Origin of the sequence: Algoriphagus sp. PAP.12, assembly GCF_026652115.1 — a bacterium.
Lineage (GTDB): Bacteria > Bacteroidota > Bacteroidia > Cytophagales > Cyclobacteriaceae > Algoriphagus.
Window position 1 is genome coordinate 1 of record NZ_JAPPSQ010000005.1, and the last position, 230,686, is coordinate 230,686.

Here is a 230,686-nt window from a genome sequence, read left to right on the forward strand (position 1 = left end):
ATCCTGGGGTCTTTTTTGTTTCACTATGCTGAAATTAGACAGCGGTATATCCTCCATCAGCGATGAAATAAGATCCTGTTGTAAAGGATGATTTATCTGAGGCTAAGAAAACTACCAAATCTGCGATTTCTTCTGGAGTACCCAGACGATTCATACTAGACTTACCTGCAATCATCTTTTTCATATCATCGTCGAGATTTGCATCTAGAAGCGGAGTAGCAATGTACCCAGGTCCCACAGCGTTACAACGAACACCCAACTGACCATACTCGGCAGCAATATTTTTGGTTAATCCGACAACACCGTGTTTGGATGCTGTATAAGCAGGACTCATAGGTGCGGCAACTGTTCCGTGTATAGAAGCAATATTAATAATACTTCCTCCTCCGTTCTTCACCATTTGCTCCAACTGATAGCGGCAAGCGTAGAAAACGCCATTTAAATTCAGCCCGATTACTTTATCCCAGGCATTCACATCATATTCTCCAGTCAAAGCTGCTGGCCCACCGATTCCGGCATTATTACATGCGACATCTAGTCTTCCGTAGGCTTTCACGATTTCCTCTACTACTCTTTTATTATCCTCTGCGCTAGAGGAATCAGCTTTGATAAAAATAGCTTCTCCTCCATCTTTTTTAATGGAATCAACGACTGCTTGACCGTGGTCGGAATTAATATCAGATACCACAACTTTTGCTCCTTCTTTAGCATATGCTTTTGCAATAGCTTCTCCGATTCCTGAGCCTCCACCTGAAATATAGGCCACCTTATTTTCTAACAATGACATAGTTTTAATTGATTGGTTATTATGATTAGAAAACATCCCGAGGCTCATTTCGGTTCTCAAAAAGTCCCTTTTAAACCCAAAAAATCCATGACATTTCTCACCTTTTGAAAGAACGATTTTAGAGTAGCGTATAACAACAAATCTTCCAGTCAAATAGCGTAAAAAAGCCCGATTCTGAATAAAATCGGGCTGTTGAAAATCATTTATTTAGTCAAGGGTTTATCCCTCTGCATTTCTACCATATCAACTGGTGGAGGTGTATTGTCTCCCAATAGATGCTGCACAAAATAGTCTCCCATTCTCCAGAAGAAATACTCTGTCATATTACCATAACCGTGTCTCTGTCCCGGTAACATCACAAAATCAAATCTCTTTCCAGCTTTGATCAATGCCTCTGCCATACGAATGGTATTAGCTGGGTGAACGTTGTTATCAACACCACCTGTAGAAAGCATCAGTCTTCCCTTCAAGTTTTTCGCTAGGTCAGGATTCTTTTCAATCTGATAAACAAAGGTTGTATCACCTTTAGGTGAAATCTGTTCTTTCACACCATGGTGCTTCTCTGACCACCATCTGTTGTAGATGTTGTTTTCGTGATTTCCTGCTGATGAAACTGCCACTTTGAACACATCAGGATAAACCAACATAGCTGCAGTGGACATAAATCCACCTCCTGAGTGACCATGGATTCCCACCTTGTTTCTATCGATGTAATCGTATTTATCAGCCAATTGCTCAATGGCAGCCTTTTTATCAGCCAATCCATAATCTCTCAAGTCTCCATAGCCATAATTGTGATACCACTTGGATCGAGCCGGATGGCCTCCTCTGTTCCCAAGTGTGATTACTACGAAGCCGAACTGTGCCAAACGGTCAGTTCTGTCCAATCTGCTGCCAAAAGCCTTGTTCACAGCTTCGGTTTGCGGACCTGGATAAACATACTCAATGATTGGATATTTTCTTGTTGAGTCAAAGTCAAAAGGCTTGTAGATCACTCCATACAAATCAGTGATCCCATCATCAGCTTTGAATTTGAATGGCTCTGGGAATTGATAGCCTGCTGCAAAAAGTTGGCTCAAATCGGTGGTTTCCAAATCCATTACTTTGTTGCCACTTCTGTCTTTCAAAATAGAAACTGGTGTGGTATTTACTCTAGAATAGGTATCTACAAAATAACTTGCATTGTCATTGATGCTGATATCGTGAGTAAAATCCCCCGAATTCAGCAGGCTTACAGCCCCCCCATCCAAACTAACAGAATACAAGTGCTCGTAATACGGATCTTCTCCTTTTTCCCTTCCGTTGGCTACGAAATAGACTTTCCTGTTTTTCTCATCCACTCGAGCAGTTCCACTGACATGATAAGGTCCTGAGGTCAATTGACGCTTCATCGAGCCATCTTTTCCGTAAAGGTAAAGGTGAGCCCATCCATCTCTTTCAGACCACCAGATCATATCATTCCCCACCAATTCCAATTTGTCAAAATCGATATAGGTATTGCTTCTTTCCTCGATCAAAATCTCCTTTTCATTCGTAACTAGATTCCATCTTACCACATCTACTTTTTTCAAATCCCTGGATGTCAAAGCAAAATAAAACTCGTCCAAATCTCCCAACCAAGTAGCCGGTCTGAAGTCATCATCTCTTGTATTGGCAGCAGGAGTTGTTGACCAAAGAGATATCGTCTGATCTTTGAAAGTTGAAACTGGAAGCTTGTTCAGTTCCATAGATTCGAATGAAAAATGAAGCAATTCTGATTGAGGTTGCTCTTTTTCTCCCGGCATGGCGTATTTGTAAGTCTCCAAAGTAGGTCTTGGATCCCTTGTATTGTGAATTACCCAAAGGTCCTTCACCTCTCTTGAATCAGATCTTGTCATGACAAACTGCTTGGAATCTGTACTCCAAAGAACCCCGACTCTCTTTCTATCATCTTTTTTCTTCTCCTCTTCCACATTATCATCTCCGCGGCCTCCCCAGCCATATTCATAATCCTTTTCCCCATCTGTTGTCAATTGATTTTCAACGATAGTGGAATCTTTTTCATCTTTGACAGCCTTCAAGAAATTCTCTTTATCCATCCAATACAAATTGTAGTTTTTGCCATAAACTACCTTAGAGGAATCAGGTGAAATATTAGCCCAAGAAAGACGCTTTGGGTCCTTTTCAGTTTCAATCTCAGTCAAAGTCTGAGTTGAGATAGTATAGAGAAATGTATGGACTTTTTTCTCCAAAGAGTCTTTCGCATTTTTGTTTTTAGCCTTTATTTCATCCCAATCAGATTTCAGGACATCAGCCGTAGATTTCACTTTGAATCGAATGGTATTTTCATCATCCATGAGTTTCAAATCATCCAATTTCAAATGCTGACCATCATAAGGATCCTTGACAGCCTTGGTGATTTCGGCAGCAAGTTTATCTCTATCAAAAAGCTCAGTTTTTGATTTTCTAATAGGGTCTACCACATACCAGTTTTTGCCTTCACTCGTCTCATATTCATACCAAAATCGGTCTGATTTCTTCATCCAATGGGGATTTACGGAAGTAGAAAACACCATTTTCTCCATTTTTTCAGGTGAAAATCGTGCCGCCAATTCATAGTTCCCCTTGTAAACTGGTTCCTGTGAATAGGCAGAAAAAGCCAGAACAAAGAACCCGGAAAGGAGTAAAATTTTTCGCATAGTTTATTGAGTTGATATTCTAAGCGAAACTAAAAAACGAGGCTTAATGACGCTTTACCGCTTGAATAATACCCGGTGAATTTCAATCATTTCCACAACAGGATATTTCACATCTACTTAACCTATCCTTCATCTACACCAAAGATTATTTCGAAATCATGACAATCACTTAACAAACTAAACATCATGGTTTTATATTGAGGATATACCTTTCGATTAAAACCAACAGAGTGAAGACACATTTCAAAACTATCATCATCTCAGATGTCCATTTGGGCACAAAAGGTTCGAAAGCCAAAGAAATTGCCCGCTTCCTAAAACAGTATCGATGTGAAAACCTCATTCTCAATGGGGACATCATAGACGGTTGGCAACTTAAAAAATCAGGTAGCTGGAAAAGAAAACACACTCGCTTTTTCAATCGGATCATCAAAATGATAGAAAACCACAAAACAAACGTGGTCTATTTGAGAGGGAATCATGATGACTTTTTAGATCAAATACTCCCACTTCAGATTGGAAATCTATCCATCCAAACCGACATGATTTATGAAAGTCATGGCAAAAAATACTTCATCACTCACGGTGATGTTTTTGACAGCATCACCACAAACCTAAGATGGATAGCCTACATAGGAGATGTTGGATACACCTTTTTGCTGTGGCTCAACAGGGTAGTCAATCACTACAGATTCAAGAGGGGATTACCTTACTTTTCTCTTTCCCAGTATGTCAAAGGCAAGGTAAAATCTGCCGTTTCCTACATCGATCAGTATGAGGAAGAACTGGCGAAAATGGCAAAAGCAAAAGGCTGCGACGGAATCATCTGCGGACATATTCATAAAGCAGAAAATCGCTATATCGATGGAATCCATTACCTCAATTCCGGGGATTGGGTAGAGACCATGTCTGCATTGGCTGAAGATGAAAAAGGAAACTGGCAATTGATCTATTATAATGAAATAGATTTCAAAAGTTCTGAAAATCTGCACATTTCATCCTTTTTCGAAGGAGAGAACGAGAAAAATTCCGATATTATTCCGTTGAAACAGGTTTCTTTTGATCGGAACAATGACGATCAAATCGAACCACCAGCTTTTAGATCATGAAATTTTTATTTTTAGTTCAGGGGGAAGGAAGAGGGCACATGACCCAAGCAATTTCCTTTGCAAAATTAGTCCGGACTCAAGGTCACACTGTCTGTGGAGTTGTTTTGGGAAAAAGTAAGAGACGTGCGATTCCTGACTTTTTCAAAAGGGAAATCTCCGCTCCCATCCATTGGATACCGAGTCCAAACTTTGTCTGTGACAAAAATGAAAAACGAATCAGCCTGAGCAAAACCATCACCAAAAATTTGATTCAAACGCCAAAATACCTTCTAAGCCTTTGGCAAATCCACCAAGTCGTACAAAACCACCAACCTGACATTATTGTCAATTTTTACGACCAATTGGGAGGACTTTACAATTTGATTTTTAGACCCAAAGCTGAATATTGGGTCATTGGACATCAATATTTGGTCAACCATTCTGAATTCCTTTTTCCAGAAGGGAAATCATTGGAAAAGTCTCTTTTTAAACTCAATACTCAAATCACTTCTCTTGGTGCAAAAACCCAATTGGCATTGTCATTTGAGAGATTAAAATCCGAAGGAAAAACCCAGGTAGTTCCTCCACTATTGAGGCCTGAGATCAATTTCCTCGAGCCTACATCCGGAGATTTTTTACTGACCTACATGGTCAATCCAGGATACGCAGAAGATGTCATCGAGTATGCAAAACAGGTTCCTGATCAAGGAATCAAGGTTTATTGGGATAAAAAAGATGCTGCTGAAACTGTTCAGGCACTTCCCAATCTAACATTCCATCAAGTCAATGATAAAAGTTTTCTCCAAGACATGGCAACTTGCAAGAGTCTGGTCTGTACGGCTGGATTTGAATCGGTGTGCGAGGCCATGTATTTGGGGAAACAACTTATGGTGATCCCTGTGGAAGGCCAATATGAGCAAGCATGCAATGCTTTGGAGATCCAACATAGAAAAATCGGAATCACATCATCTTGCTTTGATTTTAGTCTTTTGGAAAATAAGGCTATGGAGCAAACAAAAACTCCCCAGGAATTTATCCAATGGCAAAATTCCTGGGGAGAAATACTTCAAAATCTATTAACCAAAGAGCAAACTTCTTGGGAGACCTCCTCTCCAGCTTTGGAAATTGGCTAAGATTTAACAGCCATTTGCGGCTCTCTCCTCTGGGGTAAGTTCTGAAGGAAGCTTAAACATTTCCACTCCATTTCTGGTGATCTTCACATAAGGTTCCGAAGGTAAAGTAGGACGAGTCACTCTCCTCTTTGCCAAATAATCTAAGGACATATAGGAATTCATGACTTGATCATAAAGATCTTTGATATCAGCTTGCTGATTTTCACTTTTGAAAATAAAATGCTGCTTTTCATTTCTTTTCAATTCATAAGAATAGAACAATTCATTATATGCCTCCAATAAGGTTTCATCTGCCATTCCTTCGTGAGGAGGGGGAGCCGGAAGTGTTGCTTTTTCCTCTGCAGTCAAATCTCCTGGTTCTTTGAAATACACCTCTCCATCCTTTTCCAATCGAATAAATGGATCATATGGATGTTTGGGCCTTTGAGTCTTACTCTGTAAATCCATTGGAAGTCTGAAATACTTTCCCCCCAAATCCAAGAACTCATTTAAAATTTCTTTTTGTTCATCAGCAGATCTTTGGATATAGTGAACTCCGGTTGCTAATCTTTCTTTATAAACCTGAAGTCCATTCAAGTATTCAGTTAGATCATTCATTCGTTCATTGGATGGTGGCCAAATCCCAGAATTGCTAACATATTTGATTTTTCGCACATCTAGCTCTCTTAATTTTGTCTGAAAATCAGCCAATTGCCCCATCGGAACTCCCGGATCTACAGAAAGGTTTATCACCACAGTATTATCAGAGTCTTTTAAGAGATCTTTTAAATCAGATATTGCATAAACTTTCCCTTCATACTTAATTCCACCACCTATGTTCAGATGAAAATCAAGCTCCTCTGAATTTTCATTGGACTTTGACTCTGTTTCTGAATCTTTCTCAACCTCAACGCTTTTCTTCTCACTAAATCCATAAATCACCATACCCAAAACTGGCACTAGAACTAGTAGCTTGATCGCTTGGATAGTTGGTTTTGTATTCTTTTTCATCATTTCTAGTCGTTTTTTAGTTAAGGAAAAATTCAAATTGCTCACCAAAGAATTCTGGGATTGAAAGGTGGCATACCGAAGTAATTCACTTTGATATTGATGGAGGGGCCATTTCTTCAGGGCCGATTGATCTGCAATAAATTCGTGATTGAGCATAATACTCTGTTTGGCCCAATACAATCCTGGATGGAACCAAAACGGGATCATCAATAGCTCTATAAATAAAATATCCCAGCTATGTTTCCCTTTCACATGCGCCAATTCATGTTCAATTACCGAATCGGAAATCTCCTCATTTTCAAACTCCTCCCTCGTAACAAAAATGTATTGAAAGAATGTATAAGGAATGACTTTCTGAGAAAGTAGAACCAAGGTTTGACCACGATAGGTCACCTTGAGATTCCTCCTTACCTGATCATAAAGGATACTTATGTTTTTGATAAACCGTATCAAAAACACCAATGAAATCAAGCCGTAAAGGGTCCAAACTAGAGTTTCCCACGGAAATTCTGATTGGCTTTCTATGTAAGTTGTTTCAAGGTTTGATTCTGTTTCAATAGTTGGGATAAAATTCTCTTCAAAATCAAATGATTCCTCCAGGACAGGAACCTGCCTTTCCACCAAAACCACATTTTCAATAGTATTTAAGGGGATCAAAAAGGAAAATAGCACTGCTCCCAACAGAAAAAATCTGTTGAATTGGTAAAATACTTCTCGTTGTAACAAAAGTCGGTGAATAGCCAAGAAGACCATCAGACAAATCACAGATTTCAATAAATATTCCATCAGATTATACTTTAAACTTTCACATTCAACCTTAAGAATTTCCCTGAGGTGGAATTGGTTTTTTAACTCTTTTTTGCCAGCCAGAATTGGAAGAGAAATATTTTTCTTTCAGCTGCTGATACATTTCATTTAATTCTCTCTTCTCCTGATCTGATTTTGAAGCATATGTTACTCCATCATCACGTAGCTTTTCATACTTTGCTAATACCTGCAAATACTTGGTAGTTGGGTCAGGGAAATTTTGAATATCCTTATGCCAAGTGCCACCTCGAGCAGTCAGCGTAATCGTATCATTTGAAGTCAAAGGCTTAAACATCTCTGCATCTGGCCCATAAATTTTCAAATAATACTCTTTCTTATAGAGATGCACTTGATGTTCTTGAGGGAATCTCTTTGATCTTGCATTGGGGTAAACAAAAGAATCGAAGAAATGGTAAAAATCAGCTGATGTGTATTGGTCCAATTCGGAATTAGGCATCACTTTTCCATCAATCCATATTGCATACGCATCCTTGTTCTTGAATTTTTCGAATTGCTCAGAAGAAGGTGATTTTGCCATGTCTCCATTAAATTTAGGCCTCATCAATCTCATCTTTTGCTTTTCAGTCAATTCAGAATAGCTCTTAGGTGTATAATTCATCAAACTATCCTCTATTACAAAATAGGCATTTCTAAAAAAATCCTCATCTGAACCTGCGTGGCCTTTTCTCTGAGCAATGGCTTTCTGCTCTTCTCCTCTAGCTTGATGTGAATTAACCTCTACATAATTGATTTTCTTGATATCCAACCCTTCCAAAACAGCCTGAAACTTGTGAATATCTGCCGAAGAAACACCTCTCTCAACAATTAGATTGACGGATTTAAAGTCATTTTTCTCTCCTAACACATTTGCTAATTCATCAATAGGGTGAACCAAACCATCGAAATCAAAGGATGAATTGCCATGAATAACAAAAAGAGGATCATTATGATCGTTTGACGATGCTGTTGCACTTTCAATAGGCAAATAGTCTTCTTTGATTATTTTCTTCTCACTAAATCCATAAATGACCATTCCCAATACAGGAAGTAGAACTAGTAACTTGATCACTTGGATAGTTGGTTTAGTTTTCTTTTTCATCATTTCTAGTCGTTTTTTGGTTAAAGAAAAATTCAAATTGCTCACCAAAGAATTCTGGGATTGGAAGGTGGCATACCGAAGTAGTTCACTTTGATATTGATGGAGGGGCCAATTCTTCAGCGCTGATTGATCTGCTATAAATTCATGATTGAGTGTGACACTCTGTTTAGCCCAATACAATCCCGGATGAAACCAAAATGGGATTAGCAGTAACTCAATTAATAAAATATCCCAACTGTGTTTTCCTTCAACATGGGCCAATTCATGCTCAAAAACCGAATCAGAAAGCTCATTTCGCTCAAATTCATCCTGGTTGACAAAAATGTACTTGAAAAAGGTAAATGGAAGTACTTGTTGAGACATCAAGACCAGAATTTGCCCCTTATAAGTCACCTTCAGATTCCGTCTTACATGATCATAAAGAATACTTATGTTCTTGATAAACCGAATCAAAAAAACCAATGAAATCATGCCGTAAAGGGTCCAAACTAGTGTTTCCCATGGGAATTCTGATTGACTTTCTAGGTAGGTAGTATCAAGGTTTGATTCTGTTTCAATAGTTGGGATAAAATTCTCTTTGAATTCAAATGATTCCTTCAGGACAGGAACTTCTCTTTCCACCAATTCGACCTTCTCAATGGTATTTAAAGGGATCAAAAAGGAAAATAGAACAGCTCCCAACAGATAAAATCTGTTGAATTGATAAAAAACCTCTCGCTGCAACAAAAGCCGGTGAATGGCCAAGAAGACCATCAGACAGAGTATGGATTTCAACAGATATTCCATCAGCTTTTTTGGTCTAGCTTCTCTTCAATCAACGATTTCAACTCTTCCAATTCCTCTTTTGTCAAATCAGTTTTTTTTGTAAAAAAAGATGCAAACTGGCTCGGAGAATCATTAAAAAAGTTCTTGATCAATCCATTGATATGTTTTGAAAAATAACTCTCCTTACTGATCAATGGAAAATACTGTCTCATATTCCCAACTGTATTATAAGCAACGAATTGTTTGTCCTGCATTCTTTTCAACAAGGTTGAGATCGTAGTTGCTGCAGGCTTTGGGTCTGGATACATTTCAAGCAGCTCTTTTTGAAATGCTTTCTTGAGAACCCAAAGGTGATTCATCAATTCTTCCTCAGTTTTAGATAGTTTCATGATTACAAATTACTTTCTACAAATGTAGAATAGAAAAGCAATTCTACAAGTGTAGAATGAAAATTTTAACATTTTTTAGAGAATTTGATTTTTGAGGAAAATTGAAATCCTATGCAACAATTCATGAATTTCCGCCTTAGAGAACTACTTACTTCGTAGAATATGTACTTTTACATTCCATTTTTCCAAAAATCCTTTATCAATTTGACCTAGTTCAAAAAATTGGTGAATTCGACCATATTCAGCGATTTACGAAAGAGAAGTCCTAATTTTGATCTTTAAGCAACGAAAACTTATATTTTCGAGACTGCTCAAATCAGAACCTACATGTTAGCTGAATATATACGATTACAAGAGGACCGCGATTTCACCAAACATTGGAAAAAATGGGGACCTTATTTAACTGAAAGACAATGGGGTACTGTCAGGGAAGACTATAGTCCTGATGGTGCTGCATGGGAAAATGTCACCCACGATGACGCCAGAAGTAAAGCTTATAGATGGGGTGAGGAAGGTATCGGGGGAATCTCAGATTACAAGCAAAAGCTTTGCCTTGCATGGGCTTTTTGGAATGGAAAAGACCCTTTTATCAAGGAAAGACTCTTTGGATTAACTGGAAATCAGGGAAATCATGGAGAAGATGTAAAGGAAATCTATTACTACCTAGACTCCACTCCTACTCATTCCTACATGAAGATGCTTTATAAGTATCCTCAAGCGGAATATCCTTATGGTCAATTAGTCAATGAAAATGGGAGAAGAAGTAAAACTGATCGAGAATACGAACTGATAGATACTGGGGTATTTGATGATGATCGCTACTTTGACATTTTCATAGAATATGCAAAGCATGATGCAGAGGATATTATTGCCAAAGTAACTATCCACAATAGAGGCCCGGAAACTGCTCCGCTATGGGTTATGCCGACTTTATGGTTTCGAAAAACCTGGTTCACCGGTCACGAACCCTTTCTTCCCAAACTCAGCTTGGTTCGATCCAATCAAGTAAAGGCATTCAATCCTAAATCGGGAAATTATTCTATCACATTTGATGGCGCTCCAGACATCCGCTTTTGTGACAATGAAACAAATAGAGAGCGCTTATATGGGATTCCAAATGAGAAAAATTTCCTGAAAGACGGAATCAATGATTTTGTGGTCCATGGAGATGATTCCAAACTTAACCCAGCATTTACTGGCACCAAGGCTGCGGCTATTTATAAACTCGATATCAAACCAGGTGAGAAAGCAGAAATAGTATTGAGGCTACAGCACCAATTGGAAGACCATCCCCTGGAAATCTGTAACCATTGCTTACAACAAAGAGAAAAAGAGGCTGATGAATTCTATAATCAACTTCAGGAGAGAGTAACAGACCCCGATCTAAAATCAATCCAACGCCAAGCCTATGCAGGCATGATGTGGTCGAAGCAGTTCTATTACTACGATGTGGAAAGATGGCTTGAAGGAGATCCTGGCCGCTACAGCCCCCCAAAAGAGCGGAAACAAGGGCGAAATCATGATTGGAGACACCTTCAGAATTATGACATCATTTCCATGCCGGATAAATGGGAATACCCTTGGTACGCTGCATGGGATTTGGCATTTCACTGTATTCCAATTTCAAGGGTTGATCCTGAATTTGCCAAAGACCAACTTCAGCTTCTCCTGAATGAGTGGTACATGCATCCAAATGGACAAATTCCAGCATATGAATGGAATTTTTCGGATGTAAACCCTCCCGTCCATGCTTACGCGGTTCAACGGGTTTATCAGATTGATAAAAAAGCAAATGGCGGAAAAGGTGATCAGGAATTCCTGGAAAGAGCCATGCATAAATTGATGTTGAACTTCACCTGGTGGGTCAATCAAAAGGACTCCGATGGAAAAAACATCTTTGAAGGTGGCTTCCTGGGATTGGATAATATTTCCTTGTTTGACCGAAGTCATGCTCAATATTACCAAGGGAAATTGGAGCAAGCTGATGCGACTTCTTGGATGGCGATGTTCTGCTTGAATATGCTCCGGATTTCATTGGATCTCTGTGAATTCAACAAAGTCTATCAATTCACAGCTACGAAGTTTTTAGAGCATTTCTTATATATCGCAGGAGCGATGAATAACATATCTGCCGAGCAAATATCCCTTTGGGATGATGAGGACAACTTTTTCTATGACATTTTCCACGTTCCGGGAAAAGAGCCAAAGAAAATGAAAGTTAGATCCATTGTTGGGTTGATCCCGCTATTTGCAGTCGAGCCGATCCGTGAGGAGCTTTTTGATCAGCTACCAGAATTCAAAAAGCGATTGGATTTCTTTCTGCGTGAAAAGCCCAAATTGGCAGCTTTGGTTTCCAGTTGGATACAACCTGGATATGAGAAAAGAAGGTTATTTTCTTTGCTTAGAGGTCATCGAATGAAGAAAGTATTGCAAAAAATGCTGGACTCTGATGAATTTTTGAGTGACTATGGGATCAGGTCGCTTTCAAAATACTATGAAAGCAGACCCTATACGATGAAAATCAATGGAGATACGTTCTCCATCAAATATACACCTGGCGAATCCGACACCCGAATGTTTGGAGGTAACTCCAACTGGAGAGGACCTATCTGGTTCCCGATTAATTATTTAATTATCGAGTCGCTGAAAAAGTTTGACTTTTACTACGGTGGAGATTTCAGCATCGAATACCCAACAGGTTCGGGCAATTTTATGACCATGGATGTAATAGCTAAAGAGCTTTCCTTACGTTGTATCAGGATTTTCATGCGTGATGAAAATGGAAATCGACCTTTCAATGGTACCAACGAAAAATTCCAAACAGACCCTCATTTCAAGGATTACATTTTGTTTTATGAGTATTTCCAAGGGGATACTGGAGAGGGTTTAGGAGCCTCTCATCAGACAGGTTGGACCGGACTAGTTGCCGAAATGATCCATAAATTCTACAAAGAGAGAAAACCCCATCCATATGCAAACTCTACTACCCTATTTAGAAGCTAACCGACTTGAAGCCGGTTGCGATGAGGTTGGCCGTGGATGTCTGGCAGGGCCTGTTGTAGCTGCCGCGGTGATTTTACCTCAGGATTATTCCAATCCCTGGATTAATGACTCCAAAAAGCTAAAAAAATCCCAGCGAGAAGAATTGGTGGATGAAATCAAAAACTCAGCGATAGCCTGGGCCATTGCAGAGGCTACAGTTGAGGAAATTGATCAAATCAATATCCTCAACGCTTCCTTCTTGGCAATGAAAAGAGCCGTTCAGCAATTAAAAGTGGAACCTGAACACCTGCTAATAGATGGAAATCGGTGGAAATCGGACCTCAACTACCCTTATACCTGTGTCATCAAAGGTGATGGGAAATTTGCCAGCATTGCTTCGGCCTCTATCCTTGCCAAAGTTTACAGAGACAACTTTATGGAGGGTTTAGCTTTGGATTTCCCTCATTATGGCTGGGAAACCAATGCTGGTTATCCTACCAAAATCCATCGGGCAGGGATTGAAAATTTCGGAAAAACAATCTGGCATCGAACGAGTTTTCAATTACTCCCAAAACAAATGATGCTGGAACTAAAATAAAAGCCAACTTTCTCAAGTTGGCTTTTTCACTCATCAGGGTGCTTGAGCTACAAAAATTTTATTCAATTATCTTTTCGAAAGTCAGTTTACCTGCTCCAGGGGAGTCGCTGATTGGTTCCAAGACCAATTTGGAATCTGTTACTTCAACTATTTTCGCTTTTCTAATTTGACCATCGCTATTGATCGTCAAGATGTTTTCTGGACTCAATTCCAATTTTGCTTTCTTTTGAATCATTCGCTGATTTTGGAAATCAGTAAAAAGCAGAGAATCATTTTCTACGAATTGATAAATAGTATTTTCCAGTCTGTTTTTGATTTTAGCCTGCATATCTGCCAAAGCAGTGGGATTTGCACTTCTGAATTGGGGAGAATTCCTAATTCTATCAATACCATCAAAATGAACCAGTTGCCATTTTCCAAGAAGCTCCTGCATCTGAACGGGTGAACCCTGAAGGAAAAAAAACAAAATTAGAGCTGGAATATTAATCAAATTCATACCCGCTTACAGGCAATTATTTTGCCAGAAAATCAGGTCTACTGGACTACTTTGACATTCAAAAATGGAATCCATTCGTTGGCTTGCCTTTCTGCATACTGGGACAAAAAGAATGATAATGAAGGCTTGAAAGGATGTACTTTTAAGTTCATCCCTGCCTGCTCTGGAGTTTTATCACCTTTATTGACATTGCATCGATTACAGGCAGTCACCAAATTCGTCCAAGAGGTTTTGCCTCCTTTGGATCGGGGCATAACATGATCTATGGTTAAATGTCTCCTGCTACCGCAATATTGACATTCACCATTGTCCCTTCTAAAAAGATTGACTCGATTCAATAAAACCCCGCGAAAGGGGATGTTTTTATATTCATTTAATCTGATCACAGCTGGATAGGAAAATGTTCGGCTTACCGTCCTAATTTCCAGCAATTCATAGGTGGAAAGGATATTTGCTTTCTCCAATAAGGTAAGAACAATAGCTTTCTGTGCCGATACCACAGCTACCGGAGAATGATCCAAGTTCAATACCAATACTCGTTTATCCATCCTTTTTGAAAACTGATCTTGCAGTAAAAACCACTTCCTCAGACTTTTGGTTTTTTAAATTCGTTTCCCACTCATTCAAATCAGACACTTTCATCTTATTATCCATCCAAAGGACTTCTTCCATCCCCAGATAAATTCCAAAATGATCCTGATGTGAACTTTGTTGATGAAAAATAATCAAATCTCCCGGCTTGACCTGATTTATAGGAATGATTCTTCCCGGTAAATAGACTGAATTCCAAGTATATCCGGCAATTGAATAAATTAATGCAAATCCTAACTGCTCATCCAATCCAAAAATGCTTCTTCCCCCTGGCTGCCATGGTGCATTGACGTACTTTAAAGCAATATCTACTAATTGATCTCGGTCGGCTTTGATCGCATGGCTTCTCACTGACCCGGTAAAGCCAATATGGTCTTGCCAATTGAATAATTCCAAATCTGAAAAATGAAGTCTACTTCCCGGCAATAAATACACGTTTGTCCCCATATATTCTATTGCTGCTATGGGGCTGGTGACTATTTGATAGTCTTGATTGAGAAATTTCTGATAATCGAGACTATTGATCTCTTTGATAGATTTGGAAGAGATCCATCCTCCAATTCTTGAGTCCTCATTAAAAATTCGATACCAGGTTCGGTCTTCGGTGACAGCCAAAACTTGATAACATTCTCCAAAAAGTAATTGGGTCACCAAAGCCGAGTCTACAGTTGGTTTTCTATAGACTGGTAATATCGTTTGTCGGCAAATGCCGAATGCATCATTTAAGGGCCATTCGTTGGAGTTCTCTTTTGGCATCTTTTTCCTTCAGATCCTGTCTCTTATCATGGACTTTTTTTCCTCTACCCAAGGCGATTTCCATTTTGGCCATCCCTCGGTCATTAATAAATATACGAACCGGAATGATAGTTAGCCCCTTTTCTTGAGACTTAGTTTGCAGTTTCTCGAGTTCTTTTTTCCCCAAAAGCAATTTCCTATCTCTCACAGCATCATGATTATAGCTTGAAGCCATTGAATAGGGAGCAATATGCATTTGACGGACATAAAGCTCTCCGTCCAAGAAAACACAAAAGGACTCAGTTAGAGAAACTTTTCCCTCACGAATGGATTTGATCTCGGTTCCTTTTAGAACCATTCCAGCCTTATAGGTATCTATAAACTCAAACTGAAAGCTTGCTTTCTTGTTTTTGATATTGATGATTTTATCAAACTTATTGACTTTGGTAGCCATACTTAAATCTTCATTTTTGCCAAAGGAGTAACATCCATAGATGCAAATTCTCCCTCTTGGTATTTGAAATGTGCAGCCATGGCAATCATCGCTGCATTATCTGTACAGTATTCGAATTTTGGAATGTACAGGTTCCACCCTCTCTTTTTCGCTAAATCAGTCAAGGTATCGCGAAGCCCTGAGTTAGCAGAAACTCCTCCAGCAATGGCAATTTCCTTTACCCCATACTGTTTTACTGCCAATTTCAATTTGATTAAAAGCATCTCAATCAAGCTATATTGGACAGAGGCACAAAGGTCAGCAATATTCTCCTCTATATAATTCGGATTGCTATGGATTTGATCCCGAAGAAAATATAAAACCGCTGTTTTGATTCCACTGAAAGAATAATCCAAATTTGGCATTCTTGTTATGGGAAACTGAAACGCCTTTGGATTCCCTTCTTTCGCATACTTGTCAATTAAAGGCCCTCCTGGATATGGCAAACCTAATAACTTGGCAGTTTTATCAAAGGCTTCCCCTACAGCATCATCTCTAGTCTCCCCAATGACTTCCATTTCTAAAGGACTTTTCACCAAAACCAATTGCGTATGTCCCCCGCTGACAGTCAGACAAATGAAAGGAAACTTAGGCTTTGGGTCCTCAATAAAATGAGCCAAAACGTGAGCCTGCATATGGTTCACCTCGATCAAAGGAATCTGAAGAGAATAGGCCAATGATTTGGCAAAACTCACTCCAACCAATAAGGCTCCCATCAGACCGGGACCACGGGTAAAAGCAATTGCATTAAGATCCGACTTTTTCAATCCAGAGGTAGAAAGAGCCTCAAATACCACCGGAACAATATTTTCCTGATGAGCTCTTGATGCTAATTCGGGAACAACTCCCCCATATTTTTCGTGGACTGATTGTGTGGCCACAATATTATTAAGTACTTTGCCATTTAAGATAATAGAGGCAGAGGTTTCGTCACACGAGGACTCAATTGCTAGTATAGAAATATCTTTAGTATCCATTGGAAAAGAACGCGAAAGTTACGGATTTTTTACACAAAGCTTTTCGAATACTCCTTTGGGTAATCTTTAGCCTGCTATTGAGCTTCTTAAGTATTGCTTTGTTGCTTCAATTGGCATCAGTTCAAAACTGGGCCATTGATAAAGTAACCAATTATCTGAATAAAGATTCCCAATTCACCACAACAATTGGTCACATAGATCTCAACTGGTGGGATGCACTCTCTCTTACAAATTTAGAAATCAAAGATCATCACGACAGTACGATGATTGCTGCTGAAAAAGCAATGGTTGATTTTCAATTGGGTTCTTTAATACCTCCGGGCACACCTTCATTGGACAATGTAAGACTTGAAGGTGCCAAAGTTCTTTTATTGACACATAAAGGGGACTCCTCCATGAATATCAATTTATGGATATCTGAGCTTTCAGAGCTATTTGGCTCAAGTGGAGGGGCTGGAAGCTCAACATTTGGAATTGGGCAAATCGATCTTCGAAGATCTCAATTCGCCTTGGTCAATTTCAACTCCGAACCGATTACAGAAGGTTTAGACTACAACCGAATGAGGTTTAAAGATATTGCTTTAAGCGCTTCAGATTTTTCCTTAGATGGAAGTGAAATAAAAATCAATATAGGTCACCTTTCAGGGATTGAGTCGGGTTCAGGATTAAATATTAAAGAGCTAAAGACAAACTTGACCTTTGCTCCAGATTTCTTGGAGTTTGACAAATTAAACCTGATCACCAACAAAAGTCATATCAAAGACTATTTGAGATTTGAATATGCGAGCACCTCTTCATTCTCGGATTTTTTGACGAAAGTAGTGGTCATTGCAAATATGGAGGAGACGATTTTGAGTCTGGATGACTTAAGGTTTTTTGCACCCACTCTTCCCAATATCAACGATGAAATCATCCTAACAGGAGCTGTAAAAGGTCCAGTTTCGGACTTGAGATCTGAGGAGTTTTTGCTAAGAATTGGCAAGAAAACTGAAATTTTTGGAGCATTCAGATTAGATGGACTTCCAGACATTGAGGAGACCTACATCAATCTTTCGCTCCAAAACTCCACGATCGACGCTATCGATATGGCCCCTTACCTATCCGATTCTATCCAGGTAGAGGTCTTGAAATTTGGGACCATACGTTTAAACGCGGATTTCGCAGGGTATCTAAGCAGATTTGATACAAATGGAGAGTTCAACACAAGTATTGGAGAAGTAAATGGCCGAGTTAACTTTGAGCAGAAAAACGGATCTAATAAAGTCGTTTCCAATGTTACCATAAAGGAACTTGATCTAGGAAAAATCACCAACTCACCCGAAATCTTGCAAAAAGTAAGTCTCGAGGGAAATGTAAACTTAGAAGGAAAAAGCCGAGAGGATATCCTAATCGAATTAGATGCGGTAATTTCCAAAATTGGAGTCAAGGGATACGACTACAAAAACATCAAAACTGATGCAAAGTATGGACTAGACTTATTTGAAGGACACCTTGCTATCAACGACCCTAATCTAATATTAAATGGAAACGGAACCATCAATCTAAGGGATACTTCGGAAGCCATCAATATTAATGTCGTTTTGGATACAGCCAACCTCGACGTCCTTAACCTATCAGAGAAGATGAGCTTTATCTCTGGGGAGCTCCAAATGGATACCAAAGGAATCAATGTGGATGATTTGACAGGAATCATGCGCGTAAAAGATCTTGCTTTAGGTTACGATGGAAGATTTTTAGATGTAGGCGATTTTTATTTTCAATCATTATTTGCAGGTGGAACTCGTACCATGTCCCTCAATTCTGATTATTTGGTAGCTGGGGCATCTGGACATTTTGCAATTGAGCAAATGGCAAAAGATTTCCCTGTACTCTATAATCAATATTTAGCTATTCTTTTCAAGCAAGAGCAGCCTGTTGCGGATATCGAAGAATATTTCAATCAGGAATACAAAATAGACCTGAACATCAGACTATTGGACATCAATCCTATTGTCCAGTTATTTCAGCCCGATTATTATATTTCTAAAAACACTTTGCTCGAGGGAGCATTTTATCAAACTGCTGAAAATACCATTTTCAATTTTTTCACCTCTATTGACACCCTTCAGTACCAATCCAATATTGCCAGAGATGTCAATATAGATTTTAACACCTCGAAATTGATCAATAGCGAGGATATCTTGGCTTCATTTTACATCTTTTCTAAGAACCAAAATCTGGGCACATCACTGGAATTTAGCAACTTCGGCTTTGAGGCAATTTGGAATAATGACGCATTGAACTTAGACTTTGCATTGGATCAGGACTCCACACAAAGCAGCGCCCGAATTAAAGCAGAAGCACGCTTTTCACCAGATCAAACAGCCCTTTCATTTGAGCCCTCTCAATTGATTGTATTAGGTAACGAATGGAATTTTGATCCAGAAAATGAAATACTCCTTCAATCCGGAGGGATCAATTTCAACAATGTGGTGTTGCAGTCTAAAAAACAGGTGATCGATTTTGAAGGGGTCTTGGGAAATAATATAGAGGATCAACTCTATGCTACGGTTCTAAACGTCAATGCCAATATCTTAAATACCTTAACTCCACAAGAATATCAAGGCAGAATCAATGCACAACTGATCCTCTCTAATACTGATCAGTCGACCAAAAACATCCAATCCGAAATCAAGGTGGACTCTCTTCGCATTAATGAAATCCCTATTGGAAACTTACTTGCTAATGCACACCTGAACGACAGCTCACTTGTGTTGAATCTGGAAAATGAATTAAATGGTAAGAAAACAATCAATCTAGGAGGAAATCTATATTTGAAAAACCAGGTTTTTGATCTTAATGGAAATTTAAATAATGCTGAATTAGCCATTTTTGAGCCCTTTCTTTCCAATTATATTTCCAATCTCGGAGGTAAAATCACTGGTAAAATTCAACTCAAAGGAAGTTCGAGAAATCCCCAACTTTTAGGGCAGGGAGATATTAACCAAGGAAAGTTAAGAGTTAATTACCTGAATACGCCTTATGTATTGGATGGTAGCTTTATTTTCGAACCAGGAGAAATTAGTTTTGACAAATTAGTAGCAAAAGACCTAAATGGAAACACAGCCAACCTTTCTGGAGGCCTCAAATACCAAGGACTAGAGGATATTATTTTAGACATCAATGCCCGACTAAACAATTTTCAGGTTCTGAATACTTCCAAAAGGGATAACGAAACATTCTATGGTTTGGCTTTCGTGACAGGAACTCTGGACATTGTTGGATCCACTTCGAATTTGGACATCAATGCAAGAGCTACAAGTGAAGCCAATACTCGGATATATATTCCTTTGAGCAGTAACAATGATCAAGTCAGTGAAGAATACATCCACTTCATCAATATTCAGGACACAGTCAGAATTCAAGAGTTAGCCGATGAAATCAACCGGCTCAATATCGAAAATGTGAGAATGAATTTTGTCTTGGATGTGACACCAGATGCTTACACTGAAATAATCATTGATCCTCGCACAGATGAAAAAATCTCCGGAAGAGGAAGAGGGGTCTTGACTTTGGGTATAGACACTCAAGGAAACTTCTCCCTCTCCGGATCCTATGAAATCACAGAAGCAACCTATGATTTCTCATTATATAATGTTCTCAAAAAGAAATTTGATGTAGAACCGGGAGGTAGAATAACCTGGTACGGTGACCCCTATCAAGGAGTCATGAATTTGAAAGCAAAATATACCGAATCGGTATCTGTCGCACCTCTATTGGCCACAAGTACAACTCAAGACCAGCAAAGTAGTGTTGCAAATAGAAGATATCCTGTAGATGTAATCATGAATTTAAATGGAGAACTACTTTCTCCTGATATTACATTTGGATTTGATTTTTCCCAATTTCCCAACAATGGGGATATCCAGACAGCTATTTCTTCATTTCAGTCACGAATAGCGAATGACGAGCAAGAAATGAACCGACAGGTCTTCTCTGTGATTATGACTCGCTCACTATCTCCAGAAGGGCAATTTGCAGGCGTAAATACGATTTCCAGCAGCTTGGGTCAATTGATTTCTTCCCAACTCAATTCATTTATTGGACAAATGGATAAGAATTTGGAAGTGAATGTGGATCTGGCATCTTTGGATCAAAATGCTTTGGAAACATTCCAGCTGAGTGTTGCTTATACCTTCTTGGATGGGAGATTGCGGGTATCAAGAGACGGTGGGTTTACTGACAATACTGGAAATGCAGATGCTGCTTCTATCATTGGAGATTGGCAAGCCGAATACCTTTTGACAGATGACGGAGTCTATAGAATCCGAATATTCAACCGCAACAATTTCAATACATTTACCTCTCTTTCACTTTCCAAAAATGTGGCAACTTATGGGGTTTCTGTTTCTCAAAACGTCTCCTTCAATTCCTTTTCAGAACTCTTCGAAAAAATCACCAGAAAGAAACAAAAAGCTGATCCATTATATGAGGATTCAGACAATTATCTAAGGTACAACCGGGATGGAAGCGAAAACTGGAAACCAATAAATCTAGACAAGATCGAAGAAAGATTGGATTCTTTGAAACAAAACAAAGAGCAGTTTTTGTACTTAAAAGAAGAGGAAGATTAAACAATTCATACTTTTTTAAGCTTTTCTCTAAAAGCCTTTTTATGCAAAAGATTTCAATTTTCTGGTTTCGCAGGGACCTAAGATTAGATGACAATACTGGATTATATTACGCTCTTCAGCAAGAAGAAAACGTCCTCCCCCTTTTTATTTTCGACTCCAACATTCTGGATAAATTATCTAATAAAAAGGATGCACGAGTAGAATTCATCCATGATCAATTGAAAATTCTCAACAAGGAATTAGAAGAAAAAGGAAGTTCAATTCTGATTAAAATAGGTAAGCCATTTGAGGTTTATAAAGAATTATTAAAACATTACGACATTCAATCTGTCTACACTAACCGGGATTATGAACCCTATGCCAAGGAAAGAGATCTGGCTGTTGAAAAACTATTAACAGACAAAGGAGCAGATTTCTATACCTTCAAAGATCAGCTAATTTTTGAACCTGGTGAAGTCCTGAATGGATCAGGTGAATTTTACAAAGTTTTCACTCCTTACAGTCGAGTTTGGAAAGAAAAATTCCAAAGTCAGAAAATTGAACTTCTCTCCTATTTCCATTGGAAAAATCTATTTCAGACCTCTCCTTTCGAAGCACCTAGTCTCGAAGATTTAGGCTTTGAAAATTCAGACATCAAAATTCCTTCAAAGTCTTGGGAGAAAAATTTGATTACCAAATACAATCAAACCCGAGACTTTCCAGCCCAAAAAGGAACAAGCAGATTGGGAATTCATCTCCGATTTGGAACAATTTCTATCCGAAAATTAGCTCTGGAAACGGCCTCTCTTAACGATACTTTCCTAAATGAATTGATCTGGAGGGAGTTCTACATGACCATTTTGGCTTTTTGTCCCGAGGTGGTTGACAAGGCCTTCAAGCCGGCTTATGATAGAATCCCCTGGAGAAATAATGAGGAGGAATTTAAGGCTTGGTGCGAAGGAAAAACAGGCTACCCAATCGTAGATGCCGGGATGAGAGAACTCAATAAAACCGGATACATGCATAATCGTGTCAGAATGATCGTTGCTTCCTTTTTGACCAAACATCTACTAATCGATTGGAGATGGGGAGAAGCCTATTTTGCAGAAAAACTTTTGGATTTTGAACTAGCTTCAAATAATGGCGGTTGGCAATGGGCGGCAGGCACAGGAACAGATGCCCAGCCCTATTTCCGTGTATTCAATCCAGAGTCTCAAACTGAGAAATTTGATAAGGAATTGAAGTATATCAGGAAATGGCTGCCAGAATTAGGTACAAAAGATTACCCAAAACCCATCGTAGATCATAAATTTGCTAGACAAAGAGCAATTGATACGTACAAACAAGCATTGGATTAATGAATATTGGTGATAAAGTCCGTCTCCTCCACGGAAAAGAAGAAGGGATCGTCCGCAAAATTTCAAATAGTGGAAGAATTGAAGTTGAAATCGAGGACGGATTCATTATCCCAGCCATGAAGTCCGAGGCAGTGGTGATTTCAGAAGCTGAAAAAGCCCACTTCGGAACCATCAGCGAAATCGAAGAAAAAACAGAAACGCCTGTTGCCATTTCTGCCCCCAAAGATCAGGGAATCTACTTAGCTTTTGTTCCCATCAATGATCAAAACCTAAGTCTGTATATCATCAACGATAGCCGCCAGGAATATTTGATTCACGGATCTGAAGTATTTGGTTCCAATCAGCGTACACTTTTGGCCGAAACTGTAAAACCTGGAATAGCCAAAAAGTTTGATGATCGACTTCTGAAAGAAATGGATCAATGGCCAAGCTTTCTGCTTCGTTTTATCCCTATTCAAAATCGATTGGAAAAAGCCATCCCGCCTTTTGAGCGACAAATTAAAATCAAAGCAACTCAATTCTTCAAGCATTTAAGCAAAGCTCCATTTTTGAATAAATCGGCTTATTTATTCCATTTGGAAAATTCCACTCAGGAATTGGACATTAGGACTTTGAATTCAGAATTGCAAAAACTTTCTCCTAAACCAGAGGAAGCCCCTGTCAAAAAACCAGCAAGGAGCATTGATCTGCATATCGAGGAATTGGTAGAAAATCATTCGAAAATGAGCAATTCTGAGAAATTGAGAATTCAATTGGAAACTTTTGAAAGAAAACTAGACCAGGCAATTCAATCAGGAATGGACGAAATTACCTTTATCCATGGCCTGGGAAATGGCGTTCTCAGAAAAGAAATCCACAAGCGCTTGAGTCAAATGGGAAATATTAAGTACTTTCAGGATACGCAGAAAGATCAATGGGGCTATGGTGCTACATTGGTAAGAATCTCCTAATTATGCTCGTGAAAATTTCTCCGGTATTTCAGGTTTTCGAACAACAGCACGCCGAAGCAAAGGATTTGTTTTTGGTATTGGGCCGGCAGATCAAATCCAAAAAGGCGATAGAGCTTTATCAAAAACTGAATTTTCTTCAGGTCTATGGAGATTTACTTGCCAAAGTCCATTTCGAGAAAGAGGGACTTCAATTTGACTTATTTTCCCCTTTCAAAAAACTGGAGAAAAATCTCAAAAAGATCAATCATTTGAAGATTGTTGAGAAAGGTTTGAAAAAGAAAGAAACGGAGCATTCAATCACATACAATACTTACGGAGCTTACCTAGATAAGCATAAAAAAGGTCTATACAATGAAACTTTTGATATGGTCGTCGGCAGCTCACTCAAACATTGGGATGAATTTCTTGCCAAATCCCAGCAAGCTAGTAAAGGAATCAAACCTCTGATGATCAATACTGCGATCAATCAATTGATTCAAGAGGAACTGGAATTTTTCCAATTGGAGAAAAGAAAGGGAATGGACAGCAAAGCCTTCAAAGATCTTTTCGAAGGATTGAGGAAAATCATCATGCTCGAAAACCTACTACTACATCTAGGCTTCAATTCGATCTTTATTGACCAAATCCATACTGAAATGGAGGCATTGAAGGAGAACCTGAAAGTTTGGTATGCTAATCATCTAGAACTTCAATCACTGACTTTTTTCTTGAGTGACAAAGAGCAAGTAGGCAAAAAATATGTGGAATGGGTCAAAGAACTCCATGAAGAAAAGAAAAGCCTGTCTTCCAAAGTTGAAAAACAGGCTCAAAAGTTATTTCAAAAGATACTTGCTTAATTAGATTTTTGACAAAGCATTAGCCAGATCATTTTTCAGATCTTCCGCATCTTCAATCCCTACACTCAATCGGATCAAAGAGTCCACCAAACCCACTTTTTCCCGTTCTTCCTTAGGAATACTAGCATGGGTCATAGTCGCAGGATGCCCACAAAGAGACTCAACCCCTCCCAGCGATTCCGCCAAAGCAAACAACTGGAAACTCTCCATCACTTTGACAGCATCTTCCATTTTATTGCCTACCAGTGTAAATGAAATCATTCCACCGTAGTCTTTCATTTGCTTTTTGGCAATTTCATGATTCGGATGATCCTCAAAACCCGGCCAATATACATTTGCCACTTTAGGGTGGTTTTTAAGATAAGCAGCGATTGTTTTTCCATTTTGAGAATGTCTTTCCATTCGGATATGAAGGGTTTTGATCCCTCTTAATACCAAGAAACAATCTTGAGGCCCTGGAGTGGCACCGCAAGCATTTTGGATAAATACCAGTTGTTTTGCAAGCTCATCATCATTCACTATCAATGCTCCCATTACTACATCCGAGTGTCCTCCAAGGTATTTGGTCACAGAATGCATAACCAAGTCAGCACCTAAGTCCAATGGGTTTTGTAAATAAGGTGATGCAAAAGTATTGTCTACCCCAAATAGTACTTTATGCTTTTTTGAGATTTTTGAAAGAGCCTTCAAATCCACAATATTCATCATGGGATTGGTTGGTGTCTCGGCCCAGATCATCTTGGTATTTTCATTGATCTTTTCCTCTACGGCCTTGGGGTCTGCCATTGGAACAAAATGGAATTTGATTCCATATTTTTCGAAGACTTTGGTGAAAAGTCTATAGGTGCCACCATACAAATCATTCGTACTGATGATTTCATCACCCGGACCAAATAATTTGATCACAGCGTCTATGGCACCCAATCCAGATGAAAAACAAATTCCATGTTTTCCATTCTCCAGTGCAGCCAGACTATTTTGAAGAGCAGTTCTCGTTGGGTTGTGAGTTCTCGAATATTCATAGCCCAAATGATCGCCTGGTGACTTCTGCACATAAGTAGAAGTTTGATAAATGGGCGTCATAATCGCTCCAGTAGATGGATCTGGCTCCACCCCTGCATGAATTGCTTTTGTACCGAATTTCATGGAATAAATAATTGATTTGGTCTATTGTGCGGACGGAAGATTCTAGAAATAAAAACTTCCTTATACTTGCACCCCGGAACACTCCGACGAACAGCCAAATATGACAAAAAAGGGCAGCATTTTCAACTTCTTTCCTGAGTACCTTCATTTGCATCCAATAGCTTCATTAAGTTGGGTATGGGTAGCTGTGGCTCCAGCAATTGGAAGTCTTTTGGCTTTGAAAAATTATGAGTTCTTTCCCCAAATTCAGCCTCAAACCTTTATAGAACACTCAATTTTTATACTATGCGCAGCTCTTGTAATGGGGCTTGCTATTCTTCCCACCACCTTCACCGCTTTACTTTCGGGATTCGTCTTGGGCTGGATAGGATTATTCGACATTTTAGTGGCTTATACGATTGCAAACGTGATAGGATATTCTCTGGGAAAAGCCATTAATGCAGATTTTCTGGAGGTTTTGATTTTGAAATCACCAAACCTGCAATCAGAAATCAACCAAAGAAAAGGCAATTTAGGAAAGCTAATTTTCTTTATTAGAATCAGCCCTATCATTCCTTTCGCCATCTCCAATTTCCTATTTGCTTCTCTTCAAATCCCTTTGAGAAAAGTCTTGCTTTATGGAGTTCCTGGAATGCTCCCAAGAACTGTTTTAGCTTTTCTAGCGGGCATTCTGGCGAATGATTTTTTGAATGCCAGAGAAAACCTGAAAGACCCTATGCAAGTCGGATTTTTGATTTTCTCTCTGGCATTGAGTGTTTGGGGTATTTGGTATAATTGGAAAAAGGCAGGAAAGGAAAAGTGAATTTCACATCCTATTACTTCAACAAATACATTTTTCCATAGCCTTTCTTAAAGCCTTTATCTCCAGCGGTCGGCCTATGTTCCATAAACTGACCATTTTGCCTCACTAAGACCCGGTAGATGTAAACGCCATTTGCCAACTGATCACCAAACTCATCTTTCCCATCCCAGGCATATTCGGTGATGTTGTTCCCGATTTTGACAGGCCCTAACTCATTTTGCAAAATCTCCCGAACTACCTTTCCTGTAACAGTCATGATTTGAATCTTGATCTCATCAGGAACGAAGGCACCCGTCACGGTAAATACAAATCGAACGCTTGTACTAAATGGATTTGGATAAGGGTAGAAATTAGTGATTTGAGACTCATTGATCACCTCAAAAGTCACCTCATAAGGAGTTGGAGAGTCTTCATTTTGAACTCTCAAGGTATAAATCCCATCTTCCAAAGGTCCCGGTTGGAAAGAAACTCTGAAATCTGATTCATCTGAAGCAGGAGTCCAATTCAATTTCGGATCAGAGAAATTCACTCGAGCAAATTCACAGCTCTCGCAGTTTTGTTTCAAGAACAATTCCAATCCCAAAGTATCTGTTTTATATCGGAGCGATTGGTCATTTTTCAGCAAGGCATTGATCAAGACATTTGGAGAAACGATATCTCCATCCATGATATACACCCCATCAAAATTCACATCCAGCAAAGCCTGCGAATCATCTCCTTGAACAACGAAATAAGACTCCAATTCCAACTGGTTATTTCGGAAAGTCTGCTCCACCTGAATCCTCGGATTAGCAAAAATCTCAATGGTATACTCCCCAATATTATCTAATGAATTGAAAACTATCGTGTCTTTAAGACTTTCTCCACTTTTCAGCGCAGCAAATTTCTTGGTAAAGTTCTTTACTTGTTTACTAGTGACATTAGTAATCTTCCAATCCACTTGAATAGAATCCAAAAAGTCTATGGTAGAAATATTGACAAATTCGTATGCTAAACTTCCTTCCTCTCCTTCAATCAAAGAAACTTGCTCTTTCGAAGAGTTCAAAACCAAAGCACCTTCAGGCACCCCTGAATAATTCACTTGCCATCTTTCCAAATCCGCAGGAGCAGTAGAATTCTCGTCATTCATTGCATAGCGCAATCTTAAATATGGATAAGTCTCAGAACTGACAAATGACAGATCGATCTGCTCGGAACTTTCATTTGCTAAAAGCACATCCTCCTGACCATTTTCACGAACTCCAATTAGGTCAAAATAAGTGTTTCCGGCTTCTTCAATCCATGGCTTGTCATTGACAGTTTGAAAGAATCGTTCCCAGTTACTTGCAGGACCTATTCGAGGAGTCAGGATTAGGCCATTGGTGATATATCCGTCCAGCTGAGTATCAAAAGAAAGGGTTTGTTGATTCTCCGGCACTTCCAAATCCGAATTACCTACAATCTCCAATGCATCACCCGGTTTCATCCCTTTTTGACCATAGAGGATATACGGATCGCCTGTTTTCAGTGCACGCAGGGTTACCTCACTGGCTCCAAACTCTTTCAAATATTGATAGGCCGTTTCTGGCCAACTATCGAAATTCACATTTCCCACAGAGAAAATAACCACGAAATCACCTTCCTCAACCCCCTCGGTATAATCCCTCAACATGGTATTTGCAGGATTGATTATCCAAGAGTTCTGGATACTTTGAATTAGCTGAGGAGAAACACCACAAGATCGTGAATCCAAAATATCAAAGCCAGGAACCGGAACTGGCAAATACGGCTGCAAAGTCTTTTGCTGGAAAGTCACCAAACCCAAAGACCCATTCGGACAAAGCCTACTATTGGCATTGTTCACATTATCTATGATGTATGGAATCTGATTGATGTAGAATTGGGTATTTCTGAAACTCAAAGTATCCACTGATGCTCCCACAGTAAAAACCTCCACATCCAAATGGGTTTTCTCATACTCAAAAACTCTCTTGGTATCATTTGGGATCAGATTTCCCAATTGGTTTTTTTCCAATTGTTGAAAAGTTCTCTGGGTCCAACCTTCAGGCCCATTCGGGATATAGGAAAAGCTTGAATTAGTCCAAGCATCTGATTCGCCTGCTAAAGGCTCCTGATATTTAGACCTCCAGAAATAGGTGACAGAATCCGATCCTGACAACAAATCAACTTCCCAGCGGACTAGACCTTTGGAGGTAATTCTCATTTCCTTTCTAAAAGCCGAATTGAATTTCGAAGTTGTATCCAATTGGACTATAATCGCTCTTTCTTGAGCTAATTTACCTGGGATTTGAGCGATCAGTTCTACTTTTCGATTATCTACGATTCCAAAATCTAAAGGAGATAGATTTAAGGTCCCACTCAAAGGAATAAACTCCCGAAGGATCAATTGATTATTGGAATAGGACATTTCTTCCAATTCTCGACCTGGATTGATATCCACATAAAATGTATTGTCACCAGCTGAATTTAAACCTGTGTTTGGGATGGTAAACTCCAAACTGTCCAATCTATTGATAGAAGCAATTCTAACTTCAGGATAAGATATTTCTTCTCCAGATGGTAAAACTCTCCTCACCGAATAAGATAGAGAATCAGAATCCGTAATCCCGATATTATGGAGAACAAAACTCAATTTTAATGAATCAGATAGTGCTGAAATAGGTACATCGTCGAAGCTTGTAATTTCAGCTTCTTCCTCCTGCACATAATAATCAGCCTTATCAGCAGGGAACATCCTTAAGGCTGGATCCCCCAGTAAGATCATTTGCTCCATATGGGAAAAACTCAATGGACTAGTCCCATATTGTTGGATCATATCTTTCTCAGCAATCATTTTAACCTCTCCAACAGAGCGGTATATCATACTGCTATCCGCAAAGGCCGTATTATAAAATGAATCAGAATACCTTCGTAAATAGATATCTACCCCAATAGCTGAATTTGCCAGAATATTGGAAGCACCCTTTTCGGGAGTGATCACCCAATCTTCACCTTGGGTGTAAGCTGTTCCAAAAGCCTCTCCATAGTCACAACCATTGAAGAGCATCACCGGATACTTTCCTTTGTTTTGGTAATTGATGGTTGGGTCAGAGGCAAATCCAATATCAATATCCAAGATCGTAGGGGATCCATGACCAAAAAATGTCACCAAAGAACGACCTTCATTCAAGTCACCTGAAATATCAATCACTTCAATCACGGAATTGGAGCGCTTTCGATAAGTAGTCACATTCCCTCCCAAATAAGGCCCTTCTGCTATATCTTTGAAGCCATTGAGGAAACCAAAAAAGCGGTTCAATTCCAATTCAGAATTCCCTCCACTCAAATGTAATAATTCCTTTTGCCAAGGGTCGGATAATCCGAGAGCATCCTTTTCTACAGCTTTCAGGAAATAATCTTCCAGCTGTTGGGAGTTTTTCGCTGGAATCCTTCCAACGGCCATAGCCGGGAAATCAGGAGTTTCCGGATCCAGATTAAGTACAAACTGGTTGTCAGAAAACGGATATCCGCCTACCGGAACCAAATCATGAATGTTGAAAATGGAAGGGTTGTTTCTGTAGAAATAATTCACTCCACCTGATCTTGCTGTAGCATAAATAGCCAATCCGCGACCTGCCAAAAGCATATGTGTTGGATGGTGAACAGGATAATAGGTCCTTAAAAATTCATAAAGAGCAGTCGGTGATCTTTCGCCGTACCCAAACTGATCATAGATATCTTCCATGATCAAAGTAAGGGTATCAAATCCTCCTCCTACTGAAGAAGCACGATGCTCTGCATAGGATTTTAATGGGTTTTCAAATTGTGCGGAAGGTAATTCCAAAGCTTTGCTCCCGACCAAAATAAAATCGGCTGCCTGAGAAAGATAGTCTCGGAATCTTACGCTTTTAATTTCAGAAACCTGGATGATTGAGTTTTCATTTTCAACAAACACTTTACTTTCTCCAGCAGAAACTGATGCCAAAAATGCCAGATTGCCTCCACTTTGATCCAATTGGACTTGAATAGGGTTTCGGTAATCGGAAATTTCCAATGCGGTATATTCTCCAGAGATATTTCCAAGACTCAAGCGCTGATTTCCTGCAGGAACGATAAATAATTCAGAATCAAAGTCTCCATTTGCTTTAGCCTTTTGATAGTGGATTTTCGCATAAGTCACAGAAACATTATCGGCACTTTCTGTCCCATTGGGATTGATGCCAATAATGATACTTCCATCAGAATTGAAATCCGTCGAAGAAATTGGAATTCGGATTTGATCACTGTCGAAAAGGGAAAAAGTAGAAACGTAAATCTGCCTCAAGCTGGAACTATTAGCTCCGGCCAAAACTCTGACCCGATGCTGATTATAAGATCTACCAGTCAATCCTATTTCCAAATAAGCATCTCCTCCATCCGCAGGAGTTCCCAAATTTTCAAAAAGCAGCTGGCGTGTTGCACCTTTGGAAACAATCGAGCTCATCCATCCCTGACCTGTATCATAATTGGAGGTTCGAAATCCAAGTGTATAATAAATCCCCAACGAATATTGCTCGCTAAATACCTTCAATTCTTCGGATTGGTAGGATTGAATTTGAGCGAGGTTTCCTGCAGGAGCATTTCTCATAGCCATCCTTTTTCCAGGACTACTCGACACAGTCAGAAAGAAAGCCGTTGAATCAGAATGGGTATTAAAGTATGGATTGGGAAGCGGACGAATATCCTGGTACAATAAAGAGTCAAGTGTCCCATCATTTCGCAGGCCGTAGAAATCAATAAAATCTCCAGAATCAAAACTTCCGTCTTGTTCTCCTTCGACATGTATAGCCACTTCTTCTCCTCGATGGAATAAACGGAAATTGCGTGGATCAATAGAATTTGTATTCAATCCAGCGCTTTGCAAAGCTTCTGGACTGACTCTGTGAATTCCATCAGATGCAGTGGGAATTTTATAGTAAACCTGATCGTAAGAATACCAAGGACTCTGCTGGGCAAAAATTCCTGCAGAGGATAAAAGAAGGATTATGAGTAAAGCTGCTTTTCTCATTTTGTCCAACCTTTAAATTTTCTAAAATCTTCTTCCAATTTTTCTACAGAAACTTTTACTGAAAAAATATGAGAATAAGGGGTATCTGACACGTTTCCTATGTCAGACAGTGCATAATCAATCTGAAACTTCTCATTGATGAAAATCCCCAATCCGGCACTTGGCATCATATTTAGCGACTCCTTTCCTTGGAAATCTTTGATGTATTGGAAATTGCTCATTCCTCCACGAAGGAAAGCTGTCTTTTTGAATCCCAGTTCTAAACCGAATTTGGGATCCACGCTAAGGGTGGAAGTTGAAATCAGGGTATTTCTTTCTCCATCAAAGGTCATATCTAGATCCAAAGCCGTCAAAAGACTAAAATTATCCCCCAGTCCAAAACTATAAGTCACGCTACTGATTGCCCGAGGAAGTGTGATTTCAACTGAGTTAACGGGAATTTCATTATTGGTTTGGGAATAGATATCTCTTACCAATTCTGCATTGTGGGCCCAAGCATTAAAAGTGGTGGTAATATCTCGGAGCATTAAGCCAACTGTTAGTTTTTCTTTTACATACATTCCTCCAAGATCTAATCCAAAGCCCCAGGCCGAAGCAAACTTGCCGACATTCCTATGGATAACCTTTGCATTGGCCCCAACTTTAAAATGATCTGAAATGTCCCTTGCATAAGTCAAAAGCAAAGCATAATCAGCAGCATTGAAAAACTGGATATTGTTATAATTCAAAGCTCCATTGGCATCATAAAGAAATCTGGTATCCGGTATGTCATCAACTCCAAATCGAATCAAGGAAACCGCGATTTGGCTTTCTCCTTTTAAAGGAGTGGTAAAAGCTAAATAATCGTATTGGGCGATTCCGGCGAAGTACTCGGCATGCATCAGCATTCCTTCGTATTTATGTTGCACGCCCATCAAGCCTGCCGGATTCCAATAGGCCGATGTGACGTCGCGGGCAGCGGACACCTGAGCGCCTCCCATTCCTAAAGCTCTTGCACCTACCCCAATACTTAAAAATTCATTGGAGTATTTTGGAGTCAGATCCTGACTTTGCGCATTTTTCACCTGACAGAAAAAAGTCAGGAATAGACAGCAAAAAAATATTTGGTAGCAAGAATGGGCTTTCACAAGTCCAAAATAACCAATTTCTTTTTACCTGTGGAAACAGGGAAAAATTAAACTGACATTTACTCAAACATGTACGCCATCGGACACAATTATGTACGCATTTTTAACATTAATTTAAAATTGAAACTGTAACATTTATTTTTTCAAATTTTTCTGAAACAAATTCCATTTTCAACAAACCCCTCCTATCGTCTTAAAACTGACAATTTTCAGAATTATACTATACCTAGCTCATATTTATCGCAAGGAATTAGGTTATACAAGGTAGCTTGGAAAAGATTGGTATCATTTTTCTTTTGAAAGATGACAGTGGGAAAGATTCCCAAATGAAATTAACCACGAATCATGAACGTCGCCAACACACAAATTCAAATGCGAAAAGGACTTCTGGAGTTCTGTGTTTTGCACATAATATCCAGAGGCGAGGTCTACACTTCAGACCTGATCGAAGAGCTAACCCAAGCTCAAATGATCGTAGTAGAAGGAACGCTCTATCCCCTACTCAATCGGCTCAAATCTGCTGCCTTGGTAGAATATCGCTGGGTGGAATCCGAATCCGGACCTCCTAGAAAATACTACTCCATCACCGAAGATGGGAAATCCTTTCTTGGAACTCTTTCCGAAACCTGGACATCCCTAGTCAATTCAACCACTGAAATCACCTCAAAGAATTGAAAATCGAATCGAGCAGTATTTCGCCTAAGCGAACGTCGATGACAAACTGAAATGACAATGAAAAAGACCATAAGCATCAATATCAGTGGAATCCTTTTCCACATCGAGGAAGACGGTTACGACACACTCCGAAAGTACCTGGATGCCATCAATAAGCATTTCTCTTCCTATAAAGACAATCAAGAGATCATCTCTGATATAGAAAATCGAATTGCCGAGATTTTCCTCAGCAATTTGAAAAATAACAAGCAGGTAATCTCTGCCGAAAATGTCGATAAGCTCATTGAGAAGATGGGGACTATCGCCGATTTCGTTTCTGTAGAAGAAACCTTGGTAGATGATCCAGAAGAAGAAACTCAAGCTAAAAATGAGGATTTCTACAAATATGTGACTCCTCCAGATTCTGATAAACGAGGCTATAAAAAACTCATGCGAAATGAGCCAAGAAAGATTCTTGGTGGTGTTTGCGCTGGTTTGGCAAATTACTTTTCCATAGATCCACTTTGGACAAGATTGATTGCCATCCTTTTGCTTTTCTCCGGAAATTTGAACTTCCACTTCGATGTATTTGACATTTTCCCTTGGGACAATTTCCGTTTCAACTTGGGACTCGGATTCTTTGCGATCGTCGCCTACATCGTCATGTGGATCATCCTACCTGTTTCCTATGATGTAGAGGAAGACAAAGACATCAAGAAATTGTACAGAAACCCGGATGACAAAGCCTTGGGTGGTGTTGCAAGTGGACTAGCTGCCTACTTCGGAATCGAGGTAATCTGGACTCGTTTAGCATTTGTCGCATTGACACTTGCAGGAGGATCCGGAGTTTTGATTTATTTGATTCTTTGGATTATCACTCCAGTGGCGACTTCCATCACAGAGAGAATCCGCATGAAAGGCGGCGAGATCACCTTGGATAACATTGACTCCACTTTGAAAGAAAACCTAAATCCTAACCCTCCCAAACCTGAATCACAGACTAGAAAAATCTTAATGGCACCTTTTCGGGTTTTGGGACAGGTAATTGAAGCAATCGGAAAGGCTTTGGGACCTTTGGGCGTATTTATCATTTCCGTTCTCAGAGTGATTTTCGGACTGATCATCTTTCTGATCGGAATGGCCCTGACAATCGCTCCTTTGGTTACTTTGGCTGTTTATCTTGGGTTTTTCACGACGGATGACTATCAGGCTTTGATGGACAATTTCCCAATCGAGCTATTCTCCAATATTGTCCCTATCTGGTTGGCAGTTGGTGCTAGCTTCTTGTTGATCATTCCAGGGATCATCATCCTGATGCTTGGCTTGAGTGTATTGAGTAAAAAGAATCTGGTTGGAAATAGATTTGGTTTGGTGGCCTTCGCTGTATGGTTGCTATGCATCGGAATCTGTGCTTTCCAAATCCCAAGAATCGTAGCTCAATTCAAAGAAGAAAACTGGCACAAAACCTCTGAAGTTTTGGCACCCACAGGCAATGTAATGGTCCTTCGATTGAATCCAATTGGAGATGAAGCGACCTTTAACCATGTCAGTCTTAAACTGGAAGGGACTGCTGATTCCACAGTTGTTTTGGAAAAAGACTTCTTCTCCAGAGGTAAAACGAAAGCTGAAGCTTTGAACAATGCCCAGAATTTTGACTACTCAGTTTCTGTGATGGACTCAGTGATGACTTTTGACGAAGGGTTCGACATCAGTCAACTGGATATGTTCAGAGATCAAAAATTGAATCTGATATTGAAAGTTCCTTATGAAAAGCCATTCATTATGGAAAGATCACTTTTGGAAATCATCCGAAACACGATCTATAGAAATGGTTACAGATCTTCTGATGTCAATTCTTCTACTGTTTGGACATTCAATGAAGCGGGGTTGGTTTGCTTGACTTGCAAGACTGATTCTGATGAAAATAAAGAGATGGATGAAGAGGAAAGAATCGCCAATGAGGAGATGGAAAAACAAAATCGGGAGACATTAGATAGTCTCTCCAGGGTCAAGTTCCAACAAGAACCGGACAGTATCGACTAAAAATTCAAGAGGCTTCCAAATGGAAGTCTCTTTTTTTGTAACTTCTGGCAAAACAATAGACCATGGATGTTACCGTAAAATTTTTGGGGGGAGCTGGATCAGTGACCGGTTCCAAGTATTTGATTGATTTAGGAGAATTCGAATTCTTAGTGGATTGTGGGCTTTTCCAGGGCCCTCGAGACTTGAGAGAACGCAACTGGGATAAATTCCCCATGCCGGTGGATGAAATGGAAGCGATCGTAATCACGCATGCCCATTTGGACCATATTGGATACCTGCCTCGACTAGTAAAACAAGGATTTAGAGGACCAATTTATTGCACCGAAGCAAGTGCCGAATTGGCAAAAATCCTTTTACTGGACTCCGGGAAACTTCAGGAAGAAGAAGCTGAATATGCCAAAAAGAAAGGCTACTCAAGACATGACGATCCACAGCCTTTGTATACGATGGAAGATGCAGAAGCAGTTTTTCCTCTTTTAGTGCCCCAACCTTTTGAAACACCCTTTCAAATCCATCCCGATATTACTGTTACTTATTATTATGCTGGTCATATTTTAGGAGCAGCAGTTACCAAGATCAATATCAAAGGAGATCATCAAGAAAAGAAACTTGTATTCTCTGGGGATTTAGGAAGATTTCATGACCCGGTTTTATATCCTCCCACCTTAATTCCTCGAGCTGATATCCTATGGATTGAATCCACCTATGGTGATCGGGTTTCTCCACCCGTAAAACCTGAAAATGAACTAGCTACTGCAATTCTGGATGTTTTTGACCGAGATGGATTGGTCATCATTCCTTCATTTGCAGTGGGAAGAACCCAATTGATCATGTATTACTTATTCCAGTTGATGGAAAAGGGTAAGATTCCAAAAGTTCCAATATTTCTAGATTCACCAATGGCAATCAATGCCACCAAGATTTATCTGGACTATGCAAAAGACCATCAACTATCTGCTGTTTTGGAAGAAAATGCACAGCATCCTTTCAACCATAGTCAACTGCATTATTTCCAAAAGCAGGAGCAATCTAAATCACTGAATGAATATCGGGGTCGTGCTATCATCATTTCAGCTTCTGGAATGGCAACCGGAGGTCGTGTACTTCATCATCTTTTCCATCATTTACCAAATGAGAAGAACGGGGTGATTTTCGTAGGATATCAAGCTGAAGGAACTCGTGGAAGAAGATTGATAGAGGGAGAACCGAGTGTCAGAATCTACGGGTTGGATGTGCCAGTAAAAGCTAAAATCTATCAGATCGATGGTTTATCAGCTCATGCTGATCAATCCGAATTGATGGAATGGGCAGATGGCTTCTGTGAAAAACCCAAAAAGACATTTATAATCCACGGTGAAGGAAAAGGCGCTGAGGTCCTTGCGCAAAAACTTCATGAAGAATATGGCTGGAACACTGTTATTCCTCACTATTTGGAATCATTTGTGCTATTTGAAGGTATCTAAACCAATTCTTTCAAATGAAAAAGTTCACATACTCCACTTTCTTTATTCTTTTCACCCTGATTTTAATGTATTGTAAGCCAATGAAACCTGAAGGAGAAGGAGTAACAGGTACAGTCACCTGGTTGGAAGGCAACCAAATGCCCGGCATCATCGATGAGGATTCTGAAACAGAAAAAAATCCCAAAGGTGTTGGGGTCAAACGCACTTTGTTGATTTATCCCCTCACCAATGTCGCGGATACCAAGAATGAAAATGGCCTATTCACTTCGGTCTCGGGGACTCCGGTAACCACCATCGAAACGGAAGAAGATGGCTCCTATCAACTTCAATTGGCACCGGGGAGGTATTCTGTTTTCACTCAAGAGGAGAATGGACTGTTCGCCAATATCTTTGATGGAGATGGTTATATTCAGCCAATCACAATCAAAGAAAACGAATGGAACCTCTTGGATATTATAATTAATTACAAGGCTGTTTTCTAAAAATTTAATTATAAAATACTGATTTTCTGTTGTTTAAATTATTTTTAAAAAATATTATATTTTTTTTCGGGTATGGATGCAACGTTTTTTAACGAACCCACATCTACCTAATTGAAAGCTCAGCAGAATGTTCGGCAAAACCAACTTTTCAAACGAATCAGGATTAATCAAAGCATGCCTCAAGGGTGATCGGTCAGCCCAGCGGCATCTGTATGATTCCTATTCAGGGAAGTTTTTGGCGATCTGCATCCGGTACCTAAAAGACCGGGAGCATGCTGAGGATGTGATGATAGAAAGCTTTATGAAAATCTTCGACAAGCTTCCGCAATATCAAGCAAAAGGAAGTTTCGAAGGATGGATGAAGCGAATCGTCGTCACACAATCTTTGATGACATTGAGAAGCAATCGTCATCTGATGATGGAGGTAAATGTGGATGATGACCATGAATATGAGCATCACCACTACGAATCTACAGATTTGGAAACGGCAGATTTGATGGAGATGGTTGAAAGCCTTCCGGTAGGCTACCGAACAGTATTCAACCTTTATGCGATTGAAGGGTATGCACACCAAGAAATCGCCGAACTCCTAGGGATCACGGAGAGTACTTCCAAATCCCAATTGAATCGAGCTAGGAATGTTTTGAAGGAAAAAATTGCCAGCATACAACTCAAAGAAAGGAGAATCAATGGCTAAGAACAATGAAAGTATGGATCGGATGTTTCGAGAAAAACTCGAAGATCACCAAGTAAAACCAAGTCAATTGGCTTGGGAACGCTTGGAAAACCAACTCCCTGAAAAAGAAAAGTCAAACACCAAAATTTATTGGTGGGCTGCGGCTGCTGTTCTTTTGATTCTCTTTTCAGTAGGAACTAGCTACTGGTCTAGTGACGAAATGATTCCTGAGGAAAACCTGGTAGCAGAATCTGTACAAACTGAATTGGTTGAACCTGAGCAAAACCGTGAATCCGTAGAAATCCCTTCTGAGGTTCAAGAAAACGAAACAGATACTCCATCAATCGAAAACGAGGAAAAGCCTCAAACTAAACCAAAAATTGAAACAGCAAAAAAACAGAACACTCAGAAAGTCATCAAGCAAGAAGAGTTTAAAGCGCCTCAAAACTTGATCGCTCAAAATGAGTCTCCGATTGAGGAACCTGTGAAGGAGGAAAAGAAAAAAGCAATCGAACCATTGATTGTAGAAAAAGAAATTCCTGAATTGAAACCATTGGATCTGAATCAAGCTGTAGCAGCTGTAGAAACCAAGACCGAGGAAGAACCAGCCTACAAAGTGACGATCTACTCCAATGGAATCAAAGAGGACAAAAACCTGATCGCCGGAATCGGTAAAAAGGTAAACCAGGTCGAAGGTTTTCTAGGGAAAGTAGATGAAGGCTTTGCCAATCTACAAGATGCCAAAAGCAACCTATTCAATAACCTGACCGCCAAAAGAGAAAAAGTGGCCGACGAAGAATAATAAAGAAATCACCAACCCATTATTTGAAAACTAAAATGAAAAGATACCTGCTATTATTTTGCCTGATGGCTTTGGTACAGATGGCTTATGCCTACGAAATGCCACCTGCCATTGATCATCAAATCAATCAAGATTCTGTGGTCATTGAATTTGGGAAGAATGGAAAAGTTGTCATCCTTGTGGATAGCAAAGAAGACTTCGAAAAACTAAAATCCATGAATATCAATGATATCATCAGATCATTGGATTTGGAAGAGAACGAAGAAACTGGAGAACTCACTATCGTTGAGGTAAAGATGAAAGACGGAAGCTCCAAGGAATTGGTAAAAGTCAGAGAGGACGGTCCAGAGACTGAAGTTCAGATCGGAAACATGAGAATCTATGTGGATGAATCAGGACCGAACACCAAGGTAAAAGTGGAGCCGGGAGGAAAGAAAAAGAACTCTGACCCACCATTTAGAACCTACTTTAATATTGACCTTGGCGTCAATAACTATCTAAGTTCTGATGGAGGTTTCCCTACCTCGGATAACCCTTACGCTGTCAAAGGTTGGGGAAGCTGGAACCTGGGATTGAACTGGATGGCAGCTCAACGTCTATCAAAAGGATTTTATTGGGACTTCGGAATTGGATTCCAGTTCTACAACTTCAAGTTTGAAAACAGAGATTTCCAAGCAGTAAGAGGTGAAGACATGGTAGAGTTTATCCAAAGAGATGATGTCAATGGGTTCAAAAGCAAAATCTCCGCATCCTATATCACTGCGATGACTATGCTTGAGTTGGACTTTGGAAAAATGAATGACAATGGTAGAAGAGGCTTGAGATTGGCAGCTGGACCTTATGTCGGCTATCGATTGGGAGGTCAGTCCAAATATGTCTACCGTGAGTTGGGAGGCTCTGGAAGAAAGAAAGACAAGCAGGATACCGGTCTTTACCTAGAAAATCTTCGCTATGGTCTTCGCGGTGAAATCGGAGTCGGAAGAGTAACTTTCTTTACCACCTACGACATGAACAGCCTTTTCCAAGATCAAAAAGGACCTGAATTAAACCCGATTACTTTCGGAGTTGTATTTTAAATAAAGGGGGAATTACCTCCCCCTTTCTTCTACTATTTTTACTAAACCACTATGAGAAAATTTAACTTAGCACTAGCCCTTTTCTCCCTTTTTAGCCTGGGAGTAATGGCTCAATCTACTGACAGTAGTCAAGTGGAAGGAAAAGAAAAATCCTATACTGTTTTTGGGAAATCCTGGAAAGTCATCAAATATGAAGACGGAACCAAGGTTTATGAATGGGAGGAAGATCATTCCAACAATGAGGTTCACATCAACAAAAGGTCATCCAAGTTTGAATACAATTTCTTGGAAACTGAGGTTGGAATCAATATCTACCCTAATGACAAAGGGGCTCCACAAGTCAAACCTTGGGGAAGTTGGTTTGTTTCCCTTCAATCCGTTGGAACTTGGAAGCCTAGCAAAAACTTTCACTTAAGATCTACTCTAGGTGTTAGCTGGTACAATTTCAAATTTGATGATGAGCGTATCATTGCAGTAAAAAATCCTGATGGACTGGACTTTGTCAACTTCGATGAGCTTCCAAATGGCCCTGAAGGCACTCCTACAAAATCCAAGATTTCTGCTTCCTATGCTACCTTGACTATTGTACCAACCATCAGAACCAACAATGGAAACTTTAGAGTCGGTGCTGGTGGATATGCCGGATATCGATTGGGAGGCCGAGGTAAATATGTCTATGATGATACTAATGGAGACAAGCAAAAAAGCTATACTAAATCCAATATGTATGCTGAGAATTTCCGCTATGGCCTCCGAGGAGAAATCGGAGTGGGCGATGTGACTTTCTTCCTTAATTATGACCTAAATGATCTATTCCAACCAGGCCTAGGCCCAGAAATGCAGGCTATGAGTTTTGGTCTTCGCGTTAATTAACACAAATCACTATGAAAAAATTACTATCAAATCTTTCTTTCACATTGGCACTGGTCTTTTTCTCGACTATGGCCTTTGCTCAAAACGTCCTTGTAGACGTCAACAAATCCTACCCAGGGATCAAAACTATAGAAGTTCAAGGCGGATGGCTGGATGTCAGCTACCAAGGCGGCAGCTCTGGAGATGTTCAGGTGGAGGCATACCTTCAATCTGAGGATGAAAATCAGGATATCATTTTTGTCACTTTGGGAGATGTTTTGAAAATCTCCTACGAGAGAAGCAACAGAAATATGTCTTGGAATACGAATAGATCCAAAGGCTGGATCAAGATTTCGGGTCCTGAAAACATGGATTTGGAAATCAAAAACAGCTCAGGAAACTTGACAGTGGACAGGGTTTCCAATGATGAAACCACATTAAAAGTAACCTCCGGCAAAATTACTGCATCTAAAATTGGAGGAGATTTGAATATCGGTGCTACCTCAGGAAATCTAAATGTAGATGGAGTTACAGGAAGTATTGACGCAGGACTGACTTCTGGAAATGCAGACATTAAGAATGTATCTGGAGATCTGGATTATCAATCTACAAGTGGGTCTTTAACTGCAGAAAATGTGGATGGAGAACTTAGCGTCAATTTGACTTCAGGAAATGCCAAATTGTATCACATTGGCCAATTGGGAAGATTGAGATTTACATCGGGAAATATCAGAGCTGAAGATGCAGGCTTGGGACCAAACACTTCTTTCTCAGGAACCTCTGGCAATTTCAGAGTTCAAACCAACTCTGACTTGAAGGCCTATAATTTCGAATTGAAAGCTTCCTCCGGTAACCTAAAAGTAGGAGGAATTAGCACAGGAAAGACATTGGAGATCGACAACGGAGCCTCCGACACCATCAAAGGCAATATCTCCTCTGGAGGTATTACCATTGATAATTGACGTTTTTAGGTCTTTTTATTCAAAAAAATAGTCCTGGATTTTCCGGGACTATTTTTTTTATCAGGAAGGTCTTGCGATGTCTTTTACGATTTCAGCATCCTCCTTATTCAGCTTAAGCAATCTCTTGATCCTGTCCGGAGTTGGTTTTGCCAAGGAATAAAAAAGCAAGGTCACGGCAAATATGACAATGTAAAAGGCACTCTTAAAAAACAACAAGCCTATCGTGCTAATCAAGGAAATTGCAAACAGGATCAAAAACCTTTTTCTGGTAGCCTTGATATAAACATCCAACTTCAAAAAAAGCTCCTCAGCTGACTTCGCAACCTTCAGCTTATTGTGAAAAATTAGGTATTGGCCGATCAATAAACCTACGCCTATTCCAACCAGTAAACCATGAATCAAATCTGGTAGTTTAGGAAGATTCCAATCCAGATTACCCGAATTGTAATAGAGATAAACAAAGCCAAAAAGTGGCAAACTGATCACCATCAGGATCAGCACCAACATTTCTTGACTTCTATAGGCTTTTCTTGTTTGTTCGAAATCCAAAATTCAAATTTTACTCAACGATAATTTTAACATCATCTGTCATCGGGCGGGAGACACAGCAAAGTACATAACCGGCTGCCAATTCATTTTTGCTCAAGCCCGCATCTTCATCCATTTTCACTTCTCCACTTAGCAATCTTCCTCGGCAAGAAGTACAAAGTCCACTTTGACAGCTATACGGCATATTAATTCCTGAATCCAAGCCTGCTTCCAAAACAGTTTTGTCAGGAGTGACGGTTACGTCAAATTCCTCTCCTTCCAAAAGGATTTTCACATCTCTGGTCAAGATTCCACTATTGATTCCAGCCAAGGCGTCTTCATGCGCCTGATGAGCGGAAGCAGAAAAGAAACTCTCGTGATGTATTCTTTCTTCAGGTACTCCTATTTCTTCCAAAACAGACTTTGCTGTTTCCATGATTCCATCGGGACCGCAGAGGTAATAGATTTCTTCATAGCGCTGCTCATATTCCGCATTGCTCACAAATTCTCTGAAAGTATCCTTATTCAATCTGCCTTTAGGCCCTGTCCATTCACCAGATGGTTGGCTCAGATTATGAATAACTTTCAGTCTGTCAGGATTTCCTTTTTGAAGCATATCCAATTGCTCCTTGAAAATAATCTGCTCCTCATTTCTGCTTGAATAAATCAAGGTGATGATTGAATTGGGTTCATTCACCAAAACTGATTTCATGATCCCCATAATCGGAGTGATTCCACTACCACCTGCCACCATGATGAAATGGCGCTGATTTTTGGAATGAAAATCAGTTGTAAACTTACCCAGTGGTTTTAGAACATTGATGGTCTTACCGGGGAAAATATTGTCATTCAGATGATTGGAAAACAAACCACCCTCTACCCTTTTGACAGCGATTCCGGGAAAAGGATCCACAAATGGAGAAGTACAAAGACTATAGGATCTTCTTTGCTCCTTTCCTCCCAAATCCATTACCAATGTCAGAAATTGACCTGCTTTGTATTCCAAAAAGGGTTCTGGTTGCTCAAAATATATACTGACCGTATCTGGAGTTTCTCTGATAACTTCACGGACCTTTAAGGGGATATAGGAGTTTTTGCTTTTTACCTCCTCCTTTTTCTTTTTAAAGAAATTGAACATTCGAAATGATAATTCTATGATTCGGGTGCAAAATTAATCGCTCAGAAATGATAATCGCCTTAATCTCTGAGAAATTCGAAAAGAAAAGCTGATTTTGACGAAGTATGTTTGGTATTGGACGATTATTCTCATTCTCAGGAGTTATTTTGGAAGCAAAGAGCTAAATTGCGGCTCAAAATTTTGGAAGCCAAACCAGAAAAAAACCTAAGAAATGGAATTAAATGCACTGACTGCTGTCAGCTCCGTAGATGGAAGATACGCCGGAAAAACGGCACCTTTGAGAGCCTACTTTTCAGAATTTGCCCTGATCAAATATCGGGTCCATGTCGAAGTAGAATATTTCATAGCTCTTTGTGAGTTACCTCTGCCTCAATTGAAGGACTTCAACAAAGATCTATTCCAGGATCTGAGAGCTATTGTCGGTAATTTTTCTTTGGAAGATGCTCAGACGATCAAAGAAACCGAAAAGGTCACCAACCACGATGTCAAAGCAGTTGAATACTTCTTGAAAGAGAAGTTTGATGGATTGGGATTGGAGCAATACAAGGAGTTTATCCACTTCGGTTTGACTTCTCAGGATATCAATAATACCTCCACCCCTCTGATGCTTAAAGAAGGTTTGGAAGAGGTAATCTATCCAGCTTTGGAAGCAGTGATCGGAAAGTTGAAAATCTATGCAGCTGATTGGAAGGACGTTTCTATGCTAGCCAAAACTCACGGTCAGCCTGCTTCTCCATCTCGCTTGGGTAAAGAAATCGAAGTGTTCATCGTTCGTTTGGAAAAACAGTTTGAATTGTTGAATCAAGTTCCTTTCTCTGCCAAATTTGGTGGAGCCACAGGAAATTTGAATGCGCATAATGTAGCTTATCCTGATATCGCCTGGAATGAATTCGCATTTACTTTTGTGGAAGAATACCTAGGATTGGAAAGAAGCTATCCTACCACCCAAATTGAGCATTACGATAACTTAGCGGCTGTTTTTGATGGCCTAAAAAGAATCAACACGGTCCTTTTAGATCTTTCCAAAGATGTATGGCAATATGTATCCATGAACTACTTCAAGCAGAAAATCAAAGCTGGTGAGATTGGTTCATCTGCCATGCCTCATAAAGTCAATCCGATTGATTTTGAAAATGCTGAAGGTAACTTGGGCATCGCAAATGCCTTGTTGGAGCATTTGGCTGCAAAACTTCCTATTTCAAGACTTCAGCGCGACTTGACAGATAGTACCGTTTTGAGAGTGATCGGAGTTCCTTTGGCTCATATGTTGATTTCTTTGGAATCTCTTCAAAAAGGATTGGGCAAATTGGAATTGAACCAAGCAGCGATTGATGCAGATTTGGAAGAAAACTGGGCTGTAGTAGCTGAAGCAATCCAAACCATCTTGAGAAGAGAAGGTTTCCCTAAGCCTTATGAAGCATTGAAAGACCTGACCAGAACCAATGAGAAAATCACTCAAAAGTCTATTGCGACTTTCATCGATGGACTTCCTATTTCGGATATTTTGAAAGGTGAACTAAAAGCAATCTCTCCATTTAACTATACAGGGATTTAACTTACATCCCATCACTGTTCTAAAGACCTTTGAGGATTGAATTCCCCAAAGGTCTTTTTTTTGATAGTTTTAGGCTAAAGAATTTCATGAAATCCATTGAAGAATTTTTCGATATCCAACCAGAACCTCAAAAAAGCTGCTTTTTAGCCTTGAGAAGTATCATTCTTGAGTTTGACAGACAGGTATCTGAAACAGTGAAGTATGGAATGCCCTGTTTTGTTTTAGACTCCAAACCTTGGCTTTACCTGTGGAAAGACAAAAAATCTCAAGAGCCTTATATCCTTTTTGTTGATGGGATATCGCTAACCAACCCTCTTTTGGAATCTGGTGACCGAGCAAAAATGAAGCATTTTCAGCTGAATTCTAATGAAGACTTTCCTGTTTCAATCATTTATGAGCTTCTGAATGAGGCTTGGGCTATTCGAGCCAAGGGTTGAAAGCTATGAAGTCTTGGGCAAAAAGATTTCAGCAATCATACACCTAGCACTTCCTCCACCTAATTTTTCTATGGTAGGAATTTGAGGACTGATAATCGTAGTATATTTTTCTATGATTTGAATCTGCCCGACATTCAAAGAATCATATGCCGTTTGGGACATAACCGTGAATTTTTCTCCACCATCATTGCTTACTTCCAGCATATTTCCGGCAAAATTGAACTTTTGCTTAGCCGTAATCGGAATAACTTTTTTTCCAGATGAAGTAAGACTTTGCTGGACTTTCAGCCGATCCGAGGCTTTTGTAATACTTTCCAAGCAAACCACTGCCAGATCTGTCCCTACATGCATCATCACATTGGTATGGTAAATCGGACTCAACTTCCCCTCGATCTCCTGTTGTGCCTCAAATCCGATAATTTGATACCCCAAAAGCTTTCCGACATATTCCAAGGGAAAAGGATGGGTTCTCTCTGCATAACAAGCGTAAATCACCTTCGCATCATGATCCATGACCATGCTCCCTGTTCCCTCCAGAAACTGATCATCTTGCTCAAAAAAACTTAAATCAAGAATTTCATTTACCTGAAACCCTTCATTGATTAGCTTCTCAACAATATCCTTCCTCCTTTCCAGTCTTCTGTTTGGGGAAAACATAGGATATAAAATAAGCTTTCCGTCTGGATGAGTGCTAAACCAATTATTGGGAAAGACGGCATCAGTTTTCACCGGGCTTTCTGTATCCTCCACAACCATTACTTCGACTCTTTGATCTCGCAATAAATTGACAAAACCATCAAACTCATTCCTGGCCAAGTTTCTGATTTCCTCAGCTGATCTTTCATCCGCTTTTTGATAAAAATTATTCTTAGCTGTCTCGGAATTGAAGCCGAAATTCGCCGGTCTAACCATCAAAATCCTGGAAGTTGTCTGCATGATTTAATGTTTGGATGAATAACGATATAAAACCGGATTGATATTGAATCTCTTTTCACTCAAGGTAAAAAAGCTCCTTCCATTAGGTGAAAAACCAATTGACTCTCCTTGCGGCTCTGGTACATAAGGAAGGCTTATGGGAGTTTCCTCCAATGCCTCAACAATGCTTTGACCACTTGCTCTTTTCCAATAATAAATAGCTAAGTAATTTTTAATCAATATCTGATCAGCCTGAAAAGAGATATCCCCTCCAACAGAAGAAGTAATCGGTAACTCAATCTCCTTGTCCAATTCAATCGCTTTATCCTTTCCAAATTTGTCCCAATTCACACTGTACAAATTGTTTTTTTTGTCTCTTTTGGAAAGGATGTAAATCTTCCCATCCTGTTTGTCCACTAGGAGCGTCTCGGCATCTCTCGCGCCTCCAGGATATTCTAACTCCATGATTTCTGGCTTTACTTCGGAAATCTCCCTTATCGATAATGGTTCTGGAATTTTATAAATAAAAACAGAAGGATGAACCGCTGCATTATCTCCAATTTCAGCAACATAGATATAGCACTTCCCATCTGGACCTTCAGCCACGGCTATATCTTCCCAATCCCTATTTTTCACACCTTTCAGCATAATTTTACCCAACTCATTTCCTAAAGAGTCTAAAAGATAAACTGCCGGTTCTCCTCCACTATCGGTTTGAGCATAAATCAGGTTGGGATGAAGCTTGGAAAAAGCTATCCCACTGATCTCTTCCAAAATTGGATTTCTTATCGTGTCCTGAGGAACACCTTCTTCGAAATATTCTGTTGAAATCGGAAAGTCCTGGGCAGAAGCAATTGAAAAAGTAATTAAGAAAAGAAGGGAAGTCAGTTTGTTTTTCATCATGATCTCAAAGCACTAAAATTAGGGAAAAGGCTATGCAATTCGCATTCTGGTAATTGATTTATATAAAATTAATCCTGATCCTTTTTTTACTTTTCTCTCCTTTTTCCAATAGGTGAAAAAAGACCGATCCCGAAATGTGTCGGGATACGGGGCCACCGCTTTCCATTTTAGGGGTATAATCAAATTAATCTAGTGATTTGAATTCTTCACTGGCCTAAAACTATAAAGATTTTTAATGCCAAATGTTAATTCAATCACCATGGATTTCAAACCATTGAATGTACTTTTGGCCTGGCCCAAAAGTACGAAAAGGCCTAGTCGCAGCTAAGCTTCCACCCGCAATATCTACGCACGCCCCGCGGCTGCGACGCCCACAGCACCACAATAATTAAGTTATTTGCAAAATTCAAAAGATCTGGAATTCTAAAAGATTACTTGAATAATTTGGAATCTGCTTTGAAGTGGCTGGTCCCGAGTTAAGGTCAAAAAGCGTAAAGAAAATCGGCTAGTTCCGAACTTGTTCGGAAATCCGGCGATTTTTAGCGTTTGACCCAATCTGGCAGAAAATGTCCGCAGGCATTTTCAAGCCAATTCAGGCAAAAGACTTTTGGTGACTTTTGGTCTTTCATAAGTCACATAATCAATAAAACCTGTCATGTTTTTTGTTTGTTCGAAAGAAATTAAAAATTAAAGCTAACAGGAAACGACCTATTAAAACAGTCTCTCAAACAGTCCAAGCTAAGAGATATGTGAATAAATCAACTATTTTAAAACAATAAAAAAATGGTTCAAGCCAGAAGACTTGAACCATTACAAAACTCTAATTCTTTTAATTAAACCTTGAAAGGCAATTTATAAATCCGCTTTCCATTTAGACGATATATGGCATTGGCCAAAGCAGGAATAAATGGTGGAACCGGTGGCTCTCCTACCCCGGTCGGCTTGATGGAACTCTCTACTATGTGAACATGGATTTCTTTCGGAGATTCAGGCATCCTGATGATTGGATAGGTATCAAAATTACTTTGTTGGGCTACCCCATTTTCAAAGGTTACCTCAGAAGCAGTCGCCAAACTCATGGCGAATTGAGCACCTCCTTCAAACTGTGATTTGATCCGGTCAATATTCACTCCAACCCCACAATCTACTGCATAATGAACCTCTGGGATAGTAATATTTCCATTGGAATCTTTATCTAAAATCACCAGACAAGCCACATAGGTTAGAAAGCTTTTATGAGCTGCAAATCCCATGATTCTCCCTGCTTCTTTCTTCGCTTTATAATTCGATTTTTCTGTTAACTCCCTAACTACGTTTAACATTCTGCCTGTATTCCAAGGATACTCTTCAATCTTTTCCCCATAATTGGGATAGGCTCCATCGACCATCTCTGATTGGAAATCAATATCCCGTTCAGGACCAATCAATTCATAATAATTCTCTACAGGATCCTTTCCTCTAGCCTCTGCTATTTCATCTATCATAGAATGAATGGCAAAAGCATGATGGATATTACTCACCGACCGAAGCCAGCCAACTCTCACATGCCCAGTAGACTCATGGGATTCAATCCGAATATTGGGCACATCAAAAGGAAAGTCAGTACAACCTAAGCCCATTTCTCCGTCTGAAGGCTGGACTTCTGTCAAAGCACTGGAAGAACCTATGGCTGGAAACACAGTATGGTGGTTCCATCCTGTCAGATTTCCTGATCCATCCAGAGTAGCCCTGATTCGCTGGGCACTCAATGAATGATAACAATCAAAATGGATATCATCCTCTCGAGTCCATTGAACTCGAACAGGTGTTTTTGCAGCCTTAGAAAGCAAAGCCGCTTCTACTACATAATCGGGTTTGGATTTACGACCAAAACCTCCACCTAAGAGCGTCACATTCACCGTAACTTGAGAAGCATCCACTCCTAGAGCGGTTGCTACAGCACCTCTAGCCCATTGAGGATGTTGGGAAGGAGCCCAAACCTCACAGCTTCCATCGGCTTTCACATCAGCAATAGCTGTTGGTGGCTCCATCGTGGCATGGGCATAATAGGGAACTTCGTAGGTTCTTTCAATCACTTTGGAAGCTGACCTTCTTGCTCCATCAAAATCACCTCTTTTTCTTCTGACCTTCCCGTTACTTTTGGTACTTTCCAGCATTTCTGCCATCTGCTTTGCAGAGCTGTAATCTTTATTGACTCCCAAATCCCACTCTACCTCCAAAGCATCTCTGCCTTTCATAGCAGACCAAGTATTGTCTGCGATCACAGCCACACCTTCCAAGGCTTTGTCCAAACCGGTTGGATATGATCCTTCTATTTTCACCACCTGTACTACGCCAGGCACTGCCAAAGCTTTCTCTTCATCAAAAGAAATCACTTTTCCACCAATCACAGGACAGCGTTTTACCACTGCAACCTTCATATTGGGCAGATCCACATCTGCTCCAAAAACAGCTTTTCCTTGGGAAATATCCTTCAAATCATAAATCGGAACGGCTTTTCCAATCAATTTATAATTTGAAAAATCCCGAAGAATAAGCTCTCCTTCTGCCGGCAATGGGGCCTCTTTCAGTTTTGCAACCAATTCTCCAAAAGGAACTTTTTTTCCTGATCCCGAGTGAATCACCATCCCATCGGCAGTATCACATTCCGAAGGCTCCACGCCCCAATCAGTTGCTGCCGCTTTGATCAACATGATTCGGCCGGTGGCACCTGCTTTTCGCATCGGTTCATAAAACATCCTGACGGAAAAGGAGCCATCGGTATTTTGATTCCCATATTTTTCCTCGTCCCCTTCCGCTTGGACGATCTTCACTTTGCTCCAATCAGCTCCCAGCTCATCGGCAACGATCTGAGGCAAAGAGGTCCGAATTCCCGTTCCCATTTCAGATCGATGGGCAATTATGGTGACTTCATTATCAGAATTGATGCTGAGGTAAACATTGGGCGCAAAAGTGACTAATTCACCTTTGGGGCCGGAGCATTGAAAATTGACTCCGAGGAGTAATCCACCAGCGGCCAAAGAACCTAGCTTGAGGAAATCTCTTCGTGAAGCTTTGAAAACCTGGCTACGGTCTTCTACTTCTTTATTTTTGAAAATGGGTATAGGCGGAAACATAATTTTTCGGGTTTAAGGTAGAAGATCAGGAATTGGAAGCAGTTTTGATTGCTTCTTTGATGCGATTATAGGTTCCACATCGGCACAAATTACCAGACATTGCCTGTTCTATTTCTTCATCGCTTGGATTCGGATTTTGATTCAACAAAGAAGCCGCATTCATAATTTGCCCTGATTGGCAATAGCCACATTGAGGAACAATATGCTCCACCCAAGCTTTTTGAACAGGATGATTTCCTTCATCTGACAAGCCTTCAATTGTGGTGATTTTTCCAATACCCAAGGCAGAAACAGGCATTGAACAAGACCGAATGGCCTGACCATCCAAATGAACTGTGCATGCACCACATAAAGCTTTCCCGCAGCCAAATTTGGTCCCTTTCATCCCTAACAGATCACGGATAACCCATAATATGGGCATATCCTCCGGAGCATCGATAGATTTTTGCTCACCGTTAATATTAATAGAATATTGAGGCATTTTGAATTATTTTAAGTTTACCTATCTAATTTATGGATTTTTCGGGGCATTGTTTAGATTCCGATCAAATTCCATTTATCTCTATATGGTCTAAAAAGCAATTGATTTGCCGCATCATTATTTTTGAATTCTTCTTTCTTTGCATTCCATTTCAATTCCTCTTGAAGCTTATATGAAATCATAGCCAAATGCATAGGCATGACCATTTGACGCGCATATTCCAAATTGGATTCCGGTTGGGTTCTCGCTTTTACAGCATCGATAAAGTTCTGCTGATGCCCCGGAGACCGGATAATAGTTTTGGGAATTTCCGGAATATCATCCATGACTTTTCCGTCGATTCGAATCTCTCGATTGCTGTAGTCACAGATCAAAGTCCCTTTACTTCCTTCAAAATAAGCTCCGATACTTTTCCCGATTTCACCCGGTAAATCAGGTCTTTCTGATGTCCAAAAGAGATCCAAGTTTTTAAACTTCATATCCACATCAATCCATTTTGGAGTATCTCCCACACCGTCAGATTCCTCACCCACAGCTTTGACCTTTTTGAGTCCTTCAGGGCCCAAAGACCACCAAACAATATCAGCAATATGACACCAAAAATCCTGGAAAACGCCTCCTGAATATTCCATAAAATAGCGATAGGTGAAATGGCATTTCTCAGGCGCATAATCTGCCATAGGAGCAGGTCCGAGCCACATATCCCAATCCAAATTGGCAGGGGGTGCCTGGTAATTCAGTTTTTCAATCACAGGTGGTTCACCTGTCTTCCAAAGTCTTACAGTTTTGATTTTGCCCAAAACGCCAGATTGAACGATCTCAGCAACACGATGGTAATTGTCTCCCGCATGGATTTGTGTTCCCATCTGAAATATTCTCCCTGTATCCCTCTGAGAATTCAACATCCAAAGACCTTCTTTTTGTGAAAATGAAAGAGGTTTCTCTCCATACACATCTTTGCCTGCCTGAAATGCCAAAATAGCAATCTGGGCATGCCAGTGATCGGGAGTGGCAATGGTCACGGCATCTATATCATCCCGTTCCAACACTCTCCTGAAATCCTGATAAAGCTGAGCCTTCGAATCTGGATGGATTTCCTTCAATTTCGCCAAAGCTTCCTCGGTTCGGACTGTATCCACATCGCACAGAGCCACAATCTCAGCTTCAGGCAAGTTGGCAAACCAGCGAAGATGGTTCAATCCCATCCCTCCCAAACCTATATGGGCTATTCTCAAGCGGTCTGAGGGGGCTGCTCGAAGTCCTTGAAAAGGTAAAAACTGCATTCCAAGGGCAGCTAGTGAGGAATATTTTAAAAACGATCTTCGGTTAAAATTTGAGTTCATGATGATAGGTTAGGGAATAAAAATGACAAGGACTGAAAATAACAATTCTCCACTGAAAAACCCCTACGACGAAAGAATTCCAGAGATTTGTATTTGATCTAATTTCCGAGGCTTTTAAGAAGAATCATTGAAAAATGAGCTTCAACATCCGATTAGCTCAACTTTTTTAGAAAAATTTTAAAAAAATAAGTCCCTGATTCAGAAAAGGAAAAGTAGCCTGGGAGCAAAAAGAGAAAGATTTTTTGTTCGCATGTTTGGAAAAAATCAAAGATGCCTCTACATTTGCATCACGTTAAACAAACGCGGTTAACGAAAGAAAAAAATTCCTCCTTAGCTCAGCTGGTTAGAGCACATGACTGTTAATCATGGGGTCCTTGGTTCGAGCCCAAGAGGGGGAGCACAAGCCACTCAGAAATGAGTGGCTTTTTTCGTTTTTAATGGTTTTATTTTCAAAATAACCTTTTATATCTTTTTTGAACCAAATCAATGCAATCCTCGAGAGCCGGCTCATAATCCTCGATAATATTGTCAAGACGTTGCCTAGAGTTCGATTCTTGATGGCATGTTTGATAATGAATACTTTTGTGATGAGAATTTGACAAGCGTTCCGGAATACGCTTTGTCGATACTTGTCTTAGCCCCACCTTTCAAATTTTTCTTAGGAGAATATTTGCACCTTGACAGTCAAGTCATTTAACCACAAAATTTTGACTAATTTTAGAAAGAAGTTATGGCAACAGTTCAAGAAACAATTCACGAAATAGAAGAATTTCAGAATGAAGTTTTAAACTCAAATCTTCAAGATGAATTCTGTCATAATTTACTTCGTATTACGTCAGTAATATACCTTGACTATTTATCTCATGCTATTTTGGGTGGGGCAAAAAAAGAAAATTTATATACTGCACCATATGCTGAAAAATACTACAAGATTGTAAGCTTGGAATTTCTTCATGAACAAATAAGAATCAATTCATTGGGGCAATTATTCAATATCTGGAATATTTATGAAAGTTTCCTAAGGAAGAAATCCAATGAAATATTTGGAGAAGAGGACAGGTATATTTCAAGGGTTATTAAGAAAATAATTGAAAAATTTGATGATAACAAAAGTAAAGTGATTCTCAGTGAATTTGATGTAATAAGACATACTAGGAACTCCTTTCATAATGGAGGGATTTTCAAAGAAAATAGCACTGGAGAAAAGGAGCTAAGAGGAAAAAAATATATTTTTTTAAAAGATGAGCCAGTAAAACCAGTAAGAAACATGGATATAATTCAAACGATTTGCATTTTATTGAAATCAACAAAATCCCAGCTACCTCAAAATCTTAATCCAAACCAACTCCTCGTCCCTATCCTTCCAGATCTCGATTATCCCTCGGAAACAGGCGTCACATTCTACTATCCAACCCTCCAAGGGCTCAGAACCCTTGGAGGGTTTCAATGTGGGCTTTTCCTCGTCCCCTGTCTCCACAAAGCTTTATTTCTCCGCTCGAGAGAAACGAACTAACGCAAGCAGACACGAAATGGGGAAATAGGGATTAATTCCATTGGAATAACTAATTTAGCTGGAGAAATTAGTTAATCCCTCATGAATACCTTTACCCTCCTCTTTGCCCTTTTTCTTTTAAGTATGTTAGGTTGGGTGATTTATCGGTCCAAAGTCAAAAAAAGCGGTTTGGATGTTCCAGAGGTCTTCCCTCCTGGTTGGAGAAAATTCCTTTTGGAAGAAGTCCATTTTTACAAGGAATTATCTGAAAGTGACAGATTGGTATTCGAAAGCGATATTCAACGATTTCTGAAACGGATCAAAATCACCGGCATCAAAACTGAAGTGACTGACGAAGACCGGCTTTTAGTGGCCAGCAGTGCCGTAATCCCCATTTTCAGATTTCCGGAGTGGGAATACAAAACTTTGGTTGAAGTTCTTTTGTATCCAGACACCTTTTCGGAAGATTTCAACTTTTCCGAAGGTGATAGAAATGTAACCGGAATGGCAGGAAGCGGAGGCATGATGAGCAATTTGGTGATTTTCTCCAAGCCAGCTCTTTGGCAAGGGTTTGAAAATAAAACCGACAAACACAATGTGGGAATCCATGAATTCGTCCACCTTTTTGACAAGCAAGATGGAGAGGTTGATGGGATTCCTGCCATTTTCATGAAACATCAATCTATCCTTCCCTGGATGCAGTTGATCAAAAAGAACACAGAGGAAATGCTGGAAGGAAAAAGTGATATCAATGTATATGGAGCCACCAATCCGCAAGAGTTTTTGGCTGTGACAAGCGAATATTTCTTTGAGCAGCCTCACTTATTCAAAGAAAAGCACCCTGAATTGTACAAGGTGCTTTCTTCAGTTTTTCATACGGATTTGGCCGATTAACCATTCAAATGCTGGAACAACTCAAATAAAAAGACTACACTTTTCGTTATTGAATATATTTTTATTGGTAGGAAATATGAAATTTTTAACAATCTGGCTTTTACTATTGCCTAATTTATTATTTGCGCAAGTAAAAGATCATGCTGCTTATATGGCTAACAAACTCACTCCCTTAGAAAAAAGGGAAATGAGGTTAAAAAACAACAGGGAAGACGGGCCATATTTATTATTCCAATTTGGAATCCGAAAACACAATACTACTCCAGGTGAAAACATCTTTTTTGACATTTATGGAGAAATGGATGGCGCAGTAGCTTCTACCTACGGTTTCCGTAAAAACAATTTATCTATTGAAACAGGACTAGGATTTATTTGGCATAATTCAGAGAAAGTATATTTCCTAGGAAATCCAAATGACAAGCTTCGTACCCATTTAAACTTCAATTCCCTCTACCTTCCAATAGGCATTCGATACGATATTCCGCTAAAAAAGGACAAAGGGATACGTTTTGGAGTCCATTCTTCAGCAAACATCATTGTCTTTTCCACCGAAAAACCAACCTATGGTCAAAATATTCCTTTTGAAAAAAGCTTTGAATCAAAAGGGATTTCCTTCGATTATCAAATCAAAAACAAGCCAATACCCTCTTTTTTTAAGATTGGCATCCATACAGAGTTTTCAATTTTTAAATCCTCTTTTTTACTTATTCAAGGGAACTATTTGATTTCTCCTTACCCCTACCGAATCCTCTCCTATGAATGGGGAAATCAAAATGAGTCCGGATCTTTTCAGGATGAGACAAAGATTGATGGATGGATGTTTGAAATTGCCTATAAGCTGCCCTTAAATATCTTTCATCTAGAGAAATAATAGCCTAGGACTTTGAATAAAGTCTAGCGCCTTTCAACTTTCAAACTTTATATTTCTGACTTCCTGACCACTGTTTCACTGGCCACTAACAACTGCTTCCTCTCCCGCAATCTTATCCACCACCAAAGCAATTGCACCATCTCCTGTTACATTACAGGCCGTTCCAAAACTATCCATCGCGATATACAAGGCAATCATCAAACCGATCATTTCTTCATTGAATCCCAACATCGCCTGAAGCACTCCAATGGCAGCCATAATTGCTCCTCCTGGCACTCCAGGTGCTGCCACCATGGCTATTCCCAGCATAAAAATAAAGCCGGCGAACATGGCAAAATCAAATGGCATTTCATTCAATATCATCAATGCCATCGCGCAAGCCGTGATCTTCATGATACTTCCAGAAAGATGGATAGTCGCACAAAGTGGAATCACAAAACCAGCAACTTTCTCAGAAACCCCATTCTTTTCTGCTTGCTCCAAAGTTACTGGAATAGTGGCCGCTGAAGACTGGGTTCCTAAAGCTGTGAAGTAAGCCGGAAGCATATTTAACAGGAGTTTTACAGGATTTTTCTTGACAATAGTTCCAGCAATCACATACTGCAAAATCAGCAAAAGGATATGCAATCCGAAAATCACACCTATGATATTTAGGAAGACGGATAAAATCTGGAAAACTTCCCCACTGTAGGACATGCTTGCAAAAATCCCGAGGATAAATAGAGGCAAAAGCGGAATAATTACTTTCTCGATCACCTGCATAATAATGGTCTGAAAGTCGCTCACTACCAATTTCAAAGTGGATTTTTCTTGATAAGCCAAGCCCAATCCAATTACAAATGCCAAAACCAAAGCAGACATCACGTCAATAACAGCTGGAATTTCGATAGAGAAAAACGGAGTCAACTCCTTCGTATTTTCAGCTATTTCAGTGGTTGAATTGATATGCTCAGCCAATAGGCCCGGGAAAATATTAGATGCTGTAAAAAAGGTCATAAACCCTGAAAACAAGGTAGAACCATAGGCAATAGCTGCTGTCAACAAAAGCATTTTTCCGGCTTCCTTTCCCAAATCAGAGATCGCCGGCATGATCAATCCCATGATGATCAATGGAATTGCAAAACTCAAAAATTGACCGAAAAAGGCATTGAAAGTAGCAAAGATCCGATTGAACCATTCCGGCATATACAAACCAAAAACAATCCCCAGAACGATGGCAACAAATACTTTAAATAAAAGGCTATTGACTATTTTCTTCATAAAATCGAATTGTAAAGGGCCTCAACGGTACAAGCCCATCTCTAAATTTTGATTTGCTAAGATAGAAGGATTGGGGAGAAACAACCATTAAGCATTAAACTCAAATTCAAATTAGTCCATTTGACCAATTATGATATCATTACACCCTAAATAGATTTATATTAGAGCTCTTAAAAAAGCTCCTATGCGTTCTAAATTCCCCCTAGCTCTCCTAATTTTAGCCTTTTCCTTTCAGATAAACAGCTTTTCACAAAGCAAGGAGAAACCCAATATCGTTTTCTTTTTTGTGGATGATATGGGTTGGCAGGATACCTCTGTTCCATTTTACAAAGAAGTCACCAAACTCAACAGAGAATACTACACTCCTAACATGGAAATTTTGGCAAGTGAGGGAATGAAATTCACACAAGCCTATGCGGCGGCTGTTTGCTCCCCTTCAAGAGTTAGTTTGATCACGGGGATGAACCCAGCCAGACATCGCGTTACCAATTGGACTTTGAGAAAAGGAAAATCTCCAGACCCTGAACATCCGATCGTCACCTCACCCAACTGGAACCTGAATGGCCTAAGTGCACATCCAAATGAAGAACTGGCAGTATACCATATCACGCTTCCTGAACTTTTGAAAAATGAAGGATATAAGACCATCCATGTTGGAAAAGCTCATTTTGGTGCTGATCAGACTTCTGGAGAAGATCCATTGAATTTAGGCTTTGATGTGAACATAGCTGGACATGCTGCAGGTGCTCCAGGCAGCTATTTCAGCGAAAAGCATTTTAGCTCAACCTGGAGAAAAGGTGATAAAATCTGGGACGTACCTGGATTGGAAAAGTATTATGATCAAGATATTTTCCTGACAGAAGCATTGACTTTGGAGGCTAATCAAGAAATTGAAAATGCCGTCAAAGAAGGCAAGCCATTCTATCTCTATATGTCACACTATGCAGTGCACGCCCCTTGGGAAAAAGATCCTCGATTCTACCAAAAATTCATTGATCAGGGATTGGGAGAATTTCAGGCGGCTTATGCATCCATGCTCGAAGGAATGGACAAATCATTGGGAGATATCATGTCCCAACTTAGAAATTTGGGAGTTGAGGACAATACGATAGTGGTATTTATGTCTGACAATGGTAGTCCAAGTCAAACTCCTCCAAATCTCCCACTTCGAGGTCATAAAATCGATCCTTATGAAGGAGGAATTCGCGTCCCCATGATCGTCAAATGGCCAGGTGTGGTACCGGAAAAAAGTAAAACCAATGATTATGTCATCATCGAGGATATATTTCCAACTTTCCTTGAAATGGCAGGAACACCTAAACCAGAAAAAAATTCAGATGATGGAAAAAGCTTCGTTCCGATTTTGGAAGGAAAGAAAACTAACTCGGAAAGACCACTATTCTGGCACTTTCCAAATACTTACGATGTACCTCCATACAGCATAATCCGCAAAGGTGATTGGAAACTGATTTATCAACATGTAGATCAGACTTTTGAATTGTATAATATCCCTAATGACATTTCCGAGACTCAAAACCTGATTTCACAAAACCCAAAAAAGGCGAAAGAGCTTTCGAAAGAGTTGGGTAAATATTTAAAAGAGACTCAGGCTCAAATGCCATCAATCAATGCTACCGGAGAATCTGTAGCTTATCCGGATGAGGTGCAAATAAAGTAAGGAAAAGATCCGTTTTCATTTCCCTATATTTAACGGAAATATGAAAAAGCTCCTGATATCCATTTCTCTCCTTTTCCCAATTCTCCTACAGGCACAAACAGTTTGTAGCTTAGAAAGCCGAGAAAAGGTTGAAAGCGCCTTAGAAAAACTAACAGAGCTTGATTCTAAGTCCATGACTCCCAATGAACGAATCGTGGAAATTGGACAGTGGTTTATGGGAACTCCCTATGTGGAGAAAACACTCGAAATCCCTGGACCAGAGCAGGTAGTAATTGATTTTCAAGGAGTGGATTGCACCACATTTTTGGAATCGGTGGTTTCCTTAGCTCTTATCGAAGAGGCAGGAGATTTATCCTTTGAGGCTTTTGAAAAAGAACTGGAAAACCTTCGATATCGAGGAGGTAAAAATACCGGCTATATCAGTCGCCTCCATTATTTTTCAGATTGGATTTATAGCAACCAGAAGAAAGGGATCGTCACTGACATGACTCAAAAAATCGGAGGAGTTCCTTATGAAAACCACCCTACTTTTATGACGGAAAATCCTCAGCTTTATCCCCAACTCAGCCAAAAAGAAAATGTAGAGCAGCTCAAAAATATTGAAGCAGGAATCCGTACCCGATCTTATTATTTCATTCCAAAAGCACAAATCAGCCAGGTTGAAAACAAAATTCAATCTGGAGATCTAATCGCAATTACCACTTCCATGAATAACCTGGATATGGTTCATGTGGGATTTGCTTTCGAAAAAGATGGAAGAATTCACTTGATGCATGCCAGCTCCAAAAACAAAGAAGTGGAAATTTCAGAACTTCCACTTCATGAATATTTAGCAGGAAACCGATCCCAATCCGGGATTATGGTTGTGAGATTAAATTCAGCATCTAATTAATCTCTGATAGTCGCAATTACGCGAAGCGGACCTCCACTTCCCCCTTTGATTTTCATAGGTAGAGCTACTACATAAATGCCCGTTGCTGGAAGTTGATCCAAATTAGCCATGTTCTCAAATCCTGGAATCTGATTTTCCATCAATCGCTGATGAGCAGCAAAATCCTTGGACTGTCCATAATCTAAACTAGGAGTATCCAATCCAACAGCCTTTACCTTTCTGGCTTTGGCAAGCCATTCAGCTGTTTCAGGATGAATTCCCGGAAAATGCAATTCAGGAATAGCATCTACCCCTGTTTTAGCTGTTCCAAAATACCCTTCTCTATCAGGATAAAACTGGCCATAGCCCGTTCTGAATAGTACCATGGTATTTTCTGGAATTTTGCCATTTATAGACTCCCATTCCAATACAGCAGCTGAATCAATCAAATAATCTCGATTATTCAAGGCTTTTTCACTTACATCAATCACCACTGCATTTCCAGTCAATTTAGAAAGAGGTAGCTCATCCACGGTCTCCCCTTTTTCATAAAAATGAATGGGGGAGTCCAAATGAGTCCCTCCATGCTCTGGAGTCAAAAGAGTGTAAGAAGAATAATAATATCCTAATTCTGTAATACCTTCAGCATCCACTCTGTGCTGAAAACCATCAGGATTATTTGGCCAATAAAGAGTTGTCGAATCAAAGGAATAAGTCAAATCAATCCACTTAAGATCTTCAAAAGGATCAGGAGACAAAGTCTCAACCGGAGTATTTGAATAACAAGAAATCAATAGGAATGGAAGAACTACTCCAAGGATTGAATTTTTAAAAAGCTTCATCATTCAATAGGTTAGATTTTACTGAAAGTAAGACTGAAATTTTAAATGATTATCATACTAAAAGTTTAAAAACCAAAACATTCCTATCAAATCCGGTTTTATAAGTTTTGTGTCACTTTCTCAATTTGAGATTTTTCAAAAAGGGAGTCATACTCCAAATTTCTTTCTGTAGGAACCGGTGAGTGATTTCGCTCTCTCCATTGATTCAATTTCCCTAAAAGTTCAGCTACTTTTTTAGGATTGGACTCTGCCAAATTAGTGGTCTCTGAAATGTCCTCTTTCAGATTATAAAGTTCCAACCCTCCATCTTCAAAATACTGATGAAGCTTCCAGTCTCCTGACCGAATTACCGAACCTGGTCTGGTTCTAAAAAGCGGATCCCGAGCTCCATCTTCTTTGGGGTTATATGCCTCTAAGTAAATAGGAAAGTGCCAAAACAGGTCTTGAGAATCCATCTTTTCTCCCTTCAACAAAGGAAGAAAACTTTCACCTTCCAACTGGTAAAGTGGTTTTTCAGCTCCAATTAAATCTTGCAACGTAGGGAAGAAATCTATCTGAGAAACCGGAATCTGTACTTTTTGGTGAGAAAACTTTCCAGCCCAAGATACAATCAAGGGCACTCGGATTCCTCCTTCATAATAACTTCCCTTTCCTGCTCTTAAAGGATCTTGATAACTGACAGCCCGGATCCCACCATTGTCAGATGTGAAAATAATTATTGTGTTTTCCGCTAAGCCCAAATCGGAGACTTTGGATAATAGCCTTCCGACATTCTGATCCATATTGTAAATCATGGCTGCATATGTCGGATTGGATCTTCCTGGCTCGGGAGTTTTTGCAGCAAATCGGGCGATATCCTCCTCTTTGGCCATCAATGGTGTATGGACAGTATAAAAAGGTAGATAAAGAAAAAATGGCCGTTTTTGATTCTTTTCGACAAAATCGATCGCCGCAGAAGTCAAAACATCTGTCAAAAACTCCCCATCCTCAACTGAATCCACTGGACTCACATTAAATGGGCTGAAATACCCATCCCTTCCCGGGTTCCCTCTGTGACTTCCACCTACATTGAGGTCAAATCCGAAGTTGATGGGATTTTCAGAAACATGCCATTTCCCAATGCTGGCCGTGATATAGCCTTGATCCCGAAACAAATTACCGAGAGTGTATGATTTTGGGTCAATTGAATCATTATTAGGAGATGGAATGAGTTTTATGGTTTTGGGATTACCTCGATCTGCAGGACTTACTGTATAAATCCCATGGGTCGGTGTATTTGTCCCTGTCAGCATCGTAGCTCGACTTGGGGCGCAATTGGAGGCTCCAGCGTAGGCTTGATTAAACACCACTCCTGTTTTGCTCAAACTATCAATATTCGGGGTCTCGTAATAACTCGATCCCATATATCCCAAATCTCTCCATCCCAAATCATCCACATTGATCAGAATGACATTGGGTTTTCTTTCTTCCATTTTCACCTCTTGAGAACACGAGAAAAAAGAAAGAAATAGGGGGATTAAAAGGAGTTGACGCATGGGATTCTGTCTTTTAAAAGACCTTAACAATAATATTTTAATTTAGGAAAGCCTTCAAAGATTTTAGCTTCACCTCTCCTTTAGACTCCAAAACTTTCAACCGAACTGCTTTGATTTCAACCTCAGGAATTTTGGCAATGTGCTTATGTCCGATCAAAGTCCCTTCATACAAATTCACCCATTTCCCATTTACTTTTCCTTCCAACACAAACTTTCTAACACGTTCTCCAAATTCAATATTTTCCTCCAATACCACTTCATTAATCTTAAGAGCTTTTGATGAAGTGCTTTGCAAAGTTCCTTTTTTATCAGGAACAGCCGAAATCAATGGATTGTCAAACCGTTGATGAATTTCCTCTCCAAACTCTTTCAATCTTTGGACATCAGCATCGGGAACTAAGCCTCTGTCATCCGGCGTAATTCCTAAAATCAGTGTACTATTATGGCCGACACTGTTGTAATACATATTCATGAGGTTTTCCAATGGATAAATATGATCCTCATCCTCAGGTTCCCAAAACCATTCATGTCTTCCATTATACCCTCTCAAAGGAGCGTCACTCATCGCAGGGATGTAGTATTGCCCATCCGGATCTCCATGTTTGATCGGTCGAAAATTGATGGAATCCCCTCGGTTTGCAAACCAAGAAGGTGTATGGTATGTCCCCCAACTTGGATAAGGAACAGTCCCTGATTCACTCCCTCCCCAACGAATATCTGCCCGATCCAGGTTATGGTAAAATAGTGCGTTTGGTTGGTTCCGCTCTACAATCCCTTGCACATCAGGTCCTCCTTGCTTAGGCCCATGAGCTCCCCCATCAAACCAAATAATAGCCAATTCGCCATATCGGGAAGTCAATTCCTCCACCATGCCTTCACACATTTTATTGTAATAGGCCTGTCTGTTTTTGGAAAATTCCGAATTTCCCTGAACTTTGAAATCGTGGACTCCCATAAATGAATTCCAACGAATTCCGATATAAATCCCCGGCTCAATCCCCTGCTTTCTACAAGACTCCACAAAGTCTTTAACGATATCACCTTTCCCCTCCTGAAACTTCAAGGCTTTCATGCTATAAGGATTGACATCACTTTGATAGATGGCAAAACCTGTTTCATGGGTCGCGGTCAGAATGGCAATTTTGGCTCCCATTTCTTTGACAGACTTCACCCATTGATCGGTATCCAATTGCTCGGGATTGAAAATATTGTAATCCGGAATTGGCGTAATCCGGTTTTTACTTTGTACATATTTTTCTTCATCAAAAACATGTAAATCATAATGGAACACAGCGACTAACTCCGCATCCTGCCAAGCTAATTGGGATGCTGTTGGGACTGGTACAGGAGAAATGTCCTGAGCATGAAGAATAGGATTACTCAACAGCAATAGAGCCAAAATGGAAAGAAAATATCTAGGGCTTAAAATCATGGGGTTTTAGTACTTTTTGTATTCAAATCGGATGTGAATATGGAGAATAATCTAAGCTTCTTCAAACATTATTAGTGCAATTACCCTAAAAATTGTATTTGAGAAGAATTTGACAATATGCCCTAATTGGTTTCCATGCTCATTTCTTTACATTATCTTAACCTCACTTTTAATCAAGACTCCAAGCAACCCCATTATTTTCACCTCATGAAAAAAACCAGGAGAGAATTCCTCAAAAAATCAGCTCTATTGACTGGAGCAGCAGGAATGTGGCAAATATTACCGACTTCCATTGAGAAAGCTTTAGCGATCAGCCCAGACCCGGGAACCACTTTTGAAGATGCCGAGCATGTAGTTATGCTGATGCAAGAAAACCGATCATTTGACCATTGTTTTGGAACCCTCCGTGGGGTAAGAGGATATAATGACCCGAGGGCGATTTCCATTCCTCAGAAATTCCCTGTATGGATGCAGCCTGACAAAGAAGGAAACCGATTTGCCCCTTTTAGACTAGATATCCAGGCCACCAAAGCAACTTGGATGCGGGATATTCCGCACTCTTGGGAAAACCAGGTTGACGCAAGAAATAAAGGGAAATATGATGGCTGGATTGAGGCCAAAAGACCCGGAAGAGAAGAGTTCAAAAAAGTCCCATTAACCATGGGCTATTATACCCGCCAAGACATTCCTTTTTACTATGCTTTTGCTGATGCCTTCACGGTTTTTGATCAGCATTTCTGCGCTGCACTGACAGGTACTACTACCAATAGAAGTTATTTCTGGACAGGTAAAACGCATGGCGAACCTGGCACCAAAGCCAAAGTAAGAAATGGCGAAGTAAATTATGAGCACGAAGCGAGCTGGAAAACTTTCCCTGAAAGACTGGAAGAGTTGGGTATTTCTTGGAAAGTGTACCAAAACGAAATCAGCTTACCTTCTTTGGTGGAAAACTCTTCTTTACTGGCAAACTTCACAGACAATAACTTAGAATGGTTCTCTAATTTCCATGTCAAATTCAGTCCTGGATTCTACGAATACCTTGAATATCAAAAACCGATTTTGGAAAAGGAAATTGCAGACTTTGAACAGCATGGAGTACCTCAGGATGCTGGAGCAGATTTCTTGAAGAAAATTGAGGAGAAGAAAGCTCAGCTGGCAATGGCCAAAGAGTATTTGGTAACTTATAGCCCAAGCAATTTTGAAAAGCTAAGCGGCTTTGAGAAAAACCTCCATCGCAAAGCATTTGCTAGAAATTCAGGTGATCCGAATTTCCAAAAAATAGAAAAAATCAAATACACCGAGAATGGTGAGGAGCGAGAAGTAGAAGTTCCAAAAGGAGATATTCTTTACCAATTCAGAAAGGATGTCAATGAGGGAAATCTCCCTGCTGTGACATGGTTGGTTGCCCCACAAAAATTCTCCGATCACCCAAGTGCACCTTGGTATGGAGCCTGGTTTGTATCTGAAGCTTTAGACATTCTAACCAAAAATCCTGAGGTATGGAAAAAGACCATTTTCATTCTGAATTACGATGAAAATGACGGTTATTTCGATCACCAGCCTCCTTTCGTTGTTCCTGATCCTAAAAACCCAGCCGAGGGATTGATATCAAAAGGGATAGGTACTGATGGGGAATACGTGTACAGCGAAGATGAAAAAGCTTCAGGATTCGATGAGGATGAGTGCAGAACCAGTCCCGTTGGCTTGGGATACAGAGTACCTTTGATTGTCGCTTCTCCATGGACACGTGGCGGCTATGTCAATTCTCAGGTTTCCGACATCACATCTACTATCCAGTTTTTAGAAAACTTCTTAAGTAAGAAGACAGGAAAAACCGTCAAAGAAAGTAACATTTCCGATTGGAGAAGAATGGTTTCAGGTGACTTAACTTCTGCCTTTAGGCCTTATAACGGAGAGCCATTGGAAAAGCTGAAGCCAGTGGATCGAAATGAATGGATGACTCGAATCCACAAAGCCCAGTTCATGGATTTACCTGATAATTTTAAGACTTTCTCCCCTTCAGAAGCTCCTGATTGGAATGAAGAGAGGCTGAAAAAAGAAGGGATCTTGCCTAGTCAGGAAAAGGGTACTCGCCCTTCCAATCCATTGAATTATGATTTGAGAGTGACTGGAGATTTTGATGCGGCAAAACAGGTCATCACCATGACTTTCGAAGCTTCCAAAAAGATTTTTGGAGAAGATGCTTGGGGAGTACCTGTTCAAGTGTATGCACCTGGAAAATTCAAAAGTGATGATTCAGATCAATGGGAAGAGGCTCGGAACTGGAATTTCGCAGTGAAAGCTGGCGATACTCTTACTTATGAATGGCCTGTGGCTGATTTTGAAAATGGAAATTATCACCTGAGAGTTTATGGTCCGAATGGCTTTTATCGTGAGCTAAAAGGCAGTGGAAAATCCGGGTCTGCACAGATGATGTTGACACCAGGATTTGATTCGGCTGGCAAATCTAGGACAGCAAATCTGATTACTGATATCCAAGGAAATGCTCCAATTCAGCTAAAGGAAAATGCCTATAGAAAAGACGAAGCCGGCAAAAAAATCAATCCAAGAAAACAAGAAACTACGCTTGACTTCGAATCTTCGAAAGGCTGGTATGATTTGACTGTTAAAGGACCTGGCTTTGAATGGACTTTTGCAGGAAGAATTGAAAATGGAAAAGAAAGTATTTCGGATCCATTGATATCGTAAGCTTATTCAAAGTCGAAAGACGATAAATAGAAACCCCTCTGGTTGTGTCACTACAAACCGGAACAACTTAATGACCTAAACTATCAATTGTAAATGCGGAAAGAGGCATCAATTCCGCTCAACCTGACAAAAATAGGCCCTGCTTATCGATATAAACAGGGCCTTTTTATTTACCTAATCTTCAAGGTCGATACATAATAATCTGGGTCAACCTGTACTTCTGAAGGAGCTTCAATCTCCATTTTCTTCCATTCTGTGGTTGGATGAAGGCGGACATTTCCCCCTCCCAAACTGATATCAACTGGAATATCAAAGGATGGAATACAATTGTTCCATCGATAGTTCAAGGTGTTATCCTCCGAGAAATAAAATTCAAATGTAGGAATACTCGTTTCTCTCAAATACTGATCAAAGAAAGGCTTCAGATCCATTCCCACCTGATGTGAAATATAGCCCTCTACTTGTTGGGTAGTCACAGTTTGATGGTAAAATTCCTTATTCAAACCTCTCAAAATCTCCCTCCATTTTTCATCGTTATTCAGAATCTGACGAAGAGTATTTAGCATATTACCACCCTTGTAATACATATCCCCGGAACCGCTTCTATTAACTCCATAAATCCCGATTATTGGGCTTTGGTTAAGGATATTTGCTCGGGTTCCTCTCACATATTCCTGACCTGCTTCTTTCCCATAGAAATAATCCAAAAACAAGCTTTCCGAGTAATTGGTGAAGCTTTCGTGTATCCACATATCCGCCACGTCCTTGTAGGTGATATTATTGGCAAACCACTCATGACCGGACTCATGGATGATGATGAAATCGAATTTCATTCCCCAACCGGTTCCGCTCAAATCTCTTCCCAGATAACCATTGGCGAACTTGTTTCCATAGGTCACAGAACTCTGATGTTCCATTCCCAAATAAGGAACTTCTACCAATTTAAATCCATCTTCATAAAATGGATAGGGCCCAAACCAATGCTCGAAAGCCTCCATCATTCTTGGAGCATCTTTGAACTGACTTTTGGCCTTTTCCAAATTGTCCCGAAGCACATAATAATCCATAGAAAGAGTTCCTTTTTCTCCAGCAAATCCCTCTGAGAAATGCACATAGTCTCCGATACTGATATTAACTCCGTAGCCATTGATCGGATTATCGACAAACCAATCATAAGTAGTGGTCGTCTTGCTTTCTTTCACATTGATCAGACGACCATTGGACACATCCATCAAGCCTTTCGGAACTGTCACTGAAATCAGCATACTGTCTACCTCATCTGCAGGGTGATCTTTGCTTGGCCACCAGATACTCGAACCGATTCCCTGATTGGAATTGGCGATAAAATCCTTTCCATTGGTATCTTTTTGCCAGGTAATTCCTCCATCCCAAGGCGGACGAACTGCTACTTTAGGCTTTCCTTCAAAAGAAATCAACACTTCATTCATCTCCCCTGCTTTCTGTTCCTTTCTCAAGGTGATGAAATGAGCCGCACCAAGTTTTTCCACCTTCAATGGCTCTCCGTTTTGGCTTGCAGCCGTGATTTTCATAGGTTCCTGCAAATCGATTTGAAGGGTCTCACCTGGCTTCTCTACTTGGTAACGAACCAAATTGGTTCCTTTGATGGATTGGGTTTCCGGAAAAACCTCCACTGATAAATGGTAATAATTCAGATCCCACCAAGCCCTTGCAGGCGTAATACTTCCTCTAAGCGTATCTGCAAAAGTGATAGGTCTCTGGGCAAATAATTGGATAGAAGAGGCCACTGTCAGCCCAAAAATGGCAGTAGCTTTAATTATTCTTTTCAACATCTTGAAAGTCGTAAATAGTAAGTCGTAAATCGTTATTTGTCCTCAATCTTCACCGTCTTTCCACCCGGAGGAACATTCTTTCTCAAATAATCGGTGTAAAGCTTAGATAAGTGAGCGTTCGTTCCTTCTCCTTCTGAAATGGAATGGGAACGATTAGGATAAGGCATAAATTGAAACAATTTGCCATGCTTGATCAATTCATTGACCAACATCTCGGCATTATTGTAATGCACATTGTCATCACCTGTTCCATGGATATAAAGCAGATTTCCTTCCAGGTTTTTAGCATGGGTGATCGGAGATCCGGCAATGAAGTCCTCCGGATTTTCCTGAGGCAAGCCCATGTAACGTTCCTGATAAATATTATCGTAGGTCATCTGGTTCGCAACAGCGGCGATAGAAATACCGGTTTTATAGATTTCCGGATATTGGAACATCAAATTCAAAGTAGCAGAACCACCACCTGACCAACCCCACACTCCTACTCTTTCGGGATCTACAAAATCCCAAGCAACAATCTGCCTGGCAGCTTCCGCTTGGTCAGAGATATTTAAGCGACCAATTTTTCTGTAAATGCTTTTTCTCCAAGCTCTACCTTTTGGTGCCGGCGTTCCTCGGTTATCCAAACTGATATAGATATATCCATCTTCGGCCATATTCCCTGTATAAAGTCTGTTATTCCCCACTCCATAGGTATCCTTTACATTGGCTCCCCAAGGCTCCGTATAAACAAAGAAAACAACAGGATAGATTTGGTTTGGATCAAAATCGGCCGGCTTGACCATCCATCCATCCATCTCAGTCCCGTCTCCCAAAGTAACTTTGAAAAACTCCACATTTGAATCCACTTGGTTGGAAGCCAAATTCGCATCAATGCCTTTTTCCTTATCCAAAGGTTGATGCTTTGGCAAGGAAATCCATTCCATCATTGGCTTGACAGTATGGCTTTGAAACTGGTGCATGGCCAATGTTCCACTTGGAGAAATGGTATAATTATGAGTTCCTTCCTGATTGGCTGGGCTCACTCTTTCCACTTCACCTTTTCCATCTAATTTGGTTCTGAAAAGATACTTCTGAGTTGCATTTTCTGGTGTCGCATGGAAATAAACCACATTTTTCTTTTCATCGAAGTGCACCAAATTCATCACGTCGAAATCACCTTTGGTAATCAAAGTTTCCTTACCGTCCAATCCGATTCTGTAGAGGTGTCTCCATCCATCTTTATCGGATAGCCAAAGGAACTCCTTATTATCATTGAGCCACTTGAACTCATGTCTGTAAGTCAACGAATAGACATTTTCCCAAGTAGAAAGGACATCGATCCAAGCCTCATCCCGCTCCTCAGAGATCAATTCCACATCATTGTTGACCACATCTACACCGAAAATCTTGCTATGATTTTGCTTTCGGTTCAACTGCTGTACCAATAGGAAATCATCAGAGTTCCATTCCATTCTTGGTAAATAATGCTGCTGAGGATCCCCAGGAATCGCCAACCAAGTCAAATTTTGATTGGCTAGTTCGATCACACCAATTCTTGCTGGAGAAGGTGCCTCACCGACAGTTGGATATTCTACAGGAATCACTTCAGAATACACTGAATCAGTGAAGTTGATCATATCATAATCCTTGATCTTCTCTGCATCTAACTGCCAGAAAGAGATCCTTTTTCCGTCAGGGCTCCATTGGAAACCGTCTCTACATGCAAATTCTTCTTCGTAAGCCCAGTCAAAAGTTCCATTGATCAATTTTCTTGTTCCATCAGTAGTCAAGGCAGTGGTTTCACCAGAATTCAAATCTTCTACATATAAATTGAATTCGCTGACATAAGCCACTTTTTCAGCATCAGGAGAAAGCTTTGCAAAACGCAAAGAAGACTCTGGAAGTCTCTTTCCTACTTGCTGAAGTTTTTTGGAATCCAGATCCAAAACCCAGTAATCACCTTGAGTATCCAATCTCCAAACTCTTTTGGTGTTGGTATAAATGAGGACCTTTTTACCATCCTCAGAAAAAGTAAAATCACGAACAGCCAAAGGTGACTCACCTGCTGGAGCCAATAATTCAGCTGGTATAACCAATGACTCGGACTCGTCCATGATATTTTGCTGGACAATTCCACTTTTGTTTGATTGATAAAAGGACTCTCCATCGGGAGCCCATTTAAAGGATTGGGCAAAGCTGCTTTGGGAAATAATCGCCCAAAAGCAAACTAGTACTAGTTGGAATAGAAATCGGGTATTTTTCATCCCAGAAAATTACTAGAAAAATATTATTTCAGGGAAAAGAAGGTTAAAAGCAAGACCGCTTAGCTCATTATTTTATCTAAACGGGTTGAATAGGGTTTAAAAACTGGAAAGTCCTTCATAGCATGAATTCTTAAAAATTCCACTTTGTAATAACGTAGTATTTGCCTTGAGTATCCTGGTTGGCAAAAATTAACCAATCCTTCTTTTTTGATCGTTCTTTTGTCTTGACACAAAAGAACCAAAATCCCGATTAATATCGAGGACAAGATCTGGCAAAGCTTCCAACCTCACTCCAACCGCACTCCTTGCTGCCAGCTCTTCCCACCGCACCTGTAATATTCAAGTAAACATGAATTTTTTAATAGCTCTAAATAAATTTGCAATACGTTAAAGGTATCCGGAATTTCCTTTGAATTGGCTTCAAAATGCTTTACCTCATTTCTGGCAAAAAACCCCTGATTACCGAGGAAGGATATATTTTTCAGAAGAGCCAAGATTACAATGTGAAAAATCCCGGAAATCGAAAATGAAAACCGGGATTTTAAGGCTTTTATCTTTATCTATATGCGAGACCTTTACCTTCCAAAATCATCCTGAAGGCGAACGATATCATCCTCATCTGAAGGTTGGGAGGCGTCGGTATGTTGCCAGATTTCTGCAACCATTCCCCAATCTTCCATTCCTATCAATCTATGTCTCTCTCCTTGCTGCAACTTAATCTTGTCCCCTTTTTCCAACACCTTGACCTCACTTTCCACATCCGTCAGACTTGTCGCAACAGACACCTTTCCGTCGATACATCTCCAGATCTCTGCTCTTCGAAAATGGTATTGCCAGCTCAATCGCTTCTGAGGAGCAACCAATAAAATCTTGGGACTTAGCTTCTCAGATATTTTAAGGCTTTCAAAATCTTCCTCTGGGAAGAACTCTTTTGCAAAATCTGCTGCCTGAGCTTCATTCAAAACCAGAAATCCTCCCCATGGGCGCTCTCGGTCTTGCTTAACGATCTCAAAACCAAGTTCTCCCATTAATTTCTCTGCTTTCGCAAAAACTTCTTCTTTTGTTCTCATGGTGGTTTTCATAAAAATTGGCGCTGCTAAGGTAATTTATCTTCATTTTTTTCACTCTGAATTTTACATAAAAAGTCGGGCCAGTTTTCTGCTTTTCTAATCAATACAATAGAAAACAGAGGAACTTTCATTGGATTTCAATTGTGCTATCCCTAGCTTTTGAACTGAATATATTTCCTTATGAATTCATCCTCCCTTTCAAATAAAGGCTTTACTGCCACTCAAACTCCAGCTAGAGTAGATATGAAAATCTATTTCGAAGCTTTGGAAAACCTTTATCACCCAACAGAAAACCCTACAGGAGCCCTTCCCATGAATGTGGCAGAAAATCACCTTTGTTGGGAAATGCTGAGAGAAAGAATCCAAAAAGTCACTCGTGAAAATGATATTCCAGAATGGGTTGCCAGCTATACTGATCCTTCGGGCGCGCCTTCGTTTCGGGAGGCAACAGCCGGTTTTCTTTCCAAATTTCTATTCAAGGCTCCAGTGGATCCAGAAAGCATCGCTTTTTCAAGTGGGGCAACATCCGTTATCGAGATGACTGCTTTTCTTTTGGCAAATCCGGGAGATACAGCTGTGATTCCAGCACCAAGTTATCCAGTTTACACAGGAGACATCGGGGTGGTTCCAAGTGTAAAAAGATATGATCTCCAAACCCATACTGAGGTTTCAGAACTGAGAAATGGTGTACCTATTTCTATTGACAACTTAGAAAAGTCCAAGACTGAAATTGAAGAAGCAGGAAGCAGGTTTAAGATGTTAATTCTAACTACACCAGACAATCCGACTGGGGCAATCTATTCAGAAGAGCAACTGAGAGAAATCGCTGATTGGTGCATCCAAAATAAAGTGCATTTGATTGTCAATGAAATCTATGGGCTTTCTCAAATTGACATTACCCATCCCGAACTCAAAGCAGATTATCCCGATCCGATTGAATTTGTTTCTTTTGGAAAATTGATGGCTGAATACCAGAGTCCATTTCTTCATTTTTGGTATTCATTTTCCAAAGATTTGGGTATTTCAGGTTTTCGAGTTGGCTTGGTTCATTCCCATAATCAAGAATTCTTGGGCGCTTATAGAAATGCAGGAATGGGTCACTCCATTTCCAATTTTACCCAATGGATTATGCAAGAAGTGATGGCTGATCACGCCTTCCTAGAATCTTATTTCAGCGCCTATCCAAAGGAGCTTACCCAATCTTATTTGATCGTGATTCGAACATTGAGAGAAATGGGAATTGACTACAGTCCCTCTTATGGAAGTTTGTTTGTGTGGATGGATATTTCCAGATTCTTGACAGAGAAAACCGAAAAAGGAGAAGAAGAGATTTGGCTCGATATCTATGAAAAAACTGGAATCCTAATCACTCCTGCTAATGGTTTTGGACATCAAAAAAGAGGTCTATTCCGCATGGTAATCACCGGAATGGATCATGAAACACTACAAGTCGCCATGGACCGGTTAAAAACTTATTTTAGCGAAAAGAAAGCCTAAATCCAGATGAAAAAAATAGTAGCTCTATTCTCCAGCCTATTCCTATTTACTCAAGTTCAAGCTCAGAATTTTCAAACCATTTTAGATGAAGAAGTCAATCCCAAAATCCCGGGAATTTTGGTGAGTATTGCATCTGGAGACAATCAACTTACTTGGTCTGGAGCTGCAGGCTTGGACCTGATAGAACCGGCAGAACCTCTTGAAGCTGATCAAACCTTCCGAATTGCCAGCGTCACCAAAACCTATGTGGCGGCCAGCATACTTCGACTGATGGAGATGGGGATTTTGGATTTGGAAGATCCAGTATCCAAACATCTAGCTCCGGAATACACTGCCATTCTTTCTCAGGATTATGACCTGGATCAAATTACAATCAGACAGACCTTAAGACATGCAGCTGGCTTTTTCGATCATACCCATGCCCCAGAGTTCTTTGACATCATCCTTAAAACTCCGGATCACGAATGGACCAGAACAGAGCAGTTTCAGATGTGTGTCGACAAAGGAGAACCAATCGGCCCTCCCGGAGAGCAGTTTAGCTATTCGGATACCGGCTATGTGATTTTGGGAGATATCATTGAAAAGTATACCGGGAAAAATCTGGATGGCGGGATCAAAGAACTCCTCAATTTGGAAGAGTTGGGATTGAAAAGAACAGACTTCGAAAGGGAAGACCCTAAGACAGATGAAAAGCGAATTCACCAATATTTTCAGGGTATGGACACCTATGGATTCAGCCCGACCATGGATTACTACGGAGGAGGAGGATTCCTTTCTACCACTGAGGAATTGGTAGATTTCTTCCAGGCTTTATTCCAGGGTAAAGTTTTCGAAAATCCGGAGACTTTGAAAATCATGTTAGAGCCAGTCACCTATGAGAAGAAGGCCAATATGGATTATCAAATGGGGATGTACAAAGTAAAAATTGAAGGAATGGATGCTTTTACTCATTCCGGGTTTTGGGGAACGCAGGTGGTTTATATTCCAGAAAAAGATCTCTTTATGGCTGCAAACTATTCCAGTATCTGGAGAGGAAGTGCAGTGGCTCCAGTTTTTGGAAAAATCGTGAAGGAGTTGGAGAAAGGGAATTAGTTTTTCCCACAAATAAGCACAGAAAAGACACTGATATTCTCTGATTCTTTTTTATTTCAGCGGAGCTATATTTCTATTGTATTTCGCGAAACATATTTCCACTATTTCCCACAGATCAACACAGAAAAAGACCCAGATTTTCACTGATTCCTTTTTATTTCAGCTGAGCTGTATTTCAATCGTTATTTGCGAAGCGTCTTTCCTCTTTTTCCCATAGAAAAGCACAGATTTCACGAACTCCAACTCAATAAATATTTCGCCGAAGGCATATTTCTAATGTATTTCTCAAAGCCTATTTCTTTGAAACAGATGAATCAACTTAACTTTTAAAAAGCCTCCCAACGGACATTTCACTGTCCGAAAAAGAACAATCCAATCACTAAAAACAGCCCTCACAAGCTTCAAATCCAGATGGCATTGAGATTGAGCTTAATTCGATATGCTTAACTTCTTACTTTGGTTAATTCTATTGGTCCTATGCTGGCCAATCGCCATCCTCGCCATCATTCTTTACCCTATTATTTGGTTGCTTCTATTGCCATTCAGGCTTTTGGGATTTGCTATAGATTTATCCTTTGACCTAATCAAAAACATCCTGATGCTGCCATTTAATATTTTGAAGAAAGCATAGGAAATGGATTTGAAATTCTAGAGCCGAGAACCAAGAATCAAGGTTAGACAATAGAGGATTATAACAATAAGAGACTGGAAATTTATAGATTGGAGATCCCTTATAGCTTTTATATGCCTATTTCCATTGTCAGCCCTAAAATGGCTGAACGAGGATAAGCCCGGGGTAGACAAAAAACCTACCTCCTCCCCTCGGCCAGGAGATTTATTGAATAGAACAAAACCAATTGCAAAGGAGGTAAAGGATAATAAAAAGTGGAATACGTCAAACATAAGATAAGCTTATATTGTAATATCGGTTTTAAATCCAACCAAAATGAGCTTTCTCAAAACCAAACTTCTACCCATACTTTTGGCGACCATCTGGATCAGTATTTCAGAATTTTTTCGCAATGAAATCCTCCTCAAAGATCACTGGGTTTCACACTACCTAAATTTGGGATTTACCTTTCCATCTGAACCAATTAATGGTGCCATTTGGGGTTTGTGGTCTTTATTTTTCGCCATTGGAATCTTTGCAATTTCCAGAAAATTCACCCTGATTCAAACCACTCTTCTCTCCTGGTGGATGGGATTTATTCTGATGTGGGTTGTAACAGGAAATATGGCAGTTCTACCTTTTAGTATTTTACCTATTGCCATCCCTTTAAGTTTTTTGGAGGCTTTTGTGGCTTCTTGGATTATGGTGAAAATGACATAAAAATATGACTACTAAACCTTTACAACCTCAAAACACCTAGTACAGGGTATAAAAATTCTCCGGAATTTACTTTCCTTAGGATATTCAGAATTGCCAAAAAAATGAGAAGAATTGAATAAATTCAATGGAATTCTAAATCGGTTCGATCAAAGCATTTTCAAAGACCAGATAACATGATCCAATTCTTTCGAAAAATCAGGCAAGGTATACTCTCGGAAAATAAATTCACCAAATACCTGGTCTATGCAATCGGTGAAATAATCCTGGTCGTCATCGGGATTTTGATAGCTCTTCAAATAAACAATGCGAACGAAAACAAGAAAAATAAAAAATCTTCTGAATTAGCTATTCATTCTCTGCTTTCTGACCTAAAGAATGATAAAGTTCAATTGGTAGATGAAATTGGGGCAATTCAAATGGATTTGAGCATTCTCAAAAACTACATCAAAAGATTATCAAATTCGGGGGCGACAATGGATACCTTGAAGCAAATAGCCAGATTCGAATATGCTCCCTATTTTGACCCAAGCAATGAGCTGAATAGAAATACAATCATTTCTTTATTAAGTACCGGAAAAATAGAATTCTTCAATGAAGATTTGAAATCTAAAATCTTACAACATAATTCGGATCAACTCAGACTGCTTAAAGTTATGGATCAAAATGTTGCGATTTTTTTAAACTCCAGAGATCCCTATGTAATTAATCTTCAAACTGAAAATTCAAGGTTTGATTCAGCTTTCATCAAAGGTGACTTTTTGGAATTTTATTGGAAAAATAAAAATGACATCGAATTAATGAATGGCATTCTATCCTCGATTTCAGGTAAGATAATCATGCAGGAATTCATCATCCACCAAAAAAAGACCCTATTGGAAAAAACAGATGAAATGATTTCAATTTTAGAGGAATAAAACAGCCACATAGAATTAGCTCCAAGGTAAAATCTATTCCCAAAGTTTTATCATTCCTAAAGAAACCTTTGATTATATTTTTTTTTCGCCGAAAATACTGCAAAGAATGAAATAGACTCAAAAACAGAGACTTCCAATCTAAAATGCCCAACCCAAAATCCCTCTCCCCTTTCTGGCTATATGCGCTATTAGTACTAGCTGGATTGCTTGGGGTTTTGGCTTTGAATATCTCTTCTTTTCTATTGAAATCGGGGACTGCTGCAATTGGGATTTTGATTCTGCTTATTTTATTCTTCAGCAAACCCAAGGCTTCAAATAAGAACTGGTTGATTGTGGGGGCTTTTGCTTTTTCTATCGCCGGAGATTGGTTTTTATCGAATATGAAGGAGGATTCCGCGATGTTTGTCCAAGGAATTGCCTTGTACTTCTTGGCTCATTTGGGATATCTTATTTACGCTTGGATAAATGGGGGAATCAATGGGAAAATTACGAGAGTAATTTTATTGGCATTTCTGGCTTTTTATATTTTAACCTTGGCTCCAACGATAGATGATTCAGTTTTGAAGGTGGCAGTATTGGTTTATTTGTTGGTTTCTTGTCTATCCATGGGAGCAGCTTTAGGAATGAATGGTGAAGCCTTAGTCAAATGGCCTTATGTCTTTGGGATATTTTTGATTCTCTTTTCGGATACCGTGATTTCCTTTAAAGAGTTTTTGGACTATGATGGATTGAATTTCACCATCCTGCCGACATACTATCTGGCGCATGTTTGTGCAGTCTTTTCTTTAATCCAGAGTTGGCAAGGGGATCAAGAGTTGGTATTAGAATCCTGATCAAGGTTTTACATTTTAGGTTTTCATTACCTCCTCGGCAATAAACCGCTACTCCTAACAATATTTTCGTGGCCGAGGGAAATGAACTTTTTTACATTTTTCCTGGGGTCGAAACCCTTGCCTGCCTACCTCAGGTAAGGCTATTCAGCTTCAGCCCATTCAGGGCTGTCAATGCAAATTTGTATCTCAAATCATTTAAAAATCTTTCCCGTGAAATTTCGGAATCTCTAATCTCTCAATATGCTTGAATCTCGGCTCTAGGTTCTAAAATCGTTGCTGGAATAACACCATAAAAAAATCAACATTGGAATTCATCAGAATTGAACCTAATTTATTATCCAATTTCCACAAACCTTAAAACCTAAAACAACCTAATGAAGAATCGATTACTAGCAGCTGGAATTCTTTCCACTCTACTTTTTGCCTGCTCAGAAAAAGCCCCCGTCCAACTTAGTGACGAGGCATATTCTCAACTTAGCGATGAGGAAAAAAGAAGCCCAGAGCATGCCCTTGATGGGATTTTGGTCAAAGATGAGCGATTGGAATTGGAGCTTTTTGCCTCTGAACCTATGCTTATCAATCCTACCAATATGGATATTGACGACCGAGGCAGAGTGTGGATCACTGAAGCATTCAACTACCGAACCAATCTCAACCCCAAAAACCCAACGCACGCCGAAGGAGATCGAATCTTGATCCTAGAAGACACAGATGGAGATGGCAAAGCTGACAAGTCCAAAGTATTTTATCAAGGTTCAGACATCAATGCTCCTTTGGGAATCGCAGTTTTGGGGGATAAAGTATATATCTCCGTATCGCCTTTTGTTTATGTTTTCACGGATGCTGACGGAGATGATGTGCCAGAAAAAAAAGAGATATTGTTTGAAGGTGTGGGAGGTGTTCAGCATGATCATGGGATGCATGCTTTTACATTTGGTCCAGATGGAAAAATCTATTTCAACTATGGAAATGAAGGAAAAGGCCTGCATAATGCAGATGGTTCGCCGATCATGGACCCGATTGGAAGAACTGTAAATAGCCAAACTCAACCTTATCGGGAAGGAATGGTTTACCGGATGAATCCGGATCATTCGGAAGTGGAAATTCTAGGTTGGAACTTTAGAAATAACTACGAATTGGCAGTGGACAGCTACGGTCGAATGTGGCAGTCTGATAACGATGATGATGGAAACCGCGGCACCCGGATCAATTATGTGATGGATTTTGGAAACTACGGTTTCAAAGATGAAATAACCGGAGCTGATTGGAGATCCAGAAGGATCAATATGGAGGATTCTATTCCGCTTCGCCATTGGCATTTGAATGACCCAGGGGTAGTTCCCAACCTGCTACAAACCTATGCAGGTTCACCGACAGGGATTCTGATTTACGAAGGAAAATTGCTTCCTGAAGAATACCAAGGCCAAATGATCCACTCCGATGCAGGACCCAATATCGTTCGCTCCTATCCGGTAAGTCAAAATGGCGCCGGCTTCAATGCTAAAATCCTCAATTTATTGGACGGAAACGCACGAGACAATTGGTTTAGACCTTCTGATGTAACAGTTGCTCCTGACGGTTCTCTTTTCGTTTCTGACTGGTATGATCCAGGAGTAGGTGGACATGCTGTGGGTGATTTGGAAAAAGGCAGAGTTTATCGTCTTTCTCCGAAAAACACCCCTTACAAGGTTTCCAAGCCTGATTACTCTTCCGTTTCCTCTTTGATTCAATTGCTTCAAAATCCGAATCGTGCTACCCACTTTAAGGCTTTCATGGCTTTGGTAGCCAAAGGAAATGAAGCCAAAGACGCATTGGAAACACTTTATACGGAAGGAGATCCAAGAATGAAAGCCAGGGCGTTTTGGGTGCTGACCAAGCTTCCAAATGGAAATGATTACATCCAAACAGCTTCCGAAGATCCAGATGAAAATATCCGGGTTGCTGCTGTCCGTGCCTACAGAGAAAACCATATGAACAATGTGGAATTCCTTTCCAGAATGGCTGGAGATCCTTCTGCTCAAGTTAGAAGAGAGGTTGCTCTGGCAATTCGTTACCAATCCCAACCCGCTGTTTGGCAAAAACTAGCAGAAAGCTATGAACCAGGTGACCGATGGTATTTGGAAGCTTTGGGAATCGCTGCCGAAGGATTCTGGGATGAATATCTTCCTGCATATTTGGAAAGCTTTTCACCAAACTGGATGGAAAGCGAAGCTGCCAAGGATGTGGTATGGAGATCACGTTCTTCCCAAACAGCTGACCTTTTGGGCAAATTGATTTTGGCACAACCGGGCAGAAACAACCTCCGCTATTATCGGGCTTTGGATTTCCAAGATCCTGCTGCCAAAGACAAGACCTTGAAAGCTCTTTTGGCAAACGCTTCCGAAGAAGATCAGGTGATAATTTTGAGACAAATGACCTTTGATCCGAAAAGGCCAGATGGACAGATTTTGGCATTAGCTAAGGCCACGGCAGGCAAAATTGAGGATGATCAGGACTTCTTGGAGATTGTCCAGAAATATGAAATCAGCAATCAGTCTGACCGACTGGAGAAAATGATCTACGAATCTGAAAACGGCCAAATTTCAGGCTCAGCCGCTTGGACTTTCTTCAACTTGTACGGACCTCTTCCAATAGAAAAAGCCTTTGCCAATGTGGATGAAGACCGAGCTGTCTTGGCAATCCGCAAGTTTGGAAGCATAGATAACGAAGCCATGGCCAAATTGCTTTCCAAGATCTATCTGGATGACAAGCAATCCGAGGCCAAACGAACAGCCGCCATGGAAGAAGCCAGAGGCTATAACAGCGAGCCTTATCTGTGGTCTTTGGCTCAAGAGGATAAAATCCCTGCTGATCTTTTACCAATCGCTCAGAAAATCCTGATGGGTTCCTGGAATGGAAATATCCGGGAGGAAGCAACCAAGAAATTTGGCAGCTCAAGCGGCAGCGAGTATGATGTTCCTAAGCTTTTAACAATGGAAGGAGATGTTGCGAATGGAAAAACCATTGCCTCCACTTATTGCTTGGCTTGTCATAAAATCGGAAATGAAGGGATTGATTTTGGTCCGGGGCTTTCTGAAATCGGGGATAAACTATCCAAGGAAGGTCTGATCAATGCGATTGCCAATCCGTCCGAAGGAATGGGCTTTGGATATGAAACCCAATTGGTAAAAATGAAAGATGGAACCGAGTTTCAATGCATCGTAAATTCCAAAACTGAAAATGATCTGATTGTAAAATTGATCGGAAGCAGTGAACAGAAAATTTACAAATTGGATCAGGTAGAAAGCGTAACCCAACTGGATGAATCCCTCATGCCTAAATTCCCACTCTCTGATCAGGAAATGGTGGATTTGGTGAGTTATTTGGAGACGTTGAGGAAGTAAGTCTGAAGGATAAAGTCTGAAAGCTGAAATTTTGTTTTCCGTCATTGCGGGCGAAGCAAAGCAGTCTAGATTGCTTCACTTTGTTCGCAATGACGGGATTTATCGTCACTGCCAGCGGAGCTTACGAAGCGTGGCAGTCTTTTTTTTAGGAAATACGCTTCGCGAAATACACTGGAAATATATCTTTGCCAAGATATTGATCTGTGAAAATCTGTGCTTTATTTCTGAGTTAATCTGTGGGGAATAGATTGGTTCGTCGTTCCTTCCTGTCTTTCGCTAGGCAGGATCGCAATGACAAAAAAACGCCACCTATGCCCAAGTGGCGTTTTTTATGGTCTATCCTCCAAAAACTAAGATCTGACTATTTTACACCTTCCTCCACTTTTCTTCTTCGTTCAAAGATTTCCGCTTTGGTCTGTCTATGAACACCAAAGGCCCTATCATCTCCTCCTCTTTCCATATATCTTTGAATAAAACTGTCACTTAACTCCTGGCTATCCTGATATTTCTCTCTTAACCCATCAAGATGTTTATGAAGGTCAGCTCTGATTTCTGCATAGGCAGGATCATCATAGACGTTTTTCAATTCCAATGGATCCTTTTTACGGTCGATTAACTCCCATTCATCCTCCACATAATAGTAATGAATCAATTTATAGTCCTGTGTGATTATCGCATAATGTCTATTCACCATGTGCTCGGCAGGATATTCATAATAATGGTAATAAACAGCATCACGATCCCATTGATCTTCATGACCTGTCAAAAGTGGAACCATGCTTTCCCCTTGCATATCCGAAGGAGCTTCGATCCCAGCCGCATCTAGGAAGGTTTGTGCAAAATCCAGATTTTGAACCAAGGCATCAGACCTGGTTCCCGGCTTTACTTTTCCTGGCCAAGCTACCAACAAAGGAGTTTTGAAGGATTCATCATATACAAAGCGCTTGTCAAACCAACCATGCTCACCCAAGTAGAATCCCTGGTCAGAAGTGTAGACAATGATGGTATTGTCCATCATATCGTTAGCTTCCAAATAATCCAACAAACGTCCCACATTCTCATCAACCGAAGCGATCGTCCCTAGGTAATCCTGCATGTAGCGATTGTATTTCCAGCTCATGATTTCCTCATCAGTCATGGAAGGATACGTTTTTTTTAGATCTTCTTCAATTTTGCTATAAGCCTTGTCAAAATTGGCTTTTTGCTCTGGATTCATTCGAGCGGTATAATTTTCATACCTTCTTTTATCTCCTCCGATTTCTGGTAGACCAATTTCATCCATAACCGCAGGAGAAATCTTATGATCACCTCCCCAGCTCATATGATCGAAGATATTCATCTCCGCTTCACCGGCTGCTTTGGTCCTACCGGAATAGTCATCAAATAACGTCGCCGGCTGAGAAAATGTCTTATTGGTATACTCATCCATATGTCTCTCTGCCATTAACCAAGCACGGTGAGGTGCCTTATGCAAATACATCAGCATAAAAGGCTCCTCTGGATTTCTTTCGTTACTCAACCAATCAAGAGTCATATCGGTAATGATATCTGTCACATACCCTTCCACCTTGATTTCGCCTTCATTTTTGGTAATGAAATCAGGATTATAATAAGATCCCTGACCAGGTAATATCTTAAACTGATCAAATCCTTTTGGATTGTTTCCAAAGTGCAATTTTCCAAACATGGCTGTTTGATACCCTGCATCTTGGAATAGCTGAGGGAATGTCACATTAGTTGTATCAAATGGAAAAAGATTATCGATTTTTCCATTCATGTGTGAATGCTTCCCTGTCAAAATCGTCGCACGACTGGGAGCGCAAATGGAATTGGTTACACTGGCTTGGGTAAATAACATTCCCATTTCAGCAATCCGATCGATATTCGGTGTTTCTATCAAGGTATTATCATAAGCTGAAATTGCCTGATAGGCATGATCATCAGACATGATAAAGATGATATTGGGCCTTCCCTCGGCCTTTTCTTCAGCCTTTTGTCCACAGGAAAAGACCGAAATCAAAGCCAGACCCCCAAACAAAAAAGATGTGTATTTATTCATAGTAGTTTTTAAAAATGAATGCATGTTATTGATTGGAAAGCTCTCTGCCCTCAAAGATTTTATCCAATAATTCCTTGTTTTTACCTCCTGCGTAGGAATTGTTTTCCTGCAAATAATCCAGGTATTCATTGAGGTATTTTTGAGAGATCTCGGAGTTGTCTCCATACTTTTCTCTCAACCCATCCAGCTTTTTGTGCAATTCTGCCTGAACTTCCGCATAAGCAGGATCATCATAGACATTTTTCAACTCCATTGGATCGTTGATTCGGTCAATCAACTCCCACTCATCGGCATCAAAGTAATAGTGAACCAACTTGTATTCCTTGGTCACAATCGCATAGTGTCGCTTTACCATATGCACAGAAGGATACTCGTAGTAATGGTAATAAACTGCATCTCGAGTCCATTCTCCCTCTCCTGTCAATAGCGGAAGAAGGCTCTCTCCTTGCATATCGCTTGGAGCGTCAATCCCTGCTGCTGCTAAGAAAGTCTGAGCAAAATCCAGATTTTGAACCATCTCATCTGTTTTGCTCCCTGCTTTTACTTTACCAGGCCAGGCTACTAGTAATGGAGTTTTGAATGACTCATCGTAAATAAATCGCTTGTCAAACCAGCCATGCTCTCCTAGGTAAAATCCTTGGTCGGAAGTGTAAACAATGATCGTATTTTCCATCAAGTCGTTCGCTTCCAAATAATCCAAAACACGTCCAACGTTTTCATCAACTGCTTTGATGGTTCCCAAATAATCCTGCATATAGCGCTGGTATCTCCATTTCATCTTGTCCTCTTCGGTCATGTTGGGATATGCCTTCTTGAATTCTTCAATCATCTTATTGTAGGATTCATCCCAAACGGCTCTCTGTTCTGGATTCATGCGTCCAACTTCCCCTTCGAAGGCAGCCTTATCCCAACCAGAAGTAGGCTCAATACCCAATTCATCCATCACTGCAGGTGGAATCTTGGAATCTCCTCCCCAGTGCATATCCTTCAGCAAATTCATCTCAGCTTCATGTGCAGCACGACCTCTTCCGGAATAGTCATCAAATAAAGTAGGAGGCTCAGGAAAAGTCCTCTGCGTAAACTCAGCCACATGTCTTCCTGCTGGAAGCCATTCTCTATGAGGAGCTTTATGCAGGTAGAAAAGCAAAAAAGGATCTTCCTTCTTTCTTTCATTTTCCAGCCAATTCAACGTCATGTCCGTGATGATGTCAGTCACATAACCTTCAACCTGAATATTTCCTTCGTCTTTGGTAATGAAATCCGGATTGTAATATTTACCCTGACCCGGAAGGATTTTAAATTGATCAAAACCTTTTGGATTGTTTCCAAAGTGAAGCTTTCCAAACATAGCAGTTTGATAGCCTGCATCTTGGAACAATTGAGGAAAAGTCACATTCGTCGTATCAAAAGGAAAATGATTATCAACTTTACCATTAATGTGAGAGTGCTTTCCTGTCAAAATAGTCGCTCTAGAAGGGGCACAAATGGAATTGGTTACAGAGGCATTGGTGAAAAGCATCCCCAATTCTGCGATTCGATCAATATTGGGAGTTTCGATCAGTTTGTCACTGTATGCAGAAATCGCCTGATACGCGTGGTCATCAGACATAATAAAAACAATATTGGGTCTGGAATTTTCTTTTTCTTCCACCTTTTCCTGGCAAGAAAATAGCCCTGTTATCATCACAGAGGCTACAAACAGGATAGATTTGTTCATAGGGTTTCGGGTTGATTTATAGGACCATTGCAAATTGAAAGCGACAAAGTATTTGTACCTTCAGTTGCTCTGGTTGAAATGAATAAGCAAAGTAAAAAAATTCTCTCGCTTTATTTAGTCCAAAAGCCCTATAATTGATAGATTTGAAAATATTAAAAGATCCCTTCTTCGATCTTTACAAAGCCCTGAATAAAATACCCTATAAATGAAATACCGGATTCCCTTTCTTTTTTTAGTTCTTTTCTCATTCAACAGCTTTGCTCAGGAAAAAAAGCCCAATGTACTTTTCATCATTTCAGATGATCTGACGACAACCGCTTTGGGTGCTTATGGCAATGAACTGGCACACACCCCTAACATCGACAAGCTAGCCAGCGAAGGTGTCGTTTTCAACAGAGCCTATACTCAATATCCAGTTTGTGGTCCGTCCAGAGCTTCATTTATGTTTGGCTATTATCCCAATGCCACTGAAACCTATGGCTATGTTAGTGGTCGGGAAAATGTGGGTCCCGATAAAGTTTCCATGTCCCAGCATTTTAAAAACAATGGCTATTACACCGCACGAGTGAGCAAAATATATCATATGGGTGTGCCAGGAGATATTGAGAAAGGTTCGGATGGACAAGATGATCCTGCATCCTGGACAGAGAAATTCAATTCTCAGGGACCGGAATGGACCGCTCCAGGTAAAGCTGAACTGGTACAAAATAATCCAGATGGAAGCATCGAAAGAAAAGGCGGAAATGTCATGACCATTGTAGAAGCTGATGGAGATGATTTGGTCCATTCCGATGGAAAAACAGCAAAAAAAGCCGTAGAACTGATCAAAGCGCATAAAGAAAAGCCATTTTTTCTAGCAATAGGATTGGTGAGACCTCACGTCCCATTTGTTGCCCCTGCCAATTACTTTAGCCCTTTCCCTTGGGAAGGAATCGTCCCTCCTCCAGTAGTGAAAGATGATTGGAGTGATATTCCAGAGAAAGGAATAAACTATGTGACTACCGTGAACGGGGAGATGAATTATGTACACAAGCAAAAGGCGATTGCTGCCTATTATGCTTCTGTCTCTTACATGGATGCTCAGGTTGGCAAGATCCTTCAAACCCTTCATGAGGAAGGTTTAGATGACAACACCATTATTGTCTTCACCTCAGATCATGGCTTTCATTTGGGAGAACATGATTTCTGGATGAAAGTAAGTTTGCATGAGGAATCTGTCCAAGTCCCTTTGATAGTCAAAGCTCCAGGGTTGGCCCCAGTGAGAAGCAATTCTTTTGCGGAGCTTCTGGATCTTTATCCTACCCTTGCGGAAATGGCCGGACTTCCTGAGCAAAGTACCTTGCAGGGAAAAAGCTTGGTTCCGGTATTTGAAAACCCAGACCATGAAGTCAGAAATTATGCATTCTCTGTCACTCAAGGCGGAAATACCTTTTTGATAAGAACGGATCGATGGGCTTATATCCAATACAATGAAGATGGATCTGCCGGGACGGAATTATTCGACATGGAACAAGATCCAAAACAATACACCAATCTGGTAGATAACCCTCATTTCAAACCTATTGTGGATGAAATGAAGGAGATTTTGAAGGCCAAACTCGAAGAAGTAAGGCAAAATGACTTGGGGAGAACCTACAATTGATTTTAGAATAGATTACAAAAATCCTGAAATGATTCAACGCTTAATTATAATGGCATTTTTCCTAATATCAGGTTATGCCAGAGCTCAATTTCAAGTCAAATCACTTCCGATTCAGGCAGAAATAGTACAAGAAGATGAAAGTTCATTTTTGGATGGACCATCGATTTTGAAGCTAAAGGACTACTTCGTCTGGGGCGGATCTGTCGTCAAAGGAAATGATAATAAATATCACATGATTTTTGCATTATGGGAAAGCGGCCCCGGAACTGACAAATTCACTAATTCCTGGGTTTTGGAGGGAAAAATCGGCTATGCAGTTTCAGACTTTCCAGATCGAGAGTTTGAATTCAAAAAGATCATTCTTAAAGGAACAAGATACGACGGAGATACCAGTTCTTGGGATGCTCAAATGGTCCACAATCCTCATCTCAAGGAATTCAATGGAAAATACTACCTGTACTATATCGGAGGAAAAGACCATGGACAAGCAGCTGCACCTGAGTTGGACAAGCGGTCCCGAGTACAACAGTCTCAACAAATAGGAGGCTTTGAATTTGATTCTTTCGAGGACCTATTGGCTGGAAATTTTCAAAGAATCAATGATCCGCTTTTATCGCCAAGAACTCGAGTAAAGTCTACCAATGTCCTCTTCCCTTCTCCAGACGGAACCAAACCAAAACCTGACAATCTTATCGTGGTCAATCCTTCCGTGACCTATAACCCTCACACCAAAGAATACATGCTTTTCTTTAAAGGAAACATCTACGAACCCTATTGGAAAGGGGTTCATGGTGTGGCGACCGGCCCCACTCCGCTTGGCCCTTTTACTCCAAGGGATGAAACAATTTTCGATGTAAAAATGCCCGACGGAAGTATGGCAAGCACAGAAGATCCATACGTTTGGTACTCTAGCAAATACGATAGCTTTTTTGCGATTGTCAAGGATTTCACCGGAGCAGTTGGCGGAGTAGAGAAAGCCTTGGCACTATTGAATTCAAAGAATGGCATCGAGTGGACTCCATCAGATATCCCACTTTTTTTGAAACGGGAAGTTCAACTGAAAAATGGTCAAATCCTGCCCATGGATCGGATGGAAAGACCACAACTTTTACTTTCTCAAGATGGAATTCCACAAGTTCTCTATTCTGCAGGCGCTATTGATAATGTAAATCCCAAAAATGACGGGAGTTCATTTAATATGCAGATTCCTCTCAAGGTAGAAGAACACAACTAATTACTTATTTTTTAAATAATATATAATTAAGAGTATCAATCACTTAGTTAATTAAGCTTTCTTGCCTATCGTGGCTAAATTTTGAGTGTAGGCCATCATTCATCTTTCAATCTCCGCATTATATTTGTATATACACGATTTGAAAAATACCAATACACTCTAGATAATGACTAAATCACCTGGGATTAAAACGAAAGAAAAGATACGTGAAGAGGCAATCAAACAATTTAATGAGTTTGGAATCCAAAATATTACGAGCAGACATATAGCATTGGGAATTGGGATCAGCTACGGTAATCTCAACTATCACTACAAGACAAAAGAGGAATTGATTTTGGCCATTTATCAAGAAATGAGATCCGAAATGAATTCTTCCTATGTTGAAAATACCTCTGGGGACAGTTCATTGGAGCATTATCACCGACTATTGATCTTTTTGGAGGAGTTTCAATACCGGTTCAAATTCATCAGCTTAGACATTTTGGAAATTTCCAGATGTTATCCATCAGTCAATGAAATAATCCAATCAACACTTGAGGATAGAAAGAAGACTTCTTTGGCCAATTTGAAAAAATTGATTGATGAAGGATTTTTAAATCCCATGGATCTCGAAGATCTAGCGCGTGTAGAACATGCCATTCGTATGATGGTTTCATTTTGGCTTTCTCAAAGGGAAGTGTTGACCACTTATAATTACAGAAATAGAGGTGACATGATTAAATCAATTTACACTATTCTAAAACCCATGATGACGGCTTCTGGGAAAGACGAATTGGCTAGAGTTATTGAACTACACCCATTTTTGGAATCTTGAATTGAAAAGACATAAAAAATCATCTAAATAAAATAGGGCTTTCGCTCTATTTATTTATTCAGAACGAACCGGGTTTTATATATTGGGTTGAGAAACGAAATTCAACCCAATGAAACCTATTTCACCTACTTCCTTCTTACAATATATTTTTGGCTGTTTTTTACTCTTTTGCTTTAGCCAACAAAGTCTAGGATATCAATCAATCACTTTTTCAAAAGAAGAACTCGATCAAAAAATCTGGTACGAAAAACCTGCAAAAGCCTGGACAGAAGCCATTCCAATTGGCAACGGCTACATGGGAGGAATGGTATTCGGAGGAGTCGAACAGGACAGAATCCAACTGAATGAAGGAACACTCTATTCTGGTGACCCTGACTACACATTCAAAAATATTTCAGTTCGAAAAACTTACCCTGAAGTCAAGGCACTTCTGGATGAAGGCAAATACAAGGAGGCTCAAGAATTCATTCAGAAAAACTGGCTGGGTAGAGCACAGGAATGCTTTCAGCCTATGGGTGACATTTGGATGGATTTTGATCATCAAGGCGAGGTCAAGAACTATGAAAGAAGTCTAGATCTGGAAAACTCTACGGTAAATGTCAACTATCAAATAGATGGTGTGACCTATACACGAGAATATTTCGCCTCCTATCCTGATCACCTTATTGCAGTAAAAATTTCAGCTGATCAACCTGGCAAAATCAACCTAAACCTACATCTCTCTACTCCTCACAAACCGACAGAGAAGGTTTTTGAAGATAAAACCCAATTGGTTCTTCAGGGAAAAGCTCCTGGAATCGCTTTGAGAAGAAGCTTTGATCAGGTGATCTCAGCTGGTGATCAGTACAAATACCCAGAATTATTTGAGAAGGATGGTTCCTTAAAACCAAATGCACAAAATATCCTTTATGATGAAGATGTTTTTGGTTTGGGAATGGCTTTCGACACAAGGGTAATGACTCGACATCAAGGCGGAAATGTAAAATTTAATGAGACTTCCATTTCAGTCTCCGACGCGGATGAGGTCGTTTTTCTGATTACTTCTGCTACCAGTTACAATGGATTTGATAAATCTCCAGCATTTGAAGGAATCGATGAAGTAGCTAAAGCAAAGGAGATTTTGGAAAGTATAAAATCCAAAAGCTACGAGGACCTTTATCAATCCCATATTGAAGATTACCAGAATCTATATAAGCGAGTTCAGTTTTCACTGGACAAAAAGACCAAGCAATCTGACCTTCCAACGGACCAGCGACTTTTATTTTTTGAAAATGGCAAAGACCCATCTTTAGTAAGTCTCTATTTTCAATTTGGACGCTATTTAATGATTTCGGGGTCTAGACCTGGTGGCCAGCCGTTGAACCTTCAGGGAATCTGGAATGCGGAAGTGATCCCGCCTTGGGCCAGTGCCTATACCATGAATATCAATTTGGAGATGAATTATTGGCCTGCGGAATTGACCAATCTTTCAGAATGCCATGAACCCTTATTTCAAGCGATCAAAGAATTGGCAGTCAATGGTGAAAAAACTGCCCAAAACATGTTTGGAAGTCCTGGTTGGACAGGAAATCACAACATGTCGATCTGGAGACAGGCGGAGCCAGTGGATTTATGCGCTTGTTCATTTTGGCCCATGGTATCAGGCTGGCTGATGAGCCATATGTGGGAAAGATATCTTTTCTCAGGAGATGAAGATTTCCTACAACACGAGATTTACCCACTTTTGGAAGGATCTGTCCAGTTTTACAATGATTGGATGATACAGAATGAAAATGGCTACTGGGTAACACCAGTCGGACATAGTCCAGAAAATCAATTTCTATATGATGACAATCTAGCCTCCACACAAAGCCCTGGCCCCACGATGGATATGGCCTTGATTAGAGAGTCATTTACCAGATTTTTGGAAGCCTCAGAGCTCTTGGGAGTCCAAAATAGTTTTACTTCTGAAATCAAGGAAAAGCTTCCAATGCTTCTTCCCTTTCAGATTGGAAAATATGGTCAGCTGCAGGAGTGGCAATTTGATTTTGAAGAAAAAGAACCTGCACACAGACACATTTCTCATTTGTATGGTTTTCATCCAGGTAATCAAATCACCGATACTTTCAGTCCTGAATTGGTAAAGTCTGTTGAAAAATCAATGATCCGAAGGGGTGACGAGGCCACAGGCTGGTCCATGGGATGGAAAGTCAATGTTTGGGCTCGGCTTAAAAATGGGGATAAAGCATTAGCTCTTTTAACCAACTTACTTAGACTAGTTGAGTCCGAGGGGACACAAAAAAGCGGAAGCTATACCAATTTATTCGATGCCCATCCACCATTCCAAATAGACGGGAATTTTGGAGCAACCGCCGGTATAGCTGAAATGCTGATCCAAAGTCACGATGGCGCAATTGAAATATTACCAGCACTACCTACGGATTGGAAATTTGGAAAAATCTCTGGGTTGAAAGCAAGAGGAGGTTTTGAAGTTAGTTTGCAATGGAAATCAAATGTCCTCAAACAAGGAACAATTATCTCTATGAATGGTGGGATTTTACCTATCAGATCTAAGACTCCATTAAATTTCAATGGGATTATTGAATTCCTCGAAGAAGGTGATAACATCTTTCTCCAACCTATTGATCCAGGTGAATTCCTAAACCATTCAAAAAATGAAGCTCCATTACCTGCTAAGGATGGGTACTTCATTTATAAAATCTTAACCAAGCCCGGTCAAGTAATCCAATTTGAAAAAAGCAAGTAAACCAAAAGGCAAGAGACCGAATTAAAACATGAAGGTTAGATTTGATAATTTTTCAACAAACTTTCGACCGCTTAAATAAAATTTTTTACCAAATCTAGTGCATGAGACCTATTTTATATATCTTTAAGCCACCTTTTTAACTAGGAAACTTTCTCATAGTTAAACGTAGAGTGATTGGTTATGAAAATTATCAAAGGAGGGGGTTGTTAACCCCCTTTTTTATTTTAAAACCTAGTCAAATCAGGCTTAGCCAATAAAATTCATACCCATTGTTACTTTGATCAGCTGTACTGAATTGGGAATGATTCCAAATAGCGTTATTTTGACACATTAAAGTAGAAATAGATATTTTACCCACTATATCAATTAAATAATAATAAACCAGATCACCACCTAAACCTTACAAATGACCGAAATCAAAAAAATCAAAACCAAAGACAGAATCCTGATCGAAGCCATCAAACTCTACAATGAAATGGGAGTACAAAATGTAACCAGCAGGCACATTGCAAGCGAAATGGGGATCAGTCACGGGAATTTAGATTACCACTATAAAACCAAAGAGGACATCATCCAGGCAATTTATAAGAAAATGCGAAAGGAAATGTCAGACTCCTACGGGGGAAGAAAAGTTGGAACTAGCTCAATGGAGCACTTCCACATCCTATTACTTCATCTGGAAGAATTTCAACATAAATACAGGTTTTTCAACTTGGATGTACTGGAAGTATCAAGGACCTTCCCAACCATATTTGAAACCATTCAAGAAACCTTTGTCAAAAGAAGACAAACAACCGTCGAGTTATTCAAGGAGTTTATCACAGATGGCTATATGGTCCCAATGGAGAATACAGCAATCGAGAGATTGGAGCACACGATCCGTATGATCATCACTTTCTGGCTTTCTCAACGTGAAGTCATGGCAACTTATAAATTCATTGAGAAAGGAGAAATGATCAATTCCATCTATTCAATTATCGAACCTTACCTTACTGAGGAAGGCAAAAAAGAACAAAAAAGGGCTTGCGAGCTGTATGGCTTGAAGCTTTCAGACCAATAAAGATTACCTCTCAAAATGAATCTCTTAATTCAATCTCTATTTATTGCTATAAACCTTCTTTTGACAGACACCAAACCTGTGGAAAAGAAAAAACCAAACGTTCTGTTCCTATTTGCGGATGATCAGAGATCCGATGCGATCGGAATTTATGGCAATCCCTATATCCAAACTCCTACGATCGACCAACTTGCAAGAGAAGGCAGTCGCTTTACCAACGCCTATGTCATGGGAGGAAATCATGGAGCAATCTGTATGGCAAGCCGTGCTATGCTGTTCAGCGGTAAAAACCTTTACAAGGTATTTGACAAATTGAAGGGACAGCATACGATGACCATGCAATTTGCAGAAGCAGGATACAGGACATTTGGAACCGGTAAATGGCATAATGAGAAAGAAATGTTTGAAGCCAGCTTCCAAGAGGCAAACAATGTGTACTTGGGAGGCATGGCCAATCACTATGACCTTCCTTTAAGAGATTATGGTCCTGACGGAAAATTGGGAGAGCCTACTCGAAAAGGATATTCTACTGAGCAATTTGCCCAAGCAGCTATCAATTTCATTAAAGATCACGGAGCAAGAAAAACGGATCAGCCATTCTTTGCATATGTTGCTTTTACGGTTCCTCATGACCCCTATTCACCAGAAGCGAATTATATCAACCATTACCCCGACGGCTCCTTACCTTTGCCGGGGAATTACCTTCCTTACCATCCATTTGAGTTTGATCAACTAACAGTAAGGGATGAAAACCTGACTGGCTGGCCCAGAAGACCTGAAGTGATCCAAATGATCCTTTCAGATTATTATGCGTTGATTTCTCACTTGGATACCCAAATCGCTAAGATCTTGAATACATTGAGAGAAACTGGACAGTATGACAATACGATCATCGTTTACGCAGCGGATAATGGATTGGCAGTAGGTAGCCATGGTCTATTGGGTAAGCAAAGCTTGTATGAGCATAGCTCAAAAGTGCCTATGATCATCAAGGGTCCAGGAGTTCCTCAGGATCAAGAATTGGACGCTTTTGCTTATATCCATGACCTCTATCCTACTTTGGCAGATCTTGCGGGACTTCCCAAGCCTCAGGATGTGGATGGAAAAAGTTTGGTTCCGGTGATCCAAGGTGAAATAGATGGTGTAAGAGATGCGCTTTTTACCTCCTACAGAAATACAGTCAGAGCTGTCAGAAACAAAAGATATAAGTTGATTCGTTATCCTGAGAGAGATTATACACAACTATTTGATTTAAAACAAGATCCTCTGGAAATCCATAATCTGGCCGAACTTCCTGAATACCAAAACAAAAAATCTGAGATGTTTCAGCTGATGGAAAAATGGCAAAAAAGCTTCAAAGACACTGTCGCATTGACGGCAGATGTGATCAAGCCCATGGCTTATGACCCTGATACGCTGAAAAGAAAACCTGATGGCTGGCAACCGGAATATACTTTGAAGAGGTATTTCGAAAACCAATAAATTAAAGAACAGGCTTTTTCAACCGATTCATTTGATTATTTTGGGAAATAAATTATCCCAAAATACCCTAGAATCGTGAAGAAGCCTGTTTTATTTTGTCTTTTATTATTTTCAAGTTTTTTACTTTTTGCTCAAGAAACTATAGTCTTTGAAGCTGGCCAAGAAGGTCATGCAATCTATAGAATCCCCGCAATCATCAGTTTACCAACCGGAGATCTATTGGCATTTGCCGAAGGAAGAGTCAATGGATCAGATGATTACGGCGATGTCAATTTGGTCATGAAACGCAGTCTGGACGGTGGTTTTACTTGGTCCCCGATTCAGACTTTAGTTGACTATGACAAGCTCCAAGCTGGCAATCCTGCACCGGTGGTAGACCTCTTTGATCCTCAATATCCAAATGGAGTCGTTTACCTTTTTTACAATACCGGAAACAATCATGAATACGATGTCAGGATGAACAAGGGGGTTCGTGAGGTATGGATGCTCAAGTCATTTGATCTGGGTAGAACTTGGGAAGAACCTATCAATATCACACAGCAGGTCCACAAACCAAATAATCCTGATTTCAATCCTGACTATACAAATTCAGAAGATTGGAGGCACTATGCCAATACCCCCGGTCATGCCTTTCAATTCAAAAATGGACCGCATCAAGGAAGGATTTTTGTTGCTGCAAACCATTCCAAAGGAGACCCACAGGATCATTTCGCAGAATACCAGGCACATGGTTTTTTCACGGATGACCACGGTAAGACCTTTGGTTTATCCGAATCCATAGAGATTCCCGGATCCAATGAGTCCATCGCTGCTGAATTGAGCAATGGGAACATGATCATGAGTATCAGAAACCAGAAAGGTGATCGAAAGAGCAGAATCCTGGCATTTTCTTCAGATGGTGGGGAAACTTGGGATGAAACCTATTTTGAGGATGAACTTCCTGATCCGGTTTGTCAAGCCTCAATTTTGGATATTGGAGTAGAAAAGGGAAAAACTGTCCTTGCACATTCCAATGCCGCTGATACAGAGGAACGGAATTATCTAACCGTAAAAATCTCCTATGACGAAGGAAAAACCTGGGATCATATTCTACCAGTTGACTATACCGGAGACTCCGAAAAATTACCTTGGACAGCCTATTCGGATTTGGTAAAACTAGATGAAAACCATCTGGGGATCCTCTATGAAAGAGATAATTACCACCAGATAGTTTTCAAAATATTGAAATGGAAGTAATTAAATGCTAATCGTTCATTATTAGAAATTGAATTGATTTGAGCAAAATCAATTTTAATACTTTTCGCTCTCATTCAATGATTTATCCTAAAATATCCCTACTTTTTTAGATAAGTTGAGTATTCTGAGTTGCTTAAAAACAGATTTTCATTCAACCCAGAGTCAATATTTATTTTTATTAATCAACCTTAAACCCAATTTCTAAAAATCATGAGAAATCATTCTATTGGTTTAATACTCCTATTTGTTTCCATTGCATTTTTTTCTTGTGAAACTAAAAAGGATCAAGGTAATGAAAGTCAAAAAGCTGCACCATCAAATCCTCTGGAAGCCTATGTTCAAAGCCCGGACTCTACCTACAGATTTGAGGTAGTCCATACCTTAGACCAAGGAGACTATGATTATGTAGTCTTGAAAATGTATTCTCAAAATTGGTTGACACCTGACTTGGTGGATGAAACAGAATGGTGGCATTGGGTTTCCATGGTGATCCCTAAAGAAACTCCTTATCATACCGCTATGATGTGGATTGGAGGAGGTAGCAAAAACTCCAAAATGCCTGAAAAACCTGACAAATTGATTTTGGCAGCCGCCACCCAAACCAATTCTGTAGTTGCTCAAATTCATAATGTACCCTTTCAGCCTTTGGTATTTGCCGGTGATGACTTTGGAGAGAGGTATGAGGATGCGATTATTTCTTATGGTTGGAGAAAATTCTTAGAAGGTGGAGCAAAAGATGAGGATGCGATTTGGTTGGCAAGGTTTCCGATGACCAAGGCAGTGAAGCTCGCCATGGATGCAGTGACAGAGGTAGCAAAAACCAGAGCCAATAAAGACATTGAAAACTTTTTTGTTGCAGGGGCTTCTAAAAGAGGCTGGACCACTTGGACCACAGCAGCCACAGACTATAGAGTCATAGCCATGGCACCGGTAGTAATCGATATGCTGAATTTGGAGCCATCATTTCTTCATCACTGGAAAAATTATGGTTTTTGGGCTCCGGCAGTTGATGATTATGTGAGAGAAGGAGTCATGGAATGGATGGGAACACCGGAATTTGATCGATTATTGGAATTGACTGAACCTTATTCTTTTATCGACAGTATCCAGATTCCAAAGCTTTTGATCAATGCAGCGGGAGATCAGTTTTTCCAGCCTGATAGCTGGGAATTTTATTGGAATGATTTGAAAGGAGAAAAACATGTCCAATACGTACCCAACTTTGGACATGACTTGAGTGACTCGGATGCCTTCCCAAATTTGATATCTTTTTATTCATCTATCCTAACCAACTCACCGAGACCCACTTATGATTGGCAAGTCACAGATGATCAGATTATCGTTCATACTGATCCTGCTTCTCCCCCGATTTCGGTAAAAGTCTGGTCAGCATTGAATCCACTTTCAAGAGATTTCAGAATTGATGAATTCGGTCCAAATTGGGTCTTTGAAGAAGTTTCCATGCCGGCCAATGGTGAACTGAAAGTCAATATCTCCGAACCTGAGGAAGGCTATAGAGCCTATTTTGTCGAATTGACTTTTGCGGGAGAAACACCACTGAAAGTCACCTCAGGAATCGAAGTACTTCCGAGAGCCTATCCTTATGAAGCCTTTGAACCTAGTCGTTTAGCTGCAACCGAACAATAATTCAATTCATGAAAATCCTTTTGAAATTCACAACTATTATCGCATTGTCTCTTCTTCCTTTTTCTCTTCTTTCACAAATCAAAGCAAACTATGATGAGTCAAAGGTACCATCCTTGGCTTTGCCAGATTTGTTTGTCAGTGAATCGGGAAAAATAATTCAATCTGCTGATGAATGGGAAGACATTCGCAGACCTGAGATTTTCCAACTTTTTCAACAAGAAGTATATGGAGAAATCCCCAAAGATTTTGACAAAATTTCCTTCAAGTTGGCCCAAGAAAGCTTAAACCCTTATCCTGAATTAGCAAAACTGGAAGAAGTGGATATCACTGTGGAGAGAAACGGAAACTCTCATACCATGAGAATTAATCTGTTTATTCCTAGAGTAGGTAAAGGACCTTTTCCAGTGATTCTATTGATTAATCACAGAGCTAAATATCCTGATGGCAGATTATCAGAAGATGAATATTGGCCAGTAGAAGAATTGGTAAAAAGAGGCTATGCCACAGCTTCCTTTCATGCCGAAACTGTCGCTCCTGACAATAAAGACACTTATCATAACGGTATTATTTCAAATCTTTACCCTGAACAAATTGAAAAACCTGATGGACTCAAAGCCTTGGGAGCTTGGGGTTGGGGAGCCATGAGAGCCATGGATTATTTTGTTCAGCATCCCGAGATTGATTCAGAAAAATCCGCCATTGTGGGTCATTCAAGGTCCGGGAAATCTGCTCTTTGGACCTCAGCCAATGATCCAAGATGGGCTATTACCTACTCCAATGAATCCGGTTGCGGAGGAGCCGCACTTTCAAAAAGAAAATATGGAGAAACTGTTCAGGTGATCAACACCTCTTTCCCTCATTGGTTTAATGAGAATTTCAAAAAGTACAATAACAATGAAGAATCCCTCCCTCTGGACCAGCACATGTTATTGAGTCTGATTGCCCCAAGAGCACTTTATGTCGCCAGTGCCAAAGGAGACCAATGGGCTGATCCAAAAGGAGAATATCTATCTCTTCAGATCGGAAGCAGAGTTCAAACTGACATCTATCAAAAGAACTCTAGTTTTGAGACTGATTTTGAATCAATTAGCAAGCCGATCCATCTGGAAAATGCTGGTTATCACATTCGTGAAGGAAAGCATAGTCTGAAATGGGAAGATTGGGGTATATTTTTAGAGTTTGCTGCCAAAATCCTACAATAAAACCATTCAGGTAACAACGGGACGGAAAAATTAATTAATCCTCCTTTTTTGGTAGCTTAAGACCTTGTTTAGAATATTATTATCTCTAATTGAACATGCATTTATTCACTTACCTCGTTGGTATTCCAACTCTATTGTGGGCTATGATTTTTCCAGAAAAGCCCACTCCAAAAATTCTAACCTCAGAATTCATTTACGAAACAGCTCCATTTCCCTCCTGCCATGCCTCAACTTTGATTGAGACAGAAGATGGGATATTGGCTTCGTGGTTTGGAGGTACATATGAAAGACACCCAGATGTAAACATCTATACTGCTTTAAAGAAAGGTGGATCTTGGTCCACTCCTGCTGAGGTAGCAGATGGGATTGAAAATGAAGATTTCAGAAACCCAACATGGAACCCGGTTCTATACCAATTGGAAGATGGGAAAGTAATCTTGTTTTATAAGGAAGGACCGAACCCTAGAGAATGGTGGGGATTGTATAAAACCTCCAATGACGGAGGGAAAACATGGTCCAAGCCAGTTCAGATCATGCCCGGTTATATGGGACCTATCAAAAATAAAACGGTTGGCTTGAGCAATGGAATGTTGCTTCATCCAAGTAGTTTTGAGATCAACGGAAATTGGACTTCTCATGTGGAAATTTCTGATCCGGCTTTAAAAAACTGGACCAAAAAAGAAATCCATGGCCCATTCAATGCCATTCAGCCAACAGTACTTTTCCATCCAAATAATCACCTTCAAGTACTAACCCGAACCAAAGAAGGAGTCATCGCCACTGCTTGGTCGCCTGACAATGGTGAGACCTGGAGTCAGCTGGAATCCACAGGGATTGTTCACAACAATTCCGGGATTGATGCTGTCACTTTGGATAGCGGATATCATCTTTTATTGTGTAATCCTATTCCAAAAGGAAGACAAAAATTGAGTCTTATGGGCTCTAGCGATGGAATCACCTGGGAGGAACTTTTGGTTTTGGAAGATGAAAAAGAAGGGGAATTCAGTTATCCGGCGATCATTCAGGCAAAAGACGGGACGGTTCATTTGACCTATACTTGGAACCGTGAAAAAATCAAATACGCTCACCTCAGCCTATAATTTCTATGAGCACCAGATTTTCTTTTCGTGGGATTGTACCTCCTTTAGTCACTCCTCTCCTTCCAGATTTTACACTTGATGTATTTTCTCTTGAAAAAATCCTCAACCACATCATTGAAGGTGGTGTCCATGGCGTTTTTATTCTAGGAACTACCGGTGAGTCACCTTCCCTTTCTCAGAAAATAAAAATTCAACTGATTAGAGAAACCTGCAGAATAGTGGATGATAGAATCCCTGTTTTGGTTGGGATCACGGACTGTGCTTTGGGTGATAGTTTGGAGCTGGCAGAAATGGCCACCAATTATGGCGCAAATGCAGTAGTGGCTGCCCCTCCATTTTATATGAATATTTCTCAGGTAGATCTGGAGTTGTATTTTAGGGATTTGGCTAACCGATGCGAGCTCCCTTTGATGCTTTATACGATCCCATCTCATGCCAAAACTCCGATTTCTATCGAAACAGCGAAAAGTCTTTCAAAGCATCCAAATATTGTCGGATTGAAAGACAGCACGGGAAATCTGGATTATATGAATTCACTGTCAGAAGCTTTTGCAGACCACTCTGACTTTGGACTTTTGATTGGACCTGAGGAAAGATTGCTCGACTCCTTGAAAGTAGGTTTCCAAGGTGGAGTAAGCGGAGGCGCCAATGTTTTTCCTCAGATTTATGTCAAATGCTTTGAATACTTTGAAGCAGGAGACCTGGAGAAAGCTCAGGAATTTCAAAATATGATATTGGAGCTCAGTGCAGAGCTTTACAATCATGTGGACCATCCTAGTTCGTATTTGAAAGGATTGAAAGAATGCATGAAACTTTCTCACCTTTCCGGAGGAATATTATCCCCGCCACAAAGACCTTTTTCAGATGATGAAAAACTGACTTTCCATAAGAAGTTTGATAAAATAAAAGCCAAAATTCAAAAACTACTAGAGGAATGATGGAACAACTCCCCTTAGTAGATTTAATTGTTTTTTTGGTCTATATGCTCTGTATTATAGGTTTTGGAGTTTCATTTTCCTTTAGAAATAGAAGTGCCCAAGATTTTACAACTGGTGGCGGCAAACTCCCATCCTGGGCAATTGGGATGTCCATTTTTGCCACTTTCGTCAGTAGCATTAGCTTTCTAGCACTTCCTGGAAATGCTTATTTATCTAATTGGAATGGCTTTGTTTTCAGTCTTTCCATTCCTTTTGCAGCTTGGATTGCTGTCAATTACTTTGTTCCTCACTATAGAAGAATTCAAAGTGACTCTGCCTATTTCTACTTGGAGGAAAGATTTGGACCTTGGGCTAGAATTTACGCATCACTTTGCTACCTCTTGACTCAACTGGCTAGAATGGGCGCAATCATGTACCTATTGGCTTTGCCGATGCATTTATTGTTTGGATGGAGTATTCCATGGGTGATCGTTATGGCTGGATTGAGCGTGGTAATTTACTCCATGATGGGAGGAATCGAGGCGGTAATCTGGACTGATGCCATTCAGGGTATCATATTGATTGCAGGAGCTTTACTCTGTGTTTTATTGATTTTCATAGACATACCAGGGGGTAGCACCACCGTTTTTGAGATCGCCAGAGAAAATGACAAATTCAGTTTGGGGAGTTTTGACTTTGATTTTACTGCCTCCACATTTTGGATGATTATGGTTTATGGACTATTCATCAATCTCCAAAACTTCGGAATTGATCAAAGTTATGTTCAGCGCTATATCTCAGCTAAAAATGACAGGGATGCTAAGCGGTCCACGTGGATGGGAAGTTTACTTTACGTGCCGGTTTCAGCAATCTTTTTTTTCATTGGTACAGCATTATTTTCCTTCTATCAGTCGCAGCCAGGATTGCTTCCAGATAATATCGCGGCTGACAGCGTATTTCCTTACTTTATTGTCAAAGAATTACCAGTCGGTCTTACAGGGCTCTTAATCGCATCAATATTTGCCGCAGGCATGAGTACACTTTCTACCAGTATCAATAGCTCTGCGACCGTGATCCTATCGGATCATTATAAAAAATACATCAAACCTAATGCTCCGCAAGAAAAGGACATGAAAGTCTTGAGGACTTCTTCCTTTCTCATGGGAATAATTGCCATCTTGGTTGGTTTGGCATTCAATGGAGTCGATAGTGCGTTGGATGCTTGGTGGGCACTGGCTTCTATTTTCAGCGGTGGTATGCTAGGATTGTTCCTTCTGGGAATGATAGTTCCAAATTGCAAAAGCAACAATGCTGTAGTAGCTGTGCTCGTTGGAATAGTAGTGATAGCATGGGCTAGTTTATCGGGCATTTGGGTGACATGGGGTTTTCCAGAGGGACTATCCAACCCGCTTCACACCAATATGACGATCGTATTAGGCACATGTAGCATTTTCTTAACAGGATTTTTATTGTCATTAATTATGAAATCTAAATCTTAAGGGAAAAATTGACCATTTAAATAGTAAAATTTCGGATTCAGGTTTTGATACCCTAAATTCAAAATCCTAGTTTTTAAACACTAATAACCTCAAATAACAATTCAATGAAAGACTCTGAAAAACCAAATTCTGGACAGTCCAGAAGGGAGTTCATAAAAAATGCAGCTTTGGCTTCTTCATTTTTTATTGTACCAAGGAATGTTTTAGGCGGAGTGGGATATACCGCACCTTCTGATCAACTTTTATTGGCAGCTATCGGTGCTGGTGGAAAAGGTGCCAGCGATATCGAACTTGCTTCTGTAGGTGGAAGAGAGCGTGTTGTTGCGCTTTGTGACGTTGATTTCTCTGGAACTGCCAAAAGATCAGTAGAAAACTTCCCAGATGCCAAGCTTTATGCTGATTACAGAATCATGTTGGAAGAAATGCCTGAAATCGATGCATTGACCATTTCTACTCCAGATCACGTGCACGGTCCTGCTGCGAAATTCGCCATGGATAGAGGCAAACACGTTTATGTTCAAAAGCCAATGACTCACAACATCAGAGAGGCAAGATTGCTTACTCAATTGGCTAGAGATAAAAAAGTGGTGACTCAAATGGGTAACCAAGGTGGATCTAATCCACTATTGAAATTGGTTCAGAAATGGATCGATGAGGATAAAATCGGAGCTGTATCTAAAGTTCAAATCTGGACCAACAGACCTGTATGGCCTCAAGGTGGCCCTTTCCCTCAGCCAGACCCAAGCAAAAAGCCAGATGCTTTGGATTGGGACCTTTGGTTAGGCCCATCTCCTGAAATCCCTTATACTCCAAACTTGCATCCATTTAGCTGGAGAGGCTGGTGGAACTATGGAACTGGCGCTTTGGGTGATGTAGGATGTCACTTGATCGATATTCCATTCAGAACTTTGGGGCTTCACTACCCAACAGATGCAGAATGCTCTGTAGGTTCTGTTTATAGTGGTATGTGGACTGCGGATTACCATCCTGATGGATGCCCTGCTTCTTCATTCATTACACTTCACTTTGGAGCAACTCCAAAAAGCAAGTCTCCAATCGAGATGACTTGGATGGATGGCGGTATCAAGCCTGCTCACCCAGAAATCATCCCTGCTGATGATGATATCGGAGGAACAGGTTCTGCAAATGGTGTATTGATCATTGGTGAAAAAGGAATTATCTCTACCAACATCAATGACTCTTCTCCTTTGATGCCAAAACTTTATTTGAATGATGGAACTGTAGAAATGGGACCACAGTCTGAAGAAGGTTTTGAAAGAGAATATGGTCACCAAAGACTTTGGGTAGATGCTTGTAAGGCTGGATTTGGAAGTACTGAGCACAAAGGCTTGACTTCTTCTTTCGACTACGCTGGACCAATGACTGAAACTGTATTGATGGGCAACCTTGCAATCAGAAGCTTCTTGTTGAGAAGAGAAAATGAAAAAGGTCAAATGGAATTCTTCGGTAGAAAGAAATTGCTTTGGGATGGTGAAAACATGAGAATCACCAACCTCGAGGAGGCAAATCAATTCGTTGGAAGAACCTATAGAAAAGGATTTGAGGTTTAATTAAACCTCTGCCAAATAAAAAGCCGGATCTTATTAGAATCCGGCTTTTCTATTTTTCAGCTCATTTATCAAGCCAATTTCTTAAATAATCCGTCCATGATTTCTGCCGCTTGCTGAGCCGCTTTTTGTGGTTTCAAAGCTGTATCAGAAATCCCAGAAACTACCCGGGTAATATCGTGATCAACTTTGCCTTTTTCTTTCCATTGATCGAAAGAGGCAGCTGTGATATAAGCAGAGAAATTATGATGCCCTGATCCCGGTCTTTCACCGATAATATGCACAATCCCATTTTTGTTTTTCTGGCTTTGGGATGAACCGAAAAGTACTTCCCCAGTCGCATATCCTGCCCTGACTCTTCCGTGCGTATAAAGAATAGGCTCAGAGCTGACTTTATATCCCATATTCTCCAAGTTGCCTTTTAACTCAATCAAAAATGGAGTCAAATGCCCTTCATCCATTATAGCTCTCGCGTTTAATCCATCCGAAATCACCAATTGAATATCCGGTGATTCTCCATCCCATGTCGATTGCATTGCCTCCAATTTACCCACTGCATCATCACTCAAAACTTCTCCTGATTCGGGATGATATACATAATCTTTCCTATCCTTTGATTTGGTCAAAAGAGGAACAGCTGCAGGAATTAACTTCACAAAATCAGGAGTCATTTCCGTCCAAAGGCTTTCCTTTGCATCCTCATACAAGGCATGGATTTTTTTATCAAGTTCCGGCTCCAAATCCCAGGCATTCTCACCGAAACCCTGGGCAATCGGAACACCTCGATCTTCAATTTCAGCAATGGTTTTTCTTCCTTCTGCAACAATTTCCTCTCTGGTTCTTAAATCCCCTTTGGCCATGCGATATTGATAGTACACCCAGGTTGGGTCACCGAAATTGGCGGTAGGTTTATTATCCTCTCCGATGATTTCGATTTTCTTGAAGAAATCCCACATCGAATCATTGATTTTGTATCCAAACTGCTCTCGGACTTTCACATGGTTGTAAAAACCCGTTGTCAAATAGCTCAGCATGGGATCATTTTTGGTAGGAAGAGCCATCAAATAGGCGGGATTTGCTGGCATGATCTGTTCAATACACCAATCCAAATCATCCAAAGTCACATCCATATGCAAGGTAGAGCAAACGTCTAGACCAATAGTCAAGCCATGAAGTTTACCCATCGCTGTATCTTCCAGACAACATCTCACCAACTGTTCTTTGGATTTGAAAACTTCTGGTCCGATAAAACCTGCCACATCATTCACATGAACCCAAGGCGTATTTTCAGGAGTCTTTCTTTCAGCAAGTCGATATTTCAAAGCTCTGACGAAACCATACTTCCTTGATTCATGGACCAGCATATCAAAGCCTTCTCCATGTCCGTTGGTAAAATCAGCCCCCTGTCCTGTTTCTGCATACAAACCAAATTGCCCATTTCGGCTATCCATATGCTCATTCATTTTAGCAATGGTCACATCGAAGGTTTGATTTGCATTTACCGTCCCTGCCAAACTCTGAAACCAAATTCCTGAGGTACCTGGGTAGATTTTCTCTGCCTCAGATTGGACATCAATATGAGAAAGGACACAATTTGATATGGTCTTTTCCAAACCAAAAGTCGTAATTACATCATAGAGTGCTTTTTCGATCTCTGCCACAGATTTTGGATCACTAGAAACTGGGTTGGTTCCCAACACCAAATCCCCTACTCCATAGGACCAAGCATCAAAAACCTGCCATACGATATCTGTAGGGTTATCAGTTGGAGAATTCGGCTGAACACGAGCACTCATATAGCCTTTGCTTCCTATCTGAGTCCCTGGAATTGGGTTGAATACCTTTTGTCCTACCTTTATCAATTCCTCATTGCTCATTAGCTTGACCACGCAAGCTATGATATCGCTATTTAGAGCAGGCATGATTTCTTTGATACTTGGTTCTGGCTGGGTTAGGATAAAATCCTTCAATTCGCCAACAGTCCAGGAATCAAGGTCGGGGTTTTTCTCAGTTGTATTTTGAATCAAGTCATACAACTCATCACTAAAAAGACTTTGCTTATTCAAGTCTCCAACTCTGGTATTGGCCAATAAAATCCTAGAATTCTTTCTGGTTTCAGATGATTCAGCCGCAACTCCCAAGGTTTGATCACCTTCTTTGAATTCATTGGCAGCACCAATGATTTGTCGAAATAGGGTCTGATTGAAATCTCCAGTAGTCCTTTTGATATATGAAAATATATCCTCACCTGATTTCAATTGATCTATAACAGGAGGATCCATAGACACTACATTTTTGGTAGATGAACTGAAACCACAAGAATTAAAAACGACTACAGAAGTACCGAGAATACCCATTTGAGCCAAGAATTCTTTCCGGCTGATTTTTCTATTCATGATTGTTGATTTACAAAATTGGAGTTTAAAAATGGGCTTATTGTATCAACTCTAAAATCAGATTAGAAAGTAGCCAGAAATCTGATTTTTTACAAAAATCCATGGACTGACTTTTTCTTGAGACGAGAAATAAATTTTCGCTAAACAAAAAATAACAAGTAATTAAATCTATACTCAAGAAAATTTACCTAATTTTTTATCTAATTACTAATTAAACCTTTGAGACCAGCTTAAGTCTAAAACCTAACCAATCCTTACTCTTAAATTCTTTAAACAATGATTAAAAAAATTAGCATCGCCATTTTGGTAATCTTAGTATTAATCCAATTCATTCCAGTTGAAAAAAATGATTCTGGAGACCAGCAATTCAACATTTCCAATAATTATGAAATCCCCGGAAATGTCCAGACTATTCTAAAAAATGCCTGCAATGATTGTCACTCCAATCAAACGGAATATCCATGGTACAGCAAAATTCAACCTGTTGGATTTTGGCTAAACAACCACATTCAGGAAGGAAAGGGACATTTGAATTTTTCCGAATTCACCAACAGACCACTGGCATATCAAAATCATAAATTGGAAGAAACCATAGAGATGGTAGAGCAAAATGAGATGCCGATACCTTCCTACACCTATTTGGGATTACATCCTGAGGCGAATTTGTCAGAAGGCGAAAAACAGGAAATTATCGACTGGGCCAAATCACAAATGGCTATGCTAAAAGCTACCTATCCGGCTGACAGTCTGGTAATGAGAAGAAGACAGTAGAAAGAAGGGACCATGAGTCCCTTTTCTTTTTATCAAATTGGGGGTATTTTTCAGAATGAAAGAATTTTTAGACAAAGAAGTCCGCTGGGGAATCCTAGGTGTAGGAAATGTTTGTGAAGTAAAATCCGCTCCAGCCATGAACTTGATCCCAAAAAGCCGAATCGCCGCGGTCATGCGTAGATCTGAAGAAAAAGTAAAAGACTATGCTCAAAGACATGGAATCCAGAAATGGTATACGGATGCCATGGACCTAATCAATGATCCAGAGGTTAACGCTATTTACATTGCCACTCCTCCCAATGCCCATGAGGAATTGACAAGATTGGCGGCAGAGGCAGGCAAACCTGTCTATGTAGAAAAGCCAATGGCAAGAACATTTAAGGAATGTGAAAGAATGATAGATTCTTGTGATAAAGGAGGAGTTCCTCTATTTGTAGCTTATTACCGCAGAGCCCTGCCCCATTTTGTCAAAATCAAAAAACTGATTGAGGCAGATGAAATTGGCGATATACGGACTGTTCACATCAATCTGAAGCAAATCGTTGAACCTGAGATCATTGCTCAGCTTGATGATAATTGGAGGGTGAACCCAGAAATTTCTGGAGGCGGCTATTTCTTTGACCTAGCCTCACATCAATTGGATCTATTGGCATTTTTCTTTGGAAAGATCACCCAAGCAAACGGATTCTGTAGCAATCAAGCTAGAGCCTATAACACGGAGGATATAGTAACGGGAAGTTTTGTTTTTGAAAGTGGAGTTTTAGGAACTGGAAACTGGTGTTTCACAAGTTCCAAAACTGCCGAAAAAGATGAAGTTATCATTGATGGAAGCAAAGGACAAATACGATTTGAAACTTTTGGAAAAGGAGAATTCTACTTGTTAAAAGACTTCCAAGAACCATTTCATTATCAAGTTGAACTTCCAAAGCACATCCAATACCCCTTAATAGAATCCATTGTCCATGAACTTTTAGGAACTGGCAAATGCCCCAGCAAAGGAGAAAGTGCTTCCAATACCAATTGGGCCATGGATCAATTGACAAAAATTAAAATTTGAAAAAATCTTAAGAAAAAATTAAGAAAGCCGAATTGACCCAAATTCGGCTTTTTCCGTTTACTTTTTTGAGTAATAAGAAATACTTCTCCAAGCTTTTAGAAAAGCAATATTTACATTAATTGAATTTTTTATTTAAGTTATTATTTTGAAAATCATTTTTTAATTAATTAAAAATAAAGAACAAAACCTTATCTAATTTTTTTACGATTCATTTATCAGAACCCTTTCTGATTTTATGAAAGATCTAAAGTTTGGCTCGATTTTAGTTTTAGTATGCATGCAGCCTTTTAATTGAGAACTGCATCTTCCTAAAAGAAGAACTAACCAACTTGTTTAACCCAATTATTCACTAAACCACAATTACTATGAAAAAGATCGAACCAAAAAGATGGCTTTTGCAACTGGTTGCGGGGCTTCTTATTCTAAGTTCTTTTGGCATATCAGATGCCAAAGCTGAAGATGATTATATAGGCGTTTCTTTTCAGGTTTTCTATGATGAGCTTGCTCCTTATGGAGACTGGGTGAGAGATGCTAGATATGGATACATTTGGTTACCTGCTGTTGGATATGATTTCCATCCTTACGGTACCAACGGACATTGGGCCATGACTGGCTACGGAAACACCTGGGTTTCCTATTATGACTGGGGCTGGGCTCCATTCCACTATGGAAGATGGTACTTTGATGATTTCTATCAAAGCTGGGCATGGATTCCAGGTTATGACTGGGGACCGGCTTGGGTTAGCTGGAGAACAGGTGGCGGATATTATGGATGGGCTCCGATGGGACCTGGGCTTTCAATAAGTGTGAGAGTTAATATTCCAAGCTTCCACTGGGTATTCCTTCCTTCCAGAAGAATCTATGACCATTATGGATATAGACATTATGTACATGGTGGTGGAAAAGTAAAAATCATCAACAAAACCAAAATCATCAATAATACTGTAGTCTATAACAACAACACCTATGTTTCTGGTCCAAGCCGAAGAGAGGTTGAAAGATCCACTGGTAGATCAGTACGAGTTTACGATGTAAACAGAGCCTCAAACCCTGGTAGATCTTCAGTTTCCCGAAACTCTGTGAACGTTTACCAGCCTGATCTGAGAACAGCAAGAGGAAGAACTGTTGACTCTAGACCATCCAGAGTAAGTACTCCTGATCAAGCTAGAACCAATAGAAGTGCTAGAGTCAATTCTTCAAGAAATGGCAATTCTAACTCAAGAGCAACCCAACCTTCCTCTAGAGGAAGTCAAGGAAACTCCAGAGTGGCAACTCCAAACTCTAATAGAAGTGTTGACAGATCTGCAGGTTCATCAAGAGGTCAAAATTCAGGGTTTGAAATGAAACCTTATTCTCAGGAAAAAGGAAGAACCACAGCTCCTACGAATAGAAATTCTAGAGTTCAGTCAAGCCCAAATTCTGGTAGCAGAACCACTACTCGTCCCCAAACACAATCTGCTCCACGCAGACAGGAGGTTCAGAGGCAGAGTTCTCCAAATAGAAATTCTACAGTAAACAGAGGTTCTAATTCATCCGGGAGATCTAACACCCGGACCTCTCCTCAAGTAGGCCGATCAAGTTCCTCAAGAACGTCTCCACAAGTTGGAAGATCCAGTTCTTCTAGAACTTCACCACAGGTGGGTAGATCAAGCTCTTCTTCCAGAACTAGTCCGCAGGTAAAAAGATCCAGCTCTCCTACAAGATCAAGTGGAGCTAGAACTTCTCCTCAAGTGAGTAGATCATCTTCTTCGAAAACTTCAGGTGCAAGAACCAGTAGTTCAAGAAGCTCTTCTTCCCGAACTTCAAAAAGTAGCTCATCCTCTAGAGGAAACACCCGTAATAACTAATCAAACAATAAACCAGCTAAAGTACGACTCATTGGGTCGTACTTTTTTTATGGGTTTTGTACAGGTTCTTTTTATCTTTTAGGTAGAAAAACCACCAAACCCAACATGAAAACCAAATTTACTTTCATACTCCTACTTTGGAGTACGGCGCTTTTTGCCCAAGACATCTTCACAGACAGCATTCCTATCAAGTTCAGAAACATCGGCCCCTATCGAGGTGGAAGATCTGTAACTGCAACTGGAGTAATCAATGATCCCCTCACCTATTATTTCGGGACTACAGGAGGCGGACTCTGGAAAACATCAGATGCTGGACAATATTGGGAAAATATCTCTGATGGATTTTTTGAAACTGGCTCTGTCGGAGCAGTAGCCGTTTCAGAAAGCAACCCTAACATTGTTTATGTGGGAATGGGTGAACATGCCCCAAGAGGTGTCATGACTTCATATGGTGATGGAGTTTATAAATCCACTGACGCTGGGAAAACCTGGGAAAAGCTAGGCCTTGAAAAAACTCAGCATATTTCCAGAATCCAAATTCACCCAACTAATCCTGACATTGTTTATGTAGCAGCTCAAGGAGCTTTGCATTCACCCAATCCTGACCGAGGCATATTTAAATCAACGAATGGAGGCGAAACTTGGGAGAAAGTTCTATTTGTAGACGAAAAAACTGGAGCTGTAGAGCTTTCCATGGACATGAATACTCCCGAAGTACTTTATGCCGCTATGTGGGAACATCAAAGAATACCTTGGCAAGTGATTTCTGGAGGCCCCGGATCAGGAATGTACAAATCCACAGATGCCGGTAAAACCTGGAAAAAAATCGAAAAGGGACTTCCTGATGAATTGGGAAAAATGGCTATCTCGGTCAGCCGAGCAAATTCAAATAAAGTATATGCTTTGATAGAAAGCGATACCGAAAAGGATTTGGGAGGTTTATTCGTTTCAGACAATGCCGGAGAAAGCTGGAATTGGGTCAATAAAGACAATCGATTAACGCAAAGGGCTTGGTATTACATTGAAGTTTTCGCAGACCCAAATGATGAAAACACAGTGTACGTCCAAAGTGCTCCGATGCTAATGTCATATGATGGTGGTAAAACTTTTGAAACCATGGATGCAGCACATGGAGACTACCATGATCTTTGGATCAATCCTCACAATTCCAAAAATATGATTCTGGCAGATGATGGAGGCGGATCTATCACGTTTAATGGAGGGAAAACTTGGTCCACCCAAAACAATATGCCAACAGCCCAGATCTACAGAATCAATACGGACAACCAGTTTCCTTACAGAATCTATGGAGGTCAACAAGACAATACTTCTCTGGTTATTAGCTCAATGGCCTTGGGAAGAGGAAGTATCTCTCAAGAAAACTGGAATTATTCTGCTGGAGGAGAATCTGCATTTTTAGCCTTTGATCCGGATAATCCAAGGTATGTGCTCGGAGGAAGCTATTTGGGAACAATAGAGGTATTGGATATGGAGAATCAAGCCTCCACCAATATCATGATCGAGCCTATTCAATACTTGGGAAGGGAAACCAAGGACATGAAATACCGCTATAATTGGAATGCTCCAATCATTTGGTCACAACATGAACCAAACACTTATTATCATGGAGCCCAATACCTTCTCAAAACTTCAGACATGGGACAAAGCTGGGAGGTGGTTTCACCGGATTTGACTCGAAATGAAAAAGAAAAGCAAGGAAAAGGTGGTGCTCCTTATACGAATGAGGCTGTTGGGGCTGAAAATTATGGAACGCTTGCCTATGTGATTGAATCACCACATGCAAAGGGAGAGATCTATACTGGAAGCGATGATGGCCTAGTTTACTTGACAAAGGATGGTGGTGAAAACTGGGAAAATATTACTCCAAAAGGATTGGAAGAATGTCTGATCAATGCAATTGAGATTTCTCCATCAAATCCGGGAACCGTTTACATCGCCACCACCCGATACAAATTCAACGATTATACCCCTGGCATTTACAAATCAACTGATTATGGAAAGTCTTGGAAAAACATCAGTTCCGGAATTCCTTATGGAGCCTTTACGAGAGTGGTAAGAGAAGATACTGAAGATGAAAATCTGCTTTTCGCGGGAACGGAGTTGGGAATCTACATTTCCAAAGATGGAGGAAACAACTGGAATCCATTCCAGTTAAATCTACCAATCACTCCGATCACAGATTTGAAAATTGCCCACAATGATCTGATTGTCGCTACCGCAGGAAGATCATTTTGGATTCTGGATGATCTGAATGTAGTGAGAGAATTAGATGGAAATAAAAAAGGCCTAGAGTTATTTTCTCCAGACCCCACATTACTTGGCAATTGGTATAGTGCCATGAATGGGAATTTGAAAGGATTTAAAGGCACATCTCCTTTGGAAGGAATTAATCCAGCTAATGGGATGGTAATTTATTACAATCTACCTGATGACTTCAGCGATTCCACTGAGTTGACTTTGGAGATTACTAATAAAAAGGGAGAACTAATCCGTAAAATCTCATCCAAAAAAGACCCAAGCTTTTCTCGATGGGATGGCGGTCCTCCTGCTGAGCCCACATTAGGCACAGACAAAGGATTAAATCGATTCGTTTGGGACTTAAGACATTCTACCATGCCTGGAGTACCAGGTGTTTACATCGAATCAAATTACAGAGGACACAAGGCTATTCCGGGAACTTATCAACTTACACTTAAAGCTGGAAATCAAGCACTTAATTCAGAGGCTGAAATTGTGGACCTACCTAGCTACGGACTATCTGAGGCCAATTATCAGGCCTATGATCAATTTATGTCTGCCGGTGAAAAAGAAGTGAAAACCATGCATGACATGATCAATAAGGCGAAGGACCAACAAGACAAGTTGCATGAACTTTTGAAATCACTTGAAGGAAAAAAAGGGTATGAAGCATTGATAGCCAATGGAAAAAAACTAGAATCCCTTCTAAAAGAATGGGATGAAAAAATGATCCAAAGGAAATCCACGGCTTACGACGATGTGGAAAATTTTGAAAATAAGTTTACTGCCAACTTCCTGTTTATGCTCAATCATTCCGACAGTTCCATCCCAAAAGTCAACGATGGCACTTTAAAGCGCCACGAAGAATTGATGGAAGAATGGGATGATTTGAAAGAAGAAGGAGAAAATCTTCTAAACAAAGACATTCCGGCATTTGAAAAATTAGCTCAGCAAGCTGGCTTGGGTATTTTATTCGTGAAATAAGATCAAATTCTTAACAAGAAAAGTGTAATCTATTCTACTAGAATTGATTACACTTTTTAATTTGGAGTTTACTTTTGAAACCTACAAACCTATCTATCCCTTTTGAAAAATCCCATTCTACTTTTTCTGTTATCATTAATTTTTCTCTCCAGCTGCTCTCAAAAGCCAAAAGAAAAACCCAATGTGATTGTCATTTTAATAGATGATATGGGCTGGGCAGACTTGTCAAGTTTTGGAAACCAAGATGCAAAAACCCCCAATATTGACCGGTTGGCTGCTGAAGGAATCGCCTTTGAGCAGTTTTATGTAAACTCACCCATCTGCTCACCATCCAGGGTGGCAATTTCCACAGGTACCTATCCGCAACGCTGGAATATTACATCCTATCTCTCTGATAGAAATAGCAATCAAGAACGCGGAATTGCCAATTGGTTGGACCCAAATGCTCCAATGCTTGCCAGAAGCCTAAAAGATACCGGATACACCACAGGGCATTTTGGAAAATGGCACATGGGAGGCCAGCGTGATGTCGCTGAAGCTCCTTCTATCTCGGACTATGGGTTTGACCAATCCCTGACCAATTTTGAAGGCATGGGAGCAAAACTTCTTCCTCTTACCAAAGACGAAACAGGGAAAGTAGGCAAGATTTGGGCAGAAGCGGAAATCTTGGGAGAACCGGTAACTTGGATGCAACGGTCAGAAATCACCACTGGATTTATTGACAGAGCCATATCATTTATTGCAGAAGCGGAAAAGGATGACAAACCATTTTATGTAAACATTTGGCCCGACGATGTGCACAGTCCATATTGGCCCCCATTTGAAGAATATGGAGTAGCCAAAGAAAAAGGGAAGAGAGGTCTATATTTGGCAGTGCTGGAAGCCATGGATCAGCAATTTGGAAAATTGTTTGAATTCCTAGAATCCGATCCTAAACTCCGGGAAAACACCATGGTAATCTTTTTCTCAGACAATGGCCCGGAACTGGGCGCTGGCCAAGCCGGTAATTTGAAAGGGTACAAGACCCATCTGTATGAAGGCGGAATCCGCTCCTCTTTGATTATTTGGGGACCGGGATTTATAGATAAAAAAGCAAAGGGAACAAGAAATAAAACCTCTGTATTTTCTGCAATTGACATAATGCCCTCCATTTTGGAATTCACCGATACAGATAGACCAGAGAATATGAATTTGGATGGGGAAAATCTCCTTGAAACATTACTTGGCAAATCTGAAAGCTCCAGAAAAGCCCCGATTTTTTATAGTCGGCCTCCGGATCGCAAGAATTTTTATGGAATAGAAAACCTCCCTGATTTAGCAATACGAGAAGGGAATTGGAAGCTTCTTTGTGATTACGATGGTGCAAGACCCGAACTTTATGATATCGTGAATGACCCGGGAGAAACTCAAAACCTCGCCACAAAAGAAACTGAAATCACCAAAGCGATGTCGGAAAAAGTTGTTTCTTGGTATAAATCCATGCCTAACTTAAAAGAATAAACCTTCTTTGATTTTTTTTGATTCCTTCTTTTCATTTACAGAATAAAATTCTGTTTTACCCAATTTTATTACCTTTGCGATTCGTTTTGAAAAAATAAATCAGGACCAACCACCAAACTTAAGTCCCTGAAATCAAACCTATTCCATGAAAAAATATTTAAACCTGTTCGATTTTTCTCAAAAAGTCGATTACAAAACTGAAATCCTATCCGGCCTAACTGTGGCCATGGCCTTGATTCCAGAGGCAGTAGCATTTGCATTTATCGCAGGGCTTTCTCCCCTTACAGGCCTTTACGCAGCTTTTATGATGGGCTTGGTCACTTCCATTTTCGGAGGTAGACCTGGAATGATTTCAGGGGCGACCGGAGCTGTAGCAGTTGTTTTGGTCACCTTAGCTGCTTCCCACGGGGTGGAATATATCTTTGCCACGGTCATTGTAGCTGGATTACTTCAGGTAGCCGCAGGTACTTTGAGAATGGGGAAATTAATCCGCCTGGTTCCACAGCCCGTAATTTTCGGATTTGTGAACGGACTAGCTATCATCATTTTCATGTCTCAATTGGATCAATTCAAGGGAGCTGATGGAAATTGGCTGACTGGACAAACGCTCTATATCCTTTTAGCCCTTGTTGGATTGACCATGTTGATTATCTGGGGGCTTCCAAAAATCACCAAAGTAGTTCCAGCATCCTTAACAGCAATTTTAACTGTATTTGGCTTGGTTACTCTTTTGGGAATCGACACGAAAACTGTTGGTGATTTGGCTTCTATCAAAGGGGGCTTCCCTCCTTTCCATATTCCTGCTGTCCCATTTTCTTTTGAAACTCTGCAGATCATTTTCCCATATGCCGCGGTTGTTGCAGGAGTTGGTTTAATCGAAAGTTTACTGACTCTGAACATTGTCGATGAGATCACTGAAACCAGAGGTCGAGGAAACAAAGAAGCAGTAGCACAAGGAACTGCGAACATTCTTTCAGGTCTTTTCTCCGGAATGGGCGGATGTGCGATGATTGGACAAAGCTTGATCAATATTTCTTCTGGTGCTAGGGCAAGACTTTCTGGAATCGTTGCCTCAGTAATGCTTTTGGTATTCATTATGTTTGGATCCAGCTTGATTGAACAAGTCCCTATGGCAGCATTGACAGGTTTGATGATCATGGTTTCTATCGGAACATTTGAATGGGCCAGCTTGAAGACCTTTACCAAAATGCCTAAATCAGATGTGTTCTTAATGGTCTTGGTTACCCTTGTCACAGCAGTTTTACACAATCTTGCATTGGCAGTTTTAATTGGAGTAATTCTAGCAGCACTTTTCTTTGCTTGGGACAATGCAAAAAGAATCCGAGCGAGAAAATTTGTAGACGATCATGGCGTCAAACATTACGAAATGTTTGGGCCACTTTTCTTTGGTTCCATCACTGCTTTCAATGAGAAATTCGACGTATTGAATGATCCAGAGGAAGTGGTTATTGATTTTGCAGAGAGCCGAGTGGTTGACATGTCTGCCATTGAAGCTTTGAACAAAATCACAGAACGATATCTCAAAGTCGGTAAAAAGGTTCATCTCAAACATTTGAGCCCGGACTGTCGAAAACTAATCGAAAAAGCGGATTCTATTATTGATGTCAATGTAATGGAAGACCCGACCTACAAATTGGCGGTAGACAAAATTTAATAGTCTCCAGACGACAGTCAACAGTACACAGAAGGCGCAATGAATTTTATCAATGCGCCTTTTATTTTATCCATAAGGTATTATCAATAATCAGGAACTGAGTCACCACTCGCTTGGTTTTACAATCAAATCAAATGAGGAATAAACCGAATTATGGTATATTCCTAAACCAATCAGAAAAGGGATATATGAGTACAGCCCAAGCGAGTCCACAGGTAAAAAAAGTTCTCCCAATGATCCTGGCGACCGCGATTTTTATGCAAATGCTGGATTCCACAATTTTGAACACTTCCCTTCCAGCGATTGCAAAAGATTTGAATGAATCTCCTCTGAACATGCAAAATGCCATTGTCAGTTATGTCCTGACTCTGGCGCTCTTTATGCCAGTCAGTGGTTTTTTGGCTGATAAATTTGGCACTAAGAAAATCTTTATTCTTGCCTTGTCTCTATTTGCAGCAGGCTCACTTTTTTGTTCTCTTTCTCAAGATTTAAATCAATTGGTAGCAGCCAGAATCATTCAGGGATTGGGAGGTAGTTTGATGACTCCTGTGGGTCGATTAACCCTAATTAAAACCTATCCGAAAAATGAACTGGTTCAGGCAATGAACTATGCGATTGTACCTGCCTTGATTGGACCAGTTTTGGGCCCACTGGTCGGAGGATACATGGTGGATTACCTTTCTTGGCACTGGATCTTTCTAATCAATCTTCCGATTGCATTCATTGGAATTGTGCTGAGTTTGAAATTCATGCCTGATTATACATCAAAGATTCTAAGTTTTGATCTGAAAGGATTCTTGATTTTTGGAGCTGCCTCTTTCCTTCTTTCAGTTTCCTTAGAACTATTAGGAAACTCCGTCCAGATCACTCCGATTCTTTTATTTTTCCTTTTGGGCTTTTTGATGCTTTACTTTTATTACCGACATGCCAAAAAAGAAGAGAATCCCATATTTCCTTTGAACCTCTTTCAGGTAAGAACCTTCCGGGTCGGAATTGTTGGTAATTTAGCCACCCGATTGGGTATTAGCTCTGTTCCATTGCTTTTGCCTTTAATGATTCAAATTGCCTACGGTCAAAGTGCAGTGGTTTCTGGTTGGATTGTAGCTCCAATGGCCTTGACAGCCATGTTGGGGAAATCAGTAGTGATCCGAATTCTCAATCGTTTTGGTTACAGAAACACTTTAATGGCCAATACCTTCATCATCGGTATTTTGATCTGCTCATTTGCAATCCCTGGAATTCACAGTTCCATTTACTGGCATATCCCAATTATTGCTGTTTTGGGTTTTTTCAACTCCATCCAGTTCACCTCAATGAACTCAATATCCATTGCAGATTTGCGTTCTTATCATACTTCCAGTGGGAATTCGCTTCTATCTGTCAACATGCAATTGGCAATTGGATTTGGAGTAGCCTTTGGATTGGTTGTATTGAAGCTGTTTGAGGGAGATACCAAACTGATTCACAATGAAATCCACAATGCATTCCGATACACCTTCCTTGTCATTGGGGGATTGACAATACTATCGGGGTTGGTATTTAGAAGACTTCATTTCCGAGACGGAGAAAACCTCCAAACTAAGGAAGCTTAAGCAACGGTAATTACTTTTATTAGGGTATAACCGTCCTTGAGATTTCCATCTACTGAATCTGCCATATTTCCGTCCAAACTACCTCTAAATATCCCATCTCTTTCATTGGGTGTGTCTTCTTTTCCTCTGTATCCTGAACTAGCATACACCTCCGAAGTTATTGCCTCAGGGAAAGCAATTTGAGTAGTCAAAATAATATCCCCTTCCTTCATTACATCCAAATGAATGTGCGGTGCCCTTCCTGGATACCAACCCGGAAAAATGCTGATAAAAGAAACCTCTCCGTTCTCATTGGTAGTCTGCCTACCTCTCAAAAAATGTTCATTGTTTAGATCTTTTTGCTGTAAGCGATTGCCTCCATATTCAGAGTAATACCCTTCCGCATCGCAGTGCCAAACATCCACGTGTACTCCCGACAAATTTCCACAAGACTCAGATTGACTTTGAACTTTGAGATTGATTAAAAGTGCGACTCCTTTCCGATCTCCAATAATATTGGCGCGCATCAATTCAGCGGGAGTTTTTATAGGAAATGGCCCACGGGTCTCTCTTGGTGAAAGTTCACAATTATCTTTTCCTCCATTCAATTGGCCACCTTTAGACTCGCAGCCTGCTATGGGTAAAGCCACAATTCCTCCAAATCCGGCAAGCGTTTTCCTAATAAAATCTCTCTTCTTCATCTGCACTTTGGGTTTAGAAAATAAAAATTACTGAATTTCAACCACTTAAACTCATTTTCTCAGAATAAAAAATCCAAGCATTTAACTACCTAAAAAAGGATTGAAGCCTTTGGTTCCATTTCCTGAATGATTTGAGTATTTTTCTAAAATGAAACAGTTCTTTTTCCTTCTAACAGGATTTTTTCTGGGATTTAAAGCTTTTTCCCAAGATGTCTATTTCTCAGTCAATCAGATTGGCTTTTTACCAATGGACACCAAAAAAGCAATTGTTTTTTCTCCTGAGAAAATAAAAAACAATATTCATCTAATTCAATATCCAGATTCAGTCTCCATTATTAAAATCAAACCAAAACCTTTAGAATCAGGAGTTTGGGGAGACTTCAATTATTATGAAATTGATTTTTCAGAAATAGAAAATGAAGGAGATTATTTCCTTTGGCATTCAGCAAGTGAAAACTCCTCTCCTATATTCAAAATTGGGTCAAAAGCCTACCAAGGTTATCAGGAAGACCTGCTTCACTTTATGCGTCAGCAGCGATGTGGTTACAATCCCGTATTGGACATGGTTTGTCACGAAAAAGATGGGAGAAGCTTCTTTGGTCCGATGCCAGACAGTACCTATGTAGATGCTTCCGGGGGTTGGCATGATGCTGGGGATCAATTGAAATACCTTATCACGAGCAGTTATGCCACAGGACATATGTTGATAGCCTACACCTTATTCCCTGATCAGTTTGAGGACAAAGTAAATGCATTAGGACAAGATGGAAAAAATGGAATGCCAGACGTTTTGGATGAGGCTAAATGGGGTTTAGACTGGCTTCTGAAGCTTCACCCAGCTCCAGATCAACTCATCCATCAAATAGCTGATGATAGAGATCATAGAGGTTTTAAAATTCCAAATCAGGACAATTCTGATTACGGCTGGGGAGCAAACTCTTATCGAGCAGCCTATTTCGCCACCGGGAAGCCGCAGGGACTCATGCAATATCAAAGTGAAAGCAACGGCATGGCCAATATCGCAGGTCGATCCGCAGCTGCCTTGGCTTTGGGAGCAAGAATCTGGAAAGAAATAGATGAGGCTTATTCCATCCGTTGCCTCGAAGCCGCAAAAAGTCTTTATGCATTGGGTAGAAAGTATGAAGGTGTGCAGCAAGGGAATTCCTATGGCGCTCCCTATCGGTATAATGAAGAAACTTGGAACGATGATATGGAATGGGCTGGAGCCGAGCTTTTCAAAGCGACAGGAGAACAATCCTATCGGGATCAAGCAAAAGAATATGCTTTACTAAGCTCCAATGAAGACTCTTGGACAGTCAAAGACTCAGCATCCCATTACCAGCTCTATCCTTTCATCAATTTGGGACATTTCTCACTTCATGAGGTGGTGGAACCAGAATTTCAAAAGACTTTGGAGACCTTCTATCAAGAAGGCATTGAATATACGCTCACAAAATCCAAGACCAGTCCTTTTGAGGTCGGTATCCCCTTTATCTGGTGCTCCAACAATCTGATGACAAGCCTTGCTACTCAATTGATCTTGTATGAGAAAATGAGTGGAAACAAACAATACCAGCCTTACCTGACAGCACAACGCGATTGGCTTTTTGGAAAAAACCCCTGGGGTACTTCCATGTTTACTGGTATCCCTGAAAAAGGCGATTTTCCAGTCTATGTTCATACTGCTCCATATGTTATGTTGGGCTTAGAAATTCCAGGTGGATTGGTAGATGGCCCTATTTTCAGGACGATCCATTCCGGCTTAATCGGATTGACCTTGGAAAGACCGGATGACTATGAGGGAAGACAAAATCCATTTGTTGTATATCATGATGCTGTGGGCGACTATAGCACTAATGAACCTACCATGGACGGAACTGCCGGCTCAATTATTTTGATGACATATTTTAGCAAAAACTGAATCTATGATTGTTAATAACAACCCTATCCAAGGTGTAATTTTTGACATGGACGGAACTCTGGTAGATAGCATCCCCTATCATCTTCAGTCCTGGATAATCTTTTTGGAGAAAAATGGAATTACCATTCGAGAAGAGGATTTCCATGCCCAAAATCATGGAACTTTGCAGGAAATGATCATGAGATTTTTTCCGAATGAAAAATCCGCTGATAGAATCTATGAGTTGGGAGAAGAAAAAGAGGAAACGTTCAGGGAGCTTTATAGACCACACATGAAAGAGGTGCCTGGTGTGACACCTTTTCTGAAAACTTTATCCAATCAAAACAAGTCCATTCACCTAGCCACTATGGGTGAACAGGATAATATTGATTATACGATAGATCATATTGATATCCGATCATTTTTTCAAAGCCTGACAGGTGGACATGAAGTAAAAAATGGAAAACCTGATCCGGAAATCTTCTTAAAAGCATTGGACAAAGCCCAAATTCAGGCCGAAAATGCAATTGTTTTTGAAGATTCATCAGGAGGAATTAGAGCCGCATTGGGAGCTGGAATCCCAGTTTTTGGAATAGCAACAACCCATACTCCCCAAGAGTTGGAAAATATGGGTTGTCAAAAAGCTTTTCTAAATTTTGATGAAGCTTTGAATTACTTCTATTAAGAATTAATCCACTAGTGTAAAGACCATCTGGCGGAATTTCCAGCCAGTTTGGTCTCCGTTTCCTGAACCAGAGGTCTGTTTGAAAATCAAACCAATCATATTGAGCTCAGGATCTGCGAAGTATTGGGTATTGAAATAACCACCCCAATCGAAGGTCCCTTTACTACCTAAACCTCCGGTAGCTACTCCCTGATCAGTGACCACTCCAAAAGCCAAACCATAATATTTATCACCATTCATCAGGTCACCTACTTGATTTTTCATCATGGTCTGGATGGTTTGAGGGCTTAGAATTCTCATACCTTCCAACTCTCCTCCATTCAGGTACATTTGAAGAAACTTAGCGTAATCTGCAGTGGTACTGGAAAGCCCAGCTCCTCCTGAGAAAAAGCGTTTAGCTCCTTTTCTTGGATATTCAGGGTCGTAAAAGGTCACTGGGAAAGGGCCCCACTTGCCGTCTTTATAGGTCTGTACTGTCACCAAACGAGGTGCTTGGGCATTTGAAAGATAGAAACGGGTATCATTCATTCCCAATGGATCAAAGATTCTTTCCTTCAAAAACTGATCGAAAGGCATTCCTGAAACTACCTCAATAAAATAACCCAAAACATCCAATCCTTCGCTGTAGGTATATTTGCTACCCGGCTCATGATGCAAAGGCAGCTTGGCCAGTTTTTTCACGCTCTCCTCAATTGAGATATTCTCCGTAGTAAAAAGGTCAGTTATTCCTGCCTTTTGATAAATCATTTTCATTCGCTCATCTCCATCGATCATTCCATACCCCAATCCTGATGTATGGGTCAAAAGATGACGAATTGTGATCTCTTTGGAAGACGGCTTAGTATAAAAGGTCGTGTCGGAATATCTAAAACCCGCTAGAACTTGCGGATTTTTAAACTCTGGAATGTATTTGGAAATGGGATCATCTAGTCGAAATTTTCCTTCTTCCCATAAGATCATCACTGCAGTTGAGGTGATTGCTTTAGTTTGGGATGCGATCCTGAAAATATCATCCTTTTTCATCGCTCTTCCGTTGGCAACATCTGCCATTCCTTTTGCGCTATGGTAAACAAGCTTTCCATCTTTCATCACCATTGCCACAAGTCCTGGCACTTCTCCTTTTGCTACGGCATCCTCCAGCATTTTATCTAGCTTTTGAACTCTTTCGGGAATAATTCCCGGTACATTTTGGGAATAGGATGAAATTGAAAAAAGTAGTAAAAAGAAAAAGGTTAATCGGGTCTTCATGAGTTTAGGTTTTGGTTTGAAAAGTAAAATAAAATTTTGCCCTTCAATAACCTAAACATCTTATTTCAAAGACTCTAAAATCATGGATGCAGTAGTTTCAGAAGCTGAATTTTGACCGATTTTTTCAGCAATCAGATCATAGCCCTGAAGCATTTGACCTTTGTAAATCTGATTTCCCAAAATCTGCATCAGTTCCTTTTCAAGATTTGCCACAGAGAAGTTATCTTGAATCAATTCCTCCACTACTTCTTGCTCAGCAATCAAATTCACCAATGAAATAAAAGGCACTTTAATGACTCTCTTTCCTATCATATAGGAAATGGATGAAGTCTTGTAAACCACCACCTGAGGAACTCGAAACAAAGCTGTTTCCAATGTTGCTGTTCCCGAAGTCACAACAGCAGCGGTAGCGTGAGAAAGCAGGTCATAGGTTTGATTGTAAACTACTTTGATTCCTGCTTTTTTTGCAGGCTCATACAGTTCCGAAGGCAGGCTTTCCACCCCTGCAATTACAAACTGAGCATTGGGAAATTTGGGAACCAATTCCACCATTTTATCCAACATAGCTTCCAATTCCTGCTTTCTACTCCCCGGAAGTAGAGCGATAATCGGAGCATAACTCAACTCATTCTTTTGAAAGAAAAATGGATGGGGGCTAAACTTTTTGATTTCATCCAACAAGGGATTCCCCACATAATTGACCTGCATATCGAACTTTTGAAAAAATGTCGGCTCAAAAGGAAGAATGCTGTAGATCTGGTCTGTAAAAGCTTTCAGTTTTAAAGCTCGCTTTTGATTCCAAGCCCAAACTTTTGGCGGAATGTAATAATGCACCGGGATTCCATTCTCTTTTGCAAAAGCTGCAATCTTCATATTGAATCCACCGTAATCCACTAAGATTATGGCATCAGGTTTCCATTGAAGAATATCATTTTTGACGAGTTTGAGGTATTTAAGAACCTTTCGAAAACCGAAAACCACCTCAATAAATCCCATCAAAGCAACTTCCGAGTAATCAACCGCCAAAACCACTCCTGCTTCCTGAGAATAAGAACCACCCATTCCTCTCAATTCAAGACTCGAGTCTTTCTCCTTTAAGGCCAAGACCAAATTGGAGGCGTGAAGATCACCGGACCGTTCACCTGAAATGATGTAGATTTTTTTGTTTTTGTTTACCACAGAGTTCAAGTATGAAATATGTAAGTAGTTAACGGTAAGTGGTAAGTAGTACTTCCGAAACTCAGGCTATTTTACAAAACAAATTGGCTTTTGAAATCATAGCGTTGAGTTTTTGATTTATTATTTCACAGGAATTTATTATTAAATCCTGGTCTTTTTCATTCACCAACTTACAGTCAAATGCGACCTCAATCCAATGCTTTGTTTCATATTGCTCAGCATCCGCATCATTAAGTTTGGAAATAAAGTGATTAACATACCTCCTCTTCGCCCAGCTTTCGGCAATTTGAGCTCCAACTGATCTAGATGACCTTCGTATTTGATCTGTTAACGAAAATTTTTCTTCTGCTGGAAATCCTTTAGAAATAGAATAAACATCTTTCGCAAGTTGTCGAGATAGTTTATAGACATCTAATTCATAATAAAAATTAACATAAGCCATAATTACAATAAACAATTTTTACTGCTTACAACTTACTACTTACGAATTAGACATCCTAGTCACCGAAATACTCCACAAAATTCCTTGGAGTTTCATAAAGGGTTAGCTTGTAAAGGCCACCGTGAGGGGTGATTTTCTCAACCGCAGGCTGAAGAATTTTCCAGAATTCCATGATCAAGATTTCACAGCTAGCCATTTTGCCCTGCATGAAATCCACGTCCATGTTCAGATTTTTATGATCTACTTTATCTATCACCAAAGTCCTGATCAAAGTACTCAGCTGCTTCAGATCAACCACAAAGCCTGTTTCTGGATCAGGAAGGCCTTTCACAGTAACAATCAACTCAAAGTTATGACCATGCCAATTGACATTAGCACAGGGACCAAAAACCTCAAAGTTTTTCTTATCAGACCAATTGGGATTCCAAAGCTTGTGAGCAGCATTGAAATGTTCTTTTCGACAAACGTAAATCATCTTCTTGAAATTCGCTGCAAAGTTAGGCAAAAGAAAAGATATAGGAAATTAACTTGACCTCATTCATCCATATGCCAAAAGCAAAAGCCCATCTTCGGTATGGGCTTCGTCAGTATTTTTGAGAAATTAGGCTTCATTTAACTTCTGAAAGAATATCACCAAGTGATCCTCTCTACTCAAATCTAGCTTTCCTTCTTTTACGATTTCTTTTGCTTTCCCTTGATCCTGATCGTGAAGAGATTTGATGATATTGTTGGTTTTGCTACGAACAGTTGAAACATTCTCATCATTGTCGATTAAATAGAACGATTCTTCAAAAACAAACATTCTACCTGCAGTCGGAGCATAGGAGTTTTTTGGTGGTGTCACCAGATCGGAATAGAACTTCCTCACCAAAGTATATTTATTCCCTTCTGCAATCACATTGACCAAATCTTTTTCATCCACACCTTTGATCATTTCAAATCCTTTTTTGAACAATAGCTTAGTCAACTGACCTTGGTCACCTGTTGCTATCAATATAGAAGGTCTTTCTAACAATGCATACTCTAAATAATCTTTGTTTAGGTAAATCTTATTTCCTGCCTCATTAATTACCTCCAACTCATTATCATGGATATTAAATAGATAAGCTACATTCTCTTTTAATCCGGCATTTGTAGTTCCTATATCAGCTTTTGCCCAATCTTCAAATAAATACGGCGAACCTTCAACCCCTTCATAAGCTGTCAATCTCGCGGGAGCACCATTCAATGATACGTTTGAAATCTGAGCAAAACCTGCATTCGATATTAGAATCGCAGCTGCTACTAATAGTTTCCTCATCTCTTAATTACTTTTTTGTGTAAGGTTAAATTGTTGGTTTTTATTCTAAGGATATAAAGTCCTCTGGTAATTGGGAGCCCCATTTTCACTTCAAGACTTTCAGTATTTTTTCCTACCTGGAAAACATTCATCACTTTTCCTGAAAGGTCTAAAATTGAAAACTCGACTGCCCCTAAATATTCGTTATTAACTGTGATTGTAATTTGATCATCTGAAGGAATTGGACCAACAAATACTCCAAATCGGCTCAAATCAGTTTCTTGGTCAGGTATCGCTGAAATCACAACCGGCTCGGAAATTCGATTACATCCTTCAGAAAAAATTGCAACCTGATAAGAACCATCATTTGTAGCTGAATACGATCTCAAGGTTGCTCCATTGATTTTTTCTCCGTTCAGATACCACTGATAAGATTCGCCCGGTTGCTGAGAAGTTAGTGTATTCCCATTGGCAACGATATTTGGCTGCAAAAGTGCACTTTCAGAGATCGTAACTTCCTGAACAAATGATGTTGAGCCACTTTGACTAGTAATAGTCAACTCTACTTGATAGGTACCTGGGGAATCAAACACAAAGAATGGACTTTCAAGTGACGAAGATCCAAGGCCATCAAAATCCCAAGAATAACTTGAAATGGCTCCTTCACTAAGATTTTCAAAATCTACTGCAGCACCCACGCAATTATATGAACTAGTGAAATTTGCAAATAAAACATCATTGCAATTTTGACTTAACCAACCTGTAGAATTAGAAATGGTGGCTCCAGTACCCAAATTAATAATGGCATCTCCTGTTAAATCAACATTGCTCACATTGATATTTTCAAAGCAATATTTCTTATAAATAGGATGAATAATTTCTCCTTTTGAGCTAGCTGAAATTTGAGCTGGATTTCCAGATGTTGCGGAGGAACTGATGGATTGGTTTATTGTAAGTTTCCCAGTAGATCCCAAATTCAAAATTGAGGAAGTTCCTAAATTTAATTCACTTATAGTCATTGTCCCTGCAGTGAATTGGACTTCAGCATTATTAACCGAAAGGCTTCCTATTCCACCAGATTGAACAGTTAACTTTCCAGAGGACACTTCCAAAGACCTGATAGTTGTTCCAGAGAGATTATTGAATTGCCCGGTATTTCCATCAAAATTCAAATCAAATTCACCTGAGATATTTGCTCCGGATTGGCCATTGAAATTTGTTTGGAAAGAGATAGCATCATATTCCCCGGATAGGGAACCGTTTCCGGAAACTGTCATGGAGTTTACAGCCAATTCACTTACTCCAAGTTCCAAGTCCGCATTTTGAATGATGACATCTCCCAAAATCTCACCTGACAAAAGTTTCCATTCTCCAGATTGGAAAATAAGAGAAACGTCTTCAAAAGTTGTTTGCCCAAATTCCAATAATTGATCATTTGAGGTTGAGTTAACAAAAAGGATTCTACCATTAGAAACCTGGGTGATTTGGTTACTTACTCTAAATCCATTGCTAACAGTCAGGTCATTACCTCCAAGATCAAAGGCAACTGTTTGGTTTCCGAATAAATTGACACTAAAAGCATCTGCATCTAAAGAAAATGCCACTTCAGGACTTCCTTCACCATCGAAAACGACCCTTGTGGAATTGTTTGGGATTTTCCCTGCGGCACTTCCATCAGGAGACAGAGACCAATTGGACTCAGAATGCCAACTTCCACTTTCTCCTCCTATCCAATAAAGAGTTTCACCTGCCCCATCCTGAACACCTGCTTTTAGAATTAATGAAAAGTCTTGCTTTCCATCTTTCAAATTTCCTTTATGGCTGACAACAAGTCTATATTTTTGAGCTGTGGGATTCAGGATTTGAATCTGTTCCACATTATCCCGAAAATTATCTTGAGTCTGTTCTGCACGGGCATTAGGACCATTGGCAGGATTTAAAGTCCAAGGAAAATATACTTTTCCGCTCTCATCGATTATTCTAAAATCCAAATCATTGACCAACATGAGGTTAGTTGGATTCAATGAAGGCGATGCAGGAGTTCCTGCTGGATCTATCCAGGCAATCGTGGCCTTAATTGGAGTAACTCCATCAGAAATTATTTCAAACTCATATTCGCCTCCTTCTGACAAAGATTCCTCACGAATAATATTTGAGGCTCCATTTTCATTTAGGATGATTTCTGCGGCTGATTTAGTATCCAGCAGCCCCCATCCATAGATATAGTCCGGCCCAGGGTTTGTACCAGCTTCTCTACTGGTATTTATTATTAATCCTTTTAAAGTAGAAGAACGCATATAGCGTCCATTATTTCTTTCATTGAAAAGCTGCTGAAGCAAAACCAAGGATCCAGATACATTTGGGGAGGCCATAGAAGTTCCACTCAAAGAGGCATAACTGTCAGTAGCTCCACCATCTGTCACAGAGGAGCTAAAAACCCCCACTCCCATACCTACAATATCTGGTTTGATCCTCCCATCATCCGTAGGTCCCCAAGAAGAAAAACTCGCAATTGAAACAGAATTAGGCCCTTCATAATCCGGAATGTTATTGACAGCGCCAACCGTGATGACATTTTTTGAGACCCCTTCAGGTCCTATGGTATCATCGGGACCATCAGGGTTTTTACTCCCGTCTCCTGTGTCATTTCTATCATTTCCAGCAGCCCAAACAATCGTATAATAAGGCCTACTAATCGCCACTTCATCAATTCCTTTACTTTTTGATGAATAAAATCCAAAGCGATAATCTTCATTTTCATCCACACTTGAATTTCCTGACCAAACCCAACTTCCAGATGAGTTCATATACCAACCTACCACTACTCCATAGGAGTGATTAGATACGATGTGCCCATTTGGTTTAGAATCTGGATCATAGGCATTGATATCCATTTTGGAAAGGTCACTTTCCCAGTTAAATGCCCAGCCGTTGGCCTCAGAAGCCATTCCTTTAGCATTTGCATTGACTCCAGATGCTAAAATAGTTCCTGTGACGTGTGTGGCGTGACTAGAAATATCTTCTGTCGAACCATCTACTTGATTGAGTCTACCATTGTATTCGACATGATCTGGTTTTGGTCTAGTCTGATCATATATACCTACTGTTATTCCTTTACCAGTCAAATTGACATCCAGATCACCTCCGGGCTGAAGACTGTTTGTTCTTGTAGTCGCTGCTGCTTTTAGATTGAAAACCTGATAATAAACAGGCTGATCCAATTCATCAAAAAATTCCAATTTGCCCACTTCGCCATCTTGCAGGTAGATATAAATGGGGATATTTCTTTGAAGTGCTTTGGATTTTATCTCTTCTTTAGACTGAAAAAGATTTGGATATTCTCTTTTGAAATTTTCAAAACGGGGAGAATGTGATTTCGTATCTGTACCAACCTGTCCTATACAAAAGGGAAGAATTGAAAGATATATAAGAAGAAGAGATAGAGTTGACTTCATTTAATACTTATTATGTAAGCAAGAAAACGCCTAGAAAATAATAAAAGTTTAAAAAAACGGGGGCATCGGCCCCCGTTTTTAACATAATCCTATTTTAATTATTCACTATTCCTCTAGAGTAAGAACAACAGTTCCTCCGTCGCCCCAAGTATTACTCCACTCGATGGTAATAGTTCCATCCTCATTCAAAACACCGTTAATGGTAAATGGATCTCCATATTGGTCAGAATTTGACTCAATACCGACAATTTCACCACAACTATCAGTGATAGTTCCACTTGGGAATGCATCGCCATAAATACCTGGATACATGCCGAAAGTAATATCTGAAACTAGATAGGTACCAGTTCCTGATTCTTCCAAGGTCACTTCATCTGCTGAAGAAATCACATAGTCTGTTACTGTTTGGTTTGGTCCACCTTCACCGTCACCAGTTTGAAGATATTCCCAGAACACTTTATAAGTACCTGCCAATTCAGATTCACAAATCACTCGAATAGCCACAGTCAATGCACCATAGTTTGCTGATACTTCTGCACCAGTGGCACTAGAAATATTCAAAATCAAATCAGGTGTTTCAGTAGGATCGATATTTCCAGTAAGAATTGTTACTGGAAAAGTTGTAACAAACTCTCCAGCCGCAATTGTTGCAGAAGTCGTATTCAACTGATAATGAACTCCTTCTATTGCAGTAGACGCAGGATCTACCTCAATATTAACCGTGATTGGAGCTGCTCCGCTTGTAGATACTCTGTTTATTTGAACATCCACATCATCCGTTTGAGTTGGGGACAATCTCACAAATCTTGCAGTCAATCCATTAGGTAGATTTGCATCTTCAAATTCTACCTGATTTCCTCCATAGAAAGTCTCTGTTCCCGGATCATCAAAACACGCAGTGGTCATTAGTACCGTAAAGAGTACCGCCACAAAAGAATATATCTTATTAAATTTCATTGTCATTTCCGGTTTTAGTTATAACCTGGGTTATTTTCCAATCCTTCGTTCAAGATAATTTGATCATTAGGAATTGGAGCTAGAATTCTGTAGTCAGAATAAGGAACAGTTTCAAAGCTTCCAGCTTTGGTGATATCCATTCCATTTCGCTTCAAATCAAACCATCTGTGACCTTCCAAAGCAAATTCAACCCTTCTCTCATTCATAATCAAATCAAACAAGGAAGAACCTGAAACTCCAGAACCAACTGCAGCTAGGCCTCTTTTAGATCTCAATGCTGACAAATCAGCTCTTGCACCAGTCTCATCACCAGTTCTATACCTTGCTTCTGCTCTGATTAGATACAATTCAGCTGCTCTCATAATTGGTAGGTTTTCTAAGAAATCCCCTTTAGTACCCAACCACTTATTTGATCTGTAAACAGTTCCAGCTGCTCCAGAACGAGTAGTTTCAGTCCAAGTATCCATTCTTACATCACCTTCTTCATAAGAAGCCAAAAGCTCATCTGAAGCAGTCACAATAAATTGAGCACTTGCAAACACGTTTGCTGACAAAGAACACATGGAATTGTTAACCCCATCTACGGTGGACCAGTCATTGGATCTGATCTCAATCTCAAACAAAGATTCTGGATTCGGATAAGTAGCAAAGCTAGAAACGTAATTAGCTGCATCAACCAAACCTGAACCATCATTACCTAAACCAAAAGTGGCCATAGCTTGAGTAGCCATAGATGCCGCTTCAGCATATTTCCCTTCATACAGATAAACTCTGGAAAGCAATGCCTCAGCAGAACCTTTTGAAGCTCTATAAACGCCAGATCCCCCCAAAGTTGCTGTTGGAAGTAATCCAATAGCCGCTGTCAAATCTGATTCAATCAGATCATAAACTTCTCTATTGGTTGCTCTTGTTCTGAAATCCGCATCGGAAAAGCCCAAAGTTGGAGTAGTACGAATTATCACTGACTTGTCCCAACCATTTACTTCTTTACCTGGCTCATAACCAAACACCTTTGACATGTCAAAGTAGAACATTGCTCTTAGGAAATAGGCTTCGCCTTTTACGACGTTTCGAGCAGCATCATCTCCTTCTGCCTCGTCGATCCCAGCAAGTGCAATATTTGCTTCATTAATTCCACTCCAATAATCTGTTCTCCAAAGGTTGATATGAGCACGATCTGCATTTGCTTCCTGGCCAATATATCTACCAGTATTAGCAATAATTTTCAAGTTATCAGCCATAATTTCAGGTGCAATCATCAATTGCTGACCGTAATTATTAAAGCCTCTTGCACGCCCATACACGGTATAAATCAAGGACTGATATCCATCTACATCCGCAAAGGCCGTTTCAGGTGTCAAGCTTTGTCTTGGTTCTGTATCCAAAAGGTCAGAACAAGATCCCAAAGCCAATGCACCACCTAATGTTAGGATTTGTATATACTTTTTCATTCTGTTCTTAATTAGAAGTTAAGATTGATACCTGCAGTGAACTGCTTTGCATTTGGATATCTACCATAGGTAGTTTCAGTAGACAAAGAGTTTGCTTCTGGATCAATTCCATTGTATTTGGTGAAAGTGGCCAAATTCAATCCTTGAACAAATAGCGATGCTGAACTCATTCCTATTTTGCTAGCAGCAACAGAAGGAAGTGTATAATTCAATGTTACTTGCTTCAATCTGATATATCCACCATCACTTAACAATCGAGTAGATGCAGTACTAATATTGGATGTACCTGGAGCCTGACCACCTTCATATGGTCTACCAACAGTAGTTACATCTCCTGGTTGCTTCCAATAATCCAACATATCTACCAATTGGTTATCCGTTCCAGACCCCCAATCTCCCAGATTATATAAATCTGAATTCCAAGCCATGTTTCCGAATTGATATTGGAAGAATACTTCTAAAGATACCGGACCGAAAGTCAAGGTATTAGAAAGACCTCCATAGCTACTTGGTAAACCTGATCCGATATAACTTTGGGTAGAAGTACCTGTGATATAAGTGTAACCACCGTTCATATCACTGAACATCTGACGACCATTTGCTGGATTCACACCCAAATAGGTATTTGTATACCAGAATTGGATTGGTTTACCTACGATCAAATCATTACCAACTCTGTCCAGTCCATCATAAAGGGAAAGTAATTCATTTTCCAAGAAGGTAATATTGAATCCTGTGTTCCATTGGAATTTACCAGCTACAATGTTTACAGTTTGGATATCAATGTCGATACCTTGGTTTCTTACGGTACCAGTGTTTCTAGTGATAGTTCCAAAACCCGAATCGGTTGGCAGTGGAGTATTAAACAAAAGAGATTTTGAATTTTTTCTCCAGAAATCTACTGTACCGATGATTCGACCATTGAACAAAGTCCAATCCAAACCAACATTCACAGTTTCTGCTTCTTCCCAAGTCAACAAATCGTTACCCAACTGGTTTAGCGTCAAAGCGCCATTACCCAAATACTGGCCTCCGTCACCTACAAGAGAACGGGAAGCAAAATCCGGAATTAAAGAGTTACCAGTCACACCATAAGAAGCTCTCATTCTTAAGTTGTCCAACCAGTTCACATCTTGCAAGAAAGCCTCAGAAGACAATCTCCAACCCAAAGATGCAGCATAGAAGGTACCCCATCTGTTCTTATCTCCGAATCTCGAGTGTCCATCTCTTCTCAAAGTTACATCAGCGGTATATCTGTCATCGTAATCATATTTTGCTTGACCGAAAAAACCTGCTCTTTTGTATTCCGTGAAATTGGAATTAACAGCAAAAGGAGTTGCTGCATTCTGAAGATAAATCAAGGTCGGGTTAGGAAATCCTCTACCTGTCGCGGATTGCAAATCATCTTGAGCTCCTTTGTATTCAAAACCCAAAACACCAGTAATAGTATGCACGTCGTTGAACTTCTTGTTGAAGTTAAAGTTGTGGTTGGTGTTGAAATTATTTTTTCTTCTAGCAGTAAATACTGATGCGCCGCCATATGAAGAGAATACAGGAATGGTTGATGGTCTGTTATTGATATCTGCATTGTCAGAGAAATCAATACCGAAATAAGAAGTAAAGCTCAACCAAGGAGCGAACTGATAGTTCAATTGTAAATTAGAAACAGTTTGAACCGTTTTCGCATTTCTCAACTCTTCATTTACACCCTGTACAATGTTGTATCCAAATAGGTGGTTAGAAGGATATGGAGCAAAGGTTCCATCTTCATTATAAATCGGAACGTTTGGTCTTGCAGAGAAACCAGCCATGAATGGACCATTTACGAAGTTACCATTGGCAATAGAACCATTGGTCTCTTGGAATGCCAAGGAAATATTTGCTGAAACTGTAAACTTCTTACTTGGTCTGTGTGTCAAGTTCAAACGTCCAGTTGCTCTTTGATAATCAGACATAATAATCTGACCTTCCTGCTTGGTATAAGAACCAGATAGGAAGAAGGTAGTCTTCTCATCACCACCAGAAACAGATAGATCATATACACTTAACCTACCATTTCTATATAGTGCATCCAGCCAATCGTAAGACTCTAAATTTGGATCTTCTGGATTACCATAGGTGGCAGCGGCATCATTTGGGTCTCTCCCTGCATTAAGATATGCATCTCTCTTGATTGTAGCCAATTGAGTTGCATTCATTACATCATACAATCCTAATGGCTGCACGATACCTTCCTGAACAGAAAGTCTAGTTTTTGTTGCACCTTTTGTACCTCTTTTGGTAGTAATCAAAACTACACCGTTTGCAGCTTGAGCTCCATAGATAGCTGCTGCAGCTGCATCTTTCAACACCTCAATTGATTCAATATCATTTGGGTTGATTGACGCCAAAGCATTTTGAGAACCTTGACCGGATAGACCTCCATTGTTTACCTGAACACCATCCACAATATAGAGTGGATCATTTCCGGCGTTAATGGAGCCTACACCACGGATTCTTACATTCAAAGTACCTCCTGGCTGTCCTGAAGCTGAAGTAACTTGCACACCAGCGATACGACCTTGCATGGCACGGTCAAATGATTGCATTGGAAGATCCTGAAAAACCTCTCCTTTTACCGATGCAATTGCACCTGTAATCTCTCTTTTTGATTGATCACCATAGGATGTAATTACAAACTCTGAAAGAGCTTGAACATCTGGTTCCAAAGCTACATTGATTGTAGTTTGATTACCGATAGTGACCTCCTGTGATCTTAGCCCAACAAAGCTAAAGACCAAAACATTGCTTCCGGCAGGAACACTGATCGAATAATTGCCATCAAGATCTGTGGCAGTACCGACTGTGGTTCCCTTCACCAGAACTGTTGCTCCTGGTACACCTAACCCATCCTCAGTGGAGGTAATGGTACCAGTGATCACACGGCTTTGAGCAAACACAACTGCGCTTGCTAAAAACAGCATGAGTCCTAGAAGTAAAACTTTCCTCATATTTGGTTAAATTATGGTTTAAATTATATACAATAATATCTTTTATCACCTTATCTAACAAGAAGTTAAGCTTTATATCCATCTTTTTAATCATCTGGAAATAATATAATTTTTCATTAAATAATCATATTTAACAGAATAATATTCTGAAGAGTGTAAAAATAGACCGTCTTAGAAAAATTAAATTATTGTGTTTTGAATGTTAACAAAAGTTAATTTCTAATTTATTTTTTTTCTTTAATTAAAAAATAAAGCAAAAAGCGGCAATACATTTTTTTATTCTTCATTAACATGGTATTGCGAAATTATATACTAAAAATCAAATCAATAAGTCTAATCTATACACCTATTTTAAAAAACTTAAAAAAATAGTTATTTCTAAAAATATTTAACAAATGTATTACTATCGCTTTTATATAATTTTTCAAAATAATATTTCGTGAATTACTTAGGGCGTATTGCCTAATAAAAGATAAATTAACCTTTACAGAACCTTGATAGTAATCCTTCTATTCAAAGCCTGATTGGCCGGTGTGGTATTAGGTACCATTGGTACTGTATCTCCCTTCCCTTCTACCAAAACTCTTCCTGGCAACATCCCATTTTCAATTAGATATTTTTGGACACTAGTTGCTCTTTGCAAACTCAAGGTCTGATTATAAGTGGATGCTCCAACATTATCGGTATGTCCAGTCACAAGAATATTGACATTTGGATTTTCATTTAAAAATTTCACCAACCTTTTTAAGGAAGTCTTTGATTCGGGCTTCAAGTCATACTTATCAAAATCAAAGAATATATTTTCAAAAACAAACTCTTCTCCAGAAGCCACGGGTGTCAGCTGGACCTCCAGATCTTTGACATTTTGAATCTTATCACGCTCCACATTAAAAATCTTTGGCAAGAATCCTTTTTTCTCTACATAAAGACCTGAAATGGATTTCTCGGGATAAAGCATCATAAACTCCCCAGACTTACCATCGGCTTTGAATTCATAAAGAGTACTATCATTGGTCAGGGAGATTAGGGACAAAGTAGCATCTATTGGTTCGCCAGTTTTAGAATTAAACACCTTTCCGCCTGTTACAGTCAGGTTTTCACCTAGATAAATTTCCTTTGGAAATTTAAATCGATAAAGTAAAGATTGATCTTGTTCCTTTTCTTTAGAATTCAACTCAGTATAGTAGGCATAATCCTTTTGTGCCGTAATGAACAATGCCACTTGATCTAATTGATCATTGATTGGTAAACCTAAATTTTCCGGTTCTTGAAATTCACCATCCAAGACACGAGTCAAAAAAATGTCCATTCCTCCAAAACCCATATGTCCATTGGAAGCAAAAAAGAGGATTTCATTATTGAAAAACATAAAGGGTGAAATCTCATCCTTAGGAGTATTAACGACATCACCTAGATTTTTTGCATCGGACCATGAACCGTCTGCCATTCGGACAGAATAATAAATATCATTCCCTCCAAAACCACCTTTCCTATTCGAGGAAAAAAATAAAATCCTCCCATCTGCAGACAACGAAGGCTGAGAATCCCAATAACGAGAATTGACTTTCTTTCCCATGTTTTTGGGTCTTTGCCATCTACCATTTACTTTATATGCAATGTATAGATCACAACTACCCTCAGAATCCGGCGCATCGCAGGAGGTGTAAATCAGGATATTTCCATCAGCCGTTACTGAACATGTTCCTTCATTGTATTGAGAATTGATCGTTTCAGCTATACTTTGAGGAAGTGTCCATCCACCTTCAGGTGTCATGAAAGCAGTAAAAATATCTTCTTTGTCAAAGTTACCCGTACCATCTCTTTTGGTAAAAAGAATCTGCTCCCCATCCGCTGTTAATACTGGAAAATATTGAAGCTGAAAGTTATTCAGAGGATCTTCCAAAATCTCAATTTCGATAGACATTACATTTCCCAGTTGAGATTTGATAAAATCCATTTGGGCCTTCATCTCCTTATAATACATATGGGTCCGAAATGAATCTTCTAGCAATGGGTCGACAGCTTCGAATTCCGAATAGGCTTTTTCAAACTCCCCTTTCTTCAAGTAAATATTAGTAAAAACCCAACCTATATCCGCCGAATGCTTGGGTTTTGCATTTTTACCAGAAAGTCTGGATCGACCGGACTCTGCTACCCGTTCCGCTTCTTCCAAATCGCCCATAGTGATCAGAAGTTGCGACATTTTCACATATGCCTCAATGAAGGAGCCTTCCCGATTGATTGCATCCTGAAATTTCTCGATTGCTTCAGGGTATTTTCTTTGAGAAATCAACTCCTCGCCTTCCTTATAAAAACGGATAGCCCGACCATCGATGATGGAGAATTCCTGCGAAAATGCATAGGAACACAGAAAAAACAGTAAAAAACTTAAGAAAACAGGGCGCATGGACTTAAGGTATGTCCATAAATTTATGAGTTTGTAGGGAAATATTCCAAGTTGGGTGATTTTTAACGTAATCTATAATGATTGGAGTAAACTTTTCAGCTTTGCTCCATTCTGGTTGAAGCCTCTTTTCACAGCTGGAATTCACCAAAGCTGCGTGCTCCTCAGCAAAGTCAAAATCGCTTTTATGAAAAACAACCACTTTCAATTCATTTGCCACCTCATAAATGGAGGAATGAGGTTTTTTGAATTTTTTGGGTGAAAAGCAAACCCAGTCAAAATCACCTGAAAAGGGATGCGCCCCTGAAGTTTCAATATTGGTAGTAAATCCTTTTTCCTTCAACATCTTAGTCAAAGGTTCCAAATCATACATTAGTGGCTCACCTCCGGTGATAACCACTAAGCGACCCGGGTGATTTGAAGCCTCTTCAACAATCTGTTCAATTGATAAAACAGGCCATTTGGCTGCTTCCCAGGATTCTTTGACATCACACCAGACACAACCTACATCACAGCCTCCTAGCCGGATAAAATAAGCAGGATGCCCGGTAAATCTCCCTTCTCCCTGAATGGTATAAAAAGCTTCCATGACCGGAAGCATCAGTCCTTTTGCTACTTGATCTTTGGTATTCATGAATTTTTGATAAAGCGGGCGATTGAACCGCTGGTGAATTTTGAATTTGCAAAGGTAGGAGGAAAGTTGGAAGGTTGCAAAGTGGAAAAGAAACTAGGATTCGCAGCTATCCCTTTGAACTTTCGAACATTGCCACTTTACAACCCTTTCCCCATCACAATCCTGTAATCCTCCACTCCTCCTTTGGGGATCACTTCCATGATTTTGAATCCTCTTTTTAGACCAAAAGAGATCATTGCTGGGAAACGGTTTCTGGTTTTGAAAAAGACTGAGGTAAACCCTTTCTCCCTAGCCCAGTTTTCTTGAAAGTCCGCCAATGCGTTTGCTACTCCAAACTTCCGGAATTCCGGTCTTACCCCTCCCATCCAAGAATAAAAAGTCTCTGGAGTATCACTTTGATAGCCCACTTTGAATCCGATCAGCTCTCCTTCCTTTTCTGCCACCAGAGCCAAATACAAGCGATGCTTTAATCGATCACTATAAAAGTCTAGAGAAGCTTTTCCCGGGAACTCCGGTATTTGCTGATGTATCCACAAAAGTTCGTCAAGAGATGCTAATCTGATATTGAATAAAAACGAGTCACTCATGGGATTTTAGATTTACGAATTTCGATTTACGGCGCTGTATTGAACTCCAACCCTCAACTAAAAAGGCTTTCCTCTTGTATGTAGTTCTGAGGTCCAAAATGACGTCGTAAATCTAAAATCCTAATTCGTAATTGATCATCAATCCTTTTTAATCGTAGGATACGTCACTCCCAACTGTTCCAAGTAAGTATCATACTTGGTTTCGTCGTAGTAGAACTTCTCCATTTCTGGACGGAATTTCTTCATGATTTCAGCATTCAGATAAATCGGTGGCTCATCATCTGGGGTAATCATCGGCTTGTATTGCTCTTCTTTGGTTTGAACATTTTTGAAATAATCCCATGACTGTTCTACCAATTCAGGCTTCAGCAAGAAATCCAAAATAGTCATGGCCTCAGCTTTGGCTCCGGCAGTCACTCCTTTATGAGCGATAGGTGTTGCCATCGCGATTGCATTCGCCCAATGATGCCCCGGAAGCCCTGGGATATTGGAAGGGAACCTCAATGTCACAGTAGGTACCACCCAAGAAACATCCCCAATATCATCTGATCCTCCTGAACGAAGCTCTTTAGCAGGTGGTCTCAAGGTATCCAATTTGGTTGGCAGTCCGTTTTGCTCGGAACCCAATTCTTTTTGAAGTGCTTTTGCTAAAGTTTGATCATTATCATCCCAAGTTGGTAGGCCTACTTGAAGTATATTCTGATACATCGTCTCAGCAATTACTTTATTGAAATGTCTTGGCCAAGCGGTCCCCATAATTTTGGAAGTCATGGTGGTTCTAGTCATCAAAGCAGCTCCTTCCGCCACTTCTTTTGCTTGCTCATACATATCCATGATTCCATCGTATTTGATATCTCTGAAATAGTACCAAATGGATGCTTGAGAGGGCACTACATTCGGCTGATCTCCTCCATCTGTGATTACTGAATGTGATCTTTTCAAAGGATCTAAATGCTCTCGCTTATAGTTCCATCCTACATTCATCAACTCTGTAGCATCCGCCGCACTTCTACCTCTCCAAGGCGCACCTGCCGCATGAGCAGCTTCCCCAGCAAAAGTATATTCTACCGAAATCAAACCCGTTCCGGAGGCAGCTCCATAACTTACCCCAAGGTTGTTTCCCACATGAGTAAAAATGCAGATATCGATATCATCAAACATACCGTCACGGGCAAACCAAGCTTTAGCAGCCACCAATTCTTCAGCGATTCCCGGCCAAAGAACCAAAGTCCCTCCGATGTTTTCCCTTTCCATGATTTCCTTCACAGCCAAAGCAGAAGTAATATTTAAAGGAATACCGGCATTATGACCTTCTCCATGCCCCGGAGCCCCTTCGACAATCGGTTTATGGAAAGCAACTCCAGGATATTGCGATGCTTTTGGAATGTCATCTACATCAGAACCCAAGGCTATCACAGGCCCGTCTCCATTGCTCCAAGTCGCAACCCAAGCGGTAGGAATGCCAGAAAACCCATGTTTAATCACAAATCCATTCGCTTCCAAAATCCCGGTTAGGTATTTCGAAGATTCAAATTCCTGGAATCCCAATTCTGCAAAACTGAAAATCTTATCGACCATTACTTGACTTTGTTTATGATGGTCCTGAACAATCTGAGCTACCTCAGTTTTTAAAGATTCAATCTGCTTTTCGGAATACTTTTTTTGACCATAACTGGCCCCACTTATCCCTACCAATAGGGCCAGTCCTAATAGTTTAATTTTTTTCATAAGAGTTGGTGGTTGAATAGGTGGAATTTAACAAAAACCTGAATAGAAAGGATATAAAATTGACCAATGGAAAATTCTCAATTCAAGAGGAATTGAAAATTTGCTTACCAAACCCGCTCGTTTTTTCTATTTTTGCAGGCGTTTAGCTAAAATTTCAAGAAAACAATAATCATGGCGGAGTACAACTTCAGGGAGATCGAGCAGAAGTGGCAAAAATTCTGGAAAGAGAAAGGAACTTTTCACGCAAAAGTGGACCCAAATCGTCCCAAATTTTATTCTTTGGACATGTTCCCATATCCTTCTGGAGCTGGACTACACGTAGGCCACCCGCTTGGATACATCGCCTCTGATATTATTTCCCGTTATAAAATGTTGCAGGGATTCAATGTCCTTCATCCGATGGGCTATGATTCTTTTGGACTTCCTGCAGAGCAATACGCCATTCAAACCGGCCAACATCCAGCAATAACTACCGAGCAAAACATTGCCAGGTATACCGAACAGCTAAAAAATATCGGTTTTGCTTTCGATTGGGAAAGAGAAGTGAGAACATCCGACCCTGCCTATTATAAATGGACTCAGTGGATCTTCATGCAGCTTTTCAACAGCTATTATGATCAGGATGCTGACAAGGCTCTTTCTATTGATTCTTTGGTTTCAAGATTTGAAAAAGAAGGAAACAAAGCTATCAAAGCTGTATGTGATGATGAAACTCCGATTTTCACAGCCGAAGATTGGGCTGCTTTTTCTGAGAAGGAAAAAGAAGAAATGCTCTTGAAATACCGCTTGACCTATTTAGCTGAAACGACTGTCAACTGGTGTGCTGCTTTGGGAACTGTGCTTTCCAATGATGAAGTAAAAGATGGTTTCTCTGAAAGAGGGGGGCACCCGGTAGAAAGAAAGAAAATGATGCAGTGGTCCATGAGAATCACTGCTTATGCAGATCGTTTGTTGAAAGGATTGGATATCATCGACTGGTCCGAACCTGTCAAAGAAATGCAGCGAAATTGGATTGGTAAATCCATTGGAGCAGAGGTTCTTTTTGATGTCAAGGGATCTGATAAAAAGATTAAAGTATTTACAACCCGTGTAGACACGATCTATGGGGTGACCTATTTGGCTTTGGCTCCCGAGTCTGACTTGGCGGCTGAATTGATCACAGAAGATCAAAGAGAAACTGCAGAGGCCTATATTCAGGTGGCTAAAAACCGCTCAGAAAGAGAGCGAATGAGCGATGTGAAGACCATTTCTGGTGCGTTCACAGGAGCTTACGCCATTAACCCATTCAATGGTGAAGAAATCCAAATTTGGGTTGCTGACTATGTTTTGGCGGGATATGGAACCGGAGCTGTAATGGCTGTACCGGCTCATGATGAACGTGATTATAACTTTGCGAAGCACTTTGGATTGGAAATCCGCCAGGTGATCGAAGGATCCATGGAGGAGGGTTCCTTTCCTGGAAAAGGAGGCTTGATCATCAATTCTGGATTTATTTCTGGCCTGTACATGAAGGAAGCCATGGAAAAAGCCATTGAGTTTTTGGAAGAAAAAGGCATAGGAAAAGGTAAAATCCAATTCCGTATGCGGGATGCGATCTTTACACGTCAGCGTTATTGGGGTGAGCCACTTCCGGTTTATTTCAAAGATGGACTTCCTAAATTGGTGGATGTAAAAGACTTGCCTTTGGTATTGCCTGAGGTAGACAAATACCTTCCAACAGAAGATGGAGAACCACCTTTGGGTCGTGCAAAAGACTGGACTTATAAAACTAAGGACGGAGAATATCCTTTGGAACTTTCCACCATGCCGGGTTGGGCAGGTTCCAGCTGGTATTTCTTCCGCTACATGGACCCGAAAAATGAGAATGTTTTTGCAGATAAAGCAATTACTGATTATTGGGGTTCGGTAGACTTATATATTGGTGGATCCGAGCATGCGACTGGGCACTTGCTGTATTCCAGATTCTGGACCAAGTTTTTACATGATATCGGAGCGGTGAAAATTGACGAACCATTCCAAAAAATGATCAACCAGGGAATGATTCAAGGTAGATCTAACTTTGTTTATCGTCAAAAAGGAACCAATACCTTCGTTTCTTATGGATTGAAAGACCAATATGACACTGCTGCCATGCATGTAGATGTCAATATCGTCTACAATGATCAATTGAACTTGGAGAAATTCAAGGCTTGGAGACCAGATCTGGCTGATGCCGAATTCATCTTAGAAGACGGCAAATACATCTGTGGAGCAGAAGTAGAAAAGATGTCCAAGTCCAAATACAATGTGGTCAATCCGGATGACATCATCGAGAAATATGGTGCCGACACCTTGAGATTGTATGAAATGTTCTTGGGACCATTAGAGCAGTTCAAGCCTTGGAATACAAATGGAATCGATGGGGTGTACAAGTTCTTGAGAAAGCTTTGGAACCTTTACCATAATGCTAAAGGGGAATTTGAAGTTTCTGATGCTAAAGCTTCCAAAGAGGAATTGAAGACCTTGCATAAAACCATTAAGAAGATGGACGATGACATGGCGAATTTCTCTTTCAACACTTCAGTCTCTAGCTTCATGATCTGTGTGAATGAACTGACTGCTTTGAAATCCAACAAGCGTGAGATTTTGGAACCATTGGCAGTTTTGGTTTCTCCTTATGCTCCTCATATTTCAGAAGAACTTTGGGCATTGTTGGGTCACTCTGAGTCTGTAACCAAAGCTAAATCCCCAGAATTCAATGCCGATTATTTGGTAGAAAGCAGTTTCGAATACCCAGTGATGATCAATGGTAAAATGCGCGCTAAATTGACTTTGAGCCTTGATTTGAGCAAGGAAGACATCGAAAAGGCTGCTTTGGCAGATGAAACTGTTCAGAAATGGGTGGAAGGAAAAACACCTAAGAAAATCATCATTGTTCCAGGTAAAATCGTCAACTTGGTGGTATAAATCTGAAACAAACAATCATAAAAAGGGGTGACATACTAAGACTTTGACTATGAAAAAAAGGCTTTTGTACGTCACCCCTTCTTTTCAGTCTTTTGTCAAGGCTGACCTCCAGATTTTGGAGAGGCATTTTCAGGTTAGAGTCAATCACTACCCTTGGAAAAACAAGCAATACGCTCCAGTTTATTTCTTTTTGCAGTTTTTCGCAATGATCCCATCTGCTATCTGGGCGGATCTTATTGTAGTGAATTTTGGAGGGTATTGGGCTTTTTGGCCGACCTTTTTCGCTAAGCTCTTTGGAAAGAAATCCGTTGTCATCGTTCATGGGACTGATTCGGCTGCTATTCCTGAAATCAATTACGGGAGTTTACGAATTCCAATTCTGAGGAAAATTTGCGGCGCGGCATATTCCGCAACTGATTTAATACTTCCGGTAAGCAATTCCTTGATAGAGACTGAGTTGACTTTTGATCCAAAAATCACTCACCAACAACAGGGAATCAAGACGCTTTACCCTGATTTAAATCCCAAATTCAAGGTGATTTACAATGGTTTGGATGAGGACTTTTGGGAGTACCCAAAGGATATACAAAAGGAAGAAAACAGCTTTTTGACAGTCATGTCCCCTAGCCAGTTCCCATTGAAGGGAGGAGATATAATCGTGGAATTGGCAAAAGAATTTCCTACGTGTAAATTCTATTTTGCAGGAATAGGCCTAGAAGATTTGGAAATTGAAATCCCAGAGAATGTCCATTTCCTTGGAAGACTTAGCCCAGAAATACTTCGAGAAACCTACCAAAAAGCCCAATTCTATTTCCAACTTTCAAGCTTTGAGGGATTTGGATGCGCTTTGGCCGAGGCGATGCTTTGTGGCTGTATCCCGATTGGATCCAATTCCAACCATATCCCTCAAATTATTGGTGAAAGTGGTTTTATTTTAAAGAAAAAAGACCTGACCTTAGCAAAAGATTTGATTCAAAAAGCCCTCAAAGTTGAAAACAAAATGGTTTTAGAAGAGAAGGCCCGAGAACAAATCATTCAGAACTTTGCATTAAAACAAAGGGAAAACGAACTCATTTCCACTTTGAACACACTCCTCTAAAATGGAAAAACTATTTAGTCAACTTTCTAGAAATCTGTACATTATTCCCGGAGGATACTTTGTTTCCAAGTTTTTAAGAGGCCTGTTTTCAAGTGATTCTCAAAGTCCTGATTGGAGGAAATTTTCCTTTCGCGGTATATCCATGAAAGTAGATCTTTCCAAACATATGGGAAAAGCAATCTATTGGAGAGGTGCTCATGATTGGTCGCCTATTTTCACTTTGGAAAGTCAATTAAAAAAAGGGGACACTTTTATCGATGTAGGAGCGAATCAAGGAGAGTACACCCTTTGGGCAGCGAGAAAAGTAGGAACAGGAGGAAAAGTTTATTCCTTTGAACCCATGGCAGGTCTTTTTTCTCAATTGGAAGAAAACATCAAGCTTAACCCGAAATTCAAATCAGTTTTTAATCCTATTCAATTGGGTTTGAGTAACGAAGCTGGAGAACTGGAACTTTTTACCCAACCTGGTCAAAATGAAGGAACTAACACTATTTTCAGCTCCGATCAATTCAATATCTCTTTGGGAAAAATTCAGTTAGACACCTTGGACAATCAAGTTGAAAAACTGGGAATCGACCGAATTGATGTGATGAAAGTAGATGTGGAAGGAGCCGAACTTCAGGTGTTACAAGGAGGAGAAAAATCTATTGAGAAATTCCGTCCCAAACTTCTCTTAGAAATCAATCGGGAAGCCTGCAAATCAGGTGGATATAAAGCAGAAGACATTTTGGACCTTCTCAAAAAATACAATTACAAATTCTTTCAATTGGGATTGAGAGGAAAGCTCACCCCTATCCAAAAGCTGCCCGAATTTTGTAATATTTTGGCTTTGCCTGGATGAGTTACTTCAATAATAAGAAAGATCCGGATTTCGAGCTTTGCTTGTTTTGTCCAAAAGTATAATCGACTCGATAGACATAAGTACCCTGGGGCATAGGCTCATCTTTCCACTTGCCATCCCAACCTTCTGAATCCAGCGAATCTGTATAGAAAAGAATTGCCCCCCATCGATCCATTACCCAAAATCTGATGGACTCAATTTGTCTGAAAATTGGGTAATAATAATCGTTCTGTCCATCTCCATTGGGCGTAAACCCATCCGGAAGTCGAAGAGCTGGCCCTCCCACCTCCAATGGAAGCAAGTATTCACTAATACATCCAGCTGCATTTTCAACCTGTAAATTCACTTCATAACTTCTAGATTCATAATAGCTGTGTACGGGCGAAAAATCAAAACTCATATTTCCGTCTCCGAAATCCCACATATATGAAATTATTTCCGTCCCTTGTGAAAGATTGACAAACTCAATTGGCGAACCTGGAATAAAATACCCTTCATCTAAGGGGCCACTCTTCAATTGAAACTCTGCTTTCAAATACGACAATTCGTCTTCGGAAATTGTGAAAACCTGTTCCTTTTCACAACCCGCTGAGTTTGTTACCCAAATCGTGTAGTCTCCAGCTACCAACTCTTCCCAATAAAATTCACCCACAGACAATTCTGTCATTGTATAAAAATAATCCTGGCCATCTATGGTAGTTCCTTCAATACTCAATTGAAAAAGATCCTCCAATTCCGACTCAATCAAGACGCTCAAAGCAAAATTGGGGCTCTCTGGACAAGAATCCTCGACACCAGACTTTTCTACAGAAAAGTTAAAATCTCCAAGAGGCAAGACATCAAATTCAACTACACGGTAACATTCGGAAATATCTTTGACCAGGACACTGTGATTTCCCAAAGAAAACATACGGCTGGAATCCGATACAAATCCCGCACCATCCAAATAATCAAACGTAAAAGGAGCCGTCCCCTCAATGACATGAAATGTAACCAGTCTATCACTACTCTCAGAGCTACATTCCCCTTCTTCCATTTCTATCTCAACTTCAATATAGCCAGATTCCAAGCTGAATTCTCTGGGGCAATTGGGACTATCAGGAGATACCGCAAAGTAAATTTTCCCAGATAATATCTGAAGGGAATCTTGATATTCAACTGTGCTTTCTTCCACCGGAAAACTATCAAAAAATCGAGTTCCAGTAGGAAATGTATTTTGGATGTAAAAAGTTTGGACGTATTCTTTATCCTCTGCCTGACAAATAAATAGTGTGGAAGTCGAATCATCAAATCCACAGTTGGTTCTGACATATTCTTGCGCGTTGATCGACACTTCTAAAGGCCCAAAAACGGGAGTAGCAAAGCAAGCATTCTCTTGAGATTCGCCTATTTTCAAAGGAGAAGATGAGATAGGACTACCGCTTATCCCGTTAAATCCATTCAATTCTCCATCTAAAACGAAATTGACGCCACAGCTATTCATGAGCAGGACACATTCCCCGGTGACTTTCACTTTGTAGGTGATTTTGGCAAAAACCTCCCCTTGAGTATTAGGCACTGGCACATCTCCCACCATCCAATAAAATTGCCTCACGTCTGGACGGGAATCAAATCCAGGCAAGGAATTGCCGGAAGCTGTTGAATAAAACTCAGCTTCTGCTGAGATCAGCTCCAATCCTGGAGGAAAATTTATCGTGAGAAGGGCATCCTTAACTGGGATCGCACTTTTGTTACTTACCTCCACCGTCAGTTCTAGCTCTTCACCTGGGAGAACCCCACCATTAGGCAAGGATGAAAAATAATGATACCCTTCCAAAACAGGCTCAGAGGTTTCCACTGCTGTTACCAAGGAATAAATCACATAAGCATCTCCGTCTGTACCATACCGAAATCTCGTGCTTGTTTGTCCATTTTCCAGAATCAAATTTCCCCCGTTTGGTATATCAAAAACCGAAATATCCATCCCGGTATTATTTTTCAATTCGGGATTCCTTGGATTTCCCCCTGTGGAAATACTGGAATTGAAAAAATTACTTTCATTATTCCCAGCATGGGAAAGTCTTACAAAATTGCCACTATTGATTCCCTTCTCAATTTCCAAATAGTCCCCAACAGCAGCCACATCTCCTTCACCTGCTGCTACACCTAATTTCATTTTGACCGGACCAGAATCTACTGTTGCAAAACCCGAAACAGGAATGGTATAATCAGCCATTACACTGCCTCTGACAAAAGCATAGCCATCGAATACTGTGATACTTCGGCTGTTCATTGAGGGGTTTTCATAGACCACAACCATAGACCAACCTCCATAATGATAATCTGTGCCTTCAGACACTCCAAGATCTGCAACCGTGTAGGCTCCTTGACCATTGGTCTGAACAAAGTCTGTCACTTCTACATAACCTACAAATAGTCCCAGATCGTTAGGCAGATCCAAACCATAGGTATAGCGTATATCTTCATCTTTGGCTGTAAAGAGCTGTTGATTACCATTTGGACCAATTAGCTTTGCTTGTTTTCGACTGAGTTTTTTTGAGTTCCCGTTTGAATCACTCACATAAAAATCATCCGCTATAGGCCCTCGACCAGACCAATATAGTCCTGCAAACAATACTTTGGTACAAGAAGCATCACTTCCATTTTCAGCTGAAAAGACTAAAGTCGCAGAAGAAGAATTAATAGTATTGGGGTCATTATCAACATCTACATAGAGTAGCTGATTGTCATTCATCAGATTATCATCATAATTCTCCAAGCTCAGATTGGTATTTCCTATGAGAGCAAAATCTCCTTTTACTTCAAATGTCGTCCGGCTTGGGTTTGCTTCGGAAGCCCTATTTTGAAAAGGTACCCGGACTTGGGCGTTCGCGATTGAAACCAAAAGGATAAACAAGCAAAAAAAACTTAAAAACAGGAGGATTATTTGTTGAAGGACTTTCGGAAAACCTTCATTTATGACTTTGATCACTTTGCTTGTTTGTGGTAAAGATTTAAACACGCAAAACTCATTTTTTTTCAGTTAATTCTATGCTTCTTAATTAAAAAAAATGCTTTTGGATTAATTAGCCGCTATTTTTTGAACTATTCCCTTATTGATTATATAAAAATCATTTTCGATTGGACTCTCAAAAAATGTTTGCGTTTTGGGATAAAAATCACATAAAAAGCTCACTTCCGAGTCGTATATTTACCCCTAAATGCTGAAAAGCCTTATTTATATTACTCTTGCGATGACCATGGTTCTCAATAGCATGGTGTATTCGTTGATCAAAGTGGATTTCACGATCAATAGAAAATACATCATTGAGAATTTCTGTATCAACAAGGATAAACCAGAACTTAAATGTGACGGAAAGTGCTTTTTGGCTGAAAAAATCAAAGCCGAAAAAGAAAGACAGGAATCACTTCCTGCATTCACTTTCAATAAGGATTTCGGTGTTTTTGTCCCTTCAGAATCAATTGCAAATTCAATAGAGTTAACTTTTGAGGCTTTCTTGACTCATCAGGAAACTTACCATCATGAGTTTAGCCAGACTACCACTTTTTCAATTGATCATCCTCCTCAGAGTTGATTCACTTCTGAATTAATTCAAATTTCCTTTTACAAAAACAGAATATGCAATCTCTTATCCGCTATGCGGGTTGGATGATGGCTAGCACTTTGTTGTTTTCCTGTAATGAGGGAGAACTCCCTGTTGATCAGGGGCCTACTCCCATTACACTGGAAAAACCCGACTATTTCTCGGATCAACAGGTCATGCCTTCAGACAATCCCTTGACGGAGGAAGGAGTGCGTCTTGGCCGTATGCTTTTTTATGAAAAAAAGCTTTCTCAGGACGGAACCATTTCCTGCTCCTCCTGTCATCAGCAAGAAAAAGGGTTCAGTGATGGTCTTCAATTTAGCCCTGGAGTCAATGGAACTCTTGGGTCTATGAATGCTATGGCTTTAAGCAACCTACACTGGCAAACCCGATTCTTTTGGAATGGAAGAGCTGTATCCTTGGAGGAACAAGCTCTCATACCGATTGAAGACCCAACAGAAATGAATCTCCCTATGGAAGAGGCTATTTCCCGACTTCAAGGGGATGTGGACTATCCGGGTTTATTTCAGGCAGCTTTCGGATCTGACCAAGTGACCTCTGAAAATATCGGCAAGGCACTGGCACAATTTGAAAGGACACTGATTTCCGCCAATTCCAAATTTGACAAATGGATTCGTGGTGAGGTAGAACTTAGTCCCGAGGAAGAATTGGGACTAGAACTATTCTTTACCCACCCAGAGCCATCCATTCAACTCAGGGGAGGCAATTGTGGGGATTGCCACCTAGGTTTTCTGACTTCTGGAGCTCCTAACGGATTTGCTGGGTTTCACAACAATGGCTTGGACTCAGATGAAAATTTGAATTCTGGGCTAGAATCTATCACCGGAAACCCTTTTGACAAAGGAAAATTCAAAGCTCCAAGTCTAAGAAACATAGCCTTGACTGCACCCTATATGCATGATGGAAGATTTTCATCCTTGGAAGAAGTATTGGACCATTACAATGAGCACATCCAAAATAGCGAAACACTTGACGTGCTCATTTTGGAAGCCAGTAATGAAGTCCTTGATCCATCCGAACCAATCAGACTCTACCTCTCAGCCGAAGAGAAGCAGGCAATCATTGCCTTTCTCCAAACGCTGACGGACGAAGAGTTTGTTTCAAATCCAAAATTTTCAAATCCATTTAATTAGAACTATCACAGTGAAAAATATATCCTATCTATTCCTTGCGGTCCTTTTTGCATTCACATCTTGTGACAAAGAGGACGAAACTCCCGCACAAATGAATGTGAAAATCACATTTGATAACACCTTGAACGGAAACCCTCTGGAGTTGAATCAAGAGATCTTTACACTCCCTTCTGGAGAATCATTTATGGTGAAAAAGTTTAAATATTACATCTCCAATGTGATTTTGACAGATTCGGAAACCAATACTCAATATATAGAGACCGACAGTTACCACTTGATGGGACAGGATTTCAATTCTTCAATTGAATTGGGAATGATCCCTTCGGCCAATTATGATCAAATCACTTTTTCCATCGGTGTTGACGAAGTAGCCAATTCCAGAACGGATCAGACAGGTGATTTAGACCCCAACAATGACATGGCCTGGAACTGGAATTCAGGTTATAAATTCGTCGTTTTGGAAGGTGAGTTTATCCACGAAAGCACCCAAGAAAGAACCGGTTTGGTATTTCATATTGGAAATAACCAAAACTATGCAACAGTCACATTGCCGCTTTCTGGTTTAGCTGCTGGAAAACCTGCTTCTATTTCTTTGGAAACAGCAATTGACGAGCTTTTTTCCAACCCAAATACATTGGTTCCAAGTAATCTGGCAAGTACCACCGTCATGGGAGGACCTGTTGCCGATCAAATTGGTCAAAACTATGCTGATGGATTTATAAAAGCCAACTAATAAAAATCCCCCGAGGATATCTTCGGGGGAATTCTTTCCAATGAAAAAACAGGCTCTTATTTTACTCCTTTCTATTTCTTGGACTTGGGCATGTGAGGATCAGGGGCAACAGGAGATTTTGGCAGAAAATGATCCCGAGCTTTTTGTTCCATCCATTTCCAAATCGTTGAATGTCGGAAGCTTTCCGCAACCGGATCGGAATCCCATGTCCAAAGAAGGAGTCCTATTGGGTAAAAAGCTCTTTTTCGACACCAATCTCTCTAGCAATGGAAAGGTTTCATGTGCTTCCTGCCATCAACCGCAATTGGCATTCACAGATGCAGTTCCACTTGCAGATCATGGAGTGACGGGGATAGAATTAGACCGACATGCCCCAGCCCTTTTCAATTTGGCCTGGAATACTACTGGACTCTTTTGGGATGGTGGGGCACATGATTTAGAGTCTTTGAACTTTGGCCCTCTCACCCACCCCAATGAAATGGGAGCTGACCTGACTGCTATCCTGACCTATTTGAATCAACAGAAAGAATACCTGGATTTATTTGAAAATGCATTTCCTGCAACTCCCATTCAAAGTGCTACAATGAGCCGAGCCATAGCTCAGTATACTAGGACATTGATCTCTCAAACTTCACGCTATGATCTCTGGATGAATGGAGAGATTGGATTCAATTCTATAGAATTAAAAGGCTATGAAATCTATCAAGCTAATTGCTCTAGTTGTCATGAGGAAGGCCTTTTTACTGACCTCAGTTATCACAACAATGGATTGGATGAAAGTTACCCTGATCCAATTGACAAAGAAGGTGTATTTCTGGGAAGATTTCGAATCAGTCATGACTCTTCGGATTTGGGAGCTTACAAAACCCCAAGCCTTCGAAACATCACCTTGACAACTCCCTACATGCACGATGGGCGATTCGCAAGCCTGGAAGAGGTATTGAATCATTATTCTTCAGGGATCAAGCAAAACAGTTCATTGGCTCCACAATTAAAAGATGGTATTCCTTTAAACAAAGAGGAAAAAGAAGCCTTGATTACATTTCTAAAAACTCTTCAAGACGATCAGTTCATTCAAAAACACCTTCAGGACAATCCTGATTTACCATGAAAAAATCTTTACTCATTCTCATATTTCTGGGACTCCTATCCCAATCAAATCAGTCATTTGCATGCGATAGCTGCAATTTCTTTGAATACAGCCTCCTTGAAAACAAAAGCTATTTTGGCCTATTCTATAGATTCAGGGATTTTCGGGATTATAAGACTATCTCTCCATCCACTACTACAGCAATTCTAAGTTTTCCAGCTCAGCAAAGTACCCAACTTCAACCTTGGATTGGCAACGAAGTGATGCATGAACCGGAAGGAAACAATTTGTATGTCCAAAAGACCAAACAGGATTTTGAAACCTATCAAACCATTGAGGCAAGAGGAAATATCACTCTGAATTATAAATGGAACTTGACCTTCCTTTTGCCTTATGAGTTCAACAAGGTTTATTATGAAAAATACCTGGACTTACCCAACCCGTTTTCTGATACGACACTTTATGTCCAAGGATGGGGAGATTTAACTACCGCGGTGGAATTTATCCATTTGGTTTACAACCCTAAATCCAGACATACTTTTCGTCCTGGGTTGGCTCTTACCCTTCCAACAGGTCAGGCTCTAGTTCAGTCCAAGAATGAAAATAGGGACCTTTTTGACCCAATCATTCAACCTGGAAAAGGTGCCTTTTCTTTTATTCCGCGATTGAATTATCAATGGTTTTTAGAAAATCTAGGTATCAATGCCGGAATGAGCTACCAATGGAGCACAGAGGGAAAGCAATCTTATCAATTTGGAAATTCATTCAACGCATATCTGCTGTATTTTCATCAGTTTGAAATTGGAGGAAGCTTTCTGCTAGCTCCTAATTTGGGAGTATACCATGAGTCTGCTCAGCGGGATATTTACAATGGACAAAAGCAGGATCTTACCGGAGGGCAAGTGGATTTTGCACAGTTGGGGCTAGACCTGAATCTGTCTCAAACTACATTTTCTCTGGTCTACCAAAGTCCAATCCATCAAAATCTAAACGGAAATCAAATTCTAAATCAACACAGGATTAGCATCGGATTAATAAGGAGCTTCAAGCTCTAAAAAGTTTAATCCATAAGGATTTTCGTGTGAGAAATATCACTGCTTCTGAGGCTATTAGTATCGACATTGGTTCTATAAATATTAGAAACCATGAAACGATCAATCCTCCCCTTATTTATTCTATTGGCGGGATTATTTTCTTGCCAAGATGAAGAGAAGCCAATGGTAAGCACCACTCTATCAGATGCAGAGATAGAAACTTTGCTATTCACCAGAGAAGAAGAAAAGCTGGCGCATGATGTTTACATCTATGCTTATGAAAAATATGGAAATATCCTTTTCCAAAACATTGCAAATAGTGAATCACAGCATATCCAGTCCATTTTGACTCAGATGAATGCTTTTGATATTTCTGATCCTTTGAATGGAAGCACTATACCCGGAGAATTTACATTATCCGCCATTCAAACCCTTTATGACAATCTCACTAGCCAAGTTGATCAGTCACTAAATGATGCAATTATCGCAGGACTATGGATTGAAGATATTGACATCTACGACTTGGAAAATGCAATTGCAGAAACTAGTCAAAGCTCATTGGCTACTGTATATGGTAGCTTACAATGTGGCTCTTCAAACCATATGAGGGCTTTTTATGGGTTAGCAACTCAATATGGAGTTGATTATTCGCCTAGCTATATCAGTCAAACACTTTACGAAGACATCATCACGTCAGCAAAAACAACCTGTCAAAACAATTAAATAAATGAACCTAGCATTTATTCCTTTGTCATGGGTGTTGGTTTCGGTTCTTTCCTTGAGCATTCAGTCTCCTGAGAGCAAACTCGAAAATTTTAATCCGGACCAAGAACAAGTAGAAAAGGGGTTAGTATTACTTCAAAAACACTGCTATTCCTGTCACAATCCTGCTTCCCCTTCCCATGATGAGATGTTGGCCCCTCCATTGGTGGGTATCAAATCGCATTATCAAAAAGCCTATCCAGAAAGCAAGGACTTTAAAGCTGCGATGATTGGATTCGTCTCCGATCCTAATGAAGAAAAAGGAATTATGAAGGGACCTATGAAGCGCTTTGGTGTGATGCCAAAACCTCCGGTTCCTGAAGAAGAGATCAAATTAATTGTAGAATACATTCATGCTAACCAATTGGAGGAACCTAGTTGGTTCAAGGAACATCACAAAGGGAATGGGAACCCAAATAATCATTGATCATTGTGATTCTTATCACAGATTTTACAGAAGAATAACGGTAGATTTATACTATAAATTAAAAAATATCATAACCATTAACTATGGATACTCAAGCTATAACAATGCCTAGAATTGGAGATCAGGCTCCCGATTTTGAGGCAATGACTACCACAGGAAAGATTAAATTTTCCGAATACATCAAAGATTCTTGGACCATCTTGTTCTCTCACCCAGCGGATTTTACACCTGTCTGTACAACAGAGATGAGTGGGTTTGCATTGGATCAAAAGTTCTTTGATGAGCATGATACCAAATTGATTGGACTCAGCATTGATTCCATCCATGCCCACATTGCCTGGGTCAACAATGTCAAGAAAAACACCGGTGTTTTATTCGAATTTCCAATCATTGCCGACATTGACATGAGCGTTTCCAAATTATATGGAATGCTTCAACCGGGAGAAAGTGAGACCGCGGCAGTAAGAGCTGTATTCTTTATCGATCCAACTGGAAAAATTAGATTGATCATGTACTATCCTCTAAATGTGGGAAGAAATATGGATGAAATCAAAAGAGTCCTAGTAGCTCTACAAACATCTGATAAATATAAAGTTGCCATGCCACTGAATTGGACACCAGGAGAAAAAGTAATCGTACCTCCACCAAAAACAGTTGCAGAAATGCAGGAGCGTGAAGCGAGTGATTATGAGATGGTAGACTTCTATTTGGCTAAAAAAGAACTAGTGTAGTATAGGTTTTTGATTAAACTAGAATTATTTGATAAGAATCGTAATGAAGGAGGAAATTGCAAGAAAATCAAGCTGTTTGGAGGCTAAAGCAGAGCATCGCTATGATGAAATCGAAAACAGCAACGAAGAAGTTGATTTTAAAGCAAATTCTGCCCGTACTAGATTATCTATCATGTAATTCGAGTTAAAGGGTTAATAAACAATAGAAAGCTTCTCGGAATTTTCGAGAAGCTTTTTCTGTTTAAAGCCTAAAAAACAAAACTTTATAATTTCTTAACCTAACTCACTCATTTAAACCAGTTTTTTGACATTTAACAAAAATTTGAACAAAACAACACATTTTTTAAACCGGTTTTTTGCATTTATGCAAAACGACTTTTTGAAGAAGCCAAAAAAAAGAGAGCTTATTAGGAAATAAGCTCTCAGTCAGGGTCTATTGTTAATCAAGTAAAACCAAATAAACTTTGGTAAAGCGATAGGTTGATATCTTTTTTTGCCTACCAAAATTTATTAAACTTAATAAAATTTAAGATAATAACACAAATCCAGTAAAATATTTTTCATTTTTTTTTCTTTCAGAAGCCTTTCGGCAAGTCCTGATAGGATTTGGGAGTTCGTCCAAACTCTTTCTTAAAAACTCGGATAAAGTAACTGATATTATTAAATCCGGACATCATCGCCACTTCCTGAATCTGAAGCCCCCCCATTTGCAAAAGATTTCTAGCTAATTTGAGCCTTTCATTTAAAACATACTCCATTGGAGTTTGTCCTAATTCCTGTTTAAATGTTCTCACAAAATGAGCCTTACTCATGCATGCTTTGGAAGCCAGATCTTCCAAAGTCAGTTGTTCCCGAATATTTGATTTGATATAAGCCACTACATGAGCCAACCGATTTCCAGAAGCCAGCTCTTTATATGTTTTTTCAAGCATATCCCTAGCTTGCGTTTGACTTAGCCTGATCAATAATTCCTTTAATGCCAAAGAAGCGATTAAGTCTTTTTCTTTGGATCGCTCCTTTACCCCGATCTTGATAAATCGATTAATGATTTCGGAAAGATCCTGAGTATTAATTAGATGGAAATAAGACAAATCAAGTCCCCATTCTTGAGTTAGTACTTTATCAGAGAAACGCTCATTGAGCATATTAAAAGTATTCTCTATCATTTCTTTTGAAATAGAAAGAGCAATGCATTGAGTCGGATTGTTCCATTGGGCTTCCGGAAAATCAATTTTCATTAATTCATTTGGAGGGACAATCACAGACTCCCCTGGCAAATAATCAAAACCCGGCTTGTCAAATAGGTGCATAACCTTTTTACCTTTGAGCATAGTCGTCAGCACCAAGTCTCCAAATACCAAATTGACATCGGCAGCCTCTTGGTGAGTTTCAAAAATATTTAGCTCACAATTATCTAAGGTGTAGGTCGTCCTGTTCTCTACTAAGGTTTTCAAATCCTTTGGAGATCTCCAAGTCACCTGTGCAGGAAAGTTATTTCGGGTCATAGGGTAATGTATTAACTAGCACAGCTTTAGAAAAGTTAATTTATTTAATATTTCTTGAGAATACTCTTTAGAAACGGAAAAAATAGCAACGTGAGTACATGAGATGTTCATCTGGTGCAATTTTTTTTAATGAAATGTATTGAGCTTTGATCAATACCAAAATAACCAATAAAACATATGACAACTTTAACACTTTCTCAGGCTAAGCCTGTAGATAGACCAGAGATCAAATCAAAATACGATCATTTTATAGGTGGCAAGTGGATTGCACCTGATTCTGGGGAATATTTTGACAACATTTCCCCTATAGACGGAAAAGTATTTTCAAAAGCAGCCAGAGGTAATAAAGTAGATATTGAAAAAGCATTGGACGCTGCACACGAGGCATTCCCTTCTTGGTCCAAGACTCCCGCTGCAGAGCGATCCAAAATCCTCAATAAGATTGCAGATGTCATTGAGGAAAACCTCGAACTTCTTGCAAGAATAGAAACAATAGACAATGGTAAAGCTTTAAGAGAAACCCGAGCTGCTGATTTACCTCTTTGTGTGGACCATTTTAGATATTTTGCAGGTGTGATTCGCGCTGATGAAAGCACCATTTCTGAGCATGATGAAAACACAGTAAGTATAGCCCTTCACGAGCCACTAGGAGTCGTGGGACAAATCATTCCATGGAACTTCCCACTTTTGATGGCCACTTGGAAAATCGCCCCTGCCTTGGCTGCTGGATGTTGTACAGTTGTAAAACCAGCTGAACAAACCCCAACCAGTATCATGGTATTAATGGAATTAATTGCTGATGTTGTTCCTCCAGGAGTACTAAACGTAGTTACCGGTTTTGGCCCAGAAGCTGGAAAACCATTGGCGACATCTCCAAGAATTGCAAAAGTTGCTTTTACGGGTGAAACCACTACAGGTAGGCTGATTATGCAATATGCATCTGAAAACTTGATCCCTGTAACCATGGAATTGGGTGGTAAGTCACCAAATATCTTCATGAAGTCTGTAGCTGATGCTGACGATGAATTCTTTGACAAAGCTGTAGAAGGCGCAGTTATGTTTGCCTTGAACCAAGGTGAGGTTTGTACTTGCCCTTCTAGAATTCTGGTTCATGAAGACATTTATGATGTCTTTATGGAAAGAGTAATCGCTAGAACCAAAGCGATCAAGCTTGGTCACCCATTAGCTGAGGATACAATGATGGGAGCGCAAGCCTCCAATGATCAATACGAAAAAATTCTTTCCTACATTGAAATCGGCAAGCAGGAAGGAGCTCAAGTTCTAACAGGAGGAGCGAAAAGCGGTCTGAATTCAGGATTAGAAGACGGGTTCTACATTCAGCCAACCATTTTCAAAGGCAACAATAAAATGCGAATCTTCCAAGAGGAGATTTTTGGACCAGTCACTTGCGTTACCACTTTCAAGACCACAGAGGAAGCAATCCAAATAGCCAATGATACTATGTATGGCTTGGGAGCTGGACTTTGGTCTAGAGATGCACATGAATTATACCAAGTACCTAGAGCGATCCAAGCGGGTCGAGTTTGGGTAAACTGCTACCACGCATATCCGGCACACGCACCATTTGGCGGATACAAAAAATCAGGTTTCGGACGGGAAAATCACGCAATGATGTTGAACCACTACCGCCAGACCAAAAACATGCTTATTTCTTACAGTAAACAGAAATTAGGCTTCTTTTAAGTAGTTAATCAAAGTAAAACCAAACCCGTAAAGACAGGTGATTTTCGCCTGTCTTTATTTTCTTTACCCAAAAAACCAATAAACCCATGACATCAAGAATAACCATCACCGATACTGCAAAGGAAATTGTCGATAAATTGAGAAAGCAGACAGGAACCGAATTGATGTTTCATCAAAGTGGGGGTTGTTGTGACGGCTCCTCTCCTATGTGTTTTGAAAAAGGAGATTTCAAAGTTGGTGGAAGTGATATCTGGCTGGGCAACATTTATGGTTGCGATTTTTTCATGAGTGCTGATCAATTTGAATACTGGAAGCATACCCAATTAACCTTAGATGTTACACCAGGAAGAGGCAGTAGTTTCTCACTGGAAATCCCAATGGGAATTCGATTTATTATCAGGTCAAGAATTTTCACCATGGAAGAATTAGAGGATCTGGAACCGACAAAATCTGCAGAAGAAGTAATCAATTAAGAATCCCTTTCACTTGGATTTTTTAGTATCTTCATCGGATTAACCCAGCCTTATACGATGAAAAAACTCCTAATAGGATTATTAGTTTTATTCCTTTTATATGTTATAGCAATTGCACTGGTTCCTCCCTATATAGAGTCAGACCGGAACCAAATAAAAATCCTTCCACCTTATTCTGTTTCCGCAGAAGCGCAGGCCATTTATGACAATTTAGAATTTATAGCAGACCTCCATTGTGACGCATTACTTTGGGGAAGAGACTTGACCGAAAAGGGAGACCGTGGACACGTGGATTTCCCGAGAATGAGAGTAGCAAATGTAGCTTTGGAAATGTTTACCATCGTTTCCAAATCTCCTTCAGGACAAAATATGAAAAGCAATAGCGCCGAATCTTTGGATGTGATTACCCCATTGACCATTGTCAAAGGAGAAAGCCCATTCAATTGGTTTAGCTTAGTCAATAGAACTCTATCTCAAACAGGAGATTTGGAAGATTTTATGGTGGAAGAAGATGGTAAGGCAATTTTGGTCAAAAGCAAAAGCGACCTAAATCAACTCATTGATGCCCGCAAATCCGATAAAGATGTCATTGGAGGAATGTTGGGGATCGAAGGTGCTCATGCTTTGGAAGGTGATATTCTCAACGTGGATAGAGTTTATGAAGCAGGGGTCAGAATGATAGGTCCCACTCACTTTTTTGACAATAAACTAGGAGGTTCTGCTCACGGTGAATCAGGTGAAGGCCTGACCGACTTTGGGAAATCAGTGATTAAAAGAATGAACGATCTGGGAATTTTCATTGACCTCGCGCATTCGTCTCCAGCAATAGTAGAGGATGTATTGGATATGACCACCCAGCCTGTCATCGTTTCGCACACGGGAGTTAGAGCTATTTTGGATTCCCAAAGAAATCTTAGTGATCATCAAATTCAAAGAATTGCAGAAAACGGGGGTATCATAGGAATCGCATTTTTTGATGCGGCAGTTGGTGAGCCTGAAATCCCAAATATCATTGCTTCAATCAAGCATGTTAGAGATTTGGTGGGGATAGAGCATGTTGCCCTTGGGTCTGATTATGATGGAGCGGTAGTGGTCCCTTTTGACATCACAGGTCTTCCTATTATAGTTGAAGGGATGCTCCAAGAAGGATTCACCTTAGAGGAAATCAAATCTGTTATGGGGGAAAACGTCAAGAACTTTTTACTTGAAAATTTAAAATAAATGGAACAAGCCATCCATCATCAGAACAACCAATTTGGTAAGCTTCAAGAGTACCTACGAGAATTCGTCTATGGAGGTATCGATGGAGCCGTGACTACTTTTGCAGTTGTTGCCGGCGGCTACGGGGCCAATCTGGAGCCGGGAATTTTGATCATTTTAGGCTTTGCAAATCTTCTTGCTGATGGATTTTCAATGTCAGTCGGTGCATACCTTTCAGCAAAAAGTGAAAGAGACAATTTTGACAAACACGAAAAAATAGAATACTGGGAAATAGAAAATCTTCCAGAAACCGAACGAGAGGAAATCGAAGAAATCTATCGTGAAAAAGGATTCAAGGGAGAATTATTAACCCAAATCGTGGACCATATTTGCTCAGATAAAGATCTCTGGGTTTCTGAAATGATGAAAGATGAATTGGGAATGATGAAAGACACCAAAAGTCCTTTTAAAATTGGATTGGCTACTCTCATTTCCTTTATCATGGTCGGCTTTATACCTTTACTCATTTACCTATGGAACTTCTTCTTCCCTTCAGAAATTAACACCTTTCTTTGGACTAGTATTCTGACTGGCATAGCATTTTTGATAGTAGGCTGGCTAAAAGGTATCGTGAATCAGACTTCCACCCTAAGAAGCATTATCGAAACAGTTGGTTTAGGACTTCTGGCGGCAATCGTTGCATTCTATGTTGGGGATATTTTAGAAAGCTTTTTTATGTAATCCCTATGAAAACAATTGATGAAGTACTGGGAAGAATGGACCAAATTGTCTCGGAATGCCAAATTCAAGAAAGCAGAATTGGCTTTTTTGCCATTTTATACAGACAAGTCACAAGGAGAATTAAACAGGGCATTCTGGCAAAAGAATTTGAAGACAATGCCAGAATGGAGGTATTGGACATCCTTTTCGCCAAAAGATTTATAGATGCTTATGATGTTTGGAAAAACGGCGGAACACCAACATCAAGCTGGCAAGTAGCTTTTGATGCAAGCAAAGGCTCCTCTTATCTTGTTTTGCAACACCTATTCTTGGGAATCAACGCTCATATCAATTTAGATCTTGGAATTGCGGCATCAGAAACCATGAAGAATCATCCTTTAGAAGGGATCAAAAATGACTTCGACAAGATCAATTCTGTTTTAGCTGAATTGGTTGATGGCGTCAAGGCAAACATCAGTAAGGTTTCTCCTATTTTCGGATTGTTGATTCCTTTGGCGAAAGGCAAAGATGAAATGCTTTTAAATTTTTCGATTCAGCTGGCGAGAGATGGGGCCTGGAAATATGCCGGGGAATACCATGCAGATTTGAATAAGAATTTTCAGATTTCAGATCGCGACAAAAACATCTCTAACCTGGCCAGAAAGCTAATTCAGCCTGGGAAATTCCTTGGATTCCTAATTAAGATTGTTGGTTTTGCCGAATGGAAATCCGTGAAGGACACGATGACTCAATTGGATGAAGTAGCAATAAATACGTTATTCTAAACCCCAGAAATAACCACTTTTTCCAAAAAATCTTGGCAGGTATACACAGGTATTTCAGAAAAATAAAATCCATTTGAATCCTCTGAAACGATAGCCTCACCAGAGGTTTTTAATGCAGAGTAATACTCCAATCCATCTTCAAAATCTTGGATTAATGGATTTTTCAAAGTTTTAAAAACCTCCTCACTGCCCACTTCGGAAACAAGAATCTTTGAATTCAATAAATCAATTTTTCTTTTTGCAGCACTTGCTCCACTTTTCTTTTCAGAAAAATAATAAGATATGGCTAAACAAATGGGTGATGTATAAAGCTGAAAAGTCTCTTTATACATCAGACTTAAAACTCGGGCAGAATAGGGAAAAAGTGGATATTCTTTGTTCAAGACTGAAACCAGCACATTCGCATCTAAAAAAATCTTCATTTTCTACTTTTGAAGAATTCGTCTTTCAGGGCTTTCTTGCTAGAACTTTTTTTGTATTCAATGGCCCCTTCAGCCACCTCATCAATCCATTTGGAAATCGGCAAATCTTCCAACGATAGGTAGCTACCGGAAGTAATTTGAGAATAAAGGTATTCCGTCAATCTGGAAAGACTAATAATGTTTTGACTTGCAAAATCCTTCGCTTTTTCGATGATATCCTTATTAAATGAAAGGGTGATTTTAGAATCCATGACAATAAAATAAAAGGCTATACGTAAAGAAAAAAATATTTACGTATTACTAAATATTATAGTTTGAAGGTTAACCCCCTCTCCCCCATTTTTCTTCCATACCAGCTATTTCAGCTTCGGTTTTCACTTTGTTTTTGCGATTGGTCTTTTCCTTTTGAAGATTGGTTGCATAAAAATGGGTTCCTTGAAAATAGTCCACACGAGCTTCTGATTCCCCTTTGGCAAAAGTCCATTTTTCACCTTTGAACAATTTCACTTTTTCCTCATGAAGCTCTAATAGTTCATCATAGGGCCCACGGCTTGAAATCAATTTGACGAAAATTGGAGCAGTTTCAATGGCAATAAAAAGAAGCATTATAAACGTATTTGCAAGCGCCATAGCGGAACTCTCCTCTGTCAATGAAGCCAAACCATCCATTCTTGCCGCCAAGCCATCAAACCCTTCAATCCCAGGTTGCTGCTTTTCAAATTCTGCCTGACGCAAAGCCATAAATTCTCGGATTTGAGCCTCTAATGTATCTACCCGAATCTGGTTTCTCACTTTCAATTCATCCAAGGCTATTTGGGCCGCATCCAGTTGTTGTTCTTTCTTTTTTGCATTGGTCCCTAAACCTACAATTCCACTCGTCCCAGCAGTTTTTTCTCCAAATCGTTCTGCATCGTATTCTTTCTGAAGTTGATCTCTATAGGCTTCTGCATTTGAAACTTCTGATTTCAATGAATCGATTCTCCCTTCTAATTCTTGAATCTCTGGAAATCCTTTAGCCAAATTCGCTTTGGACTGAGCGATAAACTCAGTTTTTTTCTCATCAAGCTTACGATTGATTTCTCTCTCAAACATCTTCAATTCTAATGGCTTTGAAATCACAAGCGCTAGTAATACTGCCAAAACCAATCTTGGAATTGCCAACTTCCATTCAGCCCAAGAGTTTTCCTTTTTTCGCATACTGGAAACAATGAACCTATCTAAATTGAAGATCATCAAGCCCCATAGCAGTCCGAAGCTTATGGCAGGCCAAATGGATTGGAAAACTGTATAAATCGCATAGCCCGAGGCCAATGCTGCTAAGATGCCAGTAAAAAAAACCGTAGCCCCTATTCCAATGTATTTATTTGAATCAGTGGGAGTTCTCTTCAAAATTGAGAAATTGGCACCACTACAAAACCAGAAAAACTGAGTAAGTTGTTGCATAAGTAGGATGATTGAATGGATTCGTATATAAAACGCTAAAATCCTTCCAAAAGTGAGAATTACTTCTGACTGGGGACATACTCAGTTCATTTAGGGACAAAAACCTCTTTTTTTGGGATGTTCAGGGGTGTTTTAGACTTTTCAAGTTTCTTCTAGGTCATTTTCATAATCTGTTCACCCTGTACGTATTCGATCAATTTGTGAACGGTTTTGAAGCTGTGTTTTTTGGACGTATGTTTAGGAATATGAAGAAGCCCTATAACCTCCTATTGATTGCGATTTGCCTATTTTTTGGAAGCCAAATCAGTATCGCTCAGACTGTCCCTTTTGAAAATGAAGTCAAAGAAATTTCAGCTAGAATTGATGAAGCTGGATGGGAACCTGGCGAAACGGTTTTCACAGGAAGCTCTAGTGTAAGAATGTGGAAAAGTTTGGAGGCTGAGTTTCCAAATTATGACGTATTAAATACCGGGTTCGGTGGCTCTAAAGCTTCTGACCTCGAAAAACACCTATTCCCTCTGGTTTTGAGATTTGAGCCAAAAAAAGTATTCATTTATGAAGGTGATAATGACCTTTGGGCAGATGTAGCGGTAGCCGACATTATGGAATCTTTGGACAATATCGTTTCCAGAATTTTGATCGCCAACCCTCATACGGAAGTCAATCTAATCAGTGCAAAGCCTAGCCCAAGCCGCTGGAGCAAGAAGCAAAATTATTTGATATTGAATGATCTAATGAGACAATATGCCCAGACTCATGAAGGAGTTGGATATGTTTCAGTATGGGAAGCACTGCTTGACTCGAATGGCAACCCTCGCCCAGAACTTTACATTCAAGATCAATTGCATTTAAACGAAGATGGGTACAAACTTTGGTCGGCAGAGTTCAAACCTTTCATGCAGGATTAATTTCCAGAAATCTTAAACGACAGAGCTAGTAACACTTGCTCATGGCGGATATACTGGGTACCATCGAACATTCTGTAAATATTGATTTTCTGATCATGAAATTCTCTTTCATATCGAAGATCCAAGCCGACTGGACCAATTGAAACTCCCATTCCAAATTGATACCCGAATCGTAGGTTCTTATTGTATTCGTCTAATTCACTTGGAAGGTAATTGTCTTTGAGAGTATAATGAAAAGATGGACCTCCAAAGACTGTAATGATTTGAAAAAGCTTGATTCCTGCCAAAATCGGTGCATCAATTCTCTGAGACTTCGCATCCAACTCTCCAGTTTCGAAGCGAGTTTCGGTAAAAACCAATTCAGGCCTGAGATAGATATCATAAGAGCTCATTTTGTAAAATACCCCCGCATGATACCCCATTCCTCCGGTTGGATCCTTCCAAATGGTTCCTGCATCTTTGAAATACTTTCCGGAAGTATTATAATTCATTCCAACTTTTACTCCCAAACCGGATCCTTGTTGTGCGAAAGTAGGGATTGAAAAGACCGTAAAAATGAAAAGGCAAAGAATTAGTAGCTGTATTTTTTTCATTGATCAAGCATTTAATGAAACTTGGAGGAACTAATAATCGAATCTTAACCAATCTAATCCTTCAAAAACCACGTATCTAAACCTAGAATTCAAAACAGTTCTCGAACTGATGGGTTATATTTTCAGTTTCAAATACGAGACCAATTTTCGCATATAAGATAAATTTCTGTAAATCATGCATTTGTCACCTAAACCATATACGATGATGTTGAGCCTATTTCTCGGCCTTTTTATGGCCTGCAGCTCACCTTCCGAACAAAATTCGGAAATTGAGTTAAGCCCCAGTGATTCAGAAAAAATGGAAGCTTTCTCGGGAAAAACAGAACAAGCAACCTTTGCAGGTGGATGTTTCTGGTGCGTAGAAGCTCCTTTTGAGGATGTAGATGGAGTAATAACTGTGATATCAGGATATGCCGGAGGAAAAGAAAAAAATCCAACCTATGGTGAGGTTAGTTCAGGAAAAACCTCACATCGAGAATCTGTTCAGATCACCTATGATCCCGAAGTAATCAGCTATTCAGAATTGGTGGATATTTTCTGGCAGACATTTGATCCGACGGATGTTGGTGGTTCTTTTTATGACAGAGGATCACAATACGAATCTGCTATCTTTTACATGGATTCTGAGCAAAAAAAGGTAGCTGAAGAATCCAAAAAAAGACTGGATAATTCAGGAAGATTTGATAAACCAATAGCTACTCCAATTATTAAATTCACCACTTTCTATCCAGCTGAGGAATATCATCAGGATTATTATAAGAAAAACCCAACCGATTATTATTCCTACAGAAAAGGAAGTGGACGTGATGATTTCATCAAAAAACATTGGCCTGAACTATCCGCAAAAGAATATCCAGCCAAATCGAAATCAGAATTGAAAAGTGAACTAACAGAACTGCAGTGGGAAGTCACTATGGAGGATGCAACAGAATATGCCTTCCAAAATGAATACAATGGCAATAAGGAAGAAGGCATTTATGTCTGTATAGTCTCCGGAGCTCCATTATTTAGTTCTACTGATAAATATGAATCTGGGTCAGGATGGCCTAGCTTCACCAAACCAATTGATCCAAGAGCTCTTGACAAACCTGTGGATAACTCCTTGGGAATGATGCGTGTAGAAGTTCGTAGTAAGTTTGGAAATAGTCATTTGGGACACGTATTCTATGATGGCCCAGCTCCGACCGGATTGAGATATTGTATGAATTCTGCTGCAATGAAATTTATCCCTAAATCTGAAATGGAAGAGAAAGGCTATGGGGATTATTTATGGCTAATAGAAGACAAATAAACTCAGAATACTTAAATCCATTCTGAATAAGTAAAGGAAAGCACAATTGCTTTCCTTTTTTTATGTTTAGGCTCATTCAAATCAATTAAAACCACTAATTTAAAGTTCTCAATTGCAAACCCCTTTTATTTTCTATCGCATTAATGGCAAATTTTGAGCTTTTGATTGTGGATGATGATCCCAGCTTTTTGTTTCTTCATGAAGTTTTAGCCAAGAAATCAGGGTTCCATGACTCTCCTCAAAAGTTTGAAGACGGAGAAGAAGTGGTTGATTTTTTAAATAAAAAGGAAAGCAAAAATTATCTACTTTTCTTAGACATTTACATGAAACAGATGGATGGATGGGGGGTGCTCAACTTTATCGAAAAACAAAACAAACCTGACAAAATCAAAGTAATCTTGATCAGTTCATCTATCAATAGTGAGGATAAAAACAGAGCTTTGGATTATTCCAGTGTGATTGAGTATATAGAGAAACCATTGCTTTTGGAATACCTAGAAATATTGAAGGAACAGGTGCTTTTTTGATTACTTCTATTTCTTTAGGCTCAAAATAATTACAAGCGCGAATATTTTACTTCCCACAACTGTTTATATTTAACTGAAAATTTAGATAAGATGAAAAAATTCGCCTGGATCTTTGGTACCGTTTTGATTGTTGTCCTTGCTGGAATCTTTTGGTATAAATTCTATTTTGTATTTGGGGAAGGAGTCAAAGCAGGTTCATTGAACTACTTTGTAAAAAAAGGAATCGTATTTAAAACTTATGAAGGAAGAGTGGTCCAGGAAGGATTCCAAAGTCCAACAGCAGGTGGCCTACAAAGCAACGAGTTTAGATTTAGTGTGGTAGATGAGGAAGTAGCAGGAAAGCTAGAAAGAGCCTCGGGGAGATTTGTAGAGCTACGATATAAAGAATATAACGGAATGCTCCCATGGAGAGGAACTAGCAACTTTGTGGTCACAGAGGTCTTAACGATAAAGGACGAAGCCTCCTCTGGTGACTCCGCCCTTCCATATGATCAGTAGGACTTATTTCGTCCAATAATCAACTACTGTCACTTTATCCAAATGTGGTCCTAAGACTTCACCAAAAGCCTTGTGGGCGGGATGAGGCAAATAAATAGCTCTATCTTCTTCCGAATAAAATGTCAAAGTGAAGGCATGAGTCAAGCCTTGATTTAGTCCTTCAGGGCTATTGTTGGTTCCCCATTCAAATCCTTTGATCTCAGGTATTTCATTTGGCAAATTCTCAAAAGCAGCTACAACTTTGTCGATATCTTCTTGAGTAGCAGATTCTTTAAAACCAAACAAAACGACGTGTCTTAAGACGGAGTCAGGTGTTTCTTCCATAATTTTTTCTTCAATAATAGTTTCAGTGACAACTTCTTTCTCCTCTTGATTTGGAGAGCAAGAAAAAAGGATAAGCGCAAGAAAGTAAAAAGGGATTTTTTTCATGTTTAAATAAGGTTTGCGGTGGTTTGAATGTACGGAATCCCTCATAATTTAGAAAAAGAATTCTAATGGATGGATAAATCAAATTAGGATTGTATATTCAACGAAATAAAAGTAGATAAACTATATTTTAAATAATGAATTTCAACCAACACCCACTTGCCTACTTCCTAGGTTTCTTATCGACAGGAATTCTTCTTTACTCCTGCTCTGAATCTGACACCTCCATTAAATCGGATCAAAGTAGTGGAAACTATCACATTGAGAAAATAGACTCTTTTGAAGTAAATAACCTGACACGGGTAATCATTAGGGATTACTCACCTGAAGAAAAAAAATATCTAGGGTATGCCATGGTGGAAGATGATTTTCTAGAAATATCTGAGGAAGGGGAAATTCTAAAAAGAGCACATAAAAAGGGGGAAGGTCTCGGACTTTATGGCAATTGGAACCCTATTGGAATGGGTTTTGGACCAAGCGGAATGAGAATTGCAGAATTGCCTTTTTCCATTTTGGCCTACAATCGAGATTTCGAAGAAATTTATCGTCAGAGAATCCAATCTCCTCTTCCTATTCGAGGTTTTGGTCCTATGGGCAGAACCGAATATTATCAAAATCAGGATAGCACCTATTTTTTGGTAGGACCTAGTAATTACCTATCTGCACACTACTTGATTCATAATGAGGAAGGGAGAGATACGCTTACTAACTTTTACTCAATCAACATCCAGTCAGGCGACATGAAATCCGTCCTTCCATACCGAGAGGAGTCCATATATAAACAAACTCTAGATATCTATCCAGAACTGATGACCAAAAGCTTTGTGGTAGATCATGAGACAAATGAATTATTGGTACTTCACGGATTGGAGAATAAAATAGAGGTTTATTCTTTGCCTTCCTTGGACTTCAAAGAAAGTATTCCTATCGACCATTCAGAGTTTTTGGAGTATTCTCCAGTTCCAATCGGAATAAACTCCAATGATGATAGACTTACTGCATTACGCCTCATGTCCGGAAGAAATCAAAACCTGATTCAGATCGACAAAGACTTATTTTTGATCAAATATTTTACAGGCGTAACTGAAGGGCAGTTTAATACAAGAAGAGGTCAAGATGCCATCTATTCTCCCGCAAATGACACCAAAGAGCAAAAAATCCTTCTAATTTCTGGAAGGAAGCAAGTTGCGGAATTAGAATCCATTCCAGGAAGTATCTTATTTGGACTTGGAGATGGCAAATTTTTGGTAGTAGAACCAGAAAATACCGAAATTGAGGAAGAGGTAACTCGCTTTTCTATCTACCAAGTTCAAAACTAAGCCTATGCGAATAGCTTTTTATAGCGCAAAATCATACGACAGAGACAGCTTCAATCTTTTTGAAAATCAATTCGGACATCAAATCACCTTTTTCGAGGCCAAGCTAGACAAAGACTCTACTTCCTTAGCTGAAGAGCACGAAGTCGTTTGTGCATTTGTCAATGACATCCTAGACAAGCACGTTCTCAAAAAGCTTAAAACACGTGGTGTCAGGCTAATTGCACTGAGATGTGCTGGATACAACCAAGTGGACTTGGATGCCGCCAAAGAATTGGGACTCCCAGTAGTACGAGTACCAGTTTACAGTCCTGAGGCAGTTGCAGAGCATGCATTTGCTTTACTCCTAACCCTAAGTAGAAAAACGCACAAAGCCTATAACCGGGTCCGTGAATCTAATTTCTCCCTGGAAGGATTAACAGGTTTCAACCTCCACGGAAAAACATTTGGAGTGATAGGAACAGGTGCCATTGGAAGAGCTTTTTGTAAGATAGCCTTGGGTTTTGGAGGGAAAGTACTAGCCTATGACTTATTTGAAAATAAGGAAATGAAAAAACTGGGAATCCAGTATCATGGAATCAATGAGTTATTCTCAAAATCAGACATTATTTCTCTCCATTGTCCTTTGACCCCTGAGACAAAGCATCTAGTTAACGGAGATGCAATCCAGCACATGAAGGAGGGAGTTGCCTTAATCAACACCTCACGAGGAGCTTTAATAGAAACCAAATCAGTTATTAAAGCTTTAATAAGCAGAAAAATCGGTTATCTGGGAATTGATGTTTATGAGCAAGAGGAAGATTTATTCTTCAAAAATCTCTCTGAGCAGATCCTACCAGATGAGCAGATCTCCAGACTAATGACTTTTCCAAATGTCCTAATTACAGGGCACCAAGCTTTCCTGACAAAAGAGGCCTTGGGTCAAATCGCCCAAACAACTTTAAATAACATCTCAGAATTTGAGGATGGCAAAAAACTTACCAATGAAATAGGGTAAAAAAAATCCCCGGGCTTGAGGGCCCAGGGATTTTACCATTAAAAGTATAGTGATTATCCTACCACTTTCACTTTAGTAGCATTAACACCTTTTTTTCCTTGAACTACGTCATAGGTTACTTTGTCATTTTCACGGATTTCGTCGATAAGACCTGAGATATGTACAAATACATCTTCTGTACCGTCTGCTGGTGTGATAAATCCGAAACCTTTGGTAGTGTTAAAGAATTTTACTGTTCCTTCATTCATGATTACTCTTTGTTACTGTGTTGTTTGTTATTGAATTTTTGATTTTTTGATTTATTTGTTGGAGGGACCTCTTCTTCAGGTGGAGTTTCGGTTATGTTACCAAATCTATCTACATAAGCCATCATATCTTCCAGATCCCCGCTTTTTGGCTGCTCTTTTCTAGCCAGTTTTTTTTCTAATTTTTCCTTTTGTTTTCTTTTCTTAAGTTCTGCTTTTTGTTTTTTAATAAATGCGTTTTGATTTTTTGACATATAGTTTTTTAGTTGACAAATGTGATGGCATGACCGGTTTTTCCTGCCCGGCCAGTCCTTCCAATTCTGTGGATATAACTATCCATAGACATCGGTAGCTGGTAATTGATCACGTGGGTCACATCAGCTACGTCTATACCTCTAGCTGCCACATCTGTGGCAACCAGTACTCTTGATTTTCCTTCCTTAAACTCCTCAATCATTCTATTACGGAAATTTTGAGATTTATTTCCATGAATCAACCCTGAAGGTATTCCTGATTGATTCAGTTTTTTGCAAACTCGATCTGCCAGTCTTTTTGTCTCAGTAAATAAGATTACTTTTTCCATTTCAGGGTTTTGAAAAAGATCCTGTAAAACAGCCATCTTATCCTCCCCCTCTTTTAGGTAAACCACTTCCTGATTAACATTATCACTCGAATGCCCTCCACTGTTGACTTTCACCTCAACCGGATTACTCAAAAGTCCATTGATAAGGGATTGTTGATTGGCATCCAAAGTAGCACTGAAAAGCATTGTCTGACTCCTTAGTTTCATTGGAGCTACCAATTTTTTAACATCATTGACAAAGCCCATATCCAACATTCTATCAAACTCGTCCAAAACCAAAGTTTTCATCCATTGGAGCTTGAGAAGTTTCCTGCCATAAAGGTCTAATAACCTTCCCGGAGTCCCCACTACGATCTGAGGGTGTCTAAAGAGCTTTCTTTCGTCTGTATTGATATTGGTTCCACCTATAAATGTGGCTGAACTCAATTTCATCCCAAGTGTCATACTTTTAAACTCCTCCTCTATTTGTAAGGCCAATTCCCTGGTAGGTGCCACAATCAAGGCTTTGTAATCCTTAGGGTTTGCCAAAGCTTGTTCAATAATAGGAATCAGGAAAGCACAAGTCTTACCAGATCCAGTATTCGAAATGCCCATCAAATCTCTTCCTTCCAAAAGTGGTTGAAAGGATTGCTCCTGAATTTTGGTAAGCATGGAATATCCTTTTGCCTCCAAATTTTCTTTCAATCTTTCCCCTATTTCCAAAGAAGAAAATAAAGTAGATGACTTGAACTCAACTTCTTCTTGGGGAACCGCTTTTTTCACCAATAACCTAGGGTCTAACTTAGAGACCTTGGGTTGTTTGGCTGATCTTCTTCTGTCTTTTTTGGGGCCAGAAGAGTCATTCCTTCTTTTATTAGATCTATTCTTAGGAGCTGAATTCATTTTGTATAACTTTTAGCTGGCTCCATTTCAGGACTATTACCCAAGAGGTAAAGCATTTTGAAATGATCGTAAACCGCTCCTAAAAAATGGGGCTTTGAATAATAAGGAATTTGAAACTCCTCAGCGGTAGCCTTTACGATTTTTGATATTTCCCGATAATGAACATGACAAATATCCGGAAATAAATGATGCTCAACTTGATAATTTAACCCTCCGATATACCACTCCAACAGTCTAGATTTTGGAGCAAAGTTGCAGGTTGTTGCCAATTGATGGAGCATCCGTTCTCCTTCCACAATCCCTTCTTCATTTGGCAATGGAAAATTAGCTTCAGGCACCACATGAGCAGTCTGGAAGATCAATGTGATTACAAAACCAGTCACAGCATGCATAGCCACATATGCCAATAAAATCTCCCAGACAGGAAACGGAGCAAATATCAATGGCAATCCTAAAGCAACAAGAAAATAACCAATCTTCCAGCCTATTAACTTTAATACAGTTTTTCTATATGCGTTTTCTCCTTTCACCAATCCCATTTTGTGATACCTTTTCAACCTCACGAAATCTTTTACAGTAATCCAAGAGAGAGTTGAAAGAGAATAAAAGAATCCGGCATATAGATGCTGATATTTATGTAGTGCATTTTTCTCAGCATTTGGAGAAAACCTTAAAAAGAAGGGGGCATTAATATCATCGTCGTGTTCCTCAATGTTCGTAAAACTATGATGAAGTACGTTGTGTTGGATTTTCCAAATAGTCGAATTGGCCCCAACCATATTGAGGGTATATCCAAGCCATTTATTGACTTTTTGATTTTTAGAATATGAACCATGATTTGCATCATGCATGACACCCATACCTACTCCTGCCATCCCTAACCCGGCAAGAATAAAGCAGACAAACAATTGGAAAGTAGTTGTGGCTATTCCAATTGTGACCAAAGCTAAAGGAACAAGATACAACGATAGTAGCAAAATGGTTTTGAGAACCATCTTCCCATCTCCGTACTTGGACTTTCCTGTGCTTTCGAAATGGTGATAAACTCGACTTCTGAGAGTTTTTGAGAAATCAGAAAGGACTGATCTAGAGAATCTTACTGGCTTGATAGACTTTGTGTTAATTTTGTTTTTATTTCCAATATAGGAATTTGCTGCAGGTTTTAAATCAGAATTACAATAATTCGGAATTAAAAAAGTAGAAAGAAAGAATTAAAACCTAAGCAAAGGAGGAACTCTGAAATTGCTACTTAAACAGGTTGGTTTACAACGCTAAATTATTTTTCAAAACGATCCGAACTTTTTCGGCTCAATTTGGAAGCAAAGGTGCAGAGAAGAATCGATGTTTCCTAATCAATTAAAAAACAAATTTGATCTCTCCACCTTTTAACTCACTGATATTCAATATTTTTTTTTCACTACCCCTTAATTTAACCGCCAATTCACAATAAAATTTACGTGAATCATCTCCACTTTATTGTAACGCTGAGCTGCTGAAAGCTCCTCATCACCAATTGCTTCTTTATTCATTACCAACAGATGGAAATCCCAAGCTTTTAATGTTTCAGGATCATATTTCACTCCTAAGTTCAACTGGCGATAAGACGGAAACGCATATTTGTTTGCCTGGAAATCTGACACATCCGGAAGCCAATGAAAGCCCAAATGAGAGTAAAACCCCCATTCCTTATCCGGTGAATACTCCAAATAAGCTGTCAAAGCTTCAACACTTTTATATCCTTCATTTCTTTCTCTAGGAATAAACGTGTACCATGCATCTTTTCCCCATTCACGAGGACTTAACCATCTCCCATCTCCGCCTAGTTTGGTAAAGTTAAGATGACTTAGAATTTTGCCTTTTTTTACCCCAAAACGTCCTGAAACAACCCAGTTTTTATCTTTGGGATCTTTGTACCTCAAAAGAGGATCAGAATTCCCGCCATTTTCCACACCATGCTGATAGCCAAACTGGAGCCCAGTTATCCAAGTCATATCACCTTTTGATTTCCAACTATTTTGCCACTGGGTCCAATAAGTTGCAAACAGATTTTGAGCCCAAGTATGAGACAGATCAAACTTCCCAATTTGAGACTTTTTAGATACCTCAAAAACCGTAATTCCATCACTTTTGGTATTTCCAAAATACTGGGATGGCTGACCATTTACATCTCTTGCTACAGGAAATATTCCGACAGTCTCTCCAGGTCGAAGCCAGTCTTTCGTCCCTCTTACACGCATCCGATAAATATACCAGGCTGCTATTTCCCAACTTTTTTCAGGACGGTAATTGAAAGTTGCCCCTTCTATCATGGTTGGCGCAAGTCGTCCATCTTGAGGATTTATCCAAGGAGTATTGATCCCCATTCTTCCTACTCCAAAATCAAATTTTTCTGATTCATAGTTTAGAGAAAGATTTTCCCAAGACCCAAAGGCTCCATCCCCAGGATTCAACAAATCATATAAACCTGTTTCGTATCGATTTCCTCTATTGGTTAAGGGATCCGGTTCCCAGATCTCAGAACTCCAAACATTGAGGAAACCACGATAAGATACTTTGGCAGACCAATGTTCTCCATAACTCAGTTTTGTTCCTACACCAAGAGAAGTCCCCAGAGCAAAATCATTCTTAAAATCATCAGGATAAGAGGTGCTCATCCAAAAGGTCCGGAAGTGAAGGTCGGGCTTGATTTCAAACTTCTTTTCAGACTCTTGAGCATGACTCCAAAGGGGAATTAAACTAATAATCCCCAGCAATAAGTATCTCATGAATTATTTGGACTTGGCTTCTTGAATTGGTTTGAAAGGACCGAATTTGTGCTGGGTTTCAGAGAAAGAGTCGCTATAGGGCCCAAATGGATGATCCATCGGCTTCTTAGAAATATCTGGCCAATCATTTGGGAAGCTTCGATCAGGTCGATCCAAGCTATTCACATAGGCTGCTACATCCCAAGAATCTTCATCCGTAAGAATAGGGTTCTCATAAGTGGCTCCAAAAGGCATATTTGCTTTTACATACCCCGCAAATCTTGACATTCTAAACAAACCAGCCTTTTGGTTATAGCTATGTTCTCCCCAAAGTGGCGGATAAGTATAACCACTTCCGTCTTGCTTTGCTAAACCTTGACCATCCGGGCCATGGCAGCTTTGACATTGTCTATCGTAGACTGATTTTCCCTTGATAGGATCTGCGGCTCTATCCAAAAGGGGTAGTTCATATATCCCCGCTCCTGCAGGCTTTTCACCTTTAGGCACATCCTGACCCAGCCAATTCATATAAGCGACCATTGCTACCATCTCCTTATTATTTGCGGGCAGCGCATCACCATTCAAACTCCTTTGAAAGCAACCATTTATTCTATCCACCATATCCTCTGACTTTCCTGATCTACCTCTTACTTTTGGATAAGTAGACGCTACAGCAGAATAGTTATTACCCAAAGGAACTGTTCCAGCTTGAAGATGACAGTTTTGACAATTCAACCCATTGCTTATCTTCTTTACTTTTCCATTAGGCCCCAGGTAGGCAGCTGTATTGGCAATCAATTCTTTTCCGTATTTGATATCTTCAGCATTTGGTTCAGAATCGACCGAGGCCCAATCTGGAGCATGCCACATTTGGGCAGGATCAGCCAAAGCTTTAGAAACAGGAACTTCAGGTACTGGAAGATTTACTTCAGCAATTTGCTCTTCAGTAAAAGAAGGTAACTGAATCCCGGAGTAGGACATAAACACTACCCCTCCTACTACTCCTACGAGCGCAGTAGCAAGGGCTAAAAGTCCAACCATCAATGTTATTAACTGTAAAAAGGGTTTTCCCATTTTTTTGATTTTCTTTTTCTTACCTACAAAATTGCATGAATTTTGGGCCAAAAAGCTGTGACTTCCATCACACCAAATTCAAATTAGGCATCAATCCAAAAAAATCCGAATTTCTTAAAGTGATTCTAAACTCACTTCCACTGAAAAGGATGTTTTCCCTTCAACAAAACCCATTACAAAAAATGCATTTTCGTCTTTAAACAGCTGAAGTGTCACCTCATCCCCCAACAGGCATTCAGAAAGGTAATTGATACTAAATTGTTTTACATGAGGAACCATATCATAAATCAAATCCTCCACCCAGCGAACGTAACTGGTATTATTGACATGATCATAAAGATCCAAATCCGAGGCTTTGACTTTAATCGTCTCCTCCTTTATTAGCTCACCATTTTTGATGATTTTCCCAGGTTGCCATTCCGGTTTCAAGGCTGGATCAAAAAGTTCTACTGGTAAAACCATTTCAGGACGGAGCATCTTTTTTGAATTCGAATCAAGCAATAACCAAGAGCTCATCCCTCTCACCAAAACATTCCCATCCAAATCCCTCATCAGAAACTCCCTAAAGGCAAAAATCTTATCAACTCCTCTTCCACCAGTAAACAATTCTACTTTTTGTCCCCATTTCGGCATTTGAAACAACTTCAACTCCAACCTCGCTAATACCCACATTTGATTGGCTTTTGAGAGATTTCTCCCAAAATCCTGCGAATCAGCATGCTTCCAAGCTATTTCCTGCAACAAATCAGCCAGTCCTTTGATCCTGAGACTCCCCTTTGGATTGACAAAAAAGGAATTGATCTCAAAGTTCTTTTGAAACTGAAATGATTCGGGGTACATCATGAAGCTGTTTGATTTGGGAAAAAGACTTGTTTTCTATAGGTAGCCAAGAAAGCGATACCTAAACCATTGATTGCAATCAAAGCAAAGGAAGTTTTCAAATCGAACAAATCTGCTATAAAACCAATCAATGGAGGACCTAATAAGAAACCGAAAAACGAAATTGTAGAAACCAATGCCAATGCAATGCTCGGCGAATACAATTTAGATCTACCTGCAATACTGTAAGAAAGTGGAATAATGGATGCGACTCCCAAACCAACCAAAAGAAACCCAAATGTGGCAATTCCAATGGTCGGGAATATCACTCCTAAAGCAAGACCAATAAAGATTAAAATACCAGAGAACCTGATTACTGCTACTTTGGTGTATTTGGCTGCGATTTTATCCGTGATAAATCTACCTGAGGCCATTGCTCCCATAAAGGCCACATAGCCAAGAGCAACTAAACTTGGATCGGTTTGGATCACTTTTTTGAAATAAACCCCACTCCAATCGAACATACACCCTTCGGTCATCATTCCTAGAAAAGATATCACTCCTACTCGGAGCAAAAGGTCATCTGGCTTTTTCAAAACTAATCCACCAGCTTCAGAATCTTTCTTTTCCTTCACAATATAGCTATGAGCTTGGGAAATGATAATCAAGGAAATCCCAGTCACTACTAAATAGTGGATTCCCGGGCTCAAATCAAGAAATATCATCGCTGCACCAATTCCAGCTCCTGCAAATCCTGCCATACTCCAAAGTCCATGAAAAGAAGCTAAAATACTCCTCCCGATTTGATCTTCGAGATCTAATGCCTGAGTGTTGAGAGATATATTCATGATGTTTCCCAGCATTCCGAAAAGCACTAAGATTGGTACTAAAATCCAGATTTGTGGGCTAAATCCAATCAATGGAAGAACCATGGAATAGATAATACTTCCAATCAAAATCACTCTTCTGCTTCCGTATTTATGGACAGACCATCCCGCAATCGGAAGCCCCAGCATGGAACCTACTGGCAAAAACAATAAAAGGGTTCCCAATTGCCCCTCAGAAAGCTCAAACTTGGATTGAATATCTGGAATCCTTGCCGCCCAACTGGAAAAGCAAAGTCCAAGAAAGAAAAATAGACTTCCTAAAGCTATTCGTCTTTTGGTAAGGGGTTTCATAAATTGTGTTAAGGTTTGATAGGCGATTCAAAATAAGTAAGAATCAAGCAATAATCCCCTGTATTATTCTTTGTCTTTTGCAAAAACAATCTGAGATTGCCTTGGTTTAAAAATAAAGCACAGTTATGGAGTTTGTAATCGTAGGGACCATTATTATTTCGGCCATTTTATTGATCCGATTTATAATTAAAAAAGTGTTTGATTGAAAAAGGCCGTGAAAATAAATCCACGGCCCCATACCTAATTCTCCTGTGTTAAGTTTAATTAGGCAGTTTTCTAGCAAACTTTCCATAAACCCATGTTCCTGCTACCGCAGAAAGTAGAGTTACTAAGATCACTGTAAATCCACTTCCGATCTGAGCGAAAAGAGGACCCGGACACGCACCAGTCATTGCCCACCCAAGACCGAAGATAAATCCTCCGATTACCTGTCCTTTTCTAAATTCTTTTTTCGGGACTTTGATCTTTTCCCCATGGATGGATTTAATATTCAATCTTTTGATCAATTGAATAGAAATAATCCCAGTAATTATCGCTGATCCAATCACACCATACATATGGAAAGATTGAAGTCTAAACATTTCCTGAATTCTAAACCAGGATATAATTTCAGCTTTGACAAATACGATTCCGAATAGAATTCCCAAAATCAAATATTTGATCAATTGTACCCCATGTTCACCTTCTTGCTTTAAGTTTGGTGCTACGCAGTGAGGATCCTGCACATCAATTTCTTTTCTATCTGCTACTAACATGTCTTTTCAATTTTTTGTTTAAAATCCTACCAACTTCATCAATGGCTCTAAAAACACATGTGTCATCAAGAAACCACCAATCATAAAGAAAGTGGTTGCCAAAAGAGATGGCCACTGCAATGAGCTAATCCCCATGATCGCATGACCAGAAGTACAACCTCCGGCATATCTGGTTCCAAATCCCACCATAAATCCACCGATCACAAAGAACAACAGCCCTTTAGCTGTAAATAGATTTTCCCAAGAGAAAATATCAGCAGGTAGTAAACTTGTGAAGTCAGTCACTCCCAATGCTTTCAAGTCATTTTGAGTGGCTTCAGAGATTACAATGGTCTCAGGGTTTGCAAGGAAATTCGTGGCGATAAAGCCTCCAATCAATACTCCTAAAACGAATAGGAGGTTCCAGATTTCTTTCTTCCAGTTGTATTTGAAAAAAGGAATATCTGCAGGCATACATGCAGCACAAACGTGTCTTAATGAGGAAGATATCCCGAAGGTCTTATTTCCTAAAATCAATAGCGCCGGGACTGTGAGCCCGATCAAAGGCCCCGCCACATACCATGGCCACGGCTGAGTAATCCAATCCATTACTTGGTTCATTTTTATTTATTTATCTTTTTTTTTAAAATCTGTAATCTAGGATCAGGTTGAAATTCACCATATCAACTCTGTTAATCACATATTCAAGAGGTATTTCTCTTTCAAATGTTTCCTTTTTTGCGGCTACCAAAAGTTGGAGATCCAACCCTTGAAAGAAGCCCTGAAATCTATAATCAGCTAATCCAGAGAAGTGGAGATAACTAGGTATCCCATACTTATTCAACTCTAGATTATGTATATCAGGTGTTTTCACGTGAGAAGCACCTATTACTAATCGAAATCTATCTTCGAACATCTCATGTTCATACTGCGTCATCACCGCATGAACACCTCCAAGTCCTTCAAATCGTTCTCTTGGAAGACTTGCAAAGAACTGTTCTCTTCCCCATTCTCGTGGGAAAAGAAATCTTCCTTGATTTGAAATCCCCAGATAATTCAAGGTCCATTGAGAATGAGTCCATTTCAAACCTCCTCTCAATCCAACAGCAGCTGAAGTTTCGCCAGGAAGTATGTAAGCGTATTCTGGATTAGAATTACCGCCATCCTTGATAGCAGACTCATACAATCCTTGAACTCCCCAAACCAAATCGGCACTTGATCCAGTTTCATAATTCCCTTCGGCTTGTAATAAGCTAATGGCAAACACTCCCTCAGAGAGATAAGTCCATGACTTGGCTTTCCAGTTGTGTTCATTCCATTCAGCTCCAAATACTCCAACACCTTTTGTATGAATATGGTGCTTATAACTCTCCTCACCTCCTTCTGGGTTCCTGCCAGTTGCATAAAACCCAAAGGAATCCTTGATCGGAAGCCATTCCAAAGAGCCTCTAGAAATCACATGTGTAAACCAAGCACTTTTCAAGTTCAATTTTTCGTGATTCCAACTGAAGGAGGCTCCGCTAAATAGATTGGGTCTCATTCGATTGTCTGAAGCATTTAGCAAAGGACTATCGAAATGATGTCTTCCTAGCCAAGCTGATACTTCAGGTGTTTCGTAAGAAATGTAAAACTCCTCCAACCTGTCCATGTCTTTATGATTTTCTGGGTGATGGACATCATAAAGCAGGATTTCATATCGGTTTGGCATTCCAGTGATTGGATCTAATGAAGTGATATTGTTTTCATAATGTCTGAAAACAAAAAAACCACTAAAGCCAATCCCAAATCCTTTCCATCTTGGTGAGAAGTAACCAAGGCCAGCTCCTGTACCCCAAGTGGAGTAATCAGTTAAAGCTCCTTGATTCACAGTTCCCATGAAGAACGTCCTCAGGTGAAATTCGAAGTTTCCACTTTTCAATACTTTCCCAAACAACTTTTTGTCTGGGTCAATCGCTTCTGACTCTACTTCATGGTGCTGGGCAATGATAGGGGTGGTGCACCAGAAGAGGAGAATCAGTACTGCAAATTTCGCTTGTATCTTTCGCATTACCTTGTGACTTTAATCACATGGAAAATCCACTAACTAAAAATGGCAAGCCCGAAGGCTCGCCATTTCATTTTTAAGCAGCTTTTCTCTATGTCAAATCAGAGCAATGTAGTAGGACAAACGTAATCTGTCACTTTAAACTTGCCTGATTCCTTGATGGATTTGAAACCACCAGCAACGTCAATTAAGTTATCGTATCCTCTCGCTCTCAAGATAGAGTTGAAGATCATAGAACGATACCCACCTGCACAATGCACATAATATGTTTTGTCTTTATCGACTTTTAGCATACTGTCATTGATGTAGTCAAGCGGTGCATTTTCTGCATCCACTACATGCTCAGACAAATACTCAGAATTCTTTCTTACGTCCAAGATATGGGCCTCTGGATCATTAGCTTGAATCTTAGCAAGCTCATCTACAGAGATTGAAGTAATGGAATCCACTTCGCTTCCAGACTCTTTCCAAGATTTGAAACCACCTTTGATATAGCCTAAAGCATAATCATATCCAACTCTAGCCAATCTGGTAATCACTTCTTCTTCTCTTCCTTCCTCGGCTACCACCAAAATCTCCTGCTTCACATCTGGAATCATCGCTCCTACCCATACTGCGAAGGACCCATCGATACCGATATTGATTGAATTAGGGATAAATCCTTTAGCGAATGTCTGAGGATCACGTGTATCCAAAATCATCGCCCCGGTTTCATTGGCTACAGCTTCAAATTCTGCAGGAGTCAATGGCTTCACACCTCTTTCCAATACTTCGTCAATGCTATCATATCCCTGGATATTCATCATTACATTCTGAGGGAAATATGCTGGAGGAGGAGTCAATCCTGTCAATACTTCTTTGATAAACTCTTCTTTGGTCATATCCTGAAGAGCGTAATTGGTTTTCTTCTGATTACCCAAAGTATCAGAAGTCTCTTTACTCATGTTTTTACCACAAGCAGACCCTGCACCGTGTGCTGGATAAACGATCAAATCGTCTGGCAAAGGCATCAATTTGTTTCTCAATGAATCATAAAGATGACCCGCCAATTTTTCCTGAGTCAAGTCCTTCACTACTTTCTGCGCCAAATCAGGCCTTCCCACATCACCGATGAACAAGGTGTCTCCAGTGAAAATTGCCTCAGCTTTTCCTTCTTCGTTGTATAGCAAATAACAAGCTGATTCCATTGTGTGACCGGGAGTATGGATCAATTTGATTTTAGCTCCACCGATTTGAAACTCTTGGTTATCTTCTGCAATGATCGCATCAAATCCCATTGTCATTCCAGTTGGACCGTAAACGATCTTTGCTCCTGTCTTTGCTGCCAAGTCTTTGTGTCCTGAAACGAAGTCAGCATGGAAGTGCGTTTCAAAAACATATTTGATTTTCGCATTTCTTCTTTCAGCTTTCTCGATATAAGGCTGTACTTCTCTCAAAGGGTCGATTACAGCAGCCTCACCATTAGACTCAATGTAATACGCTCCTTGAGCTAGACATCCGGTATAGATTTGTTCGATTTTCATATGTTTGCTTTATTAAATTTTTCGCTTTTAAACTTGATCAAAATTAGGTTGATGACAGATGATCCAAAATGACTTTTGTCACATTGAAATCAAGCATTTGCTGTCAAATGAGATTCCAGAATTTTCACCAACTGATGAGCGGGGACTACTCCAGATTCTCTCCATAAGATTTTTCCATGTTGGAAAAGTATCAAAGTAGGCACTCCTCTAACCTGAAAATTACTGGCAGCCAGCTGGTTTCTATCCACATCTACTTTTACAATCTTCACTTTACCACCCAAAGCTTTTGAGGTTTCTTCTAGAATCGGCTGCATCATCTTGCATGGACCGCACCAGGTAGCAAAAAAGTCTACCAAAACAGGTGTATCACCATTTATCAGCTCTTGAAATGTTTTTGGTTGCGTGCTCATATATTCAGAATTTTAATTTCAAAACAAAGATAAAACCACTGGTCCTAATTTGTCAGTAATAATTATCACAGGACAAGAACAGAGGGAGGTTTTAAAAAGTGCTAAAAAACCCAGACTTGGGAATAAATTTTATATTTTCGTCCGTCAAAACTACCTCATTAATGCTCAAATTCAAGCAAATCAACAATATCACCGGGTGGGTGGTATTTGTATTGGCTACTTTGGTTTATATATTGACCGTTGAACAAACGGCGAGTTTTTGGGATCCAGGAGAATTTATTGCCGTTGCCTATAAGTTGCAAGTCCCTCACCCTCCAGGAGCACCTTTCATGCTTTTGGTTTATCGAATGTTTAGCTTTCTTGCCTTTGGTGATCCGCTACAGGTGGCCTATTGGATGAATGTTGGGAGCGCCTTGTTTTCAGGCTTCACTATTCTATTTCTGTTCTGGTCCATCACCCTCTTTGGGAGAAAGCTATTCGCCATCGAAGAAGGGAATGAGACAAAGGGTCAGACCATCAGCTTAATCGGTGCAGGAATCGTCGGTTCATTCATTTATGCTTTTTCCGATAGTTTCTGGTACTCAGCTGTAGAATCTGAGGTGTATGCCATGTCATCCTTCTTTACAGCTATCGTTATTTGGGCAGTATTGAAATGGGATGTTATCAAAGATCCAAGAGAGGAAAACAAATGGATGATTTTCATCGCCTATTTGGTTGGACTTTCTATCGGTGTCCATCTGCTCAACTTGGTGACACTACCTGCATTGGCTTTGATTTACTATTTCAAAAAGTATGAAAAGCCAAACCTAAAAGGTGCTTTGATCGCCATGTTTTTTGGTGGCGTAGCATTGATTATCATCAACAATATTATTATTCCTGGCTTGCCAAGTATGGCAGGTTCTACGGAGATTTTCTTTGTAAATAGCCTTGGACTTCCTTTTGGATCAGGTATCATCTTCTTTATTATCCTGTTCTTTGCAGCCTTGTTTTATGCCTATCGCTATTCCAGAAAAAAGGAAATGGCAGGCCTGAACACTATTCTTCTTTCCTTGATTTTCATCTTGATCGGATATAGCTCTTATGCATTGATCGTCATCCGTGCAAATCAGGATCCTGTGATCAATGAAAATGCTCCAAAGGATATCATCTCTTATGTCTCCTATCTTAAAAGAGAGCAGTATGGATATAGACCATTATTGCATGGGCAATATTTCACTGCAGAGCTCATTGATCAGGAAGAAGGGGCACCTATTTATAGAAAAGGGAAAGACAAGTATGAGATTGCGGATTATGAGTTAAAAAACACTTACAATCCAGAGAAAACCACCATCCTTCCAAGAATCTATTCAACTCAGGAAAATCATAAAAGGATTTACCGCGAGAAACTAGGATTGAGAGAAGGCCAACAACCTACTTTTGGTGACAATATCTATTTCATGTTGAGCCATCAATTGGGGCATATGTATTGGAGATATTTTATGTGGAACTTCTCTGGCAGAGAAAGTGACTTCTCTGATGCTCCTTGGATGGGAATTACGGATGCTTTCTCCGACAAATACCCCGATTATATCTTAGAAAATAAAGGACATAACAATTACCTCATGCTCCCTTTGATTTTGGGAATCATTGGTTTGTTCTTCCAAGCCAAAGCAGATCCAAAGTCCTTCTATGTAAACATGATGCTTTTCTTGATGATGGGCGTCGTACTAGTATTGTACCTGAACTCTCCACCAGTGGAGCCGAGGGAAAGAGATTATATATATGTTGGTAGCTTTTATGCTTTTGCAATCTGGGCCGGTATGGGAGTTTTAGCCCTAGCACATATGATTGGCAAAGCCACCAAAAACCTTGCGACTGCAGGTATCATAGCTACCTTGATCACATTACCTATTGCAGGATTGATGGGTACACAAAACTGGAATGACCACGATAGACAAGGACGATATTTCTCCGTGGATTCTGCTAGAAACTTCCTTGCATCCTGTGCTCCAAACGCCATTCTATTTACAGGTGGAGACAATGACACCTTCCCTCTTTGGTATGTACAAGAGGTAGAAGGTTTCCGTACGGATGTTCGGGTGATTGTTTTGAGTTATTTCGATACGGATTGGTATGTCGAGCAAATGACCAATCCTGTGAATGAGTCAGAAGCCCTTCCTTTCTCCCTTACCGAAGACAAATTCCAAAAAGGAACCAATGACGTCATCTTTGTGATGGAAAGAGAAGGCCTAAATGCCATCTCTGCCAAAGAATATTTGAAACTTTTAAACTCTGGATCAGATCTATTGAAAATGCAGACCGGAGGAAAAAGCCAGCTTAACATGGTCCCTTCTCGTAATTTGATTATGGAGGTAGATAGTGCCGCAGTTTTCAACAAGGATATTATCCCGGAGGAATTCGCTCCATTATTTACTCCTCAAATCAATCTTCAGGTAAAAGGAAGCTATCTCACCAAAGGCAATTTGATGTTGGTAGATTTGATCGTGAACAACAATTGGGAAAGACCGATCTATTTCAATAATACTTCTCTTGCTACTATCGGAATCAATCTAGAAGATCATGTTGTAATGGAAGGCTTGACTTATCGACTGCTTCCTGTTCGAAAGCCTAATTATGTGAGAGAGGAATTGGTAAATGCAGACTTGGCATACGAAAACTACATGACCAAATTTGCCTTTAGAGGAATGGATGATCCAAACGCTTATCTGGATGAAGAATATCGTCGATTTGCTTCCAACCATAGGAGTGCGATCAACAACATAGCTATCGCCCTTTTGGATGAGGATAAAATGGACAAAGCAGCCACAATCTTAAATTATGGATTGGAAGTGATGCCAAATGAAGCCATACCTTATGATCTATCAAGTGGACAATCTGTACCACTATTCTTCGAAGTTGGTGAAGAAGAAAAAGCACTTGAAATCATCGATGTAATTTCTAAGAAATCCTTGGACATGATTGAATTCTACACCAAGGAAAATAGAGATTATGATCGTGAAATGATGATTTCCATTGAGATGATCAAATACTTTATTCCACTATTGGAGGAAAGAGGATATCAAGAAAAAGCCCAAGAACTCAAACTAAGGTTAGAATCCTTGATTGGTCAACAAAGTCAATCCCCAGGAGTATTAGACAGAAGAGATTAATAAAGAGAAAGTCAGGTTATCCTGACTTTTTTTTTTGAACTTATAGTAGAAAACCTATGTACCCATGAAAAACCTACTACTTATAAGTTTATCACTGCTCTTTTTTTCCTGCGGAAAGAAAGTCTCAAGGCCCCCAGTTCAAGAGCTTATTACCGAACAGCTTAAAAACTCTCATTCAAATTCTGAATGGTTTGTTTCCTTTAATCAAGCAGTAAAAGGCTTGAATGTGGATCAGGCTAATTGGAAGGACAGTACAGAAAACCATTCTATATCACAACTAAGTTCGCACCTGTTATTTTGGAACAAACGGATTTTGAAAGCATTCAAAAGAGAGAATGTTGAAGAGTTTGAAGGAGAAAATACAGAAACATTCGCCTTGCTCGACAGTGTGGCCTGGGAAAAAACCAAAGAAGATCTGGATCAAGTGATGATCGAAATGGAAGAAGCCGTTGCGAACGCCACCTCTGAGCAATTGGAGGGATGGACTACAAGTCTTGCAAACGTTGCCTCACATAATGCCTACCATACGGGTCAAATCCTATACATCCGAAAAATGAAAGGCTGGTGGGATTCCTCCCAAGGCGTTCAATGATTTACTTTTTCCAAAGGATATAAAAAAGATCCAATCCTTCTTTTGGATCCTCTACTACTGGAAAGTCTTCATGCGTAATTTGAGTAACAGATTCACCTTCTTGCTGATGAAGCTTGTTTCTATTCACCCTATTGAGGATTTCATAGGGCATTCTCAGAATCCAATTTGGAAGTTTATGTTGCAAATCAAGGACATCAAATCGCATGATCTTTTGAACAGACTTTCTATTTGCTTCATGATAATCCCAAACTTTTTGATTTCCACCAATTCCTTTTGCTTCCACTTTATCAAAAATTCCAGCGCTCAAATCAATCAATTGTTGTGGTATATATTCTCTGACATGCCAGGGGTTTCGGGAAAGAGTATGGGTGTTATTTGGGGTAGATATAATAGCTTTCCCTCCCGGCTTCAGCATTCTGTAGATTTCTTCCAGAAAAAGCTTGTCGTCTTGGATATGCTCGATGACCTGAAAACTTACAATGGTATCATAGGAATTGTCGGTAAAACCTTCGAAAGGGGGAATGACAGCTTGCCTAAAATCAACTCCTGGGAACTTTTCCTGAAGACTGGAAATCACTTCACCTATCTTATCAATCCCAACATAGCTAGAGGCTAAAGGCAAAAGGGTTTCAACCCCTCTTCCCTCTCCACATCCGATTTCCAACAAATCACCACTAATCCAAGGCTTAGCCGCAATGTATGCTTTTAACAGTCGTTGATGAATTGGATTATCGCTCACCAACTTGTCAGAGGCGATTTCCGTTGTATAGGTAGCCATGTAAAATTTTACTATTTTGGCAAAAGTAAGGTTAATTTTTAAAACCAGATATGATCACCCGATGAAGCTTAAACCAATTAACATTCTCTCACTTTTTCTTTTTGTACTAGTACTTCCTTTTTCATCATTTGCACAAAACACACTTAGCGATCTAAACCAGGCCCTGAGATATTCCAGGTACTCAAGGATTGCCTTGAAGATCATTCCTATTAAAAAGGATGCTAATACCTTTGTAGCTCAGATGGTGGTAGAAAAAATCGAAGAAGAGCCCTCAATAAATTCTTACAGCTTCTCTTACGCAGTATTGTCCAGCTATAGTGATGAAATTGATTCTGAAAACTCCAACATTTTAATAGAAAATGATCTGAGATATGATACTGATCGGCACTGGGTATTTGAAAAAGAAATTACAGTCCCGGCAGGCCAAGAAACCGCGATATTATTGTTTTCGGCAACAGATACCCGCCAAGGAGATCCATATTATTATCAGGTTGACTTAAAAAGTCCATATGTTTTTGACCAACCAAGCTTCGGAGCTTATTACGCCAATAACGTTCCTTTTGATCAAAATTATTTGACCGCCGGTGAGGCTTTGCTTTTCAAATCTACCCAAGGGCCAAATCTCCATAGCTTCTATTATCCAATTGACTTTGACGTACCTTATCCTCCGATGGAAACCAAGCCTGCGCCAGTTCCCAAAGAGGTAGAAGTAAATGATGAAGGAGATTTCTTGGCAAATGTTCCAAAGGATTTGGATCAATTGGGATACTATTTTTTTCAGCAAGATACAGCCGCAAGTTCAGGTCTTTTGATCAAAACAACTCATGAAGCTTTCCCAAAAGTGAAAGATTGGGATGAGATGGTTCAAATGGTCACTTATATCTCCACTCGCAGAGAGCACGAAGCTTTATTGATGGCTGAAGATAAAAAGAAGGCATTAGACGAATACTGGATCAACTTGACTCGAAATCCTGACGTGGCCAAAGATTTAATCAGGGAATATTTCCGTCAGGTAGAATTTGCCAACATTTTATTTACAGACTTCAAAGAAGGGTGGAAAACGGACAAAGGCATGGTCTATATCGTAATGGGACCACCTCAGGAAGTTAATTTTTACCAAGACCGAGAAATCTGGTCTTACGTAGGGATAGACGAGAGTTCAAAAATTCGCTTTACCTTTGCACGGGTAAAAAATATACTCAACCCACATTATTACACTCTAAACCGATCTCGTGCCTATCAGCCGATTTGGTTTAAAAACATATCCCAATGGAGAAGCGGAAGGATGGCTTTCTAATCGAGCGAGGAGCTCACGATAAAGACTTTATTTTTGGCACCAGAGCTGTCATGGAAGCAATCCATGCGGCTAAAGAGATCGATAAGGTCTTGGTTCAAAAAGAACTGAACAATGACTTGATCAAAGAATTGCTTCAACTTTGCAAAGCTTCAGGAGTTCCTGTAGTTCGAGTTCCAGATGCAAAACTTAATCGAATCACTCGCAAAAATCACCAAGGCGTCATTGCCCAAATGTCAGCAATTACTTATGCCTCACTGGACAATGTAATTGACAATTGCTATGCGATAGGAAAATCGCCTTTGATTCTGATCTTGGATCACATTACAGATGTCAGAAACTTTGGAGCCATAGCGAGAACCGCAGAATGTGCAGGAATCGACGCGATAGTGATCCCGGAAAAAGGAAGCGCTCAAATCAATTCTGACGCGATCAAAACTTCCGCTGGGGCACTGAACTTCATCCCTGTCGTGAGAGTCAAAAATCTCTTCTACACATGCAGAGACATCCAAAAAATGGGCTTGACTTTGGTCGCAATCACGGAAAAAACAGACAAAATCATGTATGAAGCTGATTTCGGAAGTCCTGTAGCGATGGTGATGGGTTCTGAGGAGGATGGAATTTCTCAGGAGATCATGGGAATAGTTGATGAAAAAGTGAAAATCCCAATGGCAGGCAACATCGAAAGCCTCAATGTCTCGGTATCGGCGGGAATCGCCATATACGAGGCCATTAGACAGCGAAAAGCATAAAAAAAGAGGACTTCAAACGAAGTCCTCTCCTTTTTTGCGGGCATTGGATACAAAGTTCCTGAATTTCTTTTCCCCATCTAGAGGACAAATTAACAGCACATTATCTGTTTCATTGACCAAGTAATTTTTCAAACCTTCCACTACGACCAATTTCCCAGAATTGACACTGATAAAGCTATTTTCAGTATCATAAAGAATCGCATTCGCCTCCACCACATTATTCTGCTTGTCTTTTTCTCGGATTTCATGGAGACTGTTCCAAGATCCCAAATCAGACCAACCAAAATCACCTAAGATTACAAAGACATCGCTTGACTTTTCCATCAACCCAAAATCGATGGAAATATTTTTTACCTGCAAATACGCTTTGCTTACAAAATCACTTTCTTTTTCTGTTCCAAAAACCTCTAAACCTTCGTCAAAAATCTCTGAAATATCGGGCATATGTTGCCGAAGTGCATAAATCAAACTACTGGATTTCCAGACGAACATCCCTGAATTCCACACAAAATCACCACTTTCCAAAAATGTTTTGGCAAGTTTCAAGTTGGGTTTTTCAGTAAAGGTTTTCACTTTTCTGGCGTCATCTCCTTTTCCTTCATGGTATTGAATGTATCCATACCCTGTTTCTGGCCGATAAGGCTGAATGCCTAGTGTAACCAATCTTTTATCGATTTGAGCAGCTTCGACAGCCTTTTCGATAGTTTTTAAAAATTTGACTTCTTGCAAAATCAAATGATCTGCAGGAGTAACGATCATTGTCGCTTCTGGATCAATAGAATGAATTTTATAACCTGCATAAGCGATACATGTGGCCGTATTTTTACGATTCGGCTCGCTCAGAATCTGATGATCCTCCAGTTCAGGTAGTTGCTCCTTGACAAGTCCCACATACTTTTTGTAGGTAATCACAAAAAATTGCTCCTTATCTGCCATTCCCCGAAAGCGGTCATAGGTCATTTGCAATAAAGACCTGCCAGTTCCGAGAATATCTAAAAACTGCTTGGGCTTTTTTCTTCTGCTATAAGGCCAGAAACGGGACCCAATGCCCCCAGCCATGATGATTATATAGGGTCTATTTTGCATTCAAACATCAAACAATTCCTTCCTTCATTAACTCATGAATATGAATAAATCCTGCAATATTTTCTCCATCCATCGCTACCAGCTGCGTTATATTATGATTGCGCATCATATTTAGCGCACGAATGGCATATTCGTCTTTGTCAATAGTTTTGGGGCCGCGAGTCATGATATCTTCAGCTTTGAGTGAAGCTATGTCCAAAGACTTTTGAAGCATCCTTCTTAAATCCCCATCAGTAATAATTCCTAAAAGTTTTCCCCCTTCATCAGCAACAGCGGTAGCTCCCAATCTCTTTCCAGAAATTTCCAAAATCACTTCTGCAAGACCCGCTTCTTTGGAAACTATTGGAACTTCGTTTCCTCCGATCAAATCTGCTACCCTTAAATATAACTGTTTTCCCAAAGATCCCCCGGGATGGTATTTGGCAAAATCTTCGGATGTAAAACCACGAGCCTCCAATAAACAAACCGCCAGGGCATCTCCCAATGCCAAATGGGCTGTAGTACTGGTAGTTGGTGCCAGATTGTTGGGACAAGCTTCTTCCCCAATAGTCGCATTCAATACATAATCTGCCTGTTCCGCCAAATAACTTTGAGTATTACTGACCAATGCCACCAATTTAGAGCCCAACTTTTTCAACAATGGAATTAAAACTTTGATCTCCGGAGTATTGCCACTTTTTGAAATACAAAGGACTATATCTTCATCTTGAATCATACCCAAATCCCCATGAATGGCATCAGCTGCATGCATAAATAAGGCGGGTGTACCAGTGGAATTTAAAGTTGCAACCATCTTATTACCAATGATTGCGCTTTTTCCTACACCAGTAATTACCACCCTCCCTTTGCAGTTTAAAATCTGCTCTACACAAGCTTCAAAATCCCCATCTAAATAATCAATTAGCTTCAAAATTGCATTCGATTCATTTTGCAAGACACGAGCCGCTGTATTTCTAATATTTTTAGCTAAATTCAATTTTACCTGCGTTAATCACTAATTTTGTACAAAGGTATAAAAGTAATCAATCATTCCTGTACGCAGCTTTTCATACCCATAAAGCCCTGTTCAAGTGGAAGAAAAAGTAAAAGCAGATCTTAAGCAAATATTCGGATTTAGTAAGTTCAGAGGGAATCAGGAACCCATTGTGGACAACTTGCTCAACCAGCGTAATACATTCGTGATTATGCCGACTGGAGCAGGAAAATCTCTCTGCTACCAACTTCCTGCAGTGGTAAAAGACGGGACAGCCATTGTGATATCTCCATTGATAGCCTTGATGAAAAATCAGGTGGATCAACTCAATGCGATCGGTATCAATGCCCATTTCCTTAATTCTACCCTCAGTAAATCTGAATCCAATAGAGTAAAATCGGAAGTTCTCAAGAAGCAAACCAAACTGCTTTATGTAGCTCCTGAGTCGCTTACCAAAGAAGAAAATATCGCATTCCTTAAATCGGCTGAATTGAGTTTCGTTGCTATAGATGAGGCCCATTGTATATCGGAATGGGGACATGATTTCAGACCTGAATATCGAAAAATCAAGTCCATCGTAGCTCAAATAGCTCCTAACCTCCCCATAATTGCACTGACAGCAACTGCGACTCCAAAGGTGCAGCAAGACATCCAACGAAACTTGCAGATGGAAGAAGCGGATTTATTCAAGTCCTCTTTTAACCGAACGAATCTATTCTATGAAGTTCGGCCAAAAGTGAAGAATGACACCAAAAAGCATCTGATCAAGTTTATCAAATCCCACAAAGGCAAGTCGGGCATCATCTATTGCCTAAGCCGAAAAAAAGTGGAAGAAATAGCGAATCTGTTGCAAGTCAATCAAATCAACGCGGCACCTTATCATGCGGGTTTAGACTCCTCAGTTAGGATCAAAAACCAGGATGACTTCCTTAATGAGGAAGTAGATGTAATCGTGGCGACAATCGCATTTGGGATGGGGATTGACAAACCAGATGTCCGATACGTCATCCATTATGATGTGCCTAAATCTCTGGAAGGCTACTATCAGGAAACAGGAAGAGCAGGTAGAGATGGATTAGAAGGTCATTGTTTGATGTTCTATAGATATGAGGACATTATCAAGCTGGACAAATTCAACAAAGACAAGGCTGTTACTGAACGAGAAAATGCCAAAATCCTTCTTCAGGAAATGGCAGCGTATGCGGAAACTGGAGTATGTCGAAGAAAATTCATCCTAAATTATTTCGGAGAAACACTCGACGAAGATTGTGGCTATTGCGATAATTGTAAGCGAGAAAGAGAAACATTCGAAGGGATGGATTACCTCCTTCTGGCTCTTCAAGCCGCACAGCAAACCAATGAAAGATTTGGTTTGGAGCATTTGGTGAAAGTATTGATCGGGGAGATAACGGATTATGTATCTAGCTATAAACACGATCAATTAGAAGTCTTCGGCAAAGGAAAAGAAGAATCCGAAAAACTCTGGACTTCTGTCCTGAGACAAGCCTTAGTGATGAACCTGCTTGCAAAGGACATAGAAAACTATGGAGTATTAAAAATCACTCCAAAAGGACACGGCTTCCTTTCAGCGCCTTATTCAGCAAACCTGTATAAGGACCATGATTTTGAGAAAGAAATGGAGAATGAGCAACCGGAATTGGAGGTTTCTTCGGGAGGTATTGCTTATGACGAAAAGCTTTTTGAGTTACTAAAAGCTGAAAGAAAAAAAGTAGCCCGTTCGAAAAACCTACCGCCTTATGTCATCTTCCAAGACCCTTCATTGGAAGAAATGGCTACCGTTTACCCTACGACTCGTGATGAATTAGCTCAAATTAACGGGGTTGGAATGGGAAAAGTGGCTAAATTTGGGTCACCTTTTCTAAAACTCATTGCGAGTTATGTAGAAGAGAATGAAATCGAGACCGCTTCGGATGTGGTTGTTAAATCCTCCGGAACCCGCTCAAAGGTCAAGATTTCGATAATCCAGCAAATCGACCGCAAGATTGACCTGGACGAGATTGCAGAAAATCTCAACATTAGTATGGGAGAATTGCTTCAAGAAATTGAGCAAATCACCTACAGCGGAACTAAACTAAACATCGATTACTACATTCATCATATCATGGATGAGGAGCGGGAAGACATCCTCCATGATTATTTTATGAGTGCGGAAAGCGATAATATAAAGGCAGCTTTGGATGAATTGGAAGATGAAGATTTCGCAGAAGATGAATTGCGTGTCTACAGAATCAAATTCATATCCGAGCATGCCAATTAAACTGATCTAATTCAATGAATATACTCTTATTGGGTAGCGGAGGTAGAGAACACGCCTTCGCATGGAAGATTGTACAAAGTCCAAAGTGCACCAATCTTTATGTAGCTCCTGGAAATGCAGGAACTTCAGAAATCGCTACCAATTTACCACTTGCAGTTACTGATTTCACAGGAATCAAACAGGTGATTTTGGACAAATCCATCGATTTAGTAGTAGTAGGACCTGAAGAACCATTGGTAAAAGGCTTGGTTGACTTCTTGTTTTCTGAAGAAGAGACTAAGTCAATACCTGTGGTAGGACCTTCTCAATTGGGTGCGACTTTGGAAGGAAGCAAAGACTTTTCCAAGCGATTTATGCAAAGGAATAATGTTCCCACTGCAGCTTATGAAACGTTCGATTCCAATCAACTGGAAGAAGGATTGGCCTATTTGGAGAAACAATCACTTCCTATCGTACTAAAAGCCGATGGCCTAGCGGCTGGAAAAGGAGTTTTGATCTGCGAAACTTTAGAAGATGCCAAAGCTTCCCTGAAAGAAATGCTTTTGGATCAAAAATTTGGTGAAGCTTCTTCCAAAGTAGTTATTGAAGAATTTTTGACTGGCATCGAGCTATCTGTCTTTGTAGCCACTGATGGTAAGAATTACAAAATTTTACCTGAGGCCAAAGATTACAAAAGAATCGGTGAAGGAGATACCGGATTGAATACCGGAGGAATGGGAGCGGTAACCCCTGTGATTTTTGCCGATAAAGATTTCATGGCAAAAGTTGAAGAAAAGGTTGTTCAGCCGACAGTTGCAGGACTAGCATCTGAAGATATCCCTTACAAAGGCTTTTTGTTTATTGGTTTGATGAACAATAAAGGAGAACCTTATGTCATCGAGTACAATGTGAGGATGGGAGATCCAGAGACAGAAGCTGTACTTCCACGTATCGAAAGTGATTTTGTTGATTTATTATGGGGGATTGGAACAGGATCATTGAAGGACTATGAGCTTTCTCTTTCCAGTGATTATGCTACCACAGTCGTCATGGTTAGTGGTGGATATCCAGGTTCTTATGAAAAGGGATTTGAAATTTCTTTGCCTAGCTCTGTTGAGAATGCCACTATATTCCATGCTGGAACTGCATTGAATGCTGAAGGCAAAGTCGTAAATCAGGGAGGCAGAGTCATAGCGGTAACAGGAAGAGGAAAGGATCTTGAAACCTCTCTAAAGAACACCTTTGCGGTGGTTGAGCAAATCAATTGGGATAAGGCATATTATCGTAAAGATATTGGCCAGGACATCCTGAAACTGATCAAATAAACCCAAATAAACGAGGGCTTATGCCCCATTGATATATATGTCTGGATGTAGTAGCTGCTCGACTTCCTCAGGAGGTACCGGAGGTTGCCAAAACAATGGAACTTGCGGAACGAGCGATTGTAATAAAATGAACTCTTTCGATTGGTTGAGCCACATGGGTATACCCCAAGTGGACAATTTTGATATTGTCGAAGTGAAGTTCAAAGGCGGGAGGAAAGATTACTACAGAAATGTAGACTATTTATCCTTGACCACAGGAGATCCTGTGGTTGTAGACGTTCCCAGTGGACACCATATTGGGTACGTATCCCTGCAAGGTGAACTGGTTCGCCTTCAAATGCAAAAGCGTAAAATCAAGGATGACGACAATATCCTTCGCATTTATCGAATAGCCAATCAAAAGGATATCGAAAAATGGGAAGAATCCAAAAATAGAGAAATCCCTACCCTTTATAGATGTCGACAAATTGTTGATGAGTTGGGTCTCAAAATGAAGATGTCTGACATTGAATTTCAGGCTGATAACTCAAAGGCAACTTTCTATTATTCTGCAGATGAACGGGTTGATTTTAGAGAGTTGATCAAAGTTTTGGCATCCGAATTCCGAATTCGAGTAGAAATGCGCCAAATCAGCCTTCGCCAGGAAGCAGGAAGGCTGGGAGGAATTGGAGTCTGTGGTCGAGAGCTTTGTTGTTCTACATGGTTGGTTGATTTCAAAAATGTCAGCACATCGGCTGCTAGATATCAAAATCTATCCTTAAATCCAGGAAAACTTAGCGGTCAATGTGGTAGGTTGAAATGCTGTCTAAACTATGAGTTGGACACCTACATGGACGCGATCAAAGACATCCCTACCATAGAAAAACCACTTCAAACAGAGCAAGGGATAGCTAAACTTCAGAAGACGGATATCTTCCGAAAATTGATGTGGTTTAGCTACAATAATGATAATGACTGGCACAGCATCAATTGTGAGAGAGTTAAGGAGATTCAAGAATTGAATGCTAAAGGAGTAAAAGTATTCAACCTCCAGTTCAATGAATCTTCAGATATTGAAGATATTGCTGCACAATCTACCCGTGAGCTTGAGCTTCTGGATAAAAAATTCGCCAAGAAAAAAAGGAGAAAAAAACCAAGAAATAGGGCTCAAGGAAATCAGCAGGAAGCTCAAAATACTGCTCCTGAGCAAAAAAGCCCAGCACCTGAAAGAAAACCAAGACCGGAAAGACAGGGAAGAAAACCTAATCCTCCGAAAAACTCAGACTCTGAAAAACAGGCTACGTCTCCTTCACCACAGGGAGATGCAGGTAATCAGGAAAATAAAAAACGCAGAAATAAAAGGAGAAAACCAAGGAATCCACAAAGTCAGAATTCCCCAAACCAGGGAAACCAGAATCAGGGTTCTCAAAATCAAAACCCTCAGAAACAGCCCCCTCAAAACCAACAGTCTAAGTCTTCTGGTTCTGGAGAGGGTAAGCCAAATGGTCCAAAAAAAGAGGGTAAGAGAAGATTCCCTCCAAGAAAAAACCAAAACCCCAATAACAATTCCGGAAATGAATAAATCTGTATTTTGGGGAATACTAATGATTCTAGCCTTTGGGAGCTCCTGCTCTGAAGATCGCTTATATGAAGACTATATTCCTTTAGACAATGTCTCAGGATGGAATCAGAATGATAGTTTAAGGTTTGAATTAGGTGATGTAGTAATCTCTGGAAAGACTTCCCTGTTAGCTATTCGATTCACTGACAATTATCCATTCTCCAACTTCTATGTGAGGATATTGGCAAAGGATTCCAGCAATCAGATTTTGGAAAACAAATTGATTAATGTTCCTTTATTTGATTCAAAAACGGGTGAGCCTCTGGGAGAAGGATTTGGAAGCACCTATACAAAGTATGATACCCTTCCAATCCAATTCAAACAAGGCACAAATTCTCTCACTCTTTTACAATACATGAGGCAGGAAACTCTTCCCGGAATTGAGGCTGCGGGAATAAAGATTTTACCATAAAAAAAGCTCCTGATTCAATAATCAGGAGCTTTTTACTTTTATTATGGATTGTTATCTCATTTTCTTATAGGCATTGATCAATCCATTGGTTGATCCATCATGACTTGTAATTTCTTCCTCATTATTCAGTTCCGGAAGGATGCCATTGGCTAGGACTTTTCCTAACTCTACCCCCCACTGATCAAAGCTGAAGATGTTCCAAATAGCTCCCTGAACAAAAATCTTATGTTCATACATCGCGATTAGCATCCCAAGTGTATATGGAGTGATTTTCTTAACCAACATTGAATTGGTTGGTCTATTTCCTTCAAACACTCGATGAGGTCCTATTTGATCAATTTGTTCCAAAGATTTCCCTGCTTTATTCATTTCGGCACGAACCTCCTCCAATGTCTTTCCTTTCATCAAAGCCTCAGTTTGGGCAAAGAAGTTAGAAAGAAGCTTAGGATGATGGTCTCCGATCGGATTATGAGAAATCGCCGGAGCAATGAAATCACAAGGTATCAGATGAGTTCCTTGATGAATTAATTGGTAAAAAGCATGCTGACCATTTGTACCTGGCTCTCCCCAAATGATAGGTCCAGTGGTATAATTCACCTTTTCTCCATCTCTTGCCACATATTTGCCATTACTTTCCATATTTCCTTGTTGGAAATAGGCTGCAAATCGGTGCATGTATTGATCATAAGGCAAAATAGCTTCAGAAGCAGCTCCTAAGAAATTGGTGTTCCAAATACCTATGAGCGCCAATAGTACCGGAATATTTCTATCAAATTGAGAATGTCTGAAATGTTCATCCATGGCATGGGCACCAGCCAACAATTGTTCAAAATTGTCAAATCCAATTGCGCATGCGATAGGCAATCCAATAGCGGACCACAGGGAATATCTTCCTCCTACCCAATCCCAAAACTCAAACATGTTTTGAGGATCGATCCCGAAAGCTTCAACACCTTTCAGGTTTGTGGACAAGGCTACAAAATGTTTCGCTACTGCAGCTTCATCTTTCGCGTGATCAAGAAACCAATTTCTAGCTGAATGAGCATTGGTCATGGTTTCCTGGGTTGTAAATGTCTTAGATGCTATGAAGAACATCGTAGTCTCCGGATCGACTTTTTTCAATGTCTCAACGATATGGGTTCCATCGACATTGGAAACAAAGAAAATTTCCAAGTTTTCAGCCTGATAGGGTTTCAAAGCTTCGGTAACCATCACCGGACCTAAATCAGATCCACCAATTCCGATATTTACCAAACTCTTGATCGGCTTTCCAGTATATCCCAACCATTTTCCGCTATGGACTTTATCCGCAAAAACCTTCATTTTTTCAAGAACTGCGGTGACATCTTCCATCACATTGTGACCATCCACATAAACGGCTCGATCACTTCTATTTCTCAATGCAGTATGTAAAACAGCGCGATCTTCTGTTTGATTGATATGCTTGCCTTCAAACATGGCTTCAATAGCCACATGAAGCTCTGTTTCTCTCGCTAGATCCAAAAGGGCATCGCGAATCTCATCATTGATGCGGTTTTTGGAATAATCAACCAACAGATCTTCCAATTGGATACTGTATCGTTCAAAACGCTCTCTTTCCTCAAAAAGTGAAAGAATCTGTAAGTCTTTGTACTTATCTGCCAGTTCAACTAGTCTTTCCCAAGCAGGTGTTGTCGTAGGGTTAATAACGTTCATTATAGGTTATGATAGGAATGAACAACAAATTTAAGATTTATCCCCAAGGGGAAAAGAAGAGATTGAATTTTGAATCTGTCCATTCATACTTTGTATAAAAAAATTAAAGGGGCCTATTACAGCCCCTTTATTAATAATTAATCCTTCAAGAAATCCCGAAGAACATAATTTAATATGCCTCCATTCTTATAGTAGGCTATCTCAACTTCTGAATCCAGCCTTGATTTGACCTGGAATGTTTTCTCGTCTCCTGTTGAAGATTTTACCTTCACCTCAAGATTTTGACCAGGAGTCAATCCGGATTCAATTCCTGTAATCGTGAATTCTTCCCTTCCTGTGAGGTTCAAAGAGGCTGCATTTTCTCCTTTCAAGAATTGCATTGGCAAAACACCCATTCCAACCAAATTGGATCTATGGATTCTTTCATAGCTTTCGGCAATCACGGCTTTAACACCCAAAAGATTGGTTCCTTTGGCAGCCCAATCACGTGATGAACCGGATCCATATTCTTTTCCAGCCAAGACGATCAAAGGTGTTTTATTGGCCTGATACTTTTGGGAAGCATCAAATACGGTCATTTCTTCACCCGTAGGAATATAGCTGGTAAATCCTCCTTCCTGAGCAGCTAGTTGATTTTTGATACGAACATTGGCAAAGGTGCCTCTAACCATCACCTCATCATTTCCACGTCGAGAGCCATATGAGTTAAAATCCGGTCTTTGAACTCCCCTACCAACCAAATATTGGCCTGCCGGAGTATTTTCTCTAAATGATCCTGCAGGAGAAATATGGTCTGTGGTGATCGAATCCCCCAACTTCAAAAGTACATGCGCATTGATGATATCTGTAGGTTCAGGCACATCCACGGAAATTCCCTTGAAAAAGGGAGCTTCTTTGATATAAGTTGATTGGTCATCCCAAGGGTAAATCTCCCCTTCGCCAGATTCCAGTTTCTTCCAAATTTCATTTCCTTCGAAAATCTCACCATAACTTTTTTGATAATCCCCCGGAGAAAGAACCTGTCTGGAAATCTCATCGATTTCCTCCTGTGTCGGCCAAATGTCTTTCAAATAAACAGGCTCCAAATTCGGATCATAACCGACCGGCTCATTGTATAAATCGATATCTACTCTACCAGCTAAAGCATAAACTACCACAAGCATAGGAGACATCAAATAATTCATTTTCACTTGGGGGTGAACTCTTGCTTCAAAGTTTCTATTCCCCGAAAGAACTGAAGCTACAACCAAATCATTATCCTCAACAGCAGCGGCAATATGTGATGGCAATGGACCTGAGTTCCCGATACAAGAAGTACATCCGTAACCTACTGTATGGAATTTCAAACCTTCCAAATCATCCATCAGTCCCGCTTTTTCCAAATAATCAGTCACAACTTTGGATCCCGGAGCCAAAGATGTTTTTACCCACGGCTTGACATCCAGTCCTTTTTCGATGGCTTTTCTAGCAACCAAACCCGCTCCCAACATGACCGAAGGATTCGAAGTATTGGTACAAGAAGTGATAGCAGCGATGACAATCGAGCCGTCATGAAGCTCGAACTTTTCATTATGGAGATCCACTGTGACGGATTTCAATCCATCCTTGATTTTTGTTTCCTGACTTGCTTCTATAGCCACATTGGCTGGAGCGGGAGTTTCCTGGCCTCCTCCATCATTGAACCAGCGACTTGCTTCTCTTTTGTCCATTGGAATATAGTCTCTCCCATGAACAGACTTCAAAAGCTCTTGAAATTTGGGTTTGAAATTTCTAACCAAGATTTTGTCCTGAGGGCGTTTGGGACCGGAAACAGTAGCTTCTACAGTACCTAAATCCAATTCAACCAGTGAAGAATACTGAATCAAATCTTCGTCTTTTCTCCATAACAAATTGGCCTTGCAGTAATCCTCCACCAATTGAATTTGGGAAGCACTTCTGTTTGTTTTTGCCATATAATCCAAGGTCCTTTCATCAATTGGGAAGTAGGTGACTGTACAGCCAAACTCAGGTGACATATTAGAAATAGTTGCTCGATCAGGAACCGAAAGCGAATCCAAACCTGGACCAAAAACCTCCACAAACTTCCCAACGACTCCATGCTTTCGAAGCAATTCAGTAATGGTCAAAACCATATCCGTGGCTGTAGTTCCTGCAGGAAGTTTTCCTGTCAGCTTCAACCCCACTACCTCAGGCATAATAAAGTAAATTGGTTGCCCCAAAAGAGCCGCTTCAGCTTCTATTCCACCTACTCCCCAGCCAACAACTCCAATCCCATTGACCATTGGAGTGTGAGAATCTGTTCCAACAAGTGTATCTGGGAATGCTTTTCCATCTCGAGTAATCACTCCATGAGCCAAATATTCCAAATTGACTTGATGGCAAATTCCCATTCCCGGAGGCACTACCGAGAAGTTATTAAAGGACTTTTGAGCCCATTTCAGAAATTGATAACGCTCCTTATTTCTTTTATATTCTACTTCTACGTTCTTCTGATAACTGTAATTGGTTCCAAAATAATCTACAACAACTGAGTGATCAATAACCAAATCAACAGGGATTAAAGGGTTTAATTTGGCAGGATCTTTTCCTTTTCTTTTTGCTTCGGACCGTAAAGAGGCTATATCAACCACAGCTGGTACACCTGTAAAATCCTGCATCAATACCCTCGCAGGCTTATATGGAATATCTTTATCAGAGGCCTTCGGACTCCAATTTAAAATAGTCTCCAAGTGCTCTTTGGTAATTGCAAAATCATCAAAATTTCGAAGTGCATTTTCTAAAAGAATTCGGATCGAAAAAGGTAAATGTTTTACCTTTTTACCAGAATTTTGAAGCTTCTCTAAGCTCCAGTAAGTAAATTCCCCACTGGATGTCTTCAAACTGGATTTAATGGAATAAGGATCTAGATTCATAATAAAAAGAATTATGGGTTTAAAACAATTTCTAAATAATCAACTGAAATAAAGGCTATTGAATTCTCCTGATCCATAAAAGGTATCTATTTTTAAGAAAATTATCGGCTATTTAGATTAAATCTCAAAGCAAAATCACCAAAGCTACCTATGAACCTTCTAAGAATCCTCAGTGGATTTTTCTTCTTGGCTACTTTTTTTCCGCTTTTCAAATCAGATAAATGGTGGGTTCGAGTATTTGACTATCCAAGACTTCAAAAACTAACCATCCTGATTCTAATTAGTTTAGGATGGGGTATTTATTCTGATTACAGCAAACTAGAACCATGGATTTGGTTAGGATTGATAGGAATTGCTGTTTTCTACCTTGGATATCAGGTTTTCCCTTTTACTCCATTCGGAAAGAAAATGATCAAAAAAGTTCCTTATGCAGCCGATCAAGGCATTCACATCTTGGTTTCAAATGTTTATCAGTACAATACAAAATACCAAAAGCTTTTGAACCTTGTTCAAATCGAGCGTCCAGATATTCTTTTCTTTGTAGAAACCGATTCCAAATGGGAAAAAGCTTTACATCCTTTAGAAAAGGACTACCCTTTTACTATTAAAATCCCGCTAGAGAACACCTACGGATTACTTTTTTATTCCAAGCTGAAAATTAGGAGACAGGAAATTCACTATTTGATTGATCCTGAAATTCCTTCTTTAGAATTGGATATTGAATTGAGAAATGGGAATTTGATCACAATATTTGCCATCCATCCTACTCCACCAGTACCGGGTGAAAACCTGAAAAGTACCGACCGTGATGCCGAAATCCTCATTGTAGGTGAGAAGGCAAAATCCAACAAGCTCCCTTCTTTAGTAATCGGAGATCTGAATGATGTGGCTTGGAGCTATACCACTGAGTTATTTCTCAAAATCTCAGAAATGGCTGATCCAAGACGAGGGAGAGGTACCTACAATACCTTCCATTCCCATTATCCTATATTCAGATGGCCCCTAGATCATGTATTTCTCAGTAAGGATTTTGGGCTTAGTAAATTGAAAATCCATCGAAATATCGGCTCCGACCATTTTCCAATTAGTATTAAAGCGGTATTAATTCCCGAGAAAACAGTAGAGCCAATTAAAGCCAACGGGGATGAAAAAAAAGAAGCCCGTCTGAAGATTTCCAACGGGCTTGAATCTAGTTCAAAAGATTAATTTCCTTCTTTCTCTTCGGCTTTTGCTTTTCGCTTGAAGCCTTTTCTGAACGGCCAGGTATATTCTAAAGCTTCTAATCCTCTGTTGAGATTGTAGGTTGCAGAATCTGTATTTTCTAAGGTGCTCTTCAAGTATTCAGCGAATTCTGGATCATTTAATAGCATTCCTAATGAATTGTTTGGATCATCCAATTTGGAAGAAATCTCACTCAGTTTTGCAGTCAACTCTTCTGTATTAGTAGCTGAAGATCTAAAGCTCGCGACAGTTGCTCTCAATTCAGAAGCCATGGTAGTATCAGTTACCAAATCATTGAACAAATTTCCTTCTTGGTTCAATTTAGAAGTAAACTTGTTTAAATCTGTCAGCATTTGATTGCTGTTGATACTTGCTCTATTCAGGTTGGTAATGATAGCTCTGAAGTTTTCAGCTAGGGTAGAATCTGTCATCACAGCACCTACAATGCCTTCTCCAGCTGCTAATTTCCCTGTCAATACTTTCAGATCATTGGTGATATCCACCAGGTTTTTGTTGTTTTCCTGAAGAGTCTCCATCATTTTATCTGTATCCAAAGGCATTACAGACTCCAATCTATCACCATCCTCTACCGGTGGAGCCAATGTAGTACCCCCGTAGATTACGATAATTTTATTCCCAATCAGACCATCTGAGCTTAATGTTGCCTTTGAATCTTTTCGGATAAATTCTCGAACCTCTTCCTCTACATTCATTTCGATTTCTACCTGAGAATCTCCATAAAAGTTGATTTTTCTAACTGTACCGATTTTCACACCTGAAAACCAAACATTGTTGCCGGGCTGAAGACCTCCGATATCATCAAATACAGCCTTAAGCTGAATCGCTTTTACAAATTTCTTTTGCTGGCCACCAAGTGTCATTACACCGGCAACCAAAATAGCGATCCCTAAAAAGACAAAAATGCCTACTATTACAGACCGTTTGTTTTCACCTCTCATGATTCTATAAAATTATAATCGTAGAATGATTTCACTCGTTTATCTTCCGCATGCGGAAATACTTCTTCAAATGTCCCTATAGAACTAAACTGACCATCTAGCAAAACTGCCATTCGGTCTCCAGTCATCTTTGCACAGGTCAAATCGTGGGTAATGACAATGGATGTAGTTTTATAGCGCTCTCTTACTTCATTTATCAAATTGTTGATGTCCACACAGGTAATTGGATCCAATCCTGCAGTCGGTTCATCATAAAGCATAATCTCTGGATTCAGAATCAAGGTTCTCGCTACACCAATACGCTTTTTTTGCCCCCCTGAAAGCTCAGAAGGCATTTGGTTGATCGTATTAGGTAGACCTACAGCGTCCAACAACTCCTCGATTCTCATTGTAATCTCCTTCTTTGTCAGATTTTTGATATTTCTAACCAAAGGAAATTCCATATTTTCTCTGACCGTCATGGAATCATATAGAGCCGAATTCTGGAATGAAAAACCGATTTTCAATCTCAATTCATTCAATTCCTTGGTAGCCAATTGAGAAACCTCTTTTCCCAAGACATTCATTTGTCCTTTGTCTTGCTTCAAAAGCCCCACCATGATCTTGATCAGGACTGATTTACCGGTACCGGATCTACCTAGTACCACCAAGTTTTCCTCTCGGAAAAGGTCCAAATCAACACCTTTGAGGACATGAAGGTCTCCAAAGCTTTTGTACAGATCTCTGATTTCTACAACTTTTTCTGCCATGATCAGAATGTTCTAATTGCGTTGACTACCTGAAGGACTAACAATTCCTCAATGAATATCAGGAACATAGAAATTACTACAGCTGAGTTGGCTGCTCTACCAACACCTTCGGTTCCTTTGGAGGAATGATAACCTTTATAACAGCCCACTATTCCAATAGTAAATCCAAATAGCAATGACTTCAATACTGAAGACCATATATCCAAGAAAGAAATAGATTCAAATACCTGAAAAAAGAAGGTAGATAAACTGACCAACTCATTGGAGTTCACATTGAGAAAGGACCCCATCAAAGCGACAAAGTCAGTATACAACACCAAAATTGGTATCATAAAGGTCGTGGCTAGAACCCGTGTCACCACCAAAAACTTAAATGGATTGGTGGCAGAAACCTCCATCGCATCAATTTGCTCGGTAACTTTCATGGAGCCAATCTCTGCACCAATACTTGATCCGACTTTACCTGCCGCGATCAATGCAGTAACCAATGGTCCCATTGCACGAACTACAGCAATTGAGATCAAAGAGGGTAACCATGATGTAGCCCCAAACTCCGAAAGTGAGGGTCTAGACTGGTTTGTAAATACAATTCCTACGATAAATCCTGTCAATGAAATCAATGGAAGTGATTCCACACCGATCCTATAACACTGATGAATTACTTCTTTGAACTCATAGGGAGGTAGAAAGACTTCTTTCCAAAATCGCCTAACAAAGTTCCAAGCATCAGCTAGACCAGTAAAAAACTTATCGATTTTTTTTGAAAGCAAAGGCTTTCTATCATCCGATTCTTCGGCCATAATTCCTTCAATCTTTTCAGTTTAATTAGAATCCAGGAATGGAAGCAATGCAAAGAAAACAAAATTAAAACCAACCATTACCTTCACAAGATTTTTTTTGAAGAAGTAAAATAAGAAGGCTTTAGTATTAAATTCTAAAATATTAATTATTTCAAAATATAATTTGTTTATTAAATATTTTTTCGTAAAATCATTCTAAAATTCTTTGATTATCAAAGAAAATACCAAAGCTACCACAGAGTAATTTTTATTCACCAAAATCATCATGATTATGAAAAAGATACTCTCACTTATAGTTTTCCTTTCATTATACTTTCCTACTGTAGCGCAAAATTCTTTTAATGGGGAAAATTCTCACACTGCCACTAAATCCAATATATTAAAAGAAAAATCTCCAATTGGGATCGAAAATCTAATTTTTAAAAGAAGGGCAAATCACAAAATTCAAAGAGTAACTCTCCCAATTACATCCATAACAAAATCAGAAATTGAAGAAAAAGGACGCATTGGATTAGAGGTGCTTCCCAACATCGCTTTAGGAAATACTGGGAAGTCTCACAATCCTACTTTTCAGATTAGAGGTACTGCAAACATAACCGAAAAATTGGTGATAATTAACGGCACAAGAACCTTTTTGAACTACAGTCAAAAATCAGAAATTAATGAAGAACAATTAAAGATTATCGTCCTAGAAATGGTAGAAAACCATGATCCGAAAACGACTATTCAGATTAGTGATGTGGGCAAATATTTAGATGAAAATTTTAAGAATGTTGAGACAATATTCACTCCTACCAACTATGTAAATTGGGATGATTATGGCTATGTCAAAGGACAAGGAAAATCAGAATTTGAGCTTGAAAATTTAATCGGTTACTACTATCAAGATGCTCCTGATGAAGAGGGAAAATTGTATCAATATATTCAGGTAAAACCCATTAATTTTTATGCCAGTGTAGGCTTCAATTACTTCGTAGGAAAGAACGAATCAAACTCAGGATTTGATTATAAATATCCAGGATTTGGAGTTGCAACATTGAACGGAGGAGTCAGTTTCAATCCCTGTTTGAGAGGTGGAATTCAAGCAGAAATTGGACCTGCTTTGGAGCTATATGATGGAGGTTCTAGCTTTGGTTTTAATGCGAGAATTGGCGGCTTTTATGACCTTAAAAGTCCTGAAGAAAAAATTGCTGAAACTCTATACTATGGAAAGGCTCAACCTCATTGGTCACTGGTCGGAGGCTTCAATTATTACAATACTTCAAGCAGTGGATATACCACTTTGAGTGCAGGTGTCAGATATCAATTTTAATCTCAGTTTTCACTAGAAACTAATTCCAATAACAACTCCCAATTCTCCTTCGAAAGTGGCTTTTCCAAAACCCCTTTTACCCTTGAATACTGACTTGATTTTTTAAGATCATCTGAAGAAACATGCCCCGTTATAAAGACAATTGGAGCATCGGAATTATTGATAAATTCTTCTACAAAATCCCATCCAGATCCGCCTTCCAAATTCAAATCAGAAAGAATTAAACTGGCTGAGTTTCCTTGTAACCAATTATTAAGTTCTTCTGCATTTTCAAAAAATTCTGATGTAGACCCTGGCAGGTTCAGCTTGATCAATTTCTTCATCAGCAAGTGCTGAATCTTGTCATCATCCAAATAAACTATAGTCATGCTCTAATCGGTTTTACAAATCCTTGCCTCAGATTAATCTAAGACTTAAAAATCTAATTGACTTCCCTAAAACTAATTCTATTTATCCAATTAATAATACCACTCAAATACAAACAAACGACTTAAGTCTTGTCTAAAAAAATTAGGCCGCTCTAATTTTGTTTTCTCTAAATCGATCATATTATTCTTTTTATCAATGATTTAAATAATTTTATATAAAGTATAAACTCAATCAAAAAATCACTCTAATCCTCTTAAAAATTCAATAAACGAATATTCCTAAATCAAGTTAAAAACAACTTTTAGGCCAATTAATAAACTCTAGTTAGGACGATAGATTTTAGCTATTATACGTATTTTGCCAAGCAAATTATTAAGAGCTCACTATGGAAGCCACAACACCAAAACCTCGGAGGAAAAATCAATTCATCCGTTTCCTCCTCTACTTAAGAGACAGGTTTGATCTACATGATGGTAAAGAAGATGAATTGGCAACCATCGAGTATATCCGGAAAAACGTAGAGTTTAAGGGAGCAAATTTATGGATCTTGATCTTTGCCATTTTTGTAGCATCGGTCGGATTAAATGTAAACTCCACAGCTGTCATTATTGGTGCCATGTTAATCTCTCCATTGATGGGTCCGATCATGGGAATTGGGATGGCTGCCGGCATTAATGATTTCGAGTTATTGAAGCGCTCACTTCGCAATTTAGGAGTGGCTGTTTTCATTGCGATTTTGACTTCAACAATTTACTTCAACTTCACCCCTCTTCAGGATGCTCAGTCTGAATTGTTAGCTCGGACCGAACCTACAATTTGGGATGTCTTGATTGCTCTCTTTGGAGGACTAGCTGGGATCGTTGCAGGCTCCAGAAAAGAGAAAAGTAATGCCATCCCTGGAGTGGCAATTGCGACTGCTTTGATGCCTCCACTTTGTACCGCTGGGTATGGCTTGGCAACCTTCAATTTTTACTACTTCTTTGGAGCCTTTTACCTCTTCTTCATTAACTCAGTTTTCATCAGTCTTTCGACCTACTTGATCGTCCGATTTATGAAGTATCCGAAGAAGGAATTTTTGGATCACAAAAAGGAAAAAAGAGTTCAAACTTACATCACGATTTTTACCATTTTGACGATAGTCCCATCTGTCTATTTGGCTTACGGAATTGTCCTTCGATCTATCTGGGAAGAGCAAGCAAAAAGGTACGTTCAAATAGAGATGGTATTCCCCAAAACTCAAGTCCTGAATTCAGACTTTGACTACTCTCAAGAGCCTCGTAGAATCGAAGTGAATTTGATAGGAGAAGAGCTCGATTCTGAGACTTTAAAAATCGCTAAAGAGAAGGCTAAAGAATATGATTTAGAAAATACAGAAATTGTCATTCATCAAAGCGGAAATGGGATTGCAGATATGAATGTTCTCCGCTCTGATATTTTGAAAGATTTGTACGAAAGAAACGAACAGATCATCCAAGACAAGGATCAAAGAATTTCGCTTTTAGAAAATGAAGTTGCCAACTATGGGCAGATCCGAGTGCTGGGAAAAGAGATAGCGCAAGAGGCAAGAATCAATCATCCAAATTTGAGTAAATTCGCTTTGAACCGATCCTTGGTCACAGACTTGTCGGAAGATACTTCTGACACGCTCCTAGTGGCCTATGCTCAGTTTAAGAAAAAACCAAATCAGTCCGAAACGGATAAACTGGTTCAGTGGCTCAAACTGAGAACCAAATCTGATACTGTTGCTTTGATTTTATTTTAACCCCCCCCATTCACTATGAAGAAATTAATCCTAATTCTAATCTTTTGCCTTGGAGGAATATTTTCTCTTCAGGCACAAACCGAATATGACCCAGAACTTGCTGAGAAAGTAGGCGCGGATGAATACGGAATGAAGAAATTTGTGATCGCATTTCTATACAGAGGTGATCGTGTCAATGAATATTCTGAAGAAGAAAGAGCCGAACTTCAAAAAGGTCATATGGCGAATATCAACCGAATGGCAGAAGAAGGGAAATTGGTCTTGGCAGGACCTTTTTTCGGAAATGAAGATTTGAGAGGATTGTATTTCTTCGACGTCCAATCTCTGGAAGAAGCCCAATCATTGACCGAAACAGATCCGTCCATCAAAGCTGGGGTATTGAAAATGGATCTCAAGGAATGGTATGGATCTGCTGCCCTCCCCCTCTTACCTGAACTTCATTCAAAAGTTGCCAAGACGGAGATTTAGAAATCTTAAATCAATAAATCAAATCCAGAGCTTCACAGTTCTGGATTTTTTTATTACCTAAATTTCTTAGGTATATATTTTTCTTATATATTTAGGAAAACTTAGCAAAATGGCCAATTCCCAACTGATCAAAGGAAGTCTCCAAACAATCATTCTTAAGCTACTTGAAGAAAATGAGAAAATGTATGGTTATGAAATCACTCAAAAAGTGAAGGAGTTGACTGCAGGGGAAATCAAAATCACCGAAGGAGCGCTCTATCCTGCTCTTCACAAACTGGAAGCTGAAGGACTCCTAAGCACCGAAATTCAGCAAGTGGACAATCGGGTGAGGAAATATTACAGGTTGACCCAAAACGGAGAGAAGGAAGTCAATGCAAAAATGTCCGAGCTCAAAGCCTTTATGGAAAACATGCAGCGGATAATTAACCCCGGCCTAAATCCTGATTATAATTTTTAAGAGCAGAAGAAGCTGATCCTTCCTAAAGTTTCATGCTTTACCTTTCTACAACACAATCATTCAAATTTCAAAACTACCCCAATGGAATTGACAAAATCACACCTCGATCAAATTAAAAGCATTGCCAACAGCAATGACATCTATTACCGTGATATTCGAAATGAATGGATCGACCATATTGCCTCGCAAATTGAGAACGTTGAGGATGACGGTAAACATTTCAATGAAATATTGGAAGAAAAAATAGAAGGGTTACTACCGAGGAAATTTCAGAGACAAATTCTATTGAATATTCATTGGGGAGTCATGCGCGACTTTTTCTTCTCGCTTTTCCATTTGAAAAACCTAATTATATCCCTTGTTATTACTTTAGTAATTGGAGGCTTTTTGAGTTTATTCATATCCTCCGTTCAAGATCTCCCTTTTCAAGCTCTTAAAACAACCTTTTTGATTGCGGCATATGGAACGGTCATTTTTGGATTTTGGAAAAGTAAGACGCGAAGAAATGCCCAGGTGCTAGCGACAGTCAATAGCATTTTCTTTTTGGCCTCCATGAGTGTTTGGGTATTTCATCAAGACTTTCTTCAGCTTATTGGAATATCACCCAAAATCGCACTTTATGCATTGACTTTTTATTTCATGGTTTTTCTGGTAAGTGCTTTCCAAATGCTTTTTAAAAAAATTCAGAGACTGCGATTGACATGAAACTCAACCAGACACAAATTGAGCAACTCAAAAAACTGATCTCCTACAAAGGCTATACGGAGATCGATGTGCAATTTGAGATTTTGGACCATGTGGCCTGTGAAGTGGAAAAGCTGATGGAAGAAAACTCAAATCTGAGTTTGGAGGATGCTTTTCGAAAAGTCCACGCCGGTTTCGGCATTTTTGGATTTAGTACGCTGGAGGAATCCTATAAAAAAATGATCGAAAAAAGACTGAGAAAATCCTTTTGGACGTCATTCAAAGAATTCATTTTGAGCTATCGGATTGTATTTCCTTTATTTCTGGCATTAGTTATCTATCAAAGCTCTATCCTTATGGATGACCCAAACAGCTGGATTTTAGTCCTCATGGGATTTGTTGTAATGGGAAGCTCCTTTATCGTTATCAATTATTGGAAAAGTCATAAAGAATTAAAAAACTATGCTTGTTATGCGGGTTCCAAATCAGTTTTTCAATACCTAAATCAATCCTTCCTCCTATGTATTTATGCATATCAGTTTGTTTACGATAAAGCTGAAGATTCAGAAAGTTTCTTTACATTAATTTTCAAAGGAGCCATTATTCTAGCTTTAGTAGGATTTGTTGTCAGCATTTTTATTCTCCCCAAAATCCTGGATCGATCCATCCAAGAAACTGAAAAGTTAAAGTCCATTTACGAAGGCTAAATTCCAACCTCCAGGGTCTTGATTTTATCTTTTTGAATCTAGGCTTTTGGATCTATTGTCTTTAGTCTAATGTCTTAAGTCTTAATTTTCCATATTCTTTCTCATTTATCTTCATAATGGGATAACCTTGATCCCACAATTTTTCCCTACCTTTGCGCCTTGAAAAAGGCAGATCATGCAGAAAATCAGAAATATCGCGATTATCGCACACGTTGACCACGGGAAAACTACCCTTGTGGATAAAATCATCCATGCATCCAAAATCTTCAGAGAGAATCAACAATTCGATGATTTGATTCTGGATAACAATGATTTGGAACGTGAGCGTGGTATCACCATCCTTTCCAAGAACGTTTCCGTTCGCTATAAAGACACTAAAATTAACATTATCGATACTCCAGGTCACGCCGACTTCGGTGGAGAAGTAGAAAGAGTATTGAAAATGGCTGATGGTGTCATCTTGCTAGTGGATGCCTTTGAAGGCCCAATGCCTCAAACTCGTTTCGTTTTGGGTAAAGCTCTTTCTCTAGGGTTGACTCCTATCGTAGTTGTCAACAAAGTGGATAAAGAAAACTGTAGACCTGACGAGGTTCACGAAGCGGTATTCGAATTGATGTTCAACTTGGATGCTACTGAAGAGCAATTGGAATTCCATACGCTTTACGGATCTGCTAAGCAAAACTGGATGGGGCCTGATTGGCAAAACCCAACTGATTCTATCCTTCCATTGTTGGATGCGATCTTGGAATATATTCCTGAGCCAAAAATTGACGAAGGAACTCTTCAGATGCAAATCACTTCTTTGGACTACTCCAATTTCGTTGGACGTATTGCCATTGGTAGAGTGAAAAGAGGAACCATCTCCGAAAACCAGCAAATCGCACTTTGCAAGGCGGATGGAACCATCAAAAAAATGAGAGTTAAAGAACTTCACACTTTTGAAGGTCTTGGTAAAAATAAAGTTCAAACTGTAGAGGCTGGAGATATCTGTGCTATCACGGGCTTGGACGACTTCGAAATCGGTGATACTGTTGCTGACGTGGACAATCCAGAGCCACTTCCTCGTATCGCTATCGATGAGCCTACCATGAACATGCTCTTTACCATCAACAACTCTCCTTTCTTCGGTAAAGAAGGAAAATTTGTGACTTCCCGTCACTTGAGAGATCGTCTGATGAAAGAGATGGAGAAAAACTTGGCATTGAAAGTTGAGCCTACTGATTCTGAAGATAGATTCTTGGTTTATGGACGTGGTATTCTTCACTTGTCAGTTTTGATCGAAACGATGCGTCGTGAAGGCTACGAACTTCAGGTAGGACAGCCTCAGGTGATTTTCAAAGAAATCGACGGAGTGAACTGTGAGCCTATCGAAACATTGGTTGTAGACGTTCCTGAAGAGACTGCTGGTAAAGTGATCGAATTGGCAACTCAGAGAAAAGGTGAATTGTTGATCATGGAGCCAAAAGGCGATTTGCAACACTTAGAATTCCAAATTCCTTCCAGAGGTTTGATCGGTTTGAGAAATAACGTATTGACAGCTACCCAAGGTGAAGCTATCATGAACCACCGTTTCTCTTCTTATCAGCCATTCAAAGGCCCTATCCCAGGTAGAATCAACGGTTCTTTGATCTCTATGGAAGGAGGACAGTGTACGGCTTATGCGATTGATAAATTGCAGGATCGTGGAGTATTCTTCATCGAGCCAGGCGAAGATTTATACACAGGTCAAGTAATCGGAGAGCATTCCAGAGACAATGACATCGTAGTCAACGTTCAGAAAGGAAAGAAATTGACCAACATGCGTGCTTCTGGTTCTGATGACAACGTAAGAATCGCTCCTCCTAAGAGATTCTCTCTAGAAGAATCTATGGAATACATCCAGAAAGATGAATACTTGGAGATCACTCCAAAAAGCATCCGAATGAGAAAAATCTATTTGGACGAAAACGAAAGAAACAGAATGGCTAAGAAAGACGCTTAATTCTTATCGATATTCGATACTTAAAATCCCTCAAGGAAAACTTGGGGGATTTTTTTTTGCATAGAACCTTTCATCCCTGTGGGATTCTAGCAGTTTTTATCACTATTTACCACGGGTTGCACCCGTAGTTAGCCAAGTTTAAACCCTTTGGGTTTATTTAGGTCTACTTCTGTTTCAATTCCATCTACCCAAATTTCAGATAGTTTAAACCTTCCTCCGAAGGAGGTTAATTTCAATAATCCCTAGTGCCAACTAGGGGTAAAATGACTACGCATAAGGAGAACCCTGATAAGGTGATCTTTTATGAAAATTAGATCTGGTAATTCAGAATCGATAATTCTCTATATTTAAGGTTCTAAGCTTTCATCACCAATGAACTCAAGACGTAATTTTATCAAAACTCTGGGGGTAGTTAGTGCTGCCGCCACTTTACCTATAAACACAATCGCAAACGAAATGGCAAATCAACAAATGATTCACCAGGTTTATTTCTGGCTACATGACAAAGCAAACACCAAAGAATTCTTGACCGAAGCAGTTCCAATGCTAGGAAAATGCCCTACTGTAGCGAAATTTATAGCAGGAACGCCAGCTGACACCGAAAAAAGAGATGTTGTAGATCATTCATGGCAAGTATCCTGCACGATCTTTTTCGATAGCCTGGAAGACCAATTAGCATATCAAAAAGAGCCTCTTCACTTAGAGTTTATTGATAAATATTCCTCCATGTGGAGCACTGTAAAAGTTTACGATATCGCAATCTAATTCCCAGCATTTCTCGTATATCATCCCAAAGTCCAATGTCATGAAATACAATACTATTCCGTTCTTATTTCTTTTAATTGGATTTTGGGCTTGTAACTCTACCGAAGAACCAATCACTCCAACCCCTCAATCTGATGAGGTAAAAAAGGCTATTTATGAGTCAATGGAGGAATGGTATTATTGGAATGAGGAACTCCCAGCAATACCTGAATTTTCTTCGGTTTCATCCAATGAGGAATTTTTAGAGGCTATTAAATACAAGCCTTTAGATAGATTTTCATACCTCACCACTATAAAATCTTTTCAGGATGCTTTTGTGGGTAGAAATGCCGGCCACGGTTTCGGGTTTGCTTTTAATTCTGAAGAGAGACTTTATCTGACATTTGTATTCAGTGAATCTCCTGCTGGAAAAGACGGATGGCAAAGAGGATGGGAAATTCTTGAAATCAATGGGAAGGCAATCGCTGAGTACAAAACCTCCTCTGGTGGATATGATTTTCAATTAGGCGGTCCTAACCCCGGAATCACCAATACATTTACCTTCAAACTTCCGGACGGAAGCACAACTACAAGGGCAAATACAAAGGCGGAATATCAATCCAACTCTGTCCTTTTTAAAGAGGCCTTCGAAATAGCTGGTAAAAAGGTCGGCTATTGGGTATATCAAAGCTTTAAAGCCACCGCGGGCCTTTCTCCTACTAAAAGCCAGGAAGTAGAGGACACAATGGGCTTTTTTGAAAGTGAAAACATAGAAGAACTCATCATCGACCTCAGATACAATGGTGGAGGATCGGTAGCTGTGGCGGAGCAAATCAATAATTATTTGATTCAATCTGCCAATTCCGGAAAGCTGATGTATACCAACAAGCTCAATTCTCTAAAAAGTAGCCTGAATGATTCTGAGAATTTCAAAAAAATTGGCAATCTCAATCTTTCCAGGATCATTTTTATAACTAGTAGAGGTACTGCCTCAGCTTCTGAGCTAGTCATCAACTGCCTTGATCCCTATTTCGATATTGTGCTGATCGGAGACAATACCTATGGCAAACCTGTTGGCTCCTTCCCTCTTTCCTCCTACAATGATGTCTTGAAAAGAAATGATGTGGAGCTGGTTCCTATCACCTTTGCTTTGGCAAATTCTGAAGGAAAAGCAGAATATTTTGATGGATTCCCTGCCAATTATGCTGTAGGTGACAGCCCGCAGTTTCCTTGGGGAGATGAGCGAGATCTTAGATTTGCTGCGGCATTGGATTACATCGAAAATGGAAGCGTGACTTCTAGAGTCCAAAACCAATTCTATAGACCTCAATGGGAAATGATCGATGCAATGAAAGGACTCCAAAAGGAATTTCCAGCTTATTAAACAATTGCAAATTAGATTTTTCTTCAAAAGGATAGTCTTTCCTATTTTTGCAACTCATTAAAATCCTAAAGTTTGAAACGTCTGGCAATCCTAGCATCTGGTAGCGGCTCCAATGCCGAAAAAATCATGGAATACTTTCAAAGTTCCAAAACCGTGGAAGTCGCTCTTGTTGCTTCTAATAAGGCAGATGCATTTGTTTTGGAAAGAGCCAGGAAATTTAACGTTCCTACCTTTACTTTTTCCAGAAAAGAAATGGATGCAGGGCTTTTGCAAGCCAAACTTGATGAAGAGAAAATTGACTGGGTGATTTTAGCTGGATTTCTTCTTAAAATCCCCGTAGAATTGACAAGGGCATTCCCTGATAGAATGGTCAATATCCACCCTGCCTTACTTCCAAAGTACGGAGGAAAAGGAATGTATGGAATGCATGTACATGAGGCAGTGAAAGCCGCAGGTGAAAAAGAAACTGGAATCACCATTCACCTCGTCAACGAGAACTACGATGAAGGAAGGATCGTTTTCCAAGCATCTACCACTGTGGAACCGGAAGATAGCCCAGAAGACATCGCTCAAAAAATCCACAAACTAGAGCATGAGCATTTCCCAAGAGTGATTGAGGAATTGGTAGAAGCATAATAGGTTGAGTTTTTATATTATCACCTGAATTCTCTTTCCCTCAAGATCAAGCCTTTTCGACCTTTTTTCCTACCTTTGCAAACTCATTAGAAATCATACAAATCCATTTCGAAATGGCAGTTAAAAAAATCGAATCTGCACTGATCTCAGTCTTTTACAAAGACAATCTTGAACCTATCATCGCTTTGTTGAAAAAGCATGGCGTAAAAATCTATTCTACCGGTGGTACTCAGAAGTTTATCGAGGAGCAAGGAGCTGAAGTTATTCCTGTTGAGGAGTTGACTAGCTACCCTTCTATTTTCGGTGGTAGAGTAAAAACCCTTCACCCAAAGATTTTCGGTGGAATTCTTCACAGAAGAGACAACGAAAGTGATTTGGCTCAGGCGACAGAATTCGACATCCCTGCAATCGACTTGGTCATCGTTGATTTGTATCCATTCGAGGAAACAGTTGCTTCTGGAGCTTCTGAAGCCGACATCATCGAGAAAATCGATATTGGCGGAATCTCTTTGATCAGAGCTGCTGCCAAAAACTTCAAAGATGTAACCATCATCGCTTCAAAAGCACAGTATGGAGAATTGGAAGCAAAACTTTCTGAGCAAGATGGCGGAACTACCATCGAGGACAGAAGATATTTTGCTGCTCAGGCATTCCAGGTTTCTTCCAACTACGATACGCATATCTTCAACTACTTCAACCAAACTGAAAGCATCCCAGCTTTGAAAGTTTCTGAAAGTAAAGCAAAGGCTCTTCGATACGGAGAAAACCCTCATCAAGCTGCTCATTTCTATGGTGACTTGGAGGATTTGTTTGATCAGTTGAATGGAAAAGAACTTTCTTACAACAACTTGGTGGACGTTGACGCAGCTGTCAATTTGATTGCTGAATTCCCTGAGCAAACTGCATTTGCAATCTTGAAGCATACCAATGCTTGTGGATGTGCAACTGCTGAAACGGTAAAAGAAGCTTATCAAAAAGCATTTGCTGCTGACACTACTTCCGCTTTCGGTGGTGTGTTGATAACCAATAAAACTGTAGACAAAGCTGCAGCTGAAGAAATGCACAGCTTGTTCTTTGAAGTTTTGATTGCTCCTGAATTCACTGAGGAAGCTTTGGAAATCTTGACAGGTAAGAAAAACAGAATCTTGCTTCGTCAGAAAATGTCTTTGCCAGGCACCAAAATGATCAAAACCCTATTGAATGGTGTGATTGAGCAGGATAAGGATTTGGCCACTGAGTCCAAAGAAGACTTCAAAGTAGTTACCAAAGTAGCTCCTACTGCTAGTGAAATAGACGCATTGGTTTTTGCTGCTAAAGTATGTAAGCACACCAAGTCAAACACCATCGTTTTGAGTAATGACTCTCAGCTTTTCGCTTCTGGAGTTGGACAAACATCCAGAGTAGATGCTTTGCGTCAAGCAATCATCAAGGCTTCAGAATTCGGATTTAATTTGAATGGTGCGGTGATGGCCTCTGATGCTTTCTTCCCTTTCCCTGACTGCGTGGAGATCGCTCATGAAGCTGGAATCACCGCTGTTGTTCAACCTGGTGGATCTATCAAAGATCAATTGAGCATCGATTATTGTGATGCAAATGGGATGGCAATGGTGATGACAGGTGTAAGACACTTCAAACACTAATTACAGATCCTAGCATCAAGATTCAAGACCTTTGGAGTTTAATTTCCGAAGGTCTTTTTTTGTGCTTAACATCGGTTAAATAGGTTTGAATTCTTAAGAAAATCAATAATTCAAGATTTTTCCAGCCTCCCATGTATTTAGGCCAGCAATTCAAATTAAAAACCCTTATCATCGTAGCTGAATAAATTTAACCCAAATAGAAAATGAAGAATATGTTCTTCCTAGCAGCCGCATTGGCTGCTACAGTTTCTGTTACTCAAGCCCAGGACAAATTGAAAAACATGCCTGGTTATGAGCAATATCAAAAAGTAGCACCTCAAATTTATACCGCAGTAAAATCCGGGGCTATCTCAGCTAAGTGGAGTGAAGACGGTAGCTCTTTTGAATATTCCCAAGACGGGAAACTCTTCAAATTTGATGTCAAGTCCAAAAAGGCAACCGAAATCGGTGACGCTCCAAAGCCTGAACCGAGAAGAAGAACAGGTCCTGCAAGAGGTCGTCAATACGATTCAGCGATTTCTCCAGATGGCACATTCAACGCTTTCACAAAGGACAGAAACATGTACCTCAGCAATGCTGATGGTTCAGGCGTAGTTCCTTTGACGACAGATGGAAACGAGACCAATCAGGTAAAATACGGGATCGCAACCTGGGTTTATGGAGAGGAATTGAGACAAAATACCGCCATGTGGTGGTCTCCAGACAGCAAAAAGATCGCTTTCTATCGATTTGAGGAGAAAGATGTCAAGAAATACTATGTCCTTTTGGATCAATTGAGCTTATATGACTCTTTGGAAATCGAAGCATATCCTAAAGTAGGTGAGCCAAACCTTCCTGTAGATTTGATGGTCTATGATTTGGATACCAAAAAGCTTACAAAGCTAGACACCAGAGACGGTAAGCCTTTCCAAGACGGTGAATTAGGAACCTACATTTACGATATCTCCTGGACCCCTGACGGCAAAGAATTGCTTTTCCACAGTACCAATAGACTTCAGAATGTAATGGAGCTTCGGGCTGCCAATCCAGAGACAGGAAAAAGCAGAACTGTAATCCGTGAAGAATGGCTTCCGAGTTGGGTAGATAATTCTCCAGAAATGAAGCCTCTGGATAATGGCACTCAGTTTATCTGGGCCTCAGAGCGTAGTGGTTTCAAAAACTATTACCTATACAATTACGATGGAACTTTGGTAAGTACTATTACCTCCCATCCATTTGAGGTTGCAGGCATTGTAAAGGTAGATGAGAAAAACGAGACACTTTACTACATGGCTAGGAGTGGCGACAACCACATGAAAATGCAGCTTCACCGAGTGAATTTTGATGGAACTAAAGATGTCCGTTTGACCGATCCAAGTTTAAACCACAGCGTTTCTATCTCTCCAAATGGAAAATATTTTGTGGATGTCGCGCAGGCTCATGATGTAGCTCCTTTTACCAATTTGATCGATGCTAAAGGCAAAGTAGTGGCTGAGTTGGAGAAAAGTGACATGAGTAAATTCGAAGAACTTGGATTGAAAAAAGTGGAACATTTCACTTTTTCCTCTAAAGATGGAGTAACCCAATTGGATGGTTTGATTCACTTCCCTTCTGATTTCGATCCTAGCAAAAAGTATCCGGTTATCTTGAGCAACTACGGAGGGCCAGCAACCAATGCATTCCGCGAAACTTTCGTTTATCCTGATCCTTTGACTGAGTATGGGTTCTTGGTATTGAACATTGATGGAAGAAATGTAAGAGGGCGAGGAAAAGAGCTTTTGGACCAATTGTATGGCAATTTGGGCTTGGTGGAAATGGATGACTTTGCTGAAGGGGTAAAATCTCTTCATGATCGTCCTTATTTCGACAAAGAGCGAGTGGGAGTTTATGGTACATCTTACGGAGGAACTACAGCCGCAACCATGCTTTTGAGATTCCCTGAGCTTTTCCATGCTGCTGTAGCCAACTCTTCTGTAACTGACTGGAGAAACTATGACAACATCTATACAGAGCGATTCATGGGGACTTTGGAAACTAACCTAAAAGGCTACAACAGATTCAGCTTGATGAATATGGCTGATCAATTGGAAGGCGAGTTGTTAATTTTCTTCGGTACTGCAGATAATAATGTACACCCATCCAATTCACTTCAACTGATCAAAGCATTCCAAAATGCTGGAAAAAGTATTGAAGTTCAAGTTGCTCCCGATGGAGGTCACACGGCTTTGAACAGAGACAGAATGATGGAATTCTTTATCAAACATTTAGTAACTGATTATCAAAAAGAAGTTAGATAATATATGTAGGATATAGGAAGTCAGATACCAGAAAAAGAAGCTCTTTTCAGCACATAAAGAAAAAGCCATAGTTCGAGAAATTGAGCTATGGCTTTTTAATTTTACATTATGTATCAATCCTTGAAAATCAGACGTCTATAGCTCAAATTATTTTTAACACCAAAGTGATATCTAATGAAAATCCAACAAAAATTATTAGTACTATTTTTAATAATAGCCATTATTTCTGGATGTGACTTAGCCACCAATTCAGAAGAAATAATGGAAACAGAAGACTCCCCACTTTCTTCCGTTCTACCCATTATTTCAAACCCTGAGAATTTTAAAGACAAACCTTTTAGAGTTACATACTATCAAGGGACTAACTTAATTTACATAAAAGACAAATATTATAACTCTGATGGCAATGAGGCATTAGACGTGTATTATAAAAGCTCGAACTTGGATACCGCTGGAATCACTATCTATACATATCAAAACAATTTACCCGTAGAAAAAAACAGCTACCCTTTAGTTGATGGGGAATATATAGCTAGTGAAAAATTCACATATCTCTATGATGACCAAAAAAGGCTTCTCAAAACCCTTAGAACAGATGCTACATTGTACATGAGGTATGAATACAATCAAGAAAACCAAATTGACAAAATTCTATTCAGTGAAAACACTAGCAATGTAGAAGGCTACCAATTTTATTATGATGAAACTGGAAATATAAGCAGGCAAGTATGGAGTTCTTTTTATCCTGAAGATTCTCCAATTCGGGACTGGCATTATATCTATGATAATGAAGGAAAGTTGAAATATAAATCAATCCCTACTTATCCTGATGGTGAACTTAACCCAATGTTTGTTTATCTCTATGATGATCAAGGGAGACAAATAGAAGAACAAGAATTATATCCTGAATATGGATTTGTCCTCCATTTTCGGAAAACATACGAATACCCTGAGTGAAATGAGTTTTGAATTTTTTGAGTTTTTTAAATATAGATACAAGGTATCTCAATCCACGATTTTTACTGTAGTCCAATTCAATCATAAAAATCAATAGCTCACCCCAAACTCCTCAAAAACACCTTCTTGATCTCCTGAAATAGAATCTGCTTTAACAGAAATCCCGGCCTTCATTCCCCAAGACCACCAAGCAAGATTGTCTCCAATGACATTTGTAGCTAAGTCCGTCCAAGAGTTTCCATCCAAGCTATACGAGAAAACAAACTCCTTTCCTTCCTTCATTTGGGCATTTAAATAGACTTTTTCAGAAGATTCTAACTTAATCTTTTCCAATTCTTCCCAGTTTCCTCCACTTTGTTTCCAAATAATCAAGGAATCCCCTTGGACTCCTATACCCAGATTATTGTCACGAGTCGCATAAAAAGTCAAGCTTTTCAAGGCATCACCTCCCCTTTCTACTATTGTGCCAAAAGAACCATTTGCAGCATCTGGATTGACACCCAAAAAAGCTTGAAATTGACCATTACGTTCATCTTTGAGTACCAATTTCCCATCAGAAAGCTGGTAGGACACGTTTTCAATCCCGACATCAAATCTCCAAATTGGTTTCAATTCATTAGCCTCAAAATCATCTTTGAAGTCTTGGACTATCAACCCTCTGTCAGACTCTGAATTAAAATAAGGCCAACCGCTATTATTATCCCATTCTATTTGGCTGAGTAGTACTGTCCTTCCAATAGTTGGAAAGCCAGATGATGGATAGGCATGATAGAGATAATACCAGTCCTCTCCTTTTTGAAGCGCAGTTCCATGCCCCGGACATTTCCAATTTTCATTTCCTACCAATATTGGATTCCCGTTATATTTCTCCCAAGGTCCTTCCATGGTTTTTGCCCTTGCTACTCCTACCTGGTAGTCACAATTGGCCCCACAACAAGCATTCCCGGAATAGAGCATGTACAAGTAGCCTTCATGTTCCAAAATAGTCTGTCCTTCAATTCCACCTCTTTCCCAAGAATCTGCCTCTGCTGTCACCACTTCAAAAGCTTCTCCTTCAAGACTAAGCCCATCTTTGCTCAATTTGGAACCTAAAAGCTGGATGGGCTTTCCTTCAGTCAATCCATAGGCTTTCCAAGTGATGTATAGATCTTCTCCTTCCTCATAGACGAACGCATCTATCGCTTCCTCTCCCCATTCGATGATCACCCCATGATCTTCAAAACCTTTACTAATATCATCTGTGGTCGCGACTCCTACACATGACACTCCGTCTTTTCTTCGCGCTGTGTAATAGCAATAAAACTTCCCATCCTTATAGAAAAGCTCGGGAGCCCAAAAGCTATTGATCGTCCATTTAGGCTTTTCCCGAAAAACATAATCGACAAAATCCCAATTCTTCAAATCCTTAGATTGGTATATCGGATAAAATGGCCCCCAATCATTGGAAGATCCGGTGGCATAAAAAACACCATCTACTTCAATCATACTGGGATCTGGCAGCTCACCCGGAATCACTTGCTGCTGGACAAAAGGAGTCTTTTCCTCTTGAATTGGATTACAGGCCAAAAGGGCTGCTGAAAAACATAATGTCCAAAAGGTATTCTTATCCATGTTTTGAAAATTTGAAAAGCTAAAACTCTTAAATGGTAGAAAAGTCAATTTCATTTGCGACGGTTAATTTGACAATGTAAACCCCCATTTTTCAAAATCTAATTCAAATATGATGGTTGGCAGGATTTTAGTTTTCATTTAGCCCGACAAATCCCCTATTTTGCCCATTGGTTATCAACCCTAAGCCTGAAAAAATCGTAATTCCTATTTCGTAAATCGTATTTTTGCAACTTATGAAGTCGCATCAACTGAAAATATACAATACCCTTTCGAGGGAAAAAGAAGAGTTTCAAGCCATCAATCCTCCTTTCGTAGGAATGTATGTCTGTGGTCCTACAGTCTATGGAGATGCACATTTGGGCCATGCAAGACCTGCTGTCACTTTCGATACAGTCAACCGATATCTGACCTATTTGGATTATCGAGTTCGCTATGTCCGCAACATCACCGATGTAGGACACTTGCAGGGTGACGCAGATGAAGGAGAGGACAAAATCGCCAAAAAAGCAAAACTTGAGCAGTTGGAGCCTATGGAAGTAGCCCAACAATATACCGATTCTTATCACCGGGATATGGCTGCTTTGAATACCTGGAAGCCAAGCATCGAGCCAAGAGCGACAGGTCATATTCCTGAGCAAATTGCCTTGGTAGAAGCCATTTTAGCCGAAGGCCTTGCCTATGAGGTAAACGGCTCAGTTTATTTCGACGTACTCAAATACAATGAAAGCTATAAATACGGTAAGCTTTCTGGAAGAATCTTAGACGAGCTAATGAGTGGAAGCCGTGATTTGGACGGACAAGGTGAAAAGAGAAATCCGGTAGATTTTGCACTTTGGAAAAACGCAGCTCCGGAGCACCTGATGAAGTGGGATTCTCCATGGGGAATTGGTTTCCCGGGATGGCATTTGGAGTGTACAGCTATGAGCTCCAAATACTTGGGAACTCAATTTGATATTCACGGAGGAGGAATGGACTTGATGTTTCCGCATCACGAATGTGAGATCGCGCAGGGAAATGCATGCAACCATCAAGATCCTGCCCGCTATTGGATGCACAACAACATGATCACCATCAACGGTCAGAAGATGGGAAAATCATTGGGTAATTTCATTACGTTACAGGAGCTTTTCACAGGAGATCACAAACTTCTAGAACAAGCATATAGCCCGATGACTATCCGTTATTTCATGTTGACAGCTCATTACAGATCCACTTTGGATTTCTCCAATGAAGCACTTCAAGCGGCTCAGAAAGGTTATAAAAAGCTAATCAATGGCTTAAGAATTGCCCGTTCTTTGGAATTTACGCCTGAGGCTGGAGTAGATTTGGATGAGAAGCAGATTCAGCAAATTGAATCAAGTATCAATTCTGCTTTCCGTGCGATGGATGATGACTTCAATACAGCACAGGCTATAGGTCATCTGTTCAACTTATTGAAAAAAATCAACTCCATCTTCACAGGACAATTGAAGTATTCAGCTTTGGGAGAGGAGATATTCAATAAGCTAAAAGACACCTTCATCAACTTTGTGGTGGATATTTTAGGTCTTTTGGAAGAGAAAAGTGAAGTGCAGGAACCGATGTTGAACTTGCTACTGAAACTTTACTCTGAAGCCAAAACAGCCAGAGATTATGACAAAGTGGACGAGATCCGTGCAGGATTGAAATCAATGGGTTTTGTAGTAAAAGACATGAAAGAAAAAATTGACTGGGCATATGAAGAATAGAATCTGGCTTTTAGCCTTGCTCATATTCGCTTGGGCTTGTTCTGGTGAAAAAACTACAGAATCAACCGTTCCGGAAGTAGTCGTAAAACCCTATCCCACTTTCAATCCTGATTCCGCATATGCCTATGTTGAAAAACAGGTGAGTTTCGGACCTCGAGTACCCGGTACTGCAGGACACCAAGCCACCAAAGATTGGCTTATTTCCAAATTCGAAGGTTTTGGTTGGGAAGTCCAAACCCAGGATTTCCAAGCAAAAACCTATGATGGTTTGACCTGGGATTTGAGTAATATCATCGCTTCCTATAATCCAGGAGCCACCAAAAGAATCTTATTGGCAGCTCACTGGGATACCCGTAGAATTGCCGATAAGGACACGCAAGACATTGATCAACCGATTGATGGAGCAAATGATGGAGGCTCTGGTGTAGGTGTTTTGTTGGAAATTGCTCGTTCGATCTCCGCACAAGAATTGAAACCAGATGTGGGTATCGATATCATTCTTTTCGATGGAGAAGATGATGGAGAACCAGATCATGCTTCCATGAGGAATAACTCTCAGATTTGGTGGTGCTTAGGGTCTCAGCATTGGTCCAATAACAAACATGTGCCGAATTATTCAGCTTATTATGGAATCTTGGTGGATATGGTTGGAGCGAAAGGAGCACGTTTTTTTAGAGAGGGATACTCAAGAAAATATGCCTCTGGTATCTTGAAAAAAGTTTGGGATAATGCAGCACAAGTAGGTCATTCTGCATTTTTCATCAACAGAGATGCTCCGGAAATCACAGATGATCATGCTTTTGTCAATGAATATGGACAGATCCCAATGATTGATATTATTGAGTTTTCTCCTGATTTGGGATTTAGCAGGTATCACCATACTCATATGGATAATATGGAACTGATTGATAGACGTTCCTTGCAAGCTGTAGGAGAAACTGTTTTATTTACAGTTTACCAAGAATAGGTTTACTCCTAAAGCGCTTTGATTACAAACGTTTTAGGCATTGATTGAATAGATAGTTAAGGAAACTTATTATACCATGAAAAAAGGGCATCAGGTTACTATGAAGGAAATAGCAAAGAAACTGGGAGTATCAGTTTCCACTATTTCCCGTGCTTTGAAAGATTCACCCGAATTACATCCTGAGACGAAGAGAAAGATCGTCGAGATGGCTAAGGAGATGAATTACCAGCCCAATTTATTGGCTCAGAGTCTCCGAATCAGCCGTACCAAAACGCTAGGAGTAATCGTGCCTGAAATCACGTCACACTTCTTTGCCTCTTGTATAAGCGGGATTCAAGATCATGCAAACCGCAGAGGATACAATGTCATGATCTGTCAATCCAATGAGTCCATTGAACAAGAAATTGCCAATATCAAAACTTTGGTTTCTTCTCAAGTTGATGCCTTACTGATTTCTCTTAGTCGGGAAACCAATCATTACGAGCATCTATACGAGCTATACAGTAGAGAAATTCCTTTTGTTCTTTTTGACCGCGTTCAAGAAGACATCCCTGTTTCGAAAGTTACTTTCAATGATGCAGGTGGTGCCTATCAGGTGACTCACCACTTGTTGGAGATGGGTTGCAAAAATATCGTTTATGTATCAGGACCAGAGGATCTTTATATTTCCAAAAAAAGAAAAGAAGGTTATCTGAAGGCATTGAAAGAGTATGGAATCGATGAAAACCCAGAATTTATCAAGATTTCAGACTTGACCTTGGGTGGCAATATCCAAGTTGCAAAAGCAATTGCGGAAATGAATCCAAAACCAGACGGTGTGTTTTGTATGATTGACCCAGTTGCGGTTGATGTATTGACTTATTGGAAGTCTGTTGGATTGAAAGTGCCAGAAGATATAGCCTTAGCTGGCTTCACTGATAATCCTACCGCCGCAGTTGTAGAACCGCCTTTGACTACAGTTTCTCAACCCGGGTATGAGATGGGAAAATTGGCAGTTAGTCACCTTTTGGATCAACTGGATGGTCAAGCTTCTGATGACCCGATTTCAATTGTATTAGAGACTACTTTAGTTCCCCGAAAATCATCTAATAAGCACTTGTAAAGCAGTTTTTATTAATGAATTGAGCCTCCTTTTTGTAAAATTTTAAAAAAGGAGGCTTATTTTTTTTCTTTAATGTTTCTCCTTGAAAAATTAGCTCTTTTTTGTCCTGAAAAATCCGCGAAATTCAATTACTTAGTGCAGGAAATTTGAATATCACCTCTTTTCCCCAAACTTAACCATTTATGAAATACCCAAAAAACCTAACAAACCTAGTGGTTTTGCTCCTAGTTGGTTTGCTCTGCTTTACTGGCTGTAGCAACAAAAGAGAAGGAGAACCCAAAGTTTTAATTTTCTATAAAACTGCCGGATTCGTACATGAATCCATTCCAGATGGTATTGCAGCAATTGAAAAACTTGGAGCCGAAAATGGTTTTGAAGTTGATAAAACAGACAATGCTGAGGACATCAATGAGGCAAATTTGGAAAAATATGCCGCTGTCATCTGGCTGAGCACTACTGGAGATGTCCTAAACCAATATCAAGAAGCTGACTTCGAAAGATATATCCAATCTGGAGGTGGCTATGTAGGTATTCACGCAGCTGCTGATACTGAATATGAGTGGGGATGGTATGGTAAATTAGTCGGTGGATACTTTGTAGATCACCCTGGAATCAATGATCCACATCCAAACGTTCAACCTGGAACAATTCATAAATCGGGAGTTTCTAATCCATCCGTGGACTTTTTACCTGATCCATGGGACAGAACCGATGAATGGTATAGCTATAAAAACATCAATCCCAATACGACCAAACTGTTGATGCTGGATGAAGCTTCTTATCAAGGTGGTTTTGACATGGGCGAACACCCAACTTCTTGGTTCCATGACTTTGATGGAGGAAGAGCATTCTATATTGGCGGAGGTCATACCAAAGAGTCTTTTGTTGAAGAAAACTACTTGAAGCACCTTTTATCTGCAATTGAGTATGCAATCGGAGGTAATGAAAAGCTGAATTATACTGCTGCAAAAAGCAAGCGCGTACCTGAGGAAAATAGGTTTACAAAAACTGTTTTAGCAGGGGGCGAATTCACTGAACCAACAGAGATGACCATCCTTCCTAATTTGGATATTTTAGTGGCTCAAAGAAGAGGTGAAATCCTTTATTTCAACAATGAAACGGAGGAATTGACTGAAGCAGCTAAGCTCGATGTGTATTGGCAAAGTGGAGTGCCGGGTGTGAATGCTGAGGAAGGTCTGATGGGTATCCAGAAAGACCCGAATTACGCACAGAATAACTTTGTATTCGTTTATTATTCTCCTGCTGGAGATGAGGAAATCAACAGACTTTCCCGGTTCGTTTTCAAAGATGGAGTTTGGGATATGAGTTCAGAAGTAGTGATTATGGACATTCACTCTGATCGTTATATCTGCTGCCACACTGGCGGATCAATCGCTTTTGATGCTAATGGAAATCTTTTCCTTTCCTTAGGAGACAACTCTACACCTTTCAACCAAAATGACGCAAAATATGTCTTGAACGGCTATGCTCCATTAGATGGAACCGATGGCAGAAAGCAATGGGATGCTAGAAGAAGTTCTGGTAATGCAAATGATTTGAGAGGTAAAATTCTAAGAATCAAAGTTCAAGATGATGGATCTTATACCATCCCTGAAGGAAACTTGTACCCAGAAGGAACCGAGGGAACCCGTCCTGAAATCTATGTCCAAGGAAACAGAAACCCTTATAGAATCTCCGTCGATCAAAAAACAGGCTTCTTGTATTGGGGTGAGGTTGGACCAGATGCAAACAATGATTCATTGAGCATCAAAGGCCCGAGAGGCTATGATGAAGTAAATCAAGCTAGAAAAGCAGGTAACTTTGGATGGCCATATGCCATAGGTAACAATTATACATATCATGAATTTGATTATGCTACTGGTAATCCTGGCGCTACCTTTGATCCAGCTGGCCCGGTAAATAATTCCCCTCATAATACCGGGATCAAGAAATTACCTCCTACCCAACCAGCTTTTATTTGGTATCCATATGCTGCTTCTCCTGATTTTCCTCAAGTAGGTACTGGAAGCAGAAATGCAATGGCAGGACCAGTTTACTATTCTGACATGTATACTGCCGACACGAAATTCCCAGATTATTTTGATGGCAAATTGCTTATCTATGACTGGATGAGAGGTTGGATAAAAGTTGTTACAATGGAGGAAAATGGCGACTTCTCCAAAATGGAACCATTTATGCCAAACACCAAATTCAACGCGTTGATTGATATGGAGATGGGGCCAGATGGAAGAATCTATACCCTTGAATATGGAAACGGTTGGTTTTCAAAAAATGCTGATGCAGCGCTTTCAAGAATCGATTATAACGGTGGAAACAGAGCTCCTGTAGTATCAGGTTTGTCTGTAGACAAATCTTCGGGAAAAGCTCCTTTAAAAGTTACTCTTACTGCAAATGCCAGTGACCCAGAAAACGACCCAATTTCTTACACATGGGATTTAGGTAATGGTAAAACTGAAACTACAACCTCTCCTTCTTTGACTACTACACTCGATGCTATTGGAGATTATGAGATTACTGTAAAGGCTTCAGACCCTTCAGGCTTGGAAGGCAGCAGTTCGAAGCTTCCAGTATATGTAGGGAATGTAGCTCCTGTGGTGTCCATTAAAGTGATTGGAAATCAATCCTTCTTCTTCCCGGGTAAGAAGGTGACATATGAAGTTGAAGTTTCGGATGAAGATCATCCAGAGGCAAGCTCTGACAATCAAAACTTGTATGTCGCTGCAGATTACATTGAAGGTCTTGATCAGGCTGAAGCTGACATGGGACACAAGATTATGAGTGAGGCCATGACAGGAAAAGCATTGACCCAGGCACTTACTTGTAAAACTTGTCATAAAGAAGATGAGGCTTCGATCGGCCCTCCGTTTGTCGAGGTGGCTAAAAAATATCGCCCTAATGATGTGAATTATTTGAAAAATAAAATCCAAAAAGGAGGCGGAGGAGTCTGGGGAGAAACTGTGATGCCAGCAAATCCTGATTTGAAAGAATCAGACTTAAATGCAATCACCGCTTATATTTTCTCTTTGAAAGGAGAACAAAAGCCTAGTCTTCCAGCAAAAGGAACCTTAGACCCTACAATGGGCAAAACACCAACACCAATGGGTGCTTTGATGATCAATGCAAGCTATACCGATGCGGGTGGTGAAGGAATTAAGCCTCTTTCAGGTAGCTCATCTCTGATTATGCGAGGGAATACCGTCAGCATGGCCTTAGCTGAAAACTTGGAAGGATTTACATCTATGTCATTTGAGGGAATGGATCTATTGATGGTTCCAAGTGAGCAAGGATATTTTGCAATTCCTAATATTGACATGACTGGAATTGGTTCCATCACATTTATGGTTGCATCAACCGAACCATTGTCCATTCCAGTTGAATTTGAAATCCGAGAAGGAAGTCCATCTGGAAAAGTCTTGGGTACTGGAAGCTTTATTCAAAAAAATACGGAGAAAGCTCCGGGTATGCCAATTATCAATGATACTGCAACTATACCTATTACTGGAGAATCAGATGGTAAAAAACACCCTATATACATCGTTACTAGTCCTGGTGAAGGAGGAGATTTAGGGACTTTCATCATTCTAAGCGCAGTATTTAACGCAAAATAATTTAACCGCCAACCATAAATCTAAGCCGGGTTCTTTAGAACTCGGCTTTTTTAGTCCATGGAAAAACCAATCATCCGTCAATCTTCATCAAATTCTGATTTAGAAGGAATTCTACAACTTCAGCGCGAGAATTTATTGGAAAATCTAAATCAGGAAACAATCCAAAAAGAGGGTTTTGTAAGAGTCAAACATTCACTGGAGGACTTGGAAAACCTTCAAAAAGATGTGGGCCATGTTATAGCTGTTTCAGGTGACCAAGTTGCAGCATATATCCTTGCAATGACCAAACAATCCAGGGACAAAATCCCAATGCTATTACCCATGTTTGAGCAATTTGATTCCATCCAATATCAAGGACAATTGGTTTCTGATTTTAACTACATGGCTGTAGGTCAAGTTTGTGTAGGAAAAGATTATAGAGGATTGGGACTCTTTGCTGAAGCTTACCGAGCCTATCGAGATTTTTTCAAACCAAACTATTATTTCGCTATTACTGAGATTTCTCTCAATAATAAGAGATCCCTAAGGGCTCATGAAAAAGTCGGTTTTAAAATCATCCATACTTTCAAGGACCAATACGAAGAATGGGCAATTGTACTATGGGACTGGTAAAAATTGAAAATTGGATTTGAAAAATTAGTAGCTTACAATACATTAAATCTAACCTTATGAAAAACAACAAATTCTATTTCTTGGCTTGTGCCTTCTTCTTAATCGGCTCCTTTTCTGCATTTGCTCAATTACAAACCCCTTCCCTAAGTCCTGCTTCCAGCGTATCCCAAGTAGTTGGATTCACCAAAATCAATATTGATTATTCTTCTCCAGGTGTAAAAGGAAGAAAAATATTCGGAGAAATCGAAAAATATGGAGTGACCTGGAGAGCAGGAGCAAATGCTCAAACTATTATCGAGTTTAGTACCCCTGTTAGTATAGGTGGAAAAACCATAGGTGCCGGAAGATATTCCATCTTTATTACCCCATTAGAATCAGGGGATTGGACTGTTCATATAAACAAAAAAGCTGAATCAGTATTTGCCTACATGGTAGATGGAAAAATCGATGAAGCTGCAGTTGCAAAGGATGATGCTGTTTCATTAAAAGGAAAAACCGAGAGAGGTGGTAGCACTGAAAGGTTGACCTACACCATTTCAGCTGGTGACAATAAAACTGCCATGATCTCAATGGCTTGGGAAAATATCAAAGTCACATTCCCTGTCGACACACAAGTAGACCAAAAACTGGAGCAGTTTAAATCTCAGTTTTAATATCAAAAAGCTTTTAGCCTTCCAAAATCGGAAGGCTTTTTTATTCCCCACCCATCAAATTTTATCCTTCATTTTTTCAGCATTTTTTATCTTAGATATTTCTCATTCAACCCATTATGACCACCATCAACCCAACCCAGCGATTAGTTTCATTGGATGTCTATAGAGGAATCACCATGTTTCTGTTAGTTGCAGAGGCATCATTGGTTTACGATTCTCTTTTGGAGCTTTTCAATGAAGGAAATCCACTTCACACTTTTTTTGTACAGTTTACCCATCACCCTTGGAACGGTTTGAGGTTTTGGGACCTGATCCAACCATTCTTCATGTTTATCGTGGGGGTGGCTATGCCTTTTTCTTTGAATAAAAGATTGGCTTTGGCTGAAAATCGAGGGAAAGTAACTGCTCATATTTTGAAGCGATGTCTGATTCTTTTCCTTTTTGGAACAGGCTTACACTGCATCTATTCTGGCAAATTGGTTTTCGAACTTTGGAATGTTCTGACCCAATTATCATTTACAATTTTGGTCACCTATTTCCTATTGAACAAAGGATGGAAAGTTCAGCTAAGCGTTTCTTTGGGCCTTTTAGCTTTAACAGAAATCATGTATAGATTGTATAACCCTGAAATTCCTTTTGAGCATGGAACCAATTTTGGAAACTATACTGACATGATCTTGATGGGAAAAATCAACAATGGAGGCTGGGTTGCTATCAATTGTATTCCGACTGCTGCGCATACGATCTGGGGAGCGATTTGCGGGAACATTTTACTTTCGAAGAAAGCCGATTCAGACAAAATTAAAACCATTGCTCTAGCGGGAATTGTTGCATTGATAATAGGCTTTGGACTAGATCTGGCTGGCATCACTCCTATCATCAAAAGAATCAGTACTACCGCTTTTGTTTTTGCCTCTGGTGGCTGGGCTCTATTGGTTTTGGCATTTTCATTTTACTGGGTAGATGTCAAAAACCACAGAAAGGGAATTTTTCCATTCTTGATTGTAGGAATGAACTCCATTTTCATCTATCTCTTTGCAGAAATCCTTGGCAGATGGCTGAATAGGACTGTTGGCATTTTTACCACAGGCTTTCTCTCCTGGACTGGTATGAATGAGCATCTATTGGCTGTCATTACTGCATTTGCAACATTAGGAGCATTGTGGGGACTTTGCTATTTCTTATATAGAAAAGGGATATTCTTTAGGGTTTGAATTGCCTACACAATTAAAAATGAAACAAATAAATCAAGAAAAAAATTAGCAATAAAGGTCCAAAACCAAACCAAAGGTAAATTTTGAAATATTTCTTTCGAAGAGTTTCCTCCAAAGAAACCAATGGCTCATTCGGAGGAACAAATAAAGAAAAGATCCTTCGGTGGATCAGGTAGCAGATAAAAATTAATATCCCAGCAAGGATAAGGGTCCAAATCACCTCCTTATTTTTAGATTCAAATTGATATCTAAAACCCAATTCTACCGCAAACAAAGCGGTGATAATCATTCCATACATGCTTGGAAAAATCACTAAGGTGAATAGTGCGAAATTATCACTAGATCGTGCATAATCTTCTCCATACCTTTTTAATTCCTGGGTATAAAAGAAGTTTCTAAAGTTTAAATAGTGTTTTTGGAAAAAGTCAAACATGATAATTTAAAACTTCCCTTCATCTACATCTTTCAAAAATTGAATTAAGCCTGGGAAAAAGTGTTCTGGATCATCGTATTGGGATAAATGAGAGCCTTCAGGGCAATACAAATATCTAGCATTTGGAATTTCCTGGGCCATCCATTCCATGTGTTTGGGATCCATGGTATCATGCTCTCCTCCCACCACTAAGGTCGGAATAGTAATCGTTGACAATTGATCTCGAACGTCCCATCCTTCCAAGCTAGCTCCTGGGGTAATCCCGAATTCGGAATGACCCTGCATAAAAACATAGACATTGGGATTCACCTGGGACATCATTCTGGTAATTTCCTCCGGCCATTCATCCATGGGTTTTCTCAGCACATGTTGAGGGTAATGATATTCTCCAAGCAATTCCATGTATCGCGGATTTTCAAAATCACCGCTTTTCTCAATTTCCATCACCTCCGCAAAAACTTCTGGCGGCATTTGCGGACCTAAAACCTCCTTGGCATATTTTTCATATTCATCCAAACTGGACATCATATTGCAGATAACCAACCCTTTGAGGTTATCCTGATATTTGAAAGCATATTCCATCCCGAGCATTCCTCCCCAAGATTGTCCCAGCAAATAGAAATTATCCTTGTTTAGACCCAGTTCTTTTCTGACCTGCTCTACTTCATCCACAAACCTTTCAATCGTCCAAAGACTGGAATCATCCGGCTGGTCCGAACCTGCTGATCCTAATTGATCATACCAAATGAATTCGATCCCTTCCTGAGGCAAATAGTCTTTGAAATTGGCGTATTGCTCATGAGTCATACCGGGACCACCATGAAGAAGGAGTAATTTGATTTTTGGGTTTTCGCCTACTTTCTGAGTCCACACTTTCATTTCTCCTTTTGGTGTCTGAATAGGAATCATTTTTACCTCATCAATCATAGCCTTCATCTCTCTGTTTTCAGGAATCAGGTCCTCGAGTGTATCACCTTCTTTTTCATTTTTACAGGACCAACAAAGTAAAGTGAGGACGAATAGAATTAAGTAGGATCTTTTCATAAGGTTAGGATGATTTTCAAATAAATTACTACAATTCTAAATCTTGCTCAAATTCAGAACATAAAAAAAATCCAGACTAAGTAGCCTGGATTTTTCCATTACATAACAAACCTTATACTTTTTCGACCCAATCAACTCCGGTATCTTTCCATGCTCTTTCATTGGCTGAATTGATCACGGCTTCACATACTTTTTGAGTTTCGAAGGCATCTCTAAATGTTGGATGACAAGCTTCTCCAGTCTGAAGACTATGGAAGAAATCAGCTACTTGATGGATAAATGAATGCTCATATCCGATGGAAGTGCCCGGAATCCACCATCTGTCCATATAGGGATGATCTCCGTCAGTGACGTGAATAGATCTCCAGCCACGAACGATACCTTCATCGTCATGGTCAAAATATTCTAATCGGGTCAAATCATGTAAATCCCATCTAATAGATGCATGTTCCCCGTTGATTTCAAATGTATAAAGGGCTTTATGGCCTCTTGCATATCGAGTTGCTTCGAAAAGCCCCAAAGAACCATTGTCAAAATGACACTGGAAAGTACAAGCATCATCGATTCCGACAGCTTTCTTTTCGCCAGTTCCCTGATGCACTCTCTCTTTGATAAATGTCTCAGTCATTGCAGAAACATCTTTGATCCCACCATTGATCCACATCGCAGTATCGATACAGTGCGCCAAAAGATCACCTGTAACACCTGAACCAGCAGCTGCCACATCCAATCTCCAAAGCGCATCTCCACCTTGAGGCAAATCAGGACTGATCGTCCAATCTTGAAGGAAGTTAGCTCTGTAGTGGAAAATCTTTCCAAGCTTACCTGAAGCCACAATATTCTTAGCCAAAGTCACTGCTGGGATTCTTCTGTAGTTATACCAAACTGTATTCTTTACTCCTGCCTCTTCTACGGCTTTTAGCATTCCTTCTGCCTCTTCTACAGTTCTTGCCAATGGCTTTTCGCAAAGAATCATCTTTCCAGCTTTTGCTGCTGCAATGGCGATCTCGGCATGTTTATCATTTGGAGTACAGATATCTACAGCGTCGATATCATCTCGCTCAAGT

General features: G+C 39.8%; 183 protein-coding genes and 1 tRNA gene (1 of these 184 cut by a window edge). 107 read left to right on the forward strand and 77 right to left on the reverse strand.

All coding sequences use genetic code 11. The features are described from left to right. Positions 1 to 34: 34 nt before the first annotated feature. Complete coding sequence (locus O0V13_RS07800) at positions 35 to 787, reverse strand: SDR family NAD(P)-dependent oxidoreductase (protein ID WP_268034415.1); 753 nt, start codon at positions 785 to 787, stop codon at positions 35 to 37. Between the two features lie 203 nt (positions 788 to 990). Then, a complete protein-coding gene (locus O0V13_RS07805) occupies positions 991 to 3,465 on the reverse strand; it encodes a S9 family peptidase (protein ID WP_268034416.1) in 2,475 nt (824 codons plus the stop codon). 230 nt (positions 3,466 to 3,695) lie between these two features. On the opposite strand from O0V13_RS07805, the gene O0V13_RS07810 reads away from it, so the two are divergent. Further along, positions 3,696 to 4,574, forward strand: coding sequence for a UDP-2,3-diacylglucosamine diphosphatase (locus O0V13_RS07810; RefSeq protein ID WP_268034417.1), 879 nt, complete (start codon positions 3,696 to 3,698; stop codon positions 4,572 to 4,574). Beyond that, positions 4,571 to 5,686: a glycosyltransferase family protein gene (locus O0V13_RS07815; protein ID WP_268034418.1), complete on the forward strand. Its 1,116-nt coding sequence runs from the start codon at positions 4,571 to 4,573 to the stop codon at positions 5,684 to 5,686. The genes O0V13_RS07810 and O0V13_RS07815 overlap by 4 nt, the downstream gene beginning before the upstream one ends. Before the next feature lie 3 nt (positions 5,687 to 5,689). Here the strand turns inward: O0V13_RS07815 and O0V13_RS07820 are convergent, their stop codons facing one another. Genes O0V13_RS07820 through O0V13_RS07830 form a run of 3 tightly spaced genes read right to left on the reverse strand, consistent with a single transcriptional unit; the run spans position 5,690 to position 9,736 of the window. Next, a complete protein-coding gene (locus O0V13_RS07820) occupies positions 5,690 to 7,462 on the reverse strand; it encodes a M56 family metallopeptidase (RefSeq protein ID WP_268034419.1) in 1,773 nt (590 codons plus the stop codon). Positions 7,463 to 7,493: 31 nt separating this feature from the next. Further along, positions 7,494 to 9,368 (reverse strand): M56 family metallopeptidase, encoded by a 1,875-nt coding sequence (locus tag O0V13_RS07825; RefSeq protein WP_268034420.1) that lies wholly within the window; start codon positions 9,366 to 9,368, stop codon positions 7,494 to 7,496. Further along, positions 9,368 to 9,736 carry a BlaI/MecI/CopY family transcriptional regulator gene (locus tag O0V13_RS07830; protein ID WP_268034421.1) on the reverse strand — a complete coding sequence of 123 codons (369 nt, stop codon included), beginning with the start codon at positions 9,734 to 9,736 and terminating at the stop codon, positions 9,368 to 9,370. The genes O0V13_RS07825 and O0V13_RS07830 overlap by 1 nt, the downstream gene beginning before the upstream one ends. Before the next feature lie 327 nt (positions 9,737 to 10,063). Between O0V13_RS07830 and O0V13_RS07835 the strand changes: the two genes are divergently transcribed. Continuing rightward, positions 10,064 to 12,739: an MGH1-like glycoside hydrolase domain-containing protein gene (locus tag O0V13_RS07835; protein WP_268034422.1), complete on the forward strand. Its 2,676-nt coding sequence runs from the start codon at positions 10,064 to 10,066 to the stop codon at positions 12,737 to 12,739. Then, positions 12,708 to 13,316, forward strand: a complete 609-nt coding sequence (locus O0V13_RS07840) for a ribonuclease HII (RefSeq protein ID WP_268034423.1) — start codon at positions 12,708 to 12,710, stop codon at positions 13,314 to 13,316. The genes O0V13_RS07835 and O0V13_RS07840 overlap by 32 nt, the downstream gene beginning before the upstream one ends. A 58-nt stretch (positions 13,317 to 13,374) precedes the next feature. Here O0V13_RS07840 and O0V13_RS07845 read toward each other — a convergent pair whose 3' ends face one another. From O0V13_RS07845 to tsaD, 5 genes are read right to left on the reverse strand one after another with little or no spacing between them, the layout of a single operon-like run. After that, the gene (locus O0V13_RS07845) at positions 13,375 to 13,812 is read right to left on the reverse strand and encodes a hypothetical protein (protein WP_268034424.1); all 438 of its coding nucleotides are present in this window, start codon (positions 13,810 to 13,812) and stop codon (positions 13,375 to 13,377) included. Positions 13,813 to 13,850: 38 nt separating this feature from the next. Then, the gene (locus O0V13_RS07850; RefSeq protein WP_268034425.1) at positions 13,851 to 14,360 is read right to left on the reverse strand and encodes an HNH endonuclease; all 510 of its coding nucleotides are present in this window, start codon (positions 14,358 to 14,360) and stop codon (positions 13,851 to 13,853) included. Beyond that, positions 14,353 to 15,159, reverse strand: coding sequence for an NlpC/P60 family protein (locus O0V13_RS07855; RefSeq protein ID WP_268034426.1), 807 nt, complete (start codon positions 15,157 to 15,159; stop codon positions 14,353 to 14,355). The genes O0V13_RS07850 and O0V13_RS07855 overlap by 8 nt, the downstream gene beginning before the upstream one ends. Further along, positions 15,122 to 15,592: an SsrA-binding protein gene (gene smpB, locus O0V13_RS07860; RefSeq protein ID WP_268034427.1), complete on the reverse strand. Its 471-nt coding sequence runs from the start codon at positions 15,590 to 15,592 to the stop codon at positions 15,122 to 15,124. The genes O0V13_RS07855 and smpB overlap by 38 nt, the downstream gene beginning before the upstream one ends. A 2-nt stretch (positions 15,593 to 15,594) precedes the next feature. Continuing rightward, positions 15,595 to 16,608 (reverse strand): tRNA (adenosine(37)-N6)-threonylcarbamoyltransferase complex transferase subunit TsaD, encoded by a 1,014-nt coding sequence (gene tsaD, locus O0V13_RS07865; protein ID WP_268034428.1) that lies wholly within the window; start codon positions 16,606 to 16,608, stop codon positions 15,595 to 15,597. A 77-nt stretch (positions 16,609 to 16,685) separates the two neighbouring features. Here tsaD and O0V13_RS07870 point away from each other — a divergent pair, with 77 nt between their 5' ends. The 4 genes from O0V13_RS07870 to O0V13_RS07885 are packed head-to-tail and all read left to right on the forward strand — an operon-like array spanning position 16,686 to position 24,344. Continuing rightward, positions 16,686 to 21,221, forward strand: a complete 4,536-nt coding sequence (locus O0V13_RS07870) for a translocation/assembly module TamB domain-containing protein (RefSeq protein WP_268034429.1) — start codon at positions 16,686 to 16,688, stop codon at positions 21,219 to 21,221. A gap of 41 nt (positions 21,222 to 21,262) precedes the next feature. After that, a complete protein-coding gene (locus tag O0V13_RS07875) occupies positions 21,263 to 22,558 on the forward strand; it encodes a cryptochrome/photolyase family protein (protein ID WP_268034430.1) in 1,296 nt (431 codons plus the stop codon). Next, on the forward strand, positions 22,558 to 23,508 hold the full coding sequence (locus O0V13_RS07880) for a Smr/MutS family protein (protein WP_268034431.1): 951 nt from the start codon (positions 22,558 to 22,560) through the stop codon (positions 23,506 to 23,508). The genes O0V13_RS07875 and O0V13_RS07880 overlap by 1 nt, the downstream gene beginning before the upstream one ends. 2 nt (positions 23,509 to 23,510) lie before the next feature. Next, the gene (locus O0V13_RS07885) at positions 23,511 to 24,344 is read left to right on the forward strand and encodes a hypothetical protein (protein ID WP_268034432.1); all 834 of its coding nucleotides are present in this window, start codon (positions 23,511 to 23,513) and stop codon (positions 24,342 to 24,344) included. Here the strand turns inward: O0V13_RS07885 and O0V13_RS07890 are convergent, their stop codons facing one another. Beyond that, positions 24,345 to 25,490, reverse strand: coding sequence for a cystathionine gamma-synthase (locus tag O0V13_RS07890; protein ID WP_268034433.1), 1,146 nt, complete (start codon positions 25,488 to 25,490; stop codon positions 24,345 to 24,347). Positions 25,491 to 25,590: 100 nt separating this feature from the next. Between O0V13_RS07890 and O0V13_RS07895 the strand changes: the two genes are divergently transcribed. Beyond that, positions 25,591 to 26,292, forward strand: a complete 702-nt coding sequence (locus tag O0V13_RS07895; RefSeq protein WP_268034434.1) for a VTT domain-containing protein — start codon at positions 25,591 to 25,593, stop codon at positions 26,290 to 26,292. A 13-nt stretch (positions 26,293 to 26,305) separates the two neighbouring features. On the opposite strand, the gene O0V13_RS07900 is transcribed toward O0V13_RS07895, so the two are convergent. Both O0V13_RS07900 and O0V13_RS07905 read right to left on the reverse strand, forming a co-directional pair. Next, positions 26,306 to 31,318 (reverse strand): C25 family cysteine peptidase, encoded by a 5,013-nt coding sequence (locus tag O0V13_RS07900; RefSeq protein WP_268034435.1) that lies wholly within the window; start codon positions 31,316 to 31,318, stop codon positions 26,306 to 26,308. Continuing rightward, positions 31,315 to 32,382 carry a PorV/PorQ family protein gene (locus O0V13_RS07905; protein WP_268034436.1) on the reverse strand — a complete coding sequence of 356 codons (1,068 nt, stop codon included), beginning with the start codon at positions 32,380 to 32,382 and terminating at the stop codon, positions 31,315 to 31,317. Before O0V13_RS07905 ends, O0V13_RS07900 begins: the two co-directional genes overlap by 4 nt. Before the next feature lie 408 nt (positions 32,383 to 32,790). Here O0V13_RS07905 and O0V13_RS07910 point away from each other — a divergent pair, with 408 nt between their 5' ends. From O0V13_RS07910 to O0V13_RS07950, 9 genes are all read left to right on the forward strand, one after another. Continuing rightward, the gene (locus tag O0V13_RS07910) at positions 32,791 to 33,120 is read left to right on the forward strand and encodes a PadR family transcriptional regulator (RefSeq protein ID WP_268034437.1); all 330 of its coding nucleotides are present in this window, start codon (positions 32,791 to 32,793) and stop codon (positions 33,118 to 33,120) included. 57 nt (positions 33,121 to 33,177) lie between these two features. Next, positions 33,178 to 35,142, forward strand: a complete 1,965-nt coding sequence (locus tag O0V13_RS07915) for a PspC domain-containing protein (protein ID WP_268034438.1) — start codon at positions 33,178 to 33,180, stop codon at positions 35,140 to 35,142. 62 nt (positions 35,143 to 35,204) lie between these two features. Further along, on the forward strand, positions 35,205 to 36,605 hold the full coding sequence (locus O0V13_RS07920) for an MBL fold metallo-hydrolase RNA specificity domain-containing protein (RefSeq protein WP_268034439.1): 1,401 nt from the start codon (positions 35,205 to 35,207) through the stop codon (positions 36,603 to 36,605). 14 nt (positions 36,606 to 36,619) lie between these two features. After that, positions 36,620 to 37,087, forward strand: coding sequence for a carboxypeptidase regulatory-like domain-containing protein (locus O0V13_RS07925; protein ID WP_268034440.1), 468 nt, complete (start codon positions 36,620 to 36,622; stop codon positions 37,085 to 37,087). 127 nt (positions 37,088 to 37,214) lie between these two features. Beyond that, positions 37,215 to 37,784 (forward strand): RNA polymerase sigma factor, encoded by a 570-nt coding sequence (locus tag O0V13_RS07930; protein ID WP_073572091.1) that lies wholly within the window; start codon positions 37,215 to 37,217, stop codon positions 37,782 to 37,784. Further along, positions 37,777 to 38,565 carry a hypothetical protein gene (locus O0V13_RS07935; RefSeq protein ID WP_268034441.1) on the forward strand — a complete coding sequence of 263 codons (789 nt, stop codon included), beginning with the start codon at positions 37,777 to 37,779 and terminating at the stop codon, positions 38,563 to 38,565. Before O0V13_RS07930 ends, O0V13_RS07935 begins: the two co-directional genes overlap by 8 nt. A gap of 35 nt (positions 38,566 to 38,600) precedes the next feature. Further along, complete coding sequence (locus O0V13_RS07940; RefSeq protein ID WP_268034442.1) at positions 38,601 to 39,641, forward strand: outer membrane beta-barrel protein; 1,041 nt, start codon at positions 38,601 to 38,603, stop codon at positions 39,639 to 39,641. A gap of 51 nt (positions 39,642 to 39,692) precedes the next feature. Continuing rightward, positions 39,693 to 40,514 (forward strand): outer membrane beta-barrel protein, encoded by an 822-nt coding sequence (locus O0V13_RS07945; RefSeq protein ID WP_268034443.1) that lies wholly within the window; start codon positions 39,693 to 39,695, stop codon positions 40,512 to 40,514. 11 nt (positions 40,515 to 40,525) lie between these two features. After that, complete coding sequence (locus O0V13_RS07950; RefSeq protein ID WP_268034444.1) at positions 40,526 to 41,455, forward strand: DUF4097 family beta strand repeat-containing protein; 930 nt, start codon at positions 40,526 to 40,528, stop codon at positions 41,453 to 41,455. A gap of 60 nt (positions 41,456 to 41,515) precedes the next feature. On the opposite strand, the gene O0V13_RS07955 is transcribed toward O0V13_RS07950, so the two are convergent. Both O0V13_RS07955 and O0V13_RS07960 read right to left on the reverse strand, forming a co-directional pair. Beyond that, entirely contained in the window at positions 41,516 to 42,004 is a 489-nt protein-coding gene (locus O0V13_RS07955; RefSeq protein ID WP_268034445.1) for a hypothetical protein, read from the reverse strand. 10 nt (positions 42,005 to 42,014) lie between these two features. Then, on the reverse strand, positions 42,015 to 43,121 hold the full coding sequence (locus O0V13_RS07960; protein ID WP_268034446.1) for a ferredoxin--NADP reductase: 1,107 nt from the start codon (positions 43,119 to 43,121) through the stop codon (positions 42,015 to 42,017). 211 nt (positions 43,122 to 43,332) lie between these two features. Between O0V13_RS07960 and purB the strand changes: the two genes are divergently transcribed. Next, the gene (gene purB, locus O0V13_RS07965) at positions 43,333 to 44,676 is read left to right on the forward strand and encodes an adenylosuccinate lyase (RefSeq protein WP_268034447.1); all 1,344 of its coding nucleotides are present in this window, start codon (positions 43,333 to 43,335) and stop codon (positions 44,674 to 44,676) included. Positions 44,677 to 44,762: 86 nt separating this feature from the next. Continuing rightward, on the forward strand, positions 44,763 to 45,113 hold the full coding sequence (locus O0V13_RS07970) for a DUF1801 domain-containing protein (protein ID WP_268034448.1): 351 nt from the start codon (positions 44,763 to 44,765) through the stop codon (positions 45,111 to 45,113). 3 nt (positions 45,114 to 45,116) lie between these two features. Here O0V13_RS07970 and ctlX read toward each other — a convergent pair whose 3' ends face one another. From ctlX to O0V13_RS07995, 5 genes are all read right to left on the reverse strand, one after another. Then, positions 45,117 to 46,049 carry a citrulline utilization hydrolase CtlX gene (gene ctlX, locus O0V13_RS07975; RefSeq protein ID WP_268034449.1) on the reverse strand — a complete coding sequence of 311 codons (933 nt, stop codon included), beginning with the start codon at positions 46,047 to 46,049 and terminating at the stop codon, positions 45,117 to 45,119. Between the two features lie 3 nt (positions 46,050 to 46,052). After that, positions 46,053 to 46,931 (reverse strand): hypothetical protein, encoded by an 879-nt coding sequence (locus O0V13_RS07980; RefSeq protein WP_268034450.1) that lies wholly within the window; start codon positions 46,929 to 46,931, stop codon positions 46,053 to 46,055. A gap of 833 nt (positions 46,932 to 47,764) precedes the next feature. Continuing rightward, positions 47,765 to 50,047: a xanthine dehydrogenase family protein molybdopterin-binding subunit gene (locus O0V13_RS07985; RefSeq protein ID WP_268034451.1), complete on the reverse strand. Its 2,283-nt coding sequence runs from the start codon at positions 50,045 to 50,047 to the stop codon at positions 47,765 to 47,767. 25 nt (positions 50,048 to 50,072) lie between these two features. Beyond that, complete coding sequence (locus O0V13_RS07990; RefSeq protein WP_268034452.1) at positions 50,073 to 50,528, reverse strand: (2Fe-2S)-binding protein; 456 nt, start codon at positions 50,526 to 50,528, stop codon at positions 50,073 to 50,075. Between the two features lie 53 nt (positions 50,529 to 50,581). Next, a complete protein-coding gene (locus O0V13_RS07995; RefSeq protein WP_268034453.1) occupies positions 50,582 to 51,871 on the reverse strand; it encodes a Gfo/Idh/MocA family protein in 1,290 nt (429 codons plus the stop codon). 324 nt (positions 51,872 to 52,195) lie between these two features. Between O0V13_RS07995 and O0V13_RS08000 the strand changes: the two genes are divergently transcribed. From O0V13_RS08000 to O0V13_RS08015, 4 genes are all read left to right on the forward strand, one after another. Then, positions 52,196 to 52,269 (forward strand) — tRNA-Asn (locus tag O0V13_RS08000). Between the two features lie 332 nt (positions 52,270 to 52,601). Continuing rightward, positions 52,602 to 53,384 (forward strand): hypothetical protein, encoded by a 783-nt coding sequence (locus tag O0V13_RS08005; RefSeq protein ID WP_268034454.1) that lies wholly within the window; start codon positions 52,602 to 52,604, stop codon positions 53,382 to 53,384. An 81-nt stretch (positions 53,385 to 53,465) separates the two neighbouring features. Beyond that, positions 53,466 to 54,257 carry a zinc-dependent peptidase gene (locus O0V13_RS08010; RefSeq protein WP_268034455.1) on the forward strand — a complete coding sequence of 264 codons (792 nt, stop codon included), beginning with the start codon at positions 53,466 to 53,468 and terminating at the stop codon, positions 54,255 to 54,257. Positions 54,258 to 54,333: 76 nt separating this feature from the next. Then, positions 54,334 to 55,128, forward strand: coding sequence for a hypothetical protein (locus tag O0V13_RS08015; protein WP_268034456.1), 795 nt, complete (start codon positions 54,334 to 54,336; stop codon positions 55,126 to 55,128). A gap of 75 nt (positions 55,129 to 55,203) precedes the next feature. Here the strand turns inward: O0V13_RS08015 and O0V13_RS08020 are convergent, their stop codons facing one another. Next, complete coding sequence (locus O0V13_RS08020) at positions 55,204 to 56,388, reverse strand: dicarboxylate/amino acid:cation symporter (RefSeq protein ID WP_268034457.1); 1,185 nt, start codon at positions 56,386 to 56,388, stop codon at positions 55,204 to 55,206. A gap of 184 nt (positions 56,389 to 56,572) precedes the next feature. Here O0V13_RS08020 and O0V13_RS08025 point away from each other — a divergent pair, with 184 nt between their 5' ends. Together O0V13_RS08025 and O0V13_RS08030 are read left to right on the forward strand one after the other, a co-directional pair. Beyond that, complete coding sequence (locus O0V13_RS08025) at positions 56,573 to 58,066, forward strand: sulfatase (protein WP_268034458.1); 1,494 nt, start codon at positions 56,573 to 56,575, stop codon at positions 58,064 to 58,066. Positions 58,067 to 58,106: 40 nt separating this feature from the next. Beyond that, complete coding sequence (locus tag O0V13_RS08030) at positions 58,107 to 58,958, forward strand: N-acetylmuramoyl-L-alanine amidase-like domain-containing protein (protein ID WP_268034459.1); 852 nt, start codon at positions 58,107 to 58,109, stop codon at positions 58,956 to 58,958. Here the strand turns inward: O0V13_RS08030 and O0V13_RS08035 are convergent. The 3 genes from O0V13_RS08035 to O0V13_RS08045 form a co-directional block, all read right to left on the reverse strand. Further along, on the reverse strand, positions 58,955 to 59,782 hold the full coding sequence (locus O0V13_RS08035) for a cyclase family protein (RefSeq protein WP_268034460.1): 828 nt from the start codon (positions 59,780 to 59,782) through the stop codon (positions 58,955 to 58,957). The two genes, O0V13_RS08030 and O0V13_RS08035, sit on opposite strands and share 4 nt — an antisense overlap. A gap of 95 nt (positions 59,783 to 59,877) precedes the next feature. After that, positions 59,878 to 61,314: a sulfatase gene (locus O0V13_RS08040; protein ID WP_268034461.1), complete on the reverse strand. Its 1,437-nt coding sequence runs from the start codon at positions 61,312 to 61,314 to the stop codon at positions 59,878 to 59,880. Positions 61,315 to 61,351: 37 nt separating this feature from the next. Continuing rightward, on the reverse strand, positions 61,352 to 62,746 hold the full coding sequence (locus tag O0V13_RS08045) for an alpha-L-fucosidase (RefSeq protein WP_268034462.1): 1,395 nt from the start codon (positions 62,744 to 62,746) through the stop codon (positions 61,352 to 61,354). Between the two features lie 207 nt (positions 62,747 to 62,953). Between O0V13_RS08045 and O0V13_RS08050 the strand changes: the two genes are divergently transcribed. Next, on the forward strand, positions 62,954 to 65,455 hold the full coding sequence (locus O0V13_RS08050) for a phosphocholine-specific phospholipase C (RefSeq protein ID WP_268034463.1): 2,502 nt from the start codon (positions 62,954 to 62,956) through the stop codon (positions 65,453 to 65,455). A gap of 170 nt (positions 65,456 to 65,625) precedes the next feature. Here the strand turns inward: O0V13_RS08050 and O0V13_RS08055 are convergent, their stop codons facing one another. The 3 genes from O0V13_RS08055 to O0V13_RS08065 form a co-directional block, all read right to left on the reverse strand. Next, the gene (locus O0V13_RS08055) at positions 65,626 to 67,266 is read right to left on the reverse strand and encodes a M1 family metallopeptidase (protein ID WP_268034464.1); all 1,641 of its coding nucleotides are present in this window, start codon (positions 67,264 to 67,266) and stop codon (positions 65,626 to 65,628) included. Between the two features lie 32 nt (positions 67,267 to 67,298). Next, positions 67,299 to 69,512, reverse strand: a complete 2,214-nt coding sequence (locus tag O0V13_RS08060) for a S9 family peptidase (RefSeq protein WP_268034465.1) — start codon at positions 69,510 to 69,512, stop codon at positions 67,299 to 67,301. A 575-nt stretch (positions 69,513 to 70,087) separates the two neighbouring features. Further along, complete coding sequence (locus O0V13_RS08065) at positions 70,088 to 70,582, reverse strand: phosphoheptose isomerase (RefSeq protein WP_268034466.1); 495 nt, start codon at positions 70,580 to 70,582, stop codon at positions 70,088 to 70,090. A gap of 180 nt (positions 70,583 to 70,762) precedes the next feature. Here O0V13_RS08065 and O0V13_RS08070 point away from each other — a divergent pair, with 180 nt between their 5' ends. From O0V13_RS08070 to O0V13_RS08095, 6 genes are all read left to right on the forward strand, one after another. After that, positions 70,763 to 72,079 (forward strand): aminotransferase class I/II-fold pyridoxal phosphate-dependent enzyme, encoded by a 1,317-nt coding sequence (locus O0V13_RS08070; protein WP_268034467.1) that lies wholly within the window; start codon positions 70,763 to 70,765, stop codon positions 72,077 to 72,079. A gap of 6 nt (positions 72,080 to 72,085) precedes the next feature. After that, the gene (locus O0V13_RS08075) at positions 72,086 to 73,171 is read left to right on the forward strand and encodes a serine hydrolase domain-containing protein (protein ID WP_268034468.1); all 1,086 of its coding nucleotides are present in this window, start codon (positions 72,086 to 72,088) and stop codon (positions 73,169 to 73,171) included. A gap of 946 nt (positions 73,172 to 74,117) precedes the next feature. Continuing rightward, the gene (locus O0V13_RS08080; protein ID WP_268034469.1) at positions 74,118 to 74,501 is read left to right on the forward strand and encodes a hypothetical protein; all 384 of its coding nucleotides are present in this window, start codon (positions 74,118 to 74,120) and stop codon (positions 74,499 to 74,501) included. 173 nt (positions 74,502 to 74,674) lie between these two features. After that, the gene (locus tag O0V13_RS08085; protein ID WP_268034470.1) at positions 74,675 to 75,415 is read left to right on the forward strand and encodes a DUF6090 family protein; all 741 of its coding nucleotides are present in this window, start codon (positions 74,675 to 74,677) and stop codon (positions 75,413 to 75,415) included. Positions 75,416 to 75,558: 143 nt separating this feature from the next. Beyond that, a complete protein-coding gene (locus tag O0V13_RS08090) occupies positions 75,559 to 76,248 on the forward strand; it encodes a lysoplasmalogenase (protein ID WP_268034471.1) in 690 nt (229 codons plus the stop codon). Positions 76,249 to 76,622: 374 nt separating this feature from the next. After that, the gene (locus tag O0V13_RS08095; RefSeq protein WP_268034472.1) at positions 76,623 to 79,631 is read left to right on the forward strand and encodes a PVC-type heme-binding CxxCH protein; all 3,009 of its coding nucleotides are present in this window, start codon (positions 76,623 to 76,625) and stop codon (positions 79,629 to 79,631) included. Between the two features lie 361 nt (positions 79,632 to 79,992). Here O0V13_RS08095 and O0V13_RS08100 read toward each other — a convergent pair whose 3' ends face one another. Beyond that, entirely contained in the window at positions 79,993 to 81,690 is a 1,698-nt protein-coding gene (locus O0V13_RS08100; RefSeq protein ID WP_268034473.1) for a sulfatase family protein, read from the reverse strand. A gap of 25 nt (positions 81,691 to 81,715) precedes the next feature. Beyond that, positions 81,716 to 83,407: a sulfatase family protein gene (locus O0V13_RS08105; protein ID WP_442780914.1), complete on the reverse strand. Its 1,692-nt coding sequence runs from the start codon at positions 83,405 to 83,407 to the stop codon at positions 81,716 to 81,718. Between the two features lie 205 nt (positions 83,408 to 83,612). Here O0V13_RS08105 and O0V13_RS08110 point away from each other — a divergent pair, with 205 nt between their 5' ends. From O0V13_RS08110 to O0V13_RS08170, 13 genes are all read left to right on the forward strand, one after another. Further along, positions 83,613 to 85,049, forward strand: coding sequence for a sulfatase (locus O0V13_RS08110; RefSeq protein WP_268034474.1), 1,437 nt, complete (start codon positions 83,613 to 83,615; stop codon positions 85,047 to 85,049). A gap of 49 nt (positions 85,050 to 85,098) precedes the next feature. After that, on the forward strand, positions 85,099 to 86,283 hold the full coding sequence (locus O0V13_RS08115) for a glycoside hydrolase family protein (RefSeq protein ID WP_268034475.1): 1,185 nt from the start codon (positions 85,099 to 85,101) through the stop codon (positions 86,281 to 86,283). A gap of 166 nt (positions 86,284 to 86,449) precedes the next feature. Then, positions 86,450 to 87,097, forward strand: coding sequence for a TetR/AcrR family transcriptional regulator (locus O0V13_RS08120; protein WP_268034476.1), 648 nt, complete (start codon positions 86,450 to 86,452; stop codon positions 87,095 to 87,097). A gap of 109 nt (positions 87,098 to 87,206) precedes the next feature. Beyond that, entirely contained in the window at positions 87,207 to 89,843 is a 2,637-nt protein-coding gene (locus O0V13_RS08125; RefSeq protein WP_268034477.1) for a glycoside hydrolase family 95 protein, read from the forward strand. A 406-nt stretch (positions 89,844 to 90,249) separates the two neighbouring features. After that, positions 90,250 to 90,903 carry a TetR/AcrR family transcriptional regulator gene (locus tag O0V13_RS08130; protein WP_268034478.1) on the forward strand — a complete coding sequence of 218 codons (654 nt, stop codon included), beginning with the start codon at positions 90,250 to 90,252 and terminating at the stop codon, positions 90,901 to 90,903. 15 nt (positions 90,904 to 90,918) lie between these two features. Then, on the forward strand, positions 90,919 to 92,382 hold the full coding sequence (locus tag O0V13_RS08135; RefSeq protein WP_268034479.1) for a sulfatase-like hydrolase/transferase: 1,464 nt from the start codon (positions 90,919 to 90,921) through the stop codon (positions 92,380 to 92,382). Positions 92,383 to 92,457: 75 nt separating this feature from the next. Beyond that, positions 92,458 to 93,618: a sialidase family protein gene (locus tag O0V13_RS08140; protein ID WP_268034480.1), complete on the forward strand. Its 1,161-nt coding sequence runs from the start codon at positions 92,458 to 92,460 to the stop codon at positions 93,616 to 93,618. A 210-nt stretch (positions 93,619 to 93,828) separates the two neighbouring features. After that, positions 93,829 to 95,265: a PhoPQ-activated pathogenicity-related family protein gene (locus tag O0V13_RS08145; RefSeq protein WP_268034481.1), complete on the forward strand. Its 1,437-nt coding sequence runs from the start codon at positions 93,829 to 93,831 to the stop codon at positions 95,263 to 95,265. Between the two features lie 8 nt (positions 95,266 to 95,273). Next, positions 95,274 to 96,467, forward strand: a complete 1,194-nt coding sequence (locus O0V13_RS08150) for a dienelactone hydrolase family protein (RefSeq protein ID WP_268034482.1) — start codon at positions 95,274 to 95,276, stop codon at positions 96,465 to 96,467. A gap of 95 nt (positions 96,468 to 96,562) precedes the next feature. Beyond that, positions 96,563 to 97,567, forward strand: a complete 1,005-nt coding sequence (locus O0V13_RS08155) for a sialidase family protein (protein WP_268034483.1) — start codon at positions 96,563 to 96,565, stop codon at positions 97,565 to 97,567. A 5-nt stretch (positions 97,568 to 97,572) separates the two neighbouring features. After that, positions 97,573 to 98,505, forward strand: a complete 933-nt coding sequence (locus O0V13_RS08160) for a dihydrodipicolinate synthase family protein (protein WP_268034484.1) — start codon at positions 97,573 to 97,575, stop codon at positions 98,503 to 98,505. Further along, complete coding sequence (locus O0V13_RS08165; RefSeq protein ID WP_268034485.1) at positions 98,502 to 99,983, forward strand: sodium:solute symporter; 1,482 nt, start codon at positions 98,502 to 98,504, stop codon at positions 99,981 to 99,983. Before O0V13_RS08160 ends, O0V13_RS08165 begins: the two co-directional genes overlap by 4 nt. A gap of 104 nt (positions 99,984 to 100,087) precedes the next feature. Next, positions 100,088 to 101,554 carry a Gfo/Idh/MocA family protein gene (locus O0V13_RS08170; protein ID WP_268034486.1) on the forward strand — a complete coding sequence of 489 codons (1,467 nt, stop codon included), beginning with the start codon at positions 100,088 to 100,090 and terminating at the stop codon, positions 101,552 to 101,554. A 68-nt stretch (positions 101,555 to 101,622) separates the two neighbouring features. Here the strand turns inward: O0V13_RS08170 and eutB are convergent, their stop codons facing one another. Then, complete coding sequence (gene eutB / locus O0V13_RS08175) at positions 101,623 to 103,947, reverse strand: ethanolamine ammonia-lyase subunit EutB (RefSeq protein WP_268034487.1); 2,325 nt, start codon at positions 103,945 to 103,947, stop codon at positions 101,623 to 101,625. 276 nt (positions 103,948 to 104,223) lie between these two features. On the opposite strand from eutB, the gene O0V13_RS08180 reads away from it, so the two are divergent. The 7 genes from O0V13_RS08180 to O0V13_RS08210 all read left to right on the forward strand — a co-directional run bounded on the left by O0V13_RS08180 (position 104,224) and on the right by O0V13_RS08210 (position 115,632). Then, the gene (locus tag O0V13_RS08180) at positions 104,224 to 104,718 is read left to right on the forward strand and encodes a heme-binding domain-containing protein (RefSeq protein WP_268034488.1); all 495 of its coding nucleotides are present in this window, start codon (positions 104,224 to 104,226) and stop codon (positions 104,716 to 104,718) included. A gap of 55 nt (positions 104,719 to 104,773) precedes the next feature. Then, positions 104,774 to 105,775, forward strand: a complete 1,002-nt coding sequence (locus O0V13_RS08185; RefSeq protein WP_268034489.1) for a Gfo/Idh/MocA family protein — start codon at positions 104,774 to 104,776, stop codon at positions 105,773 to 105,775. 365 nt (positions 105,776 to 106,140) lie between these two features. After that, positions 106,141 to 107,622, forward strand: a complete 1,482-nt coding sequence (locus tag O0V13_RS08190) for a DUF6600 domain-containing protein (protein WP_268034490.1) — start codon at positions 106,141 to 106,143, stop codon at positions 107,620 to 107,622. A gap of 105 nt (positions 107,623 to 107,727) precedes the next feature. Further along, positions 107,728 to 110,865 carry a glycosyl hydrolase gene (locus O0V13_RS08195; RefSeq protein WP_268034491.1) on the forward strand — a complete coding sequence of 1,046 codons (3,138 nt, stop codon included), beginning with the start codon at positions 107,728 to 107,730 and terminating at the stop codon, positions 110,863 to 110,865. Positions 110,866 to 111,048: 183 nt separating this feature from the next. Further along, positions 111,049 to 112,365 (forward strand): sulfatase-like hydrolase/transferase, encoded by a 1,317-nt coding sequence (locus O0V13_RS08200; protein ID WP_268034492.1) that lies wholly within the window; start codon positions 111,049 to 111,051, stop codon positions 112,363 to 112,365. 145 nt (positions 112,366 to 112,510) lie between these two features. Then, positions 112,511 to 114,040 carry a SulP family inorganic anion transporter gene (locus O0V13_RS08205; protein ID WP_268034493.1) on the forward strand — a complete coding sequence of 510 codons (1,530 nt, stop codon included), beginning with the start codon at positions 112,511 to 112,513 and terminating at the stop codon, positions 114,038 to 114,040. Between the two features lie 188 nt (positions 114,041 to 114,228). Continuing rightward, positions 114,229 to 115,632, forward strand: a complete 1,404-nt coding sequence (locus O0V13_RS08210) for an MFS transporter (RefSeq protein ID WP_268034494.1) — start codon at positions 114,229 to 114,231, stop codon at positions 115,630 to 115,632. Here the strand turns inward: O0V13_RS08210 and O0V13_RS08215 are convergent. Further along, on the reverse strand, positions 115,629 to 116,312 hold the full coding sequence (locus O0V13_RS08215; RefSeq protein WP_268034495.1) for a dioxygenase family protein: 684 nt from the start codon (positions 116,310 to 116,312) through the stop codon (positions 115,629 to 115,631). The genes O0V13_RS08210 and O0V13_RS08215 overlap by 4 nt on opposite strands. A 148-nt stretch (positions 116,313 to 116,460) precedes the next feature. On the opposite strand from O0V13_RS08215, the gene O0V13_RS08220 reads away from it, so the two are divergent. Then, a complete protein-coding gene (locus tag O0V13_RS08220; RefSeq protein ID WP_268034496.1) occupies positions 116,461 to 118,233 on the forward strand; it encodes a glycoside hydrolase family 9 protein in 1,773 nt (590 codons plus the stop codon). Positions 118,234 to 118,237: 4 nt separating this feature from the next. Continuing rightward, the gene (locus O0V13_RS08225) at positions 118,238 to 118,897 is read left to right on the forward strand and encodes an HAD family hydrolase (protein WP_268034497.1); all 660 of its coding nucleotides are present in this window, start codon (positions 118,238 to 118,240) and stop codon (positions 118,895 to 118,897) included. Positions 118,898 to 118,900: 3 nt separating this feature from the next. On the opposite strand, the gene O0V13_RS08230 is transcribed toward O0V13_RS08225, so the two are convergent. From O0V13_RS08230 to O0V13_RS08290, 13 genes are all read right to left on the reverse strand, one after another. Beyond that, positions 118,901 to 120,145 carry a serine hydrolase domain-containing protein gene (locus tag O0V13_RS08230; RefSeq protein ID WP_268034498.1) on the reverse strand — a complete coding sequence of 415 codons (1,245 nt, stop codon included), beginning with the start codon at positions 120,143 to 120,145 and terminating at the stop codon, positions 118,901 to 118,903. Between the two features lie 60 nt (positions 120,146 to 120,205). After that, on the reverse strand, positions 120,206 to 121,324 hold the full coding sequence (gene lpxB / locus O0V13_RS08235) for a lipid-A-disaccharide synthase (RefSeq protein ID WP_268034499.1): 1,119 nt from the start codon (positions 121,322 to 121,324) through the stop codon (positions 120,206 to 120,208). 61 nt (positions 121,325 to 121,385) lie between these two features. After that, a complete protein-coding gene (locus tag O0V13_RS08240) occupies positions 121,386 to 121,766 on the reverse strand; it encodes a four helix bundle protein (RefSeq protein WP_268034500.1) in 381 nt (126 codons plus the stop codon). Positions 121,767 to 121,821: 55 nt separating this feature from the next. Beyond that, positions 121,822 to 122,241: a 6-pyruvoyl trahydropterin synthase family protein gene (locus tag O0V13_RS08245; protein ID WP_268034501.1), complete on the reverse strand. Its 420-nt coding sequence runs from the start codon at positions 122,239 to 122,241 to the stop codon at positions 121,822 to 121,824. Between the two features lie 126 nt (positions 122,242 to 122,367). Continuing rightward, entirely contained in the window at positions 122,368 to 123,066 is a 699-nt protein-coding gene (locus tag O0V13_RS08250) for a hypothetical protein (RefSeq protein WP_268034502.1), read from the reverse strand. Next, complete coding sequence (locus O0V13_RS08255; RefSeq protein WP_268034503.1) at positions 123,063 to 126,500, reverse strand: S8 family serine peptidase; 3,438 nt, start codon at positions 126,498 to 126,500, stop codon at positions 123,063 to 123,065. The genes O0V13_RS08250 and O0V13_RS08255 overlap by 4 nt, the downstream gene beginning before the upstream one ends. A 105-nt stretch (positions 126,501 to 126,605) precedes the next feature. Next, a complete protein-coding gene (locus O0V13_RS08260; RefSeq protein WP_268034504.1) occupies positions 126,606 to 127,457 on the reverse strand; it encodes a hypothetical protein in 852 nt (283 codons plus the stop codon). Positions 127,458 to 127,471: 14 nt separating this feature from the next. Beyond that, positions 127,472 to 128,908 (reverse strand): RagB/SusD family nutrient uptake outer membrane protein, encoded by a 1,437-nt coding sequence (locus O0V13_RS08265; RefSeq protein ID WP_268034505.1) that lies wholly within the window; start codon positions 128,906 to 128,908, stop codon positions 127,472 to 127,474. Positions 128,909 to 128,919: 11 nt separating this feature from the next. Beyond that, the gene (locus tag O0V13_RS08270) at positions 128,920 to 131,898 is read right to left on the reverse strand and encodes a SusC/RagA family TonB-linked outer membrane protein (RefSeq protein ID WP_268034506.1); all 2,979 of its coding nucleotides are present in this window, start codon (positions 131,896 to 131,898) and stop codon (positions 128,920 to 128,922) included. Positions 131,899 to 132,382: 484 nt separating this feature from the next. Next, positions 132,383 to 134,305: an OmpA family protein gene (locus tag O0V13_RS08275; protein ID WP_268034507.1), complete on the reverse strand. Its 1,923-nt coding sequence runs from the start codon at positions 134,303 to 134,305 to the stop codon at positions 132,383 to 132,385. A gap of 4 nt (positions 134,306 to 134,309) precedes the next feature. After that, positions 134,310 to 134,936, reverse strand: a complete 627-nt coding sequence (locus O0V13_RS08280) for a 7-carboxy-7-deazaguanine synthase QueE (RefSeq protein WP_268034508.1) — start codon at positions 134,934 to 134,936, stop codon at positions 134,310 to 134,312. Positions 134,937 to 135,073: 137 nt separating this feature from the next. Then, positions 135,074 to 135,523: a GNAT family N-acetyltransferase gene (locus O0V13_RS08285; protein ID WP_268034509.1), complete on the reverse strand. Its 450-nt coding sequence runs from the start codon at positions 135,521 to 135,523 to the stop codon at positions 135,074 to 135,076. A gap of 138 nt (positions 135,524 to 135,661) precedes the next feature. Then, positions 135,662 to 137,251, reverse strand: coding sequence for an amidohydrolase (locus O0V13_RS08290; RefSeq protein ID WP_268034510.1), 1,590 nt, complete (start codon positions 137,249 to 137,251; stop codon positions 135,662 to 135,664). A gap of 171 nt (positions 137,252 to 137,422) precedes the next feature. Here O0V13_RS08290 and leuS point away from each other — a divergent pair, with 171 nt between their 5' ends. The 3 genes from leuS to O0V13_RS08305 are packed head-to-tail and all read left to right on the forward strand — an operon-like array spanning position 137,423 to position 142,137. Continuing rightward, positions 137,423 to 140,197 (forward strand): leucine--tRNA ligase, encoded by a 2,775-nt coding sequence (gene leuS / locus O0V13_RS08295; RefSeq protein WP_268034511.1) that lies wholly within the window; start codon positions 137,423 to 137,425, stop codon positions 140,195 to 140,197. A 49-nt stretch (positions 140,198 to 140,246) separates the two neighbouring features. After that, positions 140,247 to 141,296 carry a glycosyltransferase family 4 protein gene (locus O0V13_RS08300; RefSeq protein ID WP_268034512.1) on the forward strand — a complete coding sequence of 350 codons (1,050 nt, stop codon included), beginning with the start codon at positions 140,247 to 140,249 and terminating at the stop codon, positions 141,294 to 141,296. A gap of 1 nt (position 141,297) precedes the next feature. Then, on the forward strand, positions 141,298 to 142,137 hold the full coding sequence (locus O0V13_RS08305) for an FkbM family methyltransferase (RefSeq protein ID WP_268034513.1): 840 nt from the start codon (positions 141,298 to 141,300) through the stop codon (positions 142,135 to 142,137). 1 nt (position 142,138) lies between these two features. On the opposite strand, the gene O0V13_RS08310 is transcribed toward O0V13_RS08305, so the two are convergent. Next, positions 142,139 to 145,033, reverse strand: coding sequence for a T9SS type B sorting domain-containing protein (locus O0V13_RS08310; RefSeq protein WP_268034514.1), 2,895 nt, complete (start codon positions 145,031 to 145,033; stop codon positions 142,139 to 142,141). Positions 145,034 to 145,337: 304 nt separating this feature from the next. Here O0V13_RS08310 and O0V13_RS08315 point away from each other — a divergent pair, with 304 nt between their 5' ends. The 9 genes from O0V13_RS08315 (at position 145,338) to O0V13_RS08355 (ending at position 151,830) form a co-directional block, all read left to right on the forward strand. Then, entirely contained in the window at positions 145,338 to 145,712 is a 375-nt protein-coding gene (locus tag O0V13_RS08315) for a hypothetical protein (protein WP_268034515.1), read from the forward strand. Between the two features lie 44 nt (positions 145,713 to 145,756). Next, entirely contained in the window at positions 145,757 to 146,875 is a 1,119-nt protein-coding gene (locus O0V13_RS08320; protein WP_268034516.1) for a cytochrome-c peroxidase, read from the forward strand. Between the two features lie 10 nt (positions 146,876 to 146,885). Beyond that, on the forward strand, positions 146,886 to 147,608 hold the full coding sequence (locus O0V13_RS08325; protein ID WP_268034517.1) for an MbnP family protein: 723 nt from the start codon (positions 146,886 to 146,888) through the stop codon (positions 147,606 to 147,608). Between the two features lie 40 nt (positions 147,609 to 147,648). Beyond that, positions 147,649 to 148,719, forward strand: coding sequence for a cytochrome-c peroxidase (locus O0V13_RS08330; RefSeq protein ID WP_268034518.1), 1,071 nt, complete (start codon positions 147,649 to 147,651; stop codon positions 148,717 to 148,719). Then, positions 148,716 to 149,753 carry a hypothetical protein gene (locus O0V13_RS08335; protein ID WP_268034519.1) on the forward strand — a complete coding sequence of 346 codons (1,038 nt, stop codon included), beginning with the start codon at positions 148,716 to 148,718 and terminating at the stop codon, positions 149,751 to 149,753. The genes O0V13_RS08330 and O0V13_RS08335 overlap by 4 nt, the downstream gene beginning before the upstream one ends. A gap of 90 nt (positions 149,754 to 149,843) precedes the next feature. Then, complete coding sequence (locus tag O0V13_RS08340) at positions 149,844 to 150,455, forward strand: DUF2202 domain-containing protein (RefSeq protein ID WP_268034520.1); 612 nt, start codon at positions 149,844 to 149,846, stop codon at positions 150,453 to 150,455. Between the two features lie 4 nt (positions 150,456 to 150,459). Further along, the gene (locus O0V13_RS08345) at positions 150,460 to 150,921 is read left to right on the forward strand and encodes a c-type cytochrome (protein ID WP_268034521.1); all 462 of its coding nucleotides are present in this window, start codon (positions 150,460 to 150,462) and stop codon (positions 150,919 to 150,921) included. Between the two features lie 83 nt (positions 150,922 to 151,004). Next, positions 151,005 to 151,652, forward strand: a complete 648-nt coding sequence (locus O0V13_RS08350) for a peroxiredoxin (RefSeq protein WP_268034522.1) — start codon at positions 151,005 to 151,007, stop codon at positions 151,650 to 151,652. A gap of 28 nt (positions 151,653 to 151,680) precedes the next feature. Further along, a complete protein-coding gene (locus O0V13_RS08355; RefSeq protein WP_268034523.1) occupies positions 151,681 to 151,830 on the forward strand; it encodes a hypothetical protein in 150 nt (49 codons plus the stop codon). A 397-nt stretch (positions 151,831 to 152,227) separates the two neighbouring features. Here O0V13_RS08355 and O0V13_RS08360 read toward each other — a convergent pair whose 3' ends face one another. Then, a complete protein-coding gene (locus tag O0V13_RS08360) occupies positions 152,228 to 153,157 on the reverse strand; it encodes an AraC family transcriptional regulator (protein WP_268034524.1) in 930 nt (309 codons plus the stop codon). 177 nt (positions 153,158 to 153,334) lie between these two features. Between O0V13_RS08360 and O0V13_RS08365 the strand changes: the two genes are divergently transcribed. The 5 genes from O0V13_RS08365 to O0V13_RS08385 all read left to right on the forward strand — a co-directional run bounded on the left by O0V13_RS08365 (position 153,335) and on the right by O0V13_RS08385 (position 158,039). Next, positions 153,335 to 154,861, forward strand: coding sequence for an aldehyde dehydrogenase family protein (locus O0V13_RS08365; protein WP_268034525.1), 1,527 nt, complete (start codon positions 153,335 to 153,337; stop codon positions 154,859 to 154,861). 86 nt (positions 154,862 to 154,947) lie between these two features. Then, entirely contained in the window at positions 154,948 to 155,334 is a 387-nt protein-coding gene (locus O0V13_RS08370; protein ID WP_268034526.1) for a DUF779 domain-containing protein, read from the forward strand. 57 nt (positions 155,335 to 155,391) lie between these two features. Next, complete coding sequence (locus O0V13_RS08375) at positions 155,392 to 156,555, forward strand: dipeptidase (RefSeq protein ID WP_268034527.1); 1,164 nt, start codon at positions 155,392 to 155,394, stop codon at positions 156,553 to 156,555. Next, on the forward strand, positions 156,556 to 157,275 hold the full coding sequence (locus O0V13_RS08380) for a VIT1/CCC1 transporter family protein (RefSeq protein WP_268034528.1): 720 nt from the start codon (positions 156,556 to 156,558) through the stop codon (positions 157,273 to 157,275). Positions 157,276 to 157,280: 5 nt separating this feature from the next. Next, positions 157,281 to 158,039, forward strand: a complete 759-nt coding sequence (locus O0V13_RS08385; protein ID WP_268034529.1) for a DUF5995 family protein — start codon at positions 157,281 to 157,283, stop codon at positions 158,037 to 158,039. On the opposite strand, the gene O0V13_RS08390 is transcribed toward O0V13_RS08385, so the two are convergent. The 3 genes from O0V13_RS08390 to O0V13_RS08400 form a co-directional block, all read right to left on the reverse strand. After that, positions 158,036 to 158,461: a type II toxin-antitoxin system VapC family toxin gene (locus O0V13_RS08390; RefSeq protein WP_268034530.1), complete on the reverse strand. Its 426-nt coding sequence runs from the start codon at positions 158,459 to 158,461 to the stop codon at positions 158,036 to 158,038. The two genes, O0V13_RS08385 and O0V13_RS08390, sit on opposite strands and share 4 nt — an antisense overlap. Continuing rightward, positions 158,458 to 158,712 carry a DUF6364 family protein gene (locus tag O0V13_RS08395; RefSeq protein WP_268034531.1) on the reverse strand — a complete coding sequence of 85 codons (255 nt, stop codon included), beginning with the start codon at positions 158,710 to 158,712 and terminating at the stop codon, positions 158,458 to 158,460. The genes O0V13_RS08390 and O0V13_RS08395 overlap by 4 nt, the downstream gene beginning before the upstream one ends. Positions 158,713 to 158,782: 70 nt before the next feature. After that, the gene (locus tag O0V13_RS08400; protein ID WP_268034532.1) at positions 158,783 to 159,904 is read right to left on the reverse strand and encodes a DUF4407 domain-containing protein; all 1,122 of its coding nucleotides are present in this window, start codon (positions 159,902 to 159,904) and stop codon (positions 158,783 to 158,785) included. 245 nt (positions 159,905 to 160,149) lie between these two features. Between O0V13_RS08400 and O0V13_RS08405 the strand changes: the two genes are divergently transcribed. After that, positions 160,150 to 160,812, forward strand: coding sequence for a GDSL-type esterase/lipase family protein (locus O0V13_RS08405; RefSeq protein WP_268034533.1), 663 nt, complete (start codon positions 160,150 to 160,152; stop codon positions 160,810 to 160,812). On the opposite strand, the gene O0V13_RS08410 is transcribed toward O0V13_RS08405, so the two are convergent. After that, positions 160,809 to 161,405, reverse strand: a complete 597-nt coding sequence (locus O0V13_RS08410) for an outer membrane beta-barrel protein (protein ID WP_268034534.1) — start codon at positions 161,403 to 161,405, stop codon at positions 160,809 to 160,811. The genes O0V13_RS08405 and O0V13_RS08410 overlap by 4 nt on opposite strands. A gap of 175 nt (positions 161,406 to 161,580) precedes the next feature. Here O0V13_RS08410 and msrA point away from each other — a divergent pair, with 175 nt between their 5' ends. The 3 genes from msrA (at position 161,581) to O0V13_RS08425 (ending at position 163,721) form a co-directional block, all read left to right on the forward strand. Further along, a complete protein-coding gene (gene msrA / locus O0V13_RS08415) occupies positions 161,581 to 162,696 on the forward strand; it encodes a peptide-methionine (S)-S-oxide reductase MsrA (protein WP_268034535.1) in 1,116 nt (371 codons plus the stop codon). Between the two features lie 143 nt (positions 162,697 to 162,839). Further along, positions 162,840 to 163,223, forward strand: coding sequence for a response regulator (locus O0V13_RS08420; protein WP_268034536.1), 384 nt, complete (start codon positions 162,840 to 162,842; stop codon positions 163,221 to 163,223). A gap of 90 nt (positions 163,224 to 163,313) precedes the next feature. Beyond that, positions 163,314 to 163,721 carry a hypothetical protein gene (locus O0V13_RS08425; RefSeq protein ID WP_268034537.1) on the forward strand — a complete coding sequence of 136 codons (408 nt, stop codon included), beginning with the start codon at positions 163,314 to 163,316 and terminating at the stop codon, positions 163,719 to 163,721. Positions 163,722 to 163,724: 3 nt separating this feature from the next. On the opposite strand, the gene O0V13_RS08430 is transcribed toward O0V13_RS08425, so the two are convergent. Further along, entirely contained in the window at positions 163,725 to 164,150 is a 426-nt protein-coding gene (locus O0V13_RS08430; protein WP_268034538.1) for a Dabb family protein, read from the reverse strand. A 134-nt stretch (positions 164,151 to 164,284) separates the two neighbouring features. On the opposite strand from O0V13_RS08430, the gene O0V13_RS08435 reads away from it, so the two are divergent. Then, a complete protein-coding gene (locus O0V13_RS08435; RefSeq protein ID WP_268034539.1) occupies positions 164,285 to 165,466 on the forward strand; it encodes a hypothetical protein in 1,182 nt (393 codons plus the stop codon). Positions 165,467 to 165,470: 4 nt separating this feature from the next. After that, complete coding sequence (locus tag O0V13_RS08440; RefSeq protein ID WP_268034540.1) at positions 165,471 to 166,460, forward strand: 2-hydroxyacid dehydrogenase; 990 nt, start codon at positions 165,471 to 165,473, stop codon at positions 166,458 to 166,460. Between the two features lie 53 nt (positions 166,461 to 166,513). On the opposite strand, the gene O0V13_RS08445 is transcribed toward O0V13_RS08440, so the two are convergent. From O0V13_RS08445 to trxA, 13 genes are all read right to left on the reverse strand, one after another. Next, positions 166,514 to 166,708 carry a cold-shock protein gene (locus O0V13_RS08445; RefSeq protein ID WP_268034541.1) on the reverse strand — a complete coding sequence of 65 codons (195 nt, stop codon included), beginning with the start codon at positions 166,706 to 166,708 and terminating at the stop codon, positions 166,514 to 166,516. Positions 166,709 to 166,710: 2 nt separating this feature from the next. Continuing rightward, positions 166,711 to 166,959 carry a cold-shock protein gene (locus O0V13_RS08450; RefSeq protein ID WP_268034542.1) on the reverse strand — a complete coding sequence of 83 codons (249 nt, stop codon included), beginning with the start codon at positions 166,957 to 166,959 and terminating at the stop codon, positions 166,711 to 166,713. Between the two features lie 8 nt (positions 166,960 to 166,967). Continuing rightward, on the reverse strand, positions 166,968 to 168,170 hold the full coding sequence (locus O0V13_RS08455; RefSeq protein WP_268034543.1) for a DEAD/DEAH box helicase: 1,203 nt from the start codon (positions 168,168 to 168,170) through the stop codon (positions 166,968 to 166,970). Then, positions 168,167 to 169,165 carry a fatty acid desaturase family protein gene (locus tag O0V13_RS08460; RefSeq protein WP_268034544.1) on the reverse strand — a complete coding sequence of 333 codons (999 nt, stop codon included), beginning with the start codon at positions 169,163 to 169,165 and terminating at the stop codon, positions 168,167 to 168,169. Before O0V13_RS08460 ends, O0V13_RS08455 begins: the two co-directional genes overlap by 4 nt. 429 nt (positions 169,166 to 169,594) lie before the next feature. Next, a complete protein-coding gene (locus tag O0V13_RS08465) occupies positions 169,595 to 170,935 on the reverse strand; it encodes a hypothetical protein (RefSeq protein WP_268034545.1) in 1,341 nt (446 codons plus the stop codon). Between the two features lie 3 nt (positions 170,936 to 170,938). Next, complete coding sequence (locus O0V13_RS08470) at positions 170,939 to 171,988, reverse strand: c-type cytochrome (RefSeq protein WP_268034546.1); 1,050 nt, start codon at positions 171,986 to 171,988, stop codon at positions 170,939 to 170,941. 114 nt (positions 171,989 to 172,102) lie between these two features. Beyond that, a complete protein-coding gene (locus O0V13_RS08475) occupies positions 172,103 to 172,831 on the reverse strand; it encodes an acyl-[acyl-carrier-protein] thioesterase (RefSeq protein WP_268034547.1) in 729 nt (242 codons plus the stop codon). Then, on the reverse strand, positions 172,828 to 173,985 hold the full coding sequence (locus tag O0V13_RS08480; protein WP_268034548.1) for an MFS transporter: 1,158 nt from the start codon (positions 173,983 to 173,985) through the stop codon (positions 172,828 to 172,830). The genes O0V13_RS08475 and O0V13_RS08480 overlap by 4 nt, the downstream gene beginning before the upstream one ends. Before the next feature lie 260 nt (positions 173,986 to 174,245). Continuing rightward, positions 174,246 to 174,740: a DUF6691 family protein gene (locus tag O0V13_RS08485; protein WP_268034549.1), complete on the reverse strand. Its 495-nt coding sequence runs from the start codon at positions 174,738 to 174,740 to the stop codon at positions 174,246 to 174,248. Between the two features lie 18 nt (positions 174,741 to 174,758). Continuing rightward, positions 174,759 to 175,340 carry a YeeE/YedE family protein gene (locus O0V13_RS08490; RefSeq protein WP_268034550.1) on the reverse strand — a complete coding sequence of 194 codons (582 nt, stop codon included), beginning with the start codon at positions 175,338 to 175,340 and terminating at the stop codon, positions 174,759 to 174,761. 22 nt (positions 175,341 to 175,362) lie between these two features. Beyond that, positions 175,363 to 176,766 carry a hypothetical protein gene (locus O0V13_RS08495; RefSeq protein WP_268034551.1) on the reverse strand — a complete coding sequence of 468 codons (1,404 nt, stop codon included), beginning with the start codon at positions 176,764 to 176,766 and terminating at the stop codon, positions 175,363 to 175,365. A 98-nt stretch (positions 176,767 to 176,864) separates the two neighbouring features. Beyond that, entirely contained in the window at positions 176,865 to 178,286 is a 1,422-nt protein-coding gene (locus O0V13_RS08500) for an MBL fold metallo-hydrolase (protein ID WP_268034552.1), read from the reverse strand. 89 nt (positions 178,287 to 178,375) lie between these two features. Then, positions 178,376 to 178,696: a thioredoxin gene (trxA, locus tag O0V13_RS08505; RefSeq protein WP_073572212.1), complete on the reverse strand. Its 321-nt coding sequence runs from the start codon at positions 178,694 to 178,696 to the stop codon at positions 178,376 to 178,378. Between the two features lie 161 nt (positions 178,697 to 178,857). Between trxA and O0V13_RS08510 the strand changes: the two genes are divergently transcribed. Then, positions 178,858 to 181,845, forward strand: a complete 2,988-nt coding sequence (locus tag O0V13_RS08510) for a glycosyltransferase family 117 protein (RefSeq protein ID WP_268034553.1) — start codon at positions 178,858 to 178,860, stop codon at positions 181,843 to 181,845. A gap of 64 nt (positions 181,846 to 181,909) precedes the next feature. Further along, positions 181,910 to 182,437 (forward strand): DinB family protein, encoded by a 528-nt coding sequence (locus tag O0V13_RS08515; RefSeq protein WP_268034554.1) that lies wholly within the window; start codon positions 181,910 to 181,912, stop codon positions 182,435 to 182,437. Between the two features lies 1 nt (position 182,438). Here O0V13_RS08515 and O0V13_RS08520 read toward each other — a convergent pair whose 3' ends face one another. Further along, positions 182,439 to 183,215 carry a class I SAM-dependent methyltransferase gene (locus tag O0V13_RS08520; RefSeq protein ID WP_268034555.1) on the reverse strand — a complete coding sequence of 259 codons (777 nt, stop codon included), beginning with the start codon at positions 183,213 to 183,215 and terminating at the stop codon, positions 182,439 to 182,441. 61 nt (positions 183,216 to 183,276) lie between these two features. On the opposite strand from O0V13_RS08520, the gene O0V13_RS08525 reads away from it, so the two are divergent. Continuing rightward, positions 183,277 to 184,512, forward strand: coding sequence for a GWxTD domain-containing protein (locus tag O0V13_RS08525; protein WP_268034556.1), 1,236 nt, complete (start codon positions 183,277 to 183,279; stop codon positions 184,510 to 184,512). Beyond that, a complete protein-coding gene (gene rlmB / locus O0V13_RS08530) occupies positions 184,485 to 185,261 on the forward strand; it encodes a 23S rRNA (guanosine(2251)-2'-O)-methyltransferase RlmB (RefSeq protein ID WP_268034557.1) in 777 nt (258 codons plus the stop codon). The genes O0V13_RS08525 and rlmB overlap by 28 nt, the downstream gene beginning before the upstream one ends. A 12-nt stretch (positions 185,262 to 185,273) precedes the next feature. Here rlmB and O0V13_RS08535 read toward each other — a convergent pair whose 3' ends face one another. Together O0V13_RS08535 and O0V13_RS08540 are read right to left on the reverse strand one after the other, a co-directional pair. Next, positions 185,274 to 186,347, reverse strand: a complete 1,074-nt coding sequence (locus tag O0V13_RS08535) for a mannose-1-phosphate guanylyltransferase (RefSeq protein WP_268034558.1) — start codon at positions 186,345 to 186,347, stop codon at positions 185,274 to 185,276. A 7-nt stretch (positions 186,348 to 186,354) separates the two neighbouring features. Then, positions 186,355 to 187,323: a KpsF/GutQ family sugar-phosphate isomerase gene (locus O0V13_RS08540; protein ID WP_268034559.1), complete on the reverse strand. Its 969-nt coding sequence runs from the start codon at positions 187,321 to 187,323 to the stop codon at positions 186,355 to 186,357. 94 nt (positions 187,324 to 187,417) lie between these two features. Between O0V13_RS08540 and recQ the strand changes: the two genes are divergently transcribed. From recQ to O0V13_RS08560, 4 genes are all read left to right on the forward strand, one after another. After that, positions 187,418 to 189,598, forward strand: coding sequence for a DNA helicase RecQ (recQ, locus tag O0V13_RS08545; protein WP_268034560.1), 2,181 nt, complete (start codon positions 187,418 to 187,420; stop codon positions 189,596 to 189,598). Between the two features lie 14 nt (positions 189,599 to 189,612). Then, positions 189,613 to 190,902: a phosphoribosylamine--glycine ligase gene (purD, locus tag O0V13_RS08550; RefSeq protein WP_268034561.1), complete on the forward strand. Its 1,290-nt coding sequence runs from the start codon at positions 189,613 to 189,615 to the stop codon at positions 190,900 to 190,902. A gap of 127 nt (positions 190,903 to 191,029) precedes the next feature. Then, complete coding sequence (gene ricT / locus O0V13_RS08555; RefSeq protein WP_268034562.1) at positions 191,030 to 192,463, forward strand: PSP1 domain-containing protein; 1,434 nt, start codon at positions 191,030 to 191,032, stop codon at positions 192,461 to 192,463. Next, positions 192,456 to 192,914 (forward strand): gliding motility lipoprotein GldH, encoded by a 459-nt coding sequence (locus O0V13_RS08560; RefSeq protein WP_268034563.1) that lies wholly within the window; start codon positions 192,456 to 192,458, stop codon positions 192,912 to 192,914. The genes ricT and O0V13_RS08560 overlap by 8 nt, the downstream gene beginning before the upstream one ends. Before the next feature lie 51 nt (positions 192,915 to 192,965). On the opposite strand, the gene pgi is transcribed toward O0V13_RS08560, so the two are convergent. Together pgi and acnA are read right to left on the reverse strand one after the other, a co-directional pair. Further along, the gene (gene pgi / locus O0V13_RS08565) at positions 192,966 to 194,609 is read right to left on the reverse strand and encodes a glucose-6-phosphate isomerase (protein WP_268034564.1); all 1,644 of its coding nucleotides are present in this window, start codon (positions 194,607 to 194,609) and stop codon (positions 192,966 to 192,968) included. A 137-nt stretch (positions 194,610 to 194,746) separates the two neighbouring features. Next, positions 194,747 to 197,521 (reverse strand): aconitate hydratase AcnA, encoded by a 2,775-nt coding sequence (gene acnA, locus O0V13_RS08570; RefSeq protein WP_268034565.1) that lies wholly within the window; start codon positions 197,519 to 197,521, stop codon positions 194,747 to 194,749. A gap of 150 nt (positions 197,522 to 197,671) precedes the next feature. Between acnA and O0V13_RS08575 the strand changes: the two genes are divergently transcribed. Then, a complete protein-coding gene (locus O0V13_RS08575; protein ID WP_268034566.1) occupies positions 197,672 to 198,727 on the forward strand; it encodes an endonuclease/exonuclease/phosphatase family protein in 1,056 nt (351 codons plus the stop codon). Here the strand turns inward: O0V13_RS08575 and O0V13_RS08580 are convergent. From O0V13_RS08580 to O0V13_RS08590, 3 genes are read right to left on the reverse strand one after another with little or no spacing between them, the layout of a single operon-like run. Next, entirely contained in the window at positions 198,724 to 199,701 is a 978-nt protein-coding gene (locus O0V13_RS08580) for an MlaD family protein (RefSeq protein ID WP_268034567.1), read from the reverse strand. The genes O0V13_RS08575 and O0V13_RS08580 overlap by 4 nt on opposite strands. Continuing rightward, positions 199,698 to 200,450 carry an ABC transporter ATP-binding protein gene (locus tag O0V13_RS08585; protein WP_268034568.1) on the reverse strand — a complete coding sequence of 251 codons (753 nt, stop codon included), beginning with the start codon at positions 200,448 to 200,450 and terminating at the stop codon, positions 199,698 to 199,700. The genes O0V13_RS08580 and O0V13_RS08585 overlap by 4 nt, the downstream gene beginning before the upstream one ends. A 2-nt stretch (positions 200,451 to 200,452) precedes the next feature. Further along, complete coding sequence (locus tag O0V13_RS08590; protein WP_268034569.1) at positions 200,453 to 201,250, reverse strand: MlaE family ABC transporter permease; 798 nt, start codon at positions 201,248 to 201,250, stop codon at positions 200,453 to 200,455. Between the two features lie 271 nt (positions 201,251 to 201,521). On the opposite strand from O0V13_RS08590, the gene O0V13_RS08595 reads away from it, so the two are divergent. Next, positions 201,522 to 202,562, forward strand: coding sequence for a hypothetical protein (locus O0V13_RS08595; RefSeq protein ID WP_268034570.1), 1,041 nt, complete (start codon positions 201,522 to 201,524; stop codon positions 202,560 to 202,562). Between the two features lie 2 nt (positions 202,563 to 202,564). Here the strand turns inward: O0V13_RS08595 and O0V13_RS08600 are convergent, their stop codons facing one another. Continuing rightward, entirely contained in the window at positions 202,565 to 202,930 is a 366-nt protein-coding gene (locus O0V13_RS08600; protein WP_268034571.1) for a response regulator, read from the reverse strand. Between the two features lie 386 nt (positions 202,931 to 203,316). Here O0V13_RS08600 and O0V13_RS08605 point away from each other — a divergent pair, with 386 nt between their 5' ends. The 12 genes from O0V13_RS08605 to O0V13_RS08660 all read left to right on the forward strand — a co-directional run bounded on the left by O0V13_RS08605 (position 203,317) and on the right by O0V13_RS08660 (position 216,627). Next, entirely contained in the window at positions 203,317 to 204,693 is a 1,377-nt protein-coding gene (locus O0V13_RS08605) for a TIGR00341 family protein (protein WP_268034572.1), read from the forward strand. A gap of 15 nt (positions 204,694 to 204,708) precedes the next feature. Continuing rightward, the gene (locus O0V13_RS08610) at positions 204,709 to 205,161 is read left to right on the forward strand and encodes a YciI family protein (RefSeq protein WP_268034573.1); all 453 of its coding nucleotides are present in this window, start codon (positions 204,709 to 204,711) and stop codon (positions 205,159 to 205,161) included. A gap of 109 nt (positions 205,162 to 205,270) precedes the next feature. After that, entirely contained in the window at positions 205,271 to 205,618 is a 348-nt protein-coding gene (locus O0V13_RS08615) for a PadR family transcriptional regulator (protein ID WP_268034574.1), read from the forward strand. Positions 205,619 to 205,699: 81 nt separating this feature from the next. Next, a complete protein-coding gene (locus O0V13_RS08620; RefSeq protein WP_268034575.1) occupies positions 205,700 to 206,323 on the forward strand; it encodes a hypothetical protein in 624 nt (207 codons plus the stop codon). After that, a complete protein-coding gene (locus O0V13_RS08625) occupies positions 206,320 to 207,009 on the forward strand; it encodes a hypothetical protein (protein WP_268034576.1) in 690 nt (229 codons plus the stop codon). Before O0V13_RS08620 ends, O0V13_RS08625 begins: the two co-directional genes overlap by 4 nt. A 175-nt stretch (positions 207,010 to 207,184) precedes the next feature. Next, positions 207,185 to 208,990: a translational GTPase TypA gene (typA, locus tag O0V13_RS08630; RefSeq protein WP_268034577.1), complete on the forward strand. Its 1,806-nt coding sequence runs from the start codon at positions 207,185 to 207,187 to the stop codon at positions 208,988 to 208,990. A 372-nt stretch (positions 208,991 to 209,362) separates the two neighbouring features. After that, complete coding sequence (locus O0V13_RS08635) at positions 209,363 to 209,755, forward strand: Dabb family protein (RefSeq protein WP_268034578.1); 393 nt, start codon at positions 209,363 to 209,365, stop codon at positions 209,753 to 209,755. A gap of 40 nt (positions 209,756 to 209,795) precedes the next feature. Beyond that, complete coding sequence (locus O0V13_RS08640; RefSeq protein WP_268034579.1) at positions 209,796 to 211,118, forward strand: S41 family peptidase; 1,323 nt, start codon at positions 209,796 to 209,798, stop codon at positions 211,116 to 211,118. Between the two features lie 72 nt (positions 211,119 to 211,190). Continuing rightward, a complete protein-coding gene (purN, locus tag O0V13_RS08645; protein ID WP_268034580.1) occupies positions 211,191 to 211,754 on the forward strand; it encodes a phosphoribosylglycinamide formyltransferase in 564 nt (187 codons plus the stop codon). A 113-nt stretch (positions 211,755 to 211,867) separates the two neighbouring features. Beyond that, complete coding sequence (purH, locus tag O0V13_RS08650; protein ID WP_268034581.1) at positions 211,868 to 213,394, forward strand: bifunctional phosphoribosylaminoimidazolecarboxamide formyltransferase/IMP cyclohydrolase; 1,527 nt, start codon at positions 211,868 to 211,870, stop codon at positions 213,392 to 213,394. Positions 213,395 to 213,597: 203 nt separating this feature from the next. Further along, complete coding sequence (locus O0V13_RS08655) at positions 213,598 to 215,670, forward strand: S9 family peptidase (protein WP_268034582.1); 2,073 nt, start codon at positions 213,598 to 213,600, stop codon at positions 215,668 to 215,670. Positions 215,671 to 215,844: 174 nt separating this feature from the next. Next, the gene (locus tag O0V13_RS08660; RefSeq protein ID WP_268034583.1) at positions 215,845 to 216,627 is read left to right on the forward strand and encodes a hypothetical protein; all 783 of its coding nucleotides are present in this window, start codon (positions 215,845 to 215,847) and stop codon (positions 216,625 to 216,627) included. A gap of 90 nt (positions 216,628 to 216,717) precedes the next feature. Here the strand turns inward: O0V13_RS08660 and O0V13_RS08665 are convergent, their stop codons facing one another. Beyond that, entirely contained in the window at positions 216,718 to 218,238 is a 1,521-nt protein-coding gene (locus O0V13_RS08665; protein WP_268034584.1) for a glycoside hydrolase family 43 protein, read from the reverse strand. A gap of 233 nt (positions 218,239 to 218,471) precedes the next feature. Here O0V13_RS08665 and cysS point away from each other — a divergent pair, with 233 nt between their 5' ends. The 7 genes from cysS to O0V13_RS08700 all read left to right on the forward strand — a co-directional run bounded on the left by cysS (position 218,472) and on the right by O0V13_RS08700 (position 228,142). Further along, positions 218,472 to 219,965, forward strand: a complete 1,494-nt coding sequence (gene cysS, locus O0V13_RS08670) for a cysteine--tRNA ligase (RefSeq protein WP_268034585.1) — start codon at positions 218,472 to 218,474, stop codon at positions 219,963 to 219,965. Then, positions 219,955 to 220,932, forward strand: coding sequence for a M28 family peptidase (locus O0V13_RS08675; protein ID WP_268034586.1), 978 nt, complete (start codon positions 219,955 to 219,957; stop codon positions 220,930 to 220,932). The genes cysS and O0V13_RS08675 overlap by 11 nt, the downstream gene beginning before the upstream one ends. 76 nt (positions 220,933 to 221,008) lie before the next feature. Continuing rightward, positions 221,009 to 222,034, forward strand: coding sequence for a LacI family DNA-binding transcriptional regulator (locus O0V13_RS08680; protein WP_268034587.1), 1,026 nt, complete (start codon positions 221,009 to 221,011; stop codon positions 222,032 to 222,034). Positions 222,035 to 222,216: 182 nt separating this feature from the next. Beyond that, positions 222,217 to 225,663, forward strand: coding sequence for a ThuA domain-containing protein (locus O0V13_RS08685; RefSeq protein WP_268034588.1), 3,447 nt, complete (start codon positions 222,217 to 222,219; stop codon positions 225,661 to 225,663). A 57-nt stretch (positions 225,664 to 225,720) separates the two neighbouring features. Next, entirely contained in the window at positions 225,721 to 226,275 is a 555-nt protein-coding gene (locus tag O0V13_RS08690; protein ID WP_268034589.1) for a GNAT family N-acetyltransferase, read from the forward strand. A 56-nt stretch (positions 226,276 to 226,331) separates the two neighbouring features. Beyond that, positions 226,332 to 226,928 carry a DUF2911 domain-containing protein gene (locus O0V13_RS08695; protein ID WP_268034590.1) on the forward strand — a complete coding sequence of 199 codons (597 nt, stop codon included), beginning with the start codon at positions 226,332 to 226,334 and terminating at the stop codon, positions 226,926 to 226,928. Between the two features lie 116 nt (positions 226,929 to 227,044). Continuing rightward, positions 227,045 to 228,142: an acyltransferase family protein gene (locus O0V13_RS08700; RefSeq protein ID WP_268034591.1), complete on the forward strand. Its 1,098-nt coding sequence runs from the start codon at positions 227,045 to 227,047 to the stop codon at positions 228,140 to 228,142. Between the two features lie 13 nt (positions 228,143 to 228,155). Here O0V13_RS08700 and O0V13_RS08705 read toward each other — a convergent pair whose 3' ends face one another. The 3 genes from O0V13_RS08705 to O0V13_RS08715 all read right to left on the reverse strand — a co-directional run. Beyond that, positions 228,156 to 228,575: a hypothetical protein gene (locus O0V13_RS08705; protein ID WP_268034592.1), complete on the reverse strand. Its 420-nt coding sequence runs from the start codon at positions 228,573 to 228,575 to the stop codon at positions 228,156 to 228,158. Between the two features lie 6 nt (positions 228,576 to 228,581). Then, positions 228,582 to 229,619 (reverse strand): proline iminopeptidase-family hydrolase, encoded by a 1,038-nt coding sequence (locus O0V13_RS08710; protein ID WP_268034593.1) that lies wholly within the window; start codon positions 229,617 to 229,619, stop codon positions 228,582 to 228,584. Between the two features lie 112 nt (positions 229,620 to 229,731). After that, on the reverse strand, positions 229,732 to 230,686 hold the 3' portion of the coding sequence (locus O0V13_RS08715) for a Gfo/Idh/MocA family protein (protein ID WP_268034594.1). The gene runs 212 nt beyond the window's last position; the window shows 955 of its 1,167 coding nt (coding positions 213-1,167); its start codon lies off the right edge, out of view; the stop codon is at positions 229,732 to 229,734.

Bases quoted from the DNA above. Each gene is read 5' to 3' on its own strand.
- O0V13_RS08660 (WP_268034583.1), top strand. From the start codon at position 215,845: ATGAAAATCCAACAAAAATTATTAGTACTATTTTTAATAATAGCCATT.
- O0V13_RS08205 (WP_268034493.1), top strand. From the start codon at position 112,511: ATGAAAAAATATTTAAACCTGTTCGATTTTTCTCAAAAAGTCGATTAC.
- O0V13_RS08520 (WP_268034555.1), bottom strand. From the start codon at position 183,215: ATGGCTACCTATACAACGGAAATCGCCTCTGACAAGTTGGTGAGCGAT.
- O0V13_RS07985 (WP_268034451.1), bottom strand. From the start codon at position 50,047: ATGTTTCCGCCTATACCCATTTTCAAAAATAAAGAAGTAGAAGACCGT.
- O0V13_RS08515 (WP_268034554.1), top strand. From the start codon at position 181,910: ATGAAAAACCTACTACTTATAAGTTTATCACTGCTCTTTTTTTCCTGC.
- O0V13_RS08180 (WP_268034488.1), top strand. From the start codon at position 104,224: ATGATTAAAAAAATTAGCATCGCCATTTTGGTAATCTTAGTATTAATC.
- O0V13_RS07900 (WP_268034435.1), bottom strand. From the start codon at position 31,318: ATGAGAAAAGCAGCTTTACTCATAATCCTTCTTTTATCCTCTGCAGGA.
- acnA (WP_268034565.1), bottom strand. From the start codon at position 197,521: ATGAATCTAGATCCTTATTCCATTAAATCCAGTTTGAAGACATCCAGT.
- O0V13_RS08365 (WP_268034525.1), top strand. From the start codon at position 153,335: ATGACAACTTTAACACTTTCTCAGGCTAAGCCTGTAGATAGACCAGAG.
- O0V13_RS08265 (WP_268034505.1), bottom strand. From the start codon at position 128,908: ATGAAAAAGTATATACAAATCCTAACATTAGGTGGTGCATTGGCTTTG.
- O0V13_RS08195 (WP_268034491.1), top strand. From the start codon at position 107,728: ATGAAAACCAAATTTACTTTCATACTCCTACTTTGGAGTACGGCGCTT.
- O0V13_RS08100 (WP_268034473.1), bottom strand. From the start codon at position 81,690: ATGAATAAATACACATCTTTTTTGTTTGGGGGTCTGGCTTTGATTTCG.
- O0V13_RS08005 (WP_268034454.1), top strand. From the start codon at position 52,602: ATGGCAACAGTTCAAGAAACAATTCACGAAATAGAAGAATTTCAGAAT.
- O0V13_RS07800 (WP_268034415.1), bottom strand. From the start codon at position 787: ATGTCATTGTTAGAAAATAAGGTGGCCTATATTTCAGGTGGAGGCTCA.
- O0V13_RS08575 (WP_268034566.1), top strand. From the start codon at position 197,672: ATGAACCTTCTAAGAATCCTCAGTGGATTTTTCTTCTTGGCTACTTTT.
- O0V13_RS08490 (WP_268034550.1), bottom strand. From the start codon at position 175,340: ATGAACCAAGTAATGGATTGGATTACTCAGCCGTGGCCATGGTATGTG.
- O0V13_RS07995 (WP_268034453.1), bottom strand. From the start codon at position 51,871: ATGAACTCAAATTTTAACCGAAGATCGTTTTTAAAATATTCCTCACTA.
- O0V13_RS07835 (WP_268034422.1), top strand. From the start codon at position 10,064: ATGTTAGCTGAATATATACGATTACAAGAGGACCGCGATTTCACCAAA.
- O0V13_RS08280 (WP_268034508.1), bottom strand. From the start codon at position 134,936: ATGAATACCAAAGATCAAGTAGCAAAAGGACTGATGCTTCCGGTCATG.
- O0V13_RS08320 (WP_268034516.1), top strand. From the start codon at position 145,757: ATGCAATCTCTTATCCGCTATGCGGGTTGGATGATGGCTAGCACTTTG.
- O0V13_RS08030 (WP_268034459.1), top strand. From the start codon at position 58,107: ATGAAAAAGCTCCTGATATCCATTTCTCTCCTTTTCCCAATTCTCCTA.
- O0V13_RS08525 (WP_268034556.1), top strand. From the start codon at position 183,277: ATGAAGCTTAAACCAATTAACATTCTCTCACTTTTTCTTTTTGTACTA.
- cysS (WP_268034585.1), top strand. From the start codon at position 218,472: ATGAAGTCGCATCAACTGAAAATATACAATACCCTTTCGAGGGAAAAA.
- O0V13_RS08560 (WP_268034563.1), top strand. From the start codon at position 192,456: ATGAATAAATCTGTATTTTGGGGAATACTAATGATTCTAGCCTTTGGG.
- smpB (WP_268034427.1), bottom strand. From the start codon at position 15,592: ATGGCTACCAAAGTCAATAAGTTTGATAAAATCATCAATATCAAAAAC.
- O0V13_RS08705 (WP_268034592.1), bottom strand. From the start codon at position 228,575: ATGTTTGACTTTTTCCAAAAACACTATTTAAACTTTAGAAACTTCTTT.
- purH (WP_268034581.1), top strand. From the start codon at position 211,868: ATGGCAGTTAAAAAAATCGAATCTGCACTGATCTCAGTCTTTTACAAA.
- O0V13_RS08290 (WP_268034510.1), bottom strand. From the start codon at position 137,251: ATGAAAAAAATTAAACTATTAGGACTGGCCCTATTGGTAGGGATAAGT.
- O0V13_RS07925 (WP_268034440.1), top strand. From the start codon at position 36,620: ATGAAAAAGTTCACATACTCCACTTTCTTTATTCTTTTCACCCTGATT.
- O0V13_RS08095 (WP_268034472.1), top strand. From the start codon at position 76,623: ATGAAGAATCGATTACTAGCAGCTGGAATTCTTTCCACTCTACTTTTT.
- O0V13_RS08510 (WP_268034553.1), top strand. From the start codon at position 178,858: ATGCTCAAATTCAAGCAAATCAACAATATCACCGGGTGGGTGGTATTT.
- O0V13_RS08050 (WP_268034463.1), top strand. From the start codon at position 62,954: ATGAAAAAAACCAGGAGAGAATTCCTCAAAAAATCAGCTCTATTGACT.
- O0V13_RS08120 (WP_268034476.1), top strand. From the start codon at position 86,450: ATGACTAAATCACCTGGGATTAAAACGAAAGAAAAGATACGTGAAGAG.
- O0V13_RS07880 (WP_268034431.1), top strand. From the start codon at position 22,558: ATGAATATTGGTGATAAAGTCCGTCTCCTCCACGGAAAAGAAGAAGGG.
- O0V13_RS08135 (WP_268034479.1), top strand. From the start codon at position 90,919: ATGAATCTCTTAATTCAATCTCTATTTATTGCTATAAACCTTCTTTTG.
- O0V13_RS08210 (WP_268034494.1), top strand. From the start codon at position 114,229: ATGAGTACAGCCCAAGCGAGTCCACAGGTAAAAAAAGTTCTCCCAATG.
- O0V13_RS08190 (WP_268034490.1), top strand. From the start codon at position 106,141: ATGAAAAAGATCGAACCAAAAAGATGGCTTTTGCAACTGGTTGCGGGG.
- O0V13_RS08145 (WP_268034481.1), top strand. From the start codon at position 93,829: ATGAGAAATCATTCTATTGGTTTAATACTCCTATTTGTTTCCATTGCA.
- O0V13_RS08460 (WP_268034544.1), bottom strand. From the start codon at position 169,165: ATGGTTCTCAAAACCATTTTGCTACTATCGTTGTATCTTGTTCCTTTA.
- O0V13_RS08260 (WP_268034504.1), bottom strand. From the start codon at position 127,457: ATGAAATTTAATAAGATATATTCTTTTGTGGCGGTACTCTTTACGGTA.
- O0V13_RS08500 (WP_268034552.1), bottom strand. From the start codon at position 178,286: ATGAAAATCGAACAAATCTATACCGGATGTCTAGCTCAAGGAGCGTAT.
- O0V13_RS08455 (WP_268034543.1), bottom strand. From the start codon at position 168,170: ATGAATTCAGCTCCTAAGAATAGATCTAATAAAAGAAGGAATGACTCT.
- O0V13_RS07980 (WP_268034450.1), bottom strand. From the start codon at position 46,931: ATGATGAAAAACAAACTGACTTCCCTTCTTTTCTTAATTACTTTTTCA.
- O0V13_RS08245 (WP_268034501.1), bottom strand. From the start codon at position 122,241: ATGATTTACGTTTGTCGAAAAGAACATTTCAATGCTGCTCACAAGCTT.
- O0V13_RS08620 (WP_268034575.1), top strand. From the start codon at position 205,700: ATGGAATTGACAAAATCACACCTCGATCAAATTAAAAGCATTGCCAAC.
- O0V13_RS08250 (WP_268034502.1), bottom strand. From the start codon at position 123,066: ATGAGGAAACTATTAGTAGCAGCTGCGATTCTAATATCGAATGCAGGT.
- O0V13_RS07850 (WP_268034425.1), bottom strand. From the start codon at position 14,360: ATGGATAAACGAGTATTGGTATTGAACTTGGATCATTCTCCGGTAGCT.
- O0V13_RS08255 (WP_268034503.1), bottom strand. From the start codon at position 126,500: ATGAAGTCAACTCTATCTCTTCTTCTTATATATCTTTCAATTCTTCCC.
- purB (WP_268034447.1), top strand. From the start codon at position 43,333: ATGGAATTAAATGCACTGACTGCTGTCAGCTCCGTAGATGGAAGATAC.
- O0V13_RS08580 (WP_268034567.1), bottom strand. From the start codon at position 199,701: ATGAGAGGTGAAAACAAACGGTCTGTAATAGTAGGCATTTTTGTCTTT.
- O0V13_RS08400 (WP_268034532.1), bottom strand. From the start codon at position 159,904: ATGCAACAACTTACTCAGTTTTTCTGGTTTTGTAGTGGTGCCAATTTC.
- O0V13_RS08275 (WP_268034507.1), bottom strand. From the start codon at position 134,305: ATGCGCCCTGTTTTCTTAAGTTTTTTACTGTTTTTTCTGTGTTCCTAT.
- O0V13_RS08345 (WP_268034521.1), top strand. From the start codon at position 150,460: ATGAACCTAGCATTTATTCCTTTGTCATGGGTGTTGGTTTCGGTTCTT.
- O0V13_RS08405 (WP_268034533.1), top strand. From the start codon at position 160,150: ATGAAGAAGCCCTATAACCTCCTATTGATTGCGATTTGCCTATTTTTT.
- O0V13_RS08470 (WP_268034546.1), bottom strand. From the start codon at position 171,988: ATGGGAAAACCCTTTTTACAGTTAATAACATTGATGGTTGGACTTTTA.
- O0V13_RS08185 (WP_268034489.1), top strand. From the start codon at position 104,774: ATGAAAGAATTTTTAGACAAAGAAGTCCGCTGGGGAATCCTAGGTGTA.
- O0V13_RS08435 (WP_268034539.1), top strand. From the start codon at position 164,285: ATGAATTTCAACCAACACCCACTTGCCTACTTCCTAGGTTTCTTATCG.
- O0V13_RS08380 (WP_268034528.1), top strand. From the start codon at position 156,556: ATGGAACAAGCCATCCATCATCAGAACAACCAATTTGGTAAGCTTCAA.
- O0V13_RS08485 (WP_268034549.1), bottom strand. From the start codon at position 174,740: ATGTTAGTAGCAGATAGAAAAGAAATTGATGTGCAGGATCCTCACTGC.
- O0V13_RS07825 (WP_268034420.1), bottom strand. From the start codon at position 9,368: ATGGAATATCTGTTGAAATCCATACTCTGTCTGATGGTCTTCTTGGCC.
- O0V13_RS08395 (WP_268034531.1), bottom strand. From the start codon at position 158,712: ATGGATTCTAAAATCACCCTTTCATTTAATAAGGATATCATCGAAAAA.
- trxA (WP_073572212.1), bottom strand. From the start codon at position 178,696: ATGAGCACGCAACCAAAAACATTTCAAGAGCTGATAAATGGTGATACA.
- tsaD (WP_268034428.1), bottom strand. From the start codon at position 16,608: ATGGATACTAAAGATATTTCTATACTAGCAATTGAGTCCTCGTGTGAC.
- O0V13_RS08535 (WP_268034558.1), bottom strand. From the start codon at position 186,347: ATGCAAAATAGACCCTATATAATCATCATGGCTGGGGGCATTGGGTCC.
- O0V13_RS08225 (WP_268034497.1), top strand. From the start codon at position 118,238: ATGATTGTTAATAACAACCCTATCCAAGGTGTAATTTTTGACATGGAC.
- O0V13_RS08385 (WP_268034529.1), top strand. From the start codon at position 157,281: ATGAAAACAATTGATGAAGTACTGGGAAGAATGGACCAAATTGTCTCG.
- O0V13_RS08160 (WP_268034484.1), top strand. From the start codon at position 97,573: ATGAGCACCAGATTTTCTTTTCGTGGGATTGTACCTCCTTTAGTCACT.
- O0V13_RS08375 (WP_268034527.1), top strand. From the start codon at position 155,392: ATGAAAAAACTCCTAATAGGATTATTAGTTTTATTCCTTTTATATGTT.
- O0V13_RS08130 (WP_268034478.1), top strand. From the start codon at position 90,250: ATGACCGAAATCAAAAAAATCAAAACCAAAGACAGAATCCTGATCGAA.
- O0V13_RS07845 (WP_268034424.1), bottom strand. From the start codon at position 13,812: ATGAATTTGATTAATATTCCAGCTCTAATTTTGTTTTTTTTCCTTCAG.
- O0V13_RS07830 (WP_268034421.1), bottom strand. From the start codon at position 9,736: ATGAAACTATCTAAAACTGAGGAAGAATTGATGAATCACCTTTGGGTT.
- O0V13_RS07885 (WP_268034432.1), top strand. From the start codon at position 23,511: ATGCTCGTGAAAATTTCTCCGGTATTTCAGGTTTTCGAACAACAGCAC.
- O0V13_RS07805 (WP_268034416.1), bottom strand. From the start codon at position 3,465: ATGCGAAAAATTTTACTCCTTTCCGGGTTCTTTGTTCTGGCTTTTTCT.
- O0V13_RS08420 (WP_268034536.1), top strand. From the start codon at position 162,840: ATGGCAAATTTTGAGCTTTTGATTGTGGATGATGATCCCAGCTTTTTG.
- O0V13_RS07840 (WP_268034423.1), top strand. From the start codon at position 12,708: ATGCAAACTCTACTACCCTATTTAGAAGCTAACCGACTTGAAGCCGGT.
- O0V13_RS08655 (WP_268034582.1), top strand. From the start codon at position 213,598: ATGAAGAATATGTTCTTCCTAGCAGCCGCATTGGCTGCTACAGTTTCT.
- O0V13_RS08025 (WP_268034458.1), top strand. From the start codon at position 56,573: ATGCGTTCTAAATTCCCCCTAGCTCTCCTAATTTTAGCCTTTTCCTTT.
- O0V13_RS08695 (WP_268034590.1), top strand. From the start codon at position 226,332: ATGAAAAACAACAAATTCTATTTCTTGGCTTGTGCCTTCTTCTTAATC.
- O0V13_RS07915 (WP_268034438.1), top strand. From the start codon at position 33,178: ATGAAAAAGACCATAAGCATCAATATCAGTGGAATCCTTTTCCACATC.
- O0V13_RS08065 (WP_268034466.1), bottom strand. From the start codon at position 70,582: ATGAGAACAAAAGAAGAAGTTTTTGCGAAAGCAGAGAAATTAATGGGA.
- O0V13_RS08315 (WP_268034515.1), top strand. From the start codon at position 145,338: ATGCTGAAAAGCCTTATTTATATTACTCTTGCGATGACCATGGTTCTC.
- O0V13_RS07930 (WP_073572091.1), top strand. From the start codon at position 37,215: ATGTTCGGCAAAACCAACTTTTCAAACGAATCAGGATTAATCAAAGCA.
- O0V13_RS07855 (WP_268034426.1), bottom strand. From the start codon at position 15,159: ATGCCAAAAGAGAACTCCAACGAATGGCCCTTAAATGATGCATTCGGC.
- O0V13_RS08590 (WP_268034569.1), bottom strand. From the start codon at position 201,250: ATGGCCGAAGAATCGGATGATAGAAAGCCTTTGCTTTCAAAAAAAATC.
- O0V13_RS08440 (WP_268034540.1), top strand. From the start codon at position 165,471: ATGCGAATAGCTTTTTATAGCGCAAAATCATACGACAGAGACAGCTTC.
- O0V13_RS07945 (WP_268034443.1), top strand. From the start codon at position 39,693: ATGAGAAAATTTAACTTAGCACTAGCCCTTTTCTCCCTTTTTAGCCTG.
- O0V13_RS08215 (WP_268034495.1), bottom strand. From the start codon at position 116,312: ATGAAGAAGAGAGATTTTATTAGGAAAACGCTTGCCGGATTTGGAGGA.
- O0V13_RS08060 (WP_268034465.1), bottom strand. From the start codon at position 69,512: ATGAAAAATACCCGATTTCTATTCCAACTAGTACTAGTTTGCTTTTGG.
- O0V13_RS08335 (WP_268034519.1), top strand. From the start codon at position 148,716: ATGAAAAAATCTTTACTCATTCTCATATTTCTGGGACTCCTATCCCAA.
- O0V13_RS08710 (WP_268034593.1), bottom strand. From the start codon at position 229,619: ATGAAAAGATCCTACTTAATTCTATTCGTCCTCACTTTACTTTGTTGG.
- O0V13_RS08495 (WP_268034551.1), bottom strand. From the start codon at position 176,766: ATGCGAAAGATACAAGCGAAATTTGCAGTACTGATTCTCCTCTTCTGG.
- O0V13_RS08450 (WP_268034542.1), bottom strand. From the start codon at position 166,959: ATGTCAAAAAATCAAAACGCATTTATTAAAAAACAAAAAGCAGAACTT.
- O0V13_RS08425 (WP_268034537.1), top strand. From the start codon at position 163,314: ATGAAAAAATTCGCCTGGATCTTTGGTACCGTTTTGATTGTTGTCCTT.
- O0V13_RS07890 (WP_268034433.1), bottom strand. From the start codon at position 25,490: ATGAAATTCGGTACAAAAGCAATTCATGCAGGGGTGGAGCCAGATCCA.
- O0V13_RS08685 (WP_268034588.1), top strand. From the start codon at position 222,217: ATGAAATACCCAAAAAACCTAACAAACCTAGTGGTTTTGCTCCTAGTT.
- O0V13_RS07990 (WP_268034452.1), bottom strand. From the start codon at position 50,528: ATGCCTCAATATTCTATTAATATTAACGGTGAGCAAAAATCTATCGAT.
- purD (WP_268034561.1), top strand. From the start codon at position 189,613: ATGAATATACTCTTATTGGGTAGCGGAGGTAGAGAACACGCCTTCGCA.
- O0V13_RS07960 (WP_268034446.1), bottom strand. From the start codon at position 43,121: ATGTTCAATTTCTTTAAAAAGAAAAAGGAGGAGGTAAAAAGCAAAAAC.
- O0V13_RS07895 (WP_268034434.1), top strand. From the start codon at position 25,591: ATGACAAAAAAGGGCAGCATTTTCAACTTCTTTCCTGAGTACCTTCAT.
- O0V13_RS07940 (WP_268034442.1), top strand. From the start codon at position 38,601: ATGAAAAGATACCTGCTATTATTTTGCCTGATGGCTTTGGTACAGATG.
- O0V13_RS08370 (WP_268034526.1), top strand. From the start codon at position 154,948: ATGACATCAAGAATAACCATCACCGATACTGCAAAGGAAATTGTCGAT.
- O0V13_RS08110 (WP_268034474.1), top strand. From the start codon at position 83,613: ATGAAATACCGGATTCCCTTTCTTTTTTTAGTTCTTTTCTCATTCAAC.
- O0V13_RS08105 (WP_442780914.1), bottom strand. From the start codon at position 83,407: ATGAACAAATCTATCCTGTTTGTAGCCTCTGTGATGATAACAGGGCTA.
- O0V13_RS08610 (WP_268034573.1), top strand. From the start codon at position 204,709: ATGAAGAAATTAATCCTAATTCTAATCTTTTGCCTTGGAGGAATATTT.
- O0V13_RS08615 (WP_268034574.1), top strand. From the start codon at position 205,271: ATGGCCAATTCCCAACTGATCAAAGGAAGTCTCCAAACAATCATTCTT.
- O0V13_RS07910 (WP_268034437.1), top strand. From the start codon at position 32,791: ATGAACGTCGCCAACACACAAATTCAAATGCGAAAAGGACTTCTGGAG.
- O0V13_RS08680 (WP_268034587.1), top strand. From the start codon at position 221,009: ATGAAAAAAGGGCATCAGGTTACTATGAAGGAAATAGCAAAGAAACTG.
- O0V13_RS07950 (WP_268034444.1), top strand. From the start codon at position 40,526: ATGAAAAAATTACTATCAAATCTTTCTTTCACATTGGCACTGGTCTTT.
- O0V13_RS08430 (WP_268034538.1), bottom strand. From the start codon at position 164,150: ATGAAAAAAATCCCTTTTTACTTTCTTGCGCTTATCCTTTTTTCTTGC.
- O0V13_RS08150 (WP_268034482.1), top strand. From the start codon at position 95,274: ATGAAAATCCTTTTGAAATTCACAACTATTATCGCATTGTCTCTTCTT.
- typA (WP_268034577.1), top strand. From the start codon at position 207,185: ATGCAGAAAATCAGAAATATCGCGATTATCGCACACGTTGACCACGGG.
- O0V13_RS08035 (WP_268034460.1), bottom strand. From the start codon at position 59,782: ATGATGAAGCTTTTTAAAAATTCAATCCTTGGAGTAGTTCTTCCATTC.
- rlmB (WP_268034557.1), top strand. From the start codon at position 184,485: ATGGAGAAGCGGAAGGATGGCTTTCTAATCGAGCGAGGAGCTCACGAT.
- eutB (WP_268034487.1), bottom strand. From the start codon at position 103,947: ATGAATAGAAAAATCAGCCGGAAAGAATTCTTGGCTCAAATGGGTATT.
- O0V13_RS08350 (WP_268034522.1), top strand. From the start codon at position 151,005: ATGGATACTCAAGCTATAACAATGCCTAGAATTGGAGATCAGGCTCCC.
- O0V13_RS08020 (WP_268034457.1), bottom strand. From the start codon at position 56,388: ATGAAGAAAATAGTCAATAGCCTTTTATTTAAAGTATTTGTTGCCATC.
- O0V13_RS08360 (WP_268034524.1), bottom strand. From the start codon at position 153,157: ATGACCCGAAATAACTTTCCTGCACAGGTGACTTGGAGATCTCCAAAG.
- O0V13_RS08665 (WP_268034584.1), bottom strand. From the start codon at position 218,238: ATGGATAAGAATACCTTTTGGACATTATGTTTTTCAGCAGCCCTTTTG.
- O0V13_RS08155 (WP_268034483.1), top strand. From the start codon at position 96,563: ATGCATTTATTCACTTACCTCGTTGGTATTCCAACTCTATTGTGGGCT.
- O0V13_RS07815 (WP_268034418.1), top strand. From the start codon at position 4,571: ATGAAATTTTTATTTTTAGTTCAGGGGGAAGGAAGAGGGCACATGACC.
- O0V13_RS07970 (WP_268034448.1), top strand. From the start codon at position 44,763: ATGAAATCCATTGAAGAATTTTTCGATATCCAACCAGAACCTCAAAAA.
- O0V13_RS07935 (WP_268034441.1), top strand. From the start codon at position 37,777: ATGGCTAAGAACAATGAAAGTATGGATCGGATGTTTCGAGAAAAACTC.
- O0V13_RS08465 (WP_268034545.1), bottom strand. From the start codon at position 170,935: ATGAGATACTTATTGCTGGGGATTATTAGTTTAATTCCCCTTTGGAGT.
- O0V13_RS08080 (WP_268034469.1), top strand. From the start codon at position 74,118: ATGAGCTTTCTCAAAACCAAACTTCTACCCATACTTTTGGCGACCATC.
- O0V13_RS08040 (WP_268034461.1), bottom strand. From the start codon at position 61,314: ATGCGTCAACTCCTTTTAATCCCCCTATTTCTTTCTTTTTTCTCGTGT.
- O0V13_RS08410 (WP_268034534.1), bottom strand. From the start codon at position 161,405: ATGAAAAAAATACAGCTACTAATTCTTTGCCTTTTCATTTTTACGGTC.
- O0V13_RS08165 (WP_268034485.1), top strand. From the start codon at position 98,502: ATGATGGAACAACTCCCCTTAGTAGATTTAATTGTTTTTTTGGTCTAT.
- O0V13_RS08070 (WP_268034467.1), top strand. From the start codon at position 70,763: ATGAATTCATCCTCCCTTTCAAATAAAGGCTTTACTGCCACTCAAACT.
- O0V13_RS08605 (WP_268034572.1), top strand. From the start codon at position 203,317: ATGGAAGCCACAACACCAAAACCTCGGAGGAAAAATCAATTCATCCGT.
- ricT (WP_268034562.1), top strand. From the start codon at position 191,030: ATGAACTCTTTCGATTGGTTGAGCCACATGGGTATACCCCAAGTGGAC.
- O0V13_RS07820 (WP_268034419.1), bottom strand. From the start codon at position 7,462: ATGGAATATTTATTGAAATCTGTGATTTGTCTGATGGTCTTCTTGGCT.
- O0V13_RS08390 (WP_268034530.1), bottom strand. From the start codon at position 158,461: ATGAAGATTTTTTTAGATGCGAATGTGCTGGTTTCAGTCTTGAACAAA.
- O0V13_RS08240 (WP_268034500.1), bottom strand. From the start codon at position 121,766: ATGGCTTATGTTAATTTTTATTATGAATTAGATGTCTATAAACTATCT.
- O0V13_RS08285 (WP_268034509.1), bottom strand. From the start codon at position 135,523: ATGAGTGACTCGTTTTTATTCAATATCAGATTAGCATCTCTTGACGAA.
- O0V13_RS08055 (WP_268034464.1), bottom strand. From the start codon at position 67,266: ATGTTGAAAAGAATAATTAAAGCTACTGCCATTTTTGGGCTGACAGTG.
- O0V13_RS08675 (WP_268034586.1), top strand. From the start codon at position 219,955: ATGAAGAATAGAATCTGGCTTTTAGCCTTGCTCATATTCGCTTGGGCT.
- O0V13_RS08075 (WP_268034468.1), top strand. From the start codon at position 72,086: ATGAAAAAAATAGTAGCTCTATTCTCCAGCCTATTCCTATTTACTCAA.
- O0V13_RS08220 (WP_268034496.1), top strand. From the start codon at position 116,461: ATGAAACAGTTCTTTTTCCTTCTAACAGGATTTTTTCTGGGATTTAAA.
- O0V13_RS08090 (WP_268034471.1), top strand. From the start codon at position 75,559: ATGCCCAACCCAAAATCCCTCTCCCCTTTCTGGCTATATGCGCTATTA.
- O0V13_RS08700 (WP_268034591.1), top strand. From the start codon at position 227,045: ATGACCACCATCAACCCAACCCAGCGATTAGTTTCATTGGATGTCTAT.
- O0V13_RS08115 (WP_268034475.1), top strand. From the start codon at position 85,099: ATGGCATTTTTCCTAATATCAGGTTATGCCAGAGCTCAATTTCAAGTC.
- O0V13_RS08585 (WP_268034568.1), bottom strand. From the start codon at position 200,450: ATGGCAGAAAAAGTTGTAGAAATCAGAGATCTGTACAAAAGCTTTGGA.
- O0V13_RS08340 (WP_268034520.1), top strand. From the start codon at position 149,844: ATGAAACGATCAATCCTCCCCTTATTTATTCTATTGGCGGGATTATTT.
- pgi (WP_268034564.1), bottom strand. From the start codon at position 194,609: ATGAACGTTATTAACCCTACGACAACACCTGCTTGGGAAAGACTAGTT.
- O0V13_RS08085 (WP_268034470.1), top strand. From the start codon at position 74,675: ATGATCCAATTCTTTCGAAAAATCAGGCAAGGTATACTCTCGGAAAAT.
- O0V13_RS08635 (WP_268034578.1), top strand. From the start codon at position 209,363: ATGAACTCAAGACGTAATTTTATCAAAACTCTGGGGGTAGTTAGTGCT.
- ctlX (WP_268034449.1), bottom strand. From the start codon at position 46,049: ATGCAGACAACTTCCAGGATTTTGATGGTTAGACCGGCGAATTTCGGC.
- O0V13_RS08475 (WP_268034547.1), bottom strand. From the start codon at position 172,831: ATGATGTACCCCGAATCATTTCAGTTTCAAAAGAACTTTGAGATCAAT.
- O0V13_RS08305 (WP_268034513.1), top strand. From the start codon at position 141,298: ATGGAAAAACTATTTAGTCAACTTTCTAGAAATCTGTACATTATTCCC.
- O0V13_RS08230 (WP_268034498.1), bottom strand. From the start codon at position 120,145: ATGAAGACCCGATTAACCTTTTTCTTTTTACTACTTTTTTCAATTTCA.
- O0V13_RS08170 (WP_268034486.1), top strand. From the start codon at position 100,088: ATGAAAGACTCTGAAAAACCAAATTCTGGACAGTCCAGAAGGGAGTTC.
- O0V13_RS08125 (WP_268034477.1), top strand. From the start codon at position 87,207: ATGAAACCTATTTCACCTACTTCCTTCTTACAATATATTTTTGGCTGT.
- O0V13_RS08300 (WP_268034512.1), top strand. From the start codon at position 140,247: ATGAAAAAAAGGCTTTTGTACGTCACCCCTTCTTTTCAGTCTTTTGTC.
- O0V13_RS08595 (WP_268034570.1), top strand. From the start codon at position 201,522: ATGAAAAAGATACTCTCACTTATAGTTTTCCTTTCATTATACTTTCCT.
- O0V13_RS08015 (WP_268034456.1), top strand. From the start codon at position 54,334: ATGAAATTTTTAACAATCTGGCTTTTACTATTGCCTAATTTATTATTT.
- O0V13_RS08270 (WP_268034506.1), bottom strand. From the start codon at position 131,898: ATGAGGAAAGTTTTACTTCTAGGACTCATGCTGTTTTTAGCAAGCGCA.
- O0V13_RS08480 (WP_268034548.1), bottom strand. From the start codon at position 173,985: ATGAAACCCCTTACCAAAAGACGAATAGCTTTAGGAAGTCTATTTTTC.
- leuS (WP_268034511.1), top strand. From the start codon at position 137,423: ATGGCGGAGTACAACTTCAGGGAGATCGAGCAGAAGTGGCAAAAATTC.
- O0V13_RS08045 (WP_268034462.1), bottom strand. From the start codon at position 62,746: ATGATTTTAAGCCCTAGATATTTTCTTTCCATTTTGGCTCTATTGCTG.
- O0V13_RS08690 (WP_268034589.1), top strand. From the start codon at position 225,721: ATGGAAAAACCAATCATCCGTCAATCTTCATCAAATTCTGATTTAGAA.
- O0V13_RS08600 (WP_268034571.1), bottom strand. From the start codon at position 202,930: ATGACTATAGTTTATTTGGATGATGACAAGATTCAGCACTTGCTGATG.
- O0V13_RS08445 (WP_268034541.1), bottom strand. From the start codon at position 166,708: ATGAATGAAGGAACAGTAAAATTCTTTAACACTACCAAAGGTTTCGGA.
- O0V13_RS08330 (WP_268034518.1), top strand. From the start codon at position 147,649: ATGAAAAAACAGGCTCTTATTTTACTCCTTTCTATTTCTTGGACTTGG.
- msrA (WP_268034535.1), top strand. From the start codon at position 161,581: ATGCATTTGTCACCTAAACCATATACGATGATGTTGAGCCTATTTCTC.
- O0V13_RS08625 (WP_268034576.1), top strand. From the start codon at position 206,320: ATGAAACTCAACCAGACACAAATTGAGCAACTCAAAAAACTGATCTCC.
- O0V13_RS08640 (WP_268034579.1), top strand. From the start codon at position 209,796: ATGAAATACAATACTATTCCGTTCTTATTTCTTTTAATTGGATTTTGG.
- O0V13_RS07875 (WP_268034430.1), top strand. From the start codon at position 21,263: ATGCAAAAGATTTCAATTTTCTGGTTTCGCAGGGACCTAAGATTAGAT.
- O0V13_RS07920 (WP_268034439.1), top strand. From the start codon at position 35,205: ATGGATGTTACCGTAAAATTTTTGGGGGGAGCTGGATCAGTGACCGGT.
- O0V13_RS08010 (WP_268034455.1), top strand. From the start codon at position 53,466: ATGAATACCTTTACCCTCCTCTTTGCCCTTTTTCTTTTAAGTATGTTA.